This is a genomic window from Streptomyces sp. NPDC003720 (assembly GCF_042875075.1).
Classification (GTDB): Bacteria; Actinomycetota; Actinomycetes; order Streptomycetales; family Streptomycetaceae; genus Streptomyces.
This window is the reverse complement of the sequence record NZ_JBIANZ010000007.1, coordinates 164,597-392,531: the sequence shown is the minus strand read 5'-3', so window position 1 is coordinate 392,531 and position 227,935 is coordinate 164,597. Positions and strand designations below refer to the sequence as shown.

Genomic DNA, 227,935 nt, shown 5'->3' with positions numbered 1-227,935 from the left:
GCCCCTTCACGGGCGTGCTCTGCGTGTCCGTCGTGCTGCTCATGCAGGGCGTTCTCTTCGCGGACGGCGGTCTCACCGCGCTCGGCGTGAACATCACCGATATGGCGATCGTCACCACGGTCGTGTCCTACGCGGTCTTCCGCGGACTGCTCGCCGTGCTGCCCCGCAAGCGGCGCTCGGTCACCGTCGCCTCCTTCGTCGCCGCGCTGGTCTCGGTGCCGGCCGCCGCCGTCGCCTTCACGCTCATGTACGCCGTGGGCGGCACCACCGACGTCTCCATCGGCAAGGTGGCGACCGCGATGATCGGCGTCCATGTGCTGATCGGCCTCGGCGAGGCCGTGATCACCGCCCTCACCGTGGGCGCCGTGGTCGCCGTGCGCCCTGACCTGGTGCACGGCGCGCGGGGGCTGCGGCAGCGTCTGCGGCTGCGGGTGAACGGCGAGCTGGTGGACGCCCCCGCGCCGACCGCGCCGGTGGCGGCACGCGCCTCCCGGCGCACCCTGTGGCTGACCGGCCTGGTCACCTCCCTGGTCCTCGCCGGCTTCGTGAGCTTCTACGCCTCGGCGAACCCCGACGGCCTGGAGAAGGTCGCGCACGACCAGGGCATCGACAAGAAGACCGAGAAGCATGCCTCGTCCGACTCCCCGCTCGCCGACTACGGCGTCAGGGACGTCTCCGACTCCCGGCTGTCCGGCGGCCTCGCGGGCGTGATCGGCGTCGGCGTCACCGTCGTCGCCGGAAGCACGGTGTTCTGGGCGGTGCGCAGGCGCCGCGACGCGGACGTCTCCCCCGCCTCCACCGCGAGCACGGGCGCCTGACGTGGGAGCGGGACACGCGCACCGGCTCTACCGGCACGGGCACTCGCCCGTGCACGCCCTGCCGCCGCACACCAAACTGGCGGCCGCCTTCGCGTTCGTGGTCGTCGTGGTCTCGACCCCGCGGGAGGCGATGTGGGCGTTCGCGGTCTACGCCGTGCTGCTCGCCCTCGTCGCGCGCCTGGCGCGGGTGCCCGCCGGCTTCCTGCTGAAGCGGCTGCTGATCGAGGTGCCGTTCGTCGCCTTCGCGGTGCTCATGCCGTTCGTGGCGGAGGGCGAGCGGGTGCAGGTCCTCGGTCTGTCCTTGAGCGTCAACGGGCTGTGGGGCGCCTGGAACGTGCTCGCCAAGGGAACCCTCGGCGTCGCCGCCTCGGTGCTGCTCGCCGCCACCACCGAGCTGCGTGAACTGCTGCTCGGGCTGCAGCGGCTGAAGCTGCCGCCGCTGCTCGTGCAGATCGCCTCGTTCATGATCCGCTACGGCGACGTCATCACCGACGAGATGCGCAGGATGCGGATCGCCCGGGAGTCGCGCGGCTTCGAGGCGCGGGGCGTACGGCATTGGGGCGTGCTCGCCAAGTCGGCGGGCGCGCTGTTCATCCGCTCCTACGAGCGCGGGGAGCGGGTGCACCTGGCCATGGTCAGCCGGGGGTACGCCGGCTCTATGCCGGTCATCGACGAGGTGACCGCGTCCCGGGCCCAGTGGCGGCACGCCCTGACCCTCCCCTGCGCCGCCCTTCTCGTCTGTCTGCTGGGATGGATCCTGTGACTGCACCTGCCTCGCTCGAGGTCTCCGGCCTCGCCTTCGCCTACCCCGACGGCCACCAGGCCCTGTTCGGCGTGGACTTCTCCGTCGCGCGCGGCGAACGGGTCGCGCTGCTCGGCCCGAACGGCGCCGGCAAGACCACCCTCGTGCTGCACCTGAACGGCATCCTGGGCGGCGGCGCCGGCACGGTGACCGTGGCCGGGATGCCGGTCGGCAAGCGGCACATGGCCGAGATCCGGCAGAAGGTCGGCATCGTCTTCCAGGACCCGGACGACCAGCTCTTCATGCCGACGGTGCGGGAGGACGTGGCGTTCGGCCCGGCGGCCGCCGGGATCAGGGGCGCCGCGCTGGAGGAGCGGGTGCGCACCGCCCTGGACCTGGTCGGCATGGGGGACTTCGCCGACCGGCCGCCGCACCACCTGTCGTTCGGGCAGCGTCGCCGGGTCGCGGTCGCCACCGTGCTCGCGATGGAGCCGGAGATCCTGGTCCTGGACGAGCCCTCGTCCAACCTGGATCCGGCCTCCCGGCGTGAACTGGCCGACATCCTGCGCTCGCTGGACGTCACCGTCCTGATGGTCACGCACGACCTGCCGTACGCCATGGAGCTGTGCCCGCGCTCGCTGATCCTCAGCGACGGCGTGATCGCGGCGGACGGCCCCACCGGCGAGCTGCTCTCCGACGACGCGCTGATGCGGGCGCACCGGCTGGAGCTGCCGTTCGGCTTCGACCCGAGGTCCGTGGCGGCGGGCACGTGACCCCTGGGCACATGCCCGCGGCGGCAACGTCGATGTAACGATTCCGCCGGGCCGGTCCCGCCGAGGAATCGCAGGTCCGCGGACCCCGTTGCACCGACTGTCGCAGGCGATCGGAAAGGACGGCGGACGTGGACGTGCACGGCACTGTGGCCGAGGGCTTCGAGCCGGTCAGGCAGGCGTTCGCCGCCGGCTTCGAGCTGCTCGGGGAGCGGGGCGCGGCCGTCGCCGTGTACCGGCACGGCCGCAAGGTCGTCGACCTGCGGGGCGGCACCCGGGACGTGGACGGCACCGCGCCCTGGGCGCCCGGCACCGCGCAGGTCGTGCGCTCGGCGACCAAGGGCGTCGCCGCCGCCGCGCTCCTGCTGCTGCACCAGCGCGGCGAGCTGGACCTGGACGCCCCGGTCGGCGAGTACTGGCCGGAGTACAAGGCGGCCGGCAAGGAGCGCATCCTGGTACGGCACCTGCTCGCGCACCGGGCCGGGGTGCCGGTCCTGGACCGCCCGCTGACCCCCGAGGAGGCGGCCGACCCCGACCTCGGCGCGGCGGCCGTCGCCGCCCAGGCGCCGGTGTGGGAGCCGGGCACCGACCACGGCTACCACGCGCAGACCTACAGCTGGCTCACCGGCGAGCTGATCCGGCGGATCACCGGGCGGCCGGTGGGCGCGTACATCGCCGAGGAGATCGCCCGGCCCGCCGGCGCCGAACTGTGGCTCGGACTCCCCGAGCCGGACCAGGGACGCGTCGGCCGGGTCGGCCCCGTGGAGGCGCCGCAGGCGTCCGGCACCCTGCGGACCCGCCCCAAGCGGGCCGTGTCCGAGGCCTACGCCGACCCCGAGTCCCTCACCCGCCGCGCCTTCGCCGCGATCACCCCCCTGCCGGACGAGAACGCGCCCGCCTACCGCGCGGCGGCCCTGCCCGCCTCCAACGGCATCGCCACCGCCGACGGTCTGGCCCGCTTCTACGCCTCGCTCATCGGCGAGGTGGACGGCGGCGCCCGGCTGTTCACCCCGGCGACCATGGAACTCGCCCGCGCCGAGCAGTCGGCCGGGCCGGACCGGGTCCTCGTGGTCGGCACCCGGTTCGGCCTCGGCTTCATGCTGCACGGCAGCGCCTCGCCGCTGCTGTCGCCCGGCTCCTTCGGCCACCCGGGCCGCGGCGGCTCCCTCGCCTTCGCCGACCCGGAGACCGGCGTCGCCTTCGGCTACGTCACCAACGGCTTCCGCAAGAGCGTGACCGCGGACCCGAGGGCGCAGGCGCTGGTCCGGGCGGTGCGCGCGGGACTGGCGGCCCTCGGGTAGACGGCCGGCCGCGTCACACGTGGATCGGGTGCGAGGTCCGCCCGGACTCCGCGTCGATCTCGCCGTGCGCCTTGGTCAGCAACTGCATCGCCAGTTCGTTCAAAGCACGGGCGCCCGCTATCTCCTCGCCCACCCGGGGCTGGTTGGAGTCGACGTTGTGCCGGCTGGCGTGCCCGTGCGCCCGGACCTCGCTGCCGTCGGGCAGGCGCACCAGAGCGGCCGCACGGGTGTGCGTGTCGTCTTCCTGGAACTCCAGCTCGACGTGCCATCCCACCGTGGTGTTCATCATGTCGGCCACCTCCGGAACCAGTGATTCCCGCTGGTTCCAGGGTGCTCCCGGACGGGCGGAACGTCACGTGGAGGCCTGGTCGCTGTCCCTGAACTCGCCCCAGCCGTGCCAGCGCTCGACCTCGACGTAGGCGCTGACCCGGGGCCGGGACCGCTCCGGGTAGGGCTTGCCGGTGTAGTGCTCGGACAGCCGGTCGATGTCGGCCAGGCCCTCGTCGTCCCGCAACTCGGCGACCCGCCCGATCAACGTGACGTGGGTGTACCAGTCGCCGTCGGCGAGGACGGTGAGGCTGATGCGCGGATCGCGGCGCAGGTGGCGCAGCCTGACCCGGCCCTCGTCCAGGTTGACCAGCACCCGGCCGTCCTCCTGCCACAGGTACCAGGTGGCCGTGGTGACGGGCGCCCCGTCGGAGCGCACGGTGGCCATGACGCAGGGGTTGGGGCGGCGCAGCAGTTCCTGGGCCTCGGGCGGCAGCGGCGGTTTCGACACGGTGTTCTCCTCGGTCTCGTTCGGTCCCGGTGCCGGATCGCGGTTCTCAGCCGGCGGGCTTGTCGTCGAAGCTGGCGAAGTAGGCGGCGGCCATGTCCTCGTCGGCGTGGCCCTGGGCGGCGGCGCGGGCGAACCGCTCGGCGGCCGCGGCGGCGACGTCGAGCCTCACTCCGCCCTGCTCGCCGGCCTCGACGATGAGCCGGGCGTCCTTCTCCGCGGTGCCCACGGCGAAGGAGGCGGGGGTCAGCTTCCCGTCCAGCACCAGGGCGGACTTGGCGCGCAGGTACCCCATGTCGAGCGGTCCTCCCTCGATCAGGTCGAAGAAGTCGTGCGGGTCCACGTCGAGCGCCTTGGCGAGGGCCAGCGCCTCGCCGGCCGCCGCGGTGACCGCGAGGACCCAGCTGTTGGCGACCAGCTTCAGCCGGCTGGCGCTGCCCGCGGCCCCGTCGTCACCGGTCCACACGGTCCGGACGCCGACCGCGTCGAAGACGGGCGCGAGCGTCTCCCGGCCCTCCCTCGGCCCGGCGGCCAGCACGGTGAGCTGGCCGGCCTCGGCGGGCTGACGGGTGCCGAGGACGGGGGCGTCGTAGAACACCAGCCCGTGCTCGCCTGCGAACCCGGCCAGATCGGCGACGAGTTCGGTGCCGGCGGTGGTGCACTGCGCCCAGACGGCGCCGGAGCGCAGCGCCGGCGCCGCCTCGCGCATGACGTCCAGGGCGGTGTTGCCGTCGTAGAGCATGGTCAGGACGACGTCGGCGCCCTCGACCGCCTCGGCGGGCGTGCCGGTGACCCGGATCCCGTCGGAGGCCAGCGGCTCGGCCTTCTCCCTGGTGCGGTTCCAGGCCCGCACGCCGAGCCCGGCGCGGGCGATGTTGCGGGCCATCGCGGCACCCATGATGCCGGTGCCCAGAACGGCGACGGTCGGCTTGTCGGTCATGGACGGCTCCCTGTCGTACGGTTCGTGACCCCGGGGTCCTCGTCCTCGTGGTCCCACGTCATCTTCCCCGGGTCACCACTTCCGACCGTTCCTTTCCGCCCTACCCCGCGTGCAGCATCAGCCCGATGCCCACGACCAGCAGGCCCGCCGCCGCGATGCGGGGCGCGCCGAACCGCTCCTTGAAGAACACCGCGCCGATGGCCGCGCCGACGATGATCGAGGACTCGCGCAGGGCCGCGATGGGCGCGAGCGCGGCCCGGGTCTGCGCCCACAGCACCAGGGCGTACGCGGCCACGGACAGCGCCGCGCCGAACATGCCGAGCGTCGCGTACGGGCGCAGCCGCCGGACGATGTCGCCCCGCACGCGCGCGTACGTGTACGCCGGGATGGCGACTCCCTGGACGGCCATCAGCCAGGCGATGTAGCCGAGGGGCGTCCCGGAGGCGCGTACGCCCAGGCCGTCCAGCACCGTGTACCCGGCGATCGTCAGACCGGTCGCCAGGGCGGCGCCGATCGCGGCCCAGTCGGGCCGGCGGCCGCGCAGCCCCATCAGGCTGACGCCGGTGAGGCCGGCGCAGGACACGGCGATCCCGGCCGCCGCCCACGGCCCGGGGACCTCGTGCGCGAACACCGCCGCCAGCACGGTCACCACGAGCGGCGCGGTGCCGCGGGCGATCGGGTAGGCCTGGCCGAAGTCGCCGAGCCGGAAGGAGGTCATGAGCAGGGCGTAGTAGGCGATGTGCACGGCCGCCGACACGAGCAGGTACGGCCAGGCGGCCCCGGCCGGGAGCGGCACGAACAGCGCCATGGCGAGCCCGATCAGCAGACCGCCGCCGGAGATCAGCGTGAACCCGGTCAGCTTGTCGGTGATCCGGTGCGCGATGGCGTTCCAGCTCGCGTGCGTGACCGCGGCGAGCAGCACCGCGGTGGTGACCAGCGGCGTCACGCGGTCTGCTCGCGGACGTCCACCAGGTCGGCGCCCGCGTGGGCGACCAGCGCCTTCGGCTCGATCGGGAAGACCGTGTGCGGGTTCCCGGCCGCCGCCCACACCAGCTCGTGCGCGAGCAGGGAGCGGTCGGCGAGGACCCGGGTGCGGGTGCGGTGCCCGAAGGGCGGCACGCCGCCGATGGCGTACCCGGTGGTCTCGCGGACCAGGCCGGCGTCGGCCCGGGTGACCTTCGCGGCGCCCAGTTCCTCGCGGACCCGTTCCAGGTCCACGCGCGAGGCCCCGTCCATCAGCACCAGGACCGGCACCCCGTCCGCCGCGAAGATCAGCGACTTGCAGATCTGGCTCAGCTCGCACCCGACCGCGGCCGCGGCCTCGGCGGCCGTACGGGTGCCCTCGGGGAAGCGGCGGGCGCGGGCGAGCACCTCGTCGAGGCCGACGGCGCGCAGGGCCTCGGCGAAACGGGGGTGCGCCCCGGTGTCTTCGGCGTCAGTGGCGGCTGTCGTCATGACCTGCACGCTAGCGGTGCCTGTAGGGCGCACGCGAACGGGTTCCGCCGGGCCGGCCGCGCCGCCCTCGGCCGCGGACGGGAAGAAGCCGGTGAGGGCAGCCCCGTCCCCACGGAACCCTCACCGGCTGGTCTTCCCCGAGCGGTACGTCAGGCGCGTACCAGCTCCTTCTCCCCGTCGGGGTCCCGGCGGTCGGCGTCGGTGCGCAGTCCGTCGCCCTCCACGTCCACGTTGGGCAGCACCCGGTCCAGCCACTTCGGCAGCCACCAGGCCCGCTTGCCGAGCAGCGAGAGCACCGCCGGGACGATGGCCATGCGGACGACGAACGCGTCGAAGAGGACGGCGACGGCGAGACCGAAGCCGATCATCTTCACCATCGCCTCGCTGGAGCCGATGAAGCCGGAGAAGACGGCCATCATGATGACGGCGGCGGCCGTGACCACGCGCGCCCCGTGCTTGAAGCCGGTGACGACGGCCTGCTGGGGCCTCTCCCCGTGGACGAAGGCCTCGCGCATCCGGGTCACGAGGAACACCTCGTAGTCCATGGCGAGTCCGAAGACCACGCCGACCATGAAGATCGGCATCATCGACATGACCGGGCCGGTCTCCTCCACGTTCATCAGGCCCGACAGCCAGCCCCACTGGAAGACCGCGACCACGGCGCCGAGCGCGGCCGTCACGCTGAGCAGGAAGCCGAGGGCCGCCTTCAGCGGGACGAGGATCGAGCGGAACACCACGATCAGCAGCAGGAACGCGAGTCCGACCACGAGGGCGAGGTACGGCAGCAGGGCGTCGTTGAGCTTCTGCGAGACGTCGATGTTCATCGCCGTGGAGCCGGTGACCAGCACCTTCGCGTCGGTCGCCGAGGTGATGTCCGCGCTCTTGTCCCGGATGGCGTGCACCAGGTCCTCGGTGGTGGCCGACGACGGCTTGGAGTCCGGGATGACGGTGATCGTCGCGGTGTCGCCGGTCTTGTTGGGCGTGGCCGGGGTGACCGTGACGACGTCCTTCAGGCCCTTGATCTCGTCGCCGACCTTCGTGAAGGCCGTCTTGGGGTGGTCGCTGTCCTTGGCGTCGACCACGACCATCAGGGGGCCGTTGAAGCCGGGGCCGAAGCCCTCGGAGAGGAGGTCGTAGGCGCGCCGCTGTGTGGTGGAGACGGGCTGGGAGCCGTCGTCGGGCAGGCCCAGTTCCAGCGAGGCGGCCGGGATGGCGGCCGCGCCCAGGCCGATCACGCCGAGCAGCAGCACGGCGACCGGGCGCCGTACGACGAAGCTGGCCCAGCGGGTGCCCAGGTTCGGGCGGCCCGGCTTCTTCGGGGTCCGGCCGCCGCCGAGCAGCCTGCTCTTCTCGCCGGCCGGCTTGATCCGGCGGCCCGCGTAGCCGAGCAGCGCCGGGATGAGGGTGAGCGCGATGAGGACCGCGACGGCGACCGTGCCGGCCGCGGCGACGCCCATCTTGGTCAGCATCGGGATGTTGACCACGGAGAGCCCGACGAGGGCGATGACGACGGTGAGACCGGCGAAGACCACCGCCGAGCCCGCCGTGCCGACGGCCCGGCCGGCCGCGTCCTCGCGCTCGCGGCCCTCGGCGAGTTCGGCGCGGTAGCGGGAGACGATGAACAGGGCGTAGTCGATGCCGACGGCGAGGCCGATCATCGAGGCCAGGATGGAGGTGGTCGAGCCCAGGTCGAGGGCGCTCGCCAGCGCGCTGATGGTGGAGACGCCGATGCCGACGCCGATGATCGCGGTCAGCAGCGGGAATCCGGCCGCGAGCAGCGAGCCGAAGGTGATGACGAGGACGACGGCGGCGATCGCGATGCCGATGACCTCGCTGGAGCCGGTCTCGGGGGTCGCGGTCAGCGCGTCACCGCCGATCTCGACCGTCAGCCCGGCGTCCCGCGCGTCCTGCGCGGCGTCCTTCAGGGCGTCCTTCGCCGAGTCCTCCAGCTCCATGCCGGAGACCTTGTACTTCACCGACGCGTAGGCGACGGAGCCGTCCTTGCTGACGGCGTGCCCGGCGTACGGATCGGCGACGGAGGCGACCTCGGAGCCGCTGCGCAGCTCCTTCACCGTCTCGCGGACGGTGGCCTTGTTCGCCTTGTCCGTCATCTTGCCGCCGTCCGGCGCCTTGAAGACGACCCGCGCGGTGGCGCCGTCGGCGCTCATCCCGGGGTAGCGCTGTTCCAGCAGGTCGAAGGCCTTCTGGGCCTCCGTACCGGGGATGGAGAAGGAGGTGCTGCCGGCGGGCGGCGCGGAGGCGGCGCCCACCCCGGCGAGGGTGAGCAGCGCGACCCAAATGAGGGCGACGAAGTGCCGTCGCCGGAAGGCGAGCCGGCCGAGTTTGTAGAGGAACGTGGCCACGAGGGCGTACTCCCGGTCAGTCGTGGGGTTCAGCTGGGCAGGGGTGATCAGCCCGACGACGTGAGCGGTGACGTCAGATGGTGGGCTTGCCGGGGAGAGCGATCAGGGGATGATCAGCGTGGTCCGGAGGTGGTGACGCCGAGGGCGGGGAGGACCACGGCGTCGATGTACGAGGTGAGGAAGGCCCGGGTGGGCGGCTGGTCGTCGAGCAGCGCGCGGGTGGCGAAGCCGCCGACCATCATGTGCAGCAGGAAGTCGAGCGCGGGGCAGTCCTGGCGGACCTCGCCCCGGTCGATCGCCCGCCGGATCACCTGGTGGAAGCCGGACATCTCCGGCTCCACGAGCTGGGCCCGGAAGGCCTCGCGCAGATCCGCGTTGTTGTGCATCGCCATGGCGACGCCCCGCATGAGCGCCGAGTTCTGCTCGATGGTGCAGTCGTCCTCGAGCTGGACCAGCGCGTGCAGGTCGCCCCGGAGCGTGCCCGTGTCGATCTCGCCGATCCGGTCGGGCTTGCCGTGCCGGATGGCTCTCACGACCAGTTCGGCCTTGCCGCCCCACTGGCGGTAGAGCGTGGCCTTGCTGGACCGGGTGCGGGCGGCGACGGCGTCCATGGTGAGGGCGTCGTAGCCGACCTCGCGGAGCAGGTCCAGCACGGCCGCGTACAACTCGGCCTCGCGTTCGGGCGTGATCCGACTGCGACGCGCGGTGGCGGTCTCAGTCATGTCTCTCACCTTCCCGGTGCGGCTGCCCGCTTGAACGACACGGTTTCGTACACGACGAATGTACCCCAGCCGCAAGCGAAACGAAACGGTTTCGTTCGTGTGCTGGGTCACGTCTGTCGGATTCCCGTGAAGCGCCGCTCCGGCGGGCTCCGGTTGCTGGGGTCCCGCCACCGGAAAAGCATGGGGAGGTGAGCTATCTGCGCCTGCCCCACCTCAACGGCGACCTGTTGTGCTTCGTGGCCGAGGACGACCTCTGGCTGGCACCCCTGGACTCCCCGGGCCGGGCCTGGCGGCTGACCGTGGACCGCGCCAAGACCGGGCACCCCCGCTTCTCGCCCGACGGCCGCCGGATCGCCTACGCCGGCTGGCGCAGCCTCGTGCCCGAGATCCACCTGGTCGACGTCGACGGCGGACCCGCGCGGCAGCTCACGTACTGGGGCAGCGCCGACACCCAGGTCCGCGGCTGGACCCCGGACGGCGACATCCTCGCCGTCACCTCCCACGGCGAGCCCTTCTCCTACTTCACGTGGGCCTACAAGCTCACCACGGACGGCGCGCCCGGCCGCAAACTGCCCTGGGGCCCGGTCTCCGACATCCAGACCGCCGACATCGACGGCGAGCGCAGGAGTCTGCTGCTCACCGGCACCCCGCCGCACGAACCCGCCTCCTGGAAGCGGTACCGGGGCGGCGCCATGGGGCGGCTCTGGCTGCACGGACAGCGGCTGCTGCCGGACATCGGCGGGCATCTGCACTCCCCGATGTTCGTCGGCGGCCGGATCGCCTTCCTCTCCGACCACGAGGGCGTCGGCAACCTCTACTCCTGCGCCTACGACGGCTCCGACCTGCGCCGCCACTCCGACCACGACGCCTTCTACGCCCGGCACGCCTCCAGCGACGGCGACCGGGTGGTCTACCAGTGCGCGGGCGAACTGTGGCTCGTGGACGACTTCGCCCCGGACGCCGTGCCGCGCAGGCTCGACGTCCGGCTCGGCGGCCCGCGCGCGGGGCGCCGCCGGCACCAGGTGCCGGCCGCCCAGCACGTGGACGGCATCTCCATGGACGAGACCGGGCGGGCCAGCGCGGTCGTGGTCCGGGGCAGTCTGTACTGGCTCACGCACCGGGACGGCCCGTCCCGCACGATCACCGACACCCCCGGGGTCCGGGTCCGGCTGCCGGAGATGCTGGGCTCCACCGGGCAGGTGGCGTACGTGACGGACGCCGAGGGCGAGGACGCCGTGGAGATCGCCCGCCTCCCCCGCGCCTCCGGCGACCGCGCCACCCGCCGGCTGGGCCAGGGCGAGCTGGGCCGGGTCCTGGAAATGGTGTCGGACCCGCTGGGCGAACGACTGGCCGTCGCCGGCCACGACGGACGGCTGCTGCTGATCGACGTCACGGACGAGGCGGAGCCGGAGGCGGCGGGGGCGGGGGCGGGGGCGGCCGACGAGGGCCCGGGGGACTCAGGCGAGGGCCCGGGGGACTCGGGCGAGGGCCCGGGGGACTCGGGCGAGGGCCCGGGGGACTCAGGCGAGGGCCCGGGGGACTCAGGCGAGGGCCCGGGGGACTCAGGCGAGCCGGGCGGCGGAGCCGCCGCGGGCTCGGACGGCCGGGTGAGCGAGTTGGTCCGGTCCGACAACGGGCCCGTCCGTGACCTCGCCTTCTCCCCGGACGGCTCCTGGATCACCTGGTCCCACCCGGGGATCGGCCGCTCCCTGCGGCAGATCAAGCTGGCCCGCATCAAGGACCGGCACATCGTGGACGTCACCAACGGCCGCTTCGAGGACGAGAATCCCGTCTTCACCCGCGACGGCCGCTACCTCGCCTTCCTGTCCTGGCGCGGCTTCGACCCGGTGTACGACGTCCACACCGGCGACCTGTCCTTCCCGCTGGGCTGCCGCCCGTACCTGGTCCCGCTCTCCTCCGCGACCCCCTCCCCGTTCGCCCTGAACCCCGAGGGCCGCCCGGCCGCCGGGGGGCTCGACCCGCTCGAGGACGAGGGCGGCGGGGAGAGCGGCGCGGTCATCGTGGAGGTGGAGGGCCTGGAGAACCGGGTGACCCCGTTCCCGGTCGTCGCCTCCAAGTACTCCGCGCTGTACCCGGTGGCCGGCGGGGGCCTGGTCTGGCTGCGCTGGCCCATCTCCGGGGCGCTCGGCGAGACCTTCGCCAACCCGGCCGACATCAGCGGCCGGCCCACCCTCGAGTACTTCAACATCGCCAAGGCCAAGAAGTCCGAACTGGTCGACCACCTGGACTGGTTCGCGGTGAGCGGGGACGCGACCCGGCTGATGGTGGTCGACGAGGGCGACCTGCGCGCGGTGCCCTCGACGGAGCCCGGCGACGCCGACACGACCGTCTGGATCGACCTGCGCCGCATCGTGCACCACGCCGACCCGCCCGCCGAGTGGCGCCAGGCCTACGACGAGGCCGGCCGGCTCATCCGCGCCTACTTCTGGGACCCCGGGATGTGCGGCATCGACTGGGACGGGGTGCTGGACCAGTACCGGCCCCTGGTCGAACAGGTCGCCTCCCCCGACGACTTCGCCGATCTGCTGCGCGAGGTCCTCGGCGAGCTGGGCACCTCGCACGCCTACGTCACCGCGGCCCGGCGCAACGAGGGGCCGCCCCACTACCAGCGCTGGCAGGGCCTGCTCGGCGCCAATCTGGTCGAGCGGGACGGCGGCTGGGCCGTCAAGCGCATCCTGCCCGGCGACTCCTCCGACTCCAAGGCGCGCTCGCCGCTGGCCGGCACGGGCATCCGCGAGGGCGCCGTGCTGACCCACGTGGACGGCCGCCCGGTCGATCCGGTGACCGGGCCGTACCCGCTGCTCGCGGGCTCGGGCGGGACGACGACGGAGCTGACGTTCACCCCGCCGCCGGGCGAGCCCGGCCGCGCCCGCCGGGTCGCCATCATGCCGCTCATCGACGAGCGGCCGCTGCGCTACCAGGACTGGGTGGCCAAACGCCGCGAGGTGGTCCGGGAGTTGAGCGGCGGCCGGTGCGGGTACCTGCACATCCCCGACATGGGCGGCTCCGGCTGGGCCCAGTTCAACCGGGACCTGCGCATGGAGGTGTCCCGGCCGGCGCTCATCGTGGACGTGCGCGGCAACGCGGGCGGGCACATCAGCGAACTCGTCATCGAGACCCTGAGCCGCACGATCCTCGGCTGGGACCTGACCCGCAACGCGCAGCCGGTGTCGTACACCTCGAACGCCCCCCGGGGCCCGATCGTGGCCCTCGCCGACGAGGCGACCTCCTCCGACGGCGACATGATCACCGCCGCGTTCAAGCTGCTCAAGCTGGGTCCGGTCGTCGGCCAGCGCACCTGGGGCGGCGTGGTCGGCATGACCGGCCGGCACCGGCTCGGCGACGGCACGGTGATCACGGTCCCGATGAACGCGGCCTGGTTCGACGCCTACGGCTGGTCCGTGGAGAACCACGGCGTCACCCCGGACCTGGAGATCCTGCGCACCCCCCTCGACTGGGCCGAGGGCCGCCACGCCCAACTGGACGACGCCATCCAACTGGCCCTGGAACTCCTGGAGACCAACCCCGCGGCCACTCCCCCCGACTACACCGACGTCCCCAACACCCCCCGCCCACCCCTCCCCCCGAGGCCCCAGCGAACGTGAGCAGAGCTCAAAGGGGCGCGGGAGGCCGCGCAGCCTTCAGGGGCACGGGCAGCTGGGCAGTCCTCTGGAGCGCGGGGAACTGCGCAGTCTTTCAGGGGCGCGGGGAACTGCGCAATCTCCAGGGCGCGGAAGGCTCCGCAGGCCTCAGGGGCGCGGGGAACTGCGCGACAAGCCCCCACCCACCCGCACCCGACACCCCACCCCCGACACCCCGCCCAACCCCCAACGCCCCCGACCCCACCCGAAAACAGCAGGGTGCCCCCCGAAAGAATCGGAGGGCACCCCAAGCTGCCAACCAGCCGAAGCCAGCGCAGCGTTACGCGTCGTAGTCGGCGTCGAAGCGGTCGTCCATCTCCCGCTGCGAGTCGTCGATGTCGCGCATGTTGCGGCCCCGCTCAGGCTGCTGGTGGCCACGCTGACCCTGCTGCTGCCCGTGCTGACCCTGCTGCTGGCCGCGCTGACCGGACTGCGGGCCGCGCTGGCCCGCCTTCTCCCGGGTGGCCTGGCCGGCCTTCTCCCGGGTGGCCTGGCCGGCCTTCTCCCGGGCCTGGCCGACCTTCTCGCGGGCCTGGTCCTGCCAGTCGTTGGTCTTCTCGGTGAACTGGTCCTTCATACCCATGTGGGTTCACTCCCGAAGTGGGTGGGGGGTTGGCCCCCGGTGGGGCCTCGACCAGATTCACACGGCCCAACACGCTGCGCATGTCGATCAGTTACGCTGCGTAGCCCGGGCCGCCTCATCGGCCTCCCCACCTGCGCCGACGAGCCCGGAACGCATCCCCTGGAGCCGCGGCGCGAACCGCCGCATCTCCCGCTGGCCGACGGTTCCGATGAGCGCCGGCAGGTAGCCGCGCACCCCCTGCATGCCCCGCAGCCACCACTGCCCGTACACGTGCGCCGAGCGCCGCTCGATGCCCTCCACGATCCGGTCCACCGCCGGGCCCAGCGGGTAGGTCTTGTTCGACGGCCACGGCAGCCGCTGCCTGAGCTCCCGCATCACGTCGTCCTGGTCGGCGCCGCGCACCATGTCGGTGTCGGTCCAGGACAGGTACCCGACGCCCACCCGGACGCCCTGGTAGCCGACCTCGGCCCGCAGGCTGTGCGCGTAGGCCTCCACGCCCGACTTGGAGGCGCAGTACGCCGACATCATCGGCGCCGGCGTGATCGCGGCGAGCGAGGCGATCTGCAGCAGGTAGCCCCGGCTCTCGACCAGCACCGGCAGGAACGCGCGGGCCGTGACCGCCGAACCGATCAGGTTCACCTCGATCACCCGCCGCCAGGCGTCCGGGTCGGAGTCGATGAAGGGACCCCCGGTCGCCACGCCGGCGTTGGCGACGACGATGTCGACCTTGCCGAAGCGCTCCTTCACCTCACGCGCCACCCGGCTCATCGCCTCGTGGTCGGTGACGTCGGCGTACCAGTGCGCGCTCTCGCTGTGCAGCCGCCCGGAGACCTCCTTGAGCGCGTCCTCCTCCAGGCCGACCAGCGCGACCCTGGCGCCGCGCGCGGAGAGCTTGCGGGCGAGCAACTCGCCGACGCCGCGCGCCGCTCCGGTGACGACGGCGACCTGTCCCTCGAGGCTGACCCTGCTCATGCGCCCTCCTTGATCTGCTGCACGACGGTGGAACGGGAGACGGGTGCGTCGCCCGTGACGTAGGTGGTGACGAGCTCGCGGATCCTCCCGGTCACCTGCTCCGGGGCCTCCACGGGAGACATGTGGCCGACGCCGGGCAGCTCGGTCAGACCGATGCACTGCGGCAGCGCGGCGACCAGCGCGTGGGCGTGCACGACGGGCGTCAGCCGGTCGGCGGCGCCGTGCAGCACCGCGGTGGGCACGCGCAACTCCCGTACCCCGTGGTCGAGGTCGAGTGCCGCGAGCATGCCCGCCCAGGCATGGCGCACCGTGCGCGGGCAGGCGTGCACGATCCGGGCGCACGCCTCCACCATGTGCGGGGCCGAACCGGCGCCCATGGTGCCGTACTTGAGGACGCGCATCGCCAGCGGCGTGACCGGCCCGAGCGGGGCGCGCGAGCTGAGCACGCGTCCGGTGAGCCAGGTGCGGGCCCGCCCCGCGCGCAACGGCACCACGCGCGCCTCGGCGACCAGGCGGGAGCTTCCGGTGCTGCACAGCAGGACGGCCGCGGCGTGTTCGCGGAACCGGGAGCGCGCGGAGGCGGCCATGACCGTCATCCCGCCCATGGAGTGGCCGACGACGAGCGCCTTCTCCCCGGGTGCGAGGGTCTGCGCGAGCACCGCTTCCAGGTCGTCGGCGAGCGCCTCGGTGGTGCAGGCGCGGCTCGCCGGACTGCGCCCGTGCCCCCGCTGGTCGTAGGCGATCACCCGGTGGTCGGCCGCCAGCTCGCGTATCTGCGCCGCCCAGAAAGCGGTCGAACAGGTCCAGCCGTGCGAGAGGACGACGGGCGGCGCGTCCTCGGGGCCGTGCACCTCGGCGTGCAGCGGGGCGCCGTCCGCGGAGACCACGGTGAGACTGCGGGAGGGCTCGGGCGGGGCGTACGGGCCGGTGGCCGTCGCGGCGGTCCGGCTCATACGGCGGCCTCGCTCTGCTGCTCCGCCACCGGACCGGCCTCGGCGGCCGGGGCGCCGGGCCGCCGGACGACCTCGTACTCCGCCAGGTCCACCCGCCGGGTCGCGCGCCGGAACTCGGCCGTCGTACCGGGCCAGATGGTGGTGTTGCGGCCGCTCGGGTCGAGGTACCAGCTCGTGCAGCCACCGGTGTTCCACACGGTCCGCTTCATGCGCTCCTGCACCTCGAGGTTCCAGGCGTCGACGGCGGCGGGCCGGGCGTCGAGGGCGGCACGGCCTCCCAGCACGTCGAGCTGGCGCAGGTAGTCCGCCATGTAGTTGAGCTGGGACTCGATCATGAGGATCATCGAGGAGTTGCCGAGGCCGGTGTTGGGCCCGATGATCGTCATCCAGTTCGGGAACCCGGCGGCCGAGGCGCCGCGCAGCGCCTGCATGCCGCCCTTCCAGGTCTCGGCGAGCGTGACGCCCTCCGCCCCGACCACCCGCTCGGCGATGGGCATGTCCGTCACGTGGAAGCCGGTGCCGAAGATGATCGCGTCGACCTCCGCCTCGCTGCCGTCGGCCGCGACGACGGTGGAGCCGCGGATCTCGCTGAGCCCGCTCGCGACGACGTCCACGTTGGGCCGGGCCAGTGCCGGGTAGTACTCGCTGGACAGCAGGATCCGCTTGCAGCCGATGCGGTAGTCCGGGGTGAGCTTGGCGCGCAGCGCCGGGTCCTTGACCGCGCGGGCCATGTTGCGCTTCGCGAGCTGCTCGACCAGGCCGAGTTCGTCGGGGTGCTTGGTGAACGCCTGCACCTGGAGCTCCCGGATGCCCCACAGCAGTCCGCGCCTGAGCCGGGTGGTGAACGGCAGCGCCTGGTGCAGCCGGCGTTCGGCGGCGCTGATGGCGCGGTCCATGCGCGGCATCACCCAGGGCGGGGTGCGCTGGAAGAGGGTGAGCCGGCCGACCTGGCGCTGGATGGCGGGCACGATCTGGATGGCGGAGGCGCCGGTGCCGACCATGGCGACGCGCTTGCCGCGCAGGTCGTAGTCGTGGTCCCAGCGAGCCGAGTGGAACACCTTGCCGGGGAAGGACTCGAGCCCCGGGATCTCGGGGACCTTCGGGTCGGACAGCGGGCCGGTGGCGGACACCACGACGTCGGCGGTGAGCGTGCCCCGCGCCGTCTCGATCTCCCACCGCAGCCGCTCGCCGTCCCAGCGCATCAGCTTCACCTCCGCGCCGAAGCGGATGTGCGGACGCAGCCCGAAGACGTCGGTGACGTGCTCCAGGTAGGCGCGGATGTGCTCCTGCCCGGAGAAGGTGCGCGGCCAGTCGGGGTTGGGCGCGAAGGAGAAGGAGTACAGGTGGGAGGGCACGTCGCAGGCGCACCCGGGGTAGCTGTTGTCCCGCCAGGTGCCGCCGACGCTGTCGGCGCGCTCCAGGACGACGAAGTCGGTGATCCCCTCGCGGCGCAGCCGCACCGCGGCTCCCAGTCCGCCGAACCCGGACCCGATCACCGCCACCCGTACATGCTCGTGCTCGGCCATCCCGAAGCCTCCACGCATCGCCTTGGACTCTGCCAGTGAACACTGGCGCAATGGGACTGTAGAGCAGCGGCGTACCGAGCGGTAGGGGGTGGGAAAGGGAAAGTTACCGGCGGTACAACATAGGCTGCGAACGTGACGGACGACGGCGGACACGAGGTCGGACAGGGCGGCGGGACGCGTGAGTACCGCATGGAGGAGCTGGCCCGTCTGGCCGGCATCACCGTGCGCACCCTGCGCTTCTACCGCGAACGCAAGCTGATCCCGCCACCCCGCCGGGAAGGCCGCATCGCCTGGTACGACGACCACCACCTGGCCCGCCTGCGCACCATCGCGGCGCTTCTGGAGCGCGGCCACACCCTCACCGGCATCGCGGAACTCGCGGAGGCCCTCGACCAGGGCCGCGACGTCGCCGACCTGCTCGGCGTCGGCACCCCCACCGAGGAGGAGCCGGTCCGCCTCACCCCCGAGGAACTCGCCGCCCGCTTCGAGGGCGAGGTCACCCCGGAGAACCTGGCCGCCGCCATGGACCTGGGCTACCTGGGCACCGACGGCGACGAGATCGTCCACATCAGCCGCCGCCTGCTGGACGTCTCCTCCGCCCTGGTCCGCGAGGGCATACCCCTGGCGGAGGTCCTGGCGGCCGGCAAGCGCGTCCGCGAGCACGCCGACGCCCTCGCCGCCCTGTTCACCGACATGATCCTGCGCCACGCCCCCGAGGAGGACCTCCACCGCCTGCGCCCCCTGGCCCGCAGCGTCGTGGAGGCGGAACTCTCCCTGGCCCTGGACCGCAGGATCAGCAAGCGGGGCTGAGCGGGCCGCCCGCGGCCCCCGGATTCCTCAGAGGTCGTACACGACGGTCACCGGCGCGTGGTCGCTCCACCGCTCGGCGTGCGTGGCGGCGCGCTCGACGAATCCCTTGACCGCGCGGTCCGCGAGCCCCGGCGTCGCCAGGTGGTAGTCGATCCGCCATCCCGAGTCGTTGTCGAAGGCCCGCCCCCGGTACGACCACCACGTGTACGGGCCCTCCGCGTCCGGGTGCAGGGCGCGCACGACGTCCACGTAGCCGCCGTCCTCCGCCGCGAGGACGCGGGTGAGCCACTCCCGCTCCTCGGGGAGGAAGCCCGAGTTCTTGGTGTTGCCGCGCCAGTTCTTCAGGTCGGCCTGCTGGTGGGCGATGTTCCAGTCGCCGCAGACCACCACGTGCCGTCCGTCGGCGGCGGCCCGCTCGCGCAGCTCCCTGAGGTGGACCAGGAACTCGTCCATGAAGCGGACCTTCTCGTCCTGGCGCTCGGTGCCGGCCTCGCCCGAGGGGAGGTAGAGCGAGACGACGGTGACGCCGGGCAGGTCGGCCTCCACGTAGCGCCCGCTGCCGTCGAACTCCGCCGAGCCGAAGCCGATGCGGACGCGGTCGGGTTCGCGGCGCGTGTACAGCGAGACGCCCGCGCGTCCCTTGGCGGCGGCCGGGGCGTGCACCACGTGCCAGCCCTCGGGCTGCCGCACCTCCTCGGGGAGCTGGTGCGGCTCGGCGCGCACCTCCTGCAGGCAGACGACGTCCGCGGAGGTCTGGGCGAGCCACTCCACGAAGCCCTTCTTGGCGGCGGCCCGCAGCCCGTTCACGTTCACCGAGGTCACAGTCAGCATCCGGGCACGATACCGGCACACTGGTCGAGGTCAGTCTTTCCCTATGCATAGAAGTACGATGCCCAGCATGAATATTCGTCCCGTTCGTTTCGATCACCCCGACGCCGTCAAGCTCAACGACGTGGTCCAGGAGGAGTACCACCTGCGCTACGGCGACGGCGGCGACGCCACGGTGCTCGACGCCGCCGACTTCGATCCGCCCCGGGGCGTGTATCTGATCGCGTACGACGAGCGCGACCGGCCGGTCGCCACCGGCGGCTGGCGCAGCCAGGACAGCAACGGCGAGGGCAACGAGGACGGCGACGCGGAGCTCAAGCGGATGTTCGTCGTCGAGCAGATGCGCGGCCTCGGCCTCGCCCGCCGCATCCTCGCGGCCCTGGAGGAGGACGCCCGGATGGCCGGCCGCGTCCGCATGGTCCTGGAGACCGGCACCAAGCAGCCGGAGGCCATCGCCCTGTACACGTCGAGCGGTTACGAGCCCTGCGCCAAGTTCGGCTACTACCGCCACTACGAGGAGAGCCTCTGCTACGCCAAGCGGCTCTGAACACGATGAAGCCCCAGTCGGCTTTCACCGACTGGGGCTTCATGCTGCGTGGACCTGAGGGGATTTGAACCCCTGGCCCCCTCGATGCGAACGAGGTGCGCTACCGGACTGCGCCACAGGCCCTTGCAACGAGTGAAACTCTAGCATCCCCGTCGGGGTGCTTGGAAATCCGTTCCCTGACTGGTCAGGGGCGGGCTTCCAGGGGGGTGACGACTGTCACTCGTTGGCCGCGCGCGGCCGGTCGCCGTCCTCGTACTGGTCGAACAGCGGGGTGCGTCCGCGCTCGCGCGTCCGGCGCGCGGAGGCCGCACCGCGCGAGCGGGACCGGGCGGGCGGGACGGTGTCGCCGCGGCCCTCGGCCGGCTCGCGCCCGGCGGTCTGCCGGTCCGTCTCGGCGTCCGGGACGTGGCCGTCCTGCTCCGGCACCAGGGGGCCCGAGCGGGCGGAGCTCCAGGTGTCGGGCGCGCCGAGGTCGACGTCGGAGGTGGCCCGGGGCGCGACCGGCGCGGTCACGTACGTGGGCAGCGGCACCGGCACCGGGTCCCAGCTGTCCCCGTGCCCGGGCCGTCGCTGCCGCTCGCGCTGCTGGTCGACCCATTCGGCGTGGTCGGTCTGCTCGACGAGGGCGCGGCGGTCGGCGGCGAGCGCGGACATACCGGTGTCGGTCCCGGTCGCGGGCTCCTCGTCCGGTTCGCCGGCCGCCGGCTCCACGTCGACGGACGCGCGCCGCCGGGGCTGGCGCTCGCGCAGGCTGCGGGCGGCGTCCTCGGCGCGGCGGCGGTCCATGTGGTAGGCGAAGCGGCGGCGCTCTTGCGTGCGCAGGTACCCGATGTAGCCGCTGAGCATGAGCGCGGGCACGCCGGGCGCCCAGAGGAAGGCGAGGCCGCCGACGGCCGCGACGATGGCGCCGGCGGTGAAGGCGATGAAGAGCATCACGGTGGTGCGCCGGCGGCGCGCGAGCACCTTCGAGCGCCGGGCCCGTGCTGCGGCCGCCTGTGCCGCGGCCGTGTTCCGCGGGGCGGGCACCCGGGCCTGAGCGGGCACGGGCACGGAGCCGGTCGCGGACTTCGGGGCGGGCGTGGACCTGGGCGTGGCGGGGGACGACTTGGGCGCCGGGACGCCGGACTGGTCGCGCGCCGGTTCGTCCCGGCCCGCCGGCTCGGGTTCGACGTCGGCGCGTACCTGACGGCGGGTCGGAGGCATGGCGAAGGACCGGACGTCCACCGAGTCGGTGACGGCGTCCGGGTCGCCGGTGTCCGGCTCCCCCTCCTGGGTGGAGCGCGCCCGCAGGTCCTTGGCGTACCGGCGCTCCATGCCCGCCCGTCCGGACAGCAGCCGGATGGCGGTGCTGAAGCGTTCCGTCGGACGGGCCTCGTTCAGCTCGTCCTGCCTACGGAGCCACATCGGCACCAAGTAGGCGGCCCAGGCCCCGACGATGACTGCGTAGATGAGGCCGCTGCTGCTCACGTCTCACACGGTAGAGGGGTTTGCGTGAGGCCATCCGCCAATTGGGCCGGTGTGTCGCACGATCTGGCTGATATTTCGAGCTTTTTTTGCGACCGATGCGATCAGCGGACCGCGGGAAGTCGCGAATTGAATGCTCCGGGACGGTCGGCGGGCGATCAATTTCGAACACTTATTCAATTTCGGGGTCAGGCGGGATTCCGCGGGGTGTTCTCCCGCCGCTCCCGCTCGGACCGGGCCCGCTGCCAGCGCGTGAGCAGGCCGTCGGGCACCTCCTCCGCCGTGAGCGCGTAGACGAGGTGGTCGCGCCAGGCCCCGTCGATGTGCAGATAACGCGGCCGCAGCCCCTCCTCGCGGAATCCGAGTTTCTCCACCACCCGGCGGCTGGGCCGGTTCTCGGGGCGAATGCAGACCTCGAGCCGGTGCAGGCCGACGGTACGGAAACAGTGGTCGACCGCCAGCGCGACCGCCGTGGGCATCACCCCGCGGCCGGCCACCGACTCGTCCACCCAGTAGCCGACGTGACCCGAGCACATCGACCCCCAGGTGATCCCGGCGACCGTCAACTGCCCGACGAGCTGCCCCTGGTACTCGATGACGAACGGCAGCATCCGGCCCGCGTTGGCCTCGGACCTCAGGTGCCGGACCATCTGCCGGTAGGTCGGCCGGTGGGTGATCGGACCGCTGGGCGTGGGCGGCGGGATGGTCGCCTCCCACGGGCGCAGCCAGTCGCGGTTGCGCCGGTTGACCTCGCGCCAGACCCGCTGGTCGCGCAGCTTTATCGGCCGGAGGACGACATCGCCGTCCGCCAGTACGACGGGCCAGGAGGGGCTGTTCAGCTCGCACCCCCGCTGCCGGGGCCGGGTCTGGGGTGGTCACCGCCGCGGATCTGGTCGACGGCGTGGACCAGCAGCGGCTCCAGGACGGCGAGACCGTCCCGCACCCCGCCGCTGGAACCCGGCAGATTGACGATCAGCGTCCCCCGCGCCACCCCCGCCAGCCCGCGGGAGAGCGCGGCGGTGGGCACCTTCTCCCGGCCGAACGCGCGGATGGCCTCGGCGATGCCCGGCACCTCGTGGTCGATCACCTGGCGGGTGGCCTCGGGCGTGCGGTCGGTGGGCGAGATGCCGGTGCCGCCGGTGGTGACCACCACGTCGTAACCGGTCGCCACGGCCTCCCGCAGGGCCGCGGCCACCGGGTCGCCGTCGGGCACGACCCGCGGGCCGTCCACGGCGAACCCGAAGCCCGCGAGGCCCTCGGCGATCAGCGGGCCGCCCTTGTCCTCGTAGACCCCGGCGGCGGCGCGGTTGGAGGCGGTGACGACCAGCGCGCGGTACGGCCCGGCGCTCATGCCCGGCTCCAGTCGCCCGACTTGCCGCCCGTCTTCTCCTCGACCCGTACGTCCGTGATGACCGCTCCCTTGTCGACCGCCTTGACCATGTCGATCACGGTGAGCGCGGCGACCGTCACCGCGGTGAGGGCCTCCATCTCGACGCCCGTGCGGTCCGTCGTCCTGACGGTGGCCTCGATCCGCACGGCGTCGTCCGCGACCGACAGGTCCAGTTTCACACCGGACACCGACAACGGGTGGCACAGGGGGATCAGATCCGGGGTGCGCTTGGCGCCCATGATGCCCGCGATGCGCGCGGTGGCCAGGGCGTCGCCCTTGGGCACGCCCTCCCCGCGCAGCAGCTCGACCACCCGGGGTGACACGAGGACCCGGCCGCTCGCGCGCGCCGTGCGGGCGGTCACGTCCTTGTCGGACACGTCGACCATGCGGGCCGCGCCCGCCGCGTCGATGTGCGTCAGTCGGTCCTGTGCGGCGGCTCCGGGGGTGTCCCCCCGGGAAGGCTCAGTCATGCTGTGTGACGCTCCCGGTCCGGGCCCGTCGCGGTGCGGTGCACGGGCCTGCTGTGCGCGACACGCTACCGCCAAGCCGGGCCGGGCACCGGGCCAGGCCCCCGGGGCCCCTCAGCCGAGCAGCACGACCTCCACCTCGGTGCCCGGCTCCACGGACTCCACGTCCTCCGGGACGACGATCAGCGCGTCCGCGTGCGCCAGCGCCGCGACCAGATGGGAGCCGGCGCCGCCCACCGGGCGCACCGTGCCGTCGGCGTGGGCGCCGCGCAGGAACTGGCGCCGGCCCTTGGGCGAGCGCAGCGGCGCGTCCGCGGTCAGGGTGGCCCTGACCCGGGGCCGGTGGACGTCCTCGAGGCCCATCAGGGTGCGGATGGCGGGCCGGACGAACAGCTCGAAGGAGACGTACGAAGAGACCGGGTTGCCGGGCAGGGCCAGCAGGGGGGTGTGGTCCGGCCCGATGGAGCCGAAGCCCTGGGGTTTGCCGGGCTGCATGGCGAGCTTGCGGAACTCCACCCCGCTGCCCGGCTCGTCCTCGTCCCCGGCGTGGGACAGCGCCTCCTTGACGACGTCGTACGCCCCGACGCTCACCCCGCCCGTGGTGACCATCAGGTCGGCGCGGACGAGCTGGTCCTCGATGGTGGACCGGAGGGTGTCGGCGTCGTCGGCGACGGCGCCGACCCGGTAGGCGATGGCGCCGGCGTCCCGGGCGGCCGCGGTGAGGGCGAAGCTGTTGGAGTCGTAGATCTGGCCGTTCGCCAGCGCCTCGCCGGGCTGGACGAGTTCGCTGCCCGTGGACATCACGACCACCCGCGGGCGCGGGCGCACCCGCACCGAGCCCCGGCCGACCGCGGCGAGCAGCGCGAGCTGCGGCGGGCCGAGGATGGTGCCGGCCTCCAGGGCCAGGTCGCCGGCCTTCACGTCGCTGCCCTTGGCCCGCACGTGCGCGCGCGCCTCGGCGGGGCGGTGCACCCGCACCTGCCCCTCGGAGCCCTCCGGCGCCAGACTCCGCGACCGCATCCCGGTGACGGGCCCCTCGCCGAGTCCGCCGTCGGTCCACTCGACGGGTACGACGGCCTCGGCGCCGGGCGGCAGCGGTGCGCCGGTCATGATGCGGGCGGCCTGGCCGGGCCCGACCCGCACCGGCTCGCCCACGCCCGCCGCGACGTCGCCGACGACCTCGAGGACGGCCGGGAACTCCTCACTCGCGCCCGCGATGTCCGCGACCCGTACCGCGTACCCGTCCATGGAGCTGTTGTCGAACGGCGGCAGGGAGACCGGCACCGTGATGTCCTCGACCAGGACGCAGCCCTGGGCGTCGAGCAATTGCAGCTCGATGGGTTCCAGGGGGCGGACGCTGCCGAGGATGTCCTCCAGGTGGTCGTCCACCGACCACAGGTCGTCCGGGCCGGCGGGGCGGGTCGCGGCGCTGCTCAACGTTGCTGCATCTCCTCGGCTACGTAACTGCGGAGCCAGGTCCGGAAGTCCGGGCCCAGATCCTCACGTTCGCACGCCAGTCTGACAATGGCACGCAGGTAGTCGCCACGGTCGCCGGTGTCGTAGCGGCGACCCTTGAAGACGACGCCGTGCACCGGGCCGCCGACCTTCTCGTCCTCGGTGAGCTGCTGGAGGGCGTCGGTGAGCTGGATCTCGCCGCCGCGGCCGGGCTCGGTCTTGCGGAGTATGTCGAAGACGTGCGGGTCGAGCACATAGCGGCCGATGACCGCGTAGTGGGAGGGTGCGTCCGCCGGGTCCGGCTTCTCGACCAGCCCGGTCACCTTGACCACGTCGCTGTCGGGGGTGCTCTCCACGGCCGCGCAGCCGTAGAGGTGGATCTGCTCGGGCGCGACCTCCATGAGGGCGATCACGCTGCCGCCGTGCTGCTCCTGGATCTCGATCATGCGCTGGAGCAGCGGGTCGCGGGGGTCGATCAGGTCGTCGCCGAGGAGCACGGCGAAGGGCTCCTGGCCGACGTGCGGGGCCGCGCACAGCACGGCGTGGCCGAGGCCCCTGGGGTCGCCCTGGCGCACGTAGTGCATGGTGGCCAGGTCGCTGGACTCCTGCACCTTCGCGAGCCGGCCGGCGTCGCCCTTCTTCTGCAGCGCCGATTCCAGCTCGTAGTTGCGGTCGAAGTGGTCCTCGAGGGGACGCTTGTTGCGTCCGGTGATCATGAGGACGTCGTCGAGCCCCGCCGACACGGCCTCCTCGACCACGTACTGGATCGCGGGCTTGTCCACGACCGGCAGCATCTCCTTGGGAGTGGCCTTGGTGGCCGGCAGGAACCGGGTGCCGAGGCCTGCTGCGGGGATGACAGCCTTGCTGATCCTGGGGTGCGACTGAGTCATGTCGGCAACCTTATCCGGTGCCTTTGTAGGGATTCTGAGGCTCCGGTCAATTGGCACTCATATGAGCACATTGAGAAAGGGTGCGGAACGACCAGTGGAACACGACGGACGCACGGCCGAGCCTGACAAGCGAACATTGCGGCGGGAGTTCCTCGCGGTGAGGAACAGGTTGCCGGAGGATGTCGTCCGGGCGGCGGGCGAGGCGCTGGCCCGGCGCGCTCTGGAGCTGCCCGAACTGGCGGGGGCGCGCACGGTGGCGGCCTACGTCTCCGTCGGCACCGAGCCGGGCACGCTCGCCCTGCTGGACGCCCTGCGCGCGCGGGGCGTGCGCGTCCTGCTCCCCGTCCTGCTGCCGGACAACGATCTCGACTGGGGAGAGTACACCGGCCCCGACTCCCTCACGCGTGTTCAACATGGCGGAAAAATGGCCCTGTTCGAGCCCTCCGGCGAGCGGCTCGGCCCGGCCGCGGTGACCGGGGCGGACGTCGTCCTGCTGCCCGGGCTCGCGGTCGACGCGCGCGGGATGCGCCTGGGACGCGGCGGCGGGTCGTACGACCGGGTGCTCGCGCGCCTGGAGCGCGCGGGCGCGGGGCCCGCGCTCGTGGTGCTGCTGTACGACACGGAGGTCGTCGAGCGGGTCCCGGCGCAGGCCCACGACCGGCCGGTGCACGCGGTGGTGACGCCGTCGGGCGCGCACCACCTCACGGGCGCCTGAGCGGGCCCGCACACGACGGACGGCCCTCCACGCGCGCGTGGAGGGCCGTCCGGCTCCGGTCGGGTCAGCGGCTCACGGCCGGAGGACGAGGGTGTCGCTGGTGCTCCTGCCGACCGCCTGGCCGGAGAAGGACCAGGGCAGCAGTTCGCCCTTGGCCCACTTGCCGGTCTGGTCCGTGTAGTGGGCGCTGAAGGCGTGCCCGGAGGCGCCGGTCAGGTTGATCCACTTGGACTTGTCGAGGTCGGCGAGGTTGACCACCATCCGCATGGACGGCACCCACACGACGTTGTAGCCGCCGGCGGCGTTCCAGCCGGAGGCGTTGACGGTGGCCTCGCCGCCGCTGAGCTTCCAGGGGCCGCGGTTGAGGATGTACTGCAGGGCCTGGGGGCCGGCGGTGCCGAGCGTCTGGTTCTTCAGGAACAGGCGGTGCAGCCGGCCCCAGCTCCAGGTGTCGATGTCCTTGCCGAGCTTGGAGGTCAGCTCCCAGCGGGCGTCGATCATGGCGCGGGCGAACAGGGAGTCGCGGTCGGTCGCCGCGGGGCGCGTGCCCCGCTCGGGCGTCTTCCACCAGTCGCTGTCCGGCTTGTCCATGAGCTTGCGCACGACCTCGAACCAGCGGTCGCCGCCGTCCGGCTGCGCCTGGTCGGCGTCGCGCTCGCCGCACTCGCGCACCTTGCCGTCGTCGTCGACCGGCCCGGTGCTGTCGGCCTTGTCGACCCACAGGCACTGGCCCTTGACGCGCAGCTCCTTGGGGAGCTTGTTGCCGAAGGCGAGCTTGAGGACGTTGCGCCAGACGGCGTTGAAGTAGGCGGCGGCCGCGGAGTCGGCGTCCTGGGTGTAGTCCCAGCCCTCCAGCAGCTTCTGGGCGTCGCGGACGGACTTGTCGTCCAGGTTGATCTTCAGCAGCTTGGGCACCAGCAGCTTGGCGATCTCGCTGCTGTTGTCCATCTGCATCTGCCGCATGTCGTCGGTGGAGATCCTGCCGCCGTCCTTGATCTTGGACTCGATCAGGTCGGTGATGCGCTGGCTGCGGGTGCCGTAACCCCAGTCGGTGGTCAGCGTGTAGGGGTACTTGTCCTTGTCGACCACGGCCTGGTTGGCGGTGACGATGTAGCCGCGCTCCGGGTCGTACTCGTAGGGCAGCTCGTCGTCCTTGACGAAGCCGGTCCAGCGGTACTTGGCGTCCCAGCCGGGCACCGGGACGGAGCCGTCGGCGCCCGAGGAGCGGGTGGGGATCTTCCCGGGCAGCGTGTAGCCGATGTGGTTCTTGGTGTCGGCGTAGATCAGGTTCTGCGAGGGCACGTCGAACAGGGCGGCCGCGGACCGGAAGTCGCTCCAGCCGGCCGCCTTGTCGAGGGCGAACACGGCGTCCATCGAGGTGCCCGGGTCGAGCGCGGTCCACCGCAGGGCGATGCCGTAGCCGTCGCCGCGGTCGGGGGCCGCGGTGTTGACGCCGGCCCGCCGGCCGACCTGGACGAGTTCGTCGTCGCGGTCGGACAGCAGGGGCATGCCGTCGGCGGTCTGGCGGACGACGATCTTCTTGGCCTCCCCGCCGGCGACCTTGATGGTCTCCTCGCGGGTCTTGAAGGGCCGCACCTTGCCGTCGTACAGGTAGCCGTCGCCGGAGAGCTTCTCCAGGTAGAGGTCGCTGACGTCGACACCGGAGTTGGTCATGCCCCAGGCGATGTCCGCGTTGTGGCCGATGATCACACCGGGCATTCCGGCGAACGTGTAGCCCGTGACGTCGTACTGGCACGTGGCGGAGACGCTGCGGCAGTGCAGGCCCATCTGGTACCAGACGGACGGCAGCGACGCCGACAGGTGCGGGTCGTTGGCGAGCAGCGGTTTCTTGGTGATCGTGTACTTCCCGGCGACCACCCAGGAGTTGGAGCCGATGCCCTGGCCGTTCACGCCGACGGCGGCGGGCACGTCGTCGAGGACCTTGTAGAGGCCCGCGAGCTGGCTAGTGAGGGCCGAGCCGGTCGAACTCTGGGCGCCCGTACCCGTACCCGTTCCCGTGCCGGTGCCCGTCGTTCCCGTTCCGGTGCCGGTGCCGGTGCCCGTGGCGCCCTGCGAGCCGCTCGCGGAGCCGCTCTGCTGGAAGGTCTTGGACAGCTCGCTGTACTGCCCTTCCTGCACGATCGGCTTGTTGCGGCTGTAGGGGTACTCCGGATAGAGGTCCGCGATCTGCTGCGGGTCGAGGCGGCTGGTCATCAGGGCCCGGTCGATCTCGTCCTGCATGTTGCCGCGCAGGTCCCAGGCCATGGCCTTCAGCCAGGACACGGAGTCGACCGGGGTCCACTCGACGGGCTTGTAGTCGTTGGTGAAGCCCAGGGCGGCGTACTCGAGGGAGATCTCCGCGCCGTCCTTGCCCTTCAGGTAGGCGTTGACGCCCTTGGCGTAGGCCTGGAGGTACTTCTTCGTGGAGGCCGACAGCTTGGTGTCGTACTCCTGCTTCGCCACCCGGTCCCAGCCGAGCGTGCGCAGGAACTCGTCGTTCTTGACCTGGCTCTTGCCGAACATCTCCGACAGGCGCCCGGAGGTCAGGTGGCGGCGCACGTCCATCTCGTAGAACCGGTCCTGGGCCTGGACGTAGCCCTGGGCCATGAACAGGTCCTCGTCCGAGGAGGCGTAGACCTGCGGGATGCCGTTGCCGTCGCGTTTGACGTCGACGGGGCCCGACAGGCCGTCGAGCGTGATCGAGCCCTTGGTCTGCGGGAAGGAGGCCCGGACCGTGCTGATCGACCAGAACGCCCCGTAGGCGATGCCGCCGATGATGGCCAGGACGAGCACCAGCACGAGGAGCCGGCCTTTGCGCCCCTTCTTCCTCCCGGTCGTGCTGGGCGCGACACCCGTCGTGGCGGTGTCACCCGTTGTGGCGGTGGTGTTGGGGGGCATCGCTGTCCTTGCTGTCCTAACGCGAGCGGCAGGCGGTCCTGGAGTGCTGGAGCAACCATAGGCGCAGGGCTCGATCGCGCTTGACGCGGAGTCGGGAACCGGCACGCACGGGCGTTCGATCTTGCCTCGGCAAGCGTCAAGAAAGCGTCAAGAGTTAGGTAAGGTAACGAAGTAACCGGAGAACCAAGGGGAGGAACCGCCGCTGAACGTTCACCACCTCAACCAGCTCCTGCTCGTCTGCTCCGTCGTCCTCCTCGTCGCCGTCGCGGCCGTCCGGATCTCCTCGCGCAGCGGGCTCCCCAGCCTGCTCGTCTACCTGGGCATCGGCGTCGTCATGGGGCAGGACGGCCTCGGTCACGTGGGCTTCAACAGCGCCGCGCTGACCCAGGTCATCGGGTACGCGGCCCTCGTCGTGATCCTCGCCGAGGGCGGTCTCGGCACCAAGTGGAAAGAGGTCCGGCCGGTCATGGCCTCGGCCTCGGTGCTGGCCCTGGTCGGAGTCGGGATCAGCGTCGGAGTCACGGCGGCGGGCGCGCACTACCTGGTGGGGCTGGACTGGCGGACGGCGCTGATCATCGGCGCGGTGGTGTCGTCGACGGACGCGGCGGCGGTCTTCTCGGTGCTGCGGCGCGTTCCCCTGCCCACGCGCGTGACGGCCACGCTGGAGGCGGAGTCCGGCTTCAACGACGCCCCGGTGGTCATCCTGGTCGTCGCCTTCGCCGCGACCGGTCCGGTCGAGCACTGGTACGTCCTGGTCGGCGAGATCGCGCTGGAGCTGGCCATCGGCGCCGCCCTGGGCCTCGCGGTGGGCTGGTTCGGCTCCTGGGGGCTGCGGCACGTCGCCCTGCCCGCCTCCGGCCTCTACCCGATCGCCGTCCTGGCCATCGCCGTCACGGCGTACGCGGCCGGGGCGCTGGCCCACGGCAGCGGCTTCCTCGCCGTCTACCTGGCCTCGATGATGCTGGGCAACGCACGGCTGCCGCACTGGCCCGCCACCCGCGGCTTCGCCGAGGGGCTCGGCTGGATCGCGCAGATCGGCATGTTCGTCCTGCTCGGCCTGCTCGTCACCCCGCACGAACTGGGCGACGACGTCGTGCCGGCGCTGCTCATCGGGCTGGTGCTGACCATGGTGGCCCGGCCGCTGAGCGTGGTGCTCAGTCTGGCGCCGTTCCGGGTGCCGTGGTCGGAGCAGGCGCTGATGTCGTGGGCGGGGCTGCGCGGCGCCGTGCCCATCATCCTGGCGACCATCCCGATGGTGACGGGCGTCGGCGGCAGCCGCCGCATCTTCAACATCGTCTTCGTACTGGTCGTCGTCTACACCCTCGTCCAGGGCCCGACCCTGCCCTGGCTGGCCCGCAAGCTGCGGCTGGGCGAGCAGGGCGAGGCCTCCGACCTCGGCATCGAGTCGGCGCCGCTGGAGCGGCTGCGCGGCCATCTGCTGTCCCTCGCGATCACCGAGGGCTCCCGGATGCACGGCGTCGAGGTCAGCGAGCTGCGGATGCCGCCCGGCGCCGCCGTCACGCTCGTCGTCCGCGAGGGCAAGTCGTTCGTCCCGCTGCCCACCACCGTGCTGCGGCACGGGGACGAGCTCCTCGTGGTCGCCACCGACCCCGTGCGCGACGCGGCGGAACGGCGCCTGCGCGCGGTCGCGCAGGGCGGCAAGCTGGCGGACTGGCTGGGCGCGGACGGGGCCGGGCGGGGCGGCTCCCGTTGAGCGGAGGTGTCGTACCGTTCACACCGCCCGCAATCCCAGGCGGCACCCGCCGATGGTGCTCGTTTTCACAGGTCGGCGAGCGATGATCCCTGTACGATGAAGGCGCACCCTGATCGAACCAACTCTGCCTGACGCAGAGCTGGCGCGACCGTATGGCGGCCGGGTCGCCTCCACTCTTCGTGGGCACCGGTATCTACCGCAGTTCCGCGCAAGAGGACAGCTCTCGGCGCCCGGACCCCGCACGGGACCCGCGCTACCAGGCGGCAGAAAGGCACGGGCCGTGGGATCCACGGTCACCACCTCCGACCCGGAGAAGACCTCGCCGGCGCCGCCCCGCCCCGGATACGGACAGCTGCTGCGCACCCGCGGCGCCTGGACGTTCCTGCTCCCCGGCTTCGCGGCACGCCAGCCGTTCGCGATGCTCACCATCTCCATCGTGCTGCTGGTGCAGCACACCACCGGCTCGTACGGCGCCGCCGGCGCCGCCGCGGCCGCCACCGGTGTCTCCATGGCGCTGTTCGCGCCCTACAGCGGCCGCCTCGCCGACCGCTACGGGCAGCGCGCGGTCCTCGTCCCCGGTGTCCTCGTGCACGCCCTGTCGGGCCTGAGCCTGACGGCGCTCGCGCTGGCGCACGCGCCCCTGTGGGCGCTGTTCGTGGCCGCCGTACCGACCGGCGCCTCGGTGCCGCAGGTCGGCCCCATGGTGCGCGCGCGCTGGGGCGTGAAGCTCCAGGGCTCGCCCCTGATGACCACCGCGGCGGCCTTCGAGTCCGTCACCGACGAGCTGACCTTCGTCTTCGGACCCCTGCTGGCGACCGCGCTGTGCACCGCCGTCACCCCGTCCGCGGGCCTGGTGACCGAGGCCGCGCTGACCCTCGTCGGCGGCCTGCTGTTCGCCGCGAGCAGGAGCACGCAGCCGCCGGTGAGCGCCGGCAGCGGGCACACGCGCGTGCGCCACGAGTCCGCCCTGCGCGTGCCCGGCGTGCGCGTGCTGGTCGTGACGTTCCTGGGCATCGGCGCCGTGTTCGGCGGCATGCAGGTGTCGCTGGCCGCGTACACCGAGTCGATCGGCGAGCCCGGTCTGAACGGCGTCCTGTACGGCGTCTTCGCCGCGGGAAACATGCTCTCCGGCATCGTCTGCGGCGCGATCGCCTGGAAGGCCGCGCCGCAGCGCCGCCTGGTCCTCGGCTACACCGGGCTCGCGCTGACCGCGTCGGCGCTGTGGACGGCGCACTCGGTGCCGCTGCTGGCCGGCCTCGGCCTGCTGGTCGGCATGTGCATCGCCCCGGCCCTGATCACCGGCTACACCCTGGTCGAGGGTCTGGTCCCGGCCGAGGCCCGGACCGAGGCGTTCACCTGGCTGACCGGCGCCGTCGCGCTCGGCCAGGCGGCGGCCGTCACCGTCGCCGGCCAGCTGGAGGACCGGCTGTGGGACGGCGCGGGATTCCTGGTGCCGATGGCCGGTACGGTGCTCGCGCTGCTCACCCTGGTGGCCCTGCGTTCACGGCTCGACGCGCGGTCCCAGAGCCGCACGGTCGCACGTGGCGTCGGTCACCGCGTCCCCGTGACGGTGGACTGAACACCGGGAATACGTCACTATGGATCGTCGTTAGCACTCATCGAGTGAGAGTGCCAGGAGGAAGACAGTGCCGACGTACCAGTACCAGTGCACCGAGTGCGGCGAGGGCCTCGAGGCGGTGCAGAAGTTCACCGACGACGCCCTGACCGAGTGCCCCGCCTGCAGCGGCCGCCTGAAGAAGGTGTTCTCCGCGGTCGGCATCGTCTTCAAGGGCTCCGGCTTCTACCGCAACGATTCCCGCGGTTCCTCGTCGAGCAGCAGCCCGGCGTCGAAGTCGACCTCGTCCTCGGCCGGCTCCTCGTCCGACGCGAAGTCGTCCTCGTCGGCGTCCTCGTCGTCCTCGACCACGACGTCCGGCTCCACCAGCACCTCCGCGGCCTGAGCCACCGCTCACCGGGCCCTGCCGTCCTGCGACGGCGGGGCCTTCGGCATACCCCGGCACCGGCTCCACCACGGCGTCCCGGGCAGCTAATGTGCTCGTCATGGCGAACGCAGAGATCGGCGTAATCGGCGGCTCGGGTTTCTACTCGTTCCTCGAGGACGTGACCGAGGTCCAGGTGGACACCCCCTACGGACAGCCCAGCGACTCACTCTTCCTCGGTGAGCTGGCCGGCCGGCGGGTCGCCTTCCTGCCCCGGCACGGCCGCGGCCACCATCTGCCGCCGCACCGCATCAACTACCGCGCCAACCTCTGGGCTCTGCGCTCGGTCGGCGTCCGCCAGGTGCTCGGCCCCTGCGCGGTGGGCGGGCTGCGCCCCGAGTACGGGCCCGGCACCCTGCTCGTGCCGGACCAGTTCGTCGACCGTACGAAGTCCAGGACGCAGACCTTCTTCGACGGCCTGCCGCTGCCCGACGGCACGGTGCCCAACGTGGTGCACGTGTCCATGGCCGACCCGTACTGCCCCGCCGGGCGGGCCGCCGCGCTCAAGGCGGCGCGCGGCCGGGACTGGGAGGCGGTGGACGGCGGCACGCTGGTCGTGGTCGAGGGGCCGCGCTTCTCGACCCGCGCCGAGTCGCTGTGGCACCAGGCGCAGGGCTGGTCGGTGGTGGGCATGACCGGCCACCCCGAGGCGGCGCTCGCCCGTGAACTGGAGCTCTGCTACACGTCGCTGACCCTGGTCACCGACCTCGACGCGGGCGCCGAGAGCGGCGAGGGCGTCTCGCACGAGGAGGTGCTCGAGGTGTTCGCGGCCAACGTGGACAGGCTGCGGGAGGTGCTGTTCGACGCGGTGGCGGCGCTGCCGGGCACCGGCGACCGGGACTGCCTGTGCGTGAACGCGCTGGGCGGGATGGACCCGGGGTTCGACCTGCCGTGAGCTGAGGCTGAGTTCGACCTGCTGTGAGGTGAAGAGGCGGGGCGGACGGGTCGGGGCCGGAGGTCGGGGCGGTCGGGCCAGGGCCGGGGCGGAGGGATCGGGGAAGAACGCCAGGGCCGACGGGTTGGGGCCGACGGACCAAAGCCGGGAGGCCAGGGCCCGCGAACCATGGCCGGGAGACCGGGGCCGACGAACCAGAGCCGGAGACCGGGGCGGGCCCGGGAGGCCGGAGCCGACGGACCAGGGCCGGGACGCCAGGGCCGACGGACCAGGCCGGGAGGCAAGGGCCGGGAGGCCGGGGCGGGGCCGGGCCGGGAGGCCAGGGCCGACGAACCCGGGCCGGGACGCCAGGGCCGACGGACCAGGCCGGGAGGCCGGCGCGGGCCAGGGCCCGGAGGCCCGGGCGGGCCGGCGCGCGGACGGGCGGTCACCCTTCCGTGTGGGCGAGTTGTCCACAATCCGCCGGCCGTCCACCGGCGCCGGCGGGGTCCGGCACGAGGCGTCATCGTGGCACCGCAAGCCGATCTCCCTCGTCGCCGGCGGTGAATCCCATGGCTCTGGCCTCGTCGTACCCCGCTCCTCCCACGCCCTCGTCCCCGCACCCCCGCTCCCCCGCCCCGCCGGCCGTCCGGCTGCCCCGCCCGCTGGGCACCGACGCCCCGGCGATCTGTGAGGTGCCGCCCTTCGCCCCGGTACGGGTGCGCGGCGGGCGATACGGACTGGAGCGGCTGGTACGGCGACGCGGGCCGGTCCTCGCCGCCGGGCTCCTCGTGACCGCGGCCGCGCTGGTGGCGGCAGGGCCCCGGTCCGCGGGCGAGCCGCACCGGAGCGACCGGGCCCGCGGCCATCCGGCCACCCGTCCCGTGCGTGTCCCTCGGGCGGCGGAGCTGGTGACGGCGCCGGTGCGCATCGCCGACGCCGCCACCGTGCGGCTGCTGCGGCCGGGCGACCGGGTCGACGTGATCGCGGCCGAGGACGCGTCGGCCGGCGGCGTCGCCCGGGTGCTCGTGCGCGGGGCGCGGGTGACGAAGGTGCCCGAGCCGCTGACGGGAGCGGCCGAGAGCGGGGCGCTGGTCGTGCTGTCGGTGCCGCGGCCCGCCGCGGCGGGGCTCGTGGGGGCGAGCGCCACGGCACGGCTGGCGGTGACGCTGTGCTGAGCCGCGCGGCCCATTACGCCTTCAGTCCGCTCTCCCGACCTTGGGACAAGCTGCCGAATTGGACATGGGGACCCCAGCGTGCCGTAGGTTGCGGAGCGTTTTGTTCCGCGTCCTGTGCACGTGAGGAGTGCCCTCGAGGTGATCGAGAAGAAGGAACCCACCGTCTGGCAGGGCTTCAAGGCCTTCCTGATGCGGGGGAACGTCATCGACCTCGCGGTCGCGGTGGTGATCGGCACCGCGTTCACGAACATCGTCAACTCGGTGGTGAAGGGTCTCATCAACCCGCTGGTCGGGGCCATCGGCACGAAGAACCTGGATCACTACACCTCCTGCCTGAGGGACCCGTGCGTGGTGAACCCGGACGGGTCGGTCAAGAGCGGTGTGCCGATCATGTGGGGCTCGGTCGCCGGGGCCACGCTCAGCTTCGTGATCACGGCCGCGGTGGTGTACTTCCTGATGGTCCTGCCGATGTCGAAGTACCTGGCGCATCAGGAGGCCCGCAAGAAGGCGCGCGAGGGCACGCACGAGGTCATCGAGGTGACCGAGCTGGCGGTCCTCAAGGAGATCCGCGACACCCTGGTCGCGCAGCGCACGGCGGGCCACGACCGGCGCTAGGCCGTGTCCGCGGTTCAGATGTGGTGGGGCGGCTTCTCGTCGAGGAAGCGCCTCAGGTCGGCGGCGCCGTCGCCGTCCGGGCGCTCGCCCCACCCGCGGTCGGTGTCGTCCGAACTCTGCCGGTTCAGCGGATCGTCGAAGATCAGCGCGGCCTTCGGATCGCGCTGCTCGGGCTCGGGGGCGGTGCTCATGCCTCAAGGGTACGGCCCCGGCCCGCCGCCCTCCCGGCCTCGTGAATCCGGTCACAAGATTTCGCCGCCGTCTTCTGCTCTCCTGGGAGACATGACGTCGAGTTCCGCTCCGTCGCCCGCCTCGCCGGGCGCACAGCAGTCCCAGCCGCTCCTGCGGCGGCTCACCGCGCGCGGGCGCGACGAGGCCCACCGGGTCTCCTCGCCGCTGGAGCTGTTCTTCGACCTCTGTTTCGTCGTGGCCATCGCCCAGGCGGGCGCCCAGCTCGTGCACACGGGGGCCGCCGGCCACGTGGCCGACGCGATCCTCAACTACGCGATGGTCTTCTTCGCCATCTGGTGGGCGTGGATGAACTTCACGTGGTTCGCCTCGGCGTACGACAACGACGACGCGCTCTACCGGGTCGTCACCCTGGTGCAGATCGCCGGTGTGCTGGTGCTGGCCGCGGGTGTGGCCCCGGCGTTCGAGCGCCATGACTACCTGGTGGTCTGGCTCGGCTACGTGATCATGCGGCTGGCGATGGCCGCGCAGTGGCTCAGAGCGGCCGGATCGGCCGAGGGCGCGGAGCGGACCACCGCGCTCAGATACGCCGGCGGTGTGCTGCTGTGCATGGTCGGCTGGCTCGGTCTGGTGCTGCTGCCCGAACCGCTACGGCCCTGGCTGTTCCTGGTGATGGCCGTCGCGGAGCTGTGCGTGCCGATCTATGCGGAGAAGGCCCACGCGACGTCCTGGCACGCCCATCACATCGCCGAGCGGTACGGCCTGTTCACGATCATCGTGCTCGGCGAGTCGATCGCGGCGGCCACGGTCGCCGTGAAGTCGGCGGTGAGCGAGCACGACGCGCTGGGCGAGCTGCTGCCCATCTCGGCGGGCGGCCTGCTGATCGTCTTCTCCGCCTGGTGGATCTACTTCGTGGTGCCCATCCACGGCCATCTGCGTTCCAGCACCCGGGCGTTCCTGTGGGGCTACGGCCACTACCTGATCTTCGCCTCGGCCGCCGCGATCGGCGCCGGTCTGGAGGTGGCGGTGGAGCAGACGGTCGGCCGGACGCGCATCTCGACGCTGTCGGCCGCGGCGGCCGTGACACTGCCGACGGCGCTGTACCTGCTGACGGTGTGGGCGCTGCACTCGCGGCACTTCAAGGCCGGCATAAGACAGCAACTGGTGCTCCCGGTCACGGCGCTGCTGGTGATCTGCTGCACCTTCCTGGGCGAGTGGGCGGTGCTCGCGGCGGGGCTGGTGTCGGCGGCCTCGGTGGCGACAGGGGTGACCCTGACGGCGCGCCGGGCCGCCCGCGGGCGGCACTCGGACACCGCCTCACCTGCCGCCTGACGCACCCTCACCCACGCCCGCCCGTGCCTCTCCCGCGCGGGCCGGCTGGGCCACACTGGCCCGCATGACAGTCGACGCTCTGACGGATGTCGCCGGAGTGCGGGTGGGGCACGCCACCCGCACCGGGGACGGCTGGCTCACCGGCACCACGGTCGTGCTCGCGCCGGAAGGGGGTGCCGTCGCCGCCGTGGACGTGCGCGGCGGCGGCCCCGGCACCAAGGAGACCGACGCCCTCGACCCCCGAAACGTGGTGCAGCGGGTGGACGCCGTCGCGCTGACCGGCGGCAGCGCGTACGGGCTCGACGCGGCGTCCGGGGTGATGGCCTGGCTGGAGGAGCGGGGGCGCGGGGTCCCGGTGGGGGCGGATCCGGCGCACGTGGTGCCGGTGGTCCCCGCTGCCTGCGTCTTCGACCTGGGCCGGGGCGGCGACTTCCGCGCCCGCCCGGACGCGGCGACGGGACGCGCGGCGGTGGAGGCCGCAGCGGCGAGCGCCCCGGGCGCCCGGGTGCCGGAGGGGTCCGTCGGGGCCGGCACGGGTGCGGTCGCGGGCGGGCTGAGGGGCGGGGTGGGCACCGCGAGCACGGTCCTGGACTCCGGGGTGACGGTGGCCGCGCTGGTGGTCGTGAACTCCGTGGGGTCCGTCGCGGACCCCGCGACGGGCGTGCTCTACGGCGAGTTGTTCCAGGGCCGGGTGGAGTACCCGGAGGCGCGGGTGCACGAGGCCGCGCGCCGGCGCCTCGCCGAGGTGGCGGCCGGGAACGCGCCCCCGCCGCTCAACACGACGCTCGCGGTGGTCGCGACCGACGCGGACCTGGGCAAGGCGCAGGCGCAGAAGCTGGCGGGCACCGCGCACGACGGCATCGCGCGCGCCGTGCGGCCGGCGCACCTGCTGCACGACGGGGACACGGTGTTCGCGCTGGCGACGGGCGCGCGCCCGCTCGGCGGCGGGCATCCGCTGGAGCTGAACGACGTCCTCGCGGCCGGCGCGGATCTGGTGACGCGGGCGATCGTCCGGGCGGTGCGCGCCGCCGAGCCGTTCTCGGGTCCCGGCGGGGTGTGGCCGTCGTACGAGGAGCTGTACGGCGCGCGGCGGGCGCCGGGCGCATAACGGGCGCCGTCGCGGCGGCGGGACCCCGGGAAGCGTGACTCCGGGATGCGGATTGTCGCGGTTCTGTCACCAGACGACGCCAACGGGCACCGGCGGGAACCCCATCGGCGCCGCGGGCCTCTTTTCCCACGCACTGGAGCGGATCAAGCACATCACACGAACTGGGAGCAGCCCGTGACAACGCCGGACATCGCAACGCGGCGCGTACTGGGGGCCTGTGCCGCCCTGGTGGTCGGCGCCCTCACCCTGACGGCCTGCGGCGGCGACGCCAGCGCCACGGGCGAGGACGGAAAGAACGGCGAGGGCTCGGCCAAGAACTCCACGGCGACGATCGTGATCTCGGCGAAGGACGGTTCGACCGGCGCGTCCATCAACGCCACCGGCGTCAAGGTCAGCGACGGGCGGCTGACCGACGTGAAGATGACCGTGTCGGGGTCCGGCCAGGAGGTGCAGGGCGCGATCTCGGCGGACGGCCACACCTGGAAGCCGAAGCAGCAGCTCGAGCGCGGCACCAAGTACCGGATAGCGGCGACCGCGAAGGACGGCGACGGGCGCACCGCGGCGGCCAACTCCATCTTCACCACCGTCTCCTCGTCGAACAGCTTCATCGGCACCTACACGCCGGACAACGGCACCACGGTCGGTGCGGGCATGCCGGTGTCCTTCACCTTCGACAAGTCGATCAGCGACCGGAAGGCCGTGCAGTCGCACATCACGGTCGCCTCCAGCAGCGGCCAGCAGGTCGTCGGGCACTGGTTCGGGGACCGCCGGCTGGACTTCCGGCCGCAGGAGTATTGGAAGGCCGGCTCCAAGGTCACGATGAAGATCGACCTGGACGGTGTGCAGGGCGCGAACGGCGTCTACGGCGTGCAGAAGAAGACGGTGACCTTCACCGTCGGGCGCTCGCAGGTCTCCACGGTGGACGTCGGCACCCAGACCATGACGGTGGTGCGGGACGGCCGGACGCTCAAGACGCTGCCGATCTCCGCGGGCAGCCCGCAGCACACCACGTACAACGGGCAGATGGTGATCTCCGAGAAGTTCGTGCAGACCCGGATGAACGGCTCGACGGTCGGCTTCGGCGGGGAGTACGACATCTCGGACGTCCCGCACGCGATGCGGCTGACGTCGTCGGGCACGTTCATCCACGGCAACTACTGGTACAACAAGGGCAACCCGCCGTTCGGCCGGGAGGGCACCAGCCACGGCTGCGTGGGCCTCGCCGACGTGCAGGGCGCGCAGGGCGACACCACGGCCAAGTGGTTCTACGACAACTCGCTCGTCGGGGACGTCGTGATCGTGAAGAACTCCCCCGACAAGACGGTGGCGCCGGACAACGGCCTCAACGGCTGGAACCTGTCGTGGAGCGACTGGACCGCCGGAAGTGCCGTCTGACGGGCGGGTTTTGACGGACGGTGGGGCCGCGCGGGAACTTTTCGCGCGGCCCTCGCGTTTTCCCCGCATACGTTTTCTCGGATCGGGGACATGATGTCCGACCGAGGGGCTACGGTATGCACCCACCAGGTGACATGCAGCAACGCCGGGAGAAACCTTGAGCGTTCCGTACGAGACGGCAGCGTACGAACCAGCCGAGTCGCCCGAGTCTCCAGAGGAGCACCTCGCGCGGCTCCTCGGCCGTGCCCTGAACTCCTTCGAGCTGCCCGACGAGGTGCTCCGCCTCCTCGAGTGCGCCCTGGCGCACGACGGCTCCCTGCACTCCGCGCACCACAGCGCCGGACTGCACCGGGAGACCTACCGGCACACCTGGCTGCTCGCCGACGGCTCGGCGGTGACGCTGTGGGAGCTGGTACACAACACCGCGCCCGGCGGCGAGACGCAGCACGAGGTGTACGTCGACGAGGAGGAGCTGCACACCGCCACCGGCCGGCTCCCGCTGCCGCCGGACACGGCGGACTTCGAACTGCCCGTGGTGACGCAGCTCTCCGCGATACCCGAGCCCCGGCACGTGTACGCCCCGGACGACACGGCGGACCACGCGCGCCGGCTGCTGCGCCGCGCGGAGAACCCCGACCGGCCGGGAGCGGAGGTGGCGGCCCTGCTGGCGACGGCGTCCGCGCACCAGATCACCCAGGCGTTCGGACGACCGGGACGGCCCACACGGGCGGGCCTGAGCTTCGCGCTGTACGAGCACGCGTTCCTGCTGCCGGACGGCGGCGAGGTCTCCCTGTGGGAGGTGGAGCACACGGCGACCCCCGACGGGCGGCACATGTGCGAGGTCTACATGTCGCAGGACGCGGCCCGGGACGCCATGGAGCGTCGGGCGGCGCGACAGGTCTGAGGCCGGCCGGCCCGGCGGGTCCGGGGTTCGGTGGTGCGGCCCGGTCCGCGGCCGTCAGCGGCCGCCGAGTCGCCGTACCAGGCCGGCGAAGGCGTCCTGCTCCTCGGGGCTCAGTTCGACCGACTCCCGCGACGGACCGGCCTGCCGCTGCTCGGGAAGGGCGGGCAGAGCCGGGAGGACCGGAAGCACGGGGAGAGGGGCGGCCCGGTGCCGGTCGGCGGCGGCCTCGACACGGAAGCGGCGCAGCAGGCGCATCACGATGACGGCCCAGACGACGCCCGCGGCGGTGAGGACGGCCGCGCCGGTCAGCTGGAGTGTCGAGACGTGCTCAGGCATGCCCCCCAGTAGACACCACGGTCCGGGACTTTGGTCCCGGACCGTGACGTATCTCGCAGGTGCCGTGAACAACTCACAGCGCACCAAAGGGACAAGAAGCGCGGCTGCCCGTCAGGCGGCGATCGCCTGCTTCGTCCCCGGCGCCGCCGTGGCGGGACCGGCGGCGGGGTCGCCGGCCGCGGCCCCCGGGACCGGCCGGCGCATGCCCTTGAGGACGACGACCAGGGCCGTGGTGACGAGGACGCCGGCCGCGATGGCGATCAGGTAGAGGAACGGGTTGCCGATCAGCGGGACCACGAAGATGCCGCCGTGCGGGGCGCGCAGGGTCGCGCCGAAGGTCATCGACAGGGCGCCGGTGAGCGCGCCGCCGACCATGGCGGACGGGATGACCCGCAGCGGGTCCGCCGCGGCGAACGGGATCGCGCCCTCGGAGATGAAGGACGCGCCCAGCACCCAGGCGGCCTTGCCGTTCTCGCGCTCGGTCTGGGTGAAGAGCCTGCCGCGCACGGTCGTGGCCAGGGCCATCGCCAGCGGCGGGACCATGCCGGCGGCCATCACCGCGGCCATGATCTTCATCGCGGAGTCGCTCGGGGCGGCGACCGCGATGCCGGCGGTGGCGAAGGTGTAGGCCACCTTGTTCACCGGGCCGCCCAGGTCGAAGCACATCATCAGGCCGAGCAGGCCGCCGAGCAGGATGGCGTTGGTGCCGGTGAGGCCGTTCAGCCAGTCGGTCATGCCCTTCTGGGCCGAGGCGATGGGTTTGCCGATCACGACGAACATCAGGAACCCGACGATCGCCGAGGAGATCAGCGGGATCACCACCACCGGCATGATGCCGCGCAATGCCGCCGGGATGCGGACCCGCTGGATCGCCATCACCACACCGCCGGCGATCAGACCGGCCGCGAGTCCGCCGAGGAAGCCCGCGTTGATCGTCAGCGCGATGGAGCCGCCCACGAAGCCGGGGACGAGGCCGGGACGGTCCGCCATGCCGTAGGCGATGTAGCCGGCCAGCACCGGGACGAGGAAGGCGAACGCGACGCCGCCGATCTGGAACAGCAGCGCGCCCCAGCTGTCGGCCTGGGTCCACACGAAGTGGTCCATCACCGAGGGCGCCTTGTTGATCTTGTAGCCGCCGATCGCGAAGCCGAGGGCGATCAGCAGACCGCCCGCGGCGACGAACGGGACCATGTAGCTGACGCCGCTCATCAGCCACTTGCGGAGCTTGGTGCCGTAGCCCTCGCGGGAGTCACCGGACCGCTCGACCGGCGTGCCCGCCGCGGCGGGCGCGGACACCTCGCCGCGCGCGGCCTTCTCCCGCACCTCGGTGATGAGTTCACCGGGCCGGTTGATGCCCGCCTTCACCCCGACGTCGACGGTCGGCTTGCCCGCGAAGCGGCCCTTGTCGCGTACGGGGACGTCGTGCGCGAAGATCACGCCGTCCGCCGCCGCGATCACCTCGGGGTCCAGCCGGGTGAAGCCGGCCGAACCCTGCGTCTCGACGGCCACCTCGGCGCCGGCCTCGCGGCCCGCGTTCTCCAGCGACTCGGCCGCCATGTAGGTGTGGGCGATGCCGGTCGGGCAGGAGGTGACGGCGACGATACGGAAGGGCCGCTCGTCCGGGACGGAGTCGGCGACCGGGCCGGCGGCGGCGCCTGCGGCGGGCCCGGAGCCGGGTTCCGCGGTGGCCGCCTGGGCCGGTCCGCCGGGTTCTTCGGTGGCCGCCGGGGCCGGTCCGCCGGCGTCCGACGGCTCCGGCGCACTGCCCGCCGCGACGCCGGCGGAGGCCGCCCCCGGCGCCGCGGCGGTGTTCTCGGGAGCGCCGTCGGCCGGCGCCTCCTCCCCGCGGATGAGCGCCGCCGCCGCGCCCGCCGCGCCCACGGACCGCAGCGCGTCGGTGAACTCGGCGTTCATCAGCTGCCGGGCCAGCGACGACAGGATCGTCAGGTGGGCGTCGTCGGCGCCGGCCGGGGCGGCGATCAGGAAGATCAGGTCGGCGGGGCCGTCGGCCGCGCCGAAGTCGATGCCGTCGGCGCTGCGGCCGAAGGCGAGGGTCGGCTCGGTGACATGGGTGCTGCGGCAGTGCGGGATGCCGATGCCGCCGTCGAGGCCGGTGGGCATCTGCGCCTCGCGGGCGGCCACGTCGGCGAGGAAGCCGTCGAGGTCGGTCACCCGGCCGAGGGCCACCATGCGCTCGGCGAGTGCGCGCGCCGCCGCTTCCTTGGTGTCGGCGGACAGGTCGAGGTCGACCAGGTCCGCGGTGATCATGTCGCTCATCGCGGGCTCCAATGCACGCGTATCGCCCGGGGGATGGGATGGGCGGGGGTGGGGACGGGGGTGCGGTCGGGGGAGGCTTCGGGACGGGTGGAGCCGGGGCCGGGCGGCCCCTGCTCCCTGGGGCCGGATTCGACGGGCGCCTGGGCGCCCCGCCGTTCGGGCTCTGGCGCGGTGGGGAGGTCCGGGCGGGCGGGCCGTGGGCCGGCGCCCAGATGCCTGCCGCCGGGGCGGATGCCGCGCACCGAGACGGGGCTCATGACACCGGCTCCCTCAGTTCGCGGTCGACGGGGATGTCGGCGGTGACCGTGACCGCCGCCGGGTCCAGGTCGGCCGGGGCCGGCATCTCGCTGCCCGGGAGCTGCACGGCGGCGGCGCCGTGGGCGACGGCGGAGGCGAGGGCCCGGGGGCCGCTGCCGCCGGCGACCAGGAAACCGGCGAGGGAGGAGTCACCGGCTCCCACGTTGCTGCGGACGGTGCGCACCCGCGCGCTGCCGAACCAGGCGCCCGCGCCGTCCACCAGCAGCTGACCGTCGGCGCCGAGGCTCGCGAGCACGGCGCCCGCGCCCATTCCGCGCAGCTCCTCGGCGGCCTTCAGGGCGTCGCCCACCGTCACGAGGGGGCGTGCGACGGCTTCCGCGAGCTCCTCGGCGTTGGGCTTCACCACGTCGGGCCGGGCGCGCAGCGCCTCCTGCAGCGCACGCCCCGAGGTGTCCAGAGCGATGCGCGCGCCCCCAGCGTGCGCCCGGGTGACGACATCGGCGTACCAGGAGGGCGCGAGTCCCCTGGGGAGGCTGCCGCAGCAGGCGATCCAGTCGGCGTCGCGCGACTGCTCGCGGACGGTGTCCAGGAGCAGTTCCTGCTCGGCCGGGGACAGGTCCGGGCCCGGCGCGTTGATCTTCGTCAGCACGCCGTCCGCCTCCGCCAGCGCGATGTTGGACCGGGTGGCCCCGGCGACCGGGACCGGTGCGACCTCGATGCCCTGGGCGTGAAGCAGCTCGGCGACCAGCGCGCCAGGCGCACCGCCCAGGGGCAGGACGGCGACCGTGCGCCGCCCGGCTGCCGCCACGGCGCGCGAGACGTTCACACCCTTGCCGCCGGGGTCCATGCGCTCACCGGTGGCTCGGATGACCTCGCCGCGCTCCAGGGCGGGGACCTCGTAGGTGCGGTCGAGGGACGGGTTGGGGGTGACGGTGAGGATCATGCGCGCACTACTTCCGTGCCGCCGCGCTCGATGACGGCGGCGTCTTCTTGGCTCAGCCCGCTGTCGGTGATCAGCAGGTCCACGTCGCTCAGGCCGCCGAAGCGTGCGAAGTGCTCCTGGCCGTGCTTGGCGGAGTCGGCGAGGAGGACCACGCGGCGCGCGGCGGCGACGGCCGCGCGCTTGACGGCGGCCTCGGCGAGGTCGGGGGTGGTCAGGCCGTGCTCGGCGGAGAAGCCGTTGGCGGCGACGAACGCGACGTCGGCGCGGATCTCGCCGTAGGCGCGCAGCGCCCAGGCGTCCACGGCGGCCCGCGTACGGTGCCGGACCCGCCCGCCGATGAGGTGGAGCTGGATGCCGGGGTGGTCGGCGAGCCGGGCGGCGATGGGCAGGCTGTGCGTGACCACAGTGAGGGCGGACTCCAGCGGGATCGCCGCGGCCAGCCGTGCCACCGTGGTGCCGGCGTCGAGGACCAGCGTGCCCCCGGCGGGCAGCTCGGCGAGGGCCGCCTTGGCTATGCGGTCCTTCTCGTCGGCGGCGGTCGACTCGCGCTCGGCGAGGTCCGGCTCGAAGTCGAGACGGCCGACGGGGATCGCTCCGCCGTGCACCCGGCGGACGAGGCCGGCCCGGTCGAGGGCCTTCAGATCGCGGCGGATCGTCTCCGCCGTCACCTGGAACTCCTCCGCCAGCGACAGGACGTCCACCCGGCCGCCGTCGCGGGCGAGGCGGAGGATCTCCTGCTGTCGCTCCGGTGCGTACATGCCCGTTTACCTCCACCTCATGCCCGAACGTGTTGTTTCACTGCGAGGCTACGCCTGGAATTCCGCAAAGTAAACAAGTTCGGGCCTCGATCGGGCATGAACGGGCTTCCGGTTCCGTCCGGACATCGCTCGGAAGAAAGCGAGGCACCGGGAGAGGGCGGGGCGCGCGCCCGGAAGAGGGCCGGGCAGGCGGAGGGCCCGGCACCTGCTCGGGCCGGACCCTGTGAACACCGGGGGGGAAGCACCCGCCCCGCCCCGTAGGACTACGCGGGCTCGGGCCAGGCGTAGTTCTCCAGGGCCGCCAGGTTCCGCAGGGCCAGGTTCGCCGGGCCTTCGGGACCGGTGGACGGGGAGGCGGTGACGGCCCAGGACTCGACGGCCACGCGGATCGCCGCCCCGGCCACCGCCGCCGTGAGACGGAGGTGCGGCGGGATCGCGGGCGCCGGGGCAACGTTGTCGTCGGCGGAATCCGGCGCGTCCGCGGGGCCTCCGGATTCCGCCTCGCCCGCGGGATCCGCGGGGCCCTCGGACTTCGCGGGCGGCAGCCGTTCCGCCAGGGTCCTCGCCAGTGCGCCCTCGGACGTCCGGCAGACCTCCGCCCACACCTTGCCCAGGGCGGGGCTCGCGTCGGCCAGGCGGATCAGGGTGCGCACCCACTCCCAGGAGGTCGCCGAGACGCCGGCGCCCGGGCTGAGGGTGTGCTCGACCGCGTGACGCAGCGCCTCCGGCACGGAGAGGCCGGGCGGGGCGTCGTGGACCGCCTGGATGCAGAGCTCGGCGCCCGCCGCGTACAGCGGCGCCACCGCCTCCTCCTTGGAGGCGAAGTAGCGGTAGAAGGTGCGCGGGGCGATGCCCGCGGCCTGGGCGATGTCCTCGGCGCGTGTGGCGCGCAGACCCTGGCGCACGAAGAGCGCGGCCGCCGCGCGGGCGATCTCCATGCGGGTCTCGGCCTTGCGGCGCTCGGTCAGGGACATCGGGGCGGCGGCGGAAACAGGCTGGTGGGCGGTGTTGCCGGTAGTACGGGGGGTGCTCACCTCGGCAGGCTATGCCGGTGTGGCAGAATCTGCCATTCGAGCGGGCCACCCCGGGGTTCAGGTACGGGGTGGCCCGCCGTACCTGCACGAGGCCGGGCCCCGGCGCCTGGGGGGGTAGGCGCCGGGGCCCGGCTGGAACGTTCCGACGCCGGGGGGGGTGGCGTAGGAACGTGGCTCACGCGGCGAGCGTCTGGCGGATGCCCGTCGTGCCACATGTGGGGGTGGGTACTGCGGCTGGGAGTGCGGCCCCTCGGTGCAAGTCCAACTCCTGGGCCCGCAATGGTTTTTCCCTCCGGCCCAGGAGTTGAAGCGACGGTACCGCGCCATGTTTGCGCCGTCTTTCGCCACCGGGTGTGCGCGGTCGTACGCCGGCCGGTCAGGCCGCCGCGTCGAACCCGGTGCCGCGGGCGAGCTTCTTCAGTTCGAGCAGCGCGTGCTTCTCGATCTGCCGGATGCGTTCGCGGGTCAGGCCGTGCTCCTTGCCGACCTCGGTCAGCGTGCGCTCACGGCCGTCCTCGATGCCGTACCGCATCTTGATGATGGAGGCCGTGCGCTGGTCCAGACGGCCGATCAGGTCGTCCAGCTCCTCGCTGCGCAGGAGCGTGAGGACCGACTGCTCCGGGGAGACCGCCGAGGTGTCCTCCAGCAGGTCGCCGAACTGGGTCTCGCCCTCGTCGTCCACCGGCATGTTCAGCGAGACCGGGTCGCGGGACCAGTCGAGCACGTCGGTCACGCGCTCCGGCGTCGAACCCAGCTCGGCGGCGATCTCCGCGGGCTCCGGCTCGCGCCCGTGCTCGCGGTTGAACTCCCGCTGGACACGGCGGATTCGGCCCAGCTCCTCCACCAGGTGGACGGGGAGCCGGATGGTGCGGGACTGGTCGGCTATCGAGCGGGTGATGGCCTGGCGGATCCACCAGGTGGCGTACGTCGAGAACTTGAAGCCCTTGCGGTAGTCGAACTTCTCGACGGCGCGCACCAGACCGGCGTTGCCCTCCTGGATCAGGTCCAGCAGTGGCAGGCCGCTGCGCGGGTAGCGCCGGGCCACCGCCACGACGAGGCGGAGGTTGGACCGGATGAAGACGTCCTTGGCCCGCTCACCGGCGTCGACCAGGGCCTGAAGCTCCTCGCGGGTGGCGTCGGACTTCGACTCCTCCTCACCGGCGAGGACCTGCCGCGCGAACACACCCGCCTCGATGGTCTGGGACAGCTCGACCTCCTTGGCGGCGTCGAGCAGCGGCGTACGCGCGATCTCGTCGAGGTACATGCCGACCAGGTCGCGGTCGGCGATCTCGCCGGCGTGGGCGCGAACACTGCCTGCCGAGTCGGCCGTCTCGCCAGTGGCGGACTTACGACGGGCGACGGCACGGGTTGCCATGCGTGCTCCCTTGCGATGGTGGGCTGGCGGGTGGTCCTTCGAACGCTCGGCACACGAACGGATCGTCTTGCGGATCTGACCCCTCTGGACTCTCCTCGAGTGCCCTGCATCCGTGGGAAACAACGACTGGAATCCGGACAGAATTCCCAACCCGACCCTCAATTTTTCTGATCATGCAGTACCCTGTCGGCCACACGGGGAGGCGCAATGCCGTTGACACACACGGAAGTGCAGGTCAGGCCGGGGGTCGAGGCGGATCTCGAAGCCCTCACGGAGATCTACAACCACTACGTGCGTGAGACGGCGATCACGTTCGACACGGCCATCTTCACCGCGGATGAGCGCCGCCCTTGGCTGCTCTCCCACCCGGAAGACGGCCCGCACCGCCTGATGGTTGCCACGGCGGCGGACTCACAGCGGATCCTGGGGTACGCCACATCCAGCCCTTACCGCGCGAAGCCCGCCTACTCCACCTCCGTGGAGACGACCGTGTACGTCGCCCCGGACTCCCTCAGAGGGGGCGCCGCCGGCCGCCGCGGCATCGGCACCCTGCTCTACCGCGCCCTCTTCAGGGCGCTGGCCGGCGAGGACCTGCACCGGGCGTACGCGGGCATCGCGCAGCCGAACGAGGCCTCGCGGCGGCTGCACGCCCGCTTCGGCTTCCGGCACGTGGGCACGTACCAGGAGGTGGGACGCAAGTTCGGCCGCTACTGGGACGTGGCCTGGTACGAGAAGGAACTCGGGCAGGCCCCCCTCGGCCAGGCGCTCCACGAGCGCCCTGCGTAGGCGCCGCGCGGGCACTGCGCGCCGACGCGCCGCGAGCGCACGGCGCGGGCGCCCCGCGGGCAGCCGCTCAGCCGAACTGCAGCGACCGCTTCGCCAGCCCCATCCAGAACCCGTCGATCACCGACTTCTGCGCGTCCAGCTCGCCGCCCGCCTCGGCCGCGCCCATGGTGACGAAGAGCGGGGCGAAGTGCTCGGTGCGCGGGTGGGCGTAGCGGCCCGCCGGGGCCTTGTGGAGGAAGTCCAGCAGGTCGTCCCAGTCGCGGGCCTCCAGGGCTCTGCGGCCCCAGTCGTCGAACTCGGCGGACCAGGTCGGCACGCCGGCCCCGGTGTGCCGCAGGGCGGCGAGGTTGTGGGTGAAGAAGCCGGAACCCACGATCAGCACGCCCTCGTCGCGCAGCGGGGCCAGCTTGCGGCCGATGTCCATCAGCCGGACCGGGTCGAGGGTCGGCATGGAGATCTGCAGGACGGGGATGTCGGCATCCGGGAACATCTCGACGAGCGGCACATAGGCGCCGTGGTCCAGGCCGCGGTCGGGCATGTCCTGGACCGGGACGCCGGGGGCGCGCAGCAGCTTGCGGACGGACGCGGCCAGCTCGGGCGCGCCCGGGGCGGCGTACCGGACCCGGTAGTAGTGCTCGGGGAAGCCCCAGAAGTCGTAGACGAGCGGGACGGTCTCGACGGCGCCGAGGGCGAGCGGGGCCTCCTCCCAGTGGGCGGAGACCATGAGGATCGCCTTGGGGCGCGGCAGACCGGCCGACCAGGCGGCGAGCTGCCCCGGCCAGACCGGGTCGTCGGCGAGCGGCGGGGCGCCGTGGCTGAGGTAGAGGGCGGGCATGCGCTCCCGCCCGGCAGCGGACGTCTCCTGCGGTGCGGCGGACATGACGGCGGCTCCCGGTGCTCGGTTCCTGCGAGACGCACCCTTCGAGACTCCGAAAGATGCTTTAAGTCTCAAGCTCTATGACTGCACACTACGCCCGACTTGTTCAAGTTTCAAGGAGATGCCTCGTACAGTGGGACACATGAACACGGCAACGGACTCCGCCGGCCGGCACCGCTGGCTCACCGACGAGGAGCAGCGCGTCTGGCGCGCCTACCTGCACGCCACCACCCTCCTGGAGGACCACCTCGACCGGCAGCTCCAGCGCGACGCGGGCATGCCGCACGTCTACTACGGCCTCCTCGTCGGCCTCGCCGAGGCGCCGCGCCGCCGGCTGCGGATGACCGAGCTGGCGATGAGGTCCAAGATCACCCGCTCCCGGCTGTCCCACGCGATCGCCCGGCTGGAGAAGAACGGCTGGGTCCGCCGCGAGGACTGCCCCTCCGACAAGCGCGGTCAGTTCGCGGTGCTCACCGACGAGGGCGCCGAGGTGCTGGGCCGCACCGCCCCCGGCCATGTGGCCGCCGTACGCCAGGCCCTGTTCGAGCGGCTGACCCCGGAACAGCAGAAGGCCCTCGGCGAGATCATGGAGATCGTCGCCGAGGGCCTCCAGCCCAACGAGGCGGGTGCGGACCTTCCCTGGCTCCGCTGACCCACCGCGCCCTACGCCCGGTGGGTCGCCCCGAGGCCGGTCAGTGGGCCACCACCGGCACCGGGATCTCGTCCTCGACGCCCTCGCCGGAGGCGACCGGGGTGGAGCCCGGGCGGCCGGCGTTGACGAAGGTGAAGGCGATCAGCGCGGCGAGGGCCAGGATGCCGACGGCGAAGCCGATCGCCGTGCTGTAGCCGTGCACCATGCCCTGCAGGCCCACGAGCTGCTGCTGCGGCTTGGTGGCCGCACCGGCGATGTGGTCCTTGATGTACGAGGTCTTCGCGGACGCGGCGATGGTGTTCAGCAGGGCGGTGCCGATCGCGCCGCCCACCTGCTGCGAGGTGTTGACCATCGCGGAGGCGACACCGGCGTCCCGGGGCTCGACGCCCGAGGTCGCGAGGGACATCGCCGGCATGAACGCCGTGCCCATGCCGAGGCCGAGCAGCACCATCGCGGGCAGCAGCAGCGTCGCGTACGACGAGCCGATCTCCATCTGCGTCAGCAGCAGCATGCCGAACCCGGCGACCAGGAAGCCGGGGCCCATGAGCAGCCGGGCCGGGACGCGGGTCATCAGCCGGGTGCCGATCTGGGTGGAGCCGGTGATCATGCCCGCCACCATCGGCAGGAACGCGAAACCGGTCTTCACCGGCGAGTAGCCCTTCACGACCTGCAGGTAGTAGGTCAGGAAGAGGAACAGGCCGAACATGCCGATGATGGCGAGGCCGAGGGAGAGGTAGATGCCGCCGCGGTTGCGGTCGGTGACCACGCGCAGCGGCAGCAGCGGGGCCTTGACCCGGGACTCGACCAGCACGAAGGCGAGGAGCAGCACCGCGGACGCGACGAACATCGCGACGGTCACGGTGTCGCCCCAGCCGTCGGACTCGGCGCGGGTGAAGCCGTAGACGAGCGCGAACAGGCCGAGGCTGGAGAGGATCACGCCGGGGATGTCGAGCGGGGAGCGGTTGCGGCCGCCCTCGGGCTCACGGATGACGAACCAGGCGCCGAGCGCGGCGACGACGGCGAACGGGACGTTCACGAAGAAGGTCCAGCGCCAGTCCAGGTACTCGGTGAGGAAACCGCCGAGGATCAGGCCGACGGCGCCGCCGCCACCGGCGATCGCGCCGTAGATCCCGAACGCCTTGGCGCGCTCCTTGGCGTCCGTGAACATCACGGCGAGCAGGGACAGCGCGGCCGGGGCGAGCAGGGCGCCGAAGACACCCTGCAGGGCGCGGGCGCCGAACATCATGGTGCCGGTGGTGGCGGCGCCGCCGAGCGCGGAGGCGGCCGCGAAGCCGCCGAGGCCCAGCACGAAGGCGCGCTTGCGGCCCCACAGGTCGGCGACCCGGCCGCCGAAGAGCAGCAGACCGCCGAAGGCGAGGGCATAGGCGGTGACGACCCACTGCCGGTTGCCGTCGGAGATGCCGAGGTCGGTCTGGGCGGAGGGCAGCGCGATGTTCACGATGGTGGCGTCGAGGACGACCATCAGCTGGGCGAGCGCGATGAAGACCAGCGCTTTCCAGCGGTTGGCGTCACCGCTCGGTGCGGTGAGGCCGGGAGCCTTGAGGGCTGCTTCGGACATGGAGGTACCCACTTCGGGACTTCGTGACGGAAAAAAGACGTAGGTATGGGCGGCGCGTCGGCAGCGACGGCGACGGCCGGAAGCTCGTTTCACCGGCCCGGTGCGGCCGGCAGCACCCCGGCGCTCCGGGTGCTTTCAGTGCTCTGCGTGCTGTGAATGCTGTGAGTGCTCTGCGTGCTGTGGGTGGGGACCGGTGCGCGGTCCCGGACTGATCGGTCGTGCCGGTCGGTCGTGCCGGTCGGTCAGGCTGGTCGGTCAGGCTTTGCGGAGGTCCTCCATGGTCACGGGTGTGCCCGGCAGGACGGAGCGGCCCGGAGCCCGCAGACCGTCCAGGAACAGCTGGAGATGACGGTGTGCGAAGCGGTCGACGCTGCAGCAGTCCGTGCCGGCCGGCGGCCGGCTGAGCTGGGCGACGGCGACCATCAGGTCACCGACACCCACGTCGGAGCGGAGCAGCCCGGCCCCCTTGGCCCGGTCCATGAGGTCCTCGACGATGCGCTCGACGCGCTCGCGGGCGGCCTCCAGATCGGGGTGGTGCTGGTCGAACGTGCTGGTGACCATCGGGCACAGGGCGCTGATCCGTTCGTCCGCGGCGGCGTGCACGAAGCGCTCCAGCGCCTCGAACGCGTCGCCGCCCTCGGACAGCGCCTGTTCGGCGACCCGTACGGTCCGGTCGAGGACCGAGCAGACGACCTCGCGGACGAGGGCGTCGCGGTCCGGGAAGTTGCGGTACACCGTGGCATTGCCGACACCGGCCCGGCGGGCGATCTCGTCGAAGGGCACGTCCGGCCCGTGTTCGACGAACATCTCCCGGGCGGCGGTGACGATCCGCTCCCGGTTGCGCAGGGCGTCGGCGCGAGGCCGGGACACCTTGCGCGGCGTGGGGAGGGCGGTCTGCACGGCGTACTCCTGGTCTGGTGACTCTGCGATCCGGGGAATGGATCCCCGTTTCGCGCGGACACAGGTCTAAACGGGGAGCAGGTCCCCGGTTATTTCCCCCTCGCCGAAAACATTCCCGTGACCTGGCTCACACCTGCCGCTCCGTGGATTCCCACGATCGGCTGCTCCAGCGCGCGCCCTCCCGCCCGTCGACCCAGGGTGATCACAGGTGCAGTCGTCAGACCTGCGGCTGCCGTGGAGCGGGAGGTCCATGCATGCAGCCGCCGTCGCCACGCCGCCGCATACGCCCGCGCCGCGCGACCGCCCTGGCCTCGGTGAGCATCCTGACCCTCGCGGTCAGCACCTCAGCCGGCAGCGGGCCGCTGACGGCGTCCTCGACCGCCGGCCCGGCCGGCCTGGTCCGCTCCTCCGCCCTCTCCCCCTGCATGATCCGCGGCGGCATGGACGTGCAGATGACGGAAGGCGTCCCCACCCCGGTCGGCTACTCCCGCTCCACCGGCACGGTCCGCGCCCTCACCCTGATGATCGACTTCTCCGACGCTCCCGGGCAGGGCAGCGCCGAGGACCGCTTCCACGAGTTCTTCCCGCAGACCCAGGAGTGGTTCCGCACGGCGTCCTACGGCCGGCTCGACTACCGCCCGGAGACCCCGATACCCGGCTGGCTGCGCATGCCGAAACCGTTCAAGGCGTACGGCATAGAGCGCGGCGCACCCTTCGACCCCGGCTACCGCCAGCTCGTGCAGGACATGGTGGCCGCCGCCGACCCCGACGTGGACTTCCGCTCGTACGACCTGCTGAACGTGCTGGTCACCCCCAACGCCGGCCCCTCCGCCCTGGACACCGTGCTGTCCGTGACCTTCGCCGGCAACTCCGACGCCCCAATCGCCGACGGCGTCGTCGTCGCCAACGCCTCCTTCGTCTACTCCCGCCAGGACGACGGCTCCGGCTCCTACGGCCACACCGGCTACCGGGTACTCCCCCACGAGAACGGCCACACCTTCGGGCTGCCCGACCTCTACACCCAGGAGGGCGGCTCGGCGGTCGGGCACTGGGACATCATGAGCGAGGACTGGGGGGTCAACAACGACCTCCTCGGCTGGCACAAGTGGAAACTGGGCTGGCTGGACGGCACCCAGGTCGGCTGCGCGGCCCGCCCCGGCCGCACCGACTACACGCTGACACCGCTGTACCGGCCCGGCGGCGGGAAGCTGGTCCTCATACCGATAGACCAGCGCACCACCTACGCACTGGAACTGCGCGCGCCGGGGGGCAACGACGAGACGGTGTGCGAGCCGGGCATCCTCATCTACAAGGTCGACGCCACCGTGGACACCGGGCGCGGCCCGATCACTGTCTTCGACGCCCACCGCCACAGCGGCGGCTGCACCCGAAGCCCCAACGTCCAGGCCGAACTCTCCGACGCCCCCTTCACCACCGGCGAGTCCTTCAAGGACCCGCGCCATGGGATCACGGTCGAGATGACCGCGACGGGGAACGACGGGGAGTTCAAGGTACGGGTCACTCGGCGGTAGCCGGTGGTTGGGTGGTGAAGGTCATCCGGCTGTGGTGAGCCACAGCGGATCACCCGGCAGCGGCGGGGACGCGGCAGCGTGACGACGTGACGACGTGACGACGTGACGACGTGACGACGCCGGCCGGGCACCGCACCGGGCGGTCTACCGTAGGCGTTCCCGCAAGTCGCCGTACCGGACCGGAGAACCGAGCCGATGCCCCCGAGAACCGCCCTGGACCAGGACGCCGCGCCCGGCCCGCCGGCCGAGGCGGTCGCGCCGCTGATGCGCGGGATCGCCGTGCTGCGGCGACTGACGCTGGCGGGCGGGACGCTCAGCCCCAGCGAGCTGGAACGGGCGACCGGGCTCGCCCGCTCCACGGTCGACCGGATCACCGCCACCCTGGCCCGCATGGGATACGTCCGCCACGACGCCCGGGACGTCGTCCTCACCCCCCGTGTGATGGAACTGGGCAACGCCTACCTGGCCGCCCTGCGCCTGCCCGCCCTGCTCGACGCCCGCGCGGACGCCCTGGCCGACGAACTGGACGAGTCGGTGTCCCTCGCCGTCGCCGACCTCGACGGCGTCCGCTTCATTCACCAGGCAACCCGCCGCCGAGCGATGTCGGTGAGCTTCCGCATAGGCGACCTGCTCCCGGCCGAACGCACCGCGCCGGGAGCGTTGTTCGCGGCCGAGTGGGACCAAATGGACTGGGCGCGCTGGCACTCCCGGCTGTCCGGCGACCCGGCGGACGCCCCCTTCCCCGCGCTGCCCCCTCAACCCACGCCTGCCGTTCCACAGTTGCCGGATTTCGAGACGAGGGCGGCGCAGGCCCGCCGGGACGGCTGGGCGGTGGACGACCAGTTGATCGAGCCGGGCCTGGTCGCGGTGTCCGTGCCGGTACGGGACCCGGCGACCGGCCGGGTGGCGTGCGTGGCGAGCGTGGTCAGCCACACCAGCCGGCACACGGCGGCCGACCTGCGCACCACCCTGCTGCCCAGGCTGCGCACGGCGGTCGCCGCCATGGAGGCCGACCTGCGGCAGGCGCCCCCGCCGGAGCCCGGCCCGGTCCCCACGGGCCTGGCGGCCTGGACCACGGCGTCCAAGCACGAACTGGGGCGCGAGTTCATCGAGTCCCTGGCCCGGGGCCTGACCGTGCTGACCGCGTTCGGCGAGGGCCGCTCGGCGCTGCCGCTGACCGAGGTGGCCCGGGCGACCGGCCTGGCCCGGGCAACGGCCCGGCGGGCGCTGATCACCTACGAACACCTGGGCCTGGTGACCACCGGACCCGACCCCCGCACCTTCACCCTCACCCCGCGCGTCCTGGACCTGGGCTTCCCGCCGCTGTCCCGCACCACGCTCCCCCGCCTCGCCGCGCCCCACCTCAGGGCCCTCGCCGACCGGCTGCACGAGCCGACGGCACTGGCGGTCCTGGCGCCCGGCACGGGAACGGAGATCCAGTACACGGCAGGAGCGGGCGCGAGCCGGGTCCTCACCGTGGACATCGCGGTCGGCGCACGTCTCCCGGCCGCCGGGACCTCGCTGGGCCGCGTCCTGCTCGCCGACGCCGAGGGCCCCCTGCCCTCCGCCCTCGCCGAGATCCGCGCCCAGGGCTACGCACTGGCCGACGAGGAGCTGGAATCAGGGCTGCGCTCCATCGCAGTACCGGTACGCGACCGGAGCGGCCGGGCGGTCGCCGCGGTGAACGTGGCCACACACGCGGCCCGCCGAACCCTCCAGAACTGCGTCACAGACCTGCTCCCCGCCCTCCGCTCCACCGCCGACCACATCCAGGCAGACCTCCACACCGCCTCCCGCTTCACCCACGTCCCCCCGTCCTGATCCACCGCCCCGCCCTGATCCGGTACCCTGTGGACCGAGTACAGCGCCTTCGTAGCTCAGGGGATAGAGCACCGCTCTCCTAAAGCGGGTGTCGCAGGTTCGAATCCTGCCGGGGGCACCATGCCTGACCAGGCACGATGCACCAGAAAGGCCCCTCGGAAGTGATCTCCGCGGGGCTTTTTGGTCTCACATGGGAACGAATGGGAACGCGCCGTCAGGCAGCGTCCTTCGCGGGACCTGGGCCCCCCGGCTTTCCCTCTTTCGCCCGGACGCCGCTGGCATGGCCCCGTTCACGTCGGCGCCCTCGATGCCGACCCACTGACACCCCTCCAACCGCTTGCCGCGCTCTTCCAGGCCAAGTTCTTCTACGCCCCGAAAGCGCCCGAGGCAGAGATCACCCCTCAAGGGCAGGGTCGACTGGAGCGCGCCCACGCCGTGCCGCAGACCCGGGTCGAGCCCACCAAACACCAGACTTACTCATCAATCTTTATGCCTGGCAGACTGGCGGCAATAAAGTACAGCGTGGAGGTGTTGCATGCCCAAGCCCATGAGGACCATCGAGGTCGACGATGAGGTGTTCGCCTACTTGCAGCGTCACAGTGAACCGCTCGTTGATACCCCGAATGATGTCCTGCGTCGTGAACTCCTGAAGGGCGAGAAGCCGCCCGCCGACAAGACGGGCGGCCGCAAGACCGGTGCCCTGATGTCCGTCATCGAAGCCGGCCTGGCCGCAGCCGGGGACAAGGTCCGCCACCACCAGTCGAGACTCAAGCGGACCCACGATGCCACCATCACTGCTGACGGCTGGATCGAAATCCCCGACGGCCGGGCATTCCCCCAGCCTTCCCCCGCGCTGAAGGCGCAGACCGGGAGCGACATCAACGGGTGGGGCCAGTACACGCACGTCCCCAGCGGACGCCGCCTGCAGGAATTGCGCGAAGAGGTTGCGAAACGCCAGGCGTGAAGCCCGCCAGAAACTAGGGGCAGGTCCGCTCGGGCGAGCCTGTCAGGGTCGTCCGGGCGGACCCACGCCGACGCGTACACGGTCGTACGTGCCCCGCTCCTCCACCTGCCGAACTGCGGTCACCGGATTCGGCGAGCGCCTTGACTGGCACGCCGCCGAACCGCTGGCGACGGCTTATGGGGACGCCAGACGTCAGCAGCGGGAGAGCGCTTCCAGCAGGTCTCGGAGCAGAGCATCGTCGAGAGGTGTTCGGTGGGCAAGCTTGTTGCGTGCCCACCGAAGCGTGCGCAGTTGGCGGAACTGAGCCTCGGTGAGGTCGATGTCGCGGTGCACAGCCGCGTCGTAAAGCTCGCCGAGTTCCATGGATGCGAGGTCTGCCGCCGAACCGTTGGCGCCACGCAGGGACTGCCGGACGTACGTGTCGACGAGTCGTGCGATGCCGCGTACCGCAATGCGTGGGAGTAGCTCGATGAAGCCGAGGCGGACGTCGTCGATCAATGGCAGCAGCACGCGGTTCTGGGCCTGCCACACCAACTTGTCGAGCTCCGAGCCGCCGTGTGTCGCCACACCGGAGCGGGGACTGCGGCGAATCTGCCCCTCCCAACTGTCGACCAGCCCGGCCGACCATGCTTCGCGCAGCCCTTGCTCGGGGAGCTGCGCGTATGCCGCGCCGGACGTCGCGCGGCCGTAGGCGCCGTGCGACGTGGGGTCGGCGCAGCACTCACGCAGAGCGGAAGCAAGATCCTTGATCTTGCCGTTCCAGGTGTCGGCCAGCTTCACGGCGAGCTCCAAATCGGGGCCAGCTGCTTGGACGACCGTCTCGCAGCGCAGGGCGTGCCGGATGAGCTTTCCGGGCGTCATGCGGTCGTGGGCATGCCCGGCGCCCGCATGAGGAATGGCATCGGCCACCACCGTGGCCGTGTCTAGGTGGCTCCAGACGCCCCACCACCAGTGTGGTCTCGACACCGTTCCGTCGAGGAGCGCCACGGTGTCCTCCTCCAGGTCCTGTAGGCGAGAGGCCACGAGGAGCCGCGGCCGATCGCCCGGTTTGAGGCCGGCCTCCTTCACAGCAGCCTGGAAGCGACGTATCAGTCGGGACACGGCGAGCGGGTCCGCCTCGGCCCACGCGCGGACGACGAGCACGGGCGCACGGCGGTCCGGGTCGGTGACCAGCTCCGAGACCAGGTCTCCGTGCAGATTGAGACTGTCGGCAAGGCGCACGGCGATGTCGGTGACCGGGCTATCGGAGGGCCTGGCAGCGACGGCTGCACCGAGGGGACGAGCCTCGGACGGGCCGGAGCTGCCGACCCGTCCGGAGAGGCCGAACGGGTCCCAGTCACCGAAGCCGTCGTCAATGTCGAAGCCGTCCTCGGAGCTCCGAGCGACAGGCGCCCCCTCGGTGCCGAGTGCATCCCACAGGTACCGCGCGTCCGGCGTGGTCGTCCTCAGCGGGGGACGCGGGTGCGTCTCCTTGCGCGGTATGTCCACGACGTCGTCAAGGCGGTGGATCACCGCCTCCAGGGCGCGGTCCGCGCGGTCCGACTCCACCTCGTTGTCCGGGAACAGCCAGACGCAGGTGAGCCCGGCGCGCAGGTCGGCGAGGACCCGCGCACAGTGGCGTCGCGCACCCGGCAAGTGCAAGACGACCTCAGGAGACAGGATGCCGACCGGTCCGATGAGCTCGGTCACATCGACCCGTCCTGCAGCCCCGCCACGGTCCGGAGCGCGCGGAAGGTGACGCTGTCGACGGTGAGGCTCTCGCCATCGTCGTCGAGGATCCCAAGCGCCTCCAGATCTGCCAGCAGTGCCTCAGCCTCGTCCAGGTCGTCATCGAGCACGACGGCGAGATCCTGGGGAACGGCATGGGCCTTGCCCTGGCGGTGCTCCTCCAGGCTGAACATGTCGGCCCAGGCGGCCATCTGCCGCACATGGCGTTCCGAGAGTCCGACCCGTCGCAGGTGGTCGGAGGCGGGACCAGGGTCGTCCATGCGGCCACGCATCGCCTCGAAGAGGTTCTCCCGGGGGGCGCCGTGGATGTACTGGGCGATGGTCTGCTCGACGATGGCGGGCCAGCCCCCGGTTGCTTCAATGAGGTTGCGCCGCTCCTGGGCCGAAACGAACGGCTGTTCTGGCCACGCCCGGAGACTGGTGGTGTTCCAACGCCGGGGCTGAACTCGGAACACCTCCGGGAGATCAAGACCGGACGCGGTCAGTGGGTCGACGACGGCCAGCGTGCGCCGCCGCGGAATCTCCTTGCCGTCCTCCTCCGATGCCGAGGCGTACTTGGCGAGTCGTTCGACCGCGTCCCGGACGTCCGCCGAGGGAACGCCACGCAGGTCAAGGAAGAGCAGATGCGGCGTGTGCTCCCGGGCCCACTTGGTGACGGTCTGTGCCAGTTCCGCCGTCGGCACCGACACGAACTGGCGGCCCTCTCCGGCGTGCTGCTTCGCGGCTTTGTCCAGGACTCCGGCGCCGAGTGCCTCCGTAGCCGTGATCATCGTGATGCGCCGGGAGAGCGCGTCGTACCACTGCTCGTCCGTCAGCGGGCTCATGCGCATGACCTGACGGCGGTCGACACCGATGGACCGGCGGGCCACGCGCGGGTTGTAATCGTACTTCTGTGTGAACTCGCTGGTGCGCAGCTCCGCGTCGAGTTCGTCGCGGGTGCCGAGCATGTTGACGATGTTCGGGCTGCGCATGACGAAGCTGTTACTCCGTCCCTGGAGCGGGAGGACCAGACCGAGGCCCTCCATCTCCATCAGGTCGGTGCGGACCTCGTCCACGCCGTTCTGCTCCGGGAAGCCGTCCGGCCATACGCCGTGCGCCTGTTCCTGCAACTCCTGCGGCGTGTAGCCGCGAGCGTAGCCGTCCGTGAGGCTTCGCAGGGCCAAGATCAGGGTCAGAACGCGGTACCGGTCCTCCAGGTCGATGGTCAGCCGAAGCCGGTCGCGGATCTTGTCCCGGATGCCTCCGGAAGCGACGACCTTCTGCACGTCGGCAGCGGTGATCCGGGGGCGCCCGCCGTCCGGAGACAGGGCGCGGCTCTGCATCTCCTCGACCAGCCCCTCGCAGACGATCTGTACGAGGTTGGCCTGGTTGTTGGTCAGGGCCAGGATGCGCCAGACAAGGTCGGAGTTCTCGAAGAACAGTCCGACCGCGGCCAGCGGTTCGACGACCAGGTCAACCGCAGCCTTCGGGCGCAGCGGGCCAACCAGGACCGGCTCGCCGCCGTGCCCGGTGATGGAGTTGGTGAGCCGGTTGTACCGCTGCACCTGATGCAGACCCGCGAACACGATCTTGAAGCGGCGTTCGGTGTCGGCCATCAACTGCATCAGGCTGGCGAGGGTCCGGAAGGTGGACTGCGCTCCGGCCGTATCGACGGGCCGGGCGTCGGCATTGAGGAAGGCGTCCGCCTCGTCGGCCAGAAAGAGAATGCGCCGCTCCGAGCTCTCGTCCAGCCATTGCCGGATCCGAGCGGCAACGGCAGCCGGGACCACGTTCCCCGACGTGCTGTTGTCGAGCACACCCACAAGCTTCAGCTGCTCGGCCAGCACGCTCCAGATTTCGTTCGGGAGCCGGCTGAGCCCGATCTCGGCGATGCGAAGATCCGTGTAGACCGCGACCTGGTTGCCGCCGTGCCCAGCCTGGAAGCTGTCCGCCACCTGTCGGAGCAGTGAGGACTTGCCCAGCTGCCGCCCGCCGTAGAGGAAGAGGCCGCCCTCTCGAGCCATGATCGCGCTTTTCTCGTCGTCGCGGCCCTTGAAGACCTCGGCTGAGACCTGCCCGGCCTGGAAAGGCTCGTACGGTCGGTACGCCGCCCACGGCAGCGTCACCCGCTGCACCGCACGGAAGGAACGGGCCTCGCCTGCAGCGATCCAGCCGAAGACAGCCGGGTCGACGACGATCGCCTGCTGCGGCTTCTGGTACGAGGCCTGCGCGAGGCGTCGGCGTCCGCCGATGCCGAGCGGTTGCAGGTAGAGGATGATGTTGGCGCCGAGTGCGGCTTCCGGCAGGTGACGCAGCAGGGCGTCTGGACCGAGCTCTTCGTTCGCGACGACGAGGACTCGGTAGAGGCCACCGGCGCGGGAACCGAGCCGCGACACGTAACCGGGTACATTGTCGCTGATCTCTGCGGTGATCGAGAGCGTCATCACCTGCCAGTCCTTCCGGTCCTGGTCCCCGAGCCGGACCGGCCCCTTGATGCTCAGGCCGAGCATGCGCAGCACGCTGGGGACGTGCTTCTGGAAGGAGTTGCGGCGCTCGTTCGGTCGCCCGAGCGAGTCCCAGGCTTCCAGGGCCACACTGACCGCGTCGGTCTTGGCCTGCCGGGCGCGCCCGCGTGCGTAGTGGTCGAACCACCAGCGCGCGCTGACTCCCGTGCTGCTGGCCTTGGGGGCGTCCGGGTGCCGCACGCCCTCCAGGAAGGCTGCCATCTCCGCGCCGGTCTCAGCGGCCTGTTCCGGAATGCTCTCGCCCTTGCGTGCGAAGGAGAGCAACTCCTCGGCAGTGGCGACGTCCCCCCGATCGATGAGACCGCTGATCCGGGCGACGTCTGCCTCTCTCAGGTTCAGGCCAGCCAGTTGCTCGCGCAGTTGGTCGGTCTTCTCCGACACCCTGATGCTCAGCTGGGTGACCACATCCCGCACCTGCTCCAGCCGCCGACGGAACCGCAGGGCGTTGTCCCAGTTCTCGAGATCGAGAAGCTGGGCCGCCAAGTGGCTCTCCTGCTCGGGGGTGAGCAGGTTCTGCAGGCGTACCTGGGCGAAGAGGTCAGCGGCCTCACGCAGGGCCGCGCCGGCCTTCACACGCCACTCGGCCTCTGCGTCACCGAGCCGACGCCGCAGCGCGTCCCCCTGGCCTGCTTCCGGCGTGGAAACGGCGCGGAGTCGGCCCGTCTCCACGAGTTCGACGAGCCGTTCGGCGAGGTGCAGGTCACCGCGGCCGATGTGGACGGCGAACGCCCTCCCCGGATCGGTCGCATCCGTGAGCTCCAGCAGGGCGTCCAGCGCGCCTGCCGCGGATAGGTCTGGAATGTCCTGACCTCCGGCCGTCGTGATCCAGGTCAGGCCCGGCAGGACGAGCAGCGAGTCGGTACTGGGCAACCCACGTACGGTCCCCGGCGGAACCAGGGAACGTCCGGTATGGATCCAGTTGAGCAGCAGCCGCACCGCTTCGCCACCGGGACCGGGCAGCGGTGCCGCCTGCAGTGCCGCCTGGACCGCAGCCACCAACTCGCTGCGGAGACGTCGGCTGTCACCACGCGGCGGCATCTCAGCGACCTGCACCGCCTCACGCAGAAGCATCGTCACCTCTCCAATGCGCCCGCGCAGTTGATCCAGAGCCGTAGCAATGATCTTGGCCTTCCGCTGGTTGGGCGAACTGACCCGGCGCGTCGTGTCCCTGATGATCCGATCGACGGAGTCGTCTTCCCCGTAGGTGTTCTCAAGATCCTTGCGCAGTTGTTCAGGGGTTGCCGCGCCTACCGACCATGCCGTGATCAGGTTGAGGGTGCGGCCGAGTTCCGCGTCGTCCTTGAGCAGGGTCTGGAGCACCCGCGAGGCGAGCTGGTAGGCGATCTTGCTGGTCGGCAGGCGGCGCTTGAGGGCCTCCGCCCGTTCACCCAGATCCATCGGATCGACGGTGTCGTCCTGCTTGAGGTTGAACTCCTCGCCCGGCTGGACCGACACTCCCCTGCGGACCTCCTGGGCCAGCATCCGGAACAGCTCGTTCCAGACCTCGGGCAGGCCGGGCAACTGGGCGAAGTCGTTGACGATCGGCAGCGCCCAACCTGCCTGCAGGCCGCTGCGTACGGCGGCGGCCAGGGCAACGAGGTATCCGTCCCGGTCCTCCGCGGTCGACAGCGGGCCGCGCTCCTCCTCGATGTTGAGCTGCAGGGCCATCGCCGTCTGCTGGCCGGGCGCCAGCCCGAACGCCGACGCGGCGAAGGCGAGGGAGTGACACCGCTCCTCCCGTTCCCCAGCCGCCCGGCTCAGCCAGTAGGCCTCGGCCAGCCTGCCCTCGGCGATCAACGTCTCCGTCGGGGAGGGGCGATCGCCTGTCCGCGTCCAGATGCCGGTCGACCCAACGGTCGCGGTTGGCCCGCCGGGCTCCGCGGCCTCCCGTTCGTCCTCGTCCGGCGTCTGCTGCGAGTCGTCCGACGGGAGGGCTGCCTGCGGTGCCGCCGACTGCCATGGTGCGGTGCGCGGTTGCGGGAGGGCGGTGATCTGTCCGAGACGTTCCTCCGGCCCGTCCATCGTCCGCGCGGCCGTCGCCGTCGAAGGGGCTGTCGCGAGCGGCACCTCCTCACGTTCGGTTACATGTGCGTCTGTCGCGGGCTCCGTCTCCTCGCCGTCCGAACCCGCCTCTTCGAAAACCGGTGCCTCGGCGCCCATGAGCGGCTCGGACGGCCGGGCGGCAGACTCTCGCTGTGGTGCCTTCTCCTCGGCTGCGGCGGGAATGGTGTGCGCACCCGCCTCAGCAAGCGGCTCTTCGCCCGGCGTGCTTTCCGCCGCCCCGCCCGTCGTGTCGGGCGCAGGGGACCTCTCCCCGGTGACTGGGGCCGCCGACCGGGACTCAGACGGAACCCCGTCGATCAACCGAAGCTCTTCAAGCCGGGTGTCGATGGCGCCGATCGCCGCCTGCAGCCCGCTCAGCACGCCCGGATTGCTCGTCCCGGCCAACATCGTAACGAGCCGCGCCCGATCGGCCACGGCTGCTTCGATCTCCTCACGAACCTTCGCCGCGCGAACGTCTGCCAGGATCCGGTCGAGATCGTCATGGGTCTGCTCGTCCGTCCAGCGGGCCTCGCTGTCGAGGCCGAGAACCAACTCGGCTGTCTTGGCTCGTCGACCGAACCAGGCGTCCAAAGCAGCGGACACCTGAGCGTCCCTCGCGCCCAGGCCCCTGCGGATGTCCGTCGCAAGGCTCTCCAGCCGACCCGCCAATACCTCACCCTCCCTGCGCAGTCGATGCGCGGCGGCTACGAGTTGTTCGGCGAGGTCGTCGGGCACCAGGTGCTCCCTGTCGGCGAGTTGTGATTGCGTGCTGTGCTGGATCTCTTGCGAGGCCTGGACCGTGCCGGCCAGGCGTGTCCCCGCCCTGGCGTAGCGCCGGCGGAGCTTCGGCGGCTCGGGCCACGGTGCCGGGGTCGCAGCGGCTTCCCAGAGGGCGTCCCAGTGCTCCAGGACGCCCTGACGTTCGGGCGGGTTCTCGTCGGTGAGCGCGTACCAGTGGAGGGTCAGACATGCGAGTGACGGCGGCAGAGCCGCGAACGTCGACTTCAGGCCCTCGGCATCCGCTTGAGGCAGGCCCTGCCCGGCGAAACCGTGCTGGCGGGCCATCTTGTCGGCAACCTCGTGTCCGACCTCGGCGATATGCAGGAGCAGGTTCGCGGGAGCCTTGGCAACCCAGAAACGCATGCCTGAGGCGGTCGCGCGAGCCTGCTGTGTCGGTTCGCTCTGGTATCGGAACGTGTGGCCATGGACGACCGCGAGGAAGGCCAGCAGGTGTTGCAGGGATTCTGACGGTTGGTTGGAAAGCCAACGGCGCAGTTCATGAGCTGGCGACACATGCCGTATCTTCACACCTTCTCCACTCTCCTCGCCAGCCGCACGCGCGATGAAATCGGCAGCTCAACGATGTCTCTGGGGCCTGTGAACAAAGAGATTGACGAGGGCGGGCGCGCCTGACGCCCGCCGAGCGGTCATGTGGGCCGGGGTGCCATCACGGTGTCGCGATGGCCCCTGGAATCCGCCGGATGTGGAGGCACTCCGGCGTTGCTGGTGGGTCAGAGGGCAGCCGGGGCCTTCTTGTACCAGTCCGTGATCACCTTGGTGAGGTGCACGACGTTCTGCTGCCGCATGATCGGGGCGGAGGCGTTCGGCTCGAAGTCCTCGTTCGCGGCCGTGGTGCGCCAGACGCTGTCCTCGGTGACCGGGGCGGTCATGTGCCGGTCGAGCCGCTTGAAGAACTCCTGGATGTCACCGTCTTCTGCCCCGTCCTCCCGAAGGTTGCGGTAGACACCGCCCAGGACGCGGAGCATGCCCACGGACCCGAGGAGCGAGGACTCGCGCAGCCTCATGGCCTTGGTGGGGGGCGCCGGCGGCTCGTTCTTCTTCTTGTCGGAGAGCGAGGGGTCGTAGTTGTCCACGTCCTCCTCGGTGATCTCCGCGAGCGCGGTGAAAGCGATGGAGATGACGTCCAGGAAGCCGCGGACGCTTTCGATGACCTCGTTGTCGGTCAGCGACTCGACCTTCCTGCTGACCCGGCCACCGGGGCCGGCGATGACGGCCCGCGTGATGTCGGCGACGTGCTTGGCGCCCATCAGGTTGCGGTTGGTCAGGGTCATCCGGTCCCGCTCGATGTCGATCTTGCCCAGGAAGAGGGGGTGGGTGACGATGTCGCTGAGCGTGCGGTTGGCGATGCGCGAGGTGTCGAAGCGGGCCCGGACGGCGCCGGAGATGCCCTTGGCGTTGTCCGCGACGTCGACGAACATCTGCTGGCCCTTGACGCCGTCGGGCTCCACGTAGATGTCGATGCCGACGAACTCGTCCTTGAGCCGCTGCATTCGGCCGATCAGAGCCTCACGGTCCTGCTCGAGCTTCGCCTTCCTGGCCTCGTTGGCGCGGAGGATCTCCCGGTCGATGCGGGAGACCTCGTCCGTGATGCGCTTCTTCTCCAGGTGGACCCCGAGGATGCGGTGCTGGCCGTCGATTGTGATCAGGCGTCCGATGCCGCCGATGGACCACGGGACGGTGAGGTAGCCGACCGAGCCGTCTTCGCTGATCGGCTCGAAGCGGCAGCTGCCGGTGTCCCGGATGAGGAGGGCCGGAGCCACCCAGCCGGGGTTGTCGGCGAGGTACTGGCCGAAGCCCTTGGCGTGGGCGATGTCCACCTTGCGGTTGTCCGGGTCCGGCTTGGCCGGGTCGGGGATGGTGAGGATGACCGAGAGGTCGGAGAGCGGGATGCGCGTCGAGTAGACGGTCCGGCCGCCCTGGCTGGTGCGGATCGCCAGGTAAGTGGACTCCTCACGCACCAGGGAGAGGCGGGACGAGTCAACGGTGATGGTCATGGATGACTTCCTTTCCGAGCAGGTAGCCCTCGAGGGCAGCGGGAGTAAGGCGGGCGGCCCGTGGCGCCCACCGGGTGGGACATGCGGGTCAGACGCCAGCGACATCAGACGGGTGGACCTGGTCGGGGACGGCGAGGAACCGCGCCGGGACGGCGCGATCATCGGGTGCGGCGTGACCGGAGGAGAGGCGGTTGTGCCCAGCCGGAGCGGCCCTCCGCAGGGGCTTTTGTCGTCATGCCGCCTTCGGCTGGCCGCGGGCGGCGCTGCCGGGACAGGGAACTGCCGGGTTCTACAGGTGGGTTCGGGACGGCGCGGGCTCCGGCTGCGTCGTCAGTAGTTGCCGTTGCTCAGGATGCCGCCGTCAGCGTTGTAGACGGTGACGAGGCCGTTCTTGCTGGCCTTCCCGCGGCCGGCCTGGAAGTCGGCGAAGGCCGAGGCGAGCAGCTTGGCGTTGCCGGCATCCGCGCTGACCAGGTCCCCGGTGTAGTTCGTGTAGATGTCGGCCGTGTCCAAGATGTCGTTGTTCTTGTCGGCGCCCTGGACCTTGGTGACGTGCGTCGCGGCCTGCCGCGTCTTCGCGGACTCGTGCTTCTTCACGTACGCCTTGAAGGCGTCGACGGTGGACTGCTGGGGCGCGGCGGTCTTGGAGGAGCCGGTGCCCTTGGAGGACCCACGGCTCTTGGAGGAGCTGGTGCCCTTGGAGGACCCGGTGGACGCGGCGGAGGACGCGGCGCCGGCCGAGGAGTCGTCCGAGCCGGACCCCACGGCGGACGCGATACCGCCGATCACGATCACGGCCAGGACGCCGAGGCAGCCCAGCTTGGCCTTGGACCGCTTCTTCGGCGGCACGGGAGGCTGCGGGTATCCCGGCTGCTGCGGGGGCTGGGTGGTCATCTGGGTTCCTCCTGTTGCGATGCGCGATGTGCGATGGCCGTGAGTGGAGAGATCCGATGCGCGGCGCGGACTCAACAGAGCACCCGGCCCGCCGCTTCCAATCGGAAGCAGGACCAGATAAGCACAACACTGAAAGCACCGTCAATCACCTTTACGGCCTTGACGGCCGCTGTAATGTGTTAACCGTTCATCCATCCGACTGGCCCGAGAGGTACGGAACCCCACGCCATGCCCCAGCAGCCACCAGCCCAACTGGCGCCCTCAGCGCACGTGACAGCCGCCGAGATCTCCCGCATCGCGGGGGTCACGCGCGCCACCGTCAGCAACTGGCGCCGCCGCCACGACGACTTCCCGGCCCCCAGCGCAGGCACGGAGACCAGCCCGCTCTACGACCTGTCGGCCGTCCAGGCATGGCTGCGGGGACGCGGGCACACCTCCACCGCCTCACCGACCGAGGAACTGCGTACGGCGCTACGGCTGTTGGGCCCCGGCTCTGGTGTGACCGCGCGACTGTTCCCGCTGGTGGCCGCCGCGTCCCGCCGCACACCGCAGGAGCTGGCCGAACTCGCCGCCCTGTCCGACGACCAGCTGATCGCCCGAGCCGAGAAATCCGCGGGCGAGCTCCCGGTCGCCGTGCCCGAGGCCGAGCCGTTCCACTACGGCCCGGACGACGCGGGCGTGCTCCGCGCCCTGCTGGGTTGCGTCCGTGAGGCGGGAGCGCAGGCCGCCGTCGACGTCCTCGCCGAACGCGAACTGGACGAGAGCGCCGCCAGCGGCGTCTACCAGACCCCGGACGGCCTGGCCCTGCTCATGGCACGGCTGCTGCCCGCCGGCGCGTCTCGCGTTCTCGACCCCGCCTGCGGCAGCGGCACGCTCCTCGCCGCCGCCGCCCGGCAGGGTGCGCAGGAGCTGTTCGGGCAGGACTCGCTCCCCGTCCAGGGCCGGCGCACCGCGGTCCGGCTGCTGCTCGCCGCGCCCGGAGCCGAGACGGCGATCCGCGTCGGCGACAGCCTGCGCGCCGACGCCTTCCCGGACGTCACCGTGGACGCCGTCCTGTGCAACCCGCCGTTCGCCGACCGCGACTGGGGTCACGACGAGCTGGCCTACGACCCGAGGTGGGCGTACGGACTCCCACCGCGCATCGAATCCGAACTGGCCTGGGTGCAACACGCCCTCGCGCACCTGGAGCCCGGCGGCCACGCGGTCATGCTGCTGCCGCCCGCGCTCGCCTTCCGCTCCTCCGGCCGCCGCATCCGCGCGGAACTCATCCGCAGCGGGGCCCTGCGCGCCGTCGTCTCACTTCCGGCGCGTGCCGCGTATCCGCTCCACATCGGGCTGCAGATCTGGGTGCTCCAACGCCCCGAGCCGGGCGGCACGGACCGTACGACGGTGCTGTTCGTCGACGGGGAGGGCGAGCAGCGGGACGGCGCCGCGGGCACGCCGTCCGCCACCGACACGGCCACGGCCGGCGCCGGCACCCGTGGCGGCTCACGCCCCCGCCGATCCGGCTCCTCCTCTTCCGCCGCCTCCTCCGCGCCCGCCTCTTCCTCCTCTGCCTCCTCCTTCGACTGGGCGGGGCTGACCGACCGGGTCCTCGGCCAGTGGGCCGCGTTCACCACCGCCCCCGACACCTACGCCGACGAGCCCGGCGTCGCCCGCGCGGTGCCGCTCGTCGACCTCCTCGACGACGTCGTCGACGTCACCCCGGCCCGCCATGTGCGGGCGACCGCCGCCGACATCGACCCGGCCGCCCTGTCCCGCCGCGTCCACGACCTGCGCGGCCAGCTGGCCGACCAAGTAGCCGCCTTGGCAGCCGCCTCCGCGTCCGGCGGGTGGCAGCCGTCCGGGGCCTCGGCCCGCGAGTGGCGTACGGCGACCGTCTCCGACCTGGCACGCGGCGGGGCCCTGACCGTGCTGCGGGCGGCGCCGTCCGGCACCCGAGGCTCCAAGGGTTCCGCCGCCCCCACCATGGACCGGCCGGTCCTCACCGCCTCGGACATCTCCGCCGGGAACCCCCCGTCCACCAGGGCCGTCGACCTCCCCGCGGACGCCGCGCAACCCGTCGTCGCCGGTGACGTCCTCGTACGCGCCCTCGGGGGCGGTGGCGCCGCGGCCTCGATGACCCGGGTCGCGGACGACCAGGACGCCGGAGCCCTGCTCGGTCCGCACATCCACCTCCTGCGCCCCGACCCGGCCCGCCTCGACCCGTGGTTCCTGGCCGGGTTCCTCGGCGCCGAGGACAACATCGCCTCCGCGTCCACCGGCAGCACCCACGTGCACGTCACACCGGGCCGGCTGCGCGTACCGCTGCTGCCCCTGGAAGAACAGCGGCGCTACGGGGAGGCCTTCCGCCGCGTGTACGAGCTGCGCGCGGCCGTCCGCCGAACCGCCGACCTCGCCGCCGACACCGCGGCCACCCTCACCACCGGCCTCACCGCCGGCGTACTCCTGCCACCGGACAGCCCGGACAGCCGTTCCGCCTGAAACGCCCCACGCGTCCCCCCGCACACGACCACACTGGATCCCTGCCGTCCCACGCCCGGACGGTGCTCTTCGGAAGGAAGCCGGGACCTCTTGAACAGCAGCAAGCACACGGAGCTAGCGAACCACGCCTGGTCCGTCGCCGATCTCCTGCGCGGTGACTACAAGCAGTCCGACTACGGCAAGGTCATCCTGCCGTTCACCGTGCTGCGCCGCCTGGAGTGCGTCCTGGAACCGACGCGCGGCAAGGTCGTCGAGACCGTCGCCAAGTTCGCGGGCCAGGACATCGACACCGACCACTTCCTGCGCAAGGCCTCGGGCCACTCCTTCTACAACAAGAGCGACCTCACGCTGCGGAAGATCGCGGCCGACCCGCAGAACGCGGCGAAGAACCTGCAGATCTACGTCGGCGCCTTCTCCGACAACGCCCGCGAGGTCCTCGACAAGTACGAGTTCAACCAGCAGGTCAGGAAGCTCGACTCCGCGAACCTGCTGTACCAGGTCATCGGCAGGTTCACCGACCTCGACCTGCACCCCGACGTCGTGCCCAACCACAACATGGGCTACATCTTCGAGGAGTTGATCCGCCGCTTCGCCGAGCAGTCGAACGAGACGGCGGGTGAGCACTTCACCCCGCGCGAGGTCATCAAGCTGATGGTCAACCTGCTGGTGGCGCCCGACGCGGACGCCCTCAGCCTGCCCGGTGTCGTCCGTACGGTCATGGACCCGGCCTGTGGCACGGGCGGCATGCTCAGCGCCGCCGACGACCGCATCAAGGCCCTCAACCCGGACGCAACGGTCGAGGTGTACGGGCAGGAGCTCAACCCCGAGTCCTGGGCGATCTGCCGGTCCGACCTCATGATCAAGGGCCAGGACCCGGAGAACATCCGCTTCGGCAACTCCTTCTCCGACGACGGCCACGCCCGCCGAAAGTTCGACTACCTCCTCGCCAACCCGCCGTTCGGCGTGGAGTGGAAGAAGGTCAAGGAGGAGGTCGAGTACGAGCACAAGTCGCTCGGCGACGCCGGCCGCTTCGGCGCGGGCCTGCCGCGCATCAACGACGGCTCGCTGCTCTTCCTCCAGCACATGATCTCGAAGATGAAGCCGGTGGACGTGCACGGCGGGGGCGGCTCCCGCATCGCCATCGTCTTCAACGGCTCCCCGCTGTTCACGGGCGCGGCCGAGTCCGGCGAGTCCAACATCCGCCGCTGGATCCTGGAGAACGACTGGCTGGAGGCGATCGTCGCCCTCCCGGACCAGCTCTTCTACAACACCGGCATCTCCACGTACTTCTGGATCCTCACCAACCGCAAGGACGCCGACCACAAGGGCAAGGTCGTCCTGCTGGACGCGCGCGACCAGTGGCAGAAGATGCGCAAGTCCCTCGGCGACAAGCGCAAGGAACTCGGCGACGGGACGAACGGCCGCCCCGACCACATCGGCGACATCACCCGGCTGTACGCGGAGGCGCTGCAGGTCGCGGGCGACCCGGAGCACCCTCTGCACGGCAAGGTCAAGGTCTTCTGGAACGAGGACTTCGGCTACCAGCGCATCACCGTGGAGCGGCCGTTGAAGCTCCGCTTCGAGGTCACGGAGGAGACCCTGGCCGCGCTGGCGGAGGCCAAGCCGGTGGCGAGGCTGGAGCGGAGCGAGGAGTTCGTCGCGGCGGTGCGTACGTTGCTCGGCTCGTCCTGGACGACGAAGTCCGACGCTTTCGTCGCGCTCAAGGACGCGGTGGTCGCGGCCGGGCTGACCTGGCCGTCGGGAGCGCCGTTCGCGAAGGCGGTCCGGGAGACGATCGGCGTCCGGGATCCTGAGGGCGAGGTCCAGAAGGTCAAGGGTGCGCCGGAGCCGGACTCGGACCTGCGGGACTACGAGAACGTTCCGCTCGGCGAGGACGTCGAGGAGTACCTCAAGCGCGAGGTGCTGCCGCACGTGCCGGACGCGTGGATCGACCACACGAAGACGAAGATCGGCTACGAGATCCCGTTCACGCGGCACTTCTACGTGTACAAGCCGCCGAGGCCGCTGGCGGAGATCGACGCGGAGTTGAAGTCGCTTGAGGCGGAGATTCAGGCGCTGTTGGGTGAGGTGACGGAATGACCGTCACTGCGGAAGGGTGGATCGAAGGCGCGCCTGCTCAATGGAAGCGGGGGCGCATCAAAAATCTCATCGCATCGGCCAGCAACGGAACTTGGGGTGGCGAACCCGCCGAAGATGGCAGCGATGTCCGCTGTATTCGCGCCGCCGACTTCGACCGTGTGGGGCGTCGAGCGAAGGTCGATGGGGCTCCGTTGCGAAGCGTCGACGAATCATCGCTGCGGCAGCACCTCCTGCATCCTGGCGACCTCATTCTTGAGAAGTCGGGGGGAGGTGAAAAGCAGCCCGTCGGCATGGCTGTTCTCTATGAAGGTGGAGAGAAGGCAGTGTGCTCCAATTTCTGCTCTCGGATCTCCCCAGTATCCGATGTCGACTCGCGTTTCTTGACGTATGTCTTCGCCGCTGCATACGGGCAAGGGTTGACGCAGAGCGCCATCAACCAAACCACGGGCATCCAGAACTTGGATGCCAGGGTGTTCTTCTCCTCTCCGTGGGCATATCCAGGGCTGGAGGAGCAGCGCCGCATCGCCGATTTCCTCGACGGCGAGACCGCCCGCATCGATGCTCTCACGGGCAAAAGGACGGTCCAGCTAAAACTCCTGGCAGAACGTCGTGCGGCACTGAAGACCAGGTGCGTAACGTGTTCCGGTCCCCAGAAGGTGCATCACCCACTGTTGGGCGACATTCACCCAGACTGGCAGGTGCTGCCCCTCCGGCGAATTCTCCCCGCTATTAATGTGGGTGTTGTCATTAACCCGTCACACCACTTCACGGAGGCTGGTATTCCGTTCATTCACGGATTTAATGTGCGTGAGGGGTTTATTAGCCAAGTTGGCATGAAGTTCATGAGCAGTGAGAGCAATGAGCTGCACAAGCGATCGAGGGTTTACGCAGGAGATGTCCTCGTTGTGCGCGCTGGAGCTACTGCTGGACGGGCTGCCAAGGTCAGCGAAGAGTTCGATGGAGCTAACTGTGCCTCAGTTCTGATTCTCAGGAAAAGTGAGGCGCTGGACGCGACCTACTTGGAAACCTTCATCAACTCCGTCGCCGGAAAAGGGCAGGTGTCCTTTTCTCAATACGGTGCAGCCCAGGAAGTGATCAGCGCAGGGCAGGTTTCTTCCTTCTCCATCGCGCTTCCCCCGCTTAGCGAGCAGATCGCGAGAGTGGCCAAACTCTCAGTAGCCACTGCTGAGACAGCCGCTCTGGAGTCGGGACTGACGCGGCAAGTCGCTCTCCTGTCCGAACGCCGCCAAGCCCTAATCACCGCCGCCGTAACCGGCCAGTTCGACGTATCCACCGCCAGCGGACGCAACGTAACGGACGGAGTCACCGCGTAGCCATGAGCCCCATCCACACGGAGTCCGCCTTCGGTGATGCCATCGTCGCCGCCATGGTCGAGCGCGGCTGGCGCGAGGCGCGTCCCCAGGACTACCGGGCCGATCTCGGCCTGGACACCAACGAGTTGTTCACCTTCATCGGGGCGACCCAGCCCGACGAGTGGAACGAACTGCTCACCGTCTACGGCGGCGACCCGAACGAGGCGCAGCGCGGGTTCGCCAGTCGCCTCGACCAGGCCATCGCCACCAACGGGCTCCTCGACGTACTCCGCAACGGCGTCAAGGACCGGGGTGTCCTGCTCCGGGTCGCGTACTTCAGGCCGAACCTCGTCGCCCACGACTCCGTGCTGGACGGCTACCGGGCCAACCGCCTCACCGTCGTCCGCGAACTCGAGTACGCGACGAAGCAGGCCGACTGGGGCAACCGGCTCGACCTCGCCCTGTTCCTCAACGGAATCCCGGTTGCCACGGCCGAGTTGAAGAACCCGCTGACCAAGCAAGGTGTGGAGCAGGCCAAGGAGCAGTACCGTACCGACCGGGACCCCACCGAGCTGATCTTCACGCGTCGGGTCGTCGCGAACTTCGCCGTGGACCCGGACTTGGTTTTCGTCGCCACCCAGCTCAAGGGCAAGAACACCCGCTTCCTCCCGTTCAACACCGGCTCCAACGGCCCCGGCCAGCCGGGCGGCGCGGGCAACCCGGCCCCGACGGTCTACGGCACCTACGCGACCTCCTACCTCTGGGAGCAGGTCTGGCAACCGGACAACTGGCTGGACCTGCTCCAACGGTTCGTGCACCTGCACAAGAGCAAGACGCCCGGCGGCGGCGCCACCAAGACGATGATCTTCCCCAGGTTCCACCAGTGGGACGTGGTCAAGAAGCTCACCTCACACGCCGCCACCCACGGCGCCGGCCACGACTACCTCGTCATGGCCTCAGCCGGCTCGGGCAAGTCGAACACCATCGGCTGGCTCGCGCACCGCCTCAGCGACCTGCACACCCCCACCGACCCGTCGGAGCTCGACACCGAGGCCGTGACCAAGGGCCTCAAGCCGGGCGTGCCGGTCTTCGACAAGGTCATCGTCATCACCGACCGCCGCAACCTGGACGCCCAACTCCGGGAAACGGTCGGCAATTTCGAGCAGACCGCGGGCCTCGTCGTGAAGATCGACGAGAAGCACGGGGCGAAGGGCGAGCAGCTCGCCAAGGCCCTCTCCCGCGACACCGGGAAGATCGTCACCGTCACCCTGCACTCCTTCCCGGCACTGCTGGACTACCTCCAGCGCAACCCCACCGAGATCCAGGGCAGCCGCTTCGCGATCATCGTGGACGAGGCGCACTCCTCGCAGTCCGGCGACGCCGCCACCGCCGTACGGTCCGCCCTGCGCGACCTGGGCCTGGACTCCGACTCGGACGACGCCGGCGCGACCACGGTCAAGGCCGAGGCCGCCACCCTCGACGAGCAGCTCAAGAAGAGGGCCGAGCAGCGGTCCCGCGCCGCGAACCTCTCCTACTTCGCGTTCACCGCCACGCCGAAGGCCAAGACCCTCGAACTCTTCGGCACGCTCCAGGACATCGACGGCAAGGCGGCCTACCGGCCCTTCCACACGTACTCCATGCGACAGGCGATCGAGGAGGGCTTCATCCTCGACCCGCTGCGCAACTACGTCACGTACAACACGTACTGGAAGCTGGTGAACCAGAACCCCGACGAGCGGGAGGTCGACCCGTCGAAGGCGAACTCCCTGCTCGCCCGGTACGCGCTGACCCATGACTCGACGGTCGCCCAGCACGCCCAGGTGATCGTGGAGCACTTCGTGGCGCACAGCCGGGGCCGTCTCGGCGGGCGGGCCAAGTCCATGGTGGTTACCGCCTCGCGGCAGTCCGCCGTACAGATGGCCCGAGCGATCAAGAGCTACATCAAGGACCGGGACTACGACACCAAGTACCCCGACCTGGGTGTCCTGGTCGCCTTCTCCGGCTCGCTCACCCTGGATGGCAAGGAGACCACCGAGCCGAAGGAGAACGGCGGGCTGTCGGAGAGCGCGCTGCCGAAGGCGTTCGCGTACACGCGTGCCGACGACAAGGCCGCCCGAGCCGGCGGTGCGGGCCAGCGCGAGTACCGGATCCTGGTCGTGGCGGAGAAGTACCAGACCGGCTTCGACCAGCCGCTTCTCACGACGATGTACGTCAACAAGTCGCTGACCGGCATCTCCGCCGTCCAGACCCTGTCCCGCCTGAACCGCACCGCCGAGCGCAAGACCCAGGCGGACCTGGCGGTCCTGGACTTCGTCAACGACGCCAACGACATACAGGACGCCTTCCGCCCGTACTTCGAGGAGGCGAACACCCTCCCCTCCGACCCCAACCTGCTCTACACCGCGCAGAGCCGGGTCATGCAGGCCGGGATTCTGTCCGGGCAGGAGATGGACGAGTTCGCCGCCGCGTACTTCGCCGCCAAGGAGAAGGCTGCGGGCTCACAGTCCAAGTGGGAGAAGCTGCACGCCGAGCTGTACCGGCTGCTCTCCCCCGCCGTCGCCCGCTTCACGCCCCTGCTGGAGAGCGAGGACGAGGACGACCAGGAGACGGCGGAGAACTTCCGCGCCGACCTCAACGACTACGTCAGGAAGTACGGCTTCCTCGCGCAGATCGTCCCCTACCGGGATGCCGAGCTGGAGCGGCTGCACCTCTACGGCCGCTACCTCCTCAACCGGCTGCCGCGCCGCGCGGACGGCGGCGTGGACATAGGCGAGGTCGACCTCAGCCATATGCGGGTGGAAAAGACCGGCGAGTACGACGTCTCCCTCACCTCCGAGGGGCCGACGACGATGCAGGGCTTCGGCGACGGCTCGGGCGGTGCGAAGGAAGCGGAGAAGTCGCTGCTGTCGCAGTTGATCGAGAAGTTCAACGAACGCTTCGGCACCGAGTTCACCGAGCAGGACGTCATCCGGCCCTTCGAGGAGGCCAAGGCCGACCCGAAGGTGCGGGCGGCGGCCGTCGTCAACGACGAGGAGAACTTCGGCCTTGTCTTCGACAACGTCTTCGCGGACAAGATGGCCGACCACATCGACACCATCGCGGGACTGGGCCGCCAGTACTTCGGCCCCGACAAGGGCTTCAAGTCCAGCCTGGACCGCAGCGCCCGCAAGGCCGCCTGGCGGATGATCCGCCGCGAGGTGGGCCTGGACGACTGACGTCCGACTCGTAGGCCCCGGCTGAACGTGCCGGCCGGGGCACCCTTTGAGCTCCGCATGCCGTAGCCGTGCGGAGCGGAAGGCTCACGAGCCGGTGCCGGCTGCCGCGTCCTTCTACCTCCCCTCGACCACGAGAAGCCACTTCAGGAGCGGGCGATGGACAACGAGATTCAGCTGATCAGTGACGGTGACGGACTGGCGGTCATCGGGAATCCGTCGGATGTCGATCGCTTCCTCGCCTCGGAGGGACTGGCGTCCCAGGACCTCGGACTGGAACGGCTCAAGTCCGCCATCGGTACCGGGGCCGTGGTCGCGCAGGCAGGTTCGGAGATCGCCGCCAGCTCCGGTCGCTGGGTGAAGCTGACGCGGGAGTCGGCACAGCGGGTCCACAAGTACGGGCTGATGGAAAGCAAGACGCCAGGCGTCCGCCATGCGATGGTGGGGAAACCTGGCTCGATCAAGTCGTGGCTCCAGGTCGAGAGGGGGGCCGGCTCGTTTCTGACCAACCCGGCGATTCTTGCCGGTGCCGCGGGGATCATGGCGCAGGTGGCGATGCAACAGAGCATGGCCGAGATCACCGACTATCTCGCCACCATCGACGAGAAGGTCGACGACGTGCTGCGCGCCCAGAAGGACACCGCGTTGGCCCGCATGATCGGAGTGGGCTTGGTCATCGAGGAGACCATGACCATCCGGGAGAAGAGGGGCAGGGTCGACGAGATCATGTGGTCGAAGGTGCAGACCGCGCCGACGACGATCGCAGAGACCCAGGTCTACGCCTTGCGTCAACTCGACGCCGTCGCGGAGAAGATGGAGCGCAAGACCGACATCGGTGATCTCGCCGCGACGGCCAAGAAAGCCGAGTCGATTGTTCGGGAGTGGCTCGCTGTACTGGCTCGCTGCTTCCAGCTGCAGGACGCGATCGCCGTTCTCGAACTCGACCGGGTGCTGGACGCGTCTCCGGGGGAGCTGGACGGGCATCGCAGCGGGCTGAAGGATGCCCGGCAGGACCGGCTGGAACGGATCACGCTCAGCACCGAGCGCCTGGTGGCCCGGATGAACGCGGCCGCCGACTCGGCCAACGCGAAGGTGCTGCTGAACCCGGCCGCGTCCCCGGCCGTGGTCCGGTCGAGCAACCATGTCTCGGCCAGTGTCCATGACTTCCACGGACGGCTCGGCATCGAGTCCGGACGCCAGTCCTCGAAGACGAGACAATGGACGGACGCGGCCGCGGAGGCGATGGACAAGGTGCTCGAGGCAGGAGAAGAGGGCGTCGATGCCGCCTGGCGCGTCGGCAGCGAGACCCTCGGCCAGGCCAGATCGGCGACGGGCAAGCTCTCCAGCGGGATTGCCGAGCTCTCCAGCGGGGTTGCCGAGCGAGCTCTCCGTTGGTTCGGGGACAACGAGTAACGCCACGAAGAAGGTTGATGAGCGGCGGCCGTCAGCCATGGGGCTCGGTTGACGGATTTGGTCCCCGGCAACACCCTCGATTGCGACGAGCCAAGAAGGCCGGTGGTCGTGGTCGGCCCTCAGACGTGAGTGCCCGGCCGCCAGTGCGACTGAGCACCCATTTTCTGCGTACAACCCTGTGCGCCGTGCAAGTTGTCCTCTGCGTGAGGTGCAACGGATCTGGAGGGGAAAGAATGAACCACGCGGCAGGCGAGCTCGAGGAGTCTCGGCTCCAGAAGGCCGTTGAGACGATCGTCATCACACCGGAGGCGGCCGCAAAGCTCGTAGACGGCTACCGTGCGACCTTCGAGGACAAGTTCAAGCGGAAGCCCGAGAGCCCGGAGGACAGGCGCCGGATCGCGGCCAAGATCATAGGCCGGTACTCCAAAATCTCGGCAGCCGCCGGGGCGGCCACCGCGGCTCCGAGCGTGATCCCAGGGATCGGAACTGCGGTCGCAGTCCTGGGCGGTGGTGCCACTGACATCGCCGTGGCTCTCAAGCTCCAGGTCGACATGTGCATGTGCCTGGTCGAGGTGTACGAGACCGAGCTGAGCAATGAGGACAAGAAGCACCTCGCCTTCACGATCGCGTTGGCGGGTTCGGCAGAACAAATGGCGACAAAGGGCGGCAAGGCCGCCGTACAGAAGATCGCCGAGAAGCTGGTCTACCAGTACCTGAAGGGGCCCGCCCTGGTCACGATCAAGCAGTTGTTCAAGCGGGTGTCCATCACCTTCACCCAGAAAGCGATGGCCAAGGCGATTCCAGCCGGCATCGGTGTCGCATTCAGCAGCTCAACGAACTACGTTCTGACGACGGTGGTGGGCAAGGTTGCCGTCGCCGTCCTGGCCAAGGATGTGAAATAGCCTCCGCCCCTCACCCCGACAAGACGCGGGCGCCCAGCCGCCACTGCGACTGGGCCCCACGGGGGTTGTGAAGGTACGGCTCAGACGCTCTGGTCGGCGGCCAGCCGGACGAGCCCGGCCCACGCCTCGGGGGCGACCGTCAGAACCGGTCCGGACCGGACCTTCGAGTCACGGATGTGTACGGCGTCCACGGCGGCTGCGACCTCCACACACTCGCCACCCCCGCCGCTGCTGTAACTGCTCTTGAACCAGGCCGACTCCGACACAGTCAACTTGGTGCTTCGCAAGGTCATTTCACTCCCAGCAGTTCCTCGATGAAGTCCAGCGACTCACGAGGGGTGAGCGCCTGTGACCGGAGGATGCCATATCGAGCTTCGAGCTCACGGATCTTTCCCGCACTGGTGTACAGGCGACTGTCGTCCTGAACCTCGGTGTACGCGATGCGCCGCCCTTCGGCGTTGTCGATCAGGTTGAAGGGTCCGCCCAGCCCCGCATGGTCCTCTCGGTCGGTGGGCATCACCTGAATCTCCACGTTCCGGTTCTGCCCCACGAGCAGGAGCTGCTCCAACTGCTCGCGGAGGGTTGCCAGTCCACCGATCGGCTTGCGGAGCACCACTTCCTCGATGATGAAGCTCAGAAGTGGGGCTGGACGACGAGTGAAAATTTCCTGCCGCGCCAACCGCGCCGCCAAGCGCTGTTCAATGACGTCGTCATCGAGCAGGGGGCGCTGCATCTGGAAGACGGCCTTCGCGTACTCCGCTGTCTGCAACAGGCCGGGCACCGCAAGAGCCGCGTACACAGACAGGCCGAGCGCGCTCGCCTCCAACCGCGCCATGTCCCGGAAGAACGCCGGATACTGCGCCCGCCCCACCTCCTCCTTCAGCGCCTTGAGGACGCCCCCGGCGTCCAGCACCTCGTCCGCGCGGTCGATGAACCTCGGCGGGGGAATCCGCCGCCCCTGCTCGAAGGAGGCGATCGACTGGGCCGCGTAGCCCGTGAGCCTCCCGAACTCCGGCCGCTCCAGGCCCGCCCGTACCCGCAGCAGCTTCAACTGCCGCCCGAACGCCGTCACCACGCCCGATCCCGGCTCGTCCTCCGGCCTCGGCCCGGCGTCATCCCGCGCACCCTCGGCCTCGCCCTGCCCCACCGACTCCAGCGACTCCATCGGCTCCACCGCCTCCCCGGCCCCGTTCCCCGGCCCAACGCGCCCACCCCGAGCCGGTCACGCGGCGCGCCTCGTACACCTCCCGCCCCGTCGCGTACAACCCGAACGCGACGGCGCGTCACCACTGGTCACGCTACGCCACCGCCGGAAGCGTTGAGGGCATGAACAACGAGATCGCTGCTCCTTCCCGTAACGGTCAACCCATCGGCCCCACCGGTCACTTCGCGATGCGCTTCAGCTCGACCCCGCGCGGTGCGCGGCTCGCCCGGCGGCTTGCCGGGCAGCGGCTCGACGCGTGGGGCATCGCCTACGACTGCGACGCGCACCACGCGCTGACGCTGATCGTCGCCGAGCTCGCCGCCAACGCCGTCCGGCACGGCCGGGTCCCCGGCCGCGACTTCCACCTCGCGTTGGCCCGCGACGCCACGACCGTACGGATCGAGGTCACCGACACCCGCACCGAAGGCGTACCGGTCGTAGCGACGCCCACGGACCTCCGCGACACCGGCCGCGGCCTGCTCCTGGTCGAGCGGCTCGCCGACCGCTGGGACTGGCACCCGCGCAGGGACGGCCCCGGCAAGACGGTCTGGGCGGAGTACGTCCTGCCGGCGGGAGGCCGACCGGTCGCAGCGCCCCCCTGCCCGTCGTCCACCGCTGCGGCCGCGCCCGGGTAGCACCGCGGGCCCTGGACGGCAGATCGACGCAGCGGTCACACTTGACCCCTTACCGTGACTGTTCATCACGCACACCGGGGGCAAGGTGCCGCAGGAGGCGATCTCCGACCGTTACGAACTCCTGGAGGAGCTCAGCCACGGCGGCATGGGCGACGTGTGGCGCGGCTACGACTCGGTGCTCGACCGGCCCGTCGCCGTGAAGCTCATCCGGCAGGCGTCGGTCACCTCCCCGCAGCTGGCCGAGGAGTTCGCCAAGCGCTTCCGTCGCGAGGCCCGCATCACCGCGCGCATCCAGCACCCCGGCGTGCCGCAGGTTTACGACGCGGTGCTCGACGCGTCGTACGAGCGGCTGTTCCTGGTGATGGAGCTCGTCGACGGCGTACCGCTGTCCGCCTACCTCGACCCCGGCCGGCCGCTGCCGGTCAGCTGGGCGGCCGCCGTCGCCGCGCAGGTCGCGACCGTGCTGTCGCACGCGCACGACCTACCGGTCATCCACCGGGACCTCAAGCCGGGCAACATCCTCGTCGCCCGTGACGGCACCGTGAAGGTCCTGGACTTCGGCATCGCGGCGATGCTGCGCACCGACGTCACCAAACTGACCGCCACCGGCAGCCCCATCGGCACCCACCAGTACATGTCGCCCGAGCAGGTCCGCGGCGGACGCATCACCCCGCAGGCCGACCTGTACGCGCTGGGCTGTGTGCTGCACGAACTCCTCAGCGGGCGCCTCGCGTTCGAGGCGGAGAGCGAGTACCTGCTGATGTACCAGCACGTCAACGCCGCCCCCGCCCCCCTGCGGCAGCTGCGGCCCGACGTCCCGGAGGCGTTGGAGGAGCTGGTCCTGCACCTGCTGCGCAAGGCGCCCGAGGCGCGGCCCGCCGACACGCAGGAGGTGTACGCACGGCTGCTGCCGTTCCTCCCGCCGCCGGGTGGAGAACCCGGCACGGCCGATGCCGGGCCGGCCGGTGCGCCCGACCCGACGAGCGTGTTCCGTCGCCCCTTCGCGCCCCGCGCCCGCGCCCAAGCCCCCGCACCCGATGGTTCGACGCCGACAGCCGTTCTCCCGCGGGCCCAGCCGGTGCCCGTCCCCGCCCGGCTGCGCGAGGACATCAAGGCGGCGTACGCCCACTCCGACGCCCTGCTGGAGGAGGAGCGGTTCGCGCAGGCCGCCGAGGTGCTCGGCGAGGTCATCGAACCCGCGGCCCTCGCCCTCGGCTCCGAGAGCAAGCAGGTCCTGGCGCTGCGCCGCCAGCGAGCGGCGATCCGCCTCCTCGGCGGCGACTACCGGGCCGCCCTGCCCGAGTTCGACGCCCTTGCCGACGAATACGCCCGCATCGCCGGACCCACCGGCGAGCAGGCCCGCGCCTGCCGCGCCCAGGCGGCCCGGTGCCGCGCCGAACTCGGCCAGGTCACCGACGCGCTCGCCGCGCTCCAGGGCGTGCTGAACGTCGTGCGGGCCGTCGACAGCGACGTGAGCGAGGAAGCCGTGGAGCTGCGGCACAACATCGGGATGCTGCTGCTTGCCCAGGGTCGGGCCGTCGAAGCCCGGCAGGTCTTCGAACCGCTCCACGAAGACATGTGCATGGTGTTCGGCCCCAACGACGAAATGACCGCCGACATCGCCGAGGCGCTCGCCGTGATCCGTCTCGGCCTCGACGATTCGGCTTCCTGACCCGGGATCCCCAAGCCAGCACCTCAGCTCCTCCCCCCCGTTCCCTTCCCGCGGCAAGGCATAGGTGACATGACTGGTTCGACCACCGGTTCTGCAGAGGCGCAGTCCCGCGCCCGCTACCTGCTCGAGGGGCGGCGGGTGACCATCGCCGACCTACTCGGCATCGGGCTCCTAAAGGAAGGGGAGCGGCTGCGGTTCGTCCGGCCCCGCGTCGGCGAGTCGCACGAGGCCACAGTCACACCCCGGGGGTGGATCCGGCTGTCGGACGGGGAGGAGTTCCGCTCCCCTTCCAAAGCCGCCATGGTCGCGGTCGGCAACGGAACTTTCGACGGCTGGGAGGCGTGGCAGGTCGACGACGGCAGATACCTGACACAGTTGCGTCAGGAACTGCTCGACCGGGCGGCCGAGGAAGCCGATCCCACGGCACCTGAGAAGGAGCAACAGCAGACGTCGATGTCGCCTAGGGAGCGGCACGCAAGTCTGAAGGAAGCGCGTGAATCGGCGGAGGCAGGGCGCCCCTTGTCCCTCTCCGTACAACACCTGCTGGCCTGGTGGGGTGCGACGGGCCGAGGCGCGGTAAACGACCAGATCGAGGCCGAACTGGCCAACCACAGTCTGATCACCTCACCGGAATTCGACAAGGTGTCCCTGACCGCGACGGTCCGACTGGTCAAGGCTGCGGAAGAGCAGACCGAAGACGTTCCCCTCGCCGGGTTGCCAGTGACGGCTGTGGCGGCCGCCGGAGTGTCCGAAGAGTTGGATCCACGCGAGACGGGATTGACCGTCGGCACCCTGCCGTCTGCCCTCGCCGGCGTCGTCAGTGTCAAGCCGACCGCCACGTTCGAGGAAGTCATCACGCTGATGGTCCTCCACGACTTCTCCCAGTTGCCCATCCTCGCCGGTCCACACAACCTGCGGGGATCCGTCTCGTGGAAGTCCATAGCGCGCGCCCGCCATGCCGACCCCGACGCCCACCTCTCCCAGGCGATCGTGGACGCACGCGACGTCCGCTACGACCACGACCTGATCGACGTCCTCCCCACCCTGGTCGAGCACGACTTCGTACTCGTCAGGGACCAGCACAACGCGATCGCCGGGATCGTCACCGCCGCCGACGTCGCCCATGCCTACGGCGAACTGGCCGGGCACTTCCTCCTGATCGGTGAAATGGACCGCCGGCTGCGACAGGTCATCGCGGGGGCCTTCACCCTGTCCGAGGTCACCGGCCTGTGCGACCCGGCAGGTGAACGCATTGGCTCTTTCGGGGACATGACCGTCGGTGACTACCAGCGGATACTGGAGAACCCGGGACTGTGGACACAGCTCGGATGGCCGCTCGACCGCAAAGTGTTCATTGCGCGGCTGGAGGAGATTCGCCGGATCCGCAACAACGTCATGCACTTCAACAGCAGTGATCCCCTACCGAAGACGGACGTCGACAAGATCCGGCACCTGAACAAGCTGCTGAGGGAGTACGGAGAATAACCCTGCCTTCGGCACTCAGCCGGTGGTCTCGAACAACTCGTCGTTCAACGGTGCGCGTCGCTGCGTAGACGGGAGGCGTTTACGGGACTTCTTCGAGGGCTTCCGCCCGCGCGAGGACGCTGCGACCGGCCAGATCAGCTCCGACTCACCGCGGGCCCGCCGCGTGAACTCGCCCGTGCGAGCTCGCTCCCAAAGGATTTCGACAGCGGCCTCCAGGACGGCCGGGTAATCCAGGTCGGTGAGCTCCATGCCTCCCCCTGACGGGCTGCCGGCCACAGAGGGTATCGCGCACGATCGGGGCACGTCCCGCTCTCGTTGATACCTTGGCCGGTCGGACTGCAGGACTGAAAACGACGAAGGCGAGCCGGACACTGCAGCAGTTGTGTCCCAGCCAACCTCGCGCGGGGCACGGTTGTTCCTACAAGGTGAGGGCTGTCCACTGTTCGCCCGACGGCCGATAGACGCAGTTCGCAGTGATGCGAAATACCGGCGACGAAACGTAGTCCATCTTGCCTTTGGCCTCGACGTTCAGTTCGGAGCCGCGGAGCGCGATGATAAAGATACCGCCAGAGACTCGGATCCAGTACGCGGGTGGGTCGAGCTCGGCGAGAACCCCGAGCTCGGGCAGGCGCAGATAGCGTGGGGCACTCTTGTCGTACTCGGTAATCAAGGCGTGGAGATTACGCTGCAGGTCGGCGAGGACGTCGCTGGGAACATGGTGTTTTACCTCGGGCTCCAAGACGCGCGCGAGGTGGCGGTGCCCACGTCTGGCTGCAATGTCGACGGGCCGCTCTCCAGTGCTGTTCCGCAAGGTGCGCCACGCTCCGCACTCGAGGAGACCTTGCACGATGTCGGTGGGCACTCCATGCCACGCGGCCTGGTGGAGCGGAGCGTACCGTTTCTTTCCATCCAGGCGGACAGCGTTGACCCAGCTGCGCTTGTCCCTGGCGCTCAGGATGGTGAAGACGCGTCGCCAGTTGCCGTTGCGGGTGGCGTTGGCCAGCTCATCCCGCTGTGCCACTTCGTCCGAGTGAAGAATGGCCCGGGTTATACGCCCGTCCCATTGCGCGATGTCTTCGAGCTGATAGTCCATGCGAACGAGCGTACGGCCGGTGACCACCTCTGCAGGGGCTGTTGAGCAACGCGAGGTGCCGCAGTGTTACTGGGAAGTTGGCACGCCGGAGGCCAGCGCGGGCCCCTGATGAAGGCAGGCCCTTTGTCGCCCCCAAAAGGTCTGCGGTGCTCACCGCTTCGATGGCCGCAACCGACCTCGGCGACTCCCCCGCCCTCGTTCCCACGGCGTCGCAGGGGCCCTCATGGGAACGGAAGGCCGAGTAAGCACAGGGAAGGACCGGAAGAAGCCGGAAGGCTCCGCCGCGCTGACCAGCAAGAACGATGAAGCCAGGGAAAAGACAGGACAGACAGAGTGATCAATAAACCCTCTCCTAAAGCGGGTGTCGCAGGTTCGAATCCTGCCGGGGGCACCAGCGCAGAGGCCCCGGACCGATCATGGTCCGGGGCCTCTGCCATTCACTTCTGACATCAACGAGGGCAGTCACCCACGCTCGGGCCGCCTCTTCCTCAGCTGCCGGTCGCCCGTAGCTCTTCCGTCCGCCGGCGGGCGTAGCCCTCCAAGTCCTGCTTGATGGCCATGACGTCCTCCACGCGGATCCGGATGGGCCCGCAGTGCAGGGCATCGCAGGAGCGGGGAAAGCTGCCGTCGATGAGGGAGACGCCGCTGAGTACGACGCCCGCCACCTCATCAACCGCGGTGCACAGCACCGGGTGGAACGAGCAGTCCTCGTAGATGTCGCCCACCCGGATGCCGTTCGGGTTGCCGGGGTCTGGTGTCTCGCTCATGGGAAGAACCGTCTCAGTTTCCGTCTCGCTCAGCGACTGTCAGGCCCGTTGGGCCGGGCTCCGGGCAAGTGATGCGCCGCGCCCACCCATCCGCCTCTCGGGAGGCGGGGATTGTCTGATGCCCCATTGTGATTCGCGGGTGTACAACCCCGTGCGGGTGCCGGCTGTCTGTAAGGCGCCGGAGGGATGAGCCTTCTGCGCCTTCGCGTAGGACGATTGGGGATCAGGTGGGGAAGCAGGGCTGGAGAGTCGTCGTAGCCGTTGGTGCGGCGGCGGTGTTCACGGCCGTGGCCGCGGCGCCGGCCGGGGCGGCCGAGGGTGGGGTCTCGTTCACCCGTGTCCAGGTGAACGGCGGCAAGCCGATTGTGATCGGGGTGTCGGAGGTTGCGGTACCCGCCTCCTTCCGAATGGCGACCACCCACAAGTGGCAGTGGCCGGCGGTGTTCCTGTACCGCGATGGTGCGGATGATCGGCTGTGGCACGCCATCGAGACGAGCGACTGCATCACCGTGAGCTCGGGCGTCTGTGACTTCGACGAGACGATGTACTTCGACCCGAGCGTGTGGGACATGCGTAACAGCGAGGCCGGGGTCTGGAAGGTCGGAGCCGAGGTGTACTTCAAGGGCGGCGGCGGTGACACCGACGACAAGGGTCTGACGGTCCAGGTCAAGCGCAACTCCCGCCTGACCGTCAACGCCTCGCCCGAACCGGTGTCCAAGGACAGGACCATCACCGTGACCGGCAAGGTCACACGGGCCAACTGGGAGACCAAGAAGTACGCCTCCTACGGAGGCCGCCTGGTGAACCTGCAGTTCAAGCCTGCCGGCACCGCCTCCTACACCACGGTGAAGAAGGTGTACGCGAACGGCTCGGGTGATCTCAGGACGACCGTGAAGGCCTCCAAGACGGGCACGTGGCGCTGGCTGTACCACGGCAACGCCACCACCGGCCCGTCGACGTCGTCCGGGGACAACGTCGTGGTGAAGTGATGTGACGCCTGCCTAGGTCCGAGCCGCGACCCGGTTGCCGCGTTGGATCTCGTACCTAGGATGGGCGGCATGCGATGGGGGACGCAGCCGCGCTGGGCGCGAGGGATGGCGGCGGTGTACGTCATCGGGTTCGTGGAAGGAACCGGGTCGCACGCCTACGACGTGCTCAGGGGTGGACTGCACGCGTACCGCTACTGGCCCCTGCCGAGCCAACTGCTCTTTCACGCCCTGCTCGTGCTCGACCTGCTCGTCGCCGTGTGGGTCGTGCTCGCGCGTCCGGCAGGACCGCCCCTCGGCGCGACCGTCATGGCCGCCGACCTGGCTGCGAACTGGTGGGGGAACCGGTACGGCATCCTGAGCGACCCGCTCGACTACGTGAGGCCGTCCGGGCTGGCGCCGATCACGCTCTTCGGAATTTTCGTCCTGGCGACGGCGCTGCCCCTGCACAGGACGTTCCGCCAGGGGTCGCCGCGTCAAGGTCTGTCTCCGGACGCGCCCTGTCGCTAGCGGGGATGGCCGTCAAAGCCGCCCACTGACGTTTCCGTCACCGTCCGTTGATGTGATGCCAGGTCACAGCCTGGCTCGCTTGTCCGAACACAGGAGGTCTCCATGGCCAAGGGCTACTGGGTCAGTGCGTACCGGACCATTTCCGACCCGGAGAAACTGGCCGCCTACAACGAGCTGGCCGCTCCGGCCGTCCAGGCCGGGGGCGGGCGGGTGCTCGCCCGCGGCGGCCGGGTCGTCGCCCATGACGCCGGTATCGCCGAGCGCACCGTCCTGATCGAGTTCGACACCTTCGAACAGGCGGTCGCGGCACACGAGAGCGCGGCGTACCAGGAGGCGCTGGCCGTCCTTTCCGACGGCGTCGAGCGCGACTTCCGCATCATCGAGGGCGTCGACTGACCGGCGACCGCAGCCACGCGCCGCGGGGCGCTGCTACCGCACCCGACGCCGGCCCTTCGAGCGGCGGGGGTAGGGGAAGAGACGGGGCCGGCGTTTGGCGGCCACGTCCTCTATCCAGCCGAAGAGCAGGATCGCCAGGCAGATCAGCGGGACGGCGATCACCAGCGGGGTCCACTGGCTCATCAGCAGCCACTGGGCGTGGTCGTAGAGGAAGGTGTTGCTCCACAGCGGGTCGATCAGCGGCTCGGTCAGCACCAGCGCGAAGGAGTGCCACAGGTAGACGGTGACAGCGCGGGAGTTGAGCAGGCTGATGACGCCGTTGAACCGCTCCAGCGGTTTGGGCCACTGCTCCCAGGAGGGGCTCAGGTGGAGCAGCAGCATCACCGCGCCGAACGACCAGATCGCCTGGGCGACCGGCACCGCTTCCAGGTCGTGCCCGAGCCGGGGGTTGTCCACCGGTGACCGCAGCAGCCACCACAGGCCGAACATGAGCACCAGCGGTGCGACGGACGGCACGACGTACTGCGGAATTCTGCGCAGCAGCCCCTCCTGGTGGGCCATGCCGAGCAGCCAGCAGGCGCCGAAGGTGGTGAAGTCGGTGGCGGCCTCCATCAGCCGGCCGGACTGGTCGACCAGGCCCGAGTTGACGACGAACGCCAGCACCAGCGGTACCAGCAGGGTGACCCAGGGCAGCTTCCGCATCGCCTTGAGTATCAGCGGCGACAGCAGTACGTACCAGAGGTAGGCGCGCAGGTACCACAGCGGCACACAGATCTGCTCGGCCCAGGTGTTCGGCAGGTGGCCGCCGAAGGTGTGCAGTGTCGCCCCGAACGGCGGCTCGCTGAACGGCATGACCCAGTACGCCAGGTCGCCCCACCACCAGTTGGGGTGGTGGGCGTCGGGCCGCCAGCCCTGCAGGAGCATCAGCGGCACCACGACCGCGCCGAACAGCCACATCGGCGGCAGCAGACGGCGCAGCCGGCCGCGGATCACGCTCAGCGCCGGCCGGTTGAGGGAGCGCACCATCAGAGACCCGGCCAGCGCGAACATGACGCCCATGGAGGGGAAGACGATCGGCAGCCAGGACCAGCTGAAGTTGTGGTAGACCACCACGCGGACCAGGGCGAGCGCCCGCAGCAGGTCGAGGTAGCGGTCGCGGCCGGGCTTCCGCGCGGGCGCCGGGGCGGCCTCCTCGGGCTGCGGGCCGCGCTGCGCGGGGAAGGCGGCGGGGTCCATCACCCGCAGGGCGACGGTGTCGGAGGGGTCCTGGGTGCCGAAGGCACTTGGTTGCGCGTGACTCATGCGGACTTCGCCCCCGTTGTGAACTCGAGCCCCACCTCACCGGTGCGCCGCAGCTTCTGCCAGCGCAACCGGCCCCCGGTCAGGGCGGTGATGGCGGACTGCAGCAGCACCATGTACATGAGCACCCGGTAGACCACCTGCTGGGCCGGGAGCGTGATCAGGTGCCACGGCTTCTCCCTGTCCAGGTGGAAGGACCACCAGGCGCACACGGCCTGCAGGGCCATCACCGCGAACCAGGCGGCCAGGGTCTTGTACGCGTCGACGAAGACCACGCCGTAGACCATGCCGATGTCGATGGCGGGTGCGAGCAGCGGGGTGATCACCATGAACAGGGCGACGAACGGCAGCCCCACCCGGCCGAAGTGGCCGGCCGCGCCGCGCTCCAGCAGCGAGTGCCGGTGCTTCCACATCGCCTGCATGGTGCCGTAGCTCCAGCGGTACCGCTGGGACCAGAGCTGCTTCATGCTGACGGGCGCCTCGGTCCAGGCGCGGGCGTCCTCGGCGTAGACGACCCGCCAGCCGGCCCGGTGCAGGGCCATGGTCACGTCGGTGTCCTCGGCGAGCGTGTCGTCGCTCATGCCGCCCGCCTGCTGCAGCGCCGTACGGCGGAAGCCGCCCACGGCGCCGGGGATGGTCGGCATGCAGTTGAGCACGTCGTACATCCGGCGGTCGAGGTTGAAGCCCATCACGTACTCGATGTGCTGCCAGGCGCCGATCAGCGTGTCGCGGTTGCCGACCTTGGCGTTGCCGGCCACCGCGCCGACCCGGGGGTCGGCGAAGGGCTGCACCAGCTCGCGGACGGTGGACGGCTCGAAGACCGTGTCGCCGTCCATCATGACGATCAGGTCGTACGAGGCGGCCGCCACACCGGTGTTGAGGGCGGCCGGCTTGCCGCTGTTGGGCTGCCGGATCAGCCGGACCGTCGGCAGGTCCAGCTCCTCCACGATGGCGGCCGTGTCGTCGCTCGACCCGTCGTCGACCACGATCACTTCGATGGGATGGTCGCTCGCGGCAAGTGAGAGCAGGGTGTTGGTGATGCACTCCTGCTCGTTGTACGCGGGCACCACCACGGTGACCGGTTCGGTGACCGGGTCGCCCCAGGAGAAGCCCGGCTTGCGGGTGCGCCGCACGTGGACGGCCGAGAGCACCAGCATCAGCGCGAACCGCGCCATGACCAGTACGCCGACGACCGCGAGCAGGCCGACCAGCCACGGCAGCAGCCACACCGAGAAGGTGGTGCACCACAGGAACGCCTTGCCGACCCAGAGGTTGTAGCTGGTGACCTTGGTGTTGGCGGAGCCGGTGCCGAGGGCCTCGCCGGTGGTCTTGAAGGTGTAGCCCTGGGCCTTGAGCTTGTCGATGATGACGGGCAGCGCGGCCAGCGTCTGCGCGCGGTTGCCGCCGGCGTCGTGCATCAGGATCATCTCGCCCTGGCCGGGGAGTTCGGGCATGGCGGCCTTGACGATGGAGTCGACGCCGGGGCGCTTCCAGTCGTCGGTGTCCTTGTCGATGAAGGCGGTCAGGTACCCCTCGGACCCGGCCTGTTTGGTCACCGGCCACGACCAGTCGTCCAGCGCGTCCACGGTGGAGGAGTAGGGCGGGCGGAACAGGCTGGTGTGGATGCCGGCGACACCGGCCAGGGCGAGCTGGGTCTCGCCCAGCTCCCAGGTGAGCCGGGTGCCGGAGTGCAGCGCGAGGTCGGGGTGGGTGAAGGTGTGCAGACCGATCTCGTGGCCGTCGGCCACGATCCGGCGGATCAGCTCCGGGTTGCGGGAGACCATCGAGCCGGTGACGAAGAAGTCGGCGCGGACGTTCTCCTCCTTCAGCACCTTGAGGATCTTCGGCGTCCACTGGGGGGACGGCCCGTCGTCGAAGGTGAGGACGACGGTCTTGTCCGGGATCGTGTAGTTGACCGGCTTGGCGTTCCGGTCGCCGCGCGCGTCGACGACCGGGCCGCCCTCCAGCACGCTGGTCGGGACGGTGCCCTTGTCCACCGAGACGGCGATCTTGTCGTCGTGGAAGGCCTCGTTGTTGGCCATGCCCCGGAGCACCATCAGCGCCAGCAGGGTCGCCAGTACGGTCACCGGCAGGAAGAAGCGCAGGGGAGGCGCGGCGAGTCGGCGCGGTCGCGCGATGGACTGCCGGGGGCGTTGGTGGCGGGACATGGACTTCCTGGTCGGTCGCGGCTGGCTACTGCGCGGTGACGGTCACGGGGCTCGACGCCACCGTGACGGGCGCCGCCGTGACGGGCGCCGCCGTAGCGGTCACCGCCGTACCGGGCGCCGTCGCGCCGGGCACCGTCGTCGTGGGGACCGACTCCGTGACGACGGACGGGGGCACCGCGGCGGCGGTGCTCCGAACGGGCTGGGCGGCGGCGCCGGGGGCCGCGGGCAGCGGCGCGTTCAGGTACTGGCTGGGCGGTGTGGTGTCCGCGGTGCGGGGGACGGTGAGCGCGGGCGCCTGGGACTGGGTTCCGACCAGACCGGAGATCATCGCCACCACGCACCCGGCGCAGAGGATGCCCACCAGCCAGCCCAGTCCGCGCAGTCGGCGGCCGCGCAGCCCGGTCTGGTCCACGAAGACGGGAGTGGGCTCGAGCTCCGTGGAGGTACTGGTCATCGAGAGCGTCGAGCCTTCCTGCGTCCCGTCACATCTACCGGTCCGGCGCTGCGGAAAGCCGTGAGTAGTGCGGCAAAACCAATGAATCGTATGAGGAAGGGGAGATTATCCGACCGCTCCCGATCATGTGACCAGAGTAGTATGAAGATTCGGTGAAAGTCACGCGGGTCTCGTAGAGTTCGGGATGTCGTAGCCGACCCCTGCCCGATCGGACCCGCACCGCATGGCCATACCCCGCCGTCGCCTCCGCCTGCCGGCCGCCGCGATCCTCATGGCCGCCGTCCTGTTCCTGGTGGATGCCTGCGCGGGCGCGGGAAGCGGGGACGACGCCGAGAAGGGCGCGGACTCCGCCGCGGCCGCGCGCTACCGGGTCTCGTCCCTGCTCAGACCGTCCGGCCGCGCGCTGGGCGTCGTCGACGACAAGACGCCCTGGCAGTACGGCATCGTCACCACCTTCGCCGAAGAGGCCGGGCGGACCCCCGACATCCGCGAGTATTACAGCTCCTGGGGCGACGACTTCGACGCGGAGGGCAACGCGTTCTTGTGGAAGCACGGCCAGTTGCCCCTGATGGCGCTGGTCCCCACCGACACGTCGCTCGCCGACATCGCGAAGGGCGGGGAGGACGCCTACATCCGCCGGCTGGCGGGCCAGATCGCCTCGTACGACGGCCCGCTGGCCCTCTCCTTCGCCGGCGAGATGAACGGCCCCTGGAACTCCTGGGGCCCCGAGCACGCCAAGCCCGCCGACTTCGTCGCGTCCTGGAAGCGCGTGCACCGCATCTTCGCCGAGCGGGGCGTCACCAACGTGATCTGGGTGTGGACTCCACACGTGGTCGACTCGGGCACCCCCGCCCGGCTGCGCCCCTACTACCCGGGCAGCGCCTACGTCGACTGGGTCGGCCTCATCGGCTACTACGGGCCGATCGACGGCGTCGCCTTCTCCAGCCTGTTCACGCCCACCCTGCGCCGGATCGCGGACTTCTCCGGCAAGCCGGTGCTGATCGCGGAGACCGGGGTGGCCGAGGGCAAGGACAAGCAGGCGCACATCCGCGACCTGTTCCAGGGCGCCGCCAAGGCCGGCGTCATCGGACTCGTCTGGTACGACCAGCGCAAGGACTGGCCGGGCGGCAAGCAGTTGATGGACTGGCGGATCAGCACCTCGGTGGGTGCGCGGGCCGCGTTCCAGGTGGAGTCGGCCCGCAACGGCTTCGGTCACTCGTTCAAGACCGGTTGATCCAGGGCCGCGCAGGAGCCGGGCTCGAGCCCGCGAGGAACGACATTCATCAGGGCGCATCACCGCGGCTGGCGCACGCGGATGCCCGACCAGGGGAGATCACGGAGATGACGGCAGAATCGTCGCCGGGCCAGGGCGCTCCGCAGGAGGACGGCTGGGCCTTCCGGCCCCGCCGGCCGGCCGCCGGCCCGCGGCCGTACCGGGAACAGCGGCAGCCTGAGCCGGTCGTGCCGTGGGACGCCCCGCCGGCGGCCGAGCCGTACGGCGGCTCCTCCGGCACGCGCTGGGACTCCACCATGCCGCTGCGCTTCCCCGAACCCCGTGCAGGCGGCCACGAGGCCATCCCCGGGGCGGATCGCCGGACGCGTCCGCATCCCGGGCACGGGGAGCCTGCGGACGAGGGCCACGGACGCCCGTCAGCGGCGACGACCGCCGGCGGCCGGACGGCCCCGCGCCGCTCCGAGCCTGACGCCGCGCGGCCGAACGCCCTCGCGGGAGGGGGCGGCAGGCGGGCCGCGAAGCCCAGGCGGACGGGCCGGGTCATGCTCACCCTCGCCGTCGTCGCCGCAGCGGGCGGGACCGCCGCCGTCATGCTCAAGCAGCAGGACGCCGCCGCCGTCGCCTCCAGGAGCCTGACGCAGGCGTGGCAGACACCGGCGCCCGCCGCCGACGACGCGCTGGTGGGCAGCTGGCTCACCGACAAGCTGCTCGTGCGCGCCAGCAGCCGGGGCGGCCTGCGCGCCTACGACCTGACCGACGGCAGGCGGGTGTGGAGCGCCGCGCCCTCCGCCGACGACAAGCACGGCAGCGTCCCGTGCGCGATGTCGCCGACGCTCGGCGCGCAGGGCATCGGCACGGTCGCCTTCGGCACGGACTCCGGTACCTGCACCCGGCTGGCCGGCGTCGACGCGTCCACCGGCAAGATCCTCTGGTCCCTGCCGCTGACCAGCGCCAAGCACCCCACGGCGACGACCGCCGCGACCTATGTGCAGGGCGGCGTCGCCACCGTCGTCGGCAAGAACTTCCTCGGCGGTGTCGACGTCCGCACCGGCGGCCGCGTGTGGGGCTACAAGGCCCGCGGTCACTACTGCAACGCCTATGACTGGGGCGCCGACGGCGTCGTGCTGGTGGCCGACTTCTGCCTCGACCGGAAGACCAGGTTCACCTTCAGCGCGCTCGACGGCAAGACGGGGAAGGTGATCTGGCGGAAGGCCGAGAGCGCCCACTCGGACGTGACGCACATCCTGTCCGGCTCCCCGCTGGTCGCCGCCGTCCACACGGCCCGTCAGGACGCCGTACGGGTCCTCGGCGCCACCGGTGACGGCCGCAGACTGGCCGTGGGCGACGACGAGCTCACGAGCGGCAACACCAGCGACGCCGACCACTCCGCCCGGCTGTACGGCAACGTCCTGGTCACCCCGGCCTCGGCCGCCGGGAACGCGGTGGTCGACGGCTTCGACACCACCACCGGCGCCAAGCTCTGGACCCAGCGCTCCGCCGTGCTCGCCGTCCCCGCGTCCGGCGCGCACGACAAGGTGTACGCCGTCACCACGACCGGCGCCCCGCAGCTCGTCAGCATCGACCCGCGCACCGGCCGCACCGTCCCGGTCGCCGTCCTGCCGGTCGGGACCGGCAAGTGGAACTTCACCGCCGGCACCGTGTACGTCACCCGGGACGGCGGCGTGCTGGCGCTCAACGCCCTCGGGTCGAACGGCGGAGTGCGGCTCTACCGGTAGGGCTCGACGCCGCCCGGGGCGGGGCTTAGCGGGCCGGCGCCGTGGCCGCTCCGGCCCGCGGCGGCCAAGTCCGGTCGCAGGCGCTCGAGATGCGGTCACGGGCACCTGCTGGATACGCTCGCTGGGTGGCCGGGTGGCGATGGCCCCAGGCGGGGCCGTGGCGCGGCAGCCGCCCCACCCCGCCCGCGGAAGCGAGGACGTCCGCAGTCCCAGCCTCCGCAGTGCTCACGCCTCCACGGGAGGAAGGTCGCGATGAGGTTCACCCGCATGCGTACAGCAAAGGCCGCCGCGGCGGCCGCGTTGGCCGTCCCGCTCACCTTCGGCGGAGTGGCGTCGCAGAGCCACGCACAGGACGCGTCGCCCAGCCCGTCGGGGACGTTCGGTTCCGGCTGCTCGGCGCTCTCGCAGAAGGCCGACACCGCCAAGGACAAGGTCGTGAACGCCGCGTCCGCGTATCCGCAGCTCAGCCAGCTGGTCTCGGCCGCGGTCAGGGCGAAGCTGACCGACACCCTGAACGGCAAGCCGCAGATCACGGTCTTCGCCCCCAACGACCAGGCCTTCAAGAACGTCACCGCCTCGCAGCTCACCTCGCTCCTCGCCAACGAGGGGCAGCTCAAGAAGGTGCTGACCTACCACGTCGTGGACCAGCAGATCACCCCCGACCAGCTCTCCGACGGCTCCTTCACCACGGTGGAGGGCGGCAAGCTGACCACGTCGGGCTCGGGCAGCGACTTCAAGGTCAACGGCAAGGCGAACATCGTCTGCGGCAACATCAAGGCCGCGAACGCCACGATCTACGTCATCGACCAGGTCCTCCAGCCCCCGTCCTGACCCCGCCCGCACACGCGCAGGCCCTCTCGTCCGGCGGACGGGAGGGCCCTCGCGCAAGGGCCCCGGCTGTCCGGCCCCGAGTCAGGGCCGGACAGCCCTGCCGGGGGTGCCCGCCGGCGCGGTGTGACGGGACGGGGCCGTCCCGACGGCCGCCGCGCCGGACGGACCGAGGTACGCCATGAACCACCACCGCACCCGCACCGGACCACCGCACCGCCTGGCCGCGGTGATCGCCTCGTCACGGGTCGAACCCGTCCTGCTGGCCGTCACCGCGGCGGCCCTGACCGCCGGCGGTATCGCCTGGCTGGCCGGCGGGACCGGCCTCGCCGACCTCTTCCGGGCGCTCGGAACCCTGTCGGCCGTGGTGCCCGCCGCGGGCTGGGTGGTCGCCGCCCTGCGGCAGGGACGCGCGGGCGTGGACCTCATCGCCGTACTCGCCCTCGGCGGCACCCTGGCCGTCCACGAGTACCTGGCCGGCGCCTGATCGCGCTGATGCTGGCTACTGACGCCCTGCGCGCCCTGCGCGTCGACCAGGCCGTGCGGCCGCCCCTGACGCCCGCCGCCGAGACCCTGATCCACCGCTTCGCCGCCGAGCACGACGACCTCCAGGACGTCCTCGAGTCGGTTCGCGACTCCGCGGACCGGCTCTCCGGCGATACCGGTCCCGAGGCACTGGCGGCCGTCGAGGAGACCCACCGGCTGCTCACCGAACGGCTGTTCCCGCACGAGTACGCCGAGGAGCACCAGCTTTACCCCGCCCTCGCCCCCACCCTCGGCGGGCCGGAGGCCACCGCCACCATGAGCCGCGCCCACACCGAGATCGAGCGCCTCTCCCGCCGGGTCGCCACCCATCTGCAACTCGCCCACGCCGACGGCGGCCTGTCCCCCGGGCAGCTCGACGACCTGCGGTCCTGCCTCTACGGCCTGAACACCGTGCTGCGCCTGCACTTCACCCAGGAGGAGGAGAACCACTTCTCCCTGGCGCCCTGACCGTCGGCCGTCCGGTAGGACCCGGCGCGGCTCGGGACGGTCCTCGGGTGACGACCGGTCGAACAATCATTGCGCTTTGTATTGACGGTGCCTCAGGCCGACCCTACCTTCCTTGCTTGAGAGCGCTCTCAAGGCACTAGGTTCCGGGCTCTCCGCCACAACGGCCTGCGATGTGAAAGGCCGGCCGGCCGCGTCACTCGCTCCACGGTCCGCCGCACCTGCCGGCCCGGGCCGTTCATCCGCCTCACCCCCCGTGCTGAAGGGTGCTCCCATGTCCAGAGACAGTGCTCGGCCGCCGAGAGCGGTCCCGTGGTCCCCGCCCTGGCGGCGGGCCGCGGCGTTCGTGGCTCTCGCCGCCCTCATCGGGGCGGTCCTCACCGTACTCGGCTCCGCGAAGGCCGGCGCCGACACGGTGGGCGCGGGCAGTTACACCACCACCGCGCCCGGACCGCTGCCCTCCGGCTGCGCGGACCTGTCCACCAACCCGCGTCACTGGGTGACCTCCGACGCCCCGGCCGGCGCCGTCCCCACCAACGACTGGTGGTCGTCGATCCTCTGGAAGCGCACCAATTGCGCTTACGGCGAGCCCCTGTTCGCCCAGCCGCTCGGCTTCCGGGCCGGCTCGCAGGGGCTGGGCGTCTCCTACAGCACCAAGCCGACGATCTCCGGCAGCGGCAAGGGCGTGGGCGAGTACCACTTCGAGTACAAGGAGGACTTCGTCGCCGGCGTCTCCGGTCTCGCCGCCCCCGAGGTCAAGGTCGACGACTGGAGCGACTGGACCGTCAGCCCCTACCTCAGCGACGGCGCGCACACCCTGCGGGCGATGATCGGCTCCGGGCTGCCGTTCGCCTACTTCCGCGCGAAGGGCGGCGACGCGCGGATCAAGGCCGCCTCGGACGCGACGGTGGACGTGTGGTCCCACTCCGGCCCGACGCTCGGCTACTCGGTCAACGGGCACGACTACGTCGCCTTCGCCCCGGCCGGCGCCACCTGGTCGGTCAGCGGGTCCACCTTCACCTCCTCGCTCGCCGGCAAGGACTACTTCTCCGTCGCCGTACTGCCGACGACGCCGTCCACCCCGGCCGCCGACCGCACCGCGCTCGCGGAGGCGTACGCCGGGTACGCCCACGACCCGGTCACCGGCACCGCCGTGTCCTACCGGTACGACGAGGCGAAGAGCACCGTCACCACCACGTACCGCTTCACCACCGAGGCCCTCGAGGGATCGGCGACCGGGACGGTCGCGGCCCTGCTGCCGCACCAGTGGCGCCACCTGTCCGACGGCAGCCCGCTGCCGCAGACCTACGTCTCCTCCCGCGGCCCGCTCAAGGTGCTCACCGGCGTCACGTCCTTCACCACGACGATGGACTTCCACGGGGTGCTGCCCGAGATACCGGCCGTCGCCGACAGCTCCGGCGCCGACCTCGCGACCCTGCGGGACTACCTGAACGCCGAGAAGGCCGACCCGACCCGCCAGGTGAGCGACGACACCTACTGGACCGGCAAGGGGCTCGGGCGCGCCGCACGCCTGGCGGAGATCGCCGACCAGACCGGCGACACCGGAGTACGCGACGCCGCCCTGTCCGCCATCAGGTCCAAGCTCACGGACTGGTTCACCGCCTCGCCGAACAAGACGGGCCACCTGTTCTACTACGACAACAAGTGGGGCACGCTGATCGGCTACCCGGCCTCCTACGGGTCCGACCAGGAGCTGAACGACCACCACTTCCACTACGGCTACTACGTCGCCGCCGCCGCGACCCTCGCCAAGTTCGACCCCGTCTGGGCCGACTCCGACCACTACGGCGGGATGGTCGACCTGCTCATCCGCGACGCCGACAACTACGACCGCACCGACAAACGGTTCCCGTTCCTGCGGGACTTCGACATCTACGCGGGCCACGACTGGGCGTCCGGCCACGGCTCGTTCGCCGCGGGCAACAACCAGGAGTCCTCTTCCGAGGGCATGAACTTCGACAGCGCCCTCATCCAGTGGGGCATGGCCACCGGGAACAAGGCCGTCCGCGACGCCGGCATCTACATGTACACCACCCAGGCCGCCGCCATCGAGGACTACTGGTTCGACGTCCACGACCAGGTCTACCCGGAGGGCTTCCAGCACAAGCAGGTCGGCATGGTGTGGGGCAACGGCGGCGCCTACTCGACCTGGTTCTCCAGCGCCCCCGAGCAGATCCAGGGCATCAACCTGCTGCCGGTGACCGGCGGGCACCTCTACCTGGGCGACAACCCGGCCTACGTCAGGGCCAACTACCAGGAGATGCTCGACCAGGCCGGCAGGACCCAGCCCGGGATCTGGCCCGACATCTGGTACGAGTACCGGGCCCTGGGCGACGGCGACGCGGCGCTGGCCGACTTCCGCGCCCACAGCTCCCTCACCTCCGAGGAGGGCGAGAGCAAGGCCCACACCTTCCACTGGATCCGCAACCTCGCCGCGCTCGGCACCGTGGACGCCTCGGTCTCCGCCGACTCCCCGCTGAGCGCCGTGTTCGTCAAGAACGGCGACCGCACCTACGTCGCCGCCAACACCACGGCCACGGACGGCACCGTGCACTTCTCCGACGGCACCACCGTGCGGGTGCCCGCCGGGAAGACGGTCACGGCCGGGGCGTACACGTGGAGCGGCGGCAGCGCGACGGGCGGCGGCCCGGAGCCGACCCCCAGCCCCACGTCGACCGAGACGGCGACCCCCACGCCCTCGCCGACCCCGACGTCCTCGCCCACCAGCGGGACGGGTTCCTCGCCCACGCTGTACGCGGCCGGTGACGGCACGCTGACCGGCACCGCCGGCGCGGCCGGCTCCGTGACCCTGGCGTCGGCCGACGGCGTCAACCACGACGGCACCCCCTACAAGCCGACCACCTTCACCGCCACCGGACTCGACCTCGCGTACGACGGCGGCGGCACCCGGTTCGACCTCGCCGTCGACGCCGCCGGCGCCGTGGGCGACGCGCCCCAGGCGCAGGTGTCCTACGACTGCACCGGCAACGGCACGTGGGACCGCGTGGAGACGTACCGGTACTTCGCCACCGACCCGGTCCCCGGCTGGGAGCACTACACCGACAAGGCCGGGACCCTCTCCAGCAGCGGCGCCCTCTGCGATCTGCGGAACGGAACCGTGCAGGTCAAGGTGTGGAACGCGATCGGCAACGCGCCCAGCACCCTCGGCACCGGCGAACGGTCGGTACTGCGGCTGCCCTACAGCTGACCCGCCGCGCGCCGGTGGTGACGGGTCCGCCCGCCGCCACCGGCGTCGCGTCCACCCGTGGGAACAGCCGCCGCCGGAGGGTGTGGATCAGTCCTGGGCAGCCGGGCCGGCCGGCGGCGGAGCGGCGCGGGCTAGCATCCGGGCATGACTGCTACTGACCACAACGCTTCCGTGCTGGACGTCGAGATCGGAGCCCTCCAGGGCGGCTCCGCCAATCTGCCGGGTTACGCCGGCCAGGCCGTGCTCATCGTGAACGTGGCCTCCAAGTGCGGGCTGACCCCGCAGTACACGGGTCTTGAGCGGCTGCAGGAGCGGTACGCCGAGCAGGGCTTCACGGTGCTCGGCGTGCCCTGCAACCAGTTCCTCGGGCAGGAGCCCGGCAGCGCCGAGGAGATCGCCGAGTTCTGCTCGGCCACGTACGGGGTGACCTTCCCGCTGACCGAGAAGGTCGAGGTGAACGGGGAGGGGCGGCACGCGCTGTACGAGCGCCTCGTCGGTTTCGAGGACGGCGAGGGGCACAGCGGGGACATCCGCTGGAACTTCGAGAAGTTCCTGATCGGCCGGGACGGACAGGTCGCCGCCCGGTTCTCGCCGCAGACCGAGCCGGAGGCGGCCGAGGTCGTCGCGGCCATCGAGGGCCAGCTGGGCCGGTAGTACGGACGGAAGCCCGAACGGGCGCGCCGCTCAGGTGCGCAGAGCCCTCTCGGCAAGGACGGCGACTGGTCGAGAGGGCTCCGTGGGTGATGCCTGTGCGGTTGTCGTCGGGCGACGGCTATGCGCGAGGGGCAGGGAGTACCCCCTAGGCCTTGACCGAGGTGACGAAGACGTTCCACGCGTCGGCGGGGAAGGCCAGGACCGGGCCGTCGGTGACCTTGGAGTCACGTACGGCGAGTACCGCGGTGGTGGGCGACTTGACCTCGACGCAGGCGCCGTTGCCCGCGGAATAGGAAGACTTCATCCACGTCTCCGAAGCGCCCTGAATCAGTGCCATGTCCACTCCTGTTGCCAGTTGCTGTAGTGCGGTTCGCGCCAACCCTGTCGTCTGATTGGCGTGATCGACGCTACCGGGCAACTGCCGCCCGCGGAGTAGTCGTTCACTCAAGCGGATGGCATATTCCAGGTGAGCCTTCCGCTGGAGTGGACCACTGGTGTACGATCCCGCGGCTCTGTGGGACTCGGCTCAGTCGGCGTACTCCTTCGCCACCTTCGCGATGAGTTGCCGGGACTGTTCCACATTGAGGGACTGTGCCCGCAGATGTTCGTACATCACGGCGTACTTCTGCACGTCCGGCGCCTTCTCCAGGTACAGGTCGCTGGTGACGCCCTCGAGGTAGACCACGCTCGAGTCGGCCGCGTCGGTGAACTCCAGGATGGCGTACTGGCCGTTGAGCCCCGGGTGGGCGCCCACCTCGAAGGGCAGCACCTGCACGGTGACGTGCGGCAGCTGCGACATCTCGACCAGGTGCTCCAGCTGTTCGCGCATCACCAGCCGGCTGCCGACGACCCGGCGCAGCGCCGCCTCGTCCAGCACCACCCACAGCCGCAGGGCGTTGCCCTCGGCGGTGATACGTTCCTGTCGCCGCATGCGGACCTGCACGCGCTTCTCGATCTCGGCCGTCGACGTCTCCGGCAGCGCGCCCTGCACCAGTGCCTCCGCGTAGGCGCGGGTCTGCAACAGACCCGTCACCAGCTGGGGTTCGTACACCCGCAGCGACTCGGCGTCGGTCTCCAGGCCGATGTACACGCTGTACGGGATGTCCCCGAACGTGTGCCACCAGCCCTGCTGGCGGGAGTCACGGGCCATCTCCATCAGCGAGTCGACGATCCGCTGGTCGTCGACCTCGTACACCCCGCACAGGTCGCGCACGTCGCGCTGGCTGATGCTTCTGCGGCCGTTCTCCAGCCGGCTGATCTTCGACTGCGACACGAGCAGCCGCTCCGCCACCTCTTCGGCCGTCATGCCCTTGAGCTCGCGGAGCCTGCGCAGCTCCTGGCCCAGCCGGCGCCGTCTGACGGTGGGATTGACATTGGACGCCACGGGACGTGCACCTCCGGCTGCCTGCCTGTACTGACCACTTTGCGTATCTGCTGCTGAGCAGACTGCCACCAAGGCGCTTTCCGCCGCTGGAAAACGGCGGATATCCAGGGCGTACGCACCGATCCGGGCGTCGCCCGGCGCTCCGGACACGGCCGAGCGGGGCGGTGAGACCGCACGGATCTCACCGCCCCGCTCGAACCAGCGTCTCCCGTAACGGTTTCGGGGACCGCGTACCGGTGTCGTGGGGACCGGCGGTGCGGCTCAGTGGGTCACGGCACGCGCCATGGACCCTCGGTGCGGCTGCATCGGAACCCCGCGCGCGGGTTCCACCGCGCCCCTGGCTCCGGGCCCCGCCGGGCGGCCGGCCGCGGCCGGACCGCGCCGTGGCTGGGCCACCGCGCCGTTCTGCACGTCCATCACGGCATGCGCCACCAGCCCGCCCATCGGGTCGTGCCGGATCAGGTCCCGCAGCCGGGAGCGGGAGGATCGTCCCTCGTTCCCCGGATACAGGTGCTTGCCCAGCCCGACCGCGTGCGCCAGCGCGGCGAGCGCCGCGGTCCGCGGGTCCGGCGGCACGCCGGTGCGGATCGCGTTGTCCAGCCGGGCTCGGATCTCCCGGCTGATTTCGGTGTCCGTCGCCTGGTAGCGCGTCGTCGGCAACACCCCGCACATCTGGCCCGGCACGGCGGCGACCATGCCGCACCGCTCCAGGTGCGAGAGGTAGATCTGGCGGAGCCCCAAACGCGGCCCGCCGATCCAGTGGACGGCACGCACGGGAGCGCCACGCCTTCGCAGCAACTCCAACGCGCAGTCCAAAGTCGGATCTCCAGTCGGCCGTGGCACCACCACGGCGATACGATCCCCGTCTGGGGCTATCCGTCCGGCCAGCGCCAGCTCCACTAGCTGTGCTCCGGCCAGGCCGAGGTCGAGCGACTGCGGCTGTGCAGTGGTACCCGTGGCCGGGTCCAGTGCCAGCAGCAGAAGCTCCTCCGGAATCGTTCTGCGGCTCCTGCCCATCCATGCCTCCCCGCGTGGATGAATGACAGGGTGACCCCTCTCACATTGGTCTGTCGAGGGTGCGTGACCGGTTCGTAAGGGAACCGGCAGGTATGTCGTTCTCGTCTACCGCAGGGGCCAAGTCCTCACACAGGACACTGGTACATGGTTCGGACAGGGCGCGCGAGTGTGCGTGCGGCGCATGGAGGAGGCATCGGTGGCGGGCGAGTCCCCCGACAGGTCGAAGCAGCGCGAGTCGTCGGCGGAACCGACGTCGGGGAGCGCGGGTTCGGTTCCCGAGGCGCGCGATCCGCGCCTCGCGGTGTCCCGAGAAAAGGATTCCTCGGGTGCCGTCGACACGGCGACGAAGATCCTTTCGGTGCGGGACGCGAAGGCCGCCGACGACTCGGACGGGTCCGAGCCCCAGAAGCCCGGGGAGGACCAGGACTCCGACCTCCGTGAGGCGGTCTCGGCCTGGATCCGCTCGGCCAAGAACCCGGAGTCGGAGTCCGAGGCGGGGTCCGGCACGGACGATGACGCCGACGCCGCCCCGGAGTCCGGCGCGGACGCGGAGACGGAGTCCGAGGCCGGCACCGGGGCCGCGGCTGCCGCGGGGTCGGGCGCGAAGTCCGGCGGAGAGGGCGGCGGGAAGGCCGCCACGGGCTCGGGCACCGGCTCGAAGCCGGACGCGGACTCGGACCGGAAGCCGGCCACCGACGCCAAGGGTGCGGCGGACACCAAGCCCGGCCGCGACGCGGGTCAGAAGGCCGGCACCGGCTCCGCCGCGAAGACGGCCGCCGGCACCGCCCCCAAGGCCGCCACCGGCTCCCGCACGGCCGCCACTTCCGCCGACCCGGACGCGGGCCCCCAGGCCGGCCAGAAGGCCGACGAGGACTCGGACGCGACCGAGGACGCCGACAGCGACGCGAAGGCCGCCATGGGGTCCGGCAAGGCCACCGCTGACGGTGGCGCGAAGGCCGCTGGCGGCTCCCGCACGGGTACCGCTTCGGCGAGCGCCGACACGGGCCGCAAGGCCGGTGCCGGCTCGAACGCCACCGCGGACGCCGACGGCGACGCGAAGACCGCCGGCGGCTCCCGCACGGGCGCCGCTTCCGCGAGCCCCGACGCGGGCCGCAAGGCCGGCCAGAAGGCCGACGAGGACTCGGACGCGACCGAGGACGCCGACGGTGACGCGAAGGCCGCCGCCGGCTCCCGCACGGGCACTTCCGCGAGCCCCGACGCGGGCCACAAGGCCGACCAGAAGGCCGATGCCACCGCGGACGCCGGCACCGCCGCCAAGGACGCCACCGGCTCCCGCACGGGCGCCACTTCCGCCGACCCCGACACGAGCCGCAAGGCCGGCTCGGGGGCGACCGCGGACGCCGGCACCGCAGCGAAGGCCGACGCGGGGGACGGGAAGGCCTCGGACGGGGCTTCCGGGGAGGCAGGGGCCGGCGACGGGGCGAAGGGCCCGGGAACGGCTCCCACGGACGCCAAGGCGGCCAAGGTCGCCGGTGCCAAGGCCGCCGCTGCCGCCGCCAGGGCTGCGAAGGCCGCCGGCGGCGAGGACGCCCCGCAGGGGGCGCCCGCGGCCGACGACGAGAGCCGCGCGGGTGGGAAGACCCCCGCCGAGGCGAAGGGCGTCGACCAGCCCACCACCGCCTTCAAGGCCGTACGCCCGAAGAAGCCCGAGGTCGACCAGCCGACCACCATGCTCAAGCTCGGCACGGCCAAGCCGGAGCCGGAGACCGAGGCCAAGGGCGCCACCGAGCCCCCCGCCCCCGCAGCGGAGCGCACCAGCAAGTTCGTTCCGCTGCGCAACTCCGACCTCGCCGCGCCCACCGGCGCCTTCCCGCAGGTCGGCCCCGAGCGCACCACCCAGCAGCCGCTGCCGCCCAAGCCCCCGCTGGACCTGCTGGCGGAGCTGACGAACACGCCGCCGCCCCCGGAGACCCCGGTCCGCACGCTGGTCCGCCGGGTCAAGATCTGGACGCCGCTGGTCATCCTGCTGGCGATCGTCTTCGCGGTCGTACAGGCGATGCGCCCGCTCCCCCAGCCCACCCTGGACCTCACCGCGAAGGACTCCTACACCTTCGGCGGGGCCAAGACGGACATCCCGTGGCCGGCCCAGGGCCAGGCCGCGCTGGACGTCCAGGGCATCGGCACCTTCGGCTCCTCGGGCGCCCAGAAGCCCGTGCCGATCGCGAGCGTCGCCAAGGTCATGACGGCGTACATCATCCTGCGCGACCACCCGCTGAAGAGCGGCGCCGACGGCCCCAAGATCAAGATCGACCAGGCGGCCCAGGACCAGTCGAAGGCGGGCCAGGAGTCCACGGTCGACGTCACGGCCGGCGACACCATCTCCCAGCGCGAGGCCCTGGAGAGCATCCTCATCGCGTCCGCGAACAACGTGGCACGGCTGCTCGCGCGCTGGGACGTCGGGTCGGAGAAGGAGTTCGTCGCGAAGATGAACTCCACCGCCGGGAAGCTCGGCATGACGAACACCACGTACACCGACCCCTCGGGTCTGACGAACTCGACGGTGAGCACGGCCGTGGACCAGGTGAAGCTGGCCAAGGCCGCGATGGAGGAGCCCGCGTTCCGCGAGGTCGCGGCGATGATGTCGTACGACGACTACAAGGGCGTCAACCACTCCAACTGGAACCACCTGGTCGGCCACAACAACGTCGTCGGCATCAAGACCGGCACCACCACCTCCGCCCTCGGCAACCTGGTCTTCGCGGCCAAGCAGGAGGTCGGCGGTGAGACGCGGACCATCGTCGGCGCCGTGGTCCGCCAGCCCGCCGGCGGCTCGGACAACACCATCCTCAGCGGGGCGCTGGACGCGGCCGACAAGCTGATCCGCTCCGCGCAGGGCGCACTGAAGTCGGCGACGGTGCTGAAGAAGGGCGATGTCGTCGGGTACGTGGACGACGGGCTCGGCGGCCGTACGCCGGTGGTGGCCACGAAGGACGTCGCCGCGGCCGGCTGGTCGGGCCTGAAGGTGAAGCTGTCCTTCGCCTCCGACGTCGTGCCGCACACCGCCAAGGCGGGCACCGAGGTCGGGACGCTCACCGTGGGCGACGGCGGCGCCGCCGGCGCGGTGAAGGTGCCGGTGGCCCTGCAGAAGGACCTGACCGAGCCCGGGTTCACCGACAAGCTGACCCGCGTCGGCTGAGCCGGCCCCCGGCCCGACCAGGCACGCACCCCGTCGACGGAGCCCGTCGGCGGGGTGCGTGCTAGCGTCACGAAACGGGGCAGGTCGACGGTCGGGGAACGGGACCGCGAACTGAACGGGAAACGGCCGGGAACACGAGGGACACGGCCGAGAACAGAAGACGGGACACGGGGAGTGCCTTCAGGTGGCCACAACCGAGCGGACACGCTCCGACGACGCCGATCCGGACCCGGGATCCGGCCCGCGAATACGTCCGTCCGCGACTGACGCGGACGGCCGTCACACCGGCCACGCGGACAGCCGACACGACGACCGCGCCGACGGTCACCACGGCGACCGCGTGGCCCGTCATCACGGCGACGGCGCCGGCGGCCCCGCCCCGGCGCGGCAGAGCCTGCCGCTCATCCGGCTGCGCCTCGCGGCCGAGCCCCTCCGGCAGCGGTTCCTGCGGCACCCCGTGCTGTCCGTCACCGTCCTCTCGGGCGCCCTGCACGTGATCTGGTTCTTCACGTTCGCGAACAGCGGCGGCGACCTCGCGGCCCAGGACGCCTGGGCGGAGTTCGTCGGCCGGCACCCGGACTCGGCGTACAACCTGGCCTGGTACGGCGGCATGCACCCGGTGTCGTACAGCGTGGTGTCGCCGTACCTGATGTCGCTGCTCGGCGTCCGCACCACGATGATGCTCGCCGGGACGGTCTCGGCGGGGCTGCTGACGCTGGTCCTGCTGCGCAGCCGGGTGGTGCGGAACCCGCTGTGGGCCTCGCTCGCCGGAGTCCTCGCGTTCGTCTGCAACGCGGTGTCGGGGCGGGTGACCTTCGGTCTCGGCACCATGTTCGCGCTCGGCTCGGTCGCCGCCGTCTTCTGCTGGCCCCACCGGTGGCGCTTCAAACGCTGGGCGAAGGCGCTGGTGGCCGCCCCCCTGGCGGCGCTCGCCACGATGTCCTCGCCGGTCGCTGGGCTCTTCGTCGGCCTGGTCGCGGTCGCGCTGTTCCTGCAGAAGCGGCGGCCCGGCGCGTGGGCGCTGGGGCTCGCGCCGTCGGCCGTGGTCGCCGTGTCGGCGTGGCTGTTCCCCTTCTCCGGCACCCAGCCCATGACCTTCGGCTCGGTGGTGATGCCGCTGCTGTACGGGCTGCTGTGCCTGTTCCTGGTGCCCAAGGAGTGGATCACCGTCCGGCTGACGGCGGGCGTCTACAGCCTGGGCGTGGTGCTGGTGTGGCTGATCAGTTCGCAGATCGGCTCGAACATCTCCCGGCTGCCGATGCTGTTCGCCGGTGTGACGCTGGTCGCCGCGCTCCCCTACACCGTGCCGCGCTCGCGCAAGTGGTACGTGACCGTGCTGGCGTTCCTGGGCTTCGCCGGCTGGATCGGCTTCAAGTCGGTCGACGACATCGTGCACACGACCCCGACCGCGTCCTGGGCACGTGAGCTGGCCCCGCTGGTCAACCAGTTGCAGAACGTCGGCGCCGAGAAGGGACGCGTCGAGGTGGTCCCGGCGCGCTCGCACCGGGAGGCCTCCGCGCTCGCGCCGTACGTCAACCTGGCGCGCGGCTGGAACCGGCAGGCCGACATGGAGCGCAACCCGCTCTTCTACGACGACACCCTCAACTCGGCGAACTACCACGAGTGGCTCCAGCGGTGGGCCGTGCACTTCGTGGTGCTGCCGAAGGACAACCCGGACGGCAACGGCGGCGGCGAGCGCGAGCGGACGCTGCTGCGGCGCGGGATGCCGTATCTGCGGCAGGTCTGGGGCGACGCCAACTGGCAGTTGTTCAAGGTGACCGACCCGACGCCGCTCGCCGAGCCCGACGCCGTGGTGGACCGGGCCGAGCAGGGCGAGATGACCCTCCAGGTGCGCAAGCCCGGGCGGATCCTCATACGGATCCCGTACTCGCCGTGGCTGAGCATCGTCGACGGCGAGGGCAAGAGCCTGAAGCCGCCGCAGGAGACGGACGCCTCGAAGCACCGGGACGAGGGCACGCCCAAGACGTACGAGAACGTCAACGGGTGTCTGGCGGAGACGGCCGAGGACGCCAAGGGTGACCGCTGGACGATGCTGCTCGCCCCGAAGGCCGGGACGTACCACCTGGCAGCGCCGTACCAGCTGCCGCGCGGCACCCCCTGCCCCGACGAGCTCAAGTAGGTCCCGGGCCTCTTCGGCCCCAGGTCCCCCGGTCTCCGGCCGGGGGACTTCTCGCACTCTCCGTCGTTCACATGGATGAACCGCGATCACCAAGCCGAACAATTTTACTGCCTCTTGACGTTCCCGTTCCTTGCCGCGCGTACACCTCCGAAACCAGAGTTCACGTGCCTGACCCTGGCTCGTGACTCTGGAAGGGGACACATGAACGGTCTCGACTGGGCCGTACTGATCGGCTACTTCGGAGTGATGGTCGCGATCGGCGTCTGGTCGCACAAACGCGTCGACAACGTCTCCGACTTCTTCACGGCCGGCGGCAAGATGCCGTGGTGGCTCTCCGGCATCTCGCACCACATGTCGGGCTACAGCGCGGTGATGTTCACCGGGTACGCGGGCATCGCCTACACCTACGGCGTCACCTCCTTCGTCACCTGGTCCTTCCCCATCGCGCTCGGCATCGCCATCGGCGCCAGGCTGTTCGCGCCGCGCATCAACCGGCTGCGCTCCCGGCTCCACGTGGCGTCACCGCTCGAGTACCTGAAGAACCGCTACAACCTCTCCACACAGCAGGCGCTCGCCTGGTCGGGCATGCTGCTGAAGATCGTGGACGTGGGCGCCAAGTGGGCCGCGATCGCGACCCTGCTGTCGGTGTTCACAGGTGTGTCGCTGAACCAGGGCATCCTCATCACCGGCGCGATCACCGCCGTCTACTGCACGATCGGCGGCCTGTGGGCGGACGCGCTGACCGAACTCGGCCAGTTCGTCATCCAGTTGCTGGCCGGCGTCTCGATGTTCGTCGCGGTCGTGCTGAAGCTGAACGACAAGGGCATCGGTCTCTTCGACGCCTTCGACCAGCCCGCGCTGCACGGCCACGGCAAGCCGCTGGTCGGCCCGTACGGCACGGTGTTCCTGCTCGCCTTCCTGTTCATCAAGCTCTTCGAGTACAACGGCGGCATGCTCAACCAGGCCCAGCGCTACATGGCCACGGGCAGCGCGCGGGAGGCCGCGCGGTCGGCGCGGCTGTCGGCGGCGCTCTGGCTGGTGTGGCCGGTGGTGCTGTTCTTCCCCATGTGGATGTCCCCGCTGCTGGTCCACGCGCAGAAGCCGGACGGCTCCGACTCCTACGCCCTGATGACCGAACAGCTCCTGCCGCACGGCCTGCTGGGCCTGGTCATCGTCGGCTTCTTCTCGCACACCATGGCCATGTGCTCCTCCGACGCCAACGCGATCGCGGCCGTGTTCACCCGGGACGTGGCGCCGGTGCTGTCGGCGCGGGCCCGGGCGTGGGGCGAGCGGTCGGGACTGGTCGCGGCCCGGGTGACGACCGTCGTGTTCCTCGGGCTCTCCATGGCGGTGGCGACCCAGGTCAACTCCCCGGCCTTCAAGGACATCATCACGGTCGTCATCAAGTGGGTGGCGGGTCTGATGGGGCCGATCGCGATCCCGATGATGCTGGGTCTGCTCCGCCCGTTCCGCCGCTCCGGCCCGACGGCGGCCCTCACCAGCTGGGCGGCGGGTCTGCTGGCCTTCTGGCTGGTGAACTACCCGGTCAACTGGCAGGTGGACGGCGGAGTCCCGCTGCAGTACCAGGTCTCCATCCCGCTCGCGGTCTCCCTGGTGCTGTACGTCCTGATCGGCTACCTCAGGCCGGAGGACACCCCGGAGCGGCTGGCGGTCATCGAGAAGGTCAACACGGACGGGGACGCGGCGGCGGCCGTGCCGGTGCCCGCGAGCGCCGGGGACGACGTGGTGGGAGCGCCGTAGCGGGCCCCCGCCCCCGGACGGTTCAGGCCCGGGGGTAGCGGGCCAGCCAGCCCGGTGACGACCCGGCGGGGCCGTGCAGGGCGGGTCCCTGGGTCATCTCCATCGCGAAGTCGTCGGCCAGTTCCAGGACGGTGGGGCGGCCCTCCAGCTCGGCGAGCCAGGCCGGCGGGAGGGCCGTCTCGCCGTGCAGGGCGCCGAGCAGACCGCCGGTCAGCGCGCCCGCCGCGGCCGAGGGCCCGCTCTGGTTGACCGCCAGGCACAGGCCGTGGCGTACGTCCTCCCCCACCAGGGCGCAGTAGACGGCGGCGGCCAGCAGCCCGTCGGCGGTGCCGTCGCCGGCCAGCTCCTCCACCCGGCCCGGGCCCGGCAGGCCCTGCCGTACCGCGCCGAGCGCGTGCTGGAGGGCGTCGGCGACGGGCTGGTGGCCGGGGCGCGCGGCGAGCAGGGCGAGGGCCCGCTGCACGGCCGCGTCCAGGCTCTCGCCGCGGGCGAGGCCGTGCACGATGACGGCGTACGCCCCCGCCGACAGGTAGGCGATGGGGTGCCCGTGGGTCTGGGCCGCGCACTCCACGGCGAGCTGCGCCACGAGCTGGGGCTCCCAGCCGACGAGGAGCCCGAAGGGCGCGGAGCGGGCCACGGCCTCCGGGCCCAGCTCACCGGGGTTCTTCGGGGTGTCCAGGGTGCCCATGGTCTCGTCGCCTAGGCCCAGCAGCAGGGCCCGGGTCGGGTCCCGGCGGGCGTACAGCCACTCCTCGCGGGCCAGCCAGCCGTCGTCCTTGCGGCGCTCGTCCGGTCCCCAGTCCCGCTGGGTGGCCGCCCAGCGCAGATACGCCCGGTGCAGGTCGGTCGGCGGGTGCCAGGCGCCGGTGTCGCGGCGCACCTGGGCCCGTATCAGCCCGTCCACCGTGAAGAGGGTGAGCTGGGTGTGGTGGGTGACCGTGCCGCGCCGGCCGTGCCCGAAGGCGAGGTCGAGCAGTCCCTCGCCGCCGTAGGCGGCCCGGATCTCGTCCAGGTCGAGGGCGTCGGCGGGGCCGCCGAGCGCGTCGCCGACGGCCACTCCGAGCAGGGCCCCGCGCACCCGGCTGCGGAAGTCCTGCTGCTCGGCGCGGCCCCAGACGGCACCGGACGTCGCCTCCATGCAGGCCTCCTCGGCACCGTCCGTACGTACGACGCCCAGCACTGTAATCGACCGGGGACGGCCGGTTCACCGGGGCGAACCGGTCCCGCCCGGCCATTCCCGTACAGCTGTGGGCGCTGCCACCCGGTCGTCGGCGGCAGCCGGCGGCGGGCCGTGCGGGGCCGGGGCGCACCGGCGGCCGCGGGGGCGTGAACTCGGCCTGAATGGAGCGGGATTCTGGCGCATTGCGCAGGGGGAAACTTCTCTTCCGGCGGGGAGAATCCCGCCATGACCACCACCCCCACCCCAGCAGCCACCGCCGCCACGCGCACCGCGGGCACCGGTGTCCACCTGGCCGCCGGTGTCCTCACCGGCGTCGTCGCCCTCTACATCGCACTCGTCGCACTGGGGAACGTCACCGACTTCGGGACCAACCAGCAGTTCGTACGGCACGTGCTGGCGATGGACACGACGTTCAAGGACGACGACCTGATGTGGCGGGCGATCACCAGCACGGCGCTCCAGGACACCGCCTATGTGGCGATCATCGCGTGGGAGACGGTGGCGGCCCTGGTGCTGATAGCGGGCACGTACCTGTGGGCGCGCCGGGACCACGAGCGGGCCCGGCGGTTCTCCGTGTACGGGCTGCTGATGCTCGTGCTGCTCTTCGGCGCCGGGTTCGTCGCCGTCGGCGGCGAGTGGTTCGCCATGTGGCAGTCGAAGACGTGGAACGGGCTGGACGCGGCGGCCCGGGTGCTCGTGCTCAGCGGCGTCGCGCTGATCGTCAACCTCCTGCCGGGCGGGCGGCGGGACGCGGCTAGCTGACGACGGTCACCTTGGCGCCCAGGTCCCCGAAGGACCACAGGGCGGCGCCGTCCTGCTTGTGCATGCGTATGCCGCCCAGCTTCTGGCCGCCGGCCGGCGGCGGCGAGGAGCCGTCGAGGGCGTTGGAGAAGGCTATGTTCACGCCCTCCACCTTGGTGAAGTACATCACGTGCTCGATCTCGACCCCGTCCGAGCCCTTGAGGGACTGGGTGCGCAGGGTGATCGAGTAGCGGCCGGGCTGCGGGTCCACCGTGCCCGGCCACACCCTGAACGTGCGGGCGGCCTGGCCGGTCGCGTCGACCAGCCACACGCGCTTCTCGCCGATGGAGTAGACGATCCGGCGGCCCGACCCGGACCCGTCCGGCAGGGCGGGCGGGGCCGACGGCTTCGGGTCCGCGGACGCGTGCGGGCGCGGCGACGCCGACGCGGACGCGCTGGGCCGGGCCGCCGCGGCCGTGGGATGCGGCCCGTGCTCGGCCTGCACGCCAAGGGCGACGACGGCGGCGGTCCCCGCCACCGTCAGACCGGAGACCCAGGCCCACGAGGGCAGTCGGGCAGCCACGGGTACGCATCTCCTCCGCTATGGATCCCCTTGTCGGAACCGGGGTCGGATCATCGTACTCAGTCCGCCCTCAGTCCAGGACCGGCAGCAGGTCGGGCAGGTGGCCGTCGGAGGCCTGGGCCGCCCGCCGCCGTTCCTCGGGCACCTCTCCGTACAGGGTCGTGCGCGGCTTCGCCGGGCGGCCGGCCGCCTCCGCCACGGCGATCAGGTCGCGGACCGACTTGTAGGAGCCGTAGGAGGAGCCCGCCATGCGGGAGATCGTCTCCTCCATGAGGGTGCCGCCGAGGTCGTTCGCGCCGGAGCGGAGCATCTCCGCGGCGCCCTCGGCGCCCAGTTTCACCCAGCTCGTCTGGATGTTGGGGATCCAGGGGTGCAGCAGCAGCCGCGCCATCGCGGTCACCGCCCGGTTGTCCCGGGTGGTGGGGCCGGGCCGGGCGATGCCGGCCAGGTACACGGGCGCGTTGGTGTGGATGAACGGCAGGGTGACGAACTCCGTGAAGCCGCCCGTCTCGCGCTGGATCCCGGCCAGGGTGCGCAGGTGGCCGAGCCAGTGGCGGGGCTGGTCCACGTGGCCGTACATCATCGTGGACGAGGACCGGATGCCCAGTTCGTGGGCGGTCGTGATCACCTCGGTCCAGGTGGCCGTGGGCAGCTTGCCCTTGGTGAGCACCCAGCGGACCTCGTCGTCCAGGATCTCCGCCGCCGTGCCGGGGATGGAGTCCAGGCCCGCCTCCTTGGCGGCGGTCAGCCACTCGCGGATCGGCATGCCCGTCCGGGTGGCGCCGTTGACCACTTCCATCGGCGAGAAGGCGTGGACGTGCATCCCGGGGACGCGCTCCTTCACCGCCTTCGCGATGTCGAAGTAGGCGGTGCCCGGCAGGTCCGGGTGGATGCCGCCCTGCATGCACACCTCGACGGCGCCCACGTCCCACGCCTGCTGCGCCCGGTCGGCGACCTGCTCCAGCGAGAGCGTGTAGGCGTCGGCGTCGGTGCGACGCTGGGCGAAGGCGCAGAACCGGCAGCCGGTGTAGCAGACGTTGGTGAAGTTGATGTTGCGGGTGACGATGTACGTGACGTCGTCGCCCACCGCCGACCTGCGGACGTCGTCGGCCACCCGGCACAGCGCGTCCAGCGCCGGGCCGTCCGCGTGCAGCAGGGCCAGCGCCTCGGCGTCGGTGAGGCGGGTGGGGTCGTCGGCCGCCGTGCGCAGGGCCTCGCGTACGTCCGTGTCGATGCGCTCGGGCGCCATGCCGGGGGCGGCCGCCTCGCGCAGCGCCTGCCAGTCGCCGTAGACCTCGTCGAAGTCGTCGCGCCGGTCCGACGTACGGCCCTCGGTGTCGATCGACGCGTGCAGATCCGTACGGCCGGAGGCCGTGAAGGCCTCCTCCGGCTCCTGCCACGGGTGTCCCTCGACGACGGCGTCGGCACGCGCCAGCCCCGTCTCCGGATCCGCCAGCGCCCGTACGTGCGGCAGCAGCCGCGGGTCCAGCCAGGGCTCGCCGCGCGTGACGAACTCCGGGTAGACGCAGAGACGTTCCCGCAGCTCGAATCCGGCCGCCTCGGACTTCCGCGCCAGCTCCTCGATCCGCGGCCAGGGGCGTTCGGGGTTGACATGGTCGATGGTCAGGGGCGACACCCCGCCCCAGTCGTCGATGCCCGCGCCGATGAGCCGCTCGTACTCGGAGTCGACGAGGTTGGGCGGGGCCTGGAGACAGGCCGCGGGCCCCATGATGTGGCGGGCCACGGCCACCGTGGCGACCAGGTCGTCGAGTTCGGCGTCCGGCATGCCGCGCATCGCCGTGTCCGGCTTGGCGCGGAAGTTCTGGATGATCAGTTCCTGGACGCCGTGGTACGCCCGGGAGACCTTGCGCAGCGCGAACAGGGACTCGGCGCGCTCCTCGTAGGTCTCGCCGATGCCGATCAGCAGGCCGGAGGTGAAGGGGACGGAGGAGCGCCCCGCGTCCTCCAGCACCCTGAGCCGTACGGCCGGTTCCTTGTCCGGGGAGCCGAAGTGCGGGCCGCCGGGCTCGGACCACAGGCGGGTCGCGGTGGTCTCCAGCATCATGCCCATGGACGGGGCGACGGGCTTCAGGCGCTGGAAGTCCGTCCAGGTCATGACGCCCGGGTTGAGGTGGGGCAGCAGGCCCGTCTCCTCCAGGATGCGGATGGAGACGGCGCGGACGTAGGCGATGGTGTCGTCGTAGCCGTGCGCGTCCAGCCACTCGCGGGCCTCGGGCCAGCGGTCCTCGGGCTTGTCGCCGAGGGTGATGAGGGCTTCCTTGCAGCCGAGGGCGGCGCCCTTGCGGGCGATGTCCAGCACCTCGTCGGGGGACATGAACATCCCGTGGCCCGCGCGGCGCAGCTTGCCGGGGACGGTGACGAAGGTGCAGTAGTGGCACTTGTCGCGGCACAGCCGGGTGAGGGGGACGAAGACGCTCTTCGAGTAGGTGATGACGCCGGGACGGCCGGCCGCCTCCAGGCCCGCGTCACGCACCCGGGCGGCGGACGCGGTGAGCGCGGTGAGCGCCTCGCCGCGGGCCTGGAGCAGCACCGCCGCCTCCGCGACGTCGAGGGCGACGCCGTCCCGGGCACGTTTGAGGGCGCGACGCATGGAGTTCTCGGTGGGGCCGGTTCCGGAGGTCGCGGAAGTCGTCATCCCCTGAGCATACGTTCGGGGTGATCAGCGCGCGGGGGCCGCCGCATCGCGTTGACGCACCGGCCGTGCCCCGGAAAGCTCGGGTGGCACATGGCCCGCACGGGGTCGGCACCGCCTCCGTGCGGGGCTTCACGGGACCGGAGAGAACGGGAGATCCAGGGACATGTCGGACCGTGCGGACCTCAAACAGCGCGTCGTCACCCGCTTCCAGCGGCATCTCGCCAATCCGCTCAACCGGCGCCTGCCCTTCCAGACCCTCCTGGAGACCACCGGCCGCAGGAGCGGCGAGGCACGGCGCACGCCGGTCGGCGGGCGCCGGGTCGGGGACTCCTTCTGGATCGTCTCGGAGTTCGGCCACAAGTCGCAGTACGTGCGCAACATCCAGGCCGACCCGCGGGTCCGGGTCCGCTTCGCCGGCCGCTGGCACCACGGCACCGCTCATCTGCTGCCGGACGACGACGCCGTGGCCCGCCTGCGCTCCCTGCCCCGCTTCAACAGCGCGGCGGTCCGGGCGTTCGGCACGGATCTGCTGACGGTGCGCGTGGACCTGACGGACTGACCGCGCCCCCGCCCGGCCGCACGCCGAGGCGGGGACCGGTCCTCCGTCTGAGGAGACTGTGTGCAGACCATGTGGACCCAGGTGTACCGGTCTGTGATCGGCGTCTCCCGCTGCTGACGCAACCGCCCCGAACAAGGCAAACTGACGGGGTTGTTCGGGATGACAGGTCCTAGGGGGTCGAACGCATGGACGGTGGGCCGCGAGTGCCTGAGCAGCGGCGTCCCGGCTCCGCGGCCGCCGCGGAACCGGAGGGGACACGCTTCGGGGTGCTCGGTCCGGTGCGGGCCTGGCGCGGCGCGCAGACGCTGAACACCGGCTCACCCCAGCAGCGGGCCCTGCTGGCCGCCCTGCTGCTGCGCGAGGGCCGCACGGCGACGGCGGCGGAACTCATCGACGCGCTCTGGAGCACCGAGCCGCCGTCCCAGGCGCTGGCGGCGGTGCGCACGTACGCCTCCCGGCTGCGCAAGGTCCTCGGCCCCGGTGTCCTGGTGAGCGAGTCCGGCGGTTACGCGGTACGGGGCCTCGGCGAGGGCGCCCTGGACCTGGCGGTGGCGCAGGAGCTTGCCACGGAGGCGGACAAGGCGCGCGGCACCGGGGACCTGCGGACCGCGCGGGAGGCGCTGGGCCGCGCCCTGGCCCTGTGGGACGGCGAGCCGCTGGCCGGCGTCCCGGGGCCGTACGCGGAGGCGCAGCGCGTGCGGCTGGAGGAGTGGCGGCTGCAACTCCTGGAGTCCAGGCTGGACATGGACCTGGAGCAGGGCTGCCACGCCGAGGCGGTGTCGGAGTTGACCGCCCTGACGGCCGCGCACCCGCTGCGTGAACGCCTGCGCGAGCTGCTGATGCTGGCGCTGTACCGCAGCGGCCGCCAGGCGGAGGCCCTCGCGGTGTACGCGGACACCCGGCGGCTGCTCGACGAGGAACTCGGCGTGGAACCGCGCCCCGGCCTGCGGGAGCTCCAGCAGCGCATCCTCCAGGCGGACCCGGCCCTCGCCGAGCCGTCCGCCCCCGCGGCGGAACCGGCCGTGGTGGCCGTTCGCCCAGCGCAACTGCCGGCTTCTGTGCCCGACTTCACCGGCCGCGCCGCCTTCGTGGACGAGCTGAGCGAGGTGCTGGCGTCGGCGTCCGAGGCGGAGGGCCGGGTGATGGCCGTCTCGGCGCTCGCCGGGATCGGCGGCGTGGGCAAGACGACCCTGGCGGTGCACGTGGCGCACCGGGCGCGTACCGCCTTCCCCGACGGCCAGTTGTACGTGGACCTGCAGGGCGCCGGTTCGCGCGCGGCGGAGCCGGAGACGGTGCTGGGCTCCTTCCTGCGGGCCCTCGGCACGGCGGACTCCGCGATCCCGGACAGCCTGGAGGAACGGGCCGCCCTGTACCGCTCGGTGCTCGACGGGCGCCGCGTCCTGGTGCTGCTGGACAACGCCAAGGACGCGGCCCAGGTACGGCCGTTGCTGCCGGGCACGGAGGGCTGCGCGGCGCTGGTCACCTCGCGGGTGCGGATGGTGGGCCTGGCCGGCGCCCATCTGGTGGACCTGGACGTCATGTCCCCCGAGGAGGCCCTGGCCCTCTTCACGAAGATCGTCGGCGAGGAGCGGGTCGCGGCGGAGCGGGAGGCCGCGCTGGACGTGGTCGGCGCCTGCGGCTTCCTGCCCCTGGCCATCCGCATCGCCGCGTCCCGCCTGGCGGCGCGCCGCACCTGGACGGTCTCGGTCCTCGCCGCCAAGCTCGCGGACGAGCGGCGCCGGCTGGACGAGCTCCAGGCGGGCGACCTGGCGGTCAAGGCCACGTTCGAGCTGGGCTACGGCCAGCTGGAGCCCGCCCAGGCCCGCGCCTTCCGTCTGCTGGGCCTCGCCGACGGCCCCGACATGTCCCTGGCGGCGGCGGCCGCGGTGCTGGACCTCCCGGTGGACGACACGGAGGACCTGCTGGAGTCCCTGGTCGACACCTCGCTGCTGGAGTCGGCGGCCCCCGGCCGCTACCGCTTCCACGACCTGGTCCGCCTCTACGCCCGCTCCTGCGCGGAACGGGACGAGCAGCCGCCGAGCGAGCGGGAGGCGGCGATGTCGCGGCTGCTGGACTTCTACCTGGCGTCGGCCGCGCGGGTCTACGCGATAGAGCGGCCGGGTGATCGTACGGTCGATCATCTCGAGGCGACCAGCCAGGCGGGTCAGCACTTCAGCGACGACGGGAAGGCTCTGGACTGGCTGCACGTCGAGGCCGCGAGCCTTCTCGCATGCGTTCAGCAGTCCCTGGAGGCGGGGACGCTGAGGCGGGGTGTCGACCTCCTGTTGGCCGCCAAGGACCTGGCGGAATCGGGGGCCAGTTCACTTGCCTACGAGGCTGCCACCCGGGCGGCACGCGACGCCGCCGACATCCTGGGCGACCCGCACGCGGCGGGCCGTGCCCGGGTCACCCTCGCCCAGGTACTCATCAAGGCCGGGCTCTTCGAGGAGGCCACCGAGCTGGCCCAGGAGGCCCTGGCTCTCGGTGAGGCCGCAGACGATCCATGGACGTGCGGAAACGCGCCCAACGAGCTGGGCATCATCGCCATCTGCAAGAACGAGCACGCCGTCGGTGAGGTCCATCTCCTCAAGGCCATAGACGCCTTCCGCGCGGACAACAACCGCCCCGGGGAGGCCAGTGCGCTGTGCAACCTCTCCCGCGTCCTCGTCTCCATGGACCGCGCGCTGGCGGGCATCGAACTCGTCCAGCAGGGCATCGCCATCTACGACGAGCTGGGCCTGACGGTACGGCTCGCCAACGCCAGGTACGCCCTGGGCATCGCCCTGAGTCACGCCGGCCGGACGACCGAGGCGCTGGAACAGTTCGCCGAGGCGCTGAGCATCTTCGTCGAGAACCGGCAACGGCTGTGGGAAGGGACCACCCACTTCCGGATCGCGCAGGTGCACCTGACCTGCCGCAGGCCGGCACCGGCCGCCCAGCACGCCGAACAGGCCCTCAGCACCGGCTGCATCGGCGGTGACTGGATGCGCGCCAACGTACTGACGCTCCTTGGCCGTTCGCTGGACGCCTTGGGACAGGTCGACCGGGCGCGGGCCTGCTGGCAGGAGGCGCTCAGCATCCATGAGGCGTCCGGAGCTGTCGAAGCGGCTGAGCTACGAAATCTGCTGGACCCTGTCGCGGCGGCCTGACCCGAGCCCGGAGCGTTCAGCAAACGTTTATGGCCGACTGCCAGTCTCAGTACGTCGAAGCCGTCGCGTCGGGGGGCAGGCGGCTCGGCAAGGGGCTCACGGATAAGGTGATCGGCCCCAGGAACGCTCGCCCGGCGACCACGGGGGAGTTGCCGAGCGAGCGTTCTCCACCGCAGTTCTAGAAATTCCAGGGGAGTTGCCCACCATGAGCGACATCAAGCAGAGCAACGAGGACATCACGACGCTGGACAGCCACGCGCCGGCTCCGCCGAGCAAGGACACCGAGCTCACCACGCAGGACAGCCACGCCCCTGTCCCCGGCGACGACTCCGTCACCACGCTGGACAGCCACGCCCCGGCCCCGCCGGCCCTGGACCTGAACGGCAAGTAGACCTGACTCCCAGCGGGGAACGGCCGCGGCGGCGCGGAGGGGGAGCCGTCGCGGCCGAGGTGTGTCCGGGTACCGGACTCGGCCAATCCCTGGCGGGAACCATGCGATCTTATCGAACCTGTGGGCGATTTCGTCTACTGTCACTGCCGTCCGGAACTTCCCTCCACAGGAGCTGATGTGAGCCGTACCAAGAAGATCGTCGCCACCATCGCCCTTGTGCTCGGCGCCACCGCCGTTGCCACCAGCCCTGCGTTGGCCGACAGCCACATGCCGGTGGGACCGCAGGGCACCGTCGTCGCCCAGCTGGGCCAGCACGCGCCCTGACGCTGGGCACTGTGTGTGGGGCCGGGCCGCGATGCCCGGCCCCACAGCCATGTCGCGAGTGCCGTGAGGCCGCTCACCCGTAGCGCTCACCGCACGGGCAAGCGCACAACGCAGCGACGTCAGCGCACCGGCCGCGCCACCGGGTTCGCCTTGCAGTGGTGGACCTGGAGGATGAGGCCGTCGTCGGGGTGGCCGAGGCTGTCGACGAGTTCCACCTGGGCACGGGCCGTACCCCTGGCCGGGACGGTGACCGTCGCGGTGTTGTCGGCGAGCGCCGTGCCCTTCCTGTCGTCGAACTCGACCCGCACGGTGAAGTAGCCCTCGACGGCGTTGGGGTTGGTGACCTCGACGGTCGCGTACTGGGCCTTCTCCGTCGCGCAGCTCACCAGCCTGGCCTTCGCGGCCTTCAGGGACGGCGTCGGGCTCGGCGTGGCACGGGTCCCGCTGCCACTGCCGGACGTGCTTCCGCCGGTGGTGCCGTAGTCGTCGTCGTAGTCGCGGTAGTGGCCGGACCCCGACTTGCCGATGCCCGACGACGTGTCGTGGTCCTGGCTGGAGCTGCTGCAGCCGCCGCCACCGCCCGAGTGTCCGCGGCTGTGCCCATGCCGGCCCGTGAAGCCGGTCAGGGCGAGCACCACCATCGCCGACACCGCCGCGAGCCTGATTGTGTGACCGCTTCGTCGCATACCGTCACCCTATCGGCCGACTGTCACGCCCCTGTCACCGCACGGCCGCCGTCCCGTACCCGGCGGCGGCCGCCCGTCCGCTCAGGGCGGTTCAGGTGGTCCGGGCCGTGCCGGTGCCCTTCTCCGCGTCCAGCGCGTACACGCACCGGTCCTTGCTGCACGCGTACACCACGCCGTCCTTCACCACCGGGGAGCCGGTGATCTCGCCGCCGGTGGCCAGCTTCCAGCGCAGGCGGCCGTCGTCGGACTTGAGGGTGTAGAGGAGGTGGTCGGTGGAGCCGAAGTGGATGCGGCCCTCGGCGACCACGGGGGTGCCCACGACGTCGCCGCCGGACTGGAAGCGCCACTTGGGGGTGCCGGTGACGGCGTCCAGGGTGTACAGGCCCTTGCCGCTGCCCACGTGCACATGGCCGGCCGCCACCAGGACCGGCTCGACGGAGGAGCGGGCCTCGGTGGCGATGCGCCAGCGGTCGCGGCCGTCGGTGGCGTCCAGGGCGTAGACCGTGCCGAGGTAGTCGGCGAGGTAGACGCCGCCGCCGGTGACGGCGGGGCCGGGCGCGAAGGCGGGCGGGCAGAGGAAGACCGCGGGGGCCTCGAAGTGCCAGCGCACCAGACCGCTCGCCACCTCGATCGCGAGGACCCGGGTGCCGGCGGAGACGTACACGTAGCCGTCGGGGGCCGGGGTGATGCGGACCGGAACACCGCCGCAGGAGGCCGCGTCGCCGATCGGGTACGACCAGCGCTCCTCGCCGGTGCGGGCCTCCAGGGCGCGCAGCCGGGCGTCCTGCCAGACGAAGACGGTGCCGTCGTGGACGGCGGGGCCGGCCTCGGGGGACTCGAAGTCGGTCTGGCAGCCGCTGATCTCCCACAGCTTCCGGCCGTTCGCCGCCTCCCAGGCCTGCGCGCCGCCGCCGCGGGTGCCGGTGACGACCGTTCCGCGGTCGGCCTGCAGGGAGTACACCCAGGCGTCCGTGTTGAGCCGCCACAGGTCGCCGCCCTCGCGGGCGTCCAGCGCGAACAGGGTGGGGCCGTCGGAGGCGTGGACGCGGCCGTCCGCGACCGCCATCGACCAGGCCACGTCCCGGGTCTTGAAGCGGCGGCGGCCGGTGGCCACGTCCAGCGCGTGCACCTCGAAGGAGGTGACGTAGACCAGTTCGCCGTCGACCGCCGGGGTGCCCCAGACGTCGTTGGACATGCGGAAGCGCCACGGGCGCCAGCCGTTCGCCGTCTCCGGGGGCAGGACCGGGACGGGCGGTACGGCGGGGTCGGCGCCGGCGACGCCCTGGCGGGGCCGGGACCAGCCGGCGACCAGGCCGGCCTCCGGCGGGGGCGCCTTGACGGCGGCGGCGCGGGCGTCGGCGACGCGCGGGCCGGGGCCGATGGGCACGGCCGCGCCGGCCAGCCGGACCGGTCCGGTGTCGGGGGCGCCGGCCGGGACCACGGGGTCGTAGGACGGCGGCGGGGGCACGGTGGCCCGGCCGCCGCTGCGCGGGCCGGGGGCGGTGGGCGCCGGCTTGGCTGCGGGGCGGCCGCCGCGACGGGACTCGATGAGGCCGACCGCCTTCTCCGGCAGCCAGGCGGACGCGGTGCCGCTGTCGTCGGAGCCGGAGCCGAACAGGTGCGGGGCGAGCTGGGCCTGGAGGTCGGCGGGGTTGGGCCGGCCGGTGGCCTCCATCTGCATGCAGGACTCGATCAGCGGGCGCAGCTCGTCCGGCAGGCCGGTGAGGTCCGGGCCCTCGCGGAGCAGCATGAACACCGTCTCGACCGGGTTGGCGCCGTGGAAGGGCGGGTGGCCGGTGGCGGCGAAGACCAGCATCGAGCCGAGCGAGAAGACGTCACTGGCGCCGGTGACGCTGCGGGAGTCCTTGGCCTGCTCGGGGGACATGTAGGCGGGGGTGCCGACGGCGACGTTGGTCATCGTCAGGCGGGTGTTGGAGACGCCGGACGCGATACCGAAGTCGATCACCCGGGGGCCGTCCTCGACGACGAGGACGTTGGACGGCTTGAGGTCGCGGTGGACCAGGCCCGCGCCGTGGATGGACTGCAGGGCCTCGGCCACGCCCGCCGCGAGCCAGCGCACCGCCTGCGCCGGGAGCGGGCCGCACTCGTTCACTATCTCCTCGAGGGAGGGCGCGGGGACGTAGGCGGTCGCGAGCCAGGGCACGGCGGCGCGGGGGTCGGCGTCGACCACGGCGGCCGTGTAGAAGCCGGAGACCGCGCGGGCCGCCTCCACCTCGCGGGTGAAGCGGACGCGGAAGAGCTGGTCCTCGGCCAGCTCGGTGCGGACCGTCTTGATCGCCACGCGCCGGCCGGACGCCGAGCGTGCCAGATAGACCAGCCCCATGCCACCGGCCCCCAGCCGGCCCAGCACCTCGAACGGCCCGATCCGCCGCGGATCGTGCTGCGTCAGCTGATCCACCACTTGCCTGCCACCTCCCCGTACGAGCCGCGCCACCCACATATGTACGCGACCGAAGTGCAGCGTCTCACCACCGCACCGCCATGGCGGCACGCACCCTGATTCTTCCTGGCCGGGCGGCCGGTTGCGAACCCGGTGACGAATCGGGGTGTCTCGTGCCGAATAAGGTCATTTCATCGTCGCGGCGCCTGCCTCACCGTTCCAGCAGGGCGAACGACGCCCCCTGATTGTCGGTGACGACGGCCACCCTTCCGTACGACGTGTCGAAGGGCGGCTTCTGCACCCGGCCGCCGAGCCGCCGCACCGCGCCGAGGGCGTCGTCGAGGGCGGTGACGCGGAAGTGGACGAGGAAGTGCGGGGGCATCTCGGCCGGGAAGACCTCGGTCACCTCCGCGCGGCCGAAGTCGGGCTCGGTCCCGGTGCCGAACAGGGCCTCGTGGAAGAGGTCGCCGTAGAAGGTGTTGGCCGCGGCCGTGTCCCGGGTGTACAGCTCGGCCCAGACGAACGTGTTCGGCTCGCGGCGCCGGCCGAAGCCGGCGTGGGCGCCGGGCTGCCACAGGGCGAACACCGCGCCCTCGGGGTCGGCGGCGAGGGCGGCGGTGCCGAGGTCGCCCACCGGGAACGGGGCCATCACCACCTGCCCGCCGGCCGCGATGATCCGCCGGCCGAGGGCCCGGGCGTCCGTGGTCGCGAAGGACACCGTCCACACCGTGGGCATGCGGCCGTCGGTCTTCGGGGCCAGCGAGGCGACGCGGTCGCCGTTCAGCAGGGCCCACACCGAGGAGCCGTACGACTCCTCGAACTCCCACCCGAAGAGTTCGCCGTAGAACCGCTTGCCCGCCTCGACGTCGGGCAGCTCGGCGTCCACCCAGCAGGGGGTGCCCTCGGGGTACGCCTCTTCGTTCGCGGATGCCCTGTTTTCGGCCATGTCGTCAAAGTAGCGGGGTCGCGCGCGGCCCGCAGACCAGCCACACCATGCCCATTTCCCTCGTGCACCCCATTTGCAGTCGGCCGAATCGCGCTCAGATCACCCGTCGGTAAGCTGACGACATGACAGGACAAGTGCGTACCGTCGACGGCCGCGTGGCCGGCAGACGTGGGCAGGCGACCCGGCAGAAGCTGCTCGACTGCCTCAGCGAGATGCTCAGCTCCTCCCCCTACCGGGACGTCAAGGTCATCGATGTCGCCCGGAAGGCAGGCACCTCGCCCGCGACCTTCTACCAGTACTTCCCCGACGTCGAAGGGGCCGTCCTGGAGATCGCCGAGCACATGGCGGCCGAGGGCGCCGGGCTGGCGGAGCTGCTCGAGGGACGCTCCTGGGCCGGGAAGTCCGGCTGGCAGACCGCGCAGGAACTGGTCGACGGCTTCCTGGAGTTCTGGCGGCGCAACGACGCGATCCTGCGCGTGATCGACCTCGGCGCGGCCGAGGGGGACAAACGGTTCTACAAGATCCGCATGAAGGTCCTGAACTCGGTGAACGGATCCCTCACTGAGTCGATCACCGAACTGCAGACCAAGGGCCGGGTGGACAAGGACGTGAACCCGGCGGCGATCGCGGGCTCGCTGGTCACGATGCTCGCCTCGGTGGCCGCGCACCAGAAGGGCTTCTCCTCCTGGGGCGTCAAGCAGGCCGAACTCAAGCCCAACCTCGCCCTGTTGGTCCACCTCGGGGTGACCGGCAAGAAGCCGAGCAAGTAGCGGACGCACCTCCGTCCGGGCATCCGGACCGCAAGTGATCGCTTCATCGCAAGTCCTGTCTGGCCGGCGGCGGCCCACTCGAGTGGGCCGCCGCCGGCTTTTTCGCTACCCCCGCGCCGCCGGCAGCGGCCGGTCCCGCACCACGTGCTTCATCACCAGCGTCGAGGTGAGCCGCTGCACCCCGGGCAGGGTCGCCAGGCTCTCGTCGTACAGCCGCTGGAAGGCGGCGAGGTCCGCGGTGGCCACCCGGAGCAGGTAGTCGGGCTCGCCGAACAGCCGCTGGGCGTCCAGCACATGGTCCAGTTCGCCGACCGCCCGCTCGAACTCGGCGACGGTGTCCCGGTCCTCCTGCCGCATGGAGACGAAGACGAGCGCCTCGAAGTTCAGCCCGAGCGCGCCCGCGTCCACCACCGCCCGGTAGCCCTGGATGGCGCCGGAGCGCTCCAGCTCGCGCAGCCGCCGGTGGCAGGGCGAGACGCTCAGGCGCACCCGTGCGGCCAGCTCGGTCACGGTCAGCCGCCCGTCCTGCTGCAACTCGGCAAGGATCTTCCGGTCCACGTCGTCCATGCGGAAGATTCTCCCTCCGAACCGGCGGTGCAGGGAAAACTTCAGGAACACTTTCGGGCCATTCACGCCTAATGTCGCCGGTATGGAACCGGGTCTGCTCTTCTCCTTCCTCGCCGTCGACCTGCTGCTGGTGTGCGTGCCGGGCGCCGACAAGGCGTACGTGATCGCGGCGGCCCTGCGCGGCGGCCGGGTGCCGCGCGCGGTGGCGGGGCTGGTCTGCGGGTACGCGCTGCACACGGTGCTGGCGACGGCGGGGCTCGCGGTCCTGGTGGCGGGCTCGCCCCGGTTGCTGACGGCCCTGACCGTGGTGGGCGCGGGCTATCTGCTGTGGCTGGGCTGGGGGGTGCTGCGCCGCCCGGCCGTGCCGGACGCGGACGCCGGGCCACCGGCCGACGGGAGGCTCTTCCTGCGGGGCGCCACGATCAGCGGCCTCAACCCCAAGGGCCTGCTGCTCTACCTGTCCGTACTCCCCCAGTTCCTCACCCTGTCCGGCGACCGGCTGCCCGTGCCCGCGCAGACGGCGGCGCTGGGCCTGCTCCACATGGCGTGCTGCGCGGCCGTCTACCTCACCGTGGGCGCGCTCGCCCGCGTTCTGCTGGCCGCCCGCCCGGCGGCGGCCCGCGCGGTCACCCGCACGTCGGGGGCGGCGATGCTCGGCATCGGCGCGCTGCTGCTGGCGGAGCGGCTGGCGACGCTCTGAGGTCCGGCGGCGCCCAGGTGGGCGCGGTTCCGCGACCCGGTGGCGCCGCGGCCGGGCCGGGAGCGTCCGGGACGAGTACGGCGGCCGTCGGCGGCCATACTCGCCCCATGGCACAAAAGGATCTCCACGACATGCTGCGGTCCCTGCGGGTCTGGGCCCCCGGGGTGACCGAGCTGCGCCCCTTCGACCCGGACACGGCTCCCCCGACGCCGCTGCCCCTGTTCACGACCTGGTTCGCGGAGGCGGTGGAGGCCGGTCAGCCGGAGCCGCACACGATGTCGCTGGCGACGACGGACGAGGAGGGCAGGCCGGACGTACGGATCGTCATGATGCACGGCGCCGACGCGGACGGCTGGTCCTTCGGGAGCCACTCGACGAGCCGCAAGGGCCGCGCCCTGGACGTCCACCCCTACGCGGCCCTGGCCTTCTACTGGCCGGCGCTGGGCCGCCAGGTGCGGGTGCGCGGCGCGGTGGCGTCGGCGCCTTCGCACGAGAGCCTGGCGGATCTGCACGCGCGCTCGACCGGCGCGCTGGCCGCGGCCCTGACCGGACGGCAGAGCGAGGACCTGTCCTCGCTCCAGGAGCTGCGGCAGGTGTCGGAAGCTGCCTGGGAGCGGGCCCGCGCCAACCCGGCCGAGCCCTCCCCCACCTGGACCCTCTACCGGCTGCGCCCGGAAGCGGTGGAGTTCTTCCAGGGCGACCCGGACCGCCGCCATGTGCGCCTCGAGTACCGGCGTACGGAGTTCGGCTGGAGCAAGAACCTGCTGTGGCCGTGACTCACCCCGCCCCGGCGCCCGTGCCGTCCCCGAAGCCCCACACCGCGAAGTCCGCCACGCCCCGGTATCCGATCCGCTGGTAGAGGCTGTTGCTGGTGGGATTGGCGAGGTCGGTGAAGAGGAGCACGTGGGCCACTCCAGCCCTCACGGCGGCACGGCTCACCTCCGCCGTCACCGCGCCCGCGTAGCCGCGGCCGCGCAGGGGCGCCGGTGTGTACACCGGGGCCACCCGGACCTGGCCCGCCGTCTCCGGGGTCGCGCCGGCCATGGCGACGGGCGTGCCGTCGGGGGTCTCCCAGAGGGTGACGCCGCCGTGGGCGATGCGGGCGTCGGCCCAGGGGCCCGCGCCCCGGCCGGCGTGCTGTCCGACCGCGTCCTTGAACTCGTCGTACCAGCGCGTCAGCAGATCCCGGTCCGCCGGGCCGGCCACCCGGGCGCGGCCTTCGGGCGGTGGCTGCGGGACGCTCAACCCGCTCAGTTCGTAGAGCCGTTGGCGCTGCCTGAGCCGGGTCGCCGCGCCGGTCCGCCGCTGCCAGGACGCGGCGAAGGCGGCCGTCGCGCCGCGTTCGCCGGAGACTCCGGCGAGCGGGTGGCCGGCGTCGGCCAGGCGGGTCGCGAGCGCGTCGGCGCCCTCCGGACCGAGCGGGGTGAGGTGCAGCGGGAAGGGGGGCGTGTGGAGGAACACGGCGCGGACGCCGCCGGCTTCGTCCCGCAGCACGCCGAACAGCGGCGGCTCGTCGCCGTACAGGTGCAGGCCCCGGCTGCGCAGGGCGTCCAGCACGGTCAGCGGGACCGTGTGCAGGGCCGGACGGGAGCGCAGGAAGCCGCCCGCGCGGGCCGTCAACTCGTCCGGGTCGTCGGTCAGCTGCCAGTCGTCGGGGCGCATGCGCCCATGATCCGGGCCGGCCGTCCGGCGGGGACAGCGGTTTTCCCCGCCGCCGTGCGAACGGCGGCCCGGGCACCGGGCCGGAGAGCGGCGGGGACGGCTCCCGGCCACCGGTCCCGCCCACTTCCGCCACAGGCGTGATCAATCCGCAACCAATTCCGGTCTTGACCGAGACCCATCAACCGGGTGTGTGATTACGCTCGCGCTCATGGCCGACTCCCGTCCCTCCTCCGCGCGCCTCACCGCGACCCCCGTCGACCGCCCCGTCTACGTCATAGGCGCCGGTCCCGGCGGACTGGCCGCCGCGTACGCGCTGCGGGCGCGGGGGGTGCGGGCCGTGGTGCTGGAGAAGTCGGACCGGGTGGGCGCCTCCTGGCGGCGGCACTACGACCGCCTGCACCTGCACACCACCCGGCGGCTGTCGGCGCTGCCGGGGCTCGCGATACCCCGCAGGTTCGGGCGCTGGGTGTCCCGGGACGACGTGGTCCGGTACCTGGAGAAGTACGCCGAGCACCATGAGCTGGAGATCGTCACCGGCGTGGAGGTGTTCCGCGTCGAGCGCGCCGGGGACGGCGACGGCTGGGTGCTGCACGCCTCCGGCGGCCGGGAGCTGACCGGCAGCGCGGTGGTCGTCGCCACCGGCCACAACCACACGTCGCGGGTGCCCGACTGGCCGGGCCTGGACGGCTTCGGCGGGGAGTTCCTGCACGCCGGGCGATATCGCGACGCGCGGCCGTACGCGGGCCGGGACGTGCTGGTCGTGGGCATCGGCAACACCGGCGCCGAGATCGCCGTCGACCTGGTGGAGGGCGGCGCCGCCCGGGTGCGCCTGGCCGTGCGCACCGCCCCGCACATCGTGCGCCGCTCGACCGCCGGGTGGGCCGCCCAGTACACGGGCGTGCTGGTCCGGCGGCTGCCGGTGCCGCTCGTGGACCGGCTCGCGCGGTCCCTGGGCAGGTTCATCACCCCGGATCTCGCCGCCCACGGGCTGCCGCGCCCGGACAGCGGGCTGTACAGCAGGGTGCGCGAGGGGGCCATTCCCGTGCAGGACGTAGGGATCGTCGACGCGGTGCGCGGCGGGAAGGTGGAGATCGTCGCCGCCGTCGAGGGGTTCGAGGACGGGAAGGTGGTCCTCGCCGACGGCGGCCGCCTGACGCCGGACGCCGTGATCGCGGCCACCGGGTACGAGCGGGCGCTGGACGGGCTGGTCGGGCACCTGGGCGTGCTGGACGGACGCGGCAGGCCCGTGGTGCACGGGCCGCGCACCCCGGACGGGGCCCCCGGCCTGTACTTCACCGGGTTCACCAACCCGATCAGCGGCATGTTCCGGGAGCTGGCGATCGACGCGGAGCGGATCGCCAGAGCGGTGGCCAGGAGGCTCGCGGCGGGCGCCCGGCGGTGACCTCACCGCGCGGGCGGCGCTGACCTCCGGACCGGGTCAGCCGGCCCGCTTCAGGATCCACAGCCGGCCCGCGTCCGGATCGCCGAACAGGACGTACAGCTCCGGGTCCGCCTCGGTGCCGCCGAAGGACCAGTCGGTGTCCTCGCCGCAGTCGCCGTCGAGCCGCAGCAGGATGCCGTCGCGGCCGAGGTCGTCCCGGTGGTGCGGCTTCCAGGCGCCGTCGCCCGCGCACCTCACGTACGCGTGGTCGAGCCAGTCGTAGCCCGGGGGCTCGGCCGGCAGCCGCACCGCCGTCGCCCTCCCGTCGGGGCTCAGCCGCAGTTCCGCCCCGCCGCCGTGCCAGACCCCGGCGAGCCGGGCGGTGGTCAGCTCCGGGGGCCGGTACTGCTCGACGAAGCCCGTCTCGGTGGCGAGGATCCCGGCGCCAAGGGCCGCGAAGAAGAGGACCGCGGACCCGGCCGCCGCGCGCCACCACACGCCCCACTGCCGCCAGGCCCGCCCGCGCGCGCACCCGACCCAGAGGGCGGGCAGCACGCCCAGGGCCGTCAGGACCGGGACGGACGTGGTGAAGGACCACAGCGGTACGGTCAGCCCGCCCCAGACGACGGCCGGGCCGAGCGGCGCCACCAGGTACCGGAGCCAGGACGGGCCGCCGAGGCCGCGGCCGGCCAGGCGGGCGAGGACCACCGAGGGCAGGGTGAGGACGAAGGTCAGCGCCATGCCGAGCAGGGGCAGCAGCAGCGGCGCGAAGAGAAGCACGCAGATCGCGCCGAAGGCGCCGCCGTAGCCCGCTCCGTAGTCGTCCCGGCCCGCGTCGGCGACGATCCACCACAGCAGCCCCGCCGCGGGGAGCTGCGCCCCGCCCATCGCGACCGCCGCACTCAGGTCGGCGGCCGACCAGTACGCGTTCCCGCCCGGTCTTCCCGGTGCCTCTCCCCGCCCCATGGGCGCAGCCTACGAAGCCCCCACGCGGCCCTCACCGGCGCCCTGACCCTCTAGGGCCTGTCTAACAATTCCCGCCTGCCGCGCGACGCCATGCACGCACTCTCGCCGCACCGGCCCCAGACCCGAGTACGTCCAGTACGCGGCCCTCGAGCCGGCCCGCCGAGAGCACGCACCTGACGCCGCACGGCCGCCCTGCGGGCGACGACGCGAATTGTGAGACAGACCCTAGGCCGTGTCCGCAAAGTCGCGTCTGCGTCACGACGCCCGGCGCGCACTCTCGCCGCACCGGCCGAAAGCCCGAGTACACCCAGTACGAGGGCATCCGGCCGGCACTCCCCCAGCCTTCGGCCGGGGGGACCCCCAGAGCACGCACCGGACGCCGCGACGCCCGCCCTGCGGGCGAACGACGCGACTTTGCGGACACGACCTAGGCCGGCCGCACGAGGGCGGCTGCCGGGACCGCCGGGCGGCGGCGGATGACCAGGGCCATCAGGGCCGCCACCGCGCACAGGGTGCCGGAGGCGTACCAGACCATGTCGTAGGAGCCGAAGACGTCGCGGGCGGCGCCGCCGAGATAGGCGACCAGGGCCGCGCCGACCTGGTGGGAGGCGAGCACCCAGCCGAAGACGATGGCGCTGTCCTCGCCGTACTGCTCCCGGCACAGGGCCAGGGTCGGCGGGACGGTGGCCACCCAGTCGAGGCCGTAGAAGACGATGAAGAACACCATCGGGGGGTGCACCGACGGGCCCAGCAGCATCGGCAGGAACAGCAACGAGACCCCGCGCAGGGCGTAGTAGACGGCGAGCAGGCGGCGCGGTTCGAAGCGGTCGGTGAACCAGCCGGAGGCGATGGTGCCGACGACGTCGAACACCCCGATGACCGCCAGCAGCGAGGCCGCCGCCGTGACCGGCATGCCGTGGTCGTGCGCCGCGGGCACGAAGTGCGTCTGGATCAGGCCGTTGGTGGAGGCGCCGCAGATCGCGAAGGTGCCGGCCAGCAGCCAGAACGGTCCCGTGCGGGCGGCGGAGGCGAGGACGCCGAGCGTGCGGCGGGCGGCGCCGGTGACCGGGGGCGGCTTGGGCACGAACTCCGTCGCGCCGTACGGCTTCAGGCCCACGTCGGCGGGGTGGTCGCGCAGCAGGATCCACACGAAGGGGACCACGGCGAGGGCGGCCAGGGCCACGGTGACGGCCGCCGGGTGCCAGCCGTGGTTCTCCACCGTCCAGGACAGCACCGGCAGGAAGATGAGCTGGCCGGAGGCGGAGGCGGCGGTGAGGATGCCGCTGACCAGGCCGCGCCGCTCGGTGAACCAGCGGTTGGTGACGGTGGCGGCGAACGCCAGCGCCATCGATCCGCTGCCGAGGCCGACCAGCAGGCCCCAGCACAGCATCAGCTGCCAGGGCGCCGTCATCCAGACGGTCAGACCGGCGCCGACGGCGATCACGGTGAGCGCGACGGCCACCACCCGGCGGATGCCGAAGCGGTCCATCAGGGCGGCCGCGAAGGGCGCGGTGAGGCCGTAGAGCGCCAGGTTGACCGAGACGGCCGCGCCGATGGTGCCGCGCGACCAGCCGAACTCCTGGTGCAGCGGGTCGATGAGGAGACCGGGCAGGGAACGGAAGGCCGCCGCGCCGATGATCGTGACGAACGTGACGGCGGCGACGTACCAGGCGCGGTGCACCCGGCGGCGCCGGGCGGGCGGGGCCCGGTGCGGAGCGGCGGCTTCGGTTGTCTGAGTCACGTCATAGAGCGTCCTCGATCCGGTCGTGCGCAACGACTGGCCCGAAGGACAGCGTTCGCTAGGATCGGGCCATGAGCCTGGACGAGGACTTCCGCCCGCACCGCATCGTCGTGCTGGCCCTGGACGGCCTGCTCCCCTTCGAGCTCGGCATCCCGCACCGGATCTTCGGCCGCCCCAAGGACGCCGCGGGCCGGCACCTGTACGAGGTGGTGACCTGCTCGGTCCGGCCGCCCGGCCCGGTCGACACGGACGCCGACTTCACGGTGCACGTCGCGCACGGCCCCGAGGCGCTGGAGACGGCCGACACGGTGATCGTCCCGGCGTCGTACGAACTGGGCCCGCTCTACGACGAGGGCAGGCTGACCGACGAGCTGGCCGCCGCGCTCGCCCGCATCCGCACCGGCACCCGCCTCGCCTCCATCTGCACCGGCGTGTACGTCCTCGCCGCCGCCGGACTCCTCGACGGCCGCCCGGCGACCACGCACTGGGCCGACGCCGAGCGGTTCCAGCGGCTGTTCCCGAAGATCGACGTGGACGCGGACGTGCTGTTCATCGACGACGGCGACGTGCTGACCTCGGCCGGGGTGGCCGCCGGGATCGACCTGTGCCTGCACATGGTGCGCCGCGACCACGGCACGGCCGTCGCCAACGACGTGGCCCGCCGCACGGTCGTGCCGCCGCACCGCGACGGCGGCCAGGCCCAGTACATCGAGCGCCCCGTGCCCGACCTCCAGCTCGCCACGACCACCGCGGCCCGCGCCTGGGCGCTCGGCCGGCTGCACGAGCCGATCCAGCTCCGCGACATGGCCGCGCAGGAGTCCATGTCGGTGCGCACCTTCACCCGCCGGTTCCGCGAGGAGGTCGGCGTCAGTCCCGGCCAGTGGCTCACCCGGCAGCGCGTGGAGCGCGCCCGGCACCTGCTGGAGTCCAGCGAGCTGTCGGTCGACCAGGTGGCCCGGGACGCCGGTTTCGGCACGGCCCAGTCGATGCGCCAGCACCTGCAGCAGGCCCTCGGGGTGACGCCGACCGCGTACCGGCGGACCTTCCGCGCCGGGTCGGTGCGATGAACCGTCCACAGCCTGTGGACAAAGGCGGCCGGCTCCCGCGTCGCGGTCGGAACGGGCGGCCCGGTCACCGGACGGCGGCGCGCCCCCGCATCCGGCCTCGCGCCGCCGTCCGGTGCGACCCGCGCTCGGCGAGGACCCCGGCACCGCCGGGCCCTCGCCGTCCCCTCACGGCGAATCGTCGCCCACCAGCGTGTTCGCCTGATGACGCAACGTCAACACAGTTCAGATGATTGTCGGATCAAGCCTGGTTCGTGGTGCCGCGCACGGGTGCACCCGGGGCGCACCGCGGCGCCGGACGCCTAGACCGCCTCGAAGGCGAAGTCCTCGTACGCGGACGGACCGCCCCCGTACGCCGACGCCGCGCCCTCCCGGGACTGTGAACAGCGGTCCAGTTCGCACCAGATGCTCTTGCCGGAGCCCTCGGGGCGCCAGCCCCAGCGGTCGGCCAGACAGTCGACGAGCGCCAGGCCCCGGCCGCCGGTCGCCTCGTCACCGGCGCAGCGCGGGACGGGTGCGCGGGAGCTGGTGTCGGCCACCTCGAGCCGTACGGTGGCCGACGCGGCCGGGCCGGCGGCGTCCGCCGTGCCGGCTCCCGTGCCCGCGCCCGCCGCCGTGCCGGCCGCCGTCCCCGGCGTCTCCCCCGGCAGGGAGAGCCGCAGCACCGCCGGCCTGCCGGTGTGCACCACGGCGTTGGTCACCAGCTCGGACACCAGCAGGACCAGCGTCTCGGCCAACGGCTCGTCGGCCCCTATCCCGAGCCCGGAGAGCCGCGAGCGGGCCCATCTTCTGGCCCGCCCCACCTCCGCGGGGTCGGGCCGGATCTCCAGCTGCACTTGAAGCACCTGCACCGCTCACACCATCCGAACCGGCGGACACATGGCCCCGCACCGCACGAACGCCGCGACCCGAACCGCGACGCGCACCACGACGAGGGCCACGATCGTAGCCATTTTCTGCATGGCCAGGACAACGGCCAGAGCAAGGGTCACGGAACGTGATTCCCTTACGCGACAGCATGGTTGACGTACAGTCACCCCAACAAGCGCTTCGGGCATATTCCAGCGCGAAGGAGTACGCGTACGGCATACTGTGCGACGCGCTCGCCGGGGTGTCGAACAGGCGGCGAAACGGACGGGAGCCTGGGGCCGTTCCGCCCCGCGAGCAGCGGCGCGCACCGCGCGGTCCGGGGACGACCCGGGCGCACAGACGGCTCGGCACGAACTCGCGGCCACTCGCATCCCACACAAGGTACCCGAGGGGACGCGTGACTCCGGGACGTGACGAGTCACGTCAAGGACACAAGCCGATATCAACGCTCTGTGATGCCGGGACGCCACGATCCGCGACATCGTGGGCCAATGATTCCCCGAACCGGAGCCGCGTCCGCGCGTGTTGCGCGGCGAGCGCTACTCGGGAACGGTGAAGTACCGCGCGAAGGCCGGGACGACCTCCCCTTCGCCGACCCTGCCGTCGCCGTCGGCGTCGAGGGCCGTGGCGGTCGCCAGCGCGACGTCCTCCGGGACGCGCAGGACGCGCAGCACGCGGACGGTGTCGGGGACGGTGGCGCGGCCGTCGCCGTCCGGGTCCGCGACGGCCAGGGCCGCGTGCAGGAAGGGCCGGGCGATCTCGGCGAAGCGGTCGGGGTTGTCGCGCAGGCGCTTGACCGCGCCGGTGACGAACTCCTCGCGGGTGATGCGCTGGTCGCCGTCCCGGTCGGCGATGCCCGCCATGCCCTGCCAGAACGCCTCCGCTCCGGCGTAGAGCGCCTGTCCGCGGTCGGAGCGGGCGGGCACGGCGAACTCGGCGAGCAGGGCCTTGGCCGCGGCGCTGAAGTCCTCGCGGTCGATGTAGCCGTTGCCGTCCTGGTCGAAGCCGGCGAACCGGGCGGCGATCCTGCGCTCGTACTCGGTGCTGACCATGTCTTCTCGGGCCGCCTTCGTGTCGACGTGGGGGTGATCCGGCTGGGAGCGTACGTCGGGCGCGGCGGGCTGGTGACGGGAAAACGGCGGTTGTGCCAAGACCGGGGGAATTTCGCGACAAGTCCGTGGCGGCGGGCGCGCGATGTGCTCGGGCCGGCGGGGCGGGCCCGCGGCGGGCTCAGGCGGACAGCGGGTCGGCCTCGTCGGTGACGGCGGACTCGACGTCGGGGCGGACGTCGAAGAGGCGGCGGACGCCGAGCGCGCCGAGGACCCGGTTGACGTGCGAGCCGTCCTCCGCGCCCCGGTCCGGCAGGATCAGCCGCAGCCGGCCCTGGCAGGAGCGGATCAGCCGGCGGGCGGCGATGAGCACGCCGACGCCGCTGGAGTCGCAGAAGAAGACCTCCGAGAGGTCCAGCACCAGGCTGTGGTGGCCCTCGGCGACCACGTCGTGCACCCGCTGGCGCAGCACCGGCGAGGTCATCAGGTCCAGCTCCCCGCCGACCCGGAGCACGGCCCACCCGTCCTGTTCGGCGCCGGTCACCTTGAATGTCACGGCCACGCCCCTCCGCTCGCCGGTTCGCGGAACCGCCCGGAAACGGAAGCAGTTCCTACGTTTCTTTCCGCGCGGCTGCCCAGCGGCCGTTCCCTGAAACTTCGCGTCGCAAACGGCACACGATCGACAAGGGGCTTGTTTCAGTCACTATCGATCCTGTTCGATCATAGTTGGACGCGGACCGAGTGAAGGATGTGTGAAGGGGGCACTATCACCTGCGACGTCTCGGGGGGCGCACATTGACACAAAGGGGCGTGCGTTGTCGGAGGTGCCGACTACATTCGAGACGACGGTGCAGACACGCTGGACCTGTCGGACGAGCGCGAGGGGAGGGGCGACATGGCGCAGAAGGACGTACCGCCCCGCTGGGACCGCAAGATGCAGCAGCGGCTCGCCCGCGGTGAGGCAGCCGCCCTCGGCGAGCTCTACGACCGCTTCGCCTCCCTCGTGCACAACCTCGCCCACCGCGTGCTCGGCGACGAGCGGGCCGCCGACGGGGTCACCCGCGAGGTCTTCGCCCACGTCTGGGAACACCCCGACTCCTACGACCCCAAGCAGGGCCCGCTGCGCTCCTGGGTGGCCCAGGTGACCCACCGGCTGGCCGTGCAGCGGCTGCGCGCCACCGAGTCCGCCGCGCTGCCCCCGGGCGGGAGCGGCTCCGCCGAGGAGCTGGAGAGCCTGGAGAGCAAGGTGCGTCGCGCCTCGGTCGCCGCCCGCGCCGACTACATCGTCCACTCCATGCCCGCACCGCTGCGCGCCGCGCTCGAACTGGCCTACTTCCAGCGGCGCGACTACCGGCAGGCCGCCGCCGACCTCGGCGTCACCGAGGACGAGGCCCGCCGCCGGCTCCGCCTGGGCCTCCAGCTGCTGTCCACCGCCCACGACGCCGGCAGCCCGCGCGGGTACGGGGGTGCGGTGTGAACGGCCCCGAGTCCTTCGCGGCACACGACGGCCCCGGCGACGGCCGCGAGCCCCGCATCCCGCCGCCCCGCGCCTCCGTCGAGGACAGCGGGCTGCCCCTGCCCGACCTCGCCGATCCTGGGGAACCGTCGCCCGTGCCGCTCGAGTTGTCGCACGACGTCCTGAAGTCGCTCCTCGGCGCCTGGGCCCTGGCGGCCTGCTCGGCGGCGGAGACGGCGGCCGTGGAGGAGCACCTCGGCGACTGCGGGGCCTGCGCGGACGAGGCGCGCCGGCTGCGCGAGGCCGTCGGCCTGCTGCACCAGCCGGAGAGCCTCGACCTGGACCCGGCGCTGCGCACCCGCGTCCTGCAGAGCTGCCTGACCCGCCGCCCGCCGCGCATCCCGGTGCCCGAGTGGGCGGCCCCGTACGACGCCGAGACCGCCCGGCTGGACGCGCTGCTGCAGGACTTCGGGGACGCCGAGTGGCACGCGCCGGTGCGGCTGCGGTGGTTCGAGGCCGACGAGGCGACGAGCCGCCGTACGACGGTGGCCGGGGTGATCGCCCATCTGCTGGCGGTGGACGGGCTGGTCGCGGTGGCGCTCGGCCTGGACGATCCGCTCACCGAGGCCGTCGGCGGCGAACGGACCCCGGCGGGACCGGCGGAGCGCACCGACGTGTTCTGGCGCTCGTCGCACTACCCGCCGACGCGGTCCGTGCGGGCGCCCTGGCGCGAGCAGAGCCACCGGCTGGTGCGGACGGTGTCCTTCACCGGCGGCAGCACCGGCGGACTCACGGTGCCGTACGGCGACTTCGGGCTGCCGCTGCACGACGCGATGCTGGACCGGGCCTTCGAGTGCTGGGTGCACGCGGAGGACATCGCGGAGGCGGTGGACTACCCCTACGAGCCGCCCGCGCCGCGGCACCTGCACCGGATGATCGACCTGGCGGCCCGGATGCTGCCGGTGGCGCTCGCCGAACGGCGGCGGGCGCGGCCGGCCGCGACGGGCCGGCCCCCGCGTCTGGTCTCGGCCGGGCAGCCGGGGCGCAGCCTGCGGCTGGAGATCGAGGGCGCGGCCGGCGGGGAGTGGCTGATCCCGCTGGACTCGCCGGGCGCGGTGGGCTCCGCCGAGTTCGAGGTGGCCCATGTCGCCCTGGACGGCGTGGAGTTCTGCCGCCTGGCGGCGGGCCATGTGCCACCGGAGGACGCCGCGGCGGGACAGGTGGGCGACCGCGAGGCGATCCGGGACGTACTGTTCGCGGCGGCGGGCCTGAGCCGGATGTGAGCGTGCGGCCCGGCCTAGGCGAACACCACCGTCCGGCGCCCGTTGAGCAGGATCCGGCGCTCCGCGTGCCACTTCACCGCGCGTGCCAGCGCCTGGCACTCGACGTCGCGGCCGACGGCGACCAGGCCCTCGGGGGTGACGTCGTGGCCCACCCGCTCGACCTCCTGCTCGATGATCGGGCCCTCGTCGAGGTCGGCGGTGACGTAGTGGGCGGTGGCGCCGATCAGCTTGACGCCCCGCGCGTGCGCCTGGTGGTACGGCTTCGCGCCCTTGAAGCTCGGCAGGAACGAGTGGTGGATGTTGATGATCCGGCCGCTGAGCCGCTTGCACAGGTCGTCGGAGAGGACCTGCATGTAGCGGGCGAGGACGACCAGTTCGACGTGCTCCTCGTGCACGATCTCCAGCAGCCGGGCCTCGCCCTCGGCCTTGGTCTCCTTCGTCACCGGGATGTGGTGGAAGGGGATGTTGTAGGAGCCCACCAGCTCCTCGAAGTCGGTGTGGTTGGAGACCACGGCCGCGATCTCCACCGGCAGCGCCCCGATCCGCGCCCGGAACAGCAGGTCGTTCAGGCAGTGCCCGAACTTGCTGACCATGAGCACGATGCGCATCTTCTCGTCGGCCCGGTTGAGCTGCCAGTCCATGTGGAAGGAGTCGCCGATCGCCGCGAAGCTCGCCCGCAGCTTCTCCACGGTCACCGGAGCCTCGGCCGAGAAGTGGACGCGCATGAAGAACAGGCCCGTGTCGTGGTCGCCGAACTGCTGGCTGTCCTCGATGTTGCAGCCGGTCATGAACAGGTAGCTCGACACGGCGTGCACGATGCCCTTCTTGTCCGGGCAGGAGAGGGTGAGGACGTACTGGTCGGCCGGGTCGGCGGCGGCGCGGGCGGGCTGCTCGTTCATGCACCACAGGTTCCCACACCGGCCGTCCGCCGCGGACGGTCGTCCCGCAGGGCGGACGGGGTGCCGGCGGCCGGCGGCGCCGGTGGCCGGCGGCGCCGGTGGCCGCCCACGGACGGAACCGCCGCCCGCTACGCGGTCCTCGTCATGATCCGCAGGACCTCGAGGCTGCGCGGGGCGGTGTCCGGGTCGTCGCCGTCGCTGGCCGCGAGACGCAGGTGCGCGTCCCGAGCCGCCCGCACCGCCTCCGGCCACGCGTGGTGGTCGAGGTAGGCGGAGACCGGCGCGTCCGGGCCGACCTGGTGCATGATCCGCAGCACCCGCAGCACGGCCGTGTCGACCAGCGCCGCCTCCTGGGAGTCGCGGAATATCGTGCCGACGTACTTCTCCGCCGACCAGTTGTCCAGCCAGGTGTCCTCCACCAGCCGGTACACGGCGTCGGTGACGTCGCCGTATCCGTCCACACCGGCCAGCCAGACGTCCCTCTGGAAGACCGGGTCGGAGAGCATGTGCAGCGCGGAGCGCACATTGCTGCGCCAGCGCCACCACGGCATGTCGTTCAGTGGCATGCCGCCCATGGTGGAGGAGCGACGGCCGCGACGGGAAGAGTTCTCCGAACCTTGCACGGTCATCGATCGTACGTTCCCCACCACATCCGTCACACCGGCCCCCCGAATTCACCTCGGCGTCACCGTTCATTGACCGAGGGTCACTCTCGGGTTAGCGGTGTGAGGGAATCGTGCGTGTGCATGACCGGCAGGCGACGCATCCGCAGCACCTTCCCCCTCTCCTTCACCCGGCCCGTCAGAGCGGCCCTGCTCTCCGCGGGCGCACTGGCCGCGGTCACGTCGCTCACCGCCGGATGCGGGGTCGTCCCCGGAGCCACGGGGGGCTCCGGGGACGACCCGGTCAAGGTGATGACCTGGGCGCCGCAGAACACGGACGCCACCAACAAGCCGGGCATGCCGGCGATGGCCCGCGCCTACGGGAAGTGGATCAACGCCCACGGCGGCATCAACGGCCGCAGGCTCGAGATCCTGACCTGCAACGACCACAACGACAGCGTGGGCGCGGCGAAGTGCGCCCGGCGCGCGGCCGCCGAGGACGTGGTCGCCGTCGTCGGCTCCTACAGCCAGTACGTCGACTCCTACCTCGCCCCGCTGGAGAGCGCGGGCATCCCGTACATCGGCGGCTACGGCATCAGCAGCGACGAGTTCACCGGTCAGATGTCGTACCCGGTCAACGGCGGCCAGCCCGCCCTGCTGGCCGGTCTCGGCCGGGCGCTGGCCTCGGTCTGCGGACCGGTCGCCCTGGTGCGTCCGGACAGCATCGCCGGCGACCAGCTGCCCACCCTGCTGGACTCGGGCCTGAAGGAGGGCGGACACGCGGCGACCGGCGACCAGCTCGCCGCCGAGAACGCCACCGAGTACGACTCCCAGGCCGAGCGGGCGCTGCGGTCCGCGACGCAGGACGCGACGAAGAAGGGCTGCGTGGTGCCCGCGCTCGGGGACCGCACCGGCACCTTCATGGACTCCTTCCGGCGGGCCCGCGACGCCTTCCCGGCGGTGCGCACGGCGACCGTGACGGGCAGCGTCGACCAGAGCGTCATCAACGCGACGGGCGGCGCCTCGAGCCCCTACGAGGGGGCGTACATCACCGGCTGGTACCCGGTGACGTCCGACCCGCGGTGGGACCCGATGAAGAAGGTGATCAACGAGGAGGCCTTCGGCGACAACCGCATCGACCCCGCGGACGCCGGAGTGCAGACCACCTGGATCGCCTACACCGTGCTGAAGGCCGTGCTGGAGAAGATCGGCCGCGGCGAGGTGAGCGCCGACAGCGTGCGGCACACCCTCAACAAGGGCCTGAAGGTGTACACCGGCGGCCTCACCCCGACCCTGCACTGGCCCTACGAAGGCAAGCTCGCCGGCCTCGGCCTGCCCCGCCTGGTCAACGCCGACGTGACCCTGCAGGTGGTCCAGGACGGCAAGCTGGTCGAGGCGAAGAAGACCGCGGGCTCGGGATTCGACGGAATCACCGACATGACGAGCACGCTCCAGGGAGCGGACCTCACCTGACCCGGCCCGCGGCGCGGCGCCCCGGCCGGCTCAGAGCTGGGTCGGCTGGCGCTGGGTCAGGCCGTACTTCGTCGCGATGGTGTTCCAGAGCGCCGCGGCCTTGACCTTCTCGGCGCTCGCGGTGCCGCTCTCCCGGTTGCCGGCCGCGGTCTGACCGGTGACCCGAGCGCGTCCCTTGTGGCAGCCCTTCCTGCCGCCGACCTGGTCGGCCCAGGCGGCGTAGTTGTTGTCGGCGGCGGCCGAGGCCTGCCAGGCCTTGGTGAGGGCGGCCGTCAGCTCGGCGTTGGCCGGCAGCCTGTCGACCGAGAGCTTGCCCAGCCGGGTCACCAGGCCGCTGCGCTGCTTGGCGGCGTTGCGCAGGTCGGAGGCGGCCTGGCCGAGATTGTTGCACTGCTTGACGTTCGCCACCGCCTGGATCACCGAGGCCCGGCTGCTGCCGCTGTCGGCGAGCAGCTTGTCCAGGGCGATCGCCTGCTGCTCGGCCGGGTCGGCGGACTCGGCCGCCGAGGGCGAGTCCTGGGTGGCCGGGGCGGAGGCGGCGACGGTCTGGTTGTCGTCGCCCTTGTCCCCTTTTCCGCCGCTGAGCAGCGCGCCGGCGCCCACGCCCAGCACCACGATGCCCACGCCGGCGGCGGCGATCAGGGGCACCCGCGAGCGGCCCCCGCGGCCGCGGTCGTCGTCCCGCGGCGGCTCGTACGAGGGCCGCGCCGGGCCGGGGTAGGCGTTGTTCGGCTGCTGGACCCGCGGCATCTGCTGCGTGGTCCCGGCCGGGCCGGAGTCTGCGGGGCCGCCGCGGAAGAGGTTGTCGAACTCGGCGGGCGGCTGCCGCTCACCGCTCTGCGCCTGGGCGGCGAAGGGCGGGATGTACTGCGTGGCGTCCGCGTCGGAGTGGGCGGCCGGCGCGGGGGGCTGCTGGGCCCGCCCGAGGTACCGGGTGTCCTCCCCGGCCGACTCGGGCGGCAGCGCGCCCGGCGTCACCGGCGGTATGTACTGCGTCGCGCCCTCGTCGACGGGGGATCCCTGCACGGGCGGTATGTACTGGGTCGCGCCCTCGTCCGCGGGGACCGGCGGTATGTACTGGGTCGCGCCGTCGGCGGCCGGGGGCAGCGGGGCGCCCTGCGCCGGGTAGGCGGGCGGCAGGGGGCCCGAGGGGGCGCCCTGCGCCGGGTACTGCTGGTAGGCGTCGGGCGTGCGGTAGCCGGGCTGCGGGCCCGCGCCATAAGCGGACTGCCGGCTCTGCCCGTACGCGGCCGGGCCGCCGTCGTACCCGGGCTGCGCGCCGCTCGGCCCGTAGCCCTGGCCGTATGCCTGGCCGTCGTACGACGGGGCCGGCGCGCCCTCGGGCGGCAGCGGGCCGGGACCGCCGGCGGGCTGCTGCTGTTCCGGGGCGCCCCACTGCTGGGCGGCCGCCGGCGGCCAGCCCTGGTCCTGCTGGTGCTGCGGCTGCTGCGGGTCGGGGCCCCAGGCGCCGCCCCAGGCCTGGCCGCCGGCGGGCGCCGCCGGGGCCGGGCTGCCCGTCGTGCCGGGCAGCAGGGGCTCGCCTCCGTCGGAGGGCAGCACGATGCCTTCGTGCGCGGGTCGCGCCGAGGGCTCCTCGCCCTGTCCACTCTGCGTCACCGGGACTCCTACGAATGGGGGACCTTCGGAATCGTCGGCTCACGCTACCGGGTCCCCGGAGCCGGGTGCCACGCAGCTCAGGACGCGATCTTCTCCCCAGTGACAGCGGTAACAAAACCACCCCGCGGCACGCTGTATAAGGCAACGTCGTGCGTGCCCGTGCCGTTGGCCGTGCGTTCACGCGCCGCGGGGCTTTCGTTCAGGCGGCCGGCTGGAGGTCGAGGCGGGCGCCGAACTCCCTGACCACCGCTTCCTCCCGGAACGGCTCCAGGCGCTGCTGCAGGTCCTCCAGGTACTCGGCGCCCCGGTTGGAGCGCAGCGTCTCCAGCAGTTCCACCGCCTTGAGGCCGGTGCCGCAGGCCTGCTCGATCTCGCGCTGCTGCACCTGGGCCGTGGCGAGGAGCACATAGCCGATGGCGCGGCGCCGGACCCGGGTCGCGGGGTGGCCGGCCAGCGACTGCTCGGCGTACCGGGCCGCCGCCTCGGCCTGGCCGAGGTCTCGGTGGCAGTGCGCCAGCTCGTCGGCGAGATAGGCCTCGTCGAAGTGCGCGATCCACGCCGGGTCGTCCCCGGAGGCCGCGTCCGCCCGTTCCATCGCGCCGACCGCCCGGCCCTCCGCCGCCTGCGCCGCGCGGATATCGCCGAGCAGGGCGTGCCCGCGCGCCTCCGCCGCGTGGAACATCGCCTCCGCTCGCGGTGTCACCCGTCCGCGCGCGCCCTCCTGCGCGGCGCGCGCGAGCTGGGAGATCTCGCGCGGGTTGCCGAGCTGCGCGGCCAGGTGGCTCATGGAGGCGGCGAGGACGTACCCGCCGTAGCCGCGGTCGCCGGCCGCCTGGGCCAGCCGCAGCGACTGGATGTAGTAGCGCTGGGCCAGGCCGGGCTGCCCGGTGTCCACCGCCATGTAGCCGGCCAGCTCGGTGAGCCGGGCCACGGTCGCGAAGAGCTCCCGTCCGACCGCCTCCCGGTACGACCCGGCGAGCAGCCCGGAGACGACGCTGTTGAGGTAGTGCACGACCACCGGGCGCACGTGCCCGCTGCCGTACTGGTGGTCGAGGTCCGTCAGCGCCTGGGTCATGGACCGTACGGCCGCCACGTCGGACAGGCCCACGCGCGGGCCCGCCTGCCGGGACACCTGGGGGTCCGGCGCCGAGATCAGCCAGTCGCGGCTGGGCTCGACCAGCGCGGAGGCGGCGACGGAGGAGCCGGACAGGAAGTCCCGCCGGCCCACGTCGCTGCGCCACAGCTCGCAGACCTGCTCGATGGCCCCCAGTACCGTCGGCGAGAACTGGAGACCGACCCCCGAGGCGAGGTTCTTGCCGTTGGCCATGCCGATCTCGTCGATCGTGACCGTACGGCCGAGCTTGCGCCCGAGCGCCTCGGCGATGATCGCCGGGGCCCGGCCCCGCGGCTGCTGGCCGCGCAGCCAGCGGGCCACGGACGTCTTGTCGTAGCGCAGGTCTAGCCCGTGCTCGGCGCCGCACATGTTGACCCGCCGGGCCAGTCCGGCGTTGGAACACCCCGCTTCCTGGATGAGTGCCTGCAGCCGTTCGTTCGGCTGCCTCGCCACGAGAGGCCTTGCGGCCATGTCCTACCCCCTGCGAACCCCTGGAGCGTGAAGATCCGGCCGGAGGGTTCCGGCCGAGCAGATCACTGCCCAGCTGACATACCGTCAATGCGTGACATGTGCGGTTTGCCGGGGTGTAGGCAGTTGCCACCCCCATCCCTGGCTACCCAGCTCCCGCCCCGGTTCCTCCCGCGCGCCCCCACTCGTGCACCCATGCGCCCCAAATGCGAAAAGGATGCTCCTCCCCCGCGCGCGCTCCGGCCGTAACCCGAGGTGAGCGCGGGAGTTGAGTGAGCGTGGAAGAGACGATCGCGGGCACCCAGGCCGCCCAGATTCCGCAGCAGCGCGGGCAGTCGCTGCTGGAGACCGCCGTGCGCTACGCCGAGGAGCGGCACTGGGACGTGTTCCCGGGCACCTGGCTGGAACCGGTCGGCGGAGGGGAGCGCTGCTCGTGCGGCGACGCCTCCTGCCCCGCGCCGGGTGCGCACCCCGCGCGCCCCGACTGGGCGGGCCAGGCGACCGGCAGCGCGACCGTGGTCCGGCGGATGTGGCAGCAGCAGCCGGCGGCGTCGGTCCTGCTGCCCACGGGGCTCACCTTCGACGCGGTGTCCGTCCCGGAGAGCGCCGGGTTCCTGGCGCTGGCCCGGATGCAGCGGATGGAGCTGACCCTCGGCCCCGTGACGCTGACCCCGGACCGGCGCATGCAGTTCTTCGTGCTGCCGGGAGCTGCCGCCAAGGTCCCCGGCCTGGTGCGCACGCTGGGCTGGTCGCCGGCCTCGCTGGATCTGGTGGCGCTGGGCGAGGGGGACTACGTCGCCGCTCCCCCGACCCGGTTCGGCTCCCGGGGCGCCGTGCAGTGGGCCTGCCGGCCGACCCCCGCCAACCGGTGGCTGCCGGACGCCGAGGAGCTGATCCCGCCACTGGCCTACGCGTGCGGCCGGGACCGCTGACGGCCCGCACCGCGGGCACGGTCGCCCACCGGGGAGGAGCGGGAGCGCCGTAGCCTTCCTGCATGACCGAAGCTGCGGTGTGCGTACGGGGGCTCTGGAAGCGATTCGGGCAGCAGGTTGCCGTCGGGGGCATCGATCTCGACCTGCCCGCCGGGAAGTTCATCGGGCTGGTCGGCCCGAACGGCGCCGGGAAGACCACGACCCTGTCCATGGTGACCGGGCTGCTGCGCCCCGACGAGGGCTCCGTCGAGGTCGTCGGACACGACGTGTGGCGCGACCCGGTGGCCGTCAAGGCGCGGATCGGCGTACTGCCCGAAGGGCTGCGGCTGTTCGAGCGGCTGTCGGGACGCGAGCTGCTCGGGTACTCGGGCCGGCTGCGGGGGCTGCCCGGCGCCGAGACCGACGAGCGGGCCGCGCAACTGCTGGACGTGCTCGACCTCGCCGGGGCGCAGCACAAGCTCGTCGTCGACTACTCGACCGGCATGCGCAAGAAGATCGGCCTCGCGGCCGCCCTCCTCCACAACCCCGAGGTGGTCTTCCTCGACGAGCCGTTCGAGGGTGTCGACCCGGTGTCCGCGCAGACGATCCGGGGCGTGCTCGAGCGGTACACGGCCTCCGGAGCCACCGTCGTGTTCTCCTCCCACGTCATGGAGCTGGTCGAGTCGCTGTGCGACTGGGTGGCCGTCATGGCGGCGGGCCGCATCCGCGCCACCGGACCGCTGGCCGAGGTGCGCGGCGAACACCCGACGCTGCAGGCGGCATTCCTGGAGCTGGTCGGGGCGCGCGGCCGGGACTCCGCGTCCCGGCTGGACTGGCTGGGCGGCGGTGCGGCCCGATGACGGGCACCACCACCGTCCTCGTACGGCTGAAGCTGTCGCTGCTGCGCAACGGGCTGCGGCAGTCCGCGGGTCGGCGGGCCGCGTTCGTCGCCTCGGCGGTCGTCGCGCTGCTGTTCGCCGTGCTGCAACTGCTGGGCCTGCTCGCGCTGCGCGGGCACGCGCACGCCGAGGCCGTCGCCGTGCCCGGGACCGCCGTGCTGGCACTGGGCTGGGCCGTGATGCCGCTGTTCTTCCCCGGCGGCGACGAGACCCTGGACCCCACCCGGCTGGTGATGCTGCCGCTGCGCCCGCGCCCCCTGGTGCGGGCCCTGCTGGCCGCCTCACTGGTCGGGGTCGGGCCGCTGTTCACGCTGCTGGTCCTGTCCGGATGCGCGTTGTCGGTGGCGCACGGGGCCGCCGGGTACGTCACCGCGGTGATCGCCGTGGTCCTCGCGCTGCTGGTCTGCGTGGCGCTCGCACGGGCCGTCGCCGCCGCCAACGTACGGCTGCTGACCAGCAGGAAGGGGCGTGATCTGGCCGTACTCAGCGGGCTGGTGATCGCCGTCGGGGCCCAGCTCGTCAACTTCGGCGCCCAGCGCCTGGGTTCGGCCGGGCTCGGGCCGCTGCGGCCGGTCGCGGACGTGCTGTCCTGGGTGCCGCCGGCGTCCGCGATCGGCGCGGTGCGCTCGGCGAGCGACGGGGCGTACGGCGTCGCGGCCGGCCGACTGCTGCTGTCGCTCGCCGCGTCGGCCCTGCTGGTCGCCGTGTGGGCGCGGAGCCTCGACCGGCTGATGACCGCGCCGGACGGGTCCACCCTGCGGGACGCGGACGCCGGCGCCGGGGACCGCTCCACCGCGGGCGGGCTCGGCCGGCTGCTGCCCGGCGGGCGCACGGGCACGGTCATGGAACGCGCCCTGCGCTACGTCTGGCGCGACCCGAAGACCAAGTCGGCCTGGGTGACCTCGCTGGCCATCGGGCTGATCGTGCCGGTCTTCAACGCCGTCCAGGGCACCGGTTCCATCTACTTCGCGTGCTTCGCCGCCGGGATGCTCGGCATCCAGATGTACAACCAGTTCGGCCAGGACACCTCGGCGTTCTGGATGGTGGCCATGACGATCTCCTCGCCGCGCGACGCCTACGCCGAACTGCGCGGTCGCGCGCTGGCCCTGCTGGTGATCACCCTGCCGTACGCCGCGCTCGTCACGGTGCTGACCACCGCGCTGCTGGACGCCTGGGAGCGGCTGCCCGAGGTGCTGGGGCTGTCCCTGTCCCTGCTGGGGGCCATGCTGGCGACCGGCGCCTGGACCTCGGCCGGCTTCCCGTACTCCATCCCGCAGGAGGGCCACAAGAACGTGGCGCCCGGGCAGGCGGGCCTCGCCTGGATCTCCGTCTTCGGCGGCATGGTCGCCTCCGCCCTGCTCTGCGCCCCGGTCATCGCGGTGACGATCTGGCTGAACGTCATCGCGGGCGGGGACGCGTGGAGCTGGGTGCTGCTGCCGCTGGGGGCGGCTTACGGGGCGGGGATCGCCTTCGGGGGTCTGCGCCTGGCCGCGCCGCGCACGGCGGCCCGCCTGCCGGAGATCCTGACGGCGGTGAGCAAGGGGTGAGCCGGGAGGGGGGTCAGCCCGCCGCGAGGCGCTCGAGGAAGGGCTCCACGGCCGCCCGCCAGGCCATCGGCTGGTCGTAGTGGACGAGGTGGCCGGCATCGGCGACCTCCGCGTACTCGCCGAGGGGCAGCACCCGCACCATCTCCTGCGCCTCGGCCCGTCCCAGCTCCCCGTCGAGACCGCGCACGACGAGCGTGGGGCAGCGCACCTGGGCCAGCTCCTCCCAGTGGGCGTCGTACACCCAGCTCTCCCGGGTGCGGAGCATCTGGTCGGGTTCGAAGACGGGGCGCCAGCCGTCGGCGGACTCGTGCATCACCTCGGCGTAGAACTCGCCGCGCGAGGGGTTGGGCCGCTCCACCCAGGGATCGTCCTCGCCGAACCACTTGCGGACGTCGGCCAGGGTGGCGAAGGGGACGGGCCAGGAGCGGAACCATTCGGCCCACTCCCGCTGCGAGGCCGCGCCGAGCGCGGAGGCCCGCATGTCGCACACGACCAGTCCGCGCACCAGGTCCGGGCGCCGGGCGGCGAGCTGCCAGGCGGTCAGGGCGCCCATGGCGTGGCCGACGAGGACGGCGGGGCCGAGACCGAGCTGCTCCAGGGCCGCCTCCGCGTCGTCGACGTAGGCCTCCCGGCCGTAAGCGGCCTGCGGGGGCTTGTCGCTGCGGCCGTGACCGCGCTGGTCGAGGGCGACCGCGCGATGGCGCTCGGCGAGCCAGCGGGCGGTGGCCGCCCAGTGCGAGGCGCGGCCCATCAGGCCGTGCAGTAACAGCACCCCCGGAGCGCCCGGCTCCGCCTCCGGTTTCGGAGGGTCGGCATACTCCCAGGCGGCCAGGCGCACCCCGCCCGTTCCCATCACGTCGATACGCCGTGCCATCGGCCTGGTACCCCCCAGCTCCGCCTGCCTCGTACCGGTGTACTGCCGTTCTCGCCGTCCGTCGTCCCTGCCGTCGCAGACTATCGAATGCCTTTTCGAAAATACTGCCTCTGCTACCAACACCCCTCATTCGAGTGACGCCCCCCGAGGAATGATCGCCGCCGCCGAGGGGATCTTTCTGGCGGGAGGCGGACCACTCGGGGAAAAGCGGTCCGAGGGGAATGACCCTGAGAGCTCGGGGCTCCGGGTCAGCAACAGGGGAGGACAGGCCCCGGCGCCGACAGGCGCCGGGGCCCTCCCGTGTCAGCGCTTGGCGACGAACACGTGCGAGGCGACGTCCGCCTCCAGCTCGGCCGCCTCACCACCGCTGCCGACGAGCACCCCGCCCGCCGACTCCGTCACGCTCACCACCGAGCCGGGCTGCACACCCGCACGGCGCAACGTGTACATGAGCTGCGCGTCCGTCTGGATCGGCTCCCCGATCCGCCGGACCACGACCGTCTTGCCGTCCGTCCCCGCGTCCAGATCGGCCAGCGACACCATGCCCTCGTCCAGGAACGGGTCCGCCCCGTCCTTCTCGCCCAGCTCCTCCAGGCCCGGGATCGGGTTGCCGTACGGCGACTCGGTGGGGTGGCGCAGCAGCTCCAGCACCCGGCGCTCCACGGCCTCGCTCATCACGTGCTCCCAGCGGCACGCCTCCGCGTGCACCTGCTCCCACTCCAGGCCGATCACGTCGACCAGCAGACACTCCGCGAGCCGGTGCTTGCGCATCACACGCGTGGCCAGCCGGCGCCCCTCGTCCGTGAGCTCCAGATGGCGGTCGCTGGCCACCGACACCAGACCGTCGCGCTCCATGCGGGCCACGGTCTGGCTCACCGTCGGCCCGCTCTGGTCCAGCCGCTCCGCGATGCGGGCGCGCATGGGGACTACGCCTTCCTCTTCGAGCTCGAGGATGGTGCGGAGATACATCTCCGTGGTGTCGATCAGTCCGGACATACGTGCCCCTCGATTACCTCTGCCGGAACCTGCCCGGCGCGTGCGCTGGCCCTGACTTCAATTCTGCCGGATACCACCGACAACCGTGCCGCACCGAGCGAACGAACGACCCACGCGCGCGACCGCCTCCGGCGCCCGGCGCACACCCGCGCCCCCGCGGCCGCCCGCCGTATTGACACCGCACTGGTCCAGACCGCACGGTGATCCGCGACACAGACGCTGCGAAGGGGCACCGCATGAGCGACGGCACACCCGCCGACCTGTTCTTCGACGCCGCCATCGGCCTGCTGCAACGGGTCCGCGAGGAGGAGGCCGGGGCGATCAGCGCCGCCGCCACCCTGCTCGCCGACACCGTGGCCTCCGGCGGCCGCCTGTTCGCCTTCGGCGCCGGCCACTCCTCGCTGGCCGCCCAGGACGTCGTCTACCGGGCCGGCGGCCTCGCGCTCATGAACCTGCTCACCGTCCCCGGAGTCGTCGGCGTCGACGTCACCCCGGCCACCCTCGGCTCCGCCCTGGAACGCGTCGACGGACTCGCGAGCGCCGTCCTGGACACCTCCCCGCTGCGCGCCGGCGACGCCCTCGTGATCATCTCCCTCTCCGGCCGCAACGCCCTGCCCGTGGAGATGGCCACCGGCGCCCGCGCCCGCGGCGTGAAGGTCATCGGCGTCACCTCGGTCGCCTACGCCGCCGAGACCACCTCCCGGCACTCCTCCGGCACCTTCCTGAAGGACCACTGCGACGTCGTCCTCGACTCGAAGATCTCGGTCGGCGACGCGGAACTCACCCTCGACACCATCCCGGCGCCCTTCGCCCCGGCCTCGACCGTGGTCACCACCGCCCTGATGCAGGCCGTCGTCGCCACCGCCGCGGCAGCCCTCGCCGACCGCGGCATCGAACCCCCGCTGCTGCGCTCCGGCAACGTCGACGGCGGCCACGACTGGAACGCCCGGGTCATGACGGAGTACGGCGACCGCATCTTCTACCGGCACTGACGCCGGGGCCACCGGCGCTGACACCGGGGCTCTCGGCACTGGCATCGGGGCCACCGGCACTGACACCGGCACGAGGGCCACCGGCGCTGACACCGGCACGGGGGCCACCGGCGCTGACACCGGGGCTACCAGCACTTGCATCGGGGCCACCGGCGCTGACACCACGGCCGCCGGCCAGGCCCTACTCCCCGGCCCGGGGCGCCCGCGCCGCGTCCGCGAGATCCAGCGCCGCCCCCACCCGCGCCGCCACGTCCTCCGCGTACGCCGCGTCCGAACGCTCGAAGCGGTTCCGGGCGGCCCCGCGCAGGAACGTGACCACGCCCAGCGTCCGGCCCCGGCTGCGCAGCACGGCGCACAGTGCGTGCACCGCGTCCTCGGGCCACTGCCGGGCCAGCGCCCAGTCCCGCGCCCGCTCGGCCGGCACCGACCCCGCGTCCGCGCGCACGGTGCCGGCCCGCTCGACGCACTGCAGCACCGGGTGCCCCGCCTCGTAGCGCAGCGGCAGCCCGGCCGCGCCCGTGACCAGGCTCGGTCCCGGCGCCCCCGCGGGGGACGCGGCCAGCCGCACCAGCCGTACCGGAGACGAGTCGTCGCCCTCCGCGCGCGGGGCCCCCGCCAGGCGGTCGAGCAGCGCGTGGTCGGCGAAACCGGCGAGCGCGAAGTCCAGATGGACGGTGGCCGCCTCCGCCGGGTCCTCGCACTCCGCGGCCGCCCGGGCGGCCCGGTGGAGCTGATTGGAACGGAAGCGCAGCAGGGACGCCTCCTGCTCGCCCTGCTTGGCCTCCGTGACGTCCAGGAAGAGCCAGCCCACCCCGAGCGGCACCGGTTCCTCCGCGAGCGGCGAGGCCAGCCGCACGAACCCGCTGCGCCAGCAGCGCCGCCGCTCGCCCTCGGGCCCGCGCACCGCCACCCACATCTCGGCGGGCGCGGGCGGCGCGCCCTCGGCCAGCACATGGGTGAGGGCGCTCTCCAGCTCCTCCACCCCCTGGGCGAGCAGCTCGCCCAGGGGCCGCCCCAGTGCCGACGTCCGCCCGATGCCCAGAGCCCGCGCCGCGTGCCCGTTGACGACGGCCGGCCGCAGATCGGCGTCCACGAGGACCACGCCCCAGGACGCGTCCTCGAACAGCGCCTCGCTCAGCGCGATCGACCGCTCCAGGTCGATCTGCGCGTGCACCTCGCTGAAGGCGCAGTACACCCCCGCCGGCTTCCCGTCCGGTCCGCGCACGGCGGCGGACTGCGTCCGCACGAGCACCCGCCCGCCGTCCTTGGTGACCAGCGCGAACTCGTGCACCTGCCGGCCCGGCGCGTGCATGGCGGACATCAGGCGCTCCTGGACCTCCTCGGCGTCCGCGCTGCGCACCGCCCAGCCGGCGAACCCGTGCCGCCCGACCGCCTCGCCGACCGTCCAGCCCAGGATGCGCTCCGCCTCGCGGTTCCAGTGCGTCACCACCCCGTCGGCGTCGAACGCGCACAGGGCCGCGTCCATGCCGTCCAGCAGCGCGGCGAGCAGATCGGAACCGCCGGGCTCGTCAGGGCAGTCGGCGCCGGCCGGCCCGTGCGGGCCGCCCCGCTCGGGCTCGTCGGGCCCCAGCTCGTCGGTGGTCCCACTCCGCCGGGAAGCACTCACCTGGACCCCCTGGACGCTGCGTCCGCGCACGCACGGCGCTCGGTTCGCTCACTGGCCTTCATTCAACTCGAACGTGACGCAGCCCACATCCTGTTCCCGCAAGATTGCCGCAATCATTGCCCGGCCGACGCCATGAGCCGCAGGTCGACCCACTCGTCGCGCTCCCCGTCGAGCACGTACCGGTCGACCTCCACGAACCCGTGCCGCCCGGCGAACCGCAACCCGTCCTCGTTCACCGCCAGCACACACGTCTCGACGGTCTCCGCCCCCAGCCCGCGCGCGTGCGCCAGCCCGTCCTCGTAGATCACCGACCCGAACCCGCGCCGCCGGAACCCGGGCAGCACCCGTGCGATCACGGTCGCCACCCGCTCCTCCCCGGTCGGCGGCCGAACGGTGGAGCACCCGACCAGCTCCTCCCCGAGATAGGCGTTCACCAGCCGGTACCGCCCCACCCGCGTCCGCGCCCCCGCGAGGGACATGGCAGCGGGCGGCACCACCACGTTGTGCACGTACCGCCACTGCTCGAGCATGCCGTCGCCGTCCACGGCCCGGATCCGAAGGTCACCCATGCCCGGCAAGCTAGGGGCACCCCTCGCGGCCCGTCCACCGCATTGGGCCGCCGGGCGGCCGGGGTCCTCGATAAATCCCTTGAGCATCCGCGAAGCGCTTCTTAGGGTGTGGGTTACACGAGAAGGGAGGTGGTTCGGCAGATGTATGAGAACCGGACGCGTGAGGTGGCTGCGGGCTAGCGGTCCGCCACCACATCCAGTGCGGTGCCGGACCAGCGCGTGACAGACGCGTGCAGCCGGCCCAATCCCAAGCAGTCACCCGACCCGCGAGCTCGCCGGTACGTCCGGCCGGCTTCGCCGCCTTCCGGTGGTGGAACCGAGCTCGCGGGTCGTCTGCGTGTGGGGTCAGGGGCTCAGGCGTTGCAGGGTCCAGGAGCCGTCGGGGCGGCAGGTGTAGCGCAGGCGGTCGTGGAGGCGGTTCTCGCGGCCCTGCCAGAACTCGACCGTCTCCGGGGCGATGCGGAAGCCGCCCCAGTGCGGCGGGACCGGGATCTCCTCGTCCTCCGGGTAACGCGCGTCCAGTTCGGCGTAGGCCGCTTCCAGTTCGGCGCGGGACGCGATCACGGAGGACTGGGCGCTGGCCCAGGCGCCCAGCCGGGAGCCGCGCGGGCGGGTGCGGAAGTAGGCGGCGGTCTCCTCCCGGCCGGTGCGGCGGGCGACGCCGGTGACGATGACCTGGCGGGCGATCGGGTGCCAGGGGAAGAGCAGCGACACGTACGGGCCGGCGGCGAGTTCGCGGGCCTTGCGGGAACCGTAGTTCGTGTAGAAGACGAAGCCGTCGGAGTCGAACTGCTTCATCAGGACCGTGCGGGAACTGGGCCGGCCCGCCGCGTCCGCGGTGGACACGACCATCGCGTTGGGTTCGTAGAGCGTGCCGTGCAGGGCCGCCCGTGCTGCGTCCTCGAACCAGCCGGCGAACTGGTCCATCGGGTGTGCCGGCAGGTCCTTCTCGTCGAGGCCCGCGGCCCGGTACTGCTTGCGCATGGCGGCGGGGTCCAGCAGCGGGTCGGGGCTGGGTTCGCGGTCGGTCACGCGGTCATCCTGCCGTATCGAACGCGCATGGCACTCAGTGTCGCGTGGGCTCCCCAACTGTGGCACTCGGGGTTATGGTGCTGGTTCCGCCGCGGTTTGGGTGACCACCGGCCGATCGGGGCATCACCGGTGTGACCGCCGCCGACATTCATTAGGAGCCGCCTGATGTCCGATTTCGTACCCGGACTCGAAGGGGTCGTCGCGTTCGAGACGGAGATCGCCGAACCCGACAAGGAAGGCGGTGCCCTGCGGTATCGGGGCGTCGACATCGAGGACCTGGTCGGGCACGTCTCCTTCGGGAACGTGTGGGGTCTGCTGGTCGACGGCGCCTTCAACCCCGGCCTGCCGCCGGCCGAGCCGTTCCCGATCCCGGTGCACTCCGGTGACATCCGGGTGGACGTGCAGTCGGCGCTCGCCATGCTGGCCCCCGTCTGGGGTCTGAAACCGCTGCTGGACATCGACGTGGAGCAGGCGCGGGCCGACCTGGCCCGGGCCGCGGTGATGGCGCTGTCGTACGTCGCCCAGTCGGCGCGCGGGCAGGGGCTGCCGATGGTGCCGCAGCGGGAGATCGACAAGGCGGGTTCGGTGGTCGAGCGGTTCATGATCCGCTGGCGGGGCGAGCCGGACCCGAAGCACGTGGCCGCCGTGGACGCCTACTGGACCTCGGCCGCCGAGCACGGCATGAACGCGTCCACCTTCACCGCCCGGGTCATCGCCTCCACGGGCGCGGACGTCGCGGCCGCGCTGTCGGGTGCGGTCGGTGCGATGTCCGGTCCGCTGCACGGCGGTGCGCCCTCGCGGGTGCTCGGGATGATCGAGGAGATCGAGCGCACCGGGGACGCGGAGGCGTACGTCAAGCAGGCCCTGGACCGCGGCGAGCGCCTGATGGGCTTCGGGCACCGGGTGTACCGGGCGGAGGACCCGCGGGCGCGGGTGCTGCGGCGTACCGCGCGGGAGCTGGGGGCGCCGAGGTTCGAGATCGCCGAAGCGCTGGAGAAGGCCGCGCTGGAGGAGCTGCACAACCGGCGGCCGGACCGGGTGCTGGCGACCAACGTGGAGTTCTGGGCGGCGATCATGCTGGACTTCGCGCAGGTTCCGGCGCACATGTTCACGTCGATGTTCACGTGTGCGCGGACGGCCGGGTGGTCGGCGCACATCCTGGAGCAGAAGCGGACGGGGCGCCTGGTGCGGCCGTCGGCGAAGTACGTGGGGCCGGGGCCGCGCAGCCCGCGGGACATCGAGGGGTACGCGGACATCGCCCACTGAGCGTGCCGCTGGGGGGCGCGGGCGGGCCGCCCGCGCCCCTCTTTCGGCACGGGGTCACGCCGGTGCCAGCAGGTCCCCGTGGTGCCGCTGGGCCGCCAGCGGGTGGGCCCTGAGCTTGCCCTTGAGTTCGTTGTAGCCGTACTCGGCGTACAGCGGGTTGGCCGGGTCGGTGGTGATGCCGGGGGCCGTACCGGCGTGCGGGAAGGGCAGCGGCTCGATCCGGGCGTCCAGGCGGGGGTTGTAGAAGAACGGGACGGAGAAGCGTTCCGTCGCTCCGGGCGGGCTGACCACGCGGTGGTTGGTGGCGAGCAGGTAGCCGTTGGTCGCGACCTCGAGGAGTTCGCCGAGGTTGACGACGAAGGCGCCCTCGATAGGCGGCACGTCGTGGAAGCGGCCGTCCGCGCGCTGGACCTGGAGGCCGCCGACGGTGTCCTGCAGGAGCAGGGTGAGGAAGCCGTAGTCCTTGTGGGCGCCGACGCCCTGGTCGGCGCCGTCGCCCGCGCTGCCGGGGTAGCGGACGAGTTTGAGGTGCGGGTGGGCGTGCGCGCCGAAGACGGGGTCGTAGAAGCCGGCGGGGGCGCCGATGGCGGTCAGCAGTTCGCGCAGCAGGCGCTGGGCGACGGCGCTCAGCCGGTCGATCCAGGCGAGGGCGGCGGTGCGCAGTGCGGGGAGGGCGGCCGGCCACTGGTTGGGGCCCTGCAGCCACCAGTAGGGCGGTTCGCCGGGGCCGGGAACGCGGGCGGGGCGTTCGGCGCCTATGTCGAGCTGGTCGCGCCAGTCGCGGGCGCCGGCGGTGCGTTCGTCGCCGGTGCGGGTGTAGCCGCGGAAGTGCGGGGAGCCGACGTTGTCGAGGGCGAGCCGGTCGGCCTCGGGGAGGTCGAAGAAGGCGCGCATGGCGGTGAGCAGCGCGTCGGTCTCGGCCTGGGTCACGCCGTGCCCGACGAGCTGGAAGAAGCCGACGTCGTGGGCGGCGCTGTGCAGCTGGGCGTGGAGCAGGGCGCGGGCCCGGGGGCCGCGGTCGGCGGCCGAGAGGTCGATGATGGGGAGCTGGGCGTACGACGGGTTCGTCGCGGTGTGCGTCGTCATGGGTGCGTCCGCTGGGTCTACGGGGCGCGGGCGGCCGCCGAGGGGTGTGGGCGGCCCCCGGGTGCCGGAAAAGGGAGAAGAGCGAGGAGGGGGCTGGGTCAGGCGGAGAGGCGCCGACAGCCCATGCTCGTGACGCGCACGTAGTCCACGTGGCGGCGTCGGACGAGCATCGGAAGCATGGGGGAAAGCGTACTGCGGTTCGCGTGATGCGCCTGTGGCCGGGCTCACTGCGCCGGGGCCACGGCGGGCGGGGTCAGAGCTTGCCCTGGATGTGGACCGTGCGGTGGCCGTCCAGTCGCCCGGCCAGCCGGGCGCGGAAGTCGTCGGTGAACGGGGGCCAGTTCCAGAACTCGAGGCCGAGGTGGCCGAGGGCGTAGTAGTCGTCGCCCCAGGTCCAGTCGGCGACGGGCACGGTGGCGGCGCAGGCGGGGCAGCGGACGTCGGCGGCGCCCGTGGTGGCCCAGAGGTCGATGGCCCGGCCGAAGGGCTCCCATGCCTCGTCGATGTGGTCCCCCGCGTCGGTGTGGAGGCGGACGGTGCCGGCGCAGCGGGGGCAGCGGGCCCATCCGGCGTCTCCCTGGCCGCCGGTGAAGACGGTGCGCCCGGTGTGCACGGCCAGGCCGTCGTACGGCTCGTCGTCCGCGTCGGCCGGGGCGACGGCCCGGTGCCAGTCCGGGCCGGGCGGGTGCCCGAGCGGCTGTCCGAGCACGCAGTCGGTGCGCTCGGCCCGCACGATGCCCCCGGCGACCAGCCAGTCGGTCAGCGACCGGGCCAACCGCGGCGCCTCCTCGGGCGTCGCGTCGAGGTCGACGAGGATCTGGAAGTGGTCGCCCATGGCGGATTCTTAGCCTCGGCCACTGACAGCGGCTCAGTCCAGGGCCGTCTCCACGAGCGCCGCCCACTGGGCGACCACGCGCTCGCGGCGGGCGGTGTCGTCGGTGAGGAGGTTGGCGAGGCCGAGTCCGCGGGCCATGTCGAGCAGGCCCTGGACGGTTTCGCGGACACCGGGGCGGGACTCGTCGGCGCCGAGGAGTTCGACGGCGATGCGGTGGGACTCGCGGCCGACGCGGGCCTCGAGTTCGGTGACGCGCGCGCGGAGCTGTTCCTCGTCGCTGGCGGCGACCCACAGGTGCAGGGCGGCCCGGAAGAGGGGGCCGGTGTAGAGGCCGACGACGGCGGAGACGACGGCGCGCCGGTCGGCGGGACCGTCGGGGAAGAGTTCGCGCAGGGCGGTGGAGCGCTCCTCGGCGACGTACTCGACGGCGGCCGTGAACAGGTCCTCGCGGGTGGGGAAGTGGTGCTGGGCGGCGCCCCGGGAGACGCCGGCGCGTTCGGCGACGGCGGCGACCGTGGAGCCCGCCCAGCCGTGTTCGGCGAGGCAGGCCACGGCGGCCTCCAGGAGCCGCTGCCGGGTGGCCCGGCTGCGGTCCTGTTTGGGTACGCGGTCGCGTTCCGCCGTACTCACACCACCCATGCCGCATCCCGTCTTTCCAGGAAGGCCGTCATCCCCTCCCTGGCCTCGGGCGAGGAGAACAGCCGGGCCGAGAGCGCGGTCAGGGCGGCCGCCTCCCGGTCGAAGGTCTCCAGCACCCTAGCCGTGAGCAGCCCTTTCGTCTCGGCCAGGGCCTGGGGCGAGGAGCGGCGCAGGCCGTCGAGGACGGGGGCGAGGACTTCGTCGACGTCGTCGGCGGTCGCGGTGAGCAGGCCGAGCCGTACGGCTTCGGCGGGGTCGAAGCGTTCGCCGGTGAGGTAGTAGCGGGCCAGGGCGCGCGGGTCGGCGCGCGGCATGACGGGCAGGGAGATCACCGCCGGGGCGACGCCGATGCGGACCTCGGTGAAGGTGAAGGTGGCGGTGGTGGCGGCGGCGGTGATGTCGCAGGCGGCGAGGAGGCCGAGGCCGCCGGCCCGGACGTGTCCGGTGACTCGGGCGAGCACGGGTATGGGCAGCTCCACGATCTGCCGCAGCAGGCCGACCAGCGCCTCCGGATGCGGTGGGTCGCGCAGGTCGGCCCCGGCGCAGAAGGTGGTGCCGGTGTGGGTGAGGACGACGGCGCGTACGCCGGGGTCCTCGGCGCAGTCGGCGAGCGCGCCGGAGAGGGCGTCGACGAGGGCGGCGGACAGTGCGTTGCGGGTGGCGGTGGCGTCGAGGCTGAGGGTTTCGACGGCACGCGCGCGTGTACGTGAGACGAGGGTGCTCAAGGGTGCTCCCGGAGCTGTCGGCGGAGGATCTTCCCGGAGGCGGCGCGGGGCACGGTGTCGATGAAGGTGACGCGGCGGACGCGTTTATAGGGGGCGACGCGTTCGGCGACGTGCAGCATGACCTCGTTCTCGGCGAGGTCCCCGGCGGCGGGCTGGCGGACGACGAAGGCGTGCGGGATCTCGTTGCCGTCGTCGTCGTGTGCGCCGATGACGGCGGCGTCGGCGATGCCGGGGTGGGTGAGCAGCAGGGCCTCCAGTTCGGCCGGGGCCACCTGGAAGCCCTTGTACTTGATGAGTTCCTTCACCCGGTCGACGACGAAGAGCCAGCCGTCGTCGTCGACGTGCCCGACGTCGCCGGTGTGCAGCCAGCCGTCGGGATCGATCATGGCGGCGGTGGCGTCGGGGCGGCCGAGGTAGCCCTTCATGACCTGCGGGCCGCGGATGAGGATCTCGCCGGGTTCGCCGGTGCCGAGGTCCTTGCCGGGGTCGTCGAGGGAGACGATGCGCATCTCGGTGCCGGCGATGAGGCGGCCGACGGTGCCGGCGGGCGCGTGGTGCAGGGCGTCGAGCGGGACTACGTGGGTGCCGGGCGACAGTTCGGTCATGCCGTAGGCCTGGCCGATCGGGGGCAGGCCGAGGCGTTCGGCGCAGGCGGCGGCGAGGCGTGCGTCCAGGGGGGCGGCGGCGCTGATGACGTGCTTGAGGGAGCTGAGGTCGTAGCGGGCGACCGCCGGGTGTTTGGCGAGGGCGAGGACGATCGGCGGGGCGACGTACAGGCCGGTGATGCGGTGGGTCTCGATGGCGGCGAGGAAGGTCTCGAGGTCGAAGCGGGGCAGGACGACGACGGTGGCGCCCTTGCGCAGGGGGGCGTTCATCAGGGCGGTGAGGCCGTAGATGTGGAAGAACGGCAGCACGGCGAGGATGCGGTCGCCGGGTCCGGCCGGGACGGGGGCTTCGAGCTGGGCGAGGTTGGTGGCGATCTGCCGGTGGGTGAGCATCACGCCCTTGGGGACGCCGGTGGTGCCGGAGGAGTACGGCAGGGCGGCGATGTCCTCGGCCGGGTCGATGCCGATCTCGGGCTCGGGGGCGGTGGTGGCGAGCATGTCGATGAGCGAGCGGTGCCCGGGTGCGCTGTCGCACACGAATATCTCCCGCACCCCGCCCGCGAGTTCGGCGGCGCGGCGGGCGGTGCCCAGCAGCGGGGAGATGGTGACGATCCAGCGGGCGGCGCAGTCGGCCAGCTGTTTGGCGAACTCCTCGGGGGTGGCGAGCGGGTGCACCGTGGTGACGGAGGCGCCCGCGCGCGTGGCCGCGTAGAAGGCGGTCGGGAAGGCGATCGTGTTGGGGCTGTGCAGGGCGAGGACGTCGCCCTTGCGGACGCCGGCGTCCACGAGGGCGGCGGCGATCCGCCGGTGGAACCGGTCCACTTGCTCGTACGTGAGGGTGGTGCCGTCCGTGCCGTCGATGAGGGCCGGGTGGTCGCCGTAGCCGGCGGCGTGGCCCAGGACGACGTCGTGGATGGGAAGGTCTACGGGCGGGACGTCTGCGTACTCGCTGCGGAACACGGTTCCTCCAAGCGGCCGTCGCTGCGGCCTAGTACGACTTGGGCAGGCCGAGCGTCTGGTGGGAGACGTAGTTGAGAATCATCTCCCGGCTCACCGGCGCGATACGAGACACGCGCGAGGCCGTTATCAGTGAGGCGAGGCCGAACTCGCGGGTGAGGCCGTTGCCGCCGAGGGTGTGCACGGACTGGTCGACGGCCTTCACGCAGGCCTCGGCGGCCGCGTACTTGGCCATGTTGGCGGCCTCGCCCGCCCCGATGTCGTCGCCCGCGTCGTAGAGGTGGGCCGCCTTCTGCATCATGAGCCGGGCCAGTTCCAGGTCGATGTGCGCCTGGGCGAGGGGGTGCGCGATGGCCTGGTGGGCGCCGATGGGGGCTTTCCAGACGGTGCGCTCGCGGGCGTACTCGACCGCCCGGGCGAGCGCGTATCGGCCCATGCCGATGCCGAACGCGGCGGTCATGATGCGCTCGGGGTTGAGTCCGGCGAAGAGCTGGAGCAGACCGGCGTCCTCGTCGCCCACGAGTGCCTCGGACGGCAGCCGCACGTCGTCCAGGACGAGTTCGAACTGCTTCTCGGCGGCGTTCAGTTCCATGTCGATCGGGCGCCGCTGGAAGCCCTCGGCGTCCCGGGGGACGATGAACAGGCAGGGCTTGAGGCGGCCGGTGCGGGCGTCCTCGGTACGGCCGACGATGAGCACGGCGTCGGCCATGTCGACGCCGGAGATGAAGACCTTGCGGCCGGTGAGGAGCCAGTCGGCGCCGTCCTTGCGGGCCGTGGTGGTGATGCGGTGGGAGTTGGAGCCGGCGTCGGGCTCGGTGATGCCGAAGGCCATGAGGCGGGTGCCGTCGGCGAGTCCGGGGAGCCAGGTCCGCTTCTGCTCCTGCGTGCCGAAGCGGGAGATCACCGTGCCGCAGATGGCCGGGGAGACGACGAGCATGAGGAGCGGGGAGCCGGCCGCGCCCAGTTCCTCCAGGACGATGGAGAGTTCGGTGATGCCGCCGCCCCCGCCGCCGTGCTCCTCGGGGAGGTTGACGCCGAGGTAGCCGAGCTTTCCGGCCTCCGCCCACAGTTCGGTGGGGTGGCGGCCCTCGGCGAGGGTCCGGGCGATGTAGTCGCGGCCGTAGCGCTTGCCGAGGGCGGCCACCGCGGCGCGCAGGGCCTTGTGCTCGTCGGACTCGATGAGGGTGCTCATGGTGTCTCCCGGAGTTCGTGTACGACCGCCAGCAGCGTTCCTGGCTCCACCTGCCGGCCCGTGGTGGCGTGCAGGGCGGTGAGCGTGCCCGTGACGGGCGCCGAGATCTGGTGCTGCATCTTCATCGCCTCCAGCCAGATCAGCGGCTGGCCGACCCGCACCGTCGCTCCCTCGGTCAGCCCGTCGGCGACGCGGACGACCGTGCCCGGCATGGGGGCGAGCAGGGAGCCCGGGGCGAGCTGGGCCGCCGGGTCGGGGAAGCGGGGCAGTTCGGTGAGCGCGGTGGAGTTCACGTACACCCGGTCCGTGCCGTACCGCGCCACCTCGAACCGGTGCTGGACGCCGTCCACTTCCAGTACGACGAGACGGGCGTCGGTGTGCACCACCCGGACCCCGTCGGCGGTGGGGCCCTGCCGGGTGTGCCGGTAGTGGACCTCGTGCTCCTCGCCGGCCATCTCGTACCGCTTGGCCTGCGGTTGCGAGGGCACGTTGCGCCAGCCGCCGAAGCGGGAGCGGCCGTGGGCGTCGGCGAGGGCGGCGGCGAGCGGGGCGTGCGGGTCGGGGGCCGGGGCGGTGAGGGCGGCGAGGTGGCGGTCGTAGAAGCCGGTGTCCATGCGGCCGGCGGTGAACTCGGGGTGGCGCAGGGAGTTCACCAGCAGGTCCCGGTTCGTGACCGGGCCGTGCAGCGCGGCGCGTTCCAGCGCGCCGGCGAGCCTGCGGACCGCCTCCGCGCGCGTGCGGGCGTGGGCGACGACCTTGGCGAGCATCGGGTCGTAGTGGACGCCGATGGTGTCGCCGTCGGCGTAGCCGGTGTCGAGGCGGACGCCGGCGGGCACGTCGAGGCGGTGCAGGGTGCCGGTCTGGGGGGCCCAGTCGCGGGCCGGGTCCTCGGCGTACAGGCGCACCTCGACGGCGTGGCCGTGCGCCCGCGGCGGCTCGCTCGCGAGCGGGTGGCCCTCCGCGATCCGGATCTGCTCCGCCACCAGGTCGACGCCGAACACCGCCTCGGTGACCGGGTGTTCCACCTGGAGGCGGGTGTTCATCTCCAGGAAGTGCGCCCGGCCGTCGGCGACCAGGAACTCCACGGTGCCGGCGCCGACGTAGGACACCGCGCGCGCGGCGCGTACCGCGAGCGTGTCCAGCTCCTCCCGGAGCCCCGCGGTCAGACCGGGCGCCGGGGCCTCCTCGACCACCTTCTGGTGGCGGCGCTGGAGGGAGCAGTCGCGGGTGCCGAGGGTCCACACCGTGCCGTGGGTGTCGGCGAGGATCTGCACCTCGACGTGGCGGCCGCGTTCCAGGTAGGGCTCGGTGAAGACCTCGCCGTCGCCGAAGGCGCTCGCGGCCTCGGCGCGCGCGCCCTCCAGCGCGTCCGGCAGGTCCGCCAGGCGGCGCACGATCCGCATCCCGCGCCCGCCGCCGCCCGCGGCGGCCTTCACCAGCACCGGCAGGTCGGCCTCGGTGACCTCGCCGAGGGGCGCGATGCCCATCAGCTCCTTGGCGCGCGTCTTGGACGCCATCGCCTCGATCGCCTCCGGGGGCGGGCCGATCCAGACGAGTCCGGCGTCGAGGACGGCCCGGGCGAACGCGGGGTTCTCGGAGAGGAAGCCGTAGCCGGGGTGGACGGCGTCGGCGCCGGCCGCCAGGGCGGCCTTCACGATCAGGTCGCCGCGCAGGTAGGTCTCGGCGGGCGTCGCGCCCGGGAGCCGTACGGCGGTGTCGGCCACGCGCGTGTGCAGCGCGCCGGCGTCCGCGTCCGAGTGCACCGCGACCGTGCGGATGCCCAGTTCACCGCAGGTGCGGAAGATCCGGCAGGCGATCTCGCCGCGGTTGACGACCAGCAGGGTCGAAATCATGAGCCTCACATCCGGAAGACGCCGAAGCCGCCGCGCGCGCCCTCGAAGGGCGCGGTGTGGACGGCGGACAGGCACAGGCCGAGGACGGTGCGGGTGTCGCGCGGGTCGATGACGCCGTCGTCGTACAGCCGCCCGGACAGGAACATCGGCAGCGACTCGGACTCGATCTGCTGCTCCACCATGGCGCGCAGGGCGGCGTCCGCGTCGTCGTCGTACGGCCGGCCCTTCGCCGCCGCCGACTGCCGGGCGACGATGGACAGCACGCCCGCGAGCTGCTGCGGGCCCATGACGGCGGACTTGGCGCTGGGCCAGGCGAACAGGAAGCGCGGGTCGTAGGCGCGGCCGCACATGCCGTAGTGCCCGGCGCCGTAGGAGGCGCCCATCAGGACGGACAGGTGGGGGACGCGGCTGTTGCTGACCGCGTTGATCATCATGGCGCCGTGCTTGATGATCCCGCCCTGCTCGTACTCCTTGCCGACCATGTAGCCCGTGGTGTTGTGCAGGAAGAGCAGCGGGATGTCGCGCTGGTTGGCGAGCTGGATGAACTGGGCGGCCTTCTGCGACTCGGCGCTGAACAGGACGCCCTGGGCGTTGGCCAGGATGCCGACCGGGTAGCCGTGCAGCGTGGCCCAGCCGGTCGTCAGGCTCGTCCCGTACAGCGGCTTGAACTCGTCGAAGTCGGAGCCGTCGACGAGCCGGGCGATGACCTCGCGGGGGTCGAAGGGGGTCTTCAGGTCGCCGGGGACGATGCCCAGCAGTTCCTCGCCGTCGTACTTGGGCGGCTGCGCGAAGGGGGGATCGGGGTGCGCCTTGCGGTGGTTGAGGCGGGCGACGACCCGGCGGGCCTGCCGGAGCGCGTCCCGCTCGTCGACGGCGAAGTGGTCGGCGAGGCCCGACACGCGCGCGTGCATCTCCGCGCCGCCGAGGGACTCGTCGTCGCTCTCCTCGCCGGTCGCCATCTTGACCAGCGGCGGACCGCCGAGGAACACCTTGGCGCGCTCCTTGACCATGATCACGTGGTCGGACATGCCGGGGACGTAGGCGCCGCCGGCGGTGGAGTTGCCGAAGACGACGGCGACGGTCGGGATGCCGGCCGCCGAGAGCCTGGTGAGGTCCCGGAAGATGGCGCCGCCGGGGATGAAGATCTCCTTCTGGGAGGGCAGGTCGGCGCCGCCGGACTCCACCAGGCTGATGCAGGGCAGCCGGTTGGCGAGGGCGATGTCGTTGGCGCGCAGTGCCTTCCGCAGGCTCCAGGGGTTGCTGGCGCCGCCGCGCACGGTCGGGTCGTTCGCGGTGATCAGGCACTCCACGCCCTCGACCACGCCGATGCCGGTGACCAGCGAGGCGCCCACCGTGTAGTCGCTGCCCCAGCCGGCGAGCGGGGACAGTTCGAGGAACGGGGTGTCCGGGTCGAGGAGCAGTTCGATGCGTTCGCGGGCGAGCAGTTTGCCGCGCTCGCGGTGCCGCTGGACGTACTTCTCACCGCCGCCCGCGAGGGCCTTGGCGTGCTCGGTGTCCAGGTCGGCGAGCTTGGCGAGCATGGCCTCGCGGTTGGCCCGGTAGTCGGGGCCGCCAGTGTCGAGGGCGGAGGACAGTACGGTCACAGCAGGGCCTCCGGGATGTCCAGGTGGCGGGAGCGCAGCCATTCGCCGAGGGCCTTGGCCTGCGGGTCGAAGCGGGCCTGGGCGGCGACGCCGGCGCCGAGGATGCCGGTGACGACGAAGTTGAGGGCGCGCAGGTTGGGCAGCACGTGCCGGGTGACGGGGAGGTCCCGGCTCTCGGGGATCAGCTCCCGGAACCGGTCGGCGGTCAGTTCGTGGGCGAGCCACCGCCAGGCCTCGTCCGACCGCGCCCACACGCCCACGTTGGCGTTTCCGCCCTTGTCGCCGCTGCGGGCTCCGGCGACCAGACCGAGGGGCGCCCGGCGGACCGGGCCGGGCGGCGGCGGCTCGGGCAGGGCGGGTTCCGGTGCGGCGTCCAGCGCGGCCGTGTCCGCGGCCGGTGCCACCGGGACACGCCGGCCGTCGTGGAGGACGGCCACATGGTCGACGGCGCCATGGGGCACGTACACGTCCTCGAAGACTCCATAGGGGGCGCCCTTCCCCGGTGGGGCGAGCACATGGAAGCCGGGGTAGCTGGCCAGCGCCAGTTCCACGGCGGCCCCGCTCAGGGCCCGTCCCACGAGCCGCTCGTCCGGGTCCCGGACGACCAGGCGCAGCAGGGCGCTCGCGGTCTCCTCGGTGTCCGCGTCGGCGCGGTCGGTGCGCACGAGGTCCCAGCGCACCTCCCGCGGCGGCGACTTGGCGAGCGCGTCGGTGAGCTGCTCGCGCACGAGGGCGGCCTTGGCCTCGACGTCGAGTCCGGTGAGCACGAAGACGACCTCGTTGCGGAAGCCGCCGAGGCGGTTGAGCCCGACCTTGAGCGTCGGCGGCGGAGCCTCCCCGCGCACTCCCTCGATCCGCACCCGGTCCGGGCCGTCCTGGCTCAGCCGCACGGTGTCCAGCCGGGCGGTGACGTCCGGCCCGGCGTACCGGCCGCCGGCCGTCTCGTACAGCAGTTGGGCCGTGACCGTGCCGACGTCGACGAGGCCGCCGGTGCCGGGGTGCTTGGTGACGACGCTGCTGCCGTCGGCGTGGATCTCGGCGAGCGGGAAGCCGGGACGGCGTACGTCGCCCTCCCCGAAGAAGGCGTAGTTGCCGCCGGTGGCCTGCGTCCCGCACTCCAGCACGTGCCCGGCGACGACGGCGCCGGCGAGCCGGTCGTACTCCCCCGGCCGCCAGCCGAAGTGGGCGGCTGCGGGCCCGGTGACCAGGGCCGCGTCCGTCACCCGCCCGGTGACGACCACGTCCGCGCCGGCCCGCAGGCACTCGGCGATCCCGAAGCCGCCCAGGTAGGCGTGGGCGGCGAGGGCGCCGGGGTGGGCGGCGGCGAGATCGTCGCCCTCGACATGGGCGACCCGCACCGGCAGGCCGAGCCGCTCGCTCAACTCCCGGACCTTCTCCGCCAGTCCGGCCGGGTTCAGGCCGCCGGCGTTGGTGACGATCCGCACCCCGCGCTCATGGGCGAGGCCGAGGCAGTCCTCCAGTTGGCGCAGGAAGGTGCGGGCGTACCCGGCGGCCGGGTCCTTCAGGCGGTCGCGGCCGAGGATGAGCATGGTGAGTTCGGCGAGGTAGTCACCGGTGAGGACGTCGACCTCGCCGCCGGTGAGCATCTCGCGCAGCGCGTCGAAGCGGTCGCCGTAGAAGCCGGAGAAGTTGCCGATGCGCAGCGGGTTCACCGCGTTCCCTCCCGCGGCGGGCGGCCGGCGCCGGGCGGGCCCGCGAAGGCCTGGGCGATGCCGAGCCAGCGGTCGGCGTCCGGGCCCTCGGCGCGCAGGCCGAGGTCGGCGCGGTGGGCCCGCTGGGTGACCAGCAGGCAGAAGTCCAGCGCGGGCCCGGTGACCCGCTGGGCGGCGTCCTGCGGCCCGTAGGTCCAGAGGTCGCCGGAGGGGGCCCGGAGTTCGACGCGGAACTCCTCGGCGGGCGGGGTGAGTCCGTGGACGACGTGGGCGAAGTCGCGGGTCCGCACCCCGAGCCTTGCCACATGCCTCAGCCGGTCGGTGGGCGGGCGTGCCACACCGAGGGCGTCGGCGATGTCCAGCCCGTGGGCCCAGGTCTCCATGAGGCGGGCGGTGGCCATGGAGGCGGCCGACATGGGCGGCCCGTACCAGGGGAACCGGCTGCCGGCCGGTGCGTCGCGCAGGGCCCGCCGCAGATCGTCCCGTCCGGCACGCCACCCCGCCAGCAGCTCGGCGGACGGCAGGCGCGCGCCGTCCTCCGCGCCCTCGTCCACGAACGAGTCGGGGGCGGCCAGCGCCTTCTCGACCAGCGCCTGGAAGGCCTCGGCGTCGGTGACGGCCAGCAGGGCCGAGCGGTCTGTCCAGGCGAGGTGCGCGATCTGGTGGGCGACGGTCCAGCCGGGCGCCGGAGTGGGCCGGGCCCACTCCTCCGGTCTCAAGACCGCGACCAGAAGGTCGAGTTCGTCGTTCTCGGCACGCAGGTCGTCGATGACGGGCGTCGGGTCGGCCATGAGGGGGAGCATGACAGCGGGGCCAGAAACAATCAAGCGTGCTTGCATTCTTTTCTGGGCCGTGGCCGGGAATCCGCCGGGCCGTGACGCGGAGCCGCCGGAAAAAGGCCGCGCGGCGCCTCGCGCTCCGGGCCTACCGTCGCGGCATGGTCGATGAGGACGGTTACTTCGGGGAGTCCGTCGCGGCTTCGTACGACGAGTCGGTGGCGGAGATGTTCGCGGACGGGGTCGTCGCTCCGGCGGTCGGCGTGCTGGCGGAGCTGGCCGGTGACGGGCGGGCGCTGGAGCTGGGGGTCGGGACCGGGCGCCTGGCGCTGCCGCTCGCGCGGCGCGGTGTCGAGGTGCACGGCGTCGACCTGTCACGGGCGATGGTGGACCGGCTGCGGGCCAAGCCGGGCGGTGACGCGGTCGGGGTGACGGTCGGGGACTTCGCGACGACCAGGGTGGACGGCGCCTTCCGGGTCGCCTACCTGGTCTTCAACACGATCATGAACCTCACCTCGCAGGACGCCCAGGTGGACTGCTTCCGCAACGCGGCCGGCCATCTGGAGCCCGGCGGCTGCTTCGTCGTCGAGGTCATGGTGCCGGATCTGCGCCGGCTGCCGCCGGGACAGAACGCGGTGCCGTTCCGGGTGGAGGAGGGGCGGCTGGGCTTCGACCTGTACGACGTGGCGACGCAGTCGGTCAGCTCGCACCACGTGCGGACGGCGGACGGCCGGGCGACGTACTCCTCGGTTCCGTTCCGCTACGTGTGGCCCGCCGAGCTGGACCTGATGGCCCGGCTCGCGGGGCTGCGGCTGCGCTCGCGGTGGGACGGGTGGACGCGAGAGCCCTTCACGAGCGACAGCCGGCAGCACGTGTCGGTGTGGGAGAAACCGGCCGGCTGAACGCCGGGCGCACCGGCCGGGCGACGGTCAGGCCTCCGGACTCCGGGCGCGCGGCCCGGACGACGGTCAGGCCTCGGGAGCCGGGCACGGAGCCCGTGCGACGGTCACGCCTCCGGACTTCGAGCGCGCGGCCCGGACGACGGTCAGGCCTCGGGAGCCGGGCACGCGGCCCGGGCGGCGGTCAAGCCTCGGGGGCCGGGGTCGGGAGCTTGCCGCGCCCGACCTGGGACCTGACCGCGCCGATGGTCGCCGCGATCACCAGGGCGATGGCGGCGGCCTCCGTGGCGGAGAGCGCCTGGCCGAGGATCAGGAAGCCCGCCGTGGCCGCGATGGCCGGCTCCAGGCTCATGAGGATGGCGAAGGTGTGGGCGGGCAGGCGGCGCAGCGCCAGGAGTTCCAGGGTGTAGGGCAGCACCGAGGAGAGCAGCGCCACCGCCGAGCCGAGGGCGAGGGTGGTGGGGTTCAGCAGGCGGCTGCCGGCCTCGGCGATACCGAGAGGGAGGAACAGCAGCGCGGCCACCGCCATCGCCAGCGCCAGCCCGTCCGCCTGCGGGAAGCGGCGGCCGGTGCGGGCGCTGAAGATGATGTAGGCGGCCCACATGGCGCCCGCGCCCAGGGCGAAGGCCACGCCTACGGGGTCCAGATCGCTGAAGCCCCCGCCGCCCAGAAGGAAGACGCCCGCCAGGGCGAGCGCCGCCCACAGCGCGTTGATCGCACGGCGGGACGCCAGCACGGACAGCGTCAGCGGACCGAGGACCTCCAGGGTGACCGCGGGGCCCAGCGGGATGCGGGCGACCGCCTCGTAGAAGAGGCCGTTCATCCCGCCCATGGCGATACCGAAGGCGATCACGGTGCCCCAGTCGGTGCGCGAGTGGCCGCGCAGCCGGGGCCGGCAGACCACCAGCAGGACCACGGCCGCCGCGAAGAGCCGCAGGGTGACGACGCCGAGCGCGCCGGCCCTCGGCATCAGGGTCACCGCGACCGCCGCACCGAACTGCACCGAGATGCCGCCGGCCAGCACCAGACCGACCGGCCCGAGCGAGCCGAACGAACCGAGACGGCGCGGCCCGCCTCCGGAGGTAGCCGGCACGTGCTGCGTCGAGGGGGCGGTGCGGCTTGAGGTGCTCACGGGCGGTCCTGTGGCTGGCTGGGATCAGGGATGGGAGTCAGGACTCGGATCATGTCCATCTCGATGTACTTCCAAGTCCAGGGTAGTGGACTCCGTCAGGAGTGTGAACCCGGTATGCAACTGTTCCGCATGCTGGACGCCGCCCGTTCACATACCGACCCCCCACCCGCCCTTCAGCCCCCAGGCCGCCAGCACCTCGGTGTCCGTCGGTGAGGACGATCCGGTCGGCGGCGGCCACCTCGGGCTCGGCGAGCACGGCATCCAGGGCGGAGAGGACACCGTGGATGTCGGTCACTTCGCCGCTCCCGTCCCGCCGCCCGGACCGTCCAGCCCGTCCGACCCGTCCAGCCCCTTCAACGCCTCCGACCCGTCCAGCCCGTCCGGCGCTTCCGCTCCGTCCAGCGCCTCCGCCAGTACCTCCGCCAGGTGCCGTCCCCGTACCCCGGCCAGTTGCTCGAGCTGGGTGCGGCAGGAGAAGCCGTCCGCGAGGATCAGCGTCCCCTCGGGCGCGGCGCGCACCGACGGCAGGAGCTGGTCCTCCGCGCAGGCGCGGGAGACCTCGAAGTGGCCCCTCTCGAAGCCGAAGTTGCCCGCGAGGCCGCAGCAGCCGCCGCTCAGCTCGCCGGTCAGGCCCGCGGACTCGCGCAGCGCGCGGTCGGCGCCGTCGCCGAGGACCGCGTGCTGATGGCAGTGGGTCTGCCCGGCGACCGGGCGGCCGACGGCGGGCGGGGCCCAGCCGGGGGCGTGCCGGCGCAGGGTCTCGGCGAAGGTGAGGACCGCCGACGACAGCCTGGCCGCGCGCGGGTCGTCCGGCAGGAGTTCCGGCAGGTCGGCGCGCAGGGCCGCGGCGCAGCTCGGTTCCAGGACGACGACGGGGAGGCCCCTGCGCAGCACCGGTTCCATCAGGTCCAGGGTGCGGCGCAGCACGGTGCGCGCCCGGTCGAGGCGGCCGGTGGAGACGTAGGTCAGGCCGCAGCAGACCCCGCCGCCGGCCGGTCGGGACGGTGGCAGCACCACCCTGAGCCCGGCCGCCTCCAGCACCCGCACGGCCGCCCGGCCGACCGAGGGCGAGAGGTGCTCGGTGAAGGTGTCGGGCCACAGCACGACCGGCTCTCCGGTGCTCCGCCGCTCGCGCCGCCGCCACCAGCGGCTGAACGTCAGCGGCGCCAGCCGGGGGATGTCCCGCTCCGGGGCGATTCCGGCCAGCCGCTTGCCGATCCGGGCCGGCAGCCGCAGCGAGGCGAGCCGGTTGAGCGGCCGCGCCGCGCCGGCCCGGGCCGCCCAGCGCAGCCACACCGGCAGCCCGCCCATGCTGTAGTGGGCGGCCGGCCGGCGCCGGTGCCGGTAGTGGTGGTGCAGGAACTCCGCCTTGTAGGTGGCCATGTCGACGCCGACGGGGCAGTCCGAGCGGCAGCCCTTGCAGGACAGGCACAGGTCCAGCGCGTCCCGGACCTCGGTGGAGCGCCAGCCGTCGGTGACCAGTTCGCCCGCGAGCATCTCGTGCAGCAGCCGGGCCCGGCCCCGGGTGGAGTGCTCCTCCTCGCCCGTCGCCCGGAACGAGGGGCACATCACGTCGGGTCCGGCCGCCGTGGCCGTACGGCACTTGGCGACGCCGACGCAGCGGCGGACGGCGGCCTGGAAGTCGCCGTCGTCGGCCGGGTAGCCGAAGGCGACGTCGACCGGGCGGCGGGGCAGCACGGCGAAGCGGAGGTTCGCGTCCAGCGGGTCCGGGCGGACCAGCATCCCGGGATTGAGCAGGTCGTCCGGGTCCCAGATCCCCTTGGCCCGCTCGAAGAGCCGCACCGTCTCCTCGCCGTACATCCGCGGCAGCAGCTCGGCGCGGGCCTGGCCGTCGCCGTGCTCCCCGGACAGGGAGCCGCCGTGGGCCACCACCAGGTCTGCGAGGTCACCGGAGAAGCGCCGGAAGCGGGCCACTCCCGGCTCGGTGAGCAGGTCGAAGTCGATGCGGACGTGGATGCAGCCGTCCCCGAAGTGGCCGTACGGAGTGCCGTGCAGGCCGTGGGAGGACAGCAGGGCGCGGAAGTCCCGCAGATAGGCGCCGAGCCGCTCCGGCGGCACCGCGCAGTCCTCCCAGCCGGGCCAGGCCTCCCTCCCGTCCGGCGTCCGGGTGGCCGTACCGCTCGCGTCCTCGCGGACGCGCCACAGGGCCCGCTGCGCCGCGGGTGCTGTGACCACGAGGGAGTCGACGACGTCGGCCGCGCGGGCGATCTCCTCCGCACGCGCGCGTGCCTCGGCCGCCGTCCCGCCGCCGGTCTCCACGAACAGCCAGGCGTGCCCTCCCGGCAGGTCGGCGGGCTCCGGGACGAGGTCGGCCGCCATGCCCTCCACCGTCAGCGGCCCGAACGGGAGCAGCCCCGCCGCGGCCTCGGCGGCCGCGCTCTCGTCGCCGTATCCCAGCACCGCCAGTGCACGCGCGCGCGGAGTCTCCACCAGCCGTACGACCGCCTCGGTCAGGATGCCGAGGGTGCCTTCGGAGCCGCAGAAGGAGCGGGCTACGTCGGCGCCCTTCTCGGGCAGCAGGGCGTCCAGCGCGTACCCGGAGATGCGGCGGGGCAGTTCGGGGAACCCGGTGCGCAGCCGGGCCAGGTCGCCCGCCACCAGGTCGCGCAGCCCTTCCGGCGCCCCGGCCCAGTCCCGCCCGAGCCGCAGCCGCCGACCGCGCGCGGTGACGACGGACAGTTCGCGCACGCTGTCCGCGGTGGTGCCCCAGGCGACCGAGTGGGAGCCGCACGCGTTGTTGCCGATCATCCCGCCGAGCGTGCACCGGCTGTGCGTGGAGGGGTCGGGTCCGAACCGCAGTCCGTGCGGTGCGGCGGCCTCCTGCAGGCGGTCGAGGACGAGCCCGGGCTGGACCACGGCGGTGCGCGTGCCCGGGTCCAGCTCCAGCAGCCCGTTCATGTGCCGGGTGAAGTCCAGGACCACGCCCGTGCCGGTCGCCTGCCCCGCGATGGAGGTGCCCCCGCCGCGCGCCACCACCGGCACCCCGCGCGCCCGGCACACCTCCAGCACGGCCGCGACGTCGGCCGCGTCCCGCGGGGCCACCACCCCGGCCGGCACCCGCCGGTAGTTGGACGCGTCCATCGTCACGAGCGCCCGGGACGTGGTGCCGAAGCCGATCTCGCCCCGGACGGCCCCGCGCAGCTCCGCCGCAAGACCCGAGAGATCCGTCATGCGTCCAGGATGCATCCGCTCACCCACAGTCACCGGAAGTTCTCCACAGCCGGACCCGATCAGTCGTACGACCGCACAAGTCCATGCCCCGGCGGACTCGTCTCATCGGACGGACACGGTTCCGTCCCGTTTCGCGCAGCGGATACCCTCCGAAGCGTGGCCGACATCCAGATCCCCGCTGACATCAAGCCCGCCGACGGACGCTTCGGCGCTGGCCCCTCCAAGGTGCGGACCGAGGCGCTGGACGCCCTCGCCGCCACTGGCACGTCCCTCCTGGGTACCTCCCACCGCCAGGCGCCCGTGAAGAACCTGGTCGGCAAGGTACGCGAGGGCATCTCCGAGCTGTTCTCCCTGCCCGAGGGCTACGAGGTGGTCCTCGGCAACGGCGGCTCGACCGCCTTCTGGGACATCGCCACCCACGGTCTGATCGAGAACAAGTCCCAGCACCTCAACTTCGGCGAGTTCTCCTCGAAGTTCGCCAAGGCCGCGAAGCTCGCCCCCTGGCTGGCCGAGCCCACGGTCGTCGCCTCCGACCCCGGCACCCACCCCGAGGCGCACGCCGAGGCGGGTGTCGACGTCTACGCGTTCACCCACAACGAGACCTCCACCGGTGTCGCCATGCCCATCAAGCGCGTGGCCGGCGCCGACGAGGGCGCGCTCGTCCTGGTGGACGCCACCTCCGGCGCGGGCGGCCTCCCGGTCGACGTCGCCGAGACGGACGTCTACTACTTCGCCCCGCAGAAGTCCTTCGCCTCCGACGGCGGCCTGTGGATCGGCATCTTCTCCCCGGCCGCGATCGAGCGCGCCGAGCGCGTCCACGCCTCCGGCCGGCACGTCCCGGAGTTCTTCAGCCTGCCGACGGCGATCGACAACTCCCGCAAGAACCAGACGTACAACACCCCGGCCCTCGCCACCCTCTTCCTGCTGAACGAGCAGCTCGAGTGGATCAACGGCCAGGGCGGCCTGGACTGGTCCACGGCCCGCACCAAGGACTCCTCGACCCGCCTGTACGGCTGGGCGGAGGAGTCCAAGTACGCCACCCCGTTCGTCGCCGACCCGGCCAAGCGCTCGCAGGTCATCGGCACGATCGACTTCTCCGACGAGATCGACGCGGCCGCGGTCGCCAAGGTGCTGCGCGCCAACGGCATCGTGGACACCGAGCCGTACCGCAAGCTCGGCCGCAACCAGCTGCGTATCGCGATGTTCCCGGCGATCGACCCGGCGGACGTCGAGGCGCTGACGAAGTGCGTGGACTACGTGATCGAGAAGCTCTGACCCTCCGGGTACGAGCGGGAGGGCGCCCGGTGCTTCACGTACCGGGCGCCCTCTTCTCATGCCGCCGGGCGAGAGGCCGCCCTCATGCAGCCGGGCGAAACGCCGCCCTCACGCCGCCGGACCGGTCAGGCCGTTCACGTCGCCGTGCAGGTCAGCTTCGGCACCGTCCCGCCGCCGGGCGCGCCGCCGAAGCCGAAGCTCGTGGAACCGGCCACCGGCACACTGCCGTTGTGAGCGGCGTTCACAGCCGTCACACCGGTGCCGCTCTGGGTGTAGGCGGCGTTCCACATGGACGTGATCTGCTGTGAACCGCTCCACGTCCATGTCACCTTCCAGGACTTGAGGGCGGTGGTCCCGGTGTTCGTCACCGTCACCTGGGCGTTGAAGCCGCTCCCCCAGTCGCTGCTGACGGTGTAGGCTGCGCCGCAGGCGGCCGAGGCGCCGCCCCCGCCACCGCCGCCGTCGCCACCGCTCCCGCCGCCGGAGCCCGGGAACAACGGCGCCTTCACGCTCGCCAGGTACCCGTCCTTCACCGTGTCCACGGTCGTCCAGTCGTCCTTCAGGATGCCGCCCGTGTCACCGGAGTTGGGGTTCCACGACCAGAAGGTCCACTGGAAGGCGTCCGCGCCGTGGGTCGACGTCGGCCGCAGGTAGTCCACCAGCGCGGCCAGCCACTTCTGGTCCACGGCCGACTGCAGGGTGGTGCCGAACTCGCCCACCCACACCGGCGCGATGTTCTGCTTGAAGAGGTAGCCCCAGTACTTGTCCCAGATCCCCGGCATGTTGGCGGGGAAGGACGGATCGGCGAACCAGCTCTGCTGGGCCACGCTGGTGGCGTAGTCGTGCGCGGAGTACACGACGCGGTTCGGCACGTCGAGGCGGACCGGGTACTGCCCGGCGCCCATCAGGTTGCCGCCCCACCAGCCGGAGACGCCGTTGTACGTCTGCACGCCCTCGACGAAGACCAGCAGGTCCGGGTTGACGGAGAGCACCGCGTCGCCGCCCCGCTCGGCCGCGAGCCGCCAGTCGGTGGCCTGGTCGCCGCAGCCCCAGCAGGCCGGGTCGTGCGGCTCGTTGTGCAGGTCGATGCCGATGACCGTGTCCTGGCCCTTGTACCGGGCCGCCAGCGCCTTCAGGTCGGCGATCCAGGTCGACTCGGGCACGGAGGCGGTGTACCAGAGGGCCGACTGGCCGCCGGAGTCCGGCCGGTGCCGGTCGAGGATGACCTTCAGGCCGTCCTGACCGACGTAGGACACGATCCGGTCCATGACCTGGAGCGAGTTCAGCCCCTGCAGATCGGCGTTCTTGCCGCCGGAGAAGTCGATGCTCTCGGGCATCGTGCCGGCCTTGAACACGTCGTCGCTGTAGGGCAGCCGGATGGTGTTGTAACCCAGCGACCGCATCTGGTCGATCATGCTCTTGTAGTCGCGCGACCAGAGGCCGTGCGCCACGTGGTTGCCGGTCTCGAACCCGAACCAGTTGATCCCCGCGATGCGCACCGGCTGTCCGGCCGCGTCCAGGATCTGCCGGCCGCTGGTGTGCCAGTAGCCGGCTCCGGGGGCGGCGGCCGCGTGCGCCTGGTGTGCGCCCGCCAGGGGCAGCAGGAGCGCGGCGGCGGCAGCGCACAGCGCTCTTCGCAAGCTGCGGAACATGTGCCTCGGTTCCTCTCGGGAGGCGCGGCCCCGGAACGGATGGGAGCGCTCCCATGCACCGCACCCCTCCAGGAAACCCAGACGCCATGACCACGTCAAGAGGTCCGGTGCGCCGACTCCACCATGGCGGCGGCGCTCAGCGGCGCCGGCGCAGCAGCCGCAGCCCCAGGAGGACGACCGCGCCCACGGCGACGACGGTGGCCCCCACCTTGAGGCGCCCACCGCTGCCGCCGGCCCCGTCGGACGCGGAACCACCGTTCGCGGACGGGGACTTGGCGGAGTGGTCGCCCGGCGCGTCCTGCGCCTGGACCGAACTCCCGGCGCCTTCGCTGCCGTACATCAGCCGGGTCCCGTCGGCGGAGTACGTCAGGGACTCGCCCTGCCCCTGCAGGGGCACGTCGAGCCGGCCCTCGCGCTTGATGCGCCCGCCGTTCCAGTCGTAGTAGATCCCGCCGAAGTACCCGCGCACGGCGAGCTGCTCGCCGTCCGGGGAGAAGGCGGCGTCGGTGGCCCACAGGTCGACCGGGGCGACGGGGCGGAAGACGTTCGTGCCGGAGGTGGAGAGCGTCGAAGGCCCCTCGAAGAGGTGCCCGCCGTCCTCCTTCTTGTCGATGATGTACACGCGCCCGGTCTTCGGATGGACGAGGAGCGACTCGGCGTTGCGCGGCCCGTCGGAGTACTTCACCACGTACTGCCGCGCCGTCACCGTCTGGTCCTTCAGCACCTTCGGCTCGGGCAGCCGGTAGATCCACACGTACGGCCATCTGCCGTCGAAGTTGTCCCCGATGTCGCCCACGTAGATCTCGTTGTGCGGGCCGATGGAGATGGACTCCACGTCGCGCGGGGAGCCGATGCCGCGCAGGGTGACGGTCGCGACCGTGTTGCCGGTCCTGCTGTCCACGGCGTAGATGTACGGACCGTCGTCGCTGTCGTTGTGCGTCCAGTAGATGCCGGGGTGCAGCCGGGAGGCGGCCAGACCGCTGGACTCGGTGATCCTCGGGTCCTTGATGGTGAAACCCTGATCACCGTCGGCGGCATGGGCGGGCAGCGCGCAGGCACCCGCGAGCAGGGCCCCGGCAAGCAGGGCGAACGGTCGACGCATGCCCCAAGCCTGCCATTCGCCCCGTGGCTCCGGTGGACGTGTCGGGCCTCACATCCCACCGGCATCGGTGATCGTCCATCATGAGCGGGTGCTCAGGTTCATGCCCGTGGGGGACTCGATGACCATCGGGAGCGCGGGCGAACACACGTGGCGTTACCGTCTGTGGCAGCATCTGCGCGATTCGTACGGCGGCCCGTTCACCCTCGTGGGCCCGCGCGAGGAGCTGTACGACAAGGCGGCCGAGGCGCCGGTGTCGCACGCGTACGCGGACCCCGACTTCCCCCGGGCGCATCTGGCCGGCTGGGGCGAGGGCTGGCTGCACATGGCGCCGCTCATAGGCGAGGCGGCGCGCACGCACCGGGCCGACGTGCTGCTGGTCTCCCTGGGCCTCATCGACCTCGGCTTCTACACCAACGCCGAGCAGACGGCGGAGAACGTCCGGGCGTTCGTCACCGGCGCCCGCGAGGCACGGCCCGGCATCCGCATGGTGCTGCTGCCGGTGATCCCGAACGTCCGCGCCCGGACGGACGAGGAATTCGCGGCCCAGGTCGACCGGTTCAACGAGCTGCTCGCCAAGACGGTGGCCGACCTGGACGAGCCCCGCTCCGCCCTGCTGCTGGCCTCGCCGCCCGAGGCGTACGACATCGACGCGGACACCTACGACGGGACGCACCCCAACGCGCGCGGCGAACACCGGATCGCCCAGGCGTTCGCCGCCGCGATGTGGGAGGCCTGGGGAATCGGACAGGCGTACGCGGCCGGAACAGACTGACCAGATTCCGTCGTTTCCCCGTCACCGTGCGTATCGTTGAACCGCGCGGCTGCACCTGTCCACGGGGCAGCCGGGGAGGAGCGCCACGATGACCGTCCTCGAAGACAGGATCGCGATGGCCGACGCCGACGCCAACACCCAGCGTTTGGACGACTGGTTCGAGCGCCTGGAGCGGATGCCCGTCCCCGAAGGATTCAGGGTCGAGATCGTCGGGGGCAACGTCTTCATGACGCCGCAGCGGGGCACTCATTGGCAGATCATCTTCCGTATCGCGGATGCGGTCGCGGGAAAGCACGGGATGGACAGGGTCTTCTCGGACGTACGCATCGACTTTCCCGGACACGAGAACGGCTTCTGCCCTGACGTCGCCCTGCTCAAGGACTCGGCGAAGCCGGACGACACGGGCCACTGGCGGTACCAGGACGTCGAGTTCGTCGCCGAGGTCGTCTCCCAGGGCACCGCCGCCAACGACTACGGCCCCAAGAGGACCGCCTACGCGACCGCCGAAGTCCCGGTCTACGTCATCGCCGACCCCTACCAGGGGCGCTGCCTCGTCCATACCGACCCCAAGGACGGCGACTACGCCGAGCCGGCGAAAGTGGACTTCGGCACCGACATCGACCTGACCGGCACGGTGGTCGACCTCGTCCTGAAGACGGACGCCTTCCCCCGCGACTAGCCCGCCGAGCCCCCCTTGCTTCGAGCGCACTCCAAGCCGTTGGCTAGGACACCATGAAGTACACGCAGCTAGGACGCACGGGACTCAAGGTCAGCCGACTCGTCCTCGGCACCATGAACTTCGGCCCGCAGACCGACGAGGCGGACAGCCACGCGATCATGGACGCGGCGCTGGACGCGGGCATCAACTTCTTCGACACGGCCAACGTCTACGGCTGGGGCGAGAACAAGGGCCGTACGGAATCGATCATCGGCAACTGGTTCGCCAAGGGCGGCGACCGCCGGGACAAGGTCGTTCTCGCCACCAAGGTGTACGGCAACATGGGCGCCGAAGGCGCCGCCTGGCCCAACCACGACAAGCTCTCCGCGGTCAACATCCGGCGCGCGGTGGACGCCAGCCTGAAGCGGCTGCGGACCGACTACATCGACCTCTACCAGTTCCACCACGTCGACCGGAACACTCCCTTCGAGGAGATCTGGCAGGCGATCGACGTGCTGGTACAGCAGGGCAAGATCCTCTACGCCGGCTCCTCCAACTTCCCCGGCTACAAGATCGCCCAGGCCAACGAGATCGCCGCCCGGCGCGGCGGCACCATCGGCCTGGTCAGCGAGCAGTGCCTGTACAACCTCGCCGAGCGCCGCGCCGAGATGGAGGTCATCCCGGCCGCGCAGGAGTACGGCCTCGGGGTCATCCCGTGGTCGCCGCTGCACGGCGGTCTCCTGGGCGGAGTCATCAAGAAGGAGGTGCAGGGCGGGCGCCGTGCCTCCGGGCGGGCCGCCGACACCCTCGCCGACCCCGCCGCCCGCGCGCAGATCCAGTCCTACGAGGACCTGCTCGACAAGCACGGCGTGGAGCCCGGCGAGGCCGCCCTGGCCTGGCTGCTGACCCGGCCCGGCGTCACCGGCCCGATCGTCGGACCGCGCACCGCCGAGCAGCTCGAGTCGGCGATCAGGGCCGTGGAGCTGGAGCTGAGCGAGGAGCTGCTGACCGGCCTCGACGAGGTCTTCCCGGGCCCCGGCCCGTCCCCGGAGGCCTTCGCCTGGTGAGCCGCGCCCGCCGCTGACCGCCCGTGCGGCCGCGCCCAGGCCTCACCTGCCGAGCGCGGCCGCCAGGGCGACGACGGCGAACATCAGCACGAGAACAAAGGCCATGATCCGGTTACGGGTCTTCGGGTCCACGTATCGAGGTTAACCGGCCGCGCCCAGTGCCCAGCGGGCGACCGGCTCGTAGCGGGGCTGCTCGCCGGGCACGCCGGACTTCGGCAGGTCGCTGCGGACGAGGACCAGCTCGTCCACCGTCCAGGTGCGGCTGCCGAAGTCGTGCAGCGCCGTCACGTAGGGCCGTACGTCCACCGTGGACCGGCTGCGGGCCACCGTCAGGTGCGCCTGGTAGCGGCGGTGCTCCCCCATCTCGATGCCGCTCCTGCGCGCCGCCGCCTCCGCGCGCCCTGCGAGCAGCCCCAGGGCGCGCAGGTCGCCGTCCGCGCCCGCCCACAGGGCCTTTCCGCGCCCGAACTGGCCGCCGCCGCGCAGCGCCAGCGGAAAGGCCGGCGTACGGCCCGCCGCGCGCTCCAGACGCGTGCGCAGCTCCGGTACCAGCTCCTCGTCGACCTCGCCGTAGAAGGCGAGCGTGAAGTGCCAGCCGGGCCGCCCGGTCCAGCGCAGCCCGTCCGCGCCGGGCAGGTCCCGCAGCGCGGCCACCTCGCGGGCGAGCGCGTCGGCCACGTCGTCCGGGGGCAGCAGGGCGGCGAAGAGTCTCATGCCGCCAGTCTCCCGCGCACGCCCCGGCGTGTCCGGATGACCGTGCGTATCGTTGTACCGCGCGGCTGCGCCCGCTCGTGGGGCAGCCGGGGAGGAGCGCCACGATGACCGTCCTCGAAGACAGGATCGCGATGGCCGAGAGCGACAACACGACCACGCTCGACGAGATGTTCGAGCGGCTCGAGAAGATGCCCGTCCCCGAGGGATACAAGGTCGAGATCGTCGAGGGGACCGTCTTCATGTCGCCGCAGCGGGACACCCACTGGGAGATCATCCTGGACTTCGTCGAACAGTTGCGCGCCAAGTACCCGCGCAAGCGCGTCAAGTCCGATGTGCGCATCGACTACCCGGGCCATCTCAACGGCTTCGCGACCGACGTGACGGTGATGACGGAGGGCGCCGCGAGGACCGAGGACGGCCGCTGGGACTGCGGGGACGTCGAGTTCGTCGCCGAGGTCGTCTCCCGGGGCACCGCCGCCAACGACTACGGGCCCAAGAAGGCCGCCTATGCCGAGGCCGGGGTTCCCGTCTACGTCATCGCCGACCCCTACCGGGGTGAGTGCCACGTCCTCACCCACCCCAAGGACGGCAGGTACGCCCTCGAGGTGAAGGCCGACTTCGGGGAGGAGCTGGACCTCACGGGCACCCCCGTCGGTCTCGTCCTCAAGACCGGCGAGTTCCCCCGCGACTGAGTCCCGCTCCTCCCCTGCGTCAGGCCGCCGGGGCCAGTTGCTCCCGGGGGACGAAGCGGACCTGGGGGTGGCCGCGGTGCCAGCCGACCGCGAGGCGCAGGCCGCCGATGCGGGCCAGGATCAGGCCGATCGTGGCGGCGGCCACGGCCGAGACCACACCGCCGAGGGCGAAGCCGACCCGGGCGCCGTAGGTGTCCGTGATCCAGCCGACGACCGGTGCGCCGAGCGGCGTGCCGCCCATGAAGACCATCATGAACAGGGCCATCACCCGCCCGCGCATGGCCGGGTCGGTGGCCATCTGCACCGCCGTGTTAGCGGTGACGTTGACCGTCAGGCCGAAGACCCCGATCGGGACCATGAGCAGCGCGAACAGCCAGTAGGACGGGGCCAGCGCGGCCACCGTCTCCAACGTGCCGAAGGCCAGCGCGGCGGCGATCAGCAGCCGCAGCCGGGCCGTGCCGCGGCGGGCGGCCAGCAGGGCGCCGCCGAGGGAGCCGACGGCCATCAGGGTGTTGAACAGGCTGTAGGCGCCGGCGCCGGCGTGGAAGACGTCGTCGGCGTAGGCGGAGAGCCACACCGGGAAGTTGAAGCCGAAGGTGCCGATGAAGCCGACGAGGACGATCGGCCAGATCAGCTCGGGGCGCCCGGCGACGTAGCGCAGGCCCTCCCGGAGCTGGCCCTTGCCGCGCGGCGCGCGCTCGACGACGTGCAGCTCGCGGGAGCGCATCAGCAGCAGTCCGGCGATGGGCGCGGCGAAGGACAGGCCGTTGGCGAGGAACGCCCAGCCGGTGCCCACGCCGGTGATCATGAGGCCCGCGACGGCGGGGCCGACCAGCCGGGCGGACTGGAAGTTCGCGGAGTTCAGGCTGACCGCGTTCTGGAGCTGACCGGGGCCGACCATCTCGGAGACGAAGGACTGCCGGGCCGGGTTGTCGACCACCGTGGCGAGTCCGACGGCGAAGGCGGCGACGTAGACGTGCCAGACCTGGACGTGGCCGGAGAGGGTCAGGAAGGCGAGCGCGAGGCCGGTCACGGCCATGGCGGCCTGGGTGACCAGGAGGGTGGGCCGCTTGGGCAGCCGGTCGACCAGGACGCCGCCGTACAGGCCGAACAGCAGCATCGGCAGGAACTGCAGGGCGGTGGTGATGCCGACGGCCGCGGAGGAGCCGGTGAGGCTGAGCACCAGCCAGTCCTGGGCGATGCGCTGCATCCAGGTGCCGGTGTTGGAGACGACCTGGCCGGCGAAGAACAGGCGGTAGTTCCGGACCTTCAGCGAGCTGAACATCGAGGACTTGCGGGCGGTCGGGGTAGTAGTGATCGGTGCGGGGGCGGAAGCTGCTCCGGATCCCGAACTCAAAAGGTTCGCCTCCTCCTGGCGGGGGTGAATGGCTTACAGATGCGCGAGCTTCTCCAGCACCGGGGCGGCGGCGCGCAGTTTGGCCCACTCGTCCTCGTCGAGGGCGTCGACCAGGCCGGCCAGGAACGCGTTGCGCTTGCGGCGGCTCTCCTCGAGCATCGCCTCGGCCTGCTCGGTCCTGGTGACGACCTTCTGGCGACGGTCCTCGGGGTGCGGCTCGAGCCGGACCAGGCCCTTGCCCTCCAGCAGCGCGACGATGCGGGTCATCGACGGCGGCTGCACGTGCTCCTTGCGGGCGAGTTCGCCCGGGGTGGCGGTGCCGCAGCGGGAGAGGGTGCCCAGCACCGACATCTCGGTGGGGCTCAGCGACTCGTCGACCCGCTGGTGCTTGAGCCGACGGGACAGCCGCATCACGGCGGAGCGCAGGGAGTTCACGGCGGCGGCGTCGTCGCCATGGTTGAGGTCCGGCATGGTCATTAGCTTAACTCATTACTCTCGCTAAGGACCACCGGAGAAGGGGCCGGGCCCCCGTGACGCCCGCCACTCGACCCCACGATCACCCGTAAGAGTGAGTCGTTTCCGAAAAGTGACGCATGAGACGGTCGGTTGTGGCGACCTAGTACACATGGGGACCACTGTGCTCAGCCTGCGGATAGACGGGGAGCTGCTCGAACGGCTCCGCCACCACGCGGCGAGAAGAGGAATGAGCGTGCAGGACTATGTGGTCCGCACGCTCATTCGGGACGACTTCGACGAGCGGTTCCAGGCCGCCGTCGAGGAGACGGAGAAGTTCTACGGCGTCACCTGACGCCCGCGCCTCAGGTGAGGCCCAGGGCCGGCATCAGGTAGTAGAAGGCGAACACCGCGGCGACGACGTACATCGCGACCGGGACCTCGCGGGACCGGCCGGCGGCCAGGCGCAGCACCACGAAGGTGATGAAGCCCATGCCGATGCCGTTGGTGATCGAGTAGGTGAACGGCATCATCATCATGGTCACGAAGGCCGGGATGGCGATGGTGTAGTCCGCCCAGTCGATCTCCTTGACGGAGTTCGAGAGGATCAGGAAGCCCACCGCGACCAGGGCCGGCGTGGCCGCCTGGGACGGGACCATGGTGGCGACCGGGGTGAGGAAGAGGGCCACCGCGAAGAGGGCGCCCGTGACGACGTTCGCGAATCCCGTGCGCGCGCCCTCGCCGACACCCGCCGTGGACTCCACGAAGGCGGTGGTGGCCGAGGACGAGCTGGCGCCGCCCGCCGCGACCGCGATGCCGTCGACGAAGAGGACCTTGTTGATGCCCGGCATGTAGCCCTGGGCGTCGGTCAGCTTGGCCTCGTCGCCGATGCCCATGATCGTGCCCATCGCGTCGAAGAAGCACGACAGCAGGACCGTGAAGACGAAGAGGATGCCGGTCAGCACGCCGACCTTGGAGAAGCCGCCGAAGAGGCTGAACTGGCCGACCAGGCCGAAGTCGGGCGTGGCCAGCGGGTTGCCGGGCCACTTCGGGACCGTCAGGCCCCAGGTGGAGACGTGGGCGACCGAGTTGATGATCAGCGCGAGGACGGTCATCCCGACGATGGAGATCAGGATCGCGCCCGGCACCTTGCGGACGATCAGCCCGAAGGTCAGCAGCGCGCCCAGGACGAAGATCAGCACCGGCCAGCCGTTGAGGTGACCGCCGACGCCGAGCTGCAGCGGGACGGTGGTCTGCGCGGCGTCCGGCATACGGGTGACGAAGCCGGCGTCGACCAGACCGATCAGCATGATGAACAGGCCGATACCGATCGAGATCGCCTTGCGCAGACCGAACGGCACGGCGTTCATCACACGCTCGCGCAGCCCGGTGGCGACCAGCAGCATGACCACGAAGCCGGCGAGCACGACCATGCCCATGGCGTCAGGCCAGGACATCCGGGGGGCGAGCTGGAGCGCGACGACGGAGTTCACACCGAGACCGGCGGCGAGCGCGATCGGCACGTTGCCGATGACGCCCATCAGCAGCGTGGTGAACGCGGCCGTCAGCGCGGTCGCGGTCACCAGCTGGCCGTTGTCCAGGTGATGCCCGTACATGTCCTTCGCGCTGCCCAGGATGATCGGGTTCAGCACGATGATGTACGCCATCGCGAAGAAGGTGGCGAGACCGCCGCGGATCTCGCGGCCGAGCGTGCTGCCGCGCTCGGAGATCCGGAAGTAGCGGTCGAGAGCGCCGTAGGCGGGAGTGCCGCCCGGCTGCTCGGGGGCGGGGACCTTGGCAGGTGCCGAGGTGGACATGAGGACCTCATCACCAGCGGGGTTCCCCCGAGCCCCGTTGGAGTTTCATACGAACAGAAGCGGCCAAAGACAAACGGTTTCAGTATGAACGTATGAGCGGTAAACCGCCATCTCCGCGCGTAGACCTGATCGCCTCGTAAGCTGTCCCCCATGACGAAGTGGACCCCGAAGCACGAGGCGCCGGAGCCCCTGGAGGGGCCCGTGGTCGCCACCATCACCGGCGGCACGATCGTGTGGTTCGTCCTCTTCCTGGTCCAGCTCCCCTTCTACGGCTGGTTCGACGACCACGGGCACCTGTGGTGGCTGTGGACCTGCCTGGCCGGCGGCGGTCTCGGCCTGATCGGCGTCTGGTACGTCCGCAGGCGGGACGCGGCGATCAAGCGGGACGCGGCGCTGAAGGCGGCCACCGCGGGCAGGTAGCCGCCGGGCACTCCAACCAGCGCAGGACGCCCCTCCTCCCCAGGTCGGATCTTCCGCCCACTCGGCAGGTGAAGCCGCAGATCCGCACGTACCGTCGAATGCATGACGCACATCGACGCGGGAGCCGAGCTCGACCCGGTGCACCCGGTGGCTCTGCCGGCGGCCGGGTCGGCCGGCCTGACCCGGGCCGAGGTCGCCGAGCGCGTCGCCCGGGGCGAGGTCAACGACGTCCCGGTGCGCAGCAGCCGCTCCATGGGCGAGATCGTCCGCGCCAACGTCTTCACCCGGTTCAACGCGATCATCGGTGTGCTGTGGCTGGTCATGCTGTTCGTCGCACCGATCCAGGACAGCCTCTTCGGCTTCGTGATCCTCGCCAACACCGGCATCGGCATCGTGCAGGAGTGGCGGGCCAAGCAGACCCTGGACTCGCTCGCCGTGATCGGCGAGGCCCGGCCCACCGTCCGCCGCGACGGGGTCGCCGTCGAAGTGGCCACGAGCGAGATCGTCCTGGACGACCTCGTGGAGACGGGACCCGGCGACAAGATCGTCGTGGACGGGGTGTGCGCGGAGGCCGACGGTCTGGAGATCGACGAGTCGCTGCTCACCGGCGAGGCCGACCCGGTCCACAAACGGCCCGGCGACCAGGTCATGTCCGGCAGCTTCGTCGTGGCCGGCGGCGGCGCGTTCCGGGCGACCAAGGTGGGCCGGGAGGCCTACGCCGCGCAGCTCGCCGAGGAGGCGTCCCGGTTCACGCTCGTCCACTCCGAGCTGCGCACCGGCATCTCCACGATCCTGAAGTACGTGACGTGGATGATGGTCCCGGCCGCGATCGGCCTGGTCATCACCCAGCTCGTGGTGAAGAACGACAACCTCGGGGCCGCGGTCGCCCGCACGGTCGGCGGCATCGTCCCGATGGTTCCCGAGGGGCTGGTGCTGCTCACCTCCGTGGCCTTCGCCATCGGGGTCATCCGGCTCGGGCGCAAGCAGTGCCTGGTGCAGGAGCTGCCCGCCATCGAGGGCCTGGCCCGGGTGGACACCGTCTGTCTGGACAAGACGGGCACGCTGACCGAGGGCGGCATGGACGTCACCGAGCTGCGGGCGCTGAACGGCGCCGACGAGCCGTACGTGCGCAAGGTGCTGGGCGCCCTCGGCGAGTCCGACCCGCACCCCAACGCCTCCCTCCAGGCGATCATCGACGCCTGTCCGGACAGCGAGGAGTGGCGCTGCGTGGAGTCGCTGCCCTTCTCCTCCGCCCGCAAGTACAGCGGCGCCGCGTTCAGCGAGGGCGACGGGGAGGCCAGCACCTGGCTGCTGGGCGCCCCCGACGTACTGCTCACCGAGGACGACCCGGCCCTGGCCGAGACCGAGCGCCTGAACGAGCAGGGGCTGCGGGTCCTGCTGCTGGCCCGCGCCACCCGCGACCTGGACGACCCCGAGCCGGCCCGCGGCGCCCGCCCCACCGCGCTGGTCGTGCTGGAGCAGCGGCTGCGCCCCGACGCCGGCGACACCCTGCGCTACTTCGCCGAGCAGCGGGTTCAGGCGAAGGTCGTCTCCGGGGACAACGCGGTGTCCGTCGGCGCGGTCGCGGCCAAACTGGGGCTGTCCGGTACGGCGGTGGACGCGCGCCGGCTGCCGGACGATCAGCAGGGCATGGCGAAGGCGCTGGACGAGGGGACCGTCTTCGGCCGGGTCACCCCACAGCAGAAGCGGGACATGGTCGGCGCGCTCCAGTCGGGCGGGCACACGGTCGCCATGACCGGGGACGGCGTGAACGACGTGCTGGCCCTGAAGGACGCGGACATCGGCGTCTCCATGGGCTCGGGCTCGGAGGCGACCCGGGCGGTGGCGCAGATCGTGCTGCTGAACAACAGCTTCGCCACGCTGCCCTCGGTGGTCGCGGAGGGCCGCCGGGTGATCGGCAACATCACGCGCGTGGCGACGCTGTTCCTGGTGAAGACGGTGTACTCGGTGCTGCTGGCGCTGCTGGTGGTGTGCTGGCAGGTGGAGTACCCCTTCCTGCCGCGTCACCTGACCCTGCTGTCCACCCTCACCATCGGCGTCCCGGCCTTCTTCCTGGCCCTGGCCCCCAACACCGAGCGGGCCCACCCCCACTTCGTCCGCCGGGTCATGCGGTACGCGGTGCCCGGCGGGGTGGTGGCGGGAGCGGCGACCTTCGCGACGTACCTGCTGGCCCGGCACTACTACACCGGTCCGGGCTCCCTGGAGGCGGAGACCAGCGCGGCCACCCTGACCCTGTTCCTGATCTCCATGTGGGTCCTGGCGATCATCGCCCGCCCCTACACCTGGTGGCGGATCGCCCTGGTGGCCGCGATGGGCGCGGCCTTCCTGCTGGTCCTCGTCGTGCCCGCCCTGCAGGACTTCTTCGCCCTCAGGCTGGTGGGCGTCACCATGCCGTGGACGGCGGTGGCCGTCGCGGCGGTGGCGGCGGCCGTCCTCGAGTTCCTGTGGAGATGGGTCGGCCGCCGCTTCCCCGCTTGAGGGCTACTTCACGTCGACGTAGTCGCCCGTGGCGCTGACCGCCGGGGTCGTCGAGGTGCCCGCGAAGCTGAAGCGCCAGTAGCCGTCGTAGGACGCCGTGGTGGTCGTCTTCAGGTTGCCCGAGGAGTCGGAGTAGACCGTCTTGACGGTGGTGTACGTGCTCGTGCCCGCCTTGCGGAACTGGAGCTTGACCGGCTGGCCGGTGTAGCCGTGGTACTGGTGGTCCTCCCAGTTGGCGCGGGAGAGCTTGCCGGTGACCGTGAGGGTCTTGCCCTTGTAGACCGGCTCCGGGGAGGCGTTGGCGGTGAGCTTGGAGTAGCGCTGGACCAAGGTGCTGCCGAGGCCGTCCTGGTCCTTGTAACCGACCTTGCTCATGTCCGGGCTGTCCGGGTTCTGCCCGTTGAAGGCGATGGCCTCGGCGGCCACGGTCCAGGAGCCGGCGTCCGCGTTCGCCAGGTCGTCGCCGGCCGGGTGGACGTCGATCGTGCCGGTGCAGGTGGCGGTGGTCGCCGAGGTGGCGGTGCAGGTCGCCCCGTCGTCGCCGTACTTCTCGGCGCTCGGGTCGGCGAAGGAGCCGCGGTAGAGGAACGCGTCGGTGTAGAAGTCCTGCGCGGTGATGTCGACGTCCGCGCCGTGGGTCAGCGTGTAGGTGTACTTGGTGCTGACCTCGTTGGTGGTGCCGACCTTGATCGCCTTGGCGATCGTGACGCTGGAGAAGCTCGCGTCGAGGGTGTACGGCGTGCCGCTCGTCGTGGCCGCGTGGGCGGCCGGGACGACGAGGGCGGAGAGGGCCAGGGCGCCGGAGACGGCGGCCACGGTGGCACGTATGCGCATGTGCGGTTCCCTTGGAGGGAGAAGTGATCGTGGAGTCGGCTGACTCACGCGATCAGATCCGCGACACCGGGCGCTGGTTGTAGGGCGAGAGCGCCTTCCGGCCAGATTTTTGCTCCCGATTGCCCGCCCGTTACCCGGGTGGGGCGACCGCTTGGCACAAGTGGGGGAAATGCTTCCGGCCCCGGAGACAGCGCGTCTCCGGGGCCGGTGCGGTGCGGTGCCGCTTACTTCACGTCGACGTAGTCGCCCGCGGCGTTGACCGCCGGGGTGGTCGAGGTGCCGGCGAACGAGAAGCGGTAGTAACCGTCGGCCGTGGCCTTGGTCGTGGTCTTCAGGTTGCCGGTGGAGTTGGTGGTGATGGTCTTCAGCGTGGTGTAGGTGCTGGAGCTCTTCTTGCGGTACTGCAGCTTCACCGCCTGGCCGGTGTAGCCGTGGTACTGGTGGTCGTCCCAGTTGGCCCGGGACAGCTTGCCGGTGACCGTGATGGTCTTGCCCTTGACGACGGGCTCCGGGGAGGCGTTGACCGTCAGCTTCGAGTAGCGCTGGAGCTTGGTGGTGGCGACGCGGTCCTGGGCCACGTAACCGATCTTGGTCACGTCGCCGGTGTCCGGGTCCTGGCCGTTGAGGGCGACGGCGTAGCCCTCGGCCTTCCAGGTGGTGGCGTCCGCGTTGGTCAGCCCGAGGAACTCGTCCTTCGGGTAGATGTCGATGGTGCCCTTGCAGGTCGCCACCGTCGCCGACGAGTCGGTGCAGACCGGCCAGTCGTCGCCCATCTGCAGGGCGGTCGGGCTGTCGAAGGACCCGCGGTAGATGTCCACGTCCATGAAGAAGTCGTCGGCGTGGATGTCGACGTCCGCGCCGTGCGTGACCGTGTACGTGACCGGCACGGAGACGTGGTTGGTGGTGCCCACGACGATCGGCTTGCCGTTGTTGACCTTCACGGAGGAGAAGGTGAGGTCGAGCGTGTAGGGCTCCTCAGCGGCCGAGGAGCTGAACGCCGACTTGCCGGAAGCGGCGTGGAAGGCGCGGGCGGCCTTCGCCAGGTCGGCGGGCGTGTAAGAGGAGCCGTCGGCCGCCTGCGCGGCCGGCACGACGAAGGCGGAGAGGGCCAGGGCGCCGGTGACGGCGGCCACGGTGGCACGTATGCGCATGCGTTCCCCTGTGTGGAGAGGGTGGGCACTTGCGTGCCCAAATGATCGTGGAGTCAGGCGACTCGTTGATCAGACCCGCCACCCAGGGGAACGGTTGTAGAAAATTTGAAGGTTTTGCGAGTGGCTTACGAAGTTGGCGCCCGGCCTCAGTCGAACCAGCGGTCGCGCGCCAGTTCCTCCGTCCGGGAGGGGTCCTCCAGCAGGGCCGCCACCTCGAAGCGGCGGGGCCACTGGCCGGCCGCCCAGGCGAGGCCCGCCGCGACGCCCTCCAGGGTGGCCGCGTGCAGCGTGCCGTCGTCGGTGAGGCGCCAGTCGATCTCGACGCCGTCCACGACCAGTTCGTCGTGCTCCACATAGGTGCCGGGGGTGCGCGGCCCGAGCAGCACCCGCACCGCGTGCGGTACGTCGTGCTCGGCGCCCTCGGAGTCGACCGACCCGGTGACGGACTCGCTCAGCCGCCGCACCTGGAACAGTTCGGCCAGTTCGGCGGCCCGGGCCGGGGGCACCGGCAGCAGCGGGACCCCGGAGGTGAAGGGAAGCAGGTCCGGGGAGTCCACCACCACCGCGTCGGCCGCGTCCACCACCTCGGTCCGGCCGTCCACGACCGCCCGCAGTTCGTCCGGCAGCGTCACCTGCTCGGGGTCCAGCTCGGCCAGCGCGCCGTAGAGGCCGTGCAACTGGGCCGGACTCACGGGCCGCTCGGGGTCGGACAGGCGGTCCAGCAGTTCGGCGGCGCCGCCGGGTTCGCCGAGCAGGGCGGCGACGGAGGTACGGACGCCCAGCGCGCGCAGCACCTGCTCGTCCTCGAAGCCGGTCGCGTCGGCCTCGTCGTACAGGCCGTGCAGGAGCGGGTCCCCGCCGGCCGCGAGCAGGCCCGCCGGACGGCGGCCGTCGAGCACCGGGTGGCCCCGCAGCCACCACGCGGTGTACGGGCGCACGACTTCGTGGGTGCCGTCGGGCAGCAGGACGCGCACCGGCTGGGTCAGGGCGTCGCGCAGCGGGGGCTGGGCGAGCAGTGCGAGCGCCTGCGGCCACTTGTCGTCGTCCACCAGGTCGAGGTCGCGGACGGCGACCAGTTCGGTGGCGACCGGCGGCACGGGCGTGTCCGGGAAGCGGTCGAGGATGTCCTCGCTCCACACGTCCACGGCGTCCAGCAGGCCCGCGTCGTCCGGCTCGGCGAAGTCGCCCTCCCGGGGCTCCAGTTCGTCCGGGTCGAGGACCACGTCCGTGGCGCGGACCAGCGCGAAGTTCGCGAGCACCCCGCAGGCGGTGAGCGGCTGCTCGCCCCACTTGGCGGCCAGGTCGGGGTCGACGGCGGCCAGCTCGTCCTCGCGGATCACCTGGGCGAACGGGCTTCCGGGCAGGACGAGTTCACCGGCCGGGGCGAGTTCGCCGTCCTCGTCGGGCAGCGCGAGCGCGCCCAGCCAGGGCTCGTCACCGGGTTCGAGGGCGGCGTCGCGCACGAGCGCGAGGACGGTGTCGGCCAGTTCCTCCGCGTCCGGAGCGTCCTCCTCCCACAGCGCCCCGCCCTCGTCGTCCAGCGAGGCCGCCACCGCGGCCCGCACCTGCGGGGTGGTCAGCACCGCGCGCGGGGTCGCGGGCAGCGCGCCCAGCTTCTCCAGCAGCGGGTGGACGGCGTCCTCGTGCGCGACCTTCAGCCCGAGCCGGCCGAGCACGTCCGCGTCCAGGGCGGCGGCGTCGGGGCTGGGCAGCAGCACGTGCCGGGGCCCGATGGTGGTGCGCCCTCCCCCGGAACCGAAGGAGGCGCCCCCGGCCAGCGGCACCGGCAGCCCGGAGAGCCGGTCGGGGTCGACCCCGGCGAGGCTGTCGTAGAGCCGCCACCACCAGTCGGGGTCCTTCTCCAGACCGGCGAGCCGGTCGACGGCGTCGGCGAGGGGCAGCCGGGCCACCCCCAGGGTGCGCAGTTCCACCCGGCGCTCCAGCCCGGCGGGCAGCAGGGTGGGCAGCACCTCGGCGAGGACCCGCACGGTGTCCGCCCCGGCGCCCTCCACGATCTCGGCGTCCCTCGGCCGCAGCGCCTCGGGGAGGTCGTCGTCCTCCGTGTGGTCGGCGGCCGGGGGCAGGAACGCGGTGCGCGGCAGCCGCTCAAGGACCGCCTGGCGCAGCGCGCCGTCCAGCTCCCCCTTGCCCAGCGGCCCGGGCACCAGGTCGATGACGCCGTCGGTCACCGGGCGCCAGGCGGCGAGCAGTTCGGTGTACGCGTCCGCCGCCCGCTGCACCAGGAAGTCGGTCAGCGGACCGGGGGCCGCGTGCCGGCGGGTGGTGTCCAGCGGGAAGGACGCGATGAGCAGCGCGGGGACGCCGAGGGGCTCGTCGCTGGGGGTCGGGGCGTGCACCACGCCCGCGGTGCGCGGCCGGACCGGGCGCCCCTGGTCGTCCTCCGGCACGGCCCAGGTCACCGACCAGTGCGGGCGCAGGCGCTCCTCCACCGGCCGGTCGGCGAGCAGCTCGGCGGTGAGCGGCCCGTGCGCGGCGACGGTGCGCCAGCGGGTGACGCCCTCCCGCGAGTCCTCCACGACGGTGACGGCGTCCTCGGTACGGCGGCGCAGGGTGCGCGGGGTCGCGCCGTCGACCTCGATCACGACCTCCGCCAGGCCGGGCAGGGCGAGGAGCAGGGCGTCGTCCACGGCGTCGAGGAGGCGCTCGGCGAGGTCGGCGGCGGCCGCGTCGCGCAGGGGCAGGATGACGGCGGTGTCGTACGGGTCGGGGGCAGAGCCCTCGGCGGCGAACGGCAGCCGCAGCAGCGGCACGTGCCCGTCCCGGCGCCGGACCTCGTCCCCGAGTCCGGGGCTGTGCCGGGCGGTGTCGGCGGCCAGTTCCCTGGCCTCGGCCAGCGACCAGCGGACCCCGCCGTGCCGGCCGACGATGGCCGGCTCGTCGGTGACGGACAGTACGGCGGCGAAGCCCACGCCGAACCGGCCGACGGCGCCGTGGGTGTCGTCGGCGTCCCGCTTGGCGGAGGCCCGCAGGGTGGACAGCGACTCGACACCGGTGGCGTCCAGCCCGGCGCCGGTGTTGGCGGCGACGAGGACGCCGTCGCGGAGAGTGAGGCGCAGCCGCCCCGGCACCTTCGCCCGGGCGGCGGCGTCGGCGGCGTTCTGGGCCAGCTCGATGACGAGCCGGTCCCGGTAGCCGCCGAGGACCAGGTCCTCCTCGGCGTTGGCGTCCTCGCGGAACCGGGCGGGGCTGGTGGCCCAGGCGTCGAGGACACCGCGGCGAAGACGGGCGGTGCCGAAGGGGTCGGCGCCCTCGGTCGCCGGCCGCACGTACTTGCTCACGTTCACTCTCCTCGTCTGCGTGAGGACGAAGGTACAGCCCCGTGAGCGGGTGGCCGTCCGGCTCCGGCGTCAGGGCTGGGAGGCGTATGCGACGAAGGTCGCCCAGGTGGCGGGGGTGACGGTCAGCAGGGGGCCGTCGTCCTGCTTGGAGTCGCGTATGTGGATGGTGGCGGGCGTGGGGGCCACCTCGACGCAGGAGTCGGCCTCACTGCTGCTGCTGTAACTGCTCTTGAACCAGTCCAGGGCGACTTCGACGCAGGAGTCACCCTCGCTGCCGCTGCTGTAACTGCTCTTGAACCACGCCAGATCGGTAGTGCGGATCATGCTGCCCCCAGCAGTCTCTCGATGAAGGTCGTCGACTCACGTGGTGTGAGCGCCTGCGCGCGAATGATGCCGTACCGCAGCTCAAGGATACGGAGCTGCCTCGGCTCGTTGACGGGCCGACCGTTGGCTACCGCCGGTGAGCGTCCCACTGCCGAACCGTTCTCGAACTTCAGCACCTCGATCCCGCCCGCGACTCCCGCGTGCTCCTCGCGGTCCATCGGCATGACCTGGATCTCGACGTTACGTAACTGCCCCACCATCAGCAGGTGTTCGAGTTGCCGACGTAACACCTTCCTGCCCCCGAGAGGCCGCAGGAGTGTCCATTCGTCCTGGATGAAGCTGATCTCCGGGGCGGGGTCCCGCTGGAACACGGACTTCCTCGCCACCCTCGCGGCGACACCTCGCTCCACCACGTCCTCGGTGTACGCGGGCCGCCGCATCTCCAGCAGCGCTCGCGCGTACTCCGGCGTCTGCAGCAGCCCGTGGACGTTCAAGGGGTCGTAGAGCTGAAGCTCGACCGCCTTCGCCTCGAGCTGCGCCAGCTCCCGCACCCGCTTCGGATAGCGGACCTTGGCCACGTCCTCCTTCATCGCGGCGAGCAGCCCGCCCGCGCTCAGCACCTCGTCCGCCTTGTCCAGGAACTCCGGGCGCGGGATCCGTCTGCCGCTCTCGACCTTGTAGACCATGTCCTCGCCGTAGCCCACGACCCTGCCGAACTCGGCCGCGCGCAGGCCCACCGCCTCGCGGCGCAGCCTGAGCTGCCGTCCCACGGTGGTGATGACGGCGACTCCCCAGTCGTCGTCCGGGTCGACCTCCCAGCCCGGCTCCTCTTCCTCGCCCATGGCGCGCCCCCTTCCCGTCCCCGCCGTCCCGACAGACCGGACACCGCCGGACAGGCTCCGGACAGTGACCGTACGTACCGCCTTCGTCACTGTTCACGGTAGGCGCACGTCGCCACTCTGAGTGACGTGAATCAGCAAATCTCCACCCGTATCCCGAACTTCAGCGTGCGGCTCTCCCCCACGCCGCGCGGCGCCCGGCTGGCCCGGCTGCTCGCCACGGAACAACTCATTTCGTGGGGCGTGCCGTTGGAGCCGGCGGCGCTGATCGTGGCCGAGCTGGCGGCGAACGCGGCCACGCACGGGCGGGTGACGGGCCGGGACTTCCGGCTGACGCTCTACGTCGTCGCGGACGTGCTGCGGATCGAGGTGACCGACACCCGGGGCGACCGGCTCCCGCGCGTCGGGACCCCGGACCCGGACGCCGACTCGGGGCGCGGACTGATGCTGGTCGACGCCCTGGCCGACCGCTGGGGCGTCACTCCGGGCCTCACGCCGCGCAAGACGGTGTGGGCGGAGATCGTGCTGCCACCGCGACCCGGGAACTCGTGCTCCGGTCCGAGTGGCGCCCTTTCCCAAAGGACCACGAGGGAGAAAGAACCCACCCAAGCCCCACCCCTCCCGCCCGCCACGGCGCGCGCTCACTCGCCAGGGTGAACATCGCCAACGCGGCTGGCGTGGCGACCGGTTGATCGCTCTACGCTCGGCGCAGCAAGCACGGCACATGTGGTGAACCGGAAAAAAAATAACGGCCCCCGGCCGGGACTAGCGATCCCGATCGAGGGCCTGACCACCAAGGAACAGCACCTTCCCGATGGATACCCAGAACCGTAGCGCGCCCCCGCGCGCCCAGTCCCGAGTTGTCGCCAAGAACCACCCGAACCGGCGGTCGGCCGCCGGCGGGCTGATCCACGACAACACCCGCCACTCCGCCCGCTTCACGGTGATCGGCAACCATCTGGCCCAGCATCCGGAGCTGTCCGGTCTCGCGATCGGGCTCGGGGTGCACATCCAGTCGCTGCCCGCGGGCTCCCGGGTCGACATCAGGACCCTGACCGCCCGCTTCCCCGAGGGCGCGGTCCGGATCGCCGCCGCGCTGCGGGAGTTGGAGGCCCACGGATACCTGCGGCGCGAGCGCAGGCGCGGGGCGGACGGCCGTATCGTCACGCGCACGGTCTCGTGCAACCAGCCGGGCGGCGACGGGGACGCCCCCTCCGCACCGCCGGCCCGGAGGAAGAAGCCCGCGAGCAGGGCGCTGCCGGCCGTGCCGCGTCCGGCCCAGGCCTCCCCGGCGCTCGTCCGGCGGGCCACGGACCTGCTCGCGGACCTCCGCCGCCACGACTCCCGCCTGCTGCTGTCGGCCCAGGACACCGCCCACCTGGCGCCGGGAGTCGCCGCCTGGCTGGAACGGGACGCGGCCCCCTCGGTCGTACGGCATGCGCTGACCACGGGCCTTCCGGACGAGCCCCTGTGCCGCCCGGCGGCTCTGCTGGCCCACCGCCTGACGGCCGGGTTGCCCGCGCCGCCCCCGTTCCGCGCCCCGACGCCCCCGCCGGCGGTCCGGCACCCGCTCCAGAACTGCGAGGGCTGCGACCACGCCTTCCGCGCACCCGACCCGGGACTCTGCTCCGGCTGCCGCCCCCGTCCAGCGGGGGCCACCGGTACCGGCACCGTCCTCACCGCCGTCCACTCCACCCCTGGCGGGCCGCTCCACGGCGACTGATCCGCGCCGGGCCCGCGGCCAGAACTCAGCGGGAGCGGCGCCGTGTCACCAGGGCGACGGTCGTGCCGACGCCGGCGAAGACCAGGCCGATGCCGCCGAAGATCAGCGGCAGCAGCCACAGCGAGGCGAAGCCCTTGACCCGCGCGTCGTCCGGGGAGTCGGCGTCGTAGAGGACCTCGACGTGCTCGCCCTTCTCGTAGGACGGCGGGTTGGAGCCGAAGGAACTCCGGAACGTACGCCGCTCGCCGTCCGCCGAGGTGAACGCGACCACCGGGTACGCCACGGGGCCGTCGTGCGCCCGGTTCCTGCGGGAGCCGCTGTGGTCCTCGCGCCACTCCAGCGCGACCACCGTCCCCCGGGCGTGCTTCGCGCCGGACAGGAACGAGACCGACACGCCCGTGAGGATCAGCCCGACGACCAGGAACAGCGAGCCGAACGCGATCGCCCCGAACGTGATCCACCGGACGGCACGCCCGCTCACCCCCACCCGCACGACGCCCCCCGTCTTCAGGAGTGGCCGAGTTCCGCGGTCTCCGCGTCGCCCGTCTCCGGGACCGAGCCCGAGTCGCGGGCCGGGCGGAGCGGGAAGACGTCGATCCGGGTCTCGTCGACGACCGGCGGGGGCGGCTGCGGGGTCTTCGGCATGACGGCCGCCTCGGAGTGGGCGCCGCAGCCGTAGGACAGAGAGACCACCCGGCCGTCGGCCGGGGAGAACTCGTTCGCGCAGACGCCGAAGGCCTGGCCGAGCGAGCCACCGATCGGGGTGAGGAACCCGCAGGTCGCGCAGGTGGCGGGGGCCGCCTGGGCCATCGGGGTCTGGGGGCCGAACGACTCCTCCCAGCGGTCGGCCGCCATGTGCAGGCCGTACCGGGAGAGCACCCGCGCGCGCCGCATGCCCAGCTCCTCCGCCACCGAGGCGATCGAGCCGCGTACGGGCGTCGTGGGCTGGACGGCCGGGGCGCCGGGGGAGACCTCCGCGTCCTCGGCCTCCGCCAGTTCCGCAATCTCCCCGGACACGATCGAGTTCGGCGGGGGCTCCTCCTCGCCCGTGTAGCCGGGCTCCAGACGCAGGTCCTCCTGGTCGGTGGGGAGCAGGTCGCCGGGGCCGAGGTCGCCGGGGCGCAGGCGCTCGCTCCACGGCACCCACTCGGGGGCGAGGAGGGCGTCGGGGCCGGGAAGCAGGACCACCTCGTCCAAGGTCACGATCTTGGCACGGGAGGCGCGGGCGACCGTCGCGGCCCAGCGCCAGCCCCGGTAGCCCATCTCCTTGCACTCGAAGAAGTGCGTGACAACACGGTCGCCCTCGGAAACCAGCCCCACGTGCTCGCCCACCACTCCGGGTGCGGCGGCCTCCTCGGCGGCGGACCGGGCGAGGTCGACGGCCTCGGCGCACAGACGGTCGGGGGTGCGGCTTCGCGTTGTCGCTGCGCTCACAGGTATCGCTTCTCTCCTACGCCGTCTGCAATGAGTGCGGCTGCCTCCGGCGGTTGGGGGGACGGAGCGGACCAGGGGGCCGCATCGACGTCCGCATCCGATCGCGCTCGGGCGCACCTCTGCCATCCATTCTGCGTTATGGCTGAGATACGCACGCTACCCGGTCGTCGGTGGTCGGGGACAGTCCGCCGCTGCCCGGCGATGTTTCCCGACCGGCCGCGCGCGCCGGTTGGCCGAGAACCGGCCCCGGCGAGCAGTCCTGTTGGCCGAAAAAAGACCGGTCCGGGAGCCCGTGTCCGTCATGGGGTGATCGGGTGGCGGGCCGCCCGCCGCCCGGCCGCCGCCGGACGGCCCGCCGACTCGCTTGGATTCAAACCGCACTATCGGGCGGGGTCTCGGGGCACTATGAACGACGTGGCAGCCACGGACAGGGACAGCGTTCGGGGTGGCGGATCGGGCCGGGTCGGCGGTGCCGTCCGCGCGGTCGGCCGTGCCCTGCACTCCCCCGTGACCGGCACCGCGCGGGGCATCCGCAAGGTCACGCACGCCCACGGCGCGGGCGAGTCGGGCCTCGGCAAGCTGATCGAACTGCACGCGGTGAACGGCGCCGGGGACGTCATGATCACGGTCGCGCTGGCGTCGACCGTGTTCTTCTCGGTGCCGACCGACGAGGCCCGCGGGCGTGTCGCGCTCTACCTGGCCATCACAATGGCCCCCTTCACGGTGCTGGCGCCCGTCATCGGGCCCCTGCTGGACCGGCTGCCGCACGGGCGGCGGGCCGCGATGGCCGGGGCGATGCTGACCCGGGCGCTGCTGGCGCTGATCATCTCGGGGGCCGTGGCGAGCGGAAGTCTGGAACTGTATCCGGCGGCGCTCGGGGTGCTGGTCGCGTCCAAGGCCTACGGGGTGGTCCGCAGCGCGGTCGTGCCCCGGCTGCTGCCACCCGCCTTCTCCCTGGTGAAGGCGAACTCGCGGGTCACGCTGGCCGGGTTGCTGGCCACCGGCGTGGCCGCGCCGATCGGAGCGGGCCTGCACGCCCTCGGTGATCCCTGGCCGCTGTACGGGGCGTTCGTGATCTTCGTCGCAGGGACGTTTCTGTCCTTCTCCCTGCCGCCGAAGGTCGACTCCGCCAAGGGCGAGGACGTGGCGCTGCTCGCGGCCGACGAACAGCATCTGCACGGGCCGCGGCGGCAGCAGGCCAAGCGGCCGGGACTGCGGACCGTCGGGCCGGCCGTCACGCACGCCCTCGCCGCCAACGCGGCGCTGCGCTGCCTCTCCGGCTTCCTGATCTTCTTCCTCGCGTTCCTGTTGCGCGAGCACCCGCTGACCGGGTCCAGCGCGGCGGTCTCGCTGGGGATAGTGGGCGTCTCGGCCGGGGCGGGGAACGCGCTCGGCACGGCGGTGGGCGCCTGGCTGAAGTCGAAGGCGCCCGAGGTCATCATCGTGACGGTCGTCGCGGTGGCGCTCGGCACGGCCGTGGTGGCCGCCGTGTTCTTCGGAGCGCTGCTGGTGGCCTGCCTGGCCGCCGTCGCCGGGTTCGCCCAGGCGCTGGCCAAGCTGTCGCTGGACGCGCTGATCCAGCGGGACGTGCCGGAGCAGGTGCGCACCTCGGCGTTCGCCCGGTCCGAGACGCTGCTGCAGATGGCGTGGGTGTTCGGCGGCGCGGTCGGCATCGTGATGCCGCTCAACGGCACCCTGGGTCTCGCCGTGGCCGCCGCGTTCGTGGCGGCCGGCTGGCTGGGCACGCTGCGCGGGCTGCTCGCCTCGGCCCGGCACGGCGGCCGGACCAGGGCGCGAGTGGCGTAACGAACCGGGCACGCCGTACCCCACGTGGGCGGACGGCCATGGGCGCCCGATAGCCTTCGGCCATGACCACGCTGCCCCGCGGCGAAGCCGCTGATGTAACACGTGCTGTGCGACGCCGCCGCGCCGTCGCCGCCGCCGGCGCCGTTACCGCCGGACTGCTCGTCCTGTCGGCCTGCGACAAGCCGACGCCCGTCGCGACCGTCACCGTCGGCCGGAACTCGGTCAGCTCGGAGGCGCTCTGCTACAACGACGGCAAGGCGCTGGACGCCAAGTCGCTGGCGAAGTGCTCCAAGAAGGCGAAGGACATCGAGTCCATCGAGGTGGGCCAGGACCAGACGGTCCGCTTCGGCGTCGACCCGAAGATCGCGGACGCCGGCTGGACGATCCTGGTGAACGGCAACCCGTTCTCCGAGTCCAGCAAGCTGACCACGCGCACCCTCCCGTACAACGCCTTCTTCAACCAGCAGTACGGCACCCAGGGCGACACCAACACCGTGTCGATCCAGATGGGCAGCAACCCGCCCAAGGGCCTGTGGTCCTTCAAGGTGAAGAAGGCGAGCTGACCACGCCTTCCGCACGCGTCCTCGTCGCCACCGCCGTCCCGGCCGAACGGGACGCGGTGGCGGGCGCGTTCCCCGGCGAGACGGTCGCCGTACGGCTGCCGGGCGCCGGACTCGTCCGGGTCCAATACGGCCCCGACCTGCTGGCCGCCGGTGTCGGACCGGCCCTCGCCGCCGCCTCCACGGCCACCGCGCTGACCGCCGCCGCACTCGCCGGGACGCCCTACGACCTGGTGGTCTGCGCCGGGATCGGCGGGGGCTTCGCGCCGGAGGCGCCGCTCGGCTCACTCGTCGTCGCCGACGCGATCACGGTGGCCGACCTGGGCGCGGAGACCGCCGACGGCTTCCTCCCGGTCACCGAACTGGGCTTCGGAACCGTCACCCACCGGCCGCCGGAATCACTCGTACGAGGAATCTCCCAGGCTGCCGGAGCGCGCGCCGGCACCGTGCTCACCGTCTCCACCGTCACCGGCACCGCCGCCCGCGCCGCCGAGCTGCGCGCCCGTCACCCCGGGGTCCTCGCCGAGGGCATGGAGGGGTTCGGCGTGGCCGAGGCGGCCGCCGCGCACGGCGTGCCCGTGCTGGAGATCCGCGCGGTGTCCAACCCGGTCGGCCCGCGCGACCGCGCCGCCTGGCGCATCGGCGAAGCCCTCGCCGCCCTCACCGAGGGCTTCGGGAAGCTCACGCCCGTACTGGAGAGTTGGAACCCGCATGACCGCTGAGCAGCTTCAGATCGCGTACTCGCCCTGCCCGAACGACACCTTCGTCTTCGACGCCCTCGCGCACGGCCGCGTCCCCGGCGCGCCCGCGCTCGACGTGACCTTCGCCGACATCGACATCACCAACGGCATGGCCGAGCGCGGCGAGTTCGACGTGCTGAAGGTGTCGTACGCGGTGCTGCCGTACGTCCTGGAGGACTACGCGCTGCTGCCCTGCGGCGGGGCGCTGGGCCGGGGCTGCGGTCCGCTGGTGCTGACCCGCGAGGCTGGTGCGGACTTGACGGGCCGTACGGTCGCGGTGCCGAGCGAGAGGTCCACCGCCTACCTGCTGTTCCGGTTGTGGGCCGCGGACACCCTGCCCGGCGGCGTCGGCGAGATCGTCGTCATGCCGTTCCACGAGATCATGCCGGCCGTGCGGGACGGCAAGGTCGACGCGGGCCTCGTCATCCACGAGGCGCGCTTCACCTACCAGAACTACGGGCTGCACAAGCTCGCCGACATGGGCGAGCACTGGGAGCGCACGACCGGGCTGCCGATCCCGCTGGGCGCGATCATCGCCAGGCGCTCGCTGGGCGCGGACACGCTGAACCGGCTCGCCGACTCCGTGCGCGCCTCCGTGCAGGCCGCCTGGGACGACCCGGAGGCGTCCAGGCCTTACGTGATGGAGCACGCCCAGGAGATGGACCCGGCCGTCGCCGATCAGCACATCGGGCTGTACGTGAACGAGTTCACCGCCGCGCTCGGCGAGGACGGCTACGCCGCGATCCGCGGGCTGCTCACCCGCGCGGCGGCCGAGGGGCTCGTACCGCCCCTCGGTCCGGACGCGCTCGCGTTCCCCTAGGTCGTGTCCGCGAAGTCGCGACGCAGACGCGACTTCGCGGACACGGCCTAGACGTCGAGCTGGTCGGCGACGGCGCGCAGCAGGCCGGCGATCTTCTTCCCGGAGGTCTTCTCCGGGTAGCGGCCCCGCTCCAGGCCCGGCGTGATGTTCTCGAGGAGGGTCGTCAGGTCCTGCACGATCGAGGCCAGCTCGTCGGGCTTCTTGCGCTGGGCCGCAGCGACCGAGGGCGCCGGGTCGAGCACGGTCACCGAGAGCGCCTGGTCGCCGCGCTGACCGGCGACGACGCCGAACTCCACACGCTGTCCCGGCTTGAGCGCATCCACTCCGGCGGGCAGAACCGAGGAATGGACGAAGACGTCACCGCCGTCGTCGCGGGAGAGAAAGCCGAAGCCCTTCTCACTGTTGAACCACTTGACTTTGCCGGTGGGCACGTCTGTCCTCGTCCTCGTACTCGTCGGGAAAACTGCTCGGAAAAGGCTTCTGACAGCAGAGAGCGGGTCGACCGTGACCCGCCGCAACCAAGGCTAATGGTCTTCGGGCGGGTGACAAGACGTCCACCGGTTGTTCTCTCGCGCTGGGAACTACCCTGGTCCGGTGCGTGACAAAACCCAACCGAATTCCGCCGGACCCGGTGACCGACTGATCCGCGCCGGTGTCATCGTGTTCTTCGTCGGGGCACTGGCCACTCTCGTCACCGTGGCCCCGCTGCTCCTCGGCACCAAGCCCTTCCCGACGTTCATGTTCGGCCTGAGCATGCTCATGGCCGTCGGCTTCCTGATCGCGGGCGCGGGGATATTGCGCTCCGTCGCCGCCGGGCGCCGTCAGGCCGGGGAGACGGCGCCGGGCGCCTCGCGGTAGCCGGCCAGCCAGGCCGGGAACGCGCCGAGGTCGTCGAGCACGACGTCCGCCCCGGCGGCGCGCAGTTCCTCCCCGTCGCAGGGGCCGGTGGCCACGGCCACGGACAGCGCGCCCGCCGTACGGGCGCCGCGGACGTCACCCACGTGGTCGCCGACGTACACCCGCGCGCCGTGCTCGCGCAGAGCCCGCGCCTTCTGCTCGGCCCACAGGTCGCCGACCACCAGGTCCGGCTCCAGGCCCAGGTGGGCGAGGTGCAGTTTCGCGTTCGGCTCGTACTTCGCCGTCACCACCATCGTCCGCCCGCCGGCCTCCCGCACCGCCTCCATCGCCTGCCTGGCCCCGGCCATGGCGGGGGTCGCGGTGATCGCGATCGCCGGGTACATCTCCCGGTACAGGTCGGCCATCGCGGGGACGTGCTCCGCGGGGAACCAGTTGATCAGCTCCTCCGCGAGAGGCGGGCCCAGGCGGGTCACCGCGAGATCGGCGTCGATGTACGTGCCCGTCCGCTCCGACAGCGCGAGATAGCAGGCGCGGATGCCGGGGCGGGAGTCGATGAGGGTCATGTCCAGGTCGAAGCCGACGGTGAGAGTCATGGGGGTCATTTTGCCGGGGGGTGGGGGGGCTCTTTTGTGCGGGTGGCTGTGCGGGGGCTTTCTGGCACGGGGGGGGTGTGCGGGGGCTTTATGGCCCGGGGGGGGTGTGCGGTGGTTGTGCGGGTGCGGGTGCGTGGGGGGCACCCGGCCTGCGGCCGGGTCCGGGTTCCCACCCGCACCGCCCGTGCGGGTTTCGTCGTCGGGTGCGGGTGGCCCCTGTGGGGGGCAGTCGCCGTCGGCGGGTGCGGGTGAGTGGGGGGCTGGCCAGCGGGTGCGGGGAGAGCCCCGGGGGGCGGTCGGCGGGTGCGGAATGCGTGAGGGGCGGTCGGCGGGTGCGGGATGCGTGAGGGGCGGTCGGCGGGTGCGGGATGCGTGAGGGGCGGTCGGCGGGTGCGGGATGCGTGGGGGGCGGTCGGCGGGTGTGGGGTGGGGGGAGTCGGTCAGCGGGTTCGTTGGGAGCGCCAGACCAGGTAGAGGGCTGAGGCGATCGCCGCGCCTCTGACCACCCACGGCCAGGTCTGGGCGAGGGCGTCGTTCATGTGGCCCCGGGCGATGGGGTCGCCCCAGCGGCCGGTGTTCCTGCCCCACAGCCAGACCAGGCCCGCCACCGCCGCCGAGCCGGGCAGGACCAGTACCGCCCACTTGGTTTCGGCCGGGGTCAGGCGCCGGGAGCCGTAGGCGATCAGCCAGCCGAGGAGCAGCGCGAACCAGTTGCCGAGCACGGCGCCCGCGACCAGCGCGGCGGCGGCCAGCAGCAGGAGCGGGTTGGTCCAGCCGGCGGCCGGACGGGGCAGCGGGAGGAGACGGCGGCGCACGGGGGCCGGGGCCCGGTCGATCGCCTCCTTCGCCTCCTTCGGCTCGTCCGCGGCGGGTCGTTCCGTCGCCTCGGGGTCCTTCGGAGGGCGTTTGAGCAGGTCGGCGATCTCCACCCCGCCCACGAAGCCCGGAACGGCGTCGCTCGCCGCCGGACCGAACGGGCTGTCGTCCACCCGCCACCAATCCGGCCGCGCCGCGCCGTCCCCCAGCTCGTGCGCGGCGGCCAGGTGCGGCGGCGAGGCGCCCGGGGGCGGGGCGGGCCGCTCCGGTTCGGCGGGGCGCGGCCGCGGCACGACCCGGCGCAGCCCCTTGGGCCGCTCCTCCGGCTCCGGCTCGCGCTGCACGGGCACGGCGGTGACCGGCGGCTGCGGGACCGCCGCGGCGCCGCCCGCGGCCTCGACCACCTCGTCCGGCGTGCCGAGCCGGTCCAGGATGCGGCGCACGGCGGCCGGACTGTCCACCGCCGTCCGGGCGCGGTGCCGGTCGATCTCGTCGCGCAGCCGCGACACCAGCCGCATCCGGGTGGACGACGGCAACTGACGCTGCTGAGCGACGTCCCCGACGCGGCTCAGATACTCGTAGACGACCTGGTCGCTCTCGATCCCCACGGAACCCCTCCGGGGCGACGCCGATGAAACCCCTTGCCGATGAAACCCGTTGAGGAAGGTAGCGCAGACCGGCACCGAACCGCCCGCCCGGCGTTCGGCACGGCACCCGCTAACGTGGGTCAGATGAGCCCCGAGGCCAACTCAGCCCCCCGTTCCCTCGCCGAATCGCTCCGCATGAGGGACGACGCCTCGCTGGCCGCGCTGCTGCGCAGCCGCCCCGACCTCATCACCCCCGTACCCACCGACCTCACCCAGCTCGCCACCCGCGCCGGCACCCGCGCCTCGGTGCTGCGGGCACTGGAACGGCTGGACCGGTTCGCCCTGCAGACGGCGGAGGCGCTGGCGGTGGCCCCGGACCCGGCGTCGTACGGGACGCTGCTCGGCCTGATGGCGGGGGACGCGGGCGACTCGGCGGTGGCCGCCGCGCTGCCCCGCGCCGTCGCCGTCCTGCGCGAACAGGCGCTGGTCTGGGGCGACGACGACCGGCTGCGGCTGGTGCGCACCGCACAGGAGCTGCTGGCGCCCTCCGCGCAGCACCCCTCCCCCACCGGGCTCGGCCCCAGCGTGCAGGAGGCCACCTCGGGCATGTCGCCGGGGCGGATCCAGGAGATCGTCGCCTGCGCCGGACTGCCGTCCACGCACGACTCGGTCTCCGCGGTCACCGCGCTGACCGCTCTGTTCACCGACCGCAGGAAGATGGCCAAGCTGCTCGCGCAGGCGCCGGACGCCTCCCGGGAGGTGCTGTCCCGGCTGGTGTGGGGGCCGCCGTACGGGCAGGTCACCCCGGAACCGGCGGCGCACCTGCGCTGGCTGCTGGACCGCGGCCTGCTGCTGCCGACCGCGCCCGGCACCGTGGTGCTGCCCCGCGAGGTGGCACTGCACCTGCGCGAGGGCCGCGCCCACCGCGCGCCCGAGCCGCGGCCGCCCGCCGTGGAGCCCGCCGCCACGCACGGGGCGCAGGTGGTGGACGCCACCGCGGCCGGGCAGGCGTACACCGCGCTGGCCACCGTCGAGGAGCTGCTGAAGGACTGGGACGAGGGCGGCCCCGCGGTGCTGCGGGCCGGCGGTCTCAGCGTGCGGGACCTGAAGCGGACGGCCGTCGCCCTCGACGTGTCCGAGCCGGTCGCCGCCTTCTGGATCGAGCTGGCCTACGCGGCCGGGTTGCTCGCCTCCGACGGCGAGGCCGACGAGCGGTACGCGGCCACGCCCGCCCACGACGAATGGCTCGATCAGCCCCCCGCCGAGCGTTGGGCCCGGCTGGCCCAGGCCTGGCTGACGGCCACCCGGACGCCGGGGCTGATCGGCGGCCGGGACGCCAAGGACCGCACGCTGTCCGCGCTGGGGCCGGGACTCGACCGGTCCGCCGCGCCCGAGGTGCGGCACCGGGTGCTGACCCTGCTGGCGGGGCTCCCGGCGGGCGGGGCGCCGGCGGCCGAGGCGGTCCTGGCCCGGCTGCGCTGGGAGCGGCCGCTGCGCGGGCCCCGGCCGGACGACGGGGAGGACCTGCGCTCCCGGCTCGCCCGCTGGACCCTCGCGGAGGCGGAACTGCTCGGCGTCACCGGGCGCGGTGCGCTGTCGGCGCACGGCCGGGCGCTGCTGGGCGCGACCGTGGCCGGGCACGCGGCGGGGGCGGAGTCCTCCGGCCCCGGTGACAAGCTGCCCGTCCACCACCGCCCGGCCGCACCGGCCGAGCCGCTGACCGCCGCCGAGCAGGCCGTCGCCGCCGGCGCCGCGGCCCGGCTCCTCGCGCCGCTGCTGCCCGAGCCCCTGGACCACGTGCTGCTCCAGGCCGACCTGACGGCGGTGGCCCCGGGCCCGCTGCGGCGGCCGCTGGCCGAGACGCTCGGGGTCCTGGCGGACGTCGAGTCCAAGGGCGGGGCGACCGTCTACCGCTTCACCCCGGCCTCGGTCCGCCGCGCGCTGGACGCCGGTCGGACCGCGACCGACCTGCACGCCTTCCTCACCGCGCACTCCCGCACACCGGTCCCGCAGCCGCTGGCCTACCTCATCGACGACGTGGCCCGCAGGCACGGCCACCTGCGGGTGGGGGCGGCCTCGGCGTACGTCCGCTGCGACGACGACGCCCTGCTGAACGAGATCCTCGCCGACAAGCGGTCGGCCGCGCTGCGGCTGCGCCGGCTGGCGCCGACCGTCCTCGCCACCCAGGCGGACCCGGCCGCGCTGCTGGAGGGGCTGCGCGCGATGGGGTACGCGCCGGCGGCGGAGTCCGCCGAGGGGGACGTGCTGATCGCCCGCGCCCACGCCCACCGCACGCCGCCGCGCACCGCGCCCGAGCCGGTGCCGGACGGCCCGCCGCCGCCGGACGCCACGCTGCTCACGGCGGCGATCCGGGCGATCCGGGCGGGCGACCTGGCCGCCACCACGCCGCGCAAGGCCACCGGCGCCGCGCCGGCCCCGGGCGAGCTGCCGCGCACCGGCTCCGCCGAGACCCTGGCCACCGTCCAGGCCGCTGTGCTGACCGGCGAGGCCCTGTGGATCGGCTACGTCAACGCCGAGGGCAGCGCCAGCCAGCGGGTGATCGCCCCGATCCGCGTCGAGGGCGGCTTCGTCACGGCCTACGACCACACGGCCGACGAGGTACGGACCTACCCCCTGCACCGCATCACGGGCGTAGCCGAACTGGAGGAGTAACCGGCGACACCGACAACCGAAAGCGGCCCCCCGACCGCGCCCTGTCGCTCCCCCCGCTCAACAGCCCCGCACCGGCGCGTTCGCGGGCAGGCCGAAGCGGGCGGTCGATCGACTCGGGCGCTGTTCCACGGCGCCCGCGGCCCGGCGAAGCAGCCGCGCACCGACCGTTCGCGGACGCGGCGGCTTCGGCGGGCGGCCGGTCGACACGGGGGCGGCCCGCGGAGGCCGCGAGCCGGCGGAGCAGGCCGTCAACAGCCCCGCACCGGCGCGTTCGCGGGCAGGCCGAAGTGGGTGCGGGCGGTGGCTTGCAGGGAGGTGGCCGGCGGTGTGTCGGCGGCGGTGTCCGCCTGGTGGGCGAAGTGGGCGTCCACCCACTGGGCGTAGCCCGCGCCGTCCGGCGGGGTCTGCGCCGACAGCACGCGGTAGCCGCCGGCCGCGCCGGCGTCCCGCCGCAGCCGCAGCACCTGGGGGCCCTGCGCGCCGCCGCACTCCAGCAGCGCGCCCGCCCGTACCCCGTACTCCAGGCACAGCGTGCTCACGCCCGCCCGTACCAGGCCGTCGTGCTCCGAGAGGTCCCGTGCCTGCGCCCGGCAGAACCAGCGCGCCCGGAGCCCGGGCACCGCCTCCCCGTACCCGCCGCCCCGGGAATCGGCCACCAGCCGGGCCTCGATCGCCGGCCGCACCTCGCTCCACAGGCGCCCGTCGACGCCGGCCCGCCCCGGAGCGCCGCCGGCGCCCGGCCCCATCGCCCACACCCCGGTCGCCACCAGCACCCCCGTGGCCGCCAGACCGGTCCCCCACCTGCCCGCAGTCATCGCCCCGACCTCCTCACCGGGCCGCGCCCCCGCGCCGCACCCGCAACGGAAGACCCACGGCGGCCGCGGGGGGTTGCAGGCGGCCCCGCCGTGATCAGCCGCCGGTAGGGCACACTGGACGTTTGGCCGTGCGGAAGGGAAGTGCGTAGGTGAACGGACCGCTTATCGTCCAGTCGGACAAAACTCTGCTCCTGGAAGTCGACCACGAGCGGGCCGACGAGTGCCGTCGGGCCATCGCGCCCTTCGCCGAGCTGGAGCGGGCCCCCGAGCACATCCACACCTACCGGGTCACCCCGCTCGGCCTGTGGAACGCGCGGGCCGCGGGGCACGACGCCGAGCAGGTCGTGGACGCGCTGGTGCAGTACAGCCGCTACCCGGTGCCGCACGCGCTGCTCGTGGACATCGCCGAGACGATGGACCGGTACGGCCGCCTCACCCTCTCCAAGCACCCCGCGCACGGCCTCGTGCTCACCACCACCGACCGGCCGGTGCTGGAGGAGGTGCTGAAGTCCAAGCGGATCGCCCCGCTGGTCGGCGCCCGCATCGACCCGGACAGCGTGATCGTGCATCCCTCCGAGCGCGGGCAGATCAAGCAGACCCTGCTGAAGCTGGGCTGGCCGGCCGAGGACCTCGCCGGGTACGTGGACGGCGAGGCGCACCCGATCGAGCTGCTCGAGGACACCTGGGCGCTGCGCCCGTACCAGAAGCAGGCCGTGGAGAACTTCTGGCACGGTGGCAGCGGTGTGGTCGTGCTGCCCTGCGGCGCGGGGAAGACGCTGGTCGGCGCCGGCTCGATGGCGCAGGCGAAGTCCACCACGCTGATCCTGGTCACCAACACCGTCTCGGCCCGCCAGTGGAAGCACGAGCTGGTGAAGCGGACCTCGCTGACCGAGGACGAGATCGGCGAGTACAGCGGGACCAGGAAGGAGATCCGCCCGGTCACCATCGCGACCTACCAGGTGCTGACCACCCGGCGGAAGGGCGTCTACCCGCACCTGGAGCTCTTCGACTCCCGGGACTGGGGTCTCATCGTCTACGACGAGGTGCACCTGCTGCCCGCCCCCGTCTTCAAGTTCACCGCCGATCTCCAGGCCCGGCGGCGGCTGGGTCTCACCGCGACCCTGGTGCGCGAGGACGGACGCGAGTCCGACGTGTTCTCGCTCATCGGGCCCAAGCGGTTCGACGCTCCCTGGAAGGAGATCGAGGCGCAGGGCTACATCGCGCCGGCCGACTGCGTCGAGGTCCGCGTCAACCTGACCGACTCCGAGCGGCTGGCGTACGCGACCGCCGAGACGGAGGAGAAGTACCGCTTCTGCGCCACCACCGCGACCAAGCGGAAGGTCACGGAGGCGATCGTGCGCCGGTTCGCCGGGCAGCAGATCCTCGTCATCGGCCAGTACATCGACCAGCTCGACGAGCTGGGCGAGCACCTGGGCGCACCCGTCATCAAGGGCGAGACCTCCAACGCCCAGCGCGAGAAGCTCTTCGACGCCTTCCGCGAGGGCGAGATCAGCGTGCTGGTCGTCTCCAAGGTCGCCAACTTCTCCATCGACCTGCCCGAGGCCACGGTCGCCATCCAGGTGTCCGGCACCTTCGGCTCCCGCCAGGAGGAGGCCCAGCGCCTCGGCCGCGTGCTGCGTCCCAAGGCCGACGGCCACCAGGCCCACTTCTACTCGGTCGTCGCCCGCGACACCATCGACCAGGACTTCGCCGCCCACCGCCAGCGGTTCCTGGCGGAGCAGGGCTACTCCTACCGGATCGTGGACGCCGACGAGATCCTGGCCGAGGGCACCGGCTGAGCGGCGGTCAGCGCCGCGCCCGCCAGTAGCGCGAGCCCCAGCAGCGGGTACGGCGAGGCCAGCGGCTGCTGCCACCAGGACAGGCGCAGATCGCCCTCGCCCTGGTGCGGGACCAGCCAGAGCGTGCGGGCGGTGAAGACGGCCGCCGTCACGGCCGCGAGCCGCGGCCGGCCGTCGGCCAGCAGCACCGCGAGCAGCGGCACGCACCACACCCAGTGGTGCGACCAGCTGATCGGGGAGATCAGCAGGGCCGTGAGCGCGGTCAGCAGGACGCCGTGGCGGTCGTGCCGGGCGCGGGCCGCCAGGTACAGGCCGGCCACGCCCACGGCCGCCGCCGTGAGGAACCAGCAGGCCCCGGGCGCAGGGTCGTGCAGCGCGCGGGCGAGCAGCCCCTGCAGGGACTGGTTGTCCACGATCCACGCCTTGCCCACCCGGCCCGTCTGCCACAGCCGCCGCGTCCAGTACTCGGTGCTCGCGGCGGGAAGCAGCAGGGTGCCGAACGCGACGGTGGCGGTAAGGGCGGCCGTCGCCGTGGCCGCCTCACGGGTGCGGCCCCTCAGCAGCAGATAGGCGATGAAGATCGCGGGGGTGAGCTTGACGCCGGCCGCCAGTCCCAGGGCCAGGCCTCTTCCCCGGGCGCCCGGGGGGCGGGTGAGGTCCCACAGGACCAGGCAGGCGACGGCGAGGTTGATCTGGCCGAAGAGGACGGTCTGGAAGACCGGTTCGAGCCAGAGGGCCAGGGCGGTGGCCGTGCAGAGCAGGGGCAGAGGGAGGGGCCACCGGAGCCGCTGGTGGGAGGAGGCCCGTGCCGCAGGGCCCGGGGGGCGCTGGGCGCGGTGTGGTGGCAGGGGTGGAGGGTGGGAGGCGAGCCGGGCGGAGAGGGCGACGAGTCCGGCGAGCAGAAGCGCGTTGCCCGCGAGGAACACCGCCTTCAGGGCCGCCAGCGGAATCCAGGTCGTAGGGACGAACAGAGCCGCAGCGAAGGGCGGGTAGGTCGCAGGCAGCCGCCAGTGGGTGGCCGTCAGTCCGTACAGGTCGCCGCCGTGTGAGGCGGCGGTGCCCTCGGCCCGGTAGACCAGCAGATCGGCCATCGGGGCACGCTGCAGCAGGCACAGGACGGCGAAGGAGCAGAGGGAGACCGTCAGGAGAAGCGGGGGGAGCAACGGTGGGAGACGAGGTGACAGGGCAGGGAGCAGGGGCTTCACCGTCCGTTTCCGCACGGTGTGACCCTATGTGTCACTTACGGCGTATGCCCGCCTCCTCGCCGTACTCGCCGAGGATCACGACCCCGAACGCGGCCTCCAGGAACACCTTGACAGCACGCAGGGCGTTGCCGAGGGGATGGTGATGGGGGCCGTCCATGGCCGTTGCGCCGGACGGTGGACGGACAGGGGCTGAAGAGAAAGTCGCTGCGCTCATGTCTCCATGGTGGAACTTCGGGCGCGCGTCCGGAATCGGTCTCCGGGTCCAATTCCCTGGAGCGCGCATAGCCCTCCGGGTGGAGCGCTCCCCTACACCGGACGGACCCCGTCCCTTAGGGGCAGAATTCGGGGAGGTCAAAATCCATTGGCTTCATCCCGCCGCCCTCACCTAAAATCTCCGCTCTTGCCCGCCTCCCTCTCGGAGCGCCGCCATCCGGCCGGAAACCGGACGGCATCGTCGCCGGCCCGAAACCGACGGCATTCGTCGTAGCCACGCAGCAGGCCCATCCGGAGGCACCCCCTTGTCCACGCCCGCCCACGAACAGCTCGACGGCCCACTCGACGGCTCGCCGGACGCCCCGCTCCACGACCCGCTGGCCCGGGAGCGGTCCCACCTGGCCTCGTCCCGGTCGGCCCTGCGCGCCATGCGCGAGGACGTCGAGGCGCTGGACATCAGCGACGTCACCGCGAACTGGGTCAACGCCGCGGTGCTCGCGCACCAGATCGACGAGCGCATCAAGGCGCTGGCCGACCTCAAGGACACCCCGCTGTTCTTCGGCCGGCTCGACTACCTGCACGCCCCGGGGGCCGCGCAGGCCGAGGGCGCGGAGGGCGAGCAGTTCTACATCGGGCGGCGGCACGTGCACGACGCCGACGGCGACCCGATGGTCATCGACTGGCGCGCCCCGGTCTCGCAGCCGTTCTACCGCGCGTCCAAGAAGGACCCGATGGACATCGCGCTGCGCCGCCGCTTCGGCTACACCGGCGGCGACCTCACCGCGTACGAGGACGAGCACCTGTCCGACCCGGCCGAGGCGGCCACCACCAGCAAACTGCTCCAGCAGGAGATCGAGCGGCCGCGCGTCGGCCCGATGCGCGACATCGTGGCCACCATCCAGCCCGAGCAGGACGAGATCGTCCGCAGCGGGCTCGGCGGGACCGTCTGCGTGCAGGGAGGACCGGGCACCGGAAAGACCGCCGTCGGCCTGCACCGGGTCGCCTACCTCCTCTACGCCCACCGGGAGCGGCTCGCGCGCACCGGCACGCTGGTCATCGGCCCGAACCGGTCGTTCCTGCACTACATCGAGCAGGTCCTGCCGGCGCTCGGCGAGCTGAGCGTGCGGCAGGCGACCGTGGACGACCTGGTCGCGCAGGTGGAGGTGCGCGGCGCGGACGACGCGGCCGCCGCCGTGGTCAAGGGCGACGCCCGTCTCGCCGAGGTGCTGCGCCGGGCCCTGTACTCCCACGTGAGCATGCCCACCGAGCCGGTCGTGGTGGTGCGCGGCTCGCGGCGCTGGCGGGTCCCGGCGTACGAACTGGAGGAGCTGGTCCGCGAGTTGCTGGACCGGGACATCCGCTACGGCGCCGCGCGCGAGGCGCTGCCGCAGCGGATCGCGCACGCGGTGCTGGTGCAGATGGAGCGGGCCGGGGAGGCCCCGGACGACCGGGTGCAGGACGCGGTCGCCCGCAACAGCGCGGTGAAGGCCGCCGTGAAGGCGGTCTGGCCGGCCGTGGAACCGGCGAAGCTGGTCCTGCGGCTGCTGACCGACCCCGGCTTCCTCGCCGAACACGCCGAGGGGATCCTGGACGAGGACGAGCAGAAGACGATCCTGTGGGCCAAGCCGGTGCGCAGCGTGAAGTCGGCGAAGTGGTCGGCGGCGGACGCGGTGCTGATCGACGAGGCGACGGACCTGATCCAGCGCACGCACTCGCTGGGCCATGTCGTCCTGGACGAGGCGCAGGACCTGTCCCCCATGCAGTACCGGGCCGTCGGGCGCCGCTGCAGCACCGGCAGCGCGACCGTCCTCGGCGACCTGGCGCAGGGCACCACGCCGTGGGCGACCCGGAGCTGGGACGAGGCGCTGGCCCATCTCGGCAAGCGCGAGGGGGTCGTCGAGGAGCTGACGGCCGGTTTCCGCGTCCCCACGGACGTCATCACGTACGCCTCCCGGCTGCTCCCGCACATCGCTCCGGGCCTCACCCCGGTCGCCTCGGTCCGGGAGAACCCTGGCTTCTTCGAGGTCCGCGCGATCGCCGAGCCGGCCGAAGTGGTCGCCGCCTGCGAGGAGTCGCTGCGGCACGAGGGCTCGACGGGCCTGATCGCCGCGGACGCCCGCGTCCCGGTCCTCGCCGAGGCGCTGGCCGCGGCCGGGATCGCGTATCTCGCCCCGGGCGAGGAGACCACCCGGGAGACCCGCCTCACCCTGGTACCGGCCTCGCTCGCCAAGGGCCTGGAGTACGACTACGTCGTACTCGACGAACCGCAGGCGGTGGTGGACGGCGAACCCGACGAACGGACCGGCCTGCGCCGCCTGTACGTGTCCCTGACCCGTGCGGTGTCCGGCCTGATCGTGACGCACACCGCCCCGCTGCCCGGGCAGCTCGCCGACTAGGCTCCTGTGCCGTCCCGCTCCGTCAGGATCCCCCGGAAGGCGCCCAGTTGAGCACCCCACCGCCGTCGCACCCCGCCCACCAGCAGGCGCCGGGGCCCCATCCGCCGGCGCCGGGACCGTACGCGCCGGCGGGTCCGGGACCATACGCGCCGGCGGGTCCGGGGCCGTACGCGCCGACGGGTCCGGGACCGTACGGGCAGCCCGCCGGTTCGTACGGGCACCCGTCAGGGCCGTACGCGCAGCCCGCCGGGCCGTACGGGCAGCCGTCGGGGCCGTACGGGCAGCCTCAGCCGGCGCCGGTGGCCCAGCAGCCGGTTGCGGGGGTATACCCGCAGGCGCCGGGGCCGTATCCGCAGGCGCCCGGTCCGCACCCCGGCGGAGGGCAGGCGGCGGGGTGCCAGATGTGCGGGGCGGCTCCCGCGGCGCCGGTGACGGTGCGCGGCCACCAGGGCATGCTGGTGGTCATGCGGTTCCTGCGCCGCCAGGGCGTGTTCTGCCGCACCTGCGCGCTGGCCGTCTTCCGGGACATGCAGGCGGACACCCTGGTCATGGGCTGGTGGGGCCCGCTGTCGGTGTTCATCACGCCCTTCACCCTGCTGGCCAACCTCAGCGCCCTGTCCGGCATCCGGCGAATCCCGGCGCCGGTCACGCCCGGTTGGCGGCCGCCGCTGGACCCGGGCCGGCCGGTCTTCCGGCGCCCGGCCGGCATCCTCGCCCTCATCCCGCTCGCCCTACTGGGCCTGCTGGTCCTCGCCGTCACGGCCCTCCTCGTCATCGGCCTGGTGGCGGGACCGAGCGACGGCGACGGCAGCGGCGGCACGGACACGGGGAGCGTGGGCGCGACCCTGGACGCCGGCTCGTGCGCGCGCAACGACGCCTCATGGCCCGCGCAGGATTTGAAGCCCGTGGACTGCGGCTCACCGGACGCCCGGTACCGCGTCATCGACCCGAAGAGCGGCTCCTGCGCGTCCGGGGACTACGCCGCCTACCCGCAGTACAGCGACGACGGCACCTCCTTCTGCCTGCGCCCGCTGAAGGGCCAGGCGCCCTGAGCGAGAGCCGGGCGGCCCGGTTGGGGGGCCGGGCGCCCTAGGAGCGGGCGGCCAGGGCCACGTCCTCGTCGAGCACGGACCGCCACTGCTCGACCGCCGCCGCAGAGACGGGCCCGAGCCATCCGCCGGGGCGGGCCGCCCCGCCGATGTGGAACGCCTCGATCCCGGCGGCGCGCAGCCGCGGCACATGGTCCAGGCGCAGGCCGCCGCCCACCATGATCTGCTGCTCGTAGCCGGGCTGCCCGCCGAGCGCCGCCTCGGCGACCAGCGTCGCCAGCCCCTCGTCCACGCCGGCCGACGATCCGGCCGTCAGATACGTGTCCAGACCGGGCAGGCCGGCGACCCGGCGGCGCAGGGCGTCGCGGTCGGCGGTGCGGTCGATCGCCCGGTGGAAGGTCCAGCGGCAGCCGTCCAGCGCGGCCACCAGCCGCTCCACCGCGGCCAGGTCCACCCCGCCCGCCGCGTCGAGGAACCCGAGCACGAACTGGTCGGCCCCCACGTCCCGCATCTCCTGCGCGACCCGGACCAGCCGGTCCACGTCGCCGGCCGCGAAGCCGTCCGCCAGCCGCAGCATCACGCGCAGGTCGATGTCGACGGCGGCCCGGATGCCGGCGACGGTGGCGGCCGGCGGGGTGAGTCCGTCGGCCGCCATCTCCGTGACCAGCTCCAGGCGGTCCGCGCCTCCGGCCTGGGCGGCGACCGCGTCCTCGATGTCGAGGGCGATCACCTCCAGGACTGCACGCTTGCTCATGGCACCCCATTCGTCGGCGGTATGCGTCGGCGGTTCATCGACGGCTACAGGTCTAGTCCAATCCAAGACTACGCCGATCCGGGGACGCCCATCATCCGAAGATGTTCAGCTCCGCCTCCCGCGCCCCCGCCAGCTCGTACGCCGCCCCGGACACCGGCCGCCCGGAGTACAGCCGGACGAGGGTGGGGGCGTCGCCGATGTACCGCGCGGGCGGGGCCTCTCCCGCGACCGCGCCCAGCCGCAGCGGCTCGTCCATGTCGTCGAGGTCCGCGTGCAGCGAGAGGTGCTCCTTCTCCCGTGTGACGTGGGCCAGCAGCGCCAGGGCGTCCGGCAGCCCGGCGCCCGCGTAGGCCCCCGGCTCGCCCAGGGCCTCGCGCACGTCCCCGCCGTGCACCCACTCCCCGAGCGCGATCACGTCCAGCACCCCGCCGGCCTTGGCGATCGCCGGTCCCGCCTCGGTCATCCCGCGCTCCAGCTCGTCCAGGACCCGGGCGTTCGTCCACTGGGCGCGTTCGGCGACGTCCCGGTCGTTGGACTCGGGTGAGAACACGCCCTTCTCGAACCGGCTCTCCACCACCCGCGTCAACGCGGCGGAACAGTGCGCGAGCACGTCCCGCACCGTCCACCCCGGGCACGCGGCGGCCGGCAACGCGAAGTCCGCGTCGGGCCGGGACCGCAGCAGCGGTATCAACACGTCCCGCTCGGCGGCGAGCAGCCGGCCGGGCAGTTCGGGGTCTCGTACGTCGTGCACATCCGCAGGAGTCGTCATGGATGTCACGCTAGGGGGCCGACCGGCACACGTCACGGAACAATGGGCGTATGGCCGACCTCGACGCCCTGCGTGCCCGATTCGCCCGCGCCCTGGAAGGGGCCCGCGGCCCCGGCGGCGGCCCCGACCCGGCGCCGTACGCCGACAACCTGCTGGCCCGCTGGCAGGAGCCCCAGCGCCACTACCACACGCTGACCCACCTCACGACGGTCCTGGACCACGTCGACACGCTGGAGAAGTACGCGGCCGACCCGGACGCCGTCCGCCTGGCGGCCTGGTTCCACGACGCGGTCTACCTGCCCGACCGCTCCGAGAACGAGGAGCGCTCCGCGTCTCTGGCGGAACGCGCCCTGACCGAGGCGGGGGTGCCTGCGCCGAGAACGGCCGAGGTCGTCCGCTTGATCCGCCTCACCGTCACCCACGCCCCCGCGGACGACGACCCCGACGGCCAGGTCCTCTGCGACGCGGACCTGGCGATCCTCGCCTCGCCGCCGTCGGCGTACGCCCACTACACGGCCGAGGTCCGCGAGGAGTACCACTTCATCCCCAACGAGGCCTTCCGCGAGGGCCGAGCCGCCATCCTGCGCCAACTCCTCGACCTGCCCCGCCTGTTCCACACCCCGCACGGCCAGAAGCACTGGGAACGCACGGCTCGCTACAACCTCAGGGCCGAACTGGAGATGCTGTCGGACTGACCCGACCGCCAGGCCGGTCAGTTGCTCAGCCCACCATCGAAAGGGATTCTGCGCCAGGCGCGGCGCAATAAGGGACATTTCCCATCGCATTCATCACCGGAGCTCCGGGATCGCCATGAGAAGATTCGCAGCTCGCGCCAAATCATCGTGCTCATAGCCAGTCCTCAGGAGAAGTTCCCGTCGACTCGAGCCACCAAGAGCGAGGTCGATCAATCGAAGCCAGATGATGCCGAATGATTTCGAGATGCGAATGGCGAGAGTTCCGCTTTCGTTCATCACATCGAGGACAGGAGGGGCGCCCTCCGCCATTTCACGGTCCACTACCACCAAGACGCGAGTGACACCCCCTCCCACCAGGCGTCTCGCCTCCCGGGCGAAACCTCTCATGGCGGATACGACGGTGAAGGAGAGACCGATTTCACTCAGCCGGTCATCCGAGAATTCGAATCCCTGATAAACAAGCTGAATGATCGCACCGAATTCCTCGATGCTCAGCGTGACGGCACTCACGCCTTCTTCATTACTGAAGGATGTCATCGAACCACTCCTTGCCACCTCTCGGCGTGAAGACCGTACCCCCATCGCCGTCTTCGATCACAACTGCTTCCTTGTCGGGATCCCAGTACCCCACGCGTCCGTAGCGGAGGCCGTACCGCACTTCGACACCTGGCACGTCACCATTGATGACGCCGTCAACGTAGTACTTCAAAGCATCCTGATGCACGCCCCGCACATAATGCGTCCCGTTCCCATCGGGACGGATCGCTTCCTCGTTGGCGTGCCTGGCTATCTCCTCAGCGACAGGATCGACCTGCGGCTCCTGACCCTCCGGGCAACCCGGGGCCAGCCCCAGACGATCGATCCAGGCATACGGGTTCCGGACGTACGTAGCCGGGTTCGGCGCCGGGCTCAGACCGAGGGGATCGGGGCTGATGTAACGGGCCGTCTCGGGGTCGTAGTGGCGGAAGTAGTTGTAGTGCAGTCCGGTTTCCGGGTCGTAGTACTGGCCCGGAAAGCGCAGCGGTGTGTACGTGGTGCTGTTCGCCGCCCAAGCGGTCGTCCCCCAGCAAGTGCTGCGAGCACGCCACGCGATGTCGCCCTGTTCGTCGATGAGCTCGCTCGGCGTGCCGACCAAGTCGGTGACGATGGCGAAGAAGCGGGAATCGATCTCCTCCTGGGGCGACTCCGCAGCGGTGATGCGTTCGGTCTGCGCCATCGGGTGCACACCCTGGTGGTCCCACGTGAGAGTCACCGGGTTGGGCAGGTCGGGGGACGTGGTGGTCTGCTCGCAGAGGGTGGTGCCGTCCCAGGTGAACTCGACTCGCTCTACAACTGAGCAGCCGTCGGCGGCCATGCGGAGTTTCGCCGTCCGGCGACCCAGCGGGTCGTAGGTGTAGCGCCAGCGGGCGCCGTCGGGAGTGACCACCGAGGTCAGACGGTCCTCGGCGTCCCACTCGTAGTGCCAGGTGTCCGGCTTGCGGGACAGGCGGGTCTTCTGGCGGAGGGTGATGCGGCCGAGTGCGTCATGTTCATAGCGGACATTGCCCGCCCGGGTGATGCGGGTACCTGTGTAGGTCCGGGCTCCCACCGACTCCTGCCCGGGGTGGCCGGACGGCCATGTCGCCTGCGTCTGGTTGCCGGCCTCGTCGTATGCGTACCGCTCCGTCCAGTTCGTCGCGTGGACGGCCGTGACCCGGCCCGCCGCGTCCAGGTCGAAGCGCCGGGATCCGGAGAGCCCGTCGTCAGTACCGATCAGATGGCCGTCGGCGCGGTAGCTGTACGACCTGCGCCGCGCCGTGTGATCGGCGCAACCAATCACCGACTGGGCCGTCAGACGACCCGATGCGTCGAAGGTGTGCTCCAGCGCGATTGCCCCACCGACGCGGCGTACGACCTCGCGGCCTGCCTCGTCGTAGGTGAAGTCGATGGCCCGGCCCGAGGCCACTATGCCCGTGTGCCGGCCCGCCGCGTCGTACGCCCAGGTTGTGGTGGCGCCGGTAGGCGTCGTGCGGCCTGTGCGGCGGCCCGACTCGTCGTACGTATACGTCACGGTGCGGGCGTCTACCGTTTCCGACAAGAGTTGGCCGTGGCGGTCACGCAGCCGCGTCATGGTCGTGTCGTCGTTCGCTGCCCGGGCGAGCTCGTCGGTGAAGTCGTAGGCGTACGTCGTCACCTTGCCGTCGGCGTCCTTGCGGACGACCTGGCCGAGTTCGTTGCGCTCGAAGGAGATGGTCTGGCCGAGAGCGTCGGTGCGGGAGGCCAGGCGGCCCGCAACGTCGTACGCGTACGACAGCGCGCGGTCGTCGAAGTCCGTCTCCGTCACCACGCGGCCGGCCGCGTCGTACTCGTACGTCCAGGTCAGGCCCTGTGGATTGGTGACCTGGGTGAGGCGGAGGGTGGCGTCGTGCTCGAACTCGTAGCGGACGCCGTCGGGGCCGGTGCGTGCGGTCAGCAGGTCGAAGTGGGTGTACTCGAAGCGGGTGACGCCACCGATCTGGTCAGTGTGGGAGGTGCAGTTGCCCTCGCCGTCGTAGGTCCAGCGCTCCTCGGTGCCGTCGGGGTCGATGCGCCGGGTGAGCTTGCCTTCCGTGGACCATTCGAGGCGGGTGACGGAGCCGAGGGGATCCGTGATGGCCGTGGTGCGGCCGAAGGCGTCGTACTCATAGCGGGTGACAGCGCCCAGGGGGCTGGTGACGTCCAGGGGTTGGCCGGCGGCGTCGCAGCGGACGCGGGTGGTGTTGCCGAGCGGGTCCGTGACCGCGGCCAGGTGCCCGACGGTGTCGTAGCTGTAGCGGGTCTCGTGTCCTGTGGAGTCGGCGGCGCAGGTGCGGTTGCCGCGGGCGTCGTACTCGTAGCGGATCGCGTTGCCGTCGAACCCGACGATCCTCGTGGGCAGACCGAGTTCGTTGTAGGTGGCCGTTGCCGTTCGGCCGTCAGGGCGGACGATATCGGTCAGGTGGCCGGTCTGGTCGTAGGTGAAGGCGGTGGTGTGGCCGAGGGGGTCGGTACGGGCGAGGAGGCGGTTGTACCGGTCGCGGACGTAGTGCGTGGTGGCGCCGAGGGGGTCCGTTTCCGCTATGACCTGGCAGCGATCGTTGACGAGGAAGTGGGTCCGGTGGCCGTGAGAGTCGGTCAGGGTGGTGGTGCGAGTCCCCGTGGCCGGGTCGGGGCCGGTGTAGGCGAACCGGCTGTGCACGTGGCCCGCCTCGCCCCACTGTTCGACGCAGCGGTCCCTGTCGTCGTAGACGTAGGTGAAGCGGCTGTCGTTGGTGTCGATCCAGGCCGTGATGCGGCCGAGGTCGTCGGTCTCGAAGCGCAGTGGGCGCCCGCACGAGTTGGTGACCTCGGTGAGGTGGCCGTCGGTGTAGCCGTAGCCCACGACCTCCGTGTCCGCCAGGTACAGCGCCGTGATGCGGCCGTCCCGCGTCGTCAGGTTCACGCGGTAGCCGCAGCTGTGCTCGACGGAGACGGGTGTGCCGTCCGCGTCATGGTCGAAGGTGATCCAGTCGCCGTTGCGGTCGTCGATCTGGCGCAGCAGGGCCAGGGAATCCGTGTGGTTCTCGAAGTGCCAGACGCGGCCTGTTTCGGGGACTGTCACGGTGTATCCGTCGGCGACGCGGTCCAGGGGCCAACGGGGGCCGTGCTCCGGCAGCACGGGCAGGCCGGGGGCCGGATGGGGGTATGTCAGGAGCACCCCGTCCTCGGCGGCGAAGACCACGCCTTGTGAATCGATCTCCAGGCGCTGGTCCAGGGTGCTCGACCATTTCGGGCCGAACCAGCGTCCCGCGCGGTACGACGAGTTGAAGTACCGGCGAATCACCCGGGGCAGGCGGGCGGGCAGACTCAGGTCCGTCTGCGGGAGCACCATGTAGCCGGACGCGACGTCCACCGGGTCCTCACGGCACTCCCTGTTCTCGTGCTGCTGGGCATGGGATTCGGGGTTCTCGTCGGCGTTCTCGCGTGCTGTAGCACCGGAGTCCGCTGCCTCGCCGTCCGCGGCTCCGCGTTCCGCGGCCGTGGCTTCCTCCGCTCCCTTCACTCCGTCCTCGGCCACTCGGACGCCGTCGACGGCCGCCGACTCGGCTCCCGCCTCCGGGACGAGGAACTGCGGGAGGAGTTCGCCTCCGACACCGCCGGGATCCTCGAGGAATGAGTTCCAGAGCTGGTTGCCTGTCTGGGTGGGATGCGTGACGAAACGGACGGCACCGCCGAGGAGTTCGACCTTCGCCTGGGCAGCCTCGTAGGGGTGCGTGATCGCGTACGGGTCGAGCGGGTTGGCGTTGCGGGCCAGGTTGTTCAGGTCGCCGAGTCCGCGCATGAAACCGCCGAAGAACCGCATGTCCTCCGTCTTGGCGGCATCCCAGGCGTCGGCGCCGTCGAGCTTGAGCTGGTTCAGTGCCGACGGCTCGTGCGGAGCGTGCCGCAGAGCGGCCTGGAGGCGGTCGGCGGCCTCCGCGGCGAGCTGGGTGCGCTGGCCGCGGGCGTCGGACAGGATCCGCTCCGCCGCGTGCTTCGCCTCGTCCCCCGGGTCCTGCTCCGACGGCTTCGGACCCGGGTCCTTCTGCCCCAGCTCCACGGCGAGGTTGTACGTCTGCACCTTCTGCCGGTGCTCGTCCGACGCGGACGTGCCCTCCCGGTACTTCGCCACCGCCTCCCGCGCCTGGGCCTGCGCCCACTCCACGGTGTGCGCGAAGTTCTCCAGCGCCTCGGCAGCCTGCCCGCACGCCTCGGCGGCCTGCCCCCACTTGCCCCGGTGCGTGGCGAACTTCTTCCGGAAGGCATCCGCCGCCTCCCCCTTGAACTCCGAGGAGTCCAGCTTCCGCATACCCGCCGCGACGGCACCGAACGACGTCTCGAAGTTCCGCAGGTGCCCCGCCGTCTCACGCAGCTTGGCCGGGTCGCCGTGGACGAGCTCCTTCGGATCCTCGCTCTCGCCGAGCTGCTGCTCGTCGACGTGCGCGCCCAGCTTGGACGCGGTGTCGTCACCCCAGTCGTCGACCTTGTCGGCCGCACCGTGCGCACCGGCCCAGTCGAGGGCGTCCCCCACGCCGTGGGCGCCCTCGTCGACGACATGGCCCGTGGCCCGCTTGACGTGGTCGTAGCCCGACTTCAGCGACCCGGTGAAACTGTTGAACTTCCCCGTGATGGACATCAGCTGCCGCCCCCGGCCTGCGGACGCGGCCCCAGCACCTTCTCCAGAACGGCATCCCTGCCGTCGTCGCCGTCCGCGAGCGCGGAGGTGACCGGGCCGCCCGGCATCTCGGCCGTCCCCACGTCCCAGAGCATGCCCCTGCCCGTCTCCTTGACGGAGTGCACCAGGTTCTCGCGGTCCTTCTCGCCATACCCGGTCGTCAGCGCGGCATGGTTGATCTGATCCAGACTCTCCTTCTCCACCTGCTCGTTGGAGGCGAAGGGATCACCCGCGACGGAGTTGTAGGCCACCTTCAGCGAGCCCTTCACATACTCGTCCGTCTGATGGAACGTGCCGGCCGCGAGCCCCATCGCCTCCGCCAGCGCGTTGCCCTCCCGCATCAGATCCCGTACCCCCCACTGCCAGCGCTCGCAGAAGGTGTGCAGCACCGCGCCCAAGTGGTCGTCGCCGACCGCCATGCCGTCCATCTCCAGACCGGCGAAACCACGGCCCGCGCCGGCCCAGCCCTTCATCGTCCCCAGCGAATCAAGCTCCGCCAGGGACTTGTTGATGCCCTCCGCGATCAGCGCCAGCCCCTGCACCTGCAGATTCGGCTGTCCGCCCCCACTCGGCGTCGTCATGACCGTTCCTCCCCCGTCCATCGTCCGGACCCGGCAACCGAATCCGCGTCCGCACCCGTGGCCGCACCCGGCCCGCCGAGTCCGCCTGATCCGGTCCCACCGCCCGGCCCGTCCACCGCCACCGCATCCGGCACGATCCCCACCACCGGCGGCAACACCAGCCCCCGCTCACCGTCACCCGCGTCCACCAGCACCCCGCACGGCAACCCCGCCCCGGCCACCGCCGGCACACCCGCGTCCAGCACCGCCGCCCCCCACACCGCCCGATACCGCCACGCACGATCACGCTCCCCGCGCGCCAGCGCATACCGCGCCAGCGCCCCCTCGTCCGTGAACGCCAGCAGCCAACGCGCCCCATGCGTCTCCACCGTCAGCGCCGCGCCCTCCTCCCCGTACGGGACGAGCACCCGACGCCGCCGGAACTCCCCGAGGCGAGCACGGAACCGTTGCCGATGAGCCGCGAACCGCACGGCCAGGTCGGCCTTCGCTGAGGTGAACCCGTCGGCTGTCGGGGTGTCCTGAGCCATGGAGGAGCCGTCGGACGTGGGCGCCGGCGCAGGACCGGCACACAGAATCGTCTCCTCCGCGATGTCCATCAGCGCCGACCTGGGCGAGTGCGTCTCGGACTCGTCCGTCGGGCCGGCCGGCACCGTCGGCTCAGCGCTGTTCACAGCGCCTTCCCCCTAACCGAATGTGTCTGGTCGTGTTCGGTCTATTTCGTGCAGCGAACGACCTTCGAGTCTCACAAGCCCACTCGGACGGGACAACGCACGGCCGGTCAAGATGCGGCAATGCGAGGGTCAACTGAGCCGCTGTGTGCGCGAGATGAGATGCCGGCCCGCGACCGCGAAGCCGGAAATACTGTCGCCCCCCGCCCACCACCCCCCTAGGGTTCGCCCCATGCGAGCTATGAGCGGGGACGACGTGTTGAAGGCCGTCGACGGGTGCCTGGCGGCGCTCGGGCCGGTGGCGGGGCGGGACTGGGAGGGGGTGCGCGCGGCCGGGCTGGAGTGGAGCTGCCGGGAGACCGTCGAGCACATCGCGGGTGATCTGATCGCCTACGCCGGGCAGTTGGCCGGAAGGCCGCAGGACTCCTATGTCCCGTTCGAGATCAAGCTCGACGACGGCACCGACAACGCCGGCCTGCTGGACGTCGTGCGGGCGACCGGTGCGCTGCTCGACGCCGCCGTCCGCACCACCCCGCCCCACGTCCGGGCCTTCCACCCCTACCCCTTCCGCGGCGCCGACCGCCAGGGCTTCGCGGCGATGGGCGTCGCCGAGGTGGTGCTGCACACGCATGACGTCACCCGGGCGCTCGGCGTCGAGTACACGCCGGAGGACGGCCTCGCCGAGGCCGTCCTCGGCTGGCTGTTCCCGCATGTGCAACCCGGTCCGGCGGCCTGGCCGACCCTGCTGTGGGCGACCGGCCGGGGCGAGCTGCCGGGGCGGGCGCCGGTCACCGAGTGGCGCTGGCGCAACAACCTCGTCATCCCCGCCGAGCGGATCGATCTGGTCGGGCTGCGGCCGGTCGTCGCCCGCGACATCCGGCTGGGCGGCGACGGAGGCCTGGACTGGATCGAGGGCGGCCCCTACGAGGGCACCCGGGAGGCGGCCGGCTTCCTGGTGAAGGCGTACGAAGGGGGCGTGCACCGCCCGGAGTTCGGGGTCTTCGCCCTCGTACGGAAGGAGGACGGCCGCGCGGTCGGCGGCATCGGCTTCCACAGCGCGCCGGACGAGGACGGCCGGGTGGAGATCGGCTACGACCTGGTGGAGGGCGCCCGCGGGCAGGGCTACATCACCGAGGCCGTGCGCGCGCTGGCGGACTGGGCGCTGGCCCGGGACGACGTCCATGCCCTGTTCGCGACCGTCGAGCGGGAGAACACCGCCTCCCAGGCCGTGCTGGGCCGGGCCGGCTTCAGGCGGGTGAGCGAGGAGGACGGCAGCGGCGCCGAGCTGGCCTACGAGCTGCGGCGCTGAGCGAGCCCCTTGGGCCGGCGCAGCCCGGAGGCGCGCAGCAGCCGCACCACCTCGCGGCTGCTGACCCGCAGCGCCCCGGCGGCCACCGCGTCCGCGTACCGGTGCGACGGAAGGTCGTAGTGGTCGCGTTCGAAGGCGCGCCGGGGCACGCCCAGGGCCGCGGCGAACGCGTGCAGTTCGTCGTAGGACACGTCGCTGACCAGGTGCGACCACATGCGGCCGTGGCCGGGCCAGGACGGCGGGTCGATGTAGACGGTCACGGGCGACTCACGAGGACTGCGATCCGCCCATGGCCCGGCCCAGCGAACCCACCGGGGCGACCTGGACGCCCGCCTTGTGGCACACCCAGTGCGGGTCGGGCCCCAGTTCCGGCTCCACGTCCAGGGCGTGCGGGTCGCCCGATCCGCACACCGGGCACAACGGCCAGCGGCCGTACCGCTCCAGCAGCGCGTCCTGGACGTCCTGCGCGACCAGCCCGGGCAGGAAGGGCGCGCCGTCCGGCCACTGCTCGACCCACCAGCGCCGTTCGGCGACGGAGTCCTCCACCAGTGAGACCACGTCGGCCTCGGCCACCCGGCCGGCGACCAGGTCGGCGAGCACCAGGGCGCGGGCCGCGTGCAGCGCCTGCTCGAGTGGGGTCAGTGGCTCCATGGTCCCATTGTGCGCACTCTTGACCGCGGGACCGAACCGAAAATATCTTTCATTGGTGACCCAGGACGTGAAGGAAATTTTCGGCGGTCCGGGCGGCTCCCTCGCCGCGAAGGTGCGCACCCTCGCCCCCTCGATGACCCGTTCCATGCAGCGCGTCGCCGAGGCCGTCGCGAGCGATCCGGCCGGCTGCGCCGCCCTCACGGTCACCGGCCTCGCCGAACTGACCGGCACCAGCGAGGCGACGGTCGTCCGCACGGCCCGGCTGCTCGGCTACCCGGGCTACCGCGATCTGCGCCTGGCCCTCGCCGGCCTCGCCGCCCAGCAGCAGTCGGGCCGCGCGCCCGCGATCACGACGGACATCGCGGTGGACGACCCCATCGCCGACGTCGTGGCCAAGCTCGCCTACGAGGAGCAGCAGACCCTCGCGGACACCGCCGCCGGGCTCGACACCGCGCAGCTCGGCGCGGCCGTCACCGCGCTCGCGGGCGCCCGCCGCACCGATGTGTACGGCATCGGCGCCTCCGGCCTGGTCGCCCAGGACCTCACCCAGAAGCTGCTGCGGATAGGGCTCATAGCCCACGCGCACAGCGATCCGCATCTGGCCGTGACCAACGCGGTGCAGCTGCGCTCGGGTGATGTGGCGATCGCCATCACCCACTCGGGTTCCACCGGCGACGTCATCGAGCCGCTCCGGGTCGCGTTCGACCGCGGGGCGACCACCGTAGCCATCACCGGCAGGCCCGACTCGCCGGTGACGCAGTACGCCGACCACGTGCTGACGACGTCCACGTCACGGGAGACGGAGCTGCGGCCCGCCGCGATGTCCTCCCGGACGAGTCAGCTGCTGGTGGTGGACTGCCTGTTCGTCGGGGTGGCACAGCGGACGTACGACAGTGCGGCGCCCGCGCTGGCCGCGTCCTACGAGGCGCTGGCGCACCGGCACCGCTCCACCCCCAGGTGAGTGCAAGCACGCGAATCGGAGAGAGCCACCCCCCATGACCTCCCATGACCTGCGCAATCAGTTGGAGTCCCTCACCACCGAAGCCTTCCGGCCGGAGCTCGCGGAGATCGACCGGATGCCCACCCTCGACATCGCGCGCCTCATGAACGGCGAGGACGCGGGCGTGCCCGCCGCCGTCGCCGCGCGGCTGCCGCAGATCGCCGCCGCCATCGACGCCGTGGCCGAGCGCATGGCCGGCGGCGGGCGCCTGGTGTACGCCGGCGCGGGCACCGCCGGGCGGCTCGGCGTCCTCGACGCCTCCGAGTGCCCGCCCACCTTCAACACCGAGCCCGGTCAGGTCGCCGGCCTGATCGCGGGCGGCCCCGAGGCGATGGTCACCTCGGTCGAGGGCGCCGAGGACTCGGCGGAACTGGCCCGCGAGGACCTGGACGCGCTGAAGATCCGGCCCGAGGACACGGTGGTCGGCGTCTCCGCGTCCGGCCGCACCCCGTACGCCGTCGGCGCGGTCGAGCACGCCCGCTCGCTCGGCGCCCTGACCGTCGGCCTGTCCTGCAACGAGCACAGCGCGCTCGCGGCCGCCGCCGAGCACGGCATCGAGGTCGTCGTCGGACCCGAACTGCTCACCGGTTCCACCCGGTTGAAGGCCGGCACGGCCCAGAAGCTGGTGCTCAACATGCTGTCGACGATCACGATGATCCGGCTGGGGAAGACGTACGGGAACCTGATGGTCGACGTCCGCGCCTCCAACGCCAAGCTGCGGGCCCGCTCCCGGCGCATCGTGTCCCTGGCCACCGGGGCCCCCGACGAGGAGATCGAGCGGGCGCTGACCGAGGCGGGCGGCGAGGTGAAGAACGCGATCCTGATCGTCCTCGCCGGTGTCGACGGCCCCATGGCCGCCCGTCTGCTGGAGGAGTCCGGCGGCCACCTGCGCGCCGCACTCGCCGGCACGGCCGACTGAGGTCACGCTACGCGTCCGCAACGCGCACCCCCGCGCTGGGGCCCGGGGCGCCGGTGACGGCCGGGGCGAGCCATCACGGGGGAGGCGGGACCGGCCTCACCACCGCCGGCCCGGTTGCTTGTAACTGCCATTTGCATAAGCGGTGTTGAGCCGCAGGTCAGGCCGTTGCACTCATCCGCCGAACCAGGCGAAGGTCAAGAACAAGCCTCGCTGGCCGAAAGTTGACGTAAAGATCATTTAAACAGTACGTTCCCGCAGTTCCACCCGGAAGTGATCATGCACAGCGTGACGCCGGGCGGAAGACTGGGGAACCCGTATGCCGGGCATTTCAACCAAGCGTGTCTCCACCGTGGCCGGCCTGGCCGCCGCCGCCGTTCTCGCGTCGGCGCCGGGCGCCTGGGCCAACTGGTCCAGCCACATCACCTCCTGGACGGACGGCGGCACCTCCCGGACCTGGGCCGACGAGAGCTACAGCCAGATCCAGTTCACCGGGTGCACGGCTCAGTACGCCACCACCAAGCAGGTGGTCGTTCAGCTGTGGGACTACGACGCGCTGTCGTCCAACGACTACTACGGGTCCAAGACCTACACCGCCTGCTTCAACGGCGGCACGAGCAACGGTGAGTGGACCGGGCTGCCCACCGAGCCGGACTTCTACTTCGAGACCTCGAAGATCGGCCAGGGCGGGAGCTGCTGCCTCCTCAACGTGAGTTCGGTCTACGTCGACACCACCAAGGCCGACAGCTGACCTTCGGTTCCGAGGCGCGGCGTGCCCCATGGGGCACGCCGCGCCTCAGCCCGTCCCGAGCCTCGCGAGGAACCCCTTGAAACCGCTCGCCCGAATCCGGTCCAGCAGTGTGCTGTGGGCGTCGCCCGTCGTCTTGCTGCTCGTGCTCGCCTACTACTTCACGGACATCACGTCCGACCTGCGACTCGACCCGCTCGACTACGCGCCCACCGTCGTCGACGGGGTGCTGCGCAACCTGGTACCCGTCGCCTACGCGGTCGCCGCGGCCCTGGGCGCCTGGGAGGCGCGCAAGCTCGGCAACGCGGACATCTGGCAGTGGGGCGCCGTGCGTTCCCGTTACGCCATCGCCGCGCACAGCCTCGTCCCCGTGGTCGCGCTGGCCTGGCTGGTCCTGATCCTGCCCGTCGTATGCGGGCTGATCCAGACGGGAACCCCGCCGAACACGGCGGGAGCGGGCCTCCTGGTGCTCGCCATAACGCTCTGCGCGGCCCACGCGGTGATCGGGTTCGGCTGGGGAACGGCGGTCCGGCACATCGCGGCGGTCCCGGTGATCGCGGTCCTCGACTTCCTGGCCCTCGGCTGGTCCACCGGACTCACGGTCCCCTGGCCCCGGCATCTCACCAGCCTCTACCCGGGCAGGCTGATGTTCGGCGAACTGCCGACCGCGCCCGCCCTGGTGGCTCCTCTCCTGGTCGGCCTCGGCGCCGCCGCGGCGGTGGCCCTGCTCTGGTCGGGCATACCCCGGGCGTGGCTGCGCGCCGCCCTCGCCGGGGCACTGGCGCTGTCCTGCTTCGGCGGCGGCTACGCCATCGTCAAGGACTGGAGCTACATCGGGCCGCGGAGCACCGGGAACGGATCGATGTCCTGCACGAGCGGCAGCCCTCGCATCTGCACCCCCTCGGCCTACGCCGCCGAACTCCCCGCTCTGCGCGAGGAGGTCACGGGCACCCTGCGGACCCTCCGCGGAGCGGGCGTCGAGGCTCACCCCGCCACGCTGACGGACACCCTCGCCGCGGTGCGGTACCCGGAGCCGTCCACGACCACCGACTGGCACCTCCCGCTCGGCGCGAGCCAGGCGGCGGGCATGACGCCGTACCAGGTCGCCCGTGCGGCGGTGCGCTTCGAATGTGCGCCGCCCGCGACGGAGCCCGCCCGCCTCGTCTACTACTGGGTGTCCATGAGGGTCGGCCAGGGCGACGTCTACCTGCGGCGTCTGTCCACCGAACCCGACTTCACCGCGGGCAAGCGGGAACTGCTGCGGGCCCGGGTGAACAAGGTCCTCGGCATGGACGGCGCCGACCAGGCGGAGTGGTTCCGGCGCACCGTCGCGTCCGCGTGCGGGAAGGCGTCATGACCTGGTGGCTCAAGGCGCGGCGGGTGCACACGCATCTGCCGGCCGGACTCCTGCTGTTCGTCCTGCTGGCCGCCGTCGTACAGGACGGCCCGGTCCACCTGCCGTCGATCTCCCTGGGCACCTCGGAAGGGGTGCAGGCCATGGTCTTCGTACCGCTCGTACCGGCGGCGGTCCTCTTCAACTGCCTGGGGTCACGGTTCGGTCCGGCGGAGGAGTCGGGGATCCGGCGGGTACGGCAGTACGACGCGCTGCTCGCGCTCGCGGTCGTCGCGCTCACCTCTCCGCTGGGCTCCGTCGTGGCGGCCGCGACCGGTTCCCGTGCCGCCGAGTCCCTGGGCCGCAACACCGCCTTCCTGGTGGGACTCACCCTGCTGTGCGGCGCGTTGTTCGGCAGCTCCGCGGTGCTCATGCCGGCGGTGTGGCCCCTGGTGGTGGTCATGTTCGGTCTGCGCCGCCCGAACGATCCGTACCCGTGGACCGTGCTGCTCGAGCCCGCCCACACCTGGTACGCCACCACCGGCGCCGCGCTGATGCTCGCCACCGGCATCGGCGCCCATCTCTTCTTCGCTCGGAGGTCCGCATGACCGTCGTAATGGAATCCTGCAGCTATGGCTACGGGCGCCGTCGGCGTCCCGTGCTCTCGGACTTCGGCTACCGGCTCCCGGACGGACTGACGATTCTGCTCGGACCCAACGGCGCCGGAAAGTCCACCCTGCTCAAGCTCGCCGCCGGGGTCACCTCCCCCCGGAAGGGGACGGTGACGCTCGACGGCGTCTCCGCGCGGTCCAAGGAGTACCGCCGCGCGGTGGCCTGGATGCCGCAGACCATCACCCCGCTGCCCTCCCTCACCGTGCGGGAGTACGTCGCCTATGCGGGATGGCTGAAGGGAATGAACCGGCGCGCCGCCTGGGACGAGGCGCCCCGGGCACTGGCCCGCGTGGAGATGGGCAGGAAGGCGAGGGAGAGGACGGACCGGCTCTCCGGAGGTCAGCTGCGCCGCGTCGGCGTGGCCTGCGCCCTGGTGCACGAGGCGCGCGTACTGCTCCTGGACGAGCCGACGGCCGGAATGGACCCGCGCCAGCGCCGCGTCTTCCGGGACCTGCTGGCGAGCCTGAAGCAGGATGTCAGGGTTCTGATGTCCACCCACGACGTGGCCGATCTCGCCGAGGAGGCCGACCACGTGTCGATCCTGGCGTCCGGGAGGCTGGTCCTCAGCGGCACGACCGCCGAGTTCCTGGCCCACACCCCGGCGGGGACGGCCGAGGGCAGAAGCGCGGAAGGCGCCTACACGGCACTGCTGCAGTCGCACTGACGCACACCTGCGAGGCGGCCCGGGCGGGCCGCGCACCTCACCTCCCGGAGCCGGGGCCCCGCGACCAGTCTCCGGGGCTCCGGGGCCCCGTCGCCACCCGTGGCGCGCTACCGTCGAACTGCCGGCCCGGCCGGCACCGAACCTGGCCCCCGGAGAAGCCGAAGGACTGCGCGGACCGACATGAACCACGCCCAGCTCACCGCCCTCGGACGCGCCCTCAGGCTGCTCGGGGAGCACGGGGAGACCCTGTCCGCCGACACCCCGGACGCCCGGCTGCACGAGGTCAAGGCCGATCTGCGGCGCGCCCTCGACCTGCTGGACGAGACCGTGGGGGCGGGAGCGCCCAGCACCCGGTGCCCCGAGCATCCGCACGGGCCCGTCGACAAGAGCGCGCCCGACCTGTGTCTGCTGTGCGAGACCCGCAGACGGGCCGCCCGCCGCTCGGAGTACCAGAGCGGCGGGCGGGCGCAGGCCGGGGAGGCGCCCGCCGGCGCGCCCTCGCGCTACGGCGTCCGCGCCGACCGCCCCCAGCCCCAGCAGCGGTGGCTGCCGGAGGCCTGGAACGGCCGGGAGTGGCAGCTGTGCGGCACGCCCCGGCGGGACCGGCGGGAGGCCGAGGCGTATCTGGCCGCCCAGCGGCGCGGGTCCCGGCCGGCGATGGCGTACCGGCTGGTGCACGAGTTCACCGACTACGAGGTGCTGCGGGTGTGGGGGACGCCGGTCCAGGTCGACATCGAGCCGATGGGCAACCTCTAGGCGCCCCCCGGACCCCCCTCAGCTGAGGGACTGCAGCGCCGCCGCGTCGTACGGCTTCAGCTCGTCGAAGCGGTCGCCGAGCACCTTGGCCGCCCACTCGGGGTCCTGGAGCAGGGCGCGGCCGACGGCGACCATGTCGAACTCCTCGGCCTCCAGGCGGTCCAGCAGGTTGTCGATGCTCTTGACCGGGGAGCCCTCGCCCTGGAATGCGTTGATGAAGTCGCCGTCGAGGCCGACCGAGCCGACGCTGATGACCGGCTTGCCGGTGAGCTTCTTCGTCCAGCCGGCGAGGTTCAGGTCGGAGCCCTCGAACTCGGGGAGCCAGTAGCGGCGGGTGGAGGCGTGGAAGACGTCGACGCCGGCGGCGGCCAGCGGCGCGAGGATGGCCTCCAGTTCCTCCGGG

Annotated in this window: 197 protein-coding genes, 2 tRNA genes and 1 pseudogene (2 of these 200 cut by a window edge); 93 read left to right on the top strand and 107 right to left on the bottom strand. The window is 72.1% G+C overall.

From position 1 onward, the window contains the following. The 4 genes from ACFYU0_RS21655 to ACFYU0_RS21640 form a co-directional block, all read left to right on the top strand. Positions 1-818, top strand: partial view of an energy-coupling factor ABC transporter permease gene (locus ACFYU0_RS21655; protein WP_389303450.1) — the 3' portion only. 235 nt of this gene lie to the left of the window's left edge; 818 of the gene's 1,053 nt are visible here — the last part of the coding sequence; the start codon falls outside the window, past its left edge; it ends in the stop codon at positions 816-818. Position 819: 1 nt separating this feature from the next. Then, a complete protein-coding gene (gene cbiQ, locus ACFYU0_RS21650; RefSeq protein ID WP_351664879.1) occupies positions 820-1,581 on the top strand; it encodes a cobalt ECF transporter T component CbiQ in 762 nt (253 codons plus the stop codon). Beyond that, positions 1,569-2,333, top strand: a complete 765-nt coding sequence (locus ACFYU0_RS21645) for an energy-coupling factor ABC transporter ATP-binding protein (protein WP_389303446.1) — start codon at positions 1,569-1,571, stop codon at positions 2,331-2,333. Before cbiQ ends, ACFYU0_RS21645 begins: the two co-directional genes overlap by 13 nt. A gap of 128 nt (positions 2,334-2,461) precedes the next feature. After that, complete coding sequence (locus ACFYU0_RS21640; protein ID WP_389303443.1) at positions 2,462-3,631, top strand: serine hydrolase domain-containing protein; 1,170 nt, start codon at positions 2,462-2,464, stop codon at positions 3,629-3,631. Positions 3,632-3,644: 13 nt separating this feature from the next. On the opposite strand, the gene ACFYU0_RS21635 is transcribed toward ACFYU0_RS21640, so the two are convergent. The 7 genes from ACFYU0_RS21635 to ACFYU0_RS21605 all read right to left on the bottom strand — a co-directional run bounded on the left by ACFYU0_RS21635 (position 3,645) and on the right by ACFYU0_RS21605 (position 9,886). Then, complete coding sequence (locus tag ACFYU0_RS21635; RefSeq protein ID WP_351664886.1) at positions 3,645-3,920, bottom strand: DUF1876 domain-containing protein; 276 nt, start codon at positions 3,918-3,920, stop codon at positions 3,645-3,647. Between the two features lie 63 nt (positions 3,921-3,983). After that, on the bottom strand, positions 3,984-4,409 hold the full coding sequence (locus ACFYU0_RS21630; RefSeq protein ID WP_351664888.1) for a PPOX class F420-dependent oxidoreductase: 426 nt from the start codon (positions 4,407-4,409) through the stop codon (positions 3,984-3,986). 46 nt (positions 4,410-4,455) lie between these two features. Further along, a complete protein-coding gene (locus ACFYU0_RS21625; protein WP_351664890.1) occupies positions 4,456-5,346 on the bottom strand; it encodes an NAD(P)-dependent oxidoreductase in 891 nt (296 codons plus the stop codon). A gap of 100 nt (positions 5,347-5,446) precedes the next feature. Further along, positions 5,447-6,292, bottom strand: a complete 846-nt coding sequence (locus ACFYU0_RS21620) for an EamA family transporter (RefSeq protein ID WP_389303440.1) — start codon at positions 6,290-6,292, stop codon at positions 5,447-5,449. Next, positions 6,289-6,801, bottom strand: a complete 513-nt coding sequence (locus ACFYU0_RS21615) for a YbaK/EbsC family protein (protein WP_351664894.1) — start codon at positions 6,799-6,801, stop codon at positions 6,289-6,291. Before ACFYU0_RS21615 ends, ACFYU0_RS21620 begins: the two co-directional genes overlap by 4 nt. Positions 6,802-6,950: 149 nt before the next feature. Then, complete coding sequence (locus ACFYU0_RS21610; protein WP_389303437.1) at positions 6,951-9,164, bottom strand: MMPL family transporter; 2,214 nt, start codon at positions 9,162-9,164, stop codon at positions 6,951-6,953. 113 nt (positions 9,165-9,277) lie between these two features. After that, entirely contained in the window at positions 9,278-9,886 is a 609-nt protein-coding gene (locus ACFYU0_RS21605) for a TetR/AcrR family transcriptional regulator (protein WP_389303434.1), read from the bottom strand. A gap of 188 nt (positions 9,887-10,074) precedes the next feature. Here ACFYU0_RS21605 and ACFYU0_RS21600 point away from each other — a divergent pair, with 188 nt between their 5' ends. Next, the gene (locus tag ACFYU0_RS21600) at positions 10,075-13,512 is read left to right on the top strand and encodes a S41 family peptidase (RefSeq protein WP_389303431.1); all 3,438 of its coding nucleotides are present in this window, start codon (positions 10,075-10,077) and stop codon (positions 13,510-13,512) included. Positions 13,513-13,828: 316 nt separating this feature from the next. Here ACFYU0_RS21600 and ACFYU0_RS21595 read toward each other — a convergent pair whose 3' ends face one another. The 4 genes from ACFYU0_RS21595 to ACFYU0_RS21580 form a co-directional block, all read right to left on the bottom strand. Next, positions 13,829-14,131, bottom strand: a complete 303-nt coding sequence (locus ACFYU0_RS21595) for a hypothetical protein (protein ID WP_351664902.1) — start codon at positions 14,129-14,131, stop codon at positions 13,829-13,831. Between the two features lie 87 nt (positions 14,132-14,218). Then, the gene (locus ACFYU0_RS21590) at positions 14,219-15,103 is read right to left on the bottom strand and encodes an SDR family oxidoreductase (RefSeq protein ID WP_351664904.1); all 885 of its coding nucleotides are present in this window, start codon (positions 15,101-15,103) and stop codon (positions 14,219-14,221) included. Further along, positions 15,100-16,056, bottom strand: coding sequence for an alpha/beta fold hydrolase (locus tag ACFYU0_RS21585; protein ID WP_389303428.1), 957 nt, complete (start codon positions 16,054-16,056; stop codon positions 15,100-15,102). The genes ACFYU0_RS21590 and ACFYU0_RS21585 overlap by 4 nt, the downstream gene beginning before the upstream one ends. Next, positions 16,053-17,582, bottom strand: a complete 1,530-nt coding sequence (locus tag ACFYU0_RS21580) for a flavin-containing monooxygenase (protein ID WP_389303426.1) — start codon at positions 17,580-17,582, stop codon at positions 16,053-16,055. Before ACFYU0_RS21580 ends, ACFYU0_RS21585 begins: the two co-directional genes overlap by 4 nt. 189 nt (positions 17,583-17,771) lie before the next feature. On the opposite strand from ACFYU0_RS21580, the gene ACFYU0_RS21575 reads away from it, so the two are divergent. After that, entirely contained in the window at positions 17,772-18,392 is a 621-nt protein-coding gene (locus tag ACFYU0_RS21575) for a MerR family transcriptional regulator (RefSeq protein ID WP_351665055.1), read from the top strand. 27 nt (positions 18,393-18,419) lie between these two features. Here the strand turns inward: ACFYU0_RS21575 and ACFYU0_RS21570 are convergent, their stop codons facing one another. Continuing rightward, the gene (locus tag ACFYU0_RS21570; protein ID WP_389303423.1) at positions 18,420-19,223 is read right to left on the bottom strand and encodes an exodeoxyribonuclease III; all 804 of its coding nucleotides are present in this window, start codon (positions 19,221-19,223) and stop codon (positions 18,420-18,422) included. Positions 19,224-19,290: 67 nt separating this feature from the next. Between ACFYU0_RS21570 and ACFYU0_RS21565 the strand changes: the two genes are divergently transcribed. Continuing rightward, a complete protein-coding gene (locus tag ACFYU0_RS21565; protein WP_351664912.1) occupies positions 19,291-19,767 on the top strand; it encodes a GNAT family N-acetyltransferase in 477 nt (158 codons plus the stop codon). A 49-nt stretch (positions 19,768-19,816) separates the two neighbouring features. Here the strand turns inward: ACFYU0_RS21565 and ACFYU0_RS21560 are convergent. The 7 genes from ACFYU0_RS21560 to galU all read right to left on the bottom strand — a co-directional run bounded on the left by ACFYU0_RS21560 (position 19,817) and on the right by galU (position 25,433). Continuing rightward, positions 19,817-19,890, bottom strand: a tRNA-Ala gene (locus tag ACFYU0_RS21560). A 93-nt stretch (positions 19,891-19,983) separates the two neighbouring features. Continuing rightward, positions 19,984-21,234, bottom strand: a complete 1,251-nt coding sequence (glpR, locus tag ACFYU0_RS21555; RefSeq protein WP_389303421.1) for a gephyrin-like molybdotransferase receptor GlpR — start codon at positions 21,232-21,234, stop codon at positions 19,984-19,986. A 185-nt stretch (positions 21,235-21,419) separates the two neighbouring features. Next, complete coding sequence (locus tag ACFYU0_RS21550; RefSeq protein WP_351665057.1) at positions 21,420-22,070, bottom strand: GNAT family protein; 651 nt, start codon at positions 22,068-22,070, stop codon at positions 21,420-21,422. Further along, positions 22,067-22,582 (bottom strand): molybdenum cofactor biosynthesis protein B, encoded by a 516-nt coding sequence (locus tag ACFYU0_RS21545; protein WP_389303418.1) that lies wholly within the window; start codon positions 22,580-22,582, stop codon positions 22,067-22,069. Before ACFYU0_RS21545 ends, ACFYU0_RS21550 begins: the two co-directional genes overlap by 4 nt. After that, entirely contained in the window at positions 22,579-23,091 is a 513-nt protein-coding gene (moaC, locus tag ACFYU0_RS21540; RefSeq protein ID WP_351664918.1) for a cyclic pyranopterin monophosphate synthase MoaC, read from the bottom strand. The genes ACFYU0_RS21545 and moaC overlap by 4 nt, the downstream gene beginning before the upstream one ends. Positions 23,092-23,202: 111 nt before the next feature. After that, entirely contained in the window at positions 23,203-24,525 is a 1,323-nt protein-coding gene (glp, locus tag ACFYU0_RS21535; protein WP_389303416.1) for a gephyrin-like molybdotransferase Glp, read from the bottom strand. Further along, entirely contained in the window at positions 24,522-25,433 is a 912-nt protein-coding gene (galU, locus tag ACFYU0_RS21530) for a UTP--glucose-1-phosphate uridylyltransferase GalU (protein ID WP_351664922.1), read from the bottom strand. Before galU ends, glp begins: the two co-directional genes overlap by 4 nt. Positions 25,434-25,494: 61 nt before the next feature. On the opposite strand from galU, the gene ACFYU0_RS21525 reads away from it, so the two are divergent. Beyond that, positions 25,495-26,148, top strand: coding sequence for a 5-formyltetrahydrofolate cyclo-ligase (locus ACFYU0_RS21525; RefSeq protein WP_389303413.1), 654 nt, complete (start codon positions 25,495-25,497; stop codon positions 26,146-26,148). 72 nt (positions 26,149-26,220) lie between these two features. On the opposite strand, the gene ACFYU0_RS21520 is transcribed toward ACFYU0_RS21525, so the two are convergent. Then, on the bottom strand, positions 26,221-29,046 hold the full coding sequence (locus tag ACFYU0_RS21520; RefSeq protein ID WP_389303412.1) for a penicillin acylase family protein: 2,826 nt from the start codon (positions 29,044-29,046) through the stop codon (positions 26,221-26,223). A 202-nt stretch (positions 29,047-29,248) separates the two neighbouring features. On the opposite strand from ACFYU0_RS21520, the gene ACFYU0_RS21515 reads away from it, so the two are divergent. From ACFYU0_RS21515 to mscL, 6 genes are all read left to right on the top strand, one after another. Next, entirely contained in the window at positions 29,249-30,760 is a 1,512-nt protein-coding gene (locus tag ACFYU0_RS21515; protein ID WP_351665059.1) for a potassium/proton antiporter, read from the top strand. A 280-nt stretch (positions 30,761-31,040) separates the two neighbouring features. Continuing rightward, complete coding sequence (locus ACFYU0_RS21510) at positions 31,041-32,339, top strand: MFS transporter (protein WP_389303409.1); 1,299 nt, start codon at positions 31,041-31,043, stop codon at positions 32,337-32,339. 67 nt (positions 32,340-32,406) lie between these two features. Beyond that, complete coding sequence (locus tag ACFYU0_RS21505) at positions 32,407-32,721, top strand: FmdB family zinc ribbon protein (protein ID WP_351664930.1); 315 nt, start codon at positions 32,407-32,409, stop codon at positions 32,719-32,721. Between the two features lie 100 nt (positions 32,722-32,821). After that, complete coding sequence (locus tag ACFYU0_RS21500; protein ID WP_351664932.1) at positions 32,822-33,655, top strand: S-methyl-5'-thioadenosine phosphorylase; 834 nt, start codon at positions 32,822-32,824, stop codon at positions 33,653-33,655. A gap of 551 nt (positions 33,656-34,206) precedes the next feature. After that, a complete protein-coding gene (locus tag ACFYU0_RS21495) occupies positions 34,207-34,812 on the top strand; it encodes a hypothetical protein (RefSeq protein ID WP_389303405.1) in 606 nt (201 codons plus the stop codon). 138 nt (positions 34,813-34,950) lie between these two features. Beyond that, positions 34,951-35,427, top strand: coding sequence for a large conductance mechanosensitive channel protein MscL (gene mscL, locus ACFYU0_RS21490; protein WP_389303402.1), 477 nt, complete (start codon positions 34,951-34,953; stop codon positions 35,425-35,427). 14 nt (positions 35,428-35,441) lie between these two features. Here mscL and ACFYU0_RS21485 read toward each other — a convergent pair whose 3' ends face one another. Next, positions 35,442-35,618, bottom strand: a complete 177-nt coding sequence (locus ACFYU0_RS21485; RefSeq protein WP_389303399.1) for a hypothetical protein — start codon at positions 35,616-35,618, stop codon at positions 35,442-35,444. A gap of 91 nt (positions 35,619-35,709) precedes the next feature. Here ACFYU0_RS21485 and ACFYU0_RS21480 point away from each other — a divergent pair, with 91 nt between their 5' ends. The 4 genes from ACFYU0_RS21480 (at position 35,710) to ACFYU0_RS21465 (ending at position 40,355) form a co-directional block, all read left to right on the top strand. Beyond that, complete coding sequence (locus ACFYU0_RS21480; RefSeq protein WP_389303397.1) at positions 35,710-36,948, top strand: low temperature requirement protein A; 1,239 nt, start codon at positions 35,710-35,712, stop codon at positions 36,946-36,948. Between the two features lie 64 nt (positions 36,949-37,012). Continuing rightward, complete coding sequence (locus ACFYU0_RS21475; protein ID WP_389303394.1) at positions 37,013-38,056, top strand: P1 family peptidase; 1,044 nt, start codon at positions 37,013-37,015, stop codon at positions 38,054-38,056. Positions 38,057-38,230: 174 nt separating this feature from the next. After that, positions 38,231-39,451, top strand: a complete 1,221-nt coding sequence (locus ACFYU0_RS21470; RefSeq protein WP_389303392.1) for an Ig-like domain-containing protein — start codon at positions 38,231-38,233, stop codon at positions 39,449-39,451. Positions 39,452-39,608: 157 nt separating this feature from the next. Next, positions 39,609-40,355 (top strand): DUF6227 family protein, encoded by a 747-nt coding sequence (locus tag ACFYU0_RS21465; protein WP_389303389.1) that lies wholly within the window; start codon positions 39,609-39,611, stop codon positions 40,353-40,355. A 54-nt stretch (positions 40,356-40,409) separates the two neighbouring features. Here ACFYU0_RS21465 and ACFYU0_RS21460 read toward each other — a convergent pair whose 3' ends face one another. The 6 genes from ACFYU0_RS21460 to ACFYU0_RS21435 form a co-directional block, all read right to left on the bottom strand. Then, entirely contained in the window at positions 40,410-40,691 is a 282-nt protein-coding gene (locus tag ACFYU0_RS21460; protein WP_389303386.1) for a hypothetical protein, read from the bottom strand. 111 nt (positions 40,692-40,802) lie between these two features. Continuing rightward, the gene (locus ACFYU0_RS21455) at positions 40,803-42,968 is read right to left on the bottom strand and encodes a fructose-specific PTS transporter subunit EIIC (protein WP_389303384.1); all 2,166 of its coding nucleotides are present in this window, start codon (positions 42,966-42,968) and stop codon (positions 40,803-40,805) included. 253 nt (positions 42,969-43,221) lie between these two features. Then, positions 43,222-44,169: a 1-phosphofructokinase gene (gene pfkB, locus ACFYU0_RS21450; RefSeq protein ID WP_389303381.1), complete on the bottom strand. Its 948-nt coding sequence runs from the start codon at positions 44,167-44,169 to the stop codon at positions 43,222-43,224. Next, positions 44,166-44,927 (bottom strand): DeoR/GlpR family DNA-binding transcription regulator, encoded by a 762-nt coding sequence (locus tag ACFYU0_RS21445; protein ID WP_351664956.1) that lies wholly within the window; start codon positions 44,925-44,927, stop codon positions 44,166-44,168. The genes pfkB and ACFYU0_RS21445 overlap by 4 nt, the downstream gene beginning before the upstream one ends. A gap of 263 nt (positions 44,928-45,190) precedes the next feature. Further along, on the bottom strand, positions 45,191-45,865 hold the full coding sequence (locus ACFYU0_RS21440; protein WP_389303632.1) for a TetR/AcrR family transcriptional regulator: 675 nt from the start codon (positions 45,863-45,865) through the stop codon (positions 45,191-45,193). Between the two features lie 472 nt (positions 45,866-46,337). Continuing rightward, the gene (locus ACFYU0_RS21435; RefSeq protein ID WP_351664958.1) at positions 46,338-47,336 is read right to left on the bottom strand and encodes a sigma-70 family RNA polymerase sigma factor; all 999 of its coding nucleotides are present in this window, start codon (positions 47,334-47,336) and stop codon (positions 46,338-46,340) included. A 207-nt stretch (positions 47,337-47,543) separates the two neighbouring features. On the opposite strand from ACFYU0_RS21435, the gene ACFYU0_RS21430 reads away from it, so the two are divergent. Further along, positions 47,544-48,122 carry a GNAT family N-acetyltransferase gene (locus ACFYU0_RS21430; RefSeq protein WP_389303377.1) on the top strand — a complete coding sequence of 193 codons (579 nt, stop codon included), beginning with the start codon at positions 47,544-47,546 and terminating at the stop codon, positions 48,120-48,122. 67 nt (positions 48,123-48,189) lie between these two features. Here ACFYU0_RS21430 and ACFYU0_RS21425 read toward each other — a convergent pair whose 3' ends face one another. Beyond that, positions 48,190-49,002 (bottom strand): dioxygenase, encoded by an 813-nt coding sequence (locus tag ACFYU0_RS21425; RefSeq protein WP_389303374.1) that lies wholly within the window; start codon positions 49,000-49,002, stop codon positions 48,190-48,192. Positions 49,003-49,141: 139 nt separating this feature from the next. On the opposite strand from ACFYU0_RS21425, the gene ACFYU0_RS21420 reads away from it, so the two are divergent. Continuing rightward, positions 49,142-49,651 carry a MarR family transcriptional regulator gene (locus ACFYU0_RS21420; protein WP_351664964.1) on the top strand — a complete coding sequence of 170 codons (510 nt, stop codon included), beginning with the start codon at positions 49,142-49,144 and terminating at the stop codon, positions 49,649-49,651. 40 nt (positions 49,652-49,691) lie between these two features. On the opposite strand, the gene ACFYU0_RS21415 is transcribed toward ACFYU0_RS21420, so the two are convergent. Both ACFYU0_RS21415 and ACFYU0_RS21410 read right to left on the bottom strand, forming a co-directional pair. Continuing rightward, positions 49,692-51,230: an MFS transporter gene (locus tag ACFYU0_RS21415; protein WP_351664966.1), complete on the bottom strand. Its 1,539-nt coding sequence runs from the start codon at positions 51,228-51,230 to the stop codon at positions 49,692-49,694. 255 nt (positions 51,231-51,485) lie between these two features. Continuing rightward, positions 51,486-52,130, bottom strand: coding sequence for a TetR/AcrR family transcriptional regulator (locus tag ACFYU0_RS21410; protein ID WP_389303369.1), 645 nt, complete (start codon positions 52,128-52,130; stop codon positions 51,486-51,488). A gap of 254 nt (positions 52,131-52,384) precedes the next feature. Here ACFYU0_RS21410 and ACFYU0_RS21405 point away from each other — a divergent pair, with 254 nt between their 5' ends. The 4 genes from ACFYU0_RS21405 to ACFYU0_RS21390 all read left to right on the top strand — a co-directional run bounded on the left by ACFYU0_RS21405 (position 52,385) and on the right by ACFYU0_RS21390 (position 56,447). After that, positions 52,385-53,662, top strand: coding sequence for a M6 family metalloprotease domain-containing protein (locus ACFYU0_RS21405; protein ID WP_389303366.1), 1,278 nt, complete (start codon positions 52,385-52,387; stop codon positions 53,660-53,662). Between the two features lie 195 nt (positions 53,663-53,857). Next, the gene (locus ACFYU0_RS21400; protein WP_389303363.1) at positions 53,858-55,483 is read left to right on the top strand and encodes an IclR family transcriptional regulator C-terminal domain-containing protein; all 1,626 of its coding nucleotides are present in this window, start codon (positions 53,858-53,860) and stop codon (positions 55,481-55,483) included. A 45-nt stretch (positions 55,484-55,528) separates the two neighbouring features. Then, positions 55,529-55,604, top strand: a tRNA-Arg gene (locus tag ACFYU0_RS21395). Positions 55,605-56,030: 426 nt separating this feature from the next. After that, on the top strand, positions 56,031-56,447 hold the full coding sequence (locus ACFYU0_RS21390; protein ID WP_389303361.1) for a hypothetical protein: 417 nt from the start codon (positions 56,031-56,033) through the stop codon (positions 56,445-56,447). A 192-nt stretch (positions 56,448-56,639) separates the two neighbouring features. Here the strand turns inward: ACFYU0_RS21390 and ACFYU0_RS21385 are convergent, their stop codons facing one another. From ACFYU0_RS21385 to ACFYU0_RS21370, 4 genes are all read right to left on the bottom strand, one after another. Next, positions 56,640-58,136, bottom strand: a complete 1,497-nt coding sequence (locus tag ACFYU0_RS21385; RefSeq protein WP_389303359.1) for a hypothetical protein — start codon at positions 58,134-58,136, stop codon at positions 56,640-56,642. After that, entirely contained in the window at positions 58,133-64,030 is a 5,898-nt protein-coding gene (locus ACFYU0_RS21380) for a hypothetical protein (protein WP_389303356.1), read from the bottom strand. The genes ACFYU0_RS21385 and ACFYU0_RS21380 overlap by 4 nt, the downstream gene beginning before the upstream one ends. A 203-nt stretch (positions 64,031-64,233) precedes the next feature. Continuing rightward, the gene (locus ACFYU0_RS21375; protein WP_389303353.1) at positions 64,234-65,517 is read right to left on the bottom strand and encodes a DNA sulfur modification protein DndB; all 1,284 of its coding nucleotides are present in this window, start codon (positions 65,515-65,517) and stop codon (positions 64,234-64,236) included. 330 nt (positions 65,518-65,847) lie between these two features. Further along, positions 65,848-66,411: a hypothetical protein gene (locus tag ACFYU0_RS21370; RefSeq protein WP_389303351.1), complete on the bottom strand. Its 564-nt coding sequence runs from the start codon at positions 66,409-66,411 to the stop codon at positions 65,848-65,850. 270 nt (positions 66,412-66,681) lie between these two features. Between ACFYU0_RS21370 and ACFYU0_RS21365 the strand changes: the two genes are divergently transcribed. The 6 genes from ACFYU0_RS21365 (at position 66,682) to ACFYU0_RS21340 (ending at position 77,835) form a co-directional block, all read left to right on the top strand. Continuing rightward, the gene (locus tag ACFYU0_RS21365) at positions 66,682-68,895 is read left to right on the top strand and encodes an N-6 DNA methylase (protein WP_389303348.1); all 2,214 of its coding nucleotides are present in this window, start codon (positions 66,682-66,684) and stop codon (positions 68,893-68,895) included. A 90-nt stretch (positions 68,896-68,985) separates the two neighbouring features. Continuing rightward, positions 68,986-70,995, top strand: a complete 2,010-nt coding sequence (locus tag ACFYU0_RS21360) for an N-6 DNA methylase (protein ID WP_389303346.1) — start codon at positions 68,986-68,988, stop codon at positions 70,993-70,995. Beyond that, positions 70,992-72,329 carry a restriction endonuclease subunit S gene (locus ACFYU0_RS21355; RefSeq protein WP_389303343.1) on the top strand — a complete coding sequence of 446 codons (1,338 nt, stop codon included), beginning with the start codon at positions 70,992-70,994 and terminating at the stop codon, positions 72,327-72,329. The genes ACFYU0_RS21360 and ACFYU0_RS21355 overlap by 4 nt, the downstream gene beginning before the upstream one ends. A 2-nt stretch (positions 72,330-72,331) precedes the next feature. Next, positions 72,332-75,523, top strand: coding sequence for a type I restriction endonuclease subunit R (locus ACFYU0_RS21350; protein ID WP_389303340.1), 3,192 nt, complete (start codon positions 72,332-72,334; stop codon positions 75,521-75,523). Between the two features lie 156 nt (positions 75,524-75,679). After that, on the top strand, positions 75,680-76,933 hold the full coding sequence (locus tag ACFYU0_RS21345) for a hypothetical protein (RefSeq protein ID WP_389303337.1): 1,254 nt from the start codon (positions 75,680-75,682) through the stop codon (positions 76,931-76,933). A gap of 233 nt (positions 76,934-77,166) precedes the next feature. After that, complete coding sequence (locus ACFYU0_RS21340; protein ID WP_389303335.1) at positions 77,167-77,835, top strand: hypothetical protein; 669 nt, start codon at positions 77,167-77,169, stop codon at positions 77,833-77,835. An 80-nt stretch (positions 77,836-77,915) separates the two neighbouring features. Here ACFYU0_RS21340 and ACFYU0_RS21335 read toward each other — a convergent pair whose 3' ends face one another. Next, positions 77,916-78,128, bottom strand: a complete 213-nt coding sequence (locus ACFYU0_RS21335) for a DUF397 domain-containing protein (protein WP_389303332.1) — start codon at positions 78,126-78,128, stop codon at positions 77,916-77,918. Further along, a complete protein-coding gene (locus ACFYU0_RS21330) occupies positions 78,125-79,000 on the bottom strand; it encodes a helix-turn-helix domain-containing protein (RefSeq protein WP_389303330.1) in 876 nt (291 codons plus the stop codon). Before ACFYU0_RS21330 ends, ACFYU0_RS21335 begins: the two co-directional genes overlap by 4 nt. 161 nt (positions 79,001-79,161) lie before the next feature. Here ACFYU0_RS21330 and ACFYU0_RS21325 point away from each other — a divergent pair, with 161 nt between their 5' ends. From ACFYU0_RS21325 to ACFYU0_RS21315, 3 genes are all read left to right on the top strand, one after another. Further along, entirely contained in the window at positions 79,162-79,674 is a 513-nt protein-coding gene (locus ACFYU0_RS21325) for an ATP-binding protein (RefSeq protein WP_389303328.1), read from the top strand. Positions 79,675-79,759: 85 nt separating this feature from the next. Beyond that, positions 79,760-81,346 carry a protein kinase gene (locus ACFYU0_RS21320; protein WP_389303326.1) on the top strand — a complete coding sequence of 529 codons (1,587 nt, stop codon included), beginning with the start codon at positions 79,760-79,762 and terminating at the stop codon, positions 81,344-81,346. A gap of 69 nt (positions 81,347-81,415) precedes the next feature. After that, entirely contained in the window at positions 81,416-82,831 is a 1,416-nt protein-coding gene (locus ACFYU0_RS21315; protein WP_389303322.1) for a CBS domain-containing protein, read from the top strand. A gap of 15 nt (positions 82,832-82,846) precedes the next feature. Here the strand turns inward: ACFYU0_RS21315 and ACFYU0_RS21310 are convergent, their stop codons facing one another. From ACFYU0_RS21310 to ACFYU0_RS21300, 3 genes are all read right to left on the bottom strand, one after another. Further along, entirely contained in the window at positions 82,847-83,080 is a 234-nt protein-coding gene (locus ACFYU0_RS21310; protein ID WP_389303319.1) for a hypothetical protein, read from the bottom strand. A gap of 169 nt (positions 83,081-83,249) precedes the next feature. Beyond that, positions 83,250-83,924, bottom strand: coding sequence for a hypothetical protein (locus tag ACFYU0_RS21305; RefSeq protein ID WP_389303316.1), 675 nt, complete (start codon positions 83,922-83,924; stop codon positions 83,250-83,252). 488 nt (positions 83,925-84,412) lie between these two features. Continuing rightward, the gene (locus ACFYU0_RS21300; protein WP_389303313.1) at positions 84,413-84,691 is read right to left on the bottom strand and encodes a hypothetical protein; all 279 of its coding nucleotides are present in this window, start codon (positions 84,689-84,691) and stop codon (positions 84,413-84,415) included. A 227-nt stretch (positions 84,692-84,918) separates the two neighbouring features. On the opposite strand from ACFYU0_RS21300, the gene ACFYU0_RS21295 reads away from it, so the two are divergent. The 3 genes from ACFYU0_RS21295 (at position 84,919) to ACFYU0_RS21285 (ending at position 86,583) form a co-directional block, all read left to right on the top strand. Further along, positions 84,919-85,680 (top strand): hypothetical protein, encoded by a 762-nt coding sequence (locus ACFYU0_RS21295; RefSeq protein WP_389303310.1) that lies wholly within the window; start codon positions 84,919-84,921, stop codon positions 85,678-85,680. 69 nt (positions 85,681-85,749) lie between these two features. Next, positions 85,750-86,187: a hypothetical protein gene (locus ACFYU0_RS21290; protein ID WP_389303308.1), complete on the top strand. Its 438-nt coding sequence runs from the start codon at positions 85,750-85,752 to the stop codon at positions 86,185-86,187. A 102-nt stretch (positions 86,188-86,289) separates the two neighbouring features. Then, positions 86,290-86,583 carry a DUF1330 domain-containing protein gene (locus ACFYU0_RS21285; protein ID WP_389303306.1) on the top strand — a complete coding sequence of 98 codons (294 nt, stop codon included), beginning with the start codon at positions 86,290-86,292 and terminating at the stop codon, positions 86,581-86,583. A 33-nt stretch (positions 86,584-86,616) separates the two neighbouring features. On the opposite strand, the gene ACFYU0_RS21280 is transcribed toward ACFYU0_RS21285, so the two are convergent. Genes ACFYU0_RS21280 through ACFYU0_RS21270 form a run of 3 tightly spaced genes read right to left on the bottom strand, consistent with a single transcriptional unit; the run spans position 86,617 to position 90,504 of the window. Then, positions 86,617-87,885 carry an acyltransferase gene (locus ACFYU0_RS21280; protein WP_389303303.1) on the bottom strand — a complete coding sequence of 423 codons (1,269 nt, stop codon included), beginning with the start codon at positions 87,883-87,885 and terminating at the stop codon, positions 86,617-86,619. Further along, entirely contained in the window at positions 87,882-90,050 is a 2,169-nt protein-coding gene (locus ACFYU0_RS21275; RefSeq protein WP_351664984.1) for a bifunctional polysaccharide deacetylase/glycosyltransferase family 2 protein, read from the bottom strand. Before ACFYU0_RS21275 ends, ACFYU0_RS21280 begins: the two co-directional genes overlap by 4 nt. A 25-nt stretch (positions 90,051-90,075) precedes the next feature. Further along, positions 90,076-90,504 carry a hypothetical protein gene (locus ACFYU0_RS21270; protein ID WP_389303300.1) on the bottom strand — a complete coding sequence of 143 codons (429 nt, stop codon included), beginning with the start codon at positions 90,502-90,504 and terminating at the stop codon, positions 90,076-90,078. A gap of 223 nt (positions 90,505-90,727) precedes the next feature. Between ACFYU0_RS21270 and ACFYU0_RS21265 the strand changes: the two genes are divergently transcribed. From ACFYU0_RS21265 to ACFYU0_RS21235, 7 genes and pseudogenes are all read left to right on the top strand, one after another. Then, entirely contained in the window at positions 90,728-91,738 is a 1,011-nt protein-coding gene (locus ACFYU0_RS21265; protein ID WP_389303297.1) for a glycoside hydrolase family 26 protein, read from the top strand. A 107-nt stretch (positions 91,739-91,845) separates the two neighbouring features. Beyond that, positions 91,846-93,474: a PQQ-binding-like beta-propeller repeat protein gene (locus ACFYU0_RS21260; protein ID WP_389303294.1), complete on the top strand. Its 1,629-nt coding sequence runs from the start codon at positions 91,846-91,848 to the stop codon at positions 93,472-93,474. Positions 93,475-93,726: 252 nt separating this feature from the next. Continuing rightward, positions 93,727-94,305, top strand: coding sequence for a fasciclin domain-containing protein (locus ACFYU0_RS21255; protein ID WP_389303291.1), 579 nt, complete (start codon positions 93,727-93,729; stop codon positions 94,303-94,305). A 178-nt stretch (positions 94,306-94,483) separates the two neighbouring features. Next, on the top strand, positions 94,484-94,789 hold the full coding sequence (locus tag ACFYU0_RS21250; RefSeq protein ID WP_389303288.1) for a hypothetical protein: 306 nt from the start codon (positions 94,484-94,486) through the stop codon (positions 94,787-94,789). Between the two features lie 20 nt (positions 94,790-94,809). Continuing rightward, positions 94,810-95,295: pseudogene (locus tag ACFYU0_RS21245) on the top strand (hemerythrin domain-containing protein); the annotation flags it as partial. 271 nt (positions 95,296-95,566) lie between these two features. Beyond that, positions 95,567-98,521, top strand: coding sequence for a glycosyl hydrolase (locus ACFYU0_RS21240; protein WP_389303285.1), 2,955 nt, complete (start codon positions 95,567-95,569; stop codon positions 98,519-98,521). Between the two features lie 144 nt (positions 98,522-98,665). After that, on the top strand, positions 98,666-99,175 hold the full coding sequence (locus ACFYU0_RS21235; RefSeq protein ID WP_351664996.1) for a glutathione peroxidase: 510 nt from the start codon (positions 98,666-98,668) through the stop codon (positions 99,173-99,175). Between the two features lie 145 nt (positions 99,176-99,320). On the opposite strand, the gene ACFYU0_RS21230 is transcribed toward ACFYU0_RS21235, so the two are convergent. The 3 genes from ACFYU0_RS21230 to ACFYU0_RS21220 all read right to left on the bottom strand — a co-directional run bounded on the left by ACFYU0_RS21230 (position 99,321) and on the right by ACFYU0_RS21220 (position 101,576). Next, positions 99,321-99,512 carry a DUF397 domain-containing protein gene (locus ACFYU0_RS21230; RefSeq protein ID WP_351664998.1) on the bottom strand — a complete coding sequence of 64 codons (192 nt, stop codon included), beginning with the start codon at positions 99,510-99,512 and terminating at the stop codon, positions 99,321-99,323. A gap of 189 nt (positions 99,513-99,701) precedes the next feature. Continuing rightward, positions 99,702-100,559 (bottom strand): helix-turn-helix transcriptional regulator, encoded by an 858-nt coding sequence (locus ACFYU0_RS21225; RefSeq protein ID WP_351665000.1) that lies wholly within the window; start codon positions 100,557-100,559, stop codon positions 99,702-99,704. A 261-nt stretch (positions 100,560-100,820) separates the two neighbouring features. Then, entirely contained in the window at positions 100,821-101,576 is a 756-nt protein-coding gene (locus tag ACFYU0_RS21220; RefSeq protein WP_351665002.1) for a GPP34 family phosphoprotein, read from the bottom strand. A gap of 181 nt (positions 101,577-101,757) precedes the next feature. Here ACFYU0_RS21220 and ACFYU0_RS21215 point away from each other — a divergent pair, with 181 nt between their 5' ends. The 3 genes from ACFYU0_RS21215 (at position 101,758) to ACFYU0_RS21205 (ending at position 108,634) form a co-directional block, all read left to right on the top strand. Then, entirely contained in the window at positions 101,758-104,733 is a 2,976-nt protein-coding gene (locus ACFYU0_RS21215; RefSeq protein WP_389303281.1) for a D-alanyl-D-alanine carboxypeptidase, read from the top strand. 184 nt (positions 104,734-104,917) lie between these two features. After that, positions 104,918-106,873, top strand: coding sequence for an MFS transporter (locus ACFYU0_RS21210; RefSeq protein WP_389303278.1), 1,956 nt, complete (start codon positions 104,918-104,920; stop codon positions 106,871-106,873). Between the two features lie 201 nt (positions 106,874-107,074). After that, entirely contained in the window at positions 107,075-108,634 is a 1,560-nt protein-coding gene (locus tag ACFYU0_RS21205; RefSeq protein ID WP_389303275.1) for a sodium:solute symporter family protein, read from the top strand. A 22-nt stretch (positions 108,635-108,656) separates the two neighbouring features. On the opposite strand, the gene ACFYU0_RS21200 is transcribed toward ACFYU0_RS21205, so the two are convergent. After that, on the bottom strand, positions 108,657-109,772 hold the full coding sequence (locus ACFYU0_RS21200) for an ADP-ribosylglycohydrolase family protein (RefSeq protein WP_351665010.1): 1,116 nt from the start codon (positions 109,770-109,772) through the stop codon (positions 108,657-108,659). 267 nt (positions 109,773-110,039) lie between these two features. Here ACFYU0_RS21200 and ACFYU0_RS21195 point away from each other — a divergent pair, with 267 nt between their 5' ends. Continuing rightward, positions 110,040-110,576, top strand: a complete 537-nt coding sequence (locus tag ACFYU0_RS21195) for a DUF2165 domain-containing protein (RefSeq protein ID WP_389303273.1) — start codon at positions 110,040-110,042, stop codon at positions 110,574-110,576. Here the strand turns inward: ACFYU0_RS21195 and ACFYU0_RS21190 are convergent. Both ACFYU0_RS21190 and ACFYU0_RS21185 read right to left on the bottom strand, forming a co-directional pair. After that, positions 110,569-111,138 (bottom strand): hypothetical protein, encoded by a 570-nt coding sequence (locus tag ACFYU0_RS21190; RefSeq protein ID WP_389303272.1) that lies wholly within the window; start codon positions 111,136-111,138, stop codon positions 110,569-110,571. The genes ACFYU0_RS21195 and ACFYU0_RS21190 overlap by 8 nt on opposite strands. Positions 111,139-111,208: 70 nt before the next feature. Further along, on the bottom strand, positions 111,209-113,794 hold the full coding sequence (locus ACFYU0_RS21185) for a bifunctional FO biosynthesis protein CofGH (RefSeq protein WP_389303270.1): 2,586 nt from the start codon (positions 113,792-113,794) through the stop codon (positions 111,209-111,211). A gap of 163 nt (positions 113,795-113,957) precedes the next feature. Here ACFYU0_RS21185 and ACFYU0_RS21180 point away from each other — a divergent pair, with 163 nt between their 5' ends. From ACFYU0_RS21180 to ACFYU0_RS21165, 4 genes are all read left to right on the top strand, one after another. Next, complete coding sequence (locus tag ACFYU0_RS21180) at positions 113,958-114,353, top strand: nitroreductase/quinone reductase family protein (protein ID WP_351665018.1); 396 nt, start codon at positions 113,958-113,960, stop codon at positions 114,351-114,353. Between the two features lie 185 nt (positions 114,354-114,538). Next, entirely contained in the window at positions 114,539-117,502 is a 2,964-nt protein-coding gene (locus tag ACFYU0_RS21175) for a BTAD domain-containing putative transcriptional regulator (RefSeq protein WP_389303268.1), read from the top strand. 205 nt (positions 117,503-117,707) lie between these two features. After that, on the top strand, positions 117,708-117,893 hold the full coding sequence (locus ACFYU0_RS21170) for a sigma-like protein (protein ID WP_389303265.1): 186 nt from the start codon (positions 117,708-117,710) through the stop codon (positions 117,891-117,893). Between the two features lie 177 nt (positions 117,894-118,070). Beyond that, positions 118,071-118,217, top strand: coding sequence for a hypothetical protein (locus ACFYU0_RS21165; protein WP_389303263.1), 147 nt, complete (start codon positions 118,071-118,073; stop codon positions 118,215-118,217). A 119-nt stretch (positions 118,218-118,336) separates the two neighbouring features. Here ACFYU0_RS21165 and ACFYU0_RS21160 read toward each other — a convergent pair whose 3' ends face one another. The 3 genes from ACFYU0_RS21160 to ACFYU0_RS21150 form a co-directional block, all read right to left on the bottom strand. Beyond that, complete coding sequence (locus ACFYU0_RS21160) at positions 118,337-118,903, bottom strand: hypothetical protein (RefSeq protein WP_389303261.1); 567 nt, start codon at positions 118,901-118,903, stop codon at positions 118,337-118,339. A gap of 91 nt (positions 118,904-118,994) precedes the next feature. Beyond that, complete coding sequence (locus tag ACFYU0_RS21155; RefSeq protein WP_389303259.1) at positions 118,995-121,325, bottom strand: PQQ-binding-like beta-propeller repeat protein; 2,331 nt, start codon at positions 121,323-121,325, stop codon at positions 118,995-118,997. A gap of 190 nt (positions 121,326-121,515) precedes the next feature. After that, positions 121,516-122,250, bottom strand: a complete 735-nt coding sequence (locus tag ACFYU0_RS21150) for a VOC family protein (RefSeq protein WP_351665027.1) — start codon at positions 122,248-122,250, stop codon at positions 121,516-121,518. A 134-nt stretch (positions 122,251-122,384) separates the two neighbouring features. On the opposite strand from ACFYU0_RS21150, the gene ACFYU0_RS21145 reads away from it, so the two are divergent. Further along, the gene (locus ACFYU0_RS21145) at positions 122,385-123,020 is read left to right on the top strand and encodes a TetR family transcriptional regulator (RefSeq protein ID WP_351665063.1); all 636 of its coding nucleotides are present in this window, start codon (positions 122,385-122,387) and stop codon (positions 123,018-123,020) included. 105 nt (positions 123,021-123,125) lie between these two features. Here the strand turns inward: ACFYU0_RS21145 and ACFYU0_RS21140 are convergent, their stop codons facing one another. Next, the gene (locus tag ACFYU0_RS21140; RefSeq protein WP_351665029.1) at positions 123,126-123,587 is read right to left on the bottom strand and encodes an Lrp/AsnC family transcriptional regulator; all 462 of its coding nucleotides are present in this window, start codon (positions 123,585-123,587) and stop codon (positions 123,126-123,128) included. 82 nt (positions 123,588-123,669) lie between these two features. On the opposite strand from ACFYU0_RS21140, the gene ACFYU0_RS21135 reads away from it, so the two are divergent. Further along, the gene (locus tag ACFYU0_RS21135) at positions 123,670-124,287 is read left to right on the top strand and encodes a LysE family translocator (protein WP_389303256.1); all 618 of its coding nucleotides are present in this window, start codon (positions 123,670-123,672) and stop codon (positions 124,285-124,287) included. 107 nt (positions 124,288-124,394) lie between these two features. Then, positions 124,395-125,063, top strand: a complete 669-nt coding sequence (locus ACFYU0_RS21130) for a pyridoxal 5'-phosphate synthase (protein ID WP_351665033.1) — start codon at positions 124,395-124,397, stop codon at positions 125,061-125,063. Position 125,064: 1 nt separating this feature from the next. Here the strand turns inward: ACFYU0_RS21130 and ACFYU0_RS21125 are convergent, their stop codons facing one another. Continuing rightward, positions 125,065-125,949, bottom strand: coding sequence for a GNAT family N-acetyltransferase (locus tag ACFYU0_RS21125; protein WP_389303253.1), 885 nt, complete (start codon positions 125,947-125,949; stop codon positions 125,065-125,067). 208 nt (positions 125,950-126,157) lie between these two features. Between ACFYU0_RS21125 and ACFYU0_RS21120 the strand changes: the two genes are divergently transcribed. Then, on the top strand, positions 126,158-127,351 hold the full coding sequence (locus tag ACFYU0_RS21120) for a flavin-containing monooxygenase (protein ID WP_389303250.1): 1,194 nt from the start codon (positions 126,158-126,160) through the stop codon (positions 127,349-127,351). 36 nt (positions 127,352-127,387) lie between these two features. On the opposite strand, the gene ACFYU0_RS21115 is transcribed toward ACFYU0_RS21120, so the two are convergent. Then, the gene (locus ACFYU0_RS21115) at positions 127,388-128,296 is read right to left on the bottom strand and encodes a hypothetical protein (protein WP_389303248.1); all 909 of its coding nucleotides are present in this window, start codon (positions 128,294-128,296) and stop codon (positions 127,388-127,390) included. Positions 128,297-128,723: 427 nt separating this feature from the next. Continuing rightward, on the bottom strand, positions 128,724-130,037 hold the full coding sequence (locus tag ACFYU0_RS21110) for an MFS transporter (protein ID WP_389303245.1): 1,314 nt from the start codon (positions 130,035-130,037) through the stop codon (positions 128,724-128,726). Positions 130,038-130,108: 71 nt separating this feature from the next. Here ACFYU0_RS21110 and ACFYU0_RS21105 point away from each other — a divergent pair, with 71 nt between their 5' ends. Next, complete coding sequence (locus tag ACFYU0_RS21105; protein WP_389303242.1) at positions 130,109-131,104, top strand: GlxA family transcriptional regulator; 996 nt, start codon at positions 130,109-130,111, stop codon at positions 131,102-131,104. A gap of 299 nt (positions 131,105-131,403) precedes the next feature. On the opposite strand, the gene ACFYU0_RS21100 is transcribed toward ACFYU0_RS21105, so the two are convergent. The 3 genes from ACFYU0_RS21100 to ACFYU0_RS21090 all read right to left on the bottom strand — a co-directional run bounded on the left by ACFYU0_RS21100 (position 131,404) and on the right by ACFYU0_RS21090 (position 133,582). Next, positions 131,404-131,937, bottom strand: a complete 534-nt coding sequence (locus tag ACFYU0_RS21100) for an ATP-binding protein (protein ID WP_351666193.1) — start codon at positions 131,935-131,937, stop codon at positions 131,404-131,406. 573 nt (positions 131,938-132,510) lie between these two features. Then, positions 132,511-133,023: an EF-hand domain-containing protein gene (locus tag ACFYU0_RS21095; RefSeq protein ID WP_351665815.1), complete on the bottom strand. Its 513-nt coding sequence runs from the start codon at positions 133,021-133,023 to the stop codon at positions 132,511-132,513. A gap of 178 nt (positions 133,024-133,201) precedes the next feature. Next, a complete protein-coding gene (locus tag ACFYU0_RS21090; RefSeq protein ID WP_351665817.1) occupies positions 133,202-133,582 on the bottom strand; it encodes an STAS domain-containing protein in 381 nt (126 codons plus the stop codon). Between the two features lie 333 nt (positions 133,583-133,915). Here ACFYU0_RS21090 and ACFYU0_RS21085 point away from each other — a divergent pair, with 333 nt between their 5' ends. Both ACFYU0_RS21085 and ACFYU0_RS21080 read left to right on the top strand, forming a co-directional pair. Beyond that, positions 133,916-134,497 (top strand): sigma-70 family RNA polymerase sigma factor, encoded by a 582-nt coding sequence (locus ACFYU0_RS21085; protein ID WP_351665819.1) that lies wholly within the window; start codon positions 133,916-133,918, stop codon positions 134,495-134,497. After that, positions 134,494-135,759 (top strand): zf-HC2 domain-containing protein, encoded by a 1,266-nt coding sequence (locus ACFYU0_RS21080; RefSeq protein WP_389303237.1) that lies wholly within the window; start codon positions 134,494-134,496, stop codon positions 135,757-135,759. Before ACFYU0_RS21085 ends, ACFYU0_RS21080 begins: the two co-directional genes overlap by 4 nt. 14 nt (positions 135,760-135,773) lie before the next feature. Here ACFYU0_RS21080 and purU read toward each other — a convergent pair whose 3' ends face one another. Beyond that, positions 135,774-136,658, bottom strand: coding sequence for a formyltetrahydrofolate deformylase (gene purU, locus ACFYU0_RS21075; protein WP_351665823.1), 885 nt, complete (start codon positions 136,656-136,658; stop codon positions 135,774-135,776). A gap of 128 nt (positions 136,659-136,786) precedes the next feature. Continuing rightward, positions 136,787-137,287 (bottom strand): hypothetical protein, encoded by a 501-nt coding sequence (locus tag ACFYU0_RS21070; protein WP_351665824.1) that lies wholly within the window; start codon positions 137,285-137,287, stop codon positions 136,787-136,789. A gap of 117 nt (positions 137,288-137,404) precedes the next feature. Between ACFYU0_RS21070 and ACFYU0_RS21065 the strand changes: the two genes are divergently transcribed. After that, positions 137,405-138,733: an ABC transporter substrate-binding protein gene (locus tag ACFYU0_RS21065; protein ID WP_351665825.1), complete on the top strand. Its 1,329-nt coding sequence runs from the start codon at positions 137,405-137,407 to the stop codon at positions 138,731-138,733. A gap of 30 nt (positions 138,734-138,763) precedes the next feature. Here the strand turns inward: ACFYU0_RS21065 and ACFYU0_RS21060 are convergent, their stop codons facing one another. Together ACFYU0_RS21060 and ACFYU0_RS21055 are read right to left on the bottom strand one after the other, a co-directional pair. After that, complete coding sequence (locus ACFYU0_RS21060; protein WP_389303232.1) at positions 138,764-140,350, bottom strand: hypothetical protein; 1,587 nt, start codon at positions 140,348-140,350, stop codon at positions 138,764-138,766. 199 nt (positions 140,351-140,549) lie between these two features. Then, on the bottom strand, positions 140,550-141,935 hold the full coding sequence (locus ACFYU0_RS21055) for a transcriptional regulator (RefSeq protein ID WP_351665828.1): 1,386 nt from the start codon (positions 141,933-141,935) through the stop codon (positions 140,550-140,552). Positions 141,936-142,210: 275 nt separating this feature from the next. On the opposite strand from ACFYU0_RS21055, the gene ACFYU0_RS21050 reads away from it, so the two are divergent. From ACFYU0_RS21050 to ACFYU0_RS21040, 3 genes are all read left to right on the top strand, one after another. Beyond that, on the top strand, positions 142,211-142,864 hold the full coding sequence (locus ACFYU0_RS21050; protein ID WP_351665829.1) for a bifunctional DNA primase/polymerase: 654 nt from the start codon (positions 142,211-142,213) through the stop codon (positions 142,862-142,864). Positions 142,865-142,926: 62 nt separating this feature from the next. Next, positions 142,927-143,703: an ABC transporter ATP-binding protein gene (locus ACFYU0_RS21045; protein ID WP_351665831.1), complete on the top strand. Its 777-nt coding sequence runs from the start codon at positions 142,927-142,929 to the stop codon at positions 143,701-143,703. Continuing rightward, positions 143,700-145,289, top strand: coding sequence for a transporter (locus tag ACFYU0_RS21040; protein ID WP_389303229.1), 1,590 nt, complete (start codon positions 143,700-143,702; stop codon positions 145,287-145,289). Before ACFYU0_RS21045 ends, ACFYU0_RS21040 begins: the two co-directional genes overlap by 4 nt. Before the next feature lie 13 nt (positions 145,290-145,302). On the opposite strand, the gene ACFYU0_RS21035 is transcribed toward ACFYU0_RS21040, so the two are convergent. Beyond that, the gene (locus tag ACFYU0_RS21035; protein WP_389303226.1) at positions 145,303-146,163 is read right to left on the bottom strand and encodes an alpha/beta fold hydrolase; all 861 of its coding nucleotides are present in this window, start codon (positions 146,161-146,163) and stop codon (positions 145,303-145,305) included. Between the two features lie 303 nt (positions 146,164-146,466). Further along, on the bottom strand, positions 146,467-147,159 hold the full coding sequence (locus ACFYU0_RS21030) for a metal-dependent transcriptional regulator (RefSeq protein WP_020940714.1): 693 nt from the start codon (positions 147,157-147,159) through the stop codon (positions 146,467-146,469). Positions 147,160-147,395: 236 nt separating this feature from the next. Between ACFYU0_RS21030 and ACFYU0_RS21025 the strand changes: the two genes are divergently transcribed. After that, entirely contained in the window at positions 147,396-148,151 is a 756-nt protein-coding gene (locus tag ACFYU0_RS21025) for an SIS domain-containing protein (protein ID WP_389303224.1), read from the top strand. A 181-nt stretch (positions 148,152-148,332) separates the two neighbouring features. Here ACFYU0_RS21025 and ACFYU0_RS21020 read toward each other — a convergent pair whose 3' ends face one another. The 3 genes from ACFYU0_RS21020 to pdxH form a co-directional block, all read right to left on the bottom strand. Beyond that, the gene (locus ACFYU0_RS21020; protein ID WP_351665839.1) at positions 148,333-149,778 is read right to left on the bottom strand and encodes a PAS domain-containing protein; all 1,446 of its coding nucleotides are present in this window, start codon (positions 149,776-149,778) and stop codon (positions 148,333-148,335) included. A gap of 113 nt (positions 149,779-149,891) precedes the next feature. Beyond that, the gene (locus ACFYU0_RS21015; protein ID WP_351665841.1) at positions 149,892-150,347 is read right to left on the bottom strand and encodes a GNAT family N-acetyltransferase; all 456 of its coding nucleotides are present in this window, start codon (positions 150,345-150,347) and stop codon (positions 149,892-149,894) included. A gap of 345 nt (positions 150,348-150,692) precedes the next feature. Beyond that, complete coding sequence (gene pdxH / locus ACFYU0_RS21010; RefSeq protein ID WP_351665842.1) at positions 150,693-151,379, bottom strand: pyridoxamine 5'-phosphate oxidase; 687 nt, start codon at positions 151,377-151,379, stop codon at positions 150,693-150,695. A 165-nt stretch (positions 151,380-151,544) separates the two neighbouring features. Between pdxH and ACFYU0_RS21005 the strand changes: the two genes are divergently transcribed. After that, positions 151,545-152,645 (top strand): citrate synthase 2, encoded by a 1,101-nt coding sequence (locus ACFYU0_RS21005; protein ID WP_351665844.1) that lies wholly within the window; start codon positions 151,545-151,547, stop codon positions 152,643-152,645. A 54-nt stretch (positions 152,646-152,699) separates the two neighbouring features. Here ACFYU0_RS21005 and ACFYU0_RS21000 read toward each other — a convergent pair whose 3' ends face one another. The 10 genes from ACFYU0_RS21000 to ACFYU0_RS20955 all read right to left on the bottom strand — a co-directional run bounded on the left by ACFYU0_RS21000 (position 152,700) and on the right by ACFYU0_RS20955 (position 164,605). Continuing rightward, positions 152,700-153,731, bottom strand: coding sequence for a 2-oxoglutarate and iron-dependent oxygenase domain-containing protein (locus tag ACFYU0_RS21000; RefSeq protein ID WP_351665846.1), 1,032 nt, complete (start codon positions 153,729-153,731; stop codon positions 152,700-152,702). Positions 153,732-153,984: 253 nt separating this feature from the next. Beyond that, entirely contained in the window at positions 153,985-154,566 is a 582-nt protein-coding gene (locus ACFYU0_RS20995) for a hypothetical protein (RefSeq protein ID WP_389303220.1), read from the bottom strand. A gap of 33 nt (positions 154,567-154,599) precedes the next feature. Next, complete coding sequence (locus ACFYU0_RS20990) at positions 154,600-155,205, bottom strand: TetR/AcrR family transcriptional regulator (protein ID WP_351665850.1); 606 nt, start codon at positions 155,203-155,205, stop codon at positions 154,600-154,602. Further along, positions 155,193-155,930, bottom strand: coding sequence for an enoyl-CoA hydratase family protein (locus ACFYU0_RS20985; protein WP_389303217.1), 738 nt, complete (start codon positions 155,928-155,930; stop codon positions 155,193-155,195). Before ACFYU0_RS20985 ends, ACFYU0_RS20990 begins: the two co-directional genes overlap by 13 nt. After that, a complete protein-coding gene (locus ACFYU0_RS20980; RefSeq protein ID WP_389303214.1) occupies positions 155,927-157,495 on the bottom strand; it encodes a 4-coumarate--CoA ligase family protein in 1,569 nt (522 codons plus the stop codon). The genes ACFYU0_RS20985 and ACFYU0_RS20980 overlap by 4 nt, the downstream gene beginning before the upstream one ends. Positions 157,496-157,523: 28 nt before the next feature. Continuing rightward, entirely contained in the window at positions 157,524-158,684 is a 1,161-nt protein-coding gene (locus tag ACFYU0_RS20975; protein ID WP_389303211.1) for an acyl-CoA dehydrogenase family protein, read from the bottom strand. Continuing rightward, entirely contained in the window at positions 158,681-160,537 is a 1,857-nt protein-coding gene (locus tag ACFYU0_RS20970) for a biotin carboxylase N-terminal domain-containing protein (protein ID WP_389303209.1), read from the bottom strand. The genes ACFYU0_RS20975 and ACFYU0_RS20970 overlap by 4 nt, the downstream gene beginning before the upstream one ends. Positions 160,538-160,542: 5 nt before the next feature. Next, positions 160,543-162,141 carry an acyl-CoA carboxylase subunit beta gene (locus tag ACFYU0_RS20965; protein WP_389303206.1) on the bottom strand — a complete coding sequence of 533 codons (1,599 nt, stop codon included), beginning with the start codon at positions 162,139-162,141 and terminating at the stop codon, positions 160,543-160,545. Beyond that, entirely contained in the window at positions 162,138-163,814 is a 1,677-nt protein-coding gene (locus ACFYU0_RS20960; protein WP_389303204.1) for an acyclic terpene utilization AtuA family protein, read from the bottom strand. The genes ACFYU0_RS20965 and ACFYU0_RS20960 overlap by 4 nt, the downstream gene beginning before the upstream one ends. After that, positions 163,811-164,605, bottom strand: a complete 795-nt coding sequence (locus ACFYU0_RS20955) for a TIGR03084 family metal-binding protein (RefSeq protein ID WP_389303201.1) — start codon at positions 164,603-164,605, stop codon at positions 163,811-163,813. Before ACFYU0_RS20955 ends, ACFYU0_RS20960 begins: the two co-directional genes overlap by 4 nt. Positions 164,606-164,751: 146 nt before the next feature. Between ACFYU0_RS20955 and ACFYU0_RS20950 the strand changes: the two genes are divergently transcribed. Beyond that, positions 164,752-165,492, top strand: a complete 741-nt coding sequence (locus ACFYU0_RS20950) for a class I SAM-dependent DNA methyltransferase (RefSeq protein ID WP_389303198.1) — start codon at positions 164,752-164,754, stop codon at positions 165,490-165,492. Between the two features lie 181 nt (positions 165,493-165,673). Here ACFYU0_RS20950 and ACFYU0_RS20945 read toward each other — a convergent pair whose 3' ends face one another. Then, positions 165,674-166,621, bottom strand: a complete 948-nt coding sequence (locus tag ACFYU0_RS20945) for a DMT family transporter (RefSeq protein ID WP_389303195.1) — start codon at positions 166,619-166,621, stop codon at positions 165,674-165,676. 291 nt (positions 166,622-166,912) lie between these two features. Further along, positions 166,913-169,813, bottom strand: a complete 2,901-nt coding sequence (locus ACFYU0_RS20940) for an FAD-binding and (Fe-S)-binding domain-containing protein (protein WP_389303192.1) — start codon at positions 169,811-169,813, stop codon at positions 166,913-166,915. 156 nt (positions 169,814-169,969) lie between these two features. On the opposite strand from ACFYU0_RS20940, the gene serC reads away from it, so the two are divergent. Continuing rightward, positions 169,970-171,088 carry a phosphoserine transaminase gene (gene serC / locus ACFYU0_RS20935; protein WP_389303189.1) on the top strand — a complete coding sequence of 373 codons (1,119 nt, stop codon included), beginning with the start codon at positions 169,970-169,972 and terminating at the stop codon, positions 171,086-171,088. A gap of 134 nt (positions 171,089-171,222) precedes the next feature. Here the strand turns inward: serC and ACFYU0_RS20930 are convergent, their stop codons facing one another. Together ACFYU0_RS20930 and ACFYU0_RS20925 are read right to left on the bottom strand one after the other, a co-directional pair. After that, positions 171,223-172,740 (bottom strand): cellulase family glycosylhydrolase, encoded by a 1,518-nt coding sequence (locus ACFYU0_RS20930; protein WP_389303186.1) that lies wholly within the window; start codon positions 172,738-172,740, stop codon positions 171,223-171,225. Between the two features lie 136 nt (positions 172,741-172,876). After that, on the bottom strand, positions 172,877-173,842 hold the full coding sequence (locus tag ACFYU0_RS20925; RefSeq protein ID WP_389303183.1) for a WD40 repeat domain-containing protein: 966 nt from the start codon (positions 173,840-173,842) through the stop codon (positions 172,877-172,879). A gap of 88 nt (positions 173,843-173,930) precedes the next feature. On the opposite strand from ACFYU0_RS20925, the gene ACFYU0_RS20920 reads away from it, so the two are divergent. The 3 genes from ACFYU0_RS20920 (at position 173,931) to ACFYU0_RS20910 (ending at position 176,339) form a co-directional block, all read left to right on the top strand. Beyond that, complete coding sequence (locus ACFYU0_RS20920) at positions 173,931-174,614, top strand: SGNH/GDSL hydrolase family protein (RefSeq protein ID WP_389303181.1); 684 nt, start codon at positions 173,931-173,933, stop codon at positions 174,612-174,614. 88 nt (positions 174,615-174,702) lie between these two features. Further along, a complete protein-coding gene (locus ACFYU0_RS20915; RefSeq protein ID WP_351665878.1) occupies positions 174,703-175,293 on the top strand; it encodes a Uma2 family endonuclease in 591 nt (196 codons plus the stop codon). A gap of 53 nt (positions 175,294-175,346) precedes the next feature. Continuing rightward, on the top strand, positions 175,347-176,339 hold the full coding sequence (locus tag ACFYU0_RS20910; protein WP_351665880.1) for an aldo/keto reductase: 993 nt from the start codon (positions 175,347-175,349) through the stop codon (positions 176,337-176,339). A 141-nt stretch (positions 176,340-176,480) separates the two neighbouring features. Here the strand turns inward: ACFYU0_RS20910 and thpR are convergent, their stop codons facing one another. Beyond that, the gene (gene thpR, locus ACFYU0_RS20905) at positions 176,481-177,053 is read right to left on the bottom strand and encodes an RNA 2',3'-cyclic phosphodiesterase (RefSeq protein WP_389303177.1); all 573 of its coding nucleotides are present in this window, start codon (positions 177,051-177,053) and stop codon (positions 176,481-176,483) included. Positions 177,054-177,157: 104 nt separating this feature from the next. Between thpR and ACFYU0_RS20900 the strand changes: the two genes are divergently transcribed. Then, entirely contained in the window at positions 177,158-177,745 is a 588-nt protein-coding gene (locus ACFYU0_RS20900) for a Uma2 family endonuclease (RefSeq protein ID WP_389303175.1), read from the top strand. 19 nt (positions 177,746-177,764) lie between these two features. Here the strand turns inward: ACFYU0_RS20900 and ACFYU0_RS20895 are convergent, their stop codons facing one another. Beyond that, positions 177,765-179,102 (bottom strand): MFS transporter, encoded by a 1,338-nt coding sequence (locus ACFYU0_RS20895; RefSeq protein WP_389303172.1) that lies wholly within the window; start codon positions 179,100-179,102, stop codon positions 177,765-177,767. A gap of 33 nt (positions 179,103-179,135) precedes the next feature. Further along, positions 179,136-179,573 (bottom strand): MarR family transcriptional regulator, encoded by a 438-nt coding sequence (locus ACFYU0_RS20890; RefSeq protein WP_199210975.1) that lies wholly within the window; start codon positions 179,571-179,573, stop codon positions 179,136-179,138. Positions 179,574-179,727: 154 nt separating this feature from the next. On the opposite strand from ACFYU0_RS20890, the gene ACFYU0_RS20885 reads away from it, so the two are divergent. Then, positions 179,728-179,910: a ribbon-helix-helix protein, CopG family gene (locus ACFYU0_RS20885; RefSeq protein ID WP_097257380.1), complete on the top strand. Its 183-nt coding sequence runs from the start codon at positions 179,728-179,730 to the stop codon at positions 179,908-179,910. 10 nt (positions 179,911-179,920) lie between these two features. Here the strand turns inward: ACFYU0_RS20885 and ACFYU0_RS20880 are convergent, their stop codons facing one another. Beyond that, positions 179,921-181,372: an NCS2 family permease gene (locus ACFYU0_RS20880; protein ID WP_389303168.1), complete on the bottom strand. Its 1,452-nt coding sequence runs from the start codon at positions 181,370-181,372 to the stop codon at positions 179,921-179,923. A gap of 150 nt (positions 181,373-181,522) precedes the next feature. On the opposite strand from ACFYU0_RS20880, the gene ACFYU0_RS20875 reads away from it, so the two are divergent. Both ACFYU0_RS20875 and ACFYU0_RS20870 read left to right on the top strand, forming a co-directional pair. Beyond that, the gene (locus ACFYU0_RS20875) at positions 181,523-181,792 is read left to right on the top strand and encodes a DUF2530 domain-containing protein (RefSeq protein ID WP_199210977.1); all 270 of its coding nucleotides are present in this window, start codon (positions 181,523-181,525) and stop codon (positions 181,790-181,792) included. A 102-nt stretch (positions 181,793-181,894) separates the two neighbouring features. Beyond that, on the top strand, positions 181,895-184,291 hold the full coding sequence (locus ACFYU0_RS20870) for an HAD-IC family P-type ATPase (RefSeq protein ID WP_389303165.1): 2,397 nt from the start codon (positions 181,895-181,897) through the stop codon (positions 184,289-184,291). 3 nt (positions 184,292-184,294) lie between these two features. Here ACFYU0_RS20870 and ACFYU0_RS20865 read toward each other — a convergent pair whose 3' ends face one another. The 5 genes from ACFYU0_RS20865 to ACFYU0_RS20845 all read right to left on the bottom strand — a co-directional run bounded on the left by ACFYU0_RS20865 (position 184,295) and on the right by ACFYU0_RS20845 (position 190,741). After that, positions 184,295-185,125 carry a hypothetical protein gene (locus ACFYU0_RS20865; protein WP_389303163.1) on the bottom strand — a complete coding sequence of 277 codons (831 nt, stop codon included), beginning with the start codon at positions 185,123-185,125 and terminating at the stop codon, positions 184,295-184,297. Positions 185,126-185,349: 224 nt separating this feature from the next. Then, positions 185,350-186,276, bottom strand: coding sequence for a hypothetical protein (locus tag ACFYU0_RS20860; protein WP_389303161.1), 927 nt, complete (start codon positions 186,274-186,276; stop codon positions 185,350-185,352). A 146-nt stretch (positions 186,277-186,422) separates the two neighbouring features. Beyond that, complete coding sequence (locus ACFYU0_RS20855) at positions 186,423-189,575, bottom strand: sacsin N-terminal ATP-binding-like domain-containing protein (protein WP_389303158.1); 3,153 nt, start codon at positions 189,573-189,575, stop codon at positions 186,423-186,425. A gap of 69 nt (positions 189,576-189,644) precedes the next feature. Next, positions 189,645-189,899, bottom strand: a complete 255-nt coding sequence (locus ACFYU0_RS20850) for a DUF397 domain-containing protein (RefSeq protein WP_389303155.1) — start codon at positions 189,897-189,899, stop codon at positions 189,645-189,647. Next, a complete protein-coding gene (locus tag ACFYU0_RS20845; RefSeq protein WP_389303153.1) occupies positions 189,896-190,741 on the bottom strand; it encodes a helix-turn-helix domain-containing protein in 846 nt (281 codons plus the stop codon). The genes ACFYU0_RS20850 and ACFYU0_RS20845 overlap by 4 nt, the downstream gene beginning before the upstream one ends. A gap of 126 nt (positions 190,742-190,867) precedes the next feature. Between ACFYU0_RS20845 and ACFYU0_RS20840 the strand changes: the two genes are divergently transcribed. Both ACFYU0_RS20840 and ACFYU0_RS20835 read left to right on the top strand, forming a co-directional pair. Beyond that, positions 190,868-191,395 carry an ATP-binding protein gene (locus ACFYU0_RS20840; protein WP_389303150.1) on the top strand — a complete coding sequence of 176 codons (528 nt, stop codon included), beginning with the start codon at positions 190,868-190,870 and terminating at the stop codon, positions 191,393-191,395. Between the two features lie 157 nt (positions 191,396-191,552). Continuing rightward, on the top strand, positions 191,553-192,461 hold the full coding sequence (locus ACFYU0_RS20835) for a helix-turn-helix domain-containing protein (protein ID WP_389303149.1): 909 nt from the start codon (positions 191,553-191,555) through the stop codon (positions 192,459-192,461). Positions 192,462-192,486: 25 nt separating this feature from the next. Here ACFYU0_RS20835 and ACFYU0_RS20830 read toward each other — a convergent pair whose 3' ends face one another. Both ACFYU0_RS20830 and ACFYU0_RS20825 read right to left on the bottom strand, forming a co-directional pair. Then, complete coding sequence (locus ACFYU0_RS20830; RefSeq protein ID WP_389303146.1) at positions 192,487-192,942, bottom strand: DUF3592 domain-containing protein; 456 nt, start codon at positions 192,940-192,942, stop codon at positions 192,487-192,489. A gap of 26 nt (positions 192,943-192,968) precedes the next feature. Next, a complete protein-coding gene (locus ACFYU0_RS20825) occupies positions 192,969-193,895 on the bottom strand; it encodes a DUF3027 domain-containing protein (RefSeq protein ID WP_389303144.1) in 927 nt (308 codons plus the stop codon). A gap of 405 nt (positions 193,896-194,300) precedes the next feature. On the opposite strand from ACFYU0_RS20825, the gene ACFYU0_RS20820 reads away from it, so the two are divergent. From ACFYU0_RS20820 to ACFYU0_RS20805, 4 genes are all read left to right on the top strand, one after another. After that, positions 194,301-195,701, top strand: coding sequence for an MFS transporter (locus tag ACFYU0_RS20820; protein WP_351665908.1), 1,401 nt, complete (start codon positions 194,301-194,303; stop codon positions 195,699-195,701). A 62-nt stretch (positions 195,702-195,763) separates the two neighbouring features. After that, the gene (locus ACFYU0_RS20815; RefSeq protein ID WP_351665910.1) at positions 195,764-196,264 is read left to right on the top strand and encodes a DUF2771 domain-containing protein; all 501 of its coding nucleotides are present in this window, start codon (positions 195,764-195,766) and stop codon (positions 196,262-196,264) included. Then, positions 196,234-196,983, top strand: coding sequence for a futalosine hydrolase (locus ACFYU0_RS20810; protein WP_389303140.1), 750 nt, complete (start codon positions 196,234-196,236; stop codon positions 196,981-196,983). Before ACFYU0_RS20815 ends, ACFYU0_RS20810 begins: the two co-directional genes overlap by 31 nt. Further along, a complete protein-coding gene (locus tag ACFYU0_RS20805) occupies positions 196,973-197,821 on the top strand; it encodes a 1,4-dihydroxy-6-naphthoate synthase (RefSeq protein WP_389303137.1) in 849 nt (282 codons plus the stop codon). The genes ACFYU0_RS20810 and ACFYU0_RS20805 overlap by 11 nt, the downstream gene beginning before the upstream one ends. Positions 197,822-197,868: 47 nt before the next feature. Here ACFYU0_RS20805 and ACFYU0_RS20800 read toward each other — a convergent pair whose 3' ends face one another. After that, positions 197,869-198,252 carry a cold-shock protein gene (locus ACFYU0_RS20800; RefSeq protein WP_143630994.1) on the bottom strand — a complete coding sequence of 128 codons (384 nt, stop codon included), beginning with the start codon at positions 198,250-198,252 and terminating at the stop codon, positions 197,869-197,871. A 163-nt stretch (positions 198,253-198,415) separates the two neighbouring features. Here ACFYU0_RS20800 and ACFYU0_RS20795 point away from each other — a divergent pair, with 163 nt between their 5' ends. Further along, entirely contained in the window at positions 198,416-198,679 is a 264-nt protein-coding gene (locus tag ACFYU0_RS20795; protein WP_351665916.1) for a hypothetical protein, read from the top strand. On the opposite strand, the gene ACFYU0_RS20790 is transcribed toward ACFYU0_RS20795, so the two are convergent. Then, entirely contained in the window at positions 198,643-199,272 is a 630-nt protein-coding gene (locus ACFYU0_RS20790) for a haloacid dehalogenase-like hydrolase (protein WP_351665918.1), read from the bottom strand. The two genes, ACFYU0_RS20795 and ACFYU0_RS20790, sit on opposite strands and share 37 nt — an antisense overlap. Before the next feature lie 440 nt (positions 199,273-199,712). Beyond that, positions 199,713-200,696, bottom strand: coding sequence for a hypothetical protein (locus tag ACFYU0_RS20785; RefSeq protein ID WP_389303134.1), 984 nt, complete (start codon positions 200,694-200,696; stop codon positions 199,713-199,715). A gap of 123 nt (positions 200,697-200,819) precedes the next feature. Between ACFYU0_RS20785 and ACFYU0_RS20780 the strand changes: the two genes are divergently transcribed. Continuing rightward, positions 200,820-203,348, top strand: coding sequence for a helicase C-terminal domain-containing protein (locus ACFYU0_RS20780; protein WP_389303131.1), 2,529 nt, complete (start codon positions 200,820-200,822; stop codon positions 203,346-203,348). Between the two features lie 248 nt (positions 203,349-203,596). Here ACFYU0_RS20780 and ACFYU0_RS20775 read toward each other — a convergent pair whose 3' ends face one another. Beyond that, entirely contained in the window at positions 203,597-204,163 is a 567-nt protein-coding gene (locus ACFYU0_RS20775) for a hypothetical protein (protein ID WP_389303129.1), read from the bottom strand. Positions 204,164-204,312: 149 nt separating this feature from the next. Between ACFYU0_RS20775 and ACFYU0_RS20770 the strand changes: the two genes are divergently transcribed. Beyond that, the gene (locus ACFYU0_RS20770) at positions 204,313-205,962 is read left to right on the top strand and encodes a DNA repair helicase XPB (protein WP_389303126.1); all 1,650 of its coding nucleotides are present in this window, start codon (positions 204,313-204,315) and stop codon (positions 205,960-205,962) included. Here the strand turns inward: ACFYU0_RS20770 and ACFYU0_RS20765 are convergent. Both ACFYU0_RS20765 and ACFYU0_RS20760 read right to left on the bottom strand, forming a co-directional pair. Beyond that, a complete protein-coding gene (locus tag ACFYU0_RS20765) occupies positions 205,914-207,146 on the bottom strand; it encodes a glycosyltransferase 87 family protein (RefSeq protein ID WP_389303630.1) in 1,233 nt (410 codons plus the stop codon). The genes ACFYU0_RS20770 and ACFYU0_RS20765 overlap by 49 nt on opposite strands. Positions 207,147-207,198: 52 nt before the next feature. Continuing rightward, positions 207,199-207,381 carry a hypothetical protein gene (locus ACFYU0_RS20760; RefSeq protein WP_351665928.1) on the bottom strand — a complete coding sequence of 61 codons (183 nt, stop codon included), beginning with the start codon at positions 207,379-207,381 and terminating at the stop codon, positions 207,199-207,201. A gap of 304 nt (positions 207,382-207,685) precedes the next feature. Between ACFYU0_RS20760 and ACFYU0_RS20755 the strand changes: the two genes are divergently transcribed. Both ACFYU0_RS20755 and ACFYU0_RS20750 read left to right on the top strand, forming a co-directional pair. Next, positions 207,686-209,776, top strand: a complete 2,091-nt coding sequence (locus ACFYU0_RS20755; protein ID WP_389303123.1) for a HelD family protein — start codon at positions 207,686-207,688, stop codon at positions 209,774-209,776. A gap of 401 nt (positions 209,777-210,177) precedes the next feature. Beyond that, the gene (locus tag ACFYU0_RS20750) at positions 210,178-210,828 is read left to right on the top strand and encodes a hypothetical protein (protein ID WP_389303120.1); all 651 of its coding nucleotides are present in this window, start codon (positions 210,178-210,180) and stop codon (positions 210,826-210,828) included. Between the two features lie 37 nt (positions 210,829-210,865). Here ACFYU0_RS20750 and ACFYU0_RS20745 read toward each other — a convergent pair whose 3' ends face one another. Both ACFYU0_RS20745 and ACFYU0_RS20740 read right to left on the bottom strand, forming a co-directional pair. Beyond that, positions 210,866-211,579: a copper homeostasis protein CutC gene (locus ACFYU0_RS20745; protein WP_389303117.1), complete on the bottom strand. Its 714-nt coding sequence runs from the start codon at positions 211,577-211,579 to the stop codon at positions 210,866-210,868. A 91-nt stretch (positions 211,580-211,670) separates the two neighbouring features. Then, on the bottom strand, positions 211,671-212,348 hold the full coding sequence (locus tag ACFYU0_RS20740) for a maleylpyruvate isomerase family mycothiol-dependent enzyme (RefSeq protein ID WP_389303114.1): 678 nt from the start codon (positions 212,346-212,348) through the stop codon (positions 211,671-211,673). Between the two features lie 50 nt (positions 212,349-212,398). On the opposite strand from ACFYU0_RS20740, the gene ACFYU0_RS20735 reads away from it, so the two are divergent. Continuing rightward, complete coding sequence (locus ACFYU0_RS20735; RefSeq protein ID WP_389303111.1) at positions 212,399-213,043, top strand: hypothetical protein; 645 nt, start codon at positions 212,399-212,401, stop codon at positions 213,041-213,043. Positions 213,044-213,136: 93 nt separating this feature from the next. Here ACFYU0_RS20735 and ACFYU0_RS20730 read toward each other — a convergent pair whose 3' ends face one another. Genes ACFYU0_RS20730 through ACFYU0_RS20715 form a run of 4 tightly spaced genes read right to left on the bottom strand, consistent with a single transcriptional unit; the run spans position 213,137 to position 219,486 of the window. Beyond that, complete coding sequence (locus ACFYU0_RS20730) at positions 213,137-213,580, bottom strand: hypothetical protein (protein ID WP_389303108.1); 444 nt, start codon at positions 213,578-213,580, stop codon at positions 213,137-213,139. Then, positions 213,564-218,195 carry a putative T7SS-secreted protein gene (locus tag ACFYU0_RS20725; protein ID WP_389303105.1) on the bottom strand — a complete coding sequence of 1,544 codons (4,632 nt, stop codon included), beginning with the start codon at positions 218,193-218,195 and terminating at the stop codon, positions 213,564-213,566. Before ACFYU0_RS20725 ends, ACFYU0_RS20730 begins: the two co-directional genes overlap by 17 nt. Beyond that, positions 218,195-218,815, bottom strand: coding sequence for a hypothetical protein (locus ACFYU0_RS20720; protein WP_389303103.1), 621 nt, complete (start codon positions 218,813-218,815; stop codon positions 218,195-218,197). Before ACFYU0_RS20720 ends, ACFYU0_RS20725 begins: the two co-directional genes overlap by 1 nt. Further along, entirely contained in the window at positions 218,812-219,486 is a 675-nt protein-coding gene (locus tag ACFYU0_RS20715) for a hypothetical protein (RefSeq protein WP_389303101.1), read from the bottom strand. The genes ACFYU0_RS20720 and ACFYU0_RS20715 overlap by 4 nt, the downstream gene beginning before the upstream one ends. 229 nt (positions 219,487-219,715) lie before the next feature. Between ACFYU0_RS20715 and ACFYU0_RS20710 the strand changes: the two genes are divergently transcribed. After that, positions 219,716-220,792, top strand: a complete 1,077-nt coding sequence (locus ACFYU0_RS20710; RefSeq protein ID WP_389303098.1) for a GNAT family N-acetyltransferase — start codon at positions 219,716-219,718, stop codon at positions 220,790-220,792. On the opposite strand, the gene ACFYU0_RS20705 is transcribed toward ACFYU0_RS20710, so the two are convergent. Beyond that, the gene (locus ACFYU0_RS20705; protein ID WP_351665941.1) at positions 220,774-221,052 is read right to left on the bottom strand and encodes a DUF4031 domain-containing protein; all 279 of its coding nucleotides are present in this window, start codon (positions 221,050-221,052) and stop codon (positions 220,774-220,776) included. The two genes, ACFYU0_RS20710 and ACFYU0_RS20705, sit on opposite strands and share 19 nt — an antisense overlap. A 7-nt stretch (positions 221,053-221,059) precedes the next feature. After that, on the bottom strand, positions 221,060-221,443 hold the full coding sequence (locus ACFYU0_RS20700; protein WP_389303093.1) for a hypothetical protein: 384 nt from the start codon (positions 221,441-221,443) through the stop codon (positions 221,060-221,062). Between the two features lie 55 nt (positions 221,444-221,498). Here ACFYU0_RS20700 and ACFYU0_RS20695 point away from each other — a divergent pair, with 55 nt between their 5' ends. The 7 genes from ACFYU0_RS20695 to ACFYU0_RS20665 all read left to right on the top strand — a co-directional run bounded on the left by ACFYU0_RS20695 (position 221,499) and on the right by ACFYU0_RS20665 (position 227,532). Continuing rightward, positions 221,499-222,404 (top strand): MurR/RpiR family transcriptional regulator, encoded by a 906-nt coding sequence (locus tag ACFYU0_RS20695; RefSeq protein ID WP_351665945.1) that lies wholly within the window; start codon positions 221,499-221,501, stop codon positions 222,402-222,404. A 34-nt stretch (positions 222,405-222,438) separates the two neighbouring features. After that, positions 222,439-223,362 (top strand): N-acetylmuramic acid 6-phosphate etherase, encoded by a 924-nt coding sequence (gene murQ / locus ACFYU0_RS20690; protein WP_351665947.1) that lies wholly within the window; start codon positions 222,439-222,441, stop codon positions 223,360-223,362. Between the two features lie 316 nt (positions 223,363-223,678). Then, positions 223,679-224,110, top strand: coding sequence for a hypothetical protein (locus ACFYU0_RS20685; protein WP_351665949.1), 432 nt, complete (start codon positions 223,679-223,681; stop codon positions 224,108-224,110). Positions 224,111-224,186: 76 nt separating this feature from the next. Beyond that, positions 224,187-225,464 (top strand): hypothetical protein, encoded by a 1,278-nt coding sequence (locus ACFYU0_RS20680; protein WP_389303088.1) that lies wholly within the window; start codon positions 224,187-224,189, stop codon positions 225,462-225,464. Then, complete coding sequence (locus ACFYU0_RS20675) at positions 225,461-226,048, top strand: hypothetical protein (RefSeq protein ID WP_389303085.1); 588 nt, start codon at positions 225,461-225,463, stop codon at positions 226,046-226,048. The genes ACFYU0_RS20680 and ACFYU0_RS20675 overlap by 4 nt, the downstream gene beginning before the upstream one ends. Continuing rightward, the gene (locus tag ACFYU0_RS20670; protein ID WP_366913090.1) at positions 226,045-226,776 is read left to right on the top strand and encodes an ATP-binding cassette domain-containing protein; all 732 of its coding nucleotides are present in this window, start codon (positions 226,045-226,047) and stop codon (positions 226,774-226,776) included. Before ACFYU0_RS20675 ends, ACFYU0_RS20670 begins: the two co-directional genes overlap by 4 nt. A 180-nt stretch (positions 226,777-226,956) precedes the next feature. Next, complete coding sequence (locus ACFYU0_RS20665) at positions 226,957-227,532, top strand: hypothetical protein (protein ID WP_351665957.1); 576 nt, start codon at positions 226,957-226,959, stop codon at positions 227,530-227,532. A gap of 18 nt (positions 227,533-227,550) precedes the next feature. Here the strand turns inward: ACFYU0_RS20665 and ACFYU0_RS20660 are convergent, their stop codons facing one another. Continuing rightward, positions 227,551-227,935: the 3' portion of an NADH:flavin oxidoreductase gene (locus tag ACFYU0_RS20660; protein ID WP_351665959.1), read on the bottom strand. Its footprint extends 740 nt past the window's final position; the window shows 385 of its 1,125 coding nt (coding positions 741-1,125); the start codon falls outside the window, past its right edge; the stop codon is at positions 227,551-227,553.

What these genes read in the sequence shown, in the direction of transcription:
- ACFYU0_RS21645 (WP_389303446.1), top strand. Translation starts at nt 1,569, where the DNA reads ATGGATCCTGTGACTGCACCTGCCTCGCTCGAGGTCTCCGGCCTCGCC.
- ACFYU0_RS21635 (WP_351664886.1), bottom strand. Translation starts at nt 3,920, where the DNA reads ATGATGAACACCACGGTGGGATGGCACGTCGAGCTGGAGTTCCAGGAA.
- ACFYU0_RS21625 (WP_351664890.1), bottom strand. Translation starts at nt 5,346, where the DNA reads ATGACCGACAAGCCGACCGTCGCCGTTCTGGGCACCGGCATCATGGGT.
- ACFYU0_RS21615 (WP_351664894.1), bottom strand. Translation starts at nt 6,801, where the DNA reads ATGACGACAGCCGCCACTGACGCCGAAGACACCGGGGCGCACCCCCGT.
- ACFYU0_RS21605 (WP_389303434.1), bottom strand. Translation starts at nt 9,886, where the DNA reads ATGACTGAGACCGCCACCGCGCGTCGCAGTCGGATCACGCCCGAACGC.
- ACFYU0_RS21595 (WP_351664902.1), bottom strand. Translation starts at nt 14,131, where the DNA reads ATGGGTATGAAGGACCAGTTCACCGAGAAGACCAACGACTGGCAGGAC.
- ACFYU0_RS21590 (WP_351664904.1), bottom strand. Translation starts at nt 15,103, where the DNA reads ATGAGCAGGGTCAGCCTCGAGGGACAGGTCGCCGTCGTCACCGGAGCG.
- ACFYU0_RS21585 (WP_389303428.1), bottom strand. Translation starts at nt 16,056, where the DNA reads ATGAGCCGGACCGCCGCGACGGCCACCGGCCCGTACGCCCCGCCCGAG.
- ACFYU0_RS21580 (WP_389303426.1), bottom strand. Translation starts at nt 17,582, where the DNA reads ATGGCCGAGCACGAGCATGTACGGGTGGCGGTGATCGGGTCCGGGTTC.
- ACFYU0_RS21575 (WP_351665055.1), top strand. Translation starts at nt 17,772, where the DNA reads ATGGAGGAGCTGGCCCGTCTGGCCGGCATCACCGTGCGCACCCTGCGC.
- ACFYU0_RS21570 (WP_389303423.1), bottom strand. Translation starts at nt 19,223, where the DNA reads ATGCTGACTGTGACCTCGGTGAACGTGAACGGGCTGCGGGCCGCCGCC.
- ACFYU0_RS21565 (WP_351664912.1), top strand. Translation starts at nt 19,291, where the DNA reads ATGAATATTCGTCCCGTTCGTTTCGATCACCCCGACGCCGTCAAGCTC.
- ACFYU0_RS21545 (WP_389303418.1), bottom strand. Translation starts at nt 22,582, where the DNA reads ATGAGCGCCGGGCCGTACCGCGCGCTGGTCGTCACCGCCTCCAACCGC.
- moaC (WP_351664918.1), bottom strand. Translation starts at nt 23,091, where the DNA reads ATGACTGAGCCTTCCCGGGGGGACACCCCCGGAGCCGCCGCACAGGAC.
- galU (WP_351664922.1), bottom strand. Translation starts at nt 25,433, where the DNA reads ATGACTCAGTCGCACCCCAGGATCAGCAAGGCTGTCATCCCCGCAGCA.
- ACFYU0_RS21525 (WP_389303413.1), top strand. Translation starts at nt 25,495, where the DNA reads ATGAGCACATTGAGAAAGGGTGCGGAACGACCAGTGGAACACGACGGA.
- ACFYU0_RS21520 (WP_389303412.1), bottom strand. Translation starts at nt 29,046, where the DNA reads ATGCCCCCCAACACCACCGCCACAACGGGTGACACCGCCACGACGGGT.
- ACFYU0_RS21500 (WP_351664932.1), top strand. Translation starts at nt 32,822, where the DNA reads ATGGCGAACGCAGAGATCGGCGTAATCGGCGGCTCGGGTTTCTACTCG.
- ACFYU0_RS21495 (WP_389303405.1), top strand. Translation starts at nt 34,207, where the DNA reads ATGGCTCTGGCCTCGTCGTACCCCGCTCCTCCCACGCCCTCGTCCCCG.
- ACFYU0_RS21485 (WP_389303399.1), bottom strand. Translation starts at nt 35,618, where the DNA reads ATGAGCACCGCCCCCGAGCCCGAGCAGCGCGATCCGAAGGCCGCGCTG.
- ACFYU0_RS21480 (WP_389303397.1), top strand. Translation starts at nt 35,710, where the DNA reads ATGACGTCGAGTTCCGCTCCGTCGCCCGCCTCGCCGGGCGCACAGCAG.
- ACFYU0_RS21475 (WP_389303394.1), top strand. Translation starts at nt 37,013, where the DNA reads ATGACAGTCGACGCTCTGACGGATGTCGCCGGAGTGCGGGTGGGGCAC.
- ACFYU0_RS21460 (WP_389303386.1), bottom strand. Translation starts at nt 40,691, where the DNA reads ATGCCTGAGCACGTCTCGACACTCCAGCTGACCGGCGCGGCCGTCCTC.
- ACFYU0_RS21455 (WP_389303384.1), bottom strand. Translation starts at nt 42,968, where the DNA reads ATGAGCGACATGATCACCGCGGACCTGGTCGACCTCGACCTGTCCGCC.
- pfkB (WP_389303381.1), bottom strand. Translation starts at nt 44,169, where the DNA reads ATGATCCTCACCGTCACCCCCAACCCGTCCCTCGACCGCACCTACGAG.
- ACFYU0_RS21445 (WP_351664956.1), bottom strand. Translation starts at nt 44,927, where the DNA reads ATGTACGCACCGGAGCGACAGCAGGAGATCCTCCGCCTCGCCCGCGAC.
- ACFYU0_RS21440 (WP_389303632.1), bottom strand. Translation starts at nt 45,865, where the DNA reads ATGGAGATCGCCCGCGCGGCGGCCGCGCTCTTCGTGCGCCAGGGTCTG.
- ACFYU0_RS21435 (WP_351664958.1), bottom strand. Translation starts at nt 47,336, where the DNA reads ATGGCAACCCGTGCCGTCGCCCGTCGTAAGTCCGCCACTGGCGAGACG.
- ACFYU0_RS21430 (WP_389303377.1), top strand. Translation starts at nt 47,544, where the DNA reads ATGCCGTTGACACACACGGAAGTGCAGGTCAGGCCGGGGGTCGAGGCG.
- ACFYU0_RS21425 (WP_389303374.1), bottom strand. Translation starts at nt 49,002, where the DNA reads ATGTCCGCCGCACCGCAGGAGACGTCCGCTGCCGGGCGGGAGCGCATG.
- ACFYU0_RS21420 (WP_351664964.1), top strand. Translation starts at nt 49,142, where the DNA reads ATGAACACGGCAACGGACTCCGCCGGCCGGCACCGCTGGCTCACCGAC.
- ACFYU0_RS21415 (WP_351664966.1), bottom strand. Translation starts at nt 51,230, where the DNA reads ATGTCCGAAGCAGCCCTCAAGGCTCCCGGCCTCACCGCACCGAGCGGT.
- ACFYU0_RS21405 (WP_389303366.1), top strand. Translation starts at nt 52,385, where the DNA reads ATGCAGCCGCCGTCGCCACGCCGCCGCATACGCCCGCGCCGCGCGACC.
- ACFYU0_RS21400 (WP_389303363.1), top strand. Translation starts at nt 53,858, where the DNA reads ATGCCCCCGAGAACCGCCCTGGACCAGGACGCCGCGCCCGGCCCGCCG.
- ACFYU0_RS21390 (WP_389303361.1), top strand. Translation starts at nt 56,031, where the DNA reads ATGAGGACCATCGAGGTCGACGATGAGGTGTTCGCCTACTTGCAGCGT.
- ACFYU0_RS21375 (WP_389303353.1), bottom strand. Translation starts at nt 65,517, where the DNA reads ATGACCATCACCGTTGACTCGTCCCGCCTCTCCCTGGTGCGTGAGGAG.
- ACFYU0_RS21370 (WP_389303351.1), bottom strand. Translation starts at nt 66,411, where the DNA reads ATGACCACCCAGCCCCCGCAGCAGCCGGGATACCCGCAGCCTCCCGTG.
- ACFYU0_RS21355 (WP_389303343.1), top strand. Translation starts at nt 70,992, where the DNA reads ATGACCGTCACTGCGGAAGGGTGGATCGAAGGCGCGCCTGCTCAATGG.
- ACFYU0_RS21350 (WP_389303340.1), top strand. Translation starts at nt 72,332, where the DNA reads ATGAGCCCCATCCACACGGAGTCCGCCTTCGGTGATGCCATCGTCGCC.
- ACFYU0_RS21345 (WP_389303337.1), top strand. Translation starts at nt 75,680, where the DNA reads ATGGACAACGAGATTCAGCTGATCAGTGACGGTGACGGACTGGCGGTC.
- ACFYU0_RS21340 (WP_389303335.1), top strand. Translation starts at nt 77,167, where the DNA reads ATGAACCACGCGGCAGGCGAGCTCGAGGAGTCTCGGCTCCAGAAGGCC.
- ACFYU0_RS21335 (WP_389303332.1), bottom strand. Translation starts at nt 78,128, where the DNA reads ATGACCTTGCGAAGCACCAAGTTGACTGTGTCGGAGTCGGCCTGGTTC.
- ACFYU0_RS21330 (WP_389303330.1), bottom strand. Translation starts at nt 79,000, where the DNA reads ATGGAGTCGCTGGAGTCGGTGGGGCAGGGCGAGGCCGAGGGTGCGCGG.
- ACFYU0_RS21325 (WP_389303328.1), top strand. Translation starts at nt 79,162, where the DNA reads ATGAACAACGAGATCGCTGCTCCTTCCCGTAACGGTCAACCCATCGGC.
- ACFYU0_RS21315 (WP_389303322.1), top strand. Translation starts at nt 81,416, where the DNA reads ATGACTGGTTCGACCACCGGTTCTGCAGAGGCGCAGTCCCGCGCCCGC.
- ACFYU0_RS21310 (WP_389303319.1), bottom strand. Translation starts at nt 83,080, where the DNA reads ATGGAGCTCACCGACCTGGATTACCCGGCCGTCCTGGAGGCCGCTGTC.
- ACFYU0_RS21305 (WP_389303316.1), bottom strand. Translation starts at nt 83,924, where the DNA reads ATGGACTATCAGCTCGAAGACATCGCGCAATGGGACGGGCGTATAACC.
- ACFYU0_RS21300 (WP_389303313.1), bottom strand. Translation starts at nt 84,691, where the DNA reads ATGAGCGAGACACCAGACCCCGGCAACCCGAACGGCATCCGGGTGGGC.
- ACFYU0_RS21290 (WP_389303308.1), top strand. Translation starts at nt 85,750, where the DNA reads ATGCGATGGGGGACGCAGCCGCGCTGGGCGCGAGGGATGGCGGCGGTG.
- ACFYU0_RS21285 (WP_389303306.1), top strand. Translation starts at nt 86,290, where the DNA reads ATGGCCAAGGGCTACTGGGTCAGTGCGTACCGGACCATTTCCGACCCG.
- ACFYU0_RS21280 (WP_389303303.1), bottom strand. Translation starts at nt 87,885, where the DNA reads ATGAGTCACGCGCAACCAAGTGCCTTCGGCACCCAGGACCCCTCCGAC.
- ACFYU0_RS21275 (WP_351664984.1), bottom strand. Translation starts at nt 90,050, where the DNA reads ATGTCCCGCCACCAACGCCCCCGGCAGTCCATCGCGCGACCGCGCCGA.
- ACFYU0_RS21270 (WP_389303300.1), bottom strand. Translation starts at nt 90,504, where the DNA reads ATGACCAGTACCTCCACGGAGCTCGAGCCCACTCCCGTCTTCGTGGAC.
- ACFYU0_RS21265 (WP_389303297.1), top strand. Translation starts at nt 90,728, where the DNA reads ATGGCCATACCCCGCCGTCGCCTCCGCCTGCCGGCCGCCGCGATCCTC.
- ACFYU0_RS21260 (WP_389303294.1), top strand. Translation starts at nt 91,846, where the DNA reads ATGACGGCAGAATCGTCGCCGGGCCAGGGCGCTCCGCAGGAGGACGGC.
- ACFYU0_RS21255 (WP_389303291.1), top strand. Translation starts at nt 93,727, where the DNA reads ATGAGGTTCACCCGCATGCGTACAGCAAAGGCCGCCGCGGCGGCCGCG.
- ACFYU0_RS21250 (WP_389303288.1), top strand. Translation starts at nt 94,484, where the DNA reads ATGAACCACCACCGCACCCGCACCGGACCACCGCACCGCCTGGCCGCG.
- ACFYU0_RS21240 (WP_389303285.1), top strand. Translation starts at nt 95,567, where the DNA reads ATGTCCAGAGACAGTGCTCGGCCGCCGAGAGCGGTCCCGTGGTCCCCG.
- ACFYU0_RS21235 (WP_351664996.1), top strand. Translation starts at nt 98,666, where the DNA reads ATGACTGCTACTGACCACAACGCTTCCGTGCTGGACGTCGAGATCGGA.
- ACFYU0_RS21230 (WP_351664998.1), bottom strand. Translation starts at nt 99,512, where the DNA reads ATGGCACTGATTCAGGGCGCTTCGGAGACGTGGATGAAGTCTTCCTAT.
- ACFYU0_RS21220 (WP_351665002.1), bottom strand. Translation starts at nt 101,576, where the DNA reads ATGGGCAGGAGCCGCAGAACGATTCCGGAGGAGCTTCTGCTGCTGGCA.
- ACFYU0_RS21215 (WP_389303281.1), top strand. Translation starts at nt 101,758, where the DNA reads ATGGAGGAGGCATCGGTGGCGGGCGAGTCCCCCGACAGGTCGAAGCAG.
- ACFYU0_RS21205 (WP_389303275.1), top strand. Translation starts at nt 107,075, where the DNA reads ATGAACGGTCTCGACTGGGCCGTACTGATCGGCTACTTCGGAGTGATG.
- ACFYU0_RS21200 (WP_351665010.1), bottom strand. Translation starts at nt 109,772, where the DNA reads ATGGAGGCGACGTCCGGTGCCGTCTGGGGCCGCGCCGAGCAGCAGGAC.
- ACFYU0_RS21195 (WP_389303273.1), top strand. Translation starts at nt 110,040, where the DNA reads ATGACCACCACCCCCACCCCAGCAGCCACCGCCGCCACGCGCACCGCG.
- ACFYU0_RS21185 (WP_389303270.1), bottom strand. Translation starts at nt 113,794, where the DNA reads ATGACGACTTCCGCGACCTCCGGAACCGGCCCCACCGAGAACTCCATG.
- ACFYU0_RS21180 (WP_351665018.1), top strand. Translation starts at nt 113,958, where the DNA reads ATGTCGGACCGTGCGGACCTCAAACAGCGCGTCGTCACCCGCTTCCAG.
- ACFYU0_RS21175 (WP_389303268.1), top strand. Translation starts at nt 114,539, where the DNA reads ATGGACGGTGGGCCGCGAGTGCCTGAGCAGCGGCGTCCCGGCTCCGCG.
- ACFYU0_RS21170 (WP_389303265.1), top strand. Translation starts at nt 117,708, where the DNA reads ATGAGCGACATCAAGCAGAGCAACGAGGACATCACGACGCTGGACAGC.
- ACFYU0_RS21160 (WP_389303261.1), bottom strand. Translation starts at nt 118,903, where the DNA reads ATGCGACGAAGCGGTCACACAATCAGGCTCGCGGCGGTGTCGGCGATG.
- ACFYU0_RS21150 (WP_351665027.1), bottom strand. Translation starts at nt 122,250, where the DNA reads ATGGCCGAAAACAGGGCATCCGCGAACGAAGAGGCGTACCCCGAGGGC.
- ACFYU0_RS21140 (WP_351665029.1), bottom strand. Translation starts at nt 123,587, where the DNA reads ATGGACGACGTGGACCGGAAGATCCTTGCCGAGTTGCAGCAGGACGGG.
- ACFYU0_RS21135 (WP_389303256.1), top strand. Translation starts at nt 123,670, where the DNA reads ATGGAACCGGGTCTGCTCTTCTCCTTCCTCGCCGTCGACCTGCTGCTG.
- ACFYU0_RS21130 (WP_351665033.1), top strand. Translation starts at nt 124,395, where the DNA reads ATGGCACAAAAGGATCTCCACGACATGCTGCGGTCCCTGCGGGTCTGG.
- ACFYU0_RS21125 (WP_389303253.1), bottom strand. Translation starts at nt 125,949, where the DNA reads ATGCGCCCCGACGACTGGCAGCTGACCGACGACCCGGACGAGTTGACG.
- ACFYU0_RS21120 (WP_389303250.1), top strand. Translation starts at nt 126,158, where the DNA reads ATGGCCGACTCCCGTCCCTCCTCCGCGCGCCTCACCGCGACCCCCGTC.
- ACFYU0_RS21115 (WP_389303248.1), bottom strand. Translation starts at nt 128,296, where the DNA reads ATGGGGCGGGGAGAGGCACCGGGAAGACCGGGCGGGAACGCGTACTGG.
- ACFYU0_RS21105 (WP_389303242.1), top strand. Translation starts at nt 130,109, where the DNA reads ATGAGCCTGGACGAGGACTTCCGCCCGCACCGCATCGTCGTGCTGGCC.
- ACFYU0_RS21095 (WP_351665815.1), bottom strand. Translation starts at nt 133,023, where the DNA reads ATGGTCAGCACCGAGTACGAGCGCAGGATCGCCGCCCGGTTCGCCGGC.
- ACFYU0_RS21085 (WP_351665819.1), top strand. Translation starts at nt 133,916, where the DNA reads ATGGCGCAGAAGGACGTACCGCCCCGCTGGGACCGCAAGATGCAGCAG.
- purU (WP_351665823.1), bottom strand. Translation starts at nt 136,658, where the DNA reads ATGAACGAGCAGCCCGCCCGCGCCGCCGCCGACCCGGCCGACCAGTAC.
- ACFYU0_RS21070 (WP_351665824.1), bottom strand. Translation starts at nt 137,287, where the DNA reads ATGACCGTGCAAGGTTCGGAGAACTCTTCCCGTCGCGGCCGTCGCTCC.
- ACFYU0_RS21065 (WP_351665825.1), top strand. Translation starts at nt 137,405, where the DNA reads ATGACCGGCAGGCGACGCATCCGCAGCACCTTCCCCCTCTCCTTCACC.
- ACFYU0_RS21055 (WP_351665828.1), bottom strand. Translation starts at nt 141,935, where the DNA reads ATGGCCGCAAGGCCTCTCGTGGCGAGGCAGCCGAACGAACGGCTGCAG.
- ACFYU0_RS21045 (WP_351665831.1), top strand. Translation starts at nt 142,927, where the DNA reads ATGACCGAAGCTGCGGTGTGCGTACGGGGGCTCTGGAAGCGATTCGGG.
- ACFYU0_RS21040 (WP_389303229.1), top strand. Translation starts at nt 143,700, where the DNA reads ATGACGGGCACCACCACCGTCCTCGTACGGCTGAAGCTGTCGCTGCTG.
- ACFYU0_RS21035 (WP_389303226.1), bottom strand. Translation starts at nt 146,163, where the DNA reads ATGGCACGGCGTATCGACGTGATGGGAACGGGCGGGGTGCGCCTGGCC.
- ACFYU0_RS21030 (WP_020940714.1), bottom strand. Translation starts at nt 147,159, where the DNA reads ATGTCCGGACTGATCGACACCACGGAGATGTATCTCCGCACCATCCTC.
- ACFYU0_RS21025 (WP_389303224.1), top strand. Translation starts at nt 147,396, where the DNA reads ATGAGCGACGGCACACCCGCCGACCTGTTCTTCGACGCCGCCATCGGC.
- ACFYU0_RS21015 (WP_351665841.1), bottom strand. Translation starts at nt 150,347, where the DNA reads ATGGGTGACCTTCGGATCCGGGCCGTGGACGGCGACGGCATGCTCGAG.
- ACFYU0_RS21005 (WP_351665844.1), top strand. Translation starts at nt 151,545, where the DNA reads ATGTCCGATTTCGTACCCGGACTCGAAGGGGTCGTCGCGTTCGAGACG.
- ACFYU0_RS21000 (WP_351665846.1), bottom strand. Translation starts at nt 153,731, where the DNA reads ATGACGACGCACACCGCGACGAACCCGTCGTACGCCCAGCTCCCCATC.
- ACFYU0_RS20995 (WP_389303220.1), bottom strand. Translation starts at nt 154,566, where the DNA reads ATGGGCGACCACTTCCAGATCCTCGTCGACCTCGACGCGACGCCCGAG.
- ACFYU0_RS20990 (WP_351665850.1), bottom strand. Translation starts at nt 155,205, where the DNA reads ATGGGTGGTGTGAGTACGGCGGAACGCGACCGCGTACCCAAACAGGAC.
- ACFYU0_RS20975 (WP_389303211.1), bottom strand. Translation starts at nt 158,684, where the DNA reads ATGAGCACCCTCATCGAGTCCGACGAGCACAAGGCCCTGCGCGCCGCG.
- ACFYU0_RS20970 (WP_389303209.1), bottom strand. Translation starts at nt 160,537, where the DNA reads ATGATTTCGACCCTGCTGGTCGTCAACCGCGGCGAGATCGCCTGCCGG.
- ACFYU0_RS20955 (WP_389303201.1), bottom strand. Translation starts at nt 164,605, where the DNA reads ATGGCCGACCCGACGCCCGTCATCGACGACCTGCGTGCCGAGAACGAC.
- ACFYU0_RS20950 (WP_389303198.1), top strand. Translation starts at nt 164,752, where the DNA reads ATGGTCGATGAGGACGGTTACTTCGGGGAGTCCGTCGCGGCTTCGTAC.
- ACFYU0_RS20940 (WP_389303192.1), bottom strand. Translation starts at nt 169,813, where the DNA reads ATGACGGATCTCTCGGGTCTTGCGGCGGAGCTGCGCGGGGCCGTCCGG.
- ACFYU0_RS20930 (WP_389303186.1), bottom strand. Translation starts at nt 172,740, where the DNA reads ATGTTCCGCAGCTTGCGAAGAGCGCTGTGCGCTGCCGCCGCCGCGCTC.
- ACFYU0_RS20925 (WP_389303183.1), bottom strand. Translation starts at nt 173,842, where the DNA reads ATGCGTCGACCGTTCGCCCTGCTTGCCGGGGCCCTGCTCGCGGGTGCC.
- ACFYU0_RS20915 (WP_351665878.1), top strand. Translation starts at nt 174,703, where the DNA reads ATGACCGTCCTCGAAGACAGGATCGCGATGGCCGACGCCGACGCCAAC.
- ACFYU0_RS20910 (WP_351665880.1), top strand. Translation starts at nt 175,347, where the DNA reads ATGAAGTACACGCAGCTAGGACGCACGGGACTCAAGGTCAGCCGACTC.
- thpR (WP_389303177.1), bottom strand. Translation starts at nt 177,053, where the DNA reads ATGAGACTCTTCGCCGCCCTGCTGCCCCCGGACGACGTGGCCGACGCG.
- ACFYU0_RS20900 (WP_389303175.1), top strand. Translation starts at nt 177,158, where the DNA reads ATGACCGTCCTCGAAGACAGGATCGCGATGGCCGAGAGCGACAACACG.
- ACFYU0_RS20890 (WP_199210975.1), bottom strand. Translation starts at nt 179,573, where the DNA reads ATGCCGGACCTCAACCATGGCGACGACGCCGCCGCCGTGAACTCCCTG.
- ACFYU0_RS20885 (WP_097257380.1), top strand. Translation starts at nt 179,728, where the DNA reads ATGGGGACCACTGTGCTCAGCCTGCGGATAGACGGGGAGCTGCTCGAA.
- ACFYU0_RS20880 (WP_389303168.1), bottom strand. Translation starts at nt 181,372, where the DNA reads ATGTCCACCTCGGCACCTGCCAAGGTCCCCGCCCCCGAGCAGCCGGGC.
- ACFYU0_RS20875 (WP_199210977.1), top strand. Translation starts at nt 181,523, where the DNA reads ATGACGAAGTGGACCCCGAAGCACGAGGCGCCGGAGCCCCTGGAGGGG.
- ACFYU0_RS20870 (WP_389303165.1), top strand. Translation starts at nt 181,895, where the DNA reads ATGACGCACATCGACGCGGGAGCCGAGCTCGACCCGGTGCACCCGGTG.
- ACFYU0_RS20865 (WP_389303163.1), bottom strand. Translation starts at nt 185,125, where the DNA reads ATGCGCATACGTGCCACCGTGGCCGCCGTCTCCGGCGCCCTGGCCCTC.
- ACFYU0_RS20860 (WP_389303161.1), bottom strand. Translation starts at nt 186,276, where the DNA reads ATGCGCATACGTGCCACCGTGGCCGCCGTCACCGGCGCCCTGGCCCTC.
- ACFYU0_RS20850 (WP_389303155.1), bottom strand. Translation starts at nt 189,899, where the DNA reads ATGATCCGCACTACCGATCTGGCGTGGTTCAAGAGCAGTTACAGCAGC.
- ACFYU0_RS20845 (WP_389303153.1), bottom strand. Translation starts at nt 190,741, where the DNA reads ATGGGCGAGGAAGAGGAGCCGGGCTGGGAGGTCGACCCGGACGACGAC.
- ACFYU0_RS20835 (WP_389303149.1), top strand. Translation starts at nt 191,553, where the DNA reads ATGGATACCCAGAACCGTAGCGCGCCCCCGCGCGCCCAGTCCCGAGTT.
- ACFYU0_RS20820 (WP_351665908.1), top strand. Translation starts at nt 194,301, where the DNA reads ATGAACGACGTGGCAGCCACGGACAGGGACAGCGTTCGGGGTGGCGGA.
- ACFYU0_RS20815 (WP_351665910.1), top strand. Translation starts at nt 195,764, where the DNA reads ATGACCACGCTGCCCCGCGGCGAAGCCGCTGATGTAACACGTGCTGTG.
- ACFYU0_RS20805 (WP_389303137.1), top strand. Translation starts at nt 196,973, where the DNA reads ATGACCGCTGAGCAGCTTCAGATCGCGTACTCGCCCTGCCCGAACGAC.
- ACFYU0_RS20790 (WP_351665918.1), bottom strand. Translation starts at nt 199,272, where the DNA reads ATGACTCTCACCGTCGGCTTCGACCTGGACATGACCCTCATCGACTCC.
- ACFYU0_RS20780 (WP_389303131.1), top strand. Translation starts at nt 200,820, where the DNA reads ATGAGCCCCGAGGCCAACTCAGCCCCCCGTTCCCTCGCCGAATCGCTC.
- ACFYU0_RS20775 (WP_389303129.1), bottom strand. Translation starts at nt 204,163, where the DNA reads ATGACTGCGGGCAGGTGGGGGACCGGTCTGGCGGCCACGGGGGTGCTG.
- ACFYU0_RS20760 (WP_351665928.1), bottom strand. Translation starts at nt 207,381, where the DNA reads ATGAGCGCAGCGACTTTCTCTTCAGCCCCTGTCCGTCCACCGTCCGGC.
- ACFYU0_RS20750 (WP_389303120.1), top strand. Translation starts at nt 210,178, where the DNA reads ATGTGCGGGGCGGCTCCCGCGGCGCCGGTGACGGTGCGCGGCCACCAG.
- ACFYU0_RS20745 (WP_389303117.1), bottom strand. Translation starts at nt 211,579, where the DNA reads ATGAGCAAGCGTGCAGTCCTGGAGGTGATCGCCCTCGACATCGAGGAC.
- ACFYU0_RS20740 (WP_389303114.1), bottom strand. Translation starts at nt 212,348, where the DNA reads ATGACGACTCCTGCGGATGTGCACGACGTACGAGACCCCGAACTGCCC.
- ACFYU0_RS20735 (WP_389303111.1), top strand. Translation starts at nt 212,399, where the DNA reads ATGGCCGACCTCGACGCCCTGCGTGCCCGATTCGCCCGCGCCCTGGAA.
- ACFYU0_RS20730 (WP_389303108.1), bottom strand. Translation starts at nt 213,580, where the DNA reads ATGACATCCTTCAGTAATGAAGAAGGCGTGAGTGCCGTCACGCTGAGC.
- ACFYU0_RS20725 (WP_389303105.1), bottom strand. Translation starts at nt 218,195, where the DNA reads ATGTCCATCACGGGGAAGTTCAACAGTTTCACCGGGTCGCTGAAGTCG.
- ACFYU0_RS20720 (WP_389303103.1), bottom strand. Translation starts at nt 218,815, where the DNA reads ATGACGACGCCGAGTGGGGGCGGACAGCCGAATCTGCAGGTGCAGGGG.
- ACFYU0_RS20710 (WP_389303098.1), top strand. Translation starts at nt 219,716, where the DNA reads ATGCGAGCTATGAGCGGGGACGACGTGTTGAAGGCCGTCGACGGGTGC.
- ACFYU0_RS20700 (WP_389303093.1), bottom strand. Translation starts at nt 221,443, where the DNA reads ATGGAGCCACTGACCCCACTCGAGCAGGCGCTGCACGCGGCCCGCGCC.
- murQ (WP_351665947.1), top strand. Translation starts at nt 222,439, where the DNA reads ATGACCTCCCATGACCTGCGCAATCAGTTGGAGTCCCTCACCACCGAA.
- ACFYU0_RS20685 (WP_351665949.1), top strand. Translation starts at nt 223,679, where the DNA reads ATGCCGGGCATTTCAACCAAGCGTGTCTCCACCGTGGCCGGCCTGGCC.
- ACFYU0_RS20675 (WP_389303085.1), top strand. Translation starts at nt 225,461, where the DNA reads ATGACCTGGTGGCTCAAGGCGCGGCGGGTGCACACGCATCTGCCGGCC.
- ACFYU0_RS20670 (WP_366913090.1), top strand. Translation starts at nt 226,045, where the DNA reads ATGACCGTCGTAATGGAATCCTGCAGCTATGGCTACGGGCGCCGTCGG.
- ACFYU0_RS20665 (WP_351665957.1), top strand. Translation starts at nt 226,957, where the DNA reads ATGAACCACGCCCAGCTCACCGCCCTCGGACGCGCCCTCAGGCTGCTC.